This window comes from Pseudomonas brassicacearum (assembly GCF_003732225.1).
Taxonomy (GTDB): Bacteria; Pseudomonadota; Gammaproteobacteria; order Pseudomonadales; family Pseudomonadaceae; genus Aquipseudomonas; species Aquipseudomonas brassicacearum_E.
This window is the reverse complement of sequence record NZ_MOBJ01000008.1, coordinates 1-230,686: the sequence shown is the minus strand read 5'-3', so window position 1 is coordinate 230,686 and position 230,686 is coordinate 1. Positions and strand designations below refer to the sequence as shown.

General features: G+C 58.1%; 197 protein-coding genes and 7 pseudogenes (1 of these 204 cut by a window edge). 95 read left to right on the top strand and 109 right to left on the bottom strand.

Annotated elements, in window-relative coordinates:
* The 3 genes from BK659_RS13130 to BK659_RS13120 form a co-directional block, all read right to left on the bottom strand.
* A protein-coding gene (locus tag BK659_RS13130) for an efflux transporter outer membrane subunit (protein ID WP_123425565.1) crosses the window boundary here: on the bottom strand, positions 1 to 1,174 show its 5' portion. The gene continues 332 nt to the left of window position 1, outside the view; only the first 1,174 of its 1,506 coding nucleotides appear in the window; the start codon lies at positions 1,172 to 1,174; its stop codon lies off the left edge, out of view.
* Positions 1,175 to 1,291: 117 nt separating this feature from the next.
* Positions 1,292 to 1,507 carry a hypothetical protein gene (locus BK659_RS13125; RefSeq protein ID WP_123425485.1) on the bottom strand — a complete coding sequence of 72 codons (216 nt, stop codon included), beginning with the start codon at positions 1,505 to 1,507 and terminating at the stop codon, positions 1,292 to 1,294.
* Between the two features lie 255 nt (positions 1,508 to 1,762).
* On the bottom strand, positions 1,763 to 4,660 hold the full coding sequence (locus BK659_RS13120; protein ID WP_123425484.1) for an AAA family ATPase: 2,898 nt from the start codon (positions 4,658 to 4,660) through the stop codon (positions 1,763 to 1,765).
* Between the two features lie 340 nt (positions 4,661 to 5,000).
* On the opposite strand from BK659_RS13120, the gene mhpA reads away from it, so the two are divergent.
* Complete coding sequence (gene mhpA / locus BK659_RS13115; RefSeq protein WP_123425483.1) at positions 5,001 to 6,659, top strand: bifunctional 3-(3-hydroxy-phenyl)propionate/3-hydroxycinnamic acid hydroxylase MhpA; 1,659 nt, start codon at positions 5,001 to 5,003, stop codon at positions 6,657 to 6,659.
* A gap of 2 nt (positions 6,660 to 6,661) precedes the next feature.
* Positions 6,662 to 7,306, top strand: coding sequence for a TetR/AcrR family transcriptional regulator (locus tag BK659_RS13110; protein WP_123425482.1), 645 nt, complete (start codon positions 6,662 to 6,664; stop codon positions 7,304 to 7,306).
* Between the two features lie 22 nt (positions 7,307 to 7,328).
* On the opposite strand, the gene BK659_RS13105 is transcribed toward BK659_RS13110, so the two are convergent.
* Positions 7,329 to 8,564, bottom strand: a complete 1,236-nt coding sequence (locus BK659_RS13105) for an NADH:flavin oxidoreductase/NADH oxidase family protein (protein ID WP_123425481.1) — start codon at positions 8,562 to 8,564, stop codon at positions 7,329 to 7,331.
* 364 nt (positions 8,565 to 8,928) lie between these two features.
* On the opposite strand from BK659_RS13105, the gene BK659_RS13100 reads away from it, so the two are divergent.
* The 5 genes from BK659_RS13100 (at position 8,929) to BK659_RS13080 (ending at position 15,145) form a co-directional block, all read left to right on the top strand.
* Complete coding sequence (locus BK659_RS13100) at positions 8,929 to 9,543, top strand: TetR/AcrR family transcriptional regulator (protein ID WP_123425480.1); 615 nt, start codon at positions 8,929 to 8,931, stop codon at positions 9,541 to 9,543.
* Between the two features lie 88 nt (positions 9,544 to 9,631).
* Positions 9,632 to 10,723, top strand: a complete 1,092-nt coding sequence (locus tag BK659_RS13095) for a VOC family protein (protein WP_123425479.1) — start codon at positions 9,632 to 9,634, stop codon at positions 10,721 to 10,723.
* Between the two features lie 83 nt (positions 10,724 to 10,806).
* Complete coding sequence (locus BK659_RS13090; protein ID WP_123425478.1) at positions 10,807 to 11,763, top strand: fumarylacetoacetate hydrolase family protein; 957 nt, start codon at positions 10,807 to 10,809, stop codon at positions 11,761 to 11,763.
* Positions 11,763 to 13,664, top strand: coding sequence for an acyl-CoA synthetase (locus BK659_RS13085; protein WP_123425477.1), 1,902 nt, complete (start codon positions 11,763 to 11,765; stop codon positions 13,662 to 13,664). Before BK659_RS13090 ends, BK659_RS13085 begins: the two co-directional genes overlap by 1 nt.
* 161 nt (positions 13,665 to 13,825) lie before the next feature.
* On the top strand, positions 13,826 to 15,145 hold the full coding sequence (locus BK659_RS13080; RefSeq protein WP_123425476.1) for an outer membrane protein transport protein: 1,320 nt from the start codon (positions 13,826 to 13,828) through the stop codon (positions 15,143 to 15,145).
* Positions 15,146 to 15,295: 150 nt separating this feature from the next.
* Here the strand turns inward: BK659_RS13080 and BK659_RS13075 are convergent, their stop codons facing one another.
* The 3 genes from BK659_RS13075 to pcsA form a co-directional block, all read right to left on the bottom strand.
* Positions 15,296 to 15,916: an isochorismatase family protein gene (locus BK659_RS13075; RefSeq protein ID WP_123425475.1), complete on the bottom strand. Its 621-nt coding sequence runs from the start codon at positions 15,914 to 15,916 to the stop codon at positions 15,296 to 15,298.
* A 77-nt stretch (positions 15,917 to 15,993) separates the two neighbouring features.
* Complete coding sequence (locus BK659_RS13070) at positions 15,994 to 16,392, bottom strand: DUF488 domain-containing protein (RefSeq protein ID WP_123425474.1); 399 nt, start codon at positions 16,390 to 16,392, stop codon at positions 15,994 to 15,996.
* 11 nt (positions 16,393 to 16,403) lie between these two features.
* Positions 16,404 to 17,105 (bottom strand): phosphatidylcholine synthase, encoded by a 702-nt coding sequence (gene pcsA / locus BK659_RS13065; protein WP_401116623.1) that lies wholly within the window; start codon positions 17,103 to 17,105, stop codon positions 16,404 to 16,406.
* Positions 17,106 to 17,424: 319 nt separating this feature from the next.
* Here pcsA and BK659_RS13060 point away from each other — a divergent pair, with 319 nt between their 5' ends.
* Entirely contained in the window at positions 17,425 to 18,123 is a 699-nt protein-coding gene (locus tag BK659_RS13060) for an AzlC family ABC transporter permease (protein WP_123425472.1), read from the top strand.
* The gene (locus tag BK659_RS13055) at positions 18,123 to 18,434 is read left to right on the top strand and encodes an AzlD domain-containing protein (protein WP_185015364.1); all 312 of its coding nucleotides are present in this window, start codon (positions 18,123 to 18,125) and stop codon (positions 18,432 to 18,434) included. Before BK659_RS13060 ends, BK659_RS13055 begins: the two co-directional genes overlap by 1 nt.
* A gap of 9 nt (positions 18,435 to 18,443) precedes the next feature.
* On the opposite strand, the gene BK659_RS13050 is transcribed toward BK659_RS13055, so the two are convergent.
* From BK659_RS13050 to BK659_RS13025, 6 genes are all read right to left on the bottom strand, one after another.
* A complete protein-coding gene (locus BK659_RS13050) occupies positions 18,444 to 19,352 on the bottom strand; it encodes a MurR/RpiR family transcriptional regulator (protein ID WP_123425470.1) in 909 nt (302 codons plus the stop codon).
* Positions 19,353 to 19,617: 265 nt separating this feature from the next.
* Complete coding sequence (locus tag BK659_RS13045; protein WP_123425469.1) at positions 19,618 to 20,382, bottom strand: ABC transporter ATP-binding protein; 765 nt, start codon at positions 20,380 to 20,382, stop codon at positions 19,618 to 19,620.
* Positions 20,383 to 20,400: 18 nt separating this feature from the next.
* Complete coding sequence (locus BK659_RS13040) at positions 20,401 to 21,513, bottom strand: succinylglutamate desuccinylase/aspartoacylase family protein (protein ID WP_123425468.1); 1,113 nt, start codon at positions 21,511 to 21,513, stop codon at positions 20,401 to 20,403.
* Between the two features lie 9 nt (positions 21,514 to 21,522).
* Positions 21,523 to 22,218: an ABC transporter permease gene (locus tag BK659_RS13035; protein ID WP_054597892.1), complete on the bottom strand. Its 696-nt coding sequence runs from the start codon at positions 22,216 to 22,218 to the stop codon at positions 21,523 to 21,525.
* A 17-nt stretch (positions 22,219 to 22,235) separates the two neighbouring features.
* Entirely contained in the window at positions 22,236 to 22,925 is a 690-nt protein-coding gene (locus BK659_RS13030; RefSeq protein ID WP_123425467.1) for an ABC transporter permease, read from the bottom strand.
* A gap of 185 nt (positions 22,926 to 23,110) precedes the next feature.
* Complete coding sequence (locus tag BK659_RS13025) at positions 23,111 to 23,887, bottom strand: ABC transporter substrate-binding protein (RefSeq protein WP_123425466.1); 777 nt, start codon at positions 23,885 to 23,887, stop codon at positions 23,111 to 23,113.
* 315 nt (positions 23,888 to 24,202) lie between these two features.
* Here BK659_RS13025 and BK659_RS13020 point away from each other — a divergent pair, with 315 nt between their 5' ends.
* Positions 24,203 to 24,988, top strand: a complete 786-nt coding sequence (locus BK659_RS13020) for a sulfite exporter TauE/SafE family protein (RefSeq protein WP_123425465.1) — start codon at positions 24,203 to 24,205, stop codon at positions 24,986 to 24,988.
* A gap of 60 nt (positions 24,989 to 25,048) precedes the next feature.
* Here BK659_RS13020 and BK659_RS13015 read toward each other — a convergent pair whose 3' ends face one another.
* Positions 25,049 to 26,095 (bottom strand): class I SAM-dependent methyltransferase, encoded by a 1,047-nt coding sequence (locus BK659_RS13015; RefSeq protein WP_123425464.1) that lies wholly within the window; start codon positions 26,093 to 26,095, stop codon positions 25,049 to 25,051.
* A gap of 543 nt (positions 26,096 to 26,638) precedes the next feature.
* On the opposite strand from BK659_RS13015, the gene BK659_RS13010 reads away from it, so the two are divergent.
* Positions 26,639 to 27,181, top strand: a complete 543-nt coding sequence (locus BK659_RS13010) for a DUF4174 domain-containing protein (RefSeq protein ID WP_123425463.1) — start codon at positions 26,639 to 26,641, stop codon at positions 27,179 to 27,181.
* Positions 27,182 to 27,305: 124 nt separating this feature from the next.
* Here the strand turns inward: BK659_RS13010 and BK659_RS13005 are convergent, their stop codons facing one another.
* Genes BK659_RS13005 through BK659_RS12995 form a run of 3 tightly spaced genes read right to left on the bottom strand, consistent with a single transcriptional unit; the run spans position 27,306 to position 29,900 of the window.
* Complete coding sequence (locus BK659_RS13005; protein WP_123425462.1) at positions 27,306 to 28,487, bottom strand: acetyl-CoA C-acetyltransferase; 1,182 nt, start codon at positions 28,485 to 28,487, stop codon at positions 27,306 to 27,308.
* A gap of 23 nt (positions 28,488 to 28,510) precedes the next feature.
* Complete coding sequence (locus tag BK659_RS13000; protein ID WP_123425461.1) at positions 28,511 to 29,170, bottom strand: CoA transferase subunit B; 660 nt, start codon at positions 29,168 to 29,170, stop codon at positions 28,511 to 28,513.
* A 31-nt stretch (positions 29,171 to 29,201) separates the two neighbouring features.
* Complete coding sequence (locus BK659_RS12995; RefSeq protein WP_019689787.1) at positions 29,202 to 29,900, bottom strand: CoA transferase subunit A; 699 nt, start codon at positions 29,898 to 29,900, stop codon at positions 29,202 to 29,204.
* 146 nt (positions 29,901 to 30,046) lie between these two features.
* On the opposite strand from BK659_RS12995, the gene BK659_RS12990 reads away from it, so the two are divergent.
* Together BK659_RS12990 and BK659_RS12985 are read left to right on the top strand one after the other, a co-directional pair.
* A complete protein-coding gene (locus tag BK659_RS12990; protein ID WP_123425460.1) occupies positions 30,047 to 30,928 on the top strand; it encodes a LysR family transcriptional regulator in 882 nt (293 codons plus the stop codon).
* A 1,170-nt stretch (positions 30,929 to 32,098) separates the two neighbouring features.
* Positions 32,099 to 32,431 carry a hypothetical protein gene (locus BK659_RS12985; RefSeq protein WP_123425459.1) on the top strand — a complete coding sequence of 111 codons (333 nt, stop codon included), beginning with the start codon at positions 32,099 to 32,101 and terminating at the stop codon, positions 32,429 to 32,431.
* A gap of 211 nt (positions 32,432 to 32,642) precedes the next feature.
* On the opposite strand, the gene astA is transcribed toward BK659_RS12985, so the two are convergent.
* From astA to BK659_RS12950, 7 genes are all read right to left on the bottom strand, one after another.
* On the bottom strand, positions 32,643 to 33,677 hold the full coding sequence (gene astA, locus BK659_RS12980; protein ID WP_123425458.1) for an arginine N-succinyltransferase: 1,035 nt from the start codon (positions 33,675 to 33,677) through the stop codon (positions 32,643 to 32,645).
* 31 nt (positions 33,678 to 33,708) lie between these two features.
* Positions 33,709 to 34,725 (bottom strand): arginine N-succinyltransferase, encoded by a 1,017-nt coding sequence (locus BK659_RS12975; protein ID WP_123425457.1) that lies wholly within the window; start codon positions 34,723 to 34,725, stop codon positions 33,709 to 33,711.
* A gap of 132 nt (positions 34,726 to 34,857) precedes the next feature.
* On the bottom strand, positions 34,858 to 36,207 hold the full coding sequence (locus tag BK659_RS12970; RefSeq protein WP_123425456.1) for an APC family permease: 1,350 nt from the start codon (positions 36,205 to 36,207) through the stop codon (positions 34,858 to 34,860).
* A gap of 144 nt (positions 36,208 to 36,351) precedes the next feature.
* Positions 36,352 to 37,104 carry an N-formylglutamate amidohydrolase gene (locus BK659_RS12965; RefSeq protein WP_123425455.1) on the bottom strand — a complete coding sequence of 251 codons (753 nt, stop codon included), beginning with the start codon at positions 37,102 to 37,104 and terminating at the stop codon, positions 36,352 to 36,354.
* Positions 37,088 to 38,440 carry a type I glutamate--ammonia ligase gene (locus BK659_RS12960; RefSeq protein WP_123425454.1) on the bottom strand — a complete coding sequence of 451 codons (1,353 nt, stop codon included), beginning with the start codon at positions 38,438 to 38,440 and terminating at the stop codon, positions 37,088 to 37,090. Before BK659_RS12960 ends, BK659_RS12965 begins: the two co-directional genes overlap by 17 nt.
* Positions 38,437 to 39,081, bottom strand: a complete 645-nt coding sequence (locus BK659_RS12955; RefSeq protein WP_123425453.1) for a cysteine hydrolase family protein — start codon at positions 39,079 to 39,081, stop codon at positions 38,437 to 38,439. Before BK659_RS12955 ends, BK659_RS12960 begins: the two co-directional genes overlap by 4 nt.
* A 2-nt stretch (positions 39,082 to 39,083) precedes the next feature.
* The gene (locus BK659_RS12950) at positions 39,084 to 39,938 is read right to left on the bottom strand and encodes a MurR/RpiR family transcriptional regulator (protein ID WP_123425452.1); all 855 of its coding nucleotides are present in this window, start codon (positions 39,936 to 39,938) and stop codon (positions 39,084 to 39,086) included.
* A gap of 424 nt (positions 39,939 to 40,362) precedes the next feature.
* On the opposite strand from BK659_RS12950, the gene BK659_RS12945 reads away from it, so the two are divergent.
* Both BK659_RS12945 and cobF read left to right on the top strand, forming a co-directional pair.
* A complete protein-coding gene (locus BK659_RS12945; protein WP_123425451.1) occupies positions 40,363 to 40,950 on the top strand; it encodes a histidine phosphatase family protein in 588 nt (195 codons plus the stop codon).
* Positions 40,947 to 41,705 (top strand): precorrin-6A synthase (deacetylating), encoded by a 759-nt coding sequence (gene cobF, locus BK659_RS12940; RefSeq protein WP_123425450.1) that lies wholly within the window; start codon positions 40,947 to 40,949, stop codon positions 41,703 to 41,705. Before BK659_RS12945 ends, cobF begins: the two co-directional genes overlap by 4 nt.
* A gap of 25 nt (positions 41,706 to 41,730) precedes the next feature.
* On the opposite strand, the gene BK659_RS12935 is transcribed toward cobF, so the two are convergent.
* On the bottom strand, positions 41,731 to 43,071 hold the full coding sequence (locus BK659_RS12935; RefSeq protein ID WP_123425564.1) for a substrate-binding domain-containing protein: 1,341 nt from the start codon (positions 43,069 to 43,071) through the stop codon (positions 41,731 to 41,733).
* A gap of 411 nt (positions 43,072 to 43,482) precedes the next feature.
* Here BK659_RS12935 and BK659_RS27750 point away from each other — a divergent pair, with 411 nt between their 5' ends.
* Positions 43,483 to 43,641, top strand: coding sequence for a hypothetical protein (locus BK659_RS27750; protein ID WP_185015357.1), 159 nt, complete (start codon positions 43,483 to 43,485; stop codon positions 43,639 to 43,641).
* A 63-nt stretch (positions 43,642 to 43,704) separates the two neighbouring features.
* Here the strand turns inward: BK659_RS27750 and BK659_RS12930 are convergent, their stop codons facing one another.
* Complete coding sequence (locus BK659_RS12930; protein WP_123425563.1) at positions 43,705 to 44,499, bottom strand: carbohydrate deacetylase; 795 nt, start codon at positions 44,497 to 44,499, stop codon at positions 43,705 to 43,707.
* Positions 44,471 to 44,841: pseudogene (locus tag BK659_RS12925) on the bottom strand (GNAT family N-acetyltransferase); the annotation flags it as partial. The pseudogene BK659_RS12925 and the gene BK659_RS12930, both read right to left, overlap by 29 nt.
* On the opposite strand from BK659_RS12925, the pseudogene BK659_RS12920 reads away from it, so the two are divergent.
* The 5 genes and pseudogenes from BK659_RS12920 to BK659_RS12900 form a co-directional block, all read left to right on the top strand.
* Positions 44,809 to 45,045: pseudogene (locus tag BK659_RS12920) on the top strand (MFS transporter); the annotation flags it as partial. The pseudogenes BK659_RS12925 and BK659_RS12920 sit on opposite strands and share 33 nt — an antisense overlap.
* Before the next feature lie 128 nt (positions 45,046 to 45,173).
* Positions 45,174 to 45,731 carry a polysaccharide biosynthesis/export family protein gene (locus BK659_RS12915; protein ID WP_123425449.1) on the top strand — a complete coding sequence of 186 codons (558 nt, stop codon included), beginning with the start codon at positions 45,174 to 45,176 and terminating at the stop codon, positions 45,729 to 45,731.
* 26 nt (positions 45,732 to 45,757) lie between these two features.
* Positions 45,758 to 46,873: a hypothetical protein gene (locus tag BK659_RS12910; RefSeq protein ID WP_123425448.1), complete on the top strand. Its 1,116-nt coding sequence runs from the start codon at positions 45,758 to 45,760 to the stop codon at positions 46,871 to 46,873.
* Positions 46,874 to 46,893: 20 nt separating this feature from the next.
* Positions 46,894 to 48,456, top strand: coding sequence for a GumC family protein (locus BK659_RS12905; RefSeq protein ID WP_123425447.1), 1,563 nt, complete (start codon positions 46,894 to 46,896; stop codon positions 48,454 to 48,456).
* 86 nt (positions 48,457 to 48,542) lie between these two features.
* Positions 48,543 to 49,274, top strand: a complete 732-nt coding sequence (locus BK659_RS12900; RefSeq protein WP_259740257.1) for a CpsD/CapB family tyrosine-protein kinase — start codon at positions 48,543 to 48,545, stop codon at positions 49,272 to 49,274.
* Between the two features lie 44 nt (positions 49,275 to 49,318).
* On the opposite strand, the gene galE is transcribed toward BK659_RS12900, so the two are convergent.
* The 3 genes from galE to BK659_RS12885 form a co-directional block, all read right to left on the bottom strand.
* Complete coding sequence (gene galE / locus BK659_RS12895) at positions 49,319 to 50,296, bottom strand: UDP-glucose 4-epimerase GalE (RefSeq protein ID WP_123425445.1); 978 nt, start codon at positions 50,294 to 50,296, stop codon at positions 49,319 to 49,321.
* Between the two features lie 87 nt (positions 50,297 to 50,383).
* Entirely contained in the window at positions 50,384 to 53,062 is a 2,679-nt protein-coding gene (locus tag BK659_RS12890; RefSeq protein ID WP_123425444.1) for a glycoside hydrolase 5 family protein, read from the bottom strand.
* A gap of 5 nt (positions 53,063 to 53,067) precedes the next feature.
* Complete coding sequence (locus BK659_RS12885) at positions 53,068 to 54,594, bottom strand: O-antigen ligase family protein (RefSeq protein WP_123425443.1); 1,527 nt, start codon at positions 54,592 to 54,594, stop codon at positions 53,068 to 53,070.
* A 96-nt stretch (positions 54,595 to 54,690) separates the two neighbouring features.
* On the opposite strand from BK659_RS12885, the gene BK659_RS12880 reads away from it, so the two are divergent.
* The 10 genes and pseudogenes from BK659_RS12880 to BK659_RS12835 form a co-directional block, all read left to right on the top strand.
* Positions 54,691 to 56,067 (top strand): oligosaccharide flippase family protein, encoded by a 1,377-nt coding sequence (locus BK659_RS12880; protein WP_123425442.1) that lies wholly within the window; start codon positions 54,691 to 54,693, stop codon positions 56,065 to 56,067.
* Between the two features lie 127 nt (positions 56,068 to 56,194).
* Positions 56,195 to 57,289, top strand: a complete 1,095-nt coding sequence (locus tag BK659_RS12875; RefSeq protein ID WP_123425441.1) for a glycosyltransferase family 4 protein — start codon at positions 56,195 to 56,197, stop codon at positions 57,287 to 57,289.
* Between the two features lie 93 nt (positions 57,290 to 57,382).
* Complete coding sequence (locus BK659_RS12870) at positions 57,383 to 58,339, top strand: glycosyltransferase family 2 protein (protein ID WP_123425440.1); 957 nt, start codon at positions 57,383 to 57,385, stop codon at positions 58,337 to 58,339.
* 8 nt (positions 58,340 to 58,347) lie between these two features.
* The gene (locus BK659_RS12865) at positions 58,348 to 58,872 is read left to right on the top strand and encodes a serine O-acetyltransferase (protein ID WP_123425439.1); all 525 of its coding nucleotides are present in this window, start codon (positions 58,348 to 58,350) and stop codon (positions 58,870 to 58,872) included.
* A gap of 49 nt (positions 58,873 to 58,921) precedes the next feature.
* A complete protein-coding gene (locus BK659_RS12860; RefSeq protein WP_123425438.1) occupies positions 58,922 to 59,899 on the top strand; it encodes a glycosyltransferase family 2 protein in 978 nt (325 codons plus the stop codon).
* A gap of 7 nt (positions 59,900 to 59,906) precedes the next feature.
* Positions 59,907 to 60,842: a DUF535 family protein gene (locus tag BK659_RS12855; RefSeq protein WP_123425437.1), complete on the top strand. Its 936-nt coding sequence runs from the start codon at positions 59,907 to 59,909 to the stop codon at positions 60,840 to 60,842.
* A gap of 258 nt (positions 60,843 to 61,100) precedes the next feature.
* Complete coding sequence (locus tag BK659_RS12850) at positions 61,101 to 62,303, top strand: glycosyltransferase family 4 protein (RefSeq protein ID WP_123425436.1); 1,203 nt, start codon at positions 61,101 to 61,103, stop codon at positions 62,301 to 62,303.
* The gene (locus tag BK659_RS12845; protein WP_123425435.1) at positions 62,300 to 63,487 is read left to right on the top strand and encodes a glycosyltransferase family 2 protein; all 1,188 of its coding nucleotides are present in this window, start codon (positions 62,300 to 62,302) and stop codon (positions 63,485 to 63,487) included. Before BK659_RS12850 ends, BK659_RS12845 begins: the two co-directional genes overlap by 4 nt.
* Complete coding sequence (locus BK659_RS12840) at positions 63,487 to 64,239, top strand: WecB/TagA/CpsF family glycosyltransferase (protein ID WP_123425434.1); 753 nt, start codon at positions 63,487 to 63,489, stop codon at positions 64,237 to 64,239. The genes BK659_RS12845 and BK659_RS12840 overlap by 1 nt, the downstream gene beginning before the upstream one ends.
* Positions 64,238 to 64,369, top strand: a pseudogene (locus BK659_RS12835) (transposase); the annotation flags it as partial. The gene BK659_RS12840 and the pseudogene BK659_RS12835, both read left to right, overlap by 2 nt.
* A 2-nt stretch (positions 64,370 to 64,371) precedes the next feature.
* On the opposite strand, the gene BK659_RS27645 reads toward BK659_RS12835, so the two are convergent.
* The 5 genes from BK659_RS27645 to BK659_RS12815 all read right to left on the bottom strand — a co-directional run bounded on the left by BK659_RS27645 (position 64,372) and on the right by BK659_RS12815 (position 69,524).
* Positions 64,372 to 64,926: a hypothetical protein gene (locus BK659_RS27645; protein ID WP_148050433.1), complete on the bottom strand. Its 555-nt coding sequence runs from the start codon at positions 64,924 to 64,926 to the stop codon at positions 64,372 to 64,374.
* 464 nt (positions 64,927 to 65,390) lie between these two features.
* Entirely contained in the window at positions 65,391 to 66,497 is a 1,107-nt protein-coding gene (locus tag BK659_RS12830; RefSeq protein WP_123425562.1) for a glycosyltransferase 61 family protein, read from the bottom strand.
* An 84-nt stretch (positions 66,498 to 66,581) separates the two neighbouring features.
* Complete coding sequence (locus BK659_RS12825; RefSeq protein WP_123425433.1) at positions 66,582 to 67,724, bottom strand: hypothetical protein; 1,143 nt, start codon at positions 67,722 to 67,724, stop codon at positions 66,582 to 66,584.
* Between the two features lie 56 nt (positions 67,725 to 67,780).
* On the bottom strand, positions 67,781 to 69,202 hold the full coding sequence (locus tag BK659_RS12820; protein WP_123425561.1) for an undecaprenyl-phosphate glucose phosphotransferase: 1,422 nt from the start codon (positions 69,200 to 69,202) through the stop codon (positions 67,781 to 67,783).
* A gap of 34 nt (positions 69,203 to 69,236) precedes the next feature.
* On the bottom strand, positions 69,237 to 69,524 hold the full coding sequence (locus BK659_RS12815) for a hypothetical protein (RefSeq protein ID WP_123425432.1): 288 nt from the start codon (positions 69,522 to 69,524) through the stop codon (positions 69,237 to 69,239).
* Between the two features lie 861 nt (positions 69,525 to 70,385).
* Here BK659_RS12815 and BK659_RS12805 point away from each other — a divergent pair.
* The 4 genes from BK659_RS12805 (at position 70,386) to BK659_RS12790 (ending at position 75,324) form a co-directional block, all read left to right on the top strand.
* On the top strand, positions 70,386 to 71,054 hold the full coding sequence (locus BK659_RS12805) for an ABC transporter ATP-binding protein (protein ID WP_123425560.1): 669 nt from the start codon (positions 70,386 to 70,388) through the stop codon (positions 71,052 to 71,054).
* Position 71,055: 1 nt separating this feature from the next.
* Entirely contained in the window at positions 71,056 to 73,533 is a 2,478-nt protein-coding gene (locus BK659_RS12800) for an ABC transporter permease (protein ID WP_123425430.1), read from the top strand.
* Complete coding sequence (locus tag BK659_RS12795) at positions 73,523 to 74,611, top strand: lipocalin-like domain-containing protein (RefSeq protein ID WP_123425429.1); 1,089 nt, start codon at positions 73,523 to 73,525, stop codon at positions 74,609 to 74,611. Before BK659_RS12800 ends, BK659_RS12795 begins: the two co-directional genes overlap by 11 nt.
* Before the next feature lie 128 nt (positions 74,612 to 74,739).
* Positions 74,740 to 75,324, top strand: coding sequence for a hypothetical protein (locus tag BK659_RS12790; RefSeq protein WP_123425428.1), 585 nt, complete (start codon positions 74,740 to 74,742; stop codon positions 75,322 to 75,324).
* Positions 75,325 to 75,805: 481 nt separating this feature from the next.
* Here BK659_RS12790 and BK659_RS12785 read toward each other — a convergent pair whose 3' ends face one another.
* Together BK659_RS12785 and BK659_RS12780 are read right to left on the bottom strand one after the other, a co-directional pair.
* Positions 75,806 to 76,564, bottom strand: a complete 759-nt coding sequence (locus BK659_RS12785; protein WP_123425427.1) for an anti-sigma factor family protein — start codon at positions 76,562 to 76,564, stop codon at positions 75,806 to 75,808.
* On the bottom strand, positions 76,557 to 77,069 hold the full coding sequence (locus BK659_RS12780) for a sigma-70 family RNA polymerase sigma factor (RefSeq protein WP_123425426.1): 513 nt from the start codon (positions 77,067 to 77,069) through the stop codon (positions 76,557 to 76,559). The genes BK659_RS12785 and BK659_RS12780 overlap by 8 nt, the downstream gene beginning before the upstream one ends.
* A gap of 149 nt (positions 77,070 to 77,218) precedes the next feature.
* Here BK659_RS12780 and BK659_RS12775 point away from each other — a divergent pair, with 149 nt between their 5' ends.
* Positions 77,219 to 78,190, top strand: coding sequence for a metallophosphoesterase family protein (locus tag BK659_RS12775; protein ID WP_123425425.1), 972 nt, complete (start codon positions 77,219 to 77,221; stop codon positions 78,188 to 78,190).
* 13 nt (positions 78,191 to 78,203) lie between these two features.
* A complete protein-coding gene (locus tag BK659_RS12770) occupies positions 78,204 to 78,524 on the top strand; it encodes a cupredoxin domain-containing protein (RefSeq protein ID WP_123425424.1) in 321 nt (106 codons plus the stop codon).
* A gap of 510 nt (positions 78,525 to 79,034) precedes the next feature.
* Here BK659_RS12770 and BK659_RS12765 read toward each other — a convergent pair.
* The 10 genes from BK659_RS12765 to BK659_RS12720 all read right to left on the bottom strand — a co-directional run bounded on the left by BK659_RS12765 (position 79,035) and on the right by BK659_RS12720 (position 90,956).
* Positions 79,035 to 79,310 (bottom strand): hypothetical protein, encoded by a 276-nt coding sequence (locus tag BK659_RS12765; protein WP_123425423.1) that lies wholly within the window; start codon positions 79,308 to 79,310, stop codon positions 79,035 to 79,037.
* A gap of 24 nt (positions 79,311 to 79,334) precedes the next feature.
* Positions 79,335 to 79,622 carry a DUF6124 family protein gene (locus BK659_RS12760; RefSeq protein ID WP_123425422.1) on the bottom strand — a complete coding sequence of 96 codons (288 nt, stop codon included), beginning with the start codon at positions 79,620 to 79,622 and terminating at the stop codon, positions 79,335 to 79,337.
* Positions 79,623 to 79,946: 324 nt separating this feature from the next.
* Positions 79,947 to 80,645: an outer membrane protein gene (locus BK659_RS12755; RefSeq protein WP_123425421.1), complete on the bottom strand. Its 699-nt coding sequence runs from the start codon at positions 80,643 to 80,645 to the stop codon at positions 79,947 to 79,949.
* Between the two features lie 84 nt (positions 80,646 to 80,729).
* A complete protein-coding gene (locus BK659_RS12750) occupies positions 80,730 to 81,206 on the bottom strand; it encodes an SRPBCC family protein (protein WP_123425420.1) in 477 nt (158 codons plus the stop codon).
* Between the two features lie 59 nt (positions 81,207 to 81,265).
* Entirely contained in the window at positions 81,266 to 84,682 is a 3,417-nt protein-coding gene (locus tag BK659_RS12745) for a polyketide synthase family protein (protein WP_123425419.1), read from the bottom strand.
* Positions 84,683 to 84,764: 82 nt separating this feature from the next.
* Positions 84,765 to 85,856, bottom strand: a complete 1,092-nt coding sequence (locus tag BK659_RS12740; protein WP_123425418.1) for an acyl carrier protein — start codon at positions 85,854 to 85,856, stop codon at positions 84,765 to 84,767.
* A 117-nt stretch (positions 85,857 to 85,973) separates the two neighbouring features.
* Complete coding sequence (locus BK659_RS12735) at positions 85,974 to 87,737, bottom strand: FAD-dependent monooxygenase (RefSeq protein WP_123425417.1); 1,764 nt, start codon at positions 87,735 to 87,737, stop codon at positions 85,974 to 85,976.
* Positions 87,738 to 87,740: 3 nt separating this feature from the next.
* Positions 87,741 to 88,352, bottom strand: coding sequence for an HAD-IB family hydrolase (locus tag BK659_RS12730; protein WP_123425416.1), 612 nt, complete (start codon positions 88,350 to 88,352; stop codon positions 87,741 to 87,743).
* Positions 88,342 to 89,862 (bottom strand): class I adenylate-forming enzyme family protein, encoded by a 1,521-nt coding sequence (locus BK659_RS12725; protein WP_123425415.1) that lies wholly within the window; start codon positions 89,860 to 89,862, stop codon positions 88,342 to 88,344. The genes BK659_RS12730 and BK659_RS12725 overlap by 11 nt, the downstream gene beginning before the upstream one ends.
* Positions 89,863 to 89,942: 80 nt before the next feature.
* A complete protein-coding gene (locus BK659_RS12720; protein ID WP_123425414.1) occupies positions 89,943 to 90,956 on the bottom strand; it encodes an SDR family oxidoreductase in 1,014 nt (337 codons plus the stop codon).
* Between the two features lie 622 nt (positions 90,957 to 91,578).
* On the opposite strand from BK659_RS12720, the gene BK659_RS12715 reads away from it, so the two are divergent.
* A complete protein-coding gene (locus tag BK659_RS12715; RefSeq protein ID WP_123425413.1) occupies positions 91,579 to 92,175 on the top strand; it encodes a TetR/AcrR family transcriptional regulator in 597 nt (198 codons plus the stop codon).
* Positions 92,176 to 92,551: 376 nt separating this feature from the next.
* On the top strand, positions 92,552 to 95,362 hold the full coding sequence (locus BK659_RS12710) for an RHS repeat domain-containing protein (RefSeq protein WP_123425412.1): 2,811 nt from the start codon (positions 92,552 to 92,554) through the stop codon (positions 95,360 to 95,362).
* An 85-nt stretch (positions 95,363 to 95,447) separates the two neighbouring features.
* On the opposite strand, the gene hglS is transcribed toward BK659_RS12710, so the two are convergent.
* The 4 genes from hglS to glcD all read right to left on the bottom strand — a co-directional run bounded on the left by hglS (position 95,448) and on the right by glcD (position 100,734).
* Positions 95,448 to 96,845, bottom strand: coding sequence for a 2-oxoadipate dioxygenase/decarboxylase HglS (hglS, locus tag BK659_RS12705; protein WP_185015355.1), 1,398 nt, complete (start codon positions 96,843 to 96,845; stop codon positions 95,448 to 95,450).
* Positions 96,846 to 96,955: 110 nt separating this feature from the next.
* Positions 96,956 to 98,173, bottom strand: coding sequence for a glycolate oxidase subunit GlcF (gene glcF, locus BK659_RS12700; RefSeq protein WP_123425410.1), 1,218 nt, complete (start codon positions 98,171 to 98,173; stop codon positions 96,956 to 96,958).
* Positions 98,174 to 98,176: 3 nt separating this feature from the next.
* Entirely contained in the window at positions 98,177 to 99,235 is a 1,059-nt protein-coding gene (glcE, locus tag BK659_RS12695; RefSeq protein WP_123425409.1) for a glycolate oxidase subunit GlcE, read from the bottom strand.
* Positions 99,235 to 100,734 carry a glycolate oxidase subunit GlcD gene (glcD, locus tag BK659_RS12690; protein ID WP_123425408.1) on the bottom strand — a complete coding sequence of 500 codons (1,500 nt, stop codon included), beginning with the start codon at positions 100,732 to 100,734 and terminating at the stop codon, positions 99,235 to 99,237. The genes glcE and glcD overlap by 1 nt, the downstream gene beginning before the upstream one ends.
* 481 nt (positions 100,735 to 101,215) lie before the next feature.
* On the opposite strand from glcD, the gene BK659_RS12685 reads away from it, so the two are divergent.
* Both BK659_RS12685 and BK659_RS12680 read left to right on the top strand, forming a co-directional pair.
* Positions 101,216 to 102,289 (top strand): diguanylate cyclase, encoded by a 1,074-nt coding sequence (locus tag BK659_RS12685; protein ID WP_123425407.1) that lies wholly within the window; start codon positions 101,216 to 101,218, stop codon positions 102,287 to 102,289.
* A 514-nt stretch (positions 102,290 to 102,803) separates the two neighbouring features.
* Positions 102,804 to 103,106, top strand: coding sequence for a hypothetical protein (locus BK659_RS12680; RefSeq protein WP_123425406.1), 303 nt, complete (start codon positions 102,804 to 102,806; stop codon positions 103,104 to 103,106).
* Between the two features lie 202 nt (positions 103,107 to 103,308).
* Here the strand turns inward: BK659_RS12680 and BK659_RS12675 are convergent, their stop codons facing one another.
* The gene (locus BK659_RS12675; RefSeq protein ID WP_123425405.1) at positions 103,309 to 103,920 is read right to left on the bottom strand and encodes a glutathione S-transferase; all 612 of its coding nucleotides are present in this window, start codon (positions 103,918 to 103,920) and stop codon (positions 103,309 to 103,311) included.
* Positions 103,921 to 104,197: 277 nt separating this feature from the next.
* Here BK659_RS12675 and BK659_RS12670 point away from each other — a divergent pair, with 277 nt between their 5' ends.
* Positions 104,198 to 105,100, top strand: coding sequence for a patatin-like phospholipase family protein (locus tag BK659_RS12670; protein WP_123425404.1), 903 nt, complete (start codon positions 104,198 to 104,200; stop codon positions 105,098 to 105,100).
* Here the strand turns inward: BK659_RS12670 and BK659_RS12665 are convergent.
* Positions 105,073 to 105,993: a MurR/RpiR family transcriptional regulator gene (locus BK659_RS12665; protein WP_123425403.1), complete on the bottom strand. Its 921-nt coding sequence runs from the start codon at positions 105,991 to 105,993 to the stop codon at positions 105,073 to 105,075. The two genes, BK659_RS12670 and BK659_RS12665, sit on opposite strands and share 28 nt — an antisense overlap.
* 312 nt (positions 105,994 to 106,305) lie before the next feature.
* Between BK659_RS12665 and BK659_RS12660 the strand changes: the two genes are divergently transcribed.
* The 16 genes from BK659_RS12660 (at position 106,306) to BK659_RS12580 (ending at position 126,247) form a co-directional block, all read left to right on the top strand.
* Positions 106,306 to 108,243 (top strand): bifunctional 5-dehydro-2-deoxygluconokinase/5-dehydro-2-deoxyphosphogluconate aldolase, encoded by a 1,938-nt coding sequence (locus BK659_RS12660; protein WP_123425402.1) that lies wholly within the window; start codon positions 106,306 to 106,308, stop codon positions 108,241 to 108,243.
* 152 nt (positions 108,244 to 108,395) lie between these two features.
* Positions 108,396 to 109,289 carry a myo-inosose-2 dehydratase gene (gene iolE, locus BK659_RS12655; protein WP_123425401.1) on the top strand — a complete coding sequence of 298 codons (894 nt, stop codon included), beginning with the start codon at positions 108,396 to 108,398 and terminating at the stop codon, positions 109,287 to 109,289.
* On the top strand, positions 109,286 to 110,095 hold the full coding sequence (gene iolB, locus BK659_RS12650; RefSeq protein WP_123425400.1) for a 5-deoxy-glucuronate isomerase: 810 nt from the start codon (positions 109,286 to 109,288) through the stop codon (positions 110,093 to 110,095). Before iolE ends, iolB begins: the two co-directional genes overlap by 4 nt.
* A 30-nt stretch (positions 110,096 to 110,125) precedes the next feature.
* Complete coding sequence (locus BK659_RS12645; RefSeq protein ID WP_123425399.1) at positions 110,126 to 111,628, top strand: CoA-acylating methylmalonate-semialdehyde dehydrogenase; 1,503 nt, start codon at positions 110,126 to 110,128, stop codon at positions 111,626 to 111,628.
* Positions 111,629 to 111,655: 27 nt separating this feature from the next.
* Positions 111,656 to 112,477, top strand: a complete 822-nt coding sequence (locus BK659_RS12640) for a TIM barrel protein (protein WP_123425398.1) — start codon at positions 111,656 to 111,658, stop codon at positions 112,475 to 112,477.
* A 137-nt stretch (positions 112,478 to 112,614) separates the two neighbouring features.
* Positions 112,615 to 114,546: a 3D-(3,5/4)-trihydroxycyclohexane-1,2-dione acylhydrolase (decyclizing) gene (iolD, locus tag BK659_RS12635; RefSeq protein ID WP_123425397.1), complete on the top strand. Its 1,932-nt coding sequence runs from the start codon at positions 112,615 to 112,617 to the stop codon at positions 114,544 to 114,546.
* Positions 114,547 to 114,580: 34 nt separating this feature from the next.
* Positions 114,581 to 115,591: a bifunctional inositol 2-dehydrogenase/D-chiro-inositol 1-dehydrogenase gene (iolG, locus tag BK659_RS12630; RefSeq protein WP_123425396.1), complete on the top strand. Its 1,011-nt coding sequence runs from the start codon at positions 114,581 to 114,583 to the stop codon at positions 115,589 to 115,591.
* A 124-nt stretch (positions 115,592 to 115,715) separates the two neighbouring features.
* Positions 115,716 to 116,576 carry a sugar phosphate isomerase/epimerase family protein gene (locus BK659_RS12625; RefSeq protein WP_123425395.1) on the top strand — a complete coding sequence of 287 codons (861 nt, stop codon included), beginning with the start codon at positions 115,716 to 115,718 and terminating at the stop codon, positions 116,574 to 116,576.
* A gap of 144 nt (positions 116,577 to 116,720) precedes the next feature.
* Positions 116,721 to 117,773 (top strand): Gfo/Idh/MocA family protein, encoded by a 1,053-nt coding sequence (locus tag BK659_RS12620; protein WP_123425394.1) that lies wholly within the window; start codon positions 116,721 to 116,723, stop codon positions 117,771 to 117,773.
* Positions 117,774 to 118,127: 354 nt separating this feature from the next.
* Positions 118,128 to 119,054, top strand: coding sequence for a sugar ABC transporter substrate-binding protein (locus tag BK659_RS12615; protein WP_123425393.1), 927 nt, complete (start codon positions 118,128 to 118,130; stop codon positions 119,052 to 119,054).
* A gap of 70 nt (positions 119,055 to 119,124) precedes the next feature.
* Entirely contained in the window at positions 119,125 to 120,690 is a 1,566-nt protein-coding gene (locus BK659_RS12610) for a sugar ABC transporter ATP-binding protein (RefSeq protein WP_123425559.1), read from the top strand.
* Positions 120,691 to 120,759: 69 nt separating this feature from the next.
* Positions 120,760 to 121,782, top strand: a complete 1,023-nt coding sequence (locus BK659_RS12605; RefSeq protein ID WP_123425392.1) for an ABC transporter permease — start codon at positions 120,760 to 120,762, stop codon at positions 121,780 to 121,782.
* A 200-nt stretch (positions 121,783 to 121,982) separates the two neighbouring features.
* Positions 121,983 to 123,332, top strand: coding sequence for a carbohydrate porin (locus tag BK659_RS12595; protein ID WP_123425391.1), 1,350 nt, complete (start codon positions 121,983 to 121,985; stop codon positions 123,330 to 123,332).
* A 325-nt stretch (positions 123,333 to 123,657) separates the two neighbouring features.
* Entirely contained in the window at positions 123,658 to 124,062 is a 405-nt protein-coding gene (locus BK659_RS12590; protein ID WP_019691009.1) for a TraR/DksA family transcriptional regulator, read from the top strand.
* A 235-nt stretch (positions 124,063 to 124,297) separates the two neighbouring features.
* Positions 124,298 to 125,908, top strand: a complete 1,611-nt coding sequence (locus tag BK659_RS12585) for a methyl-accepting chemotaxis protein (protein ID WP_123425390.1) — start codon at positions 124,298 to 124,300, stop codon at positions 125,906 to 125,908.
* A 135-nt stretch (positions 125,909 to 126,043) separates the two neighbouring features.
* Positions 126,044 to 126,247 (top strand): hypothetical protein, encoded by a 204-nt coding sequence (locus tag BK659_RS12580; RefSeq protein ID WP_054596745.1) that lies wholly within the window; start codon positions 126,044 to 126,046, stop codon positions 126,245 to 126,247.
* A 42-nt stretch (positions 126,248 to 126,289) separates the two neighbouring features.
* Here BK659_RS12580 and BK659_RS12575 read toward each other — a convergent pair whose 3' ends face one another.
* The 3 genes from BK659_RS12575 to BK659_RS27745 form a co-directional block, all read right to left on the bottom strand.
* Positions 126,290 to 126,520, bottom strand: a complete 231-nt coding sequence (locus BK659_RS12575; protein WP_123425389.1) for a hypothetical protein — start codon at positions 126,518 to 126,520, stop codon at positions 126,290 to 126,292.
* A 159-nt stretch (positions 126,521 to 126,679) separates the two neighbouring features.
* Positions 126,680 to 126,928, bottom strand: coding sequence for a hypothetical protein (locus BK659_RS12570; protein WP_123425388.1), 249 nt, complete (start codon positions 126,926 to 126,928; stop codon positions 126,680 to 126,682).
* 300 nt (positions 126,929 to 127,228) lie between these two features.
* The gene (locus BK659_RS27745; RefSeq protein WP_185015352.1) at positions 127,229 to 127,366 is read right to left on the bottom strand and encodes a hypothetical protein; all 138 of its coding nucleotides are present in this window, start codon (positions 127,364 to 127,366) and stop codon (positions 127,229 to 127,231) included.
* Between BK659_RS27745 and BK659_RS12565 the strand changes: the two genes are divergently transcribed.
* From BK659_RS12565 to BK659_RS12550, 4 genes are all read left to right on the top strand, one after another.
* Complete coding sequence (locus BK659_RS12565) at positions 127,340 to 127,810, top strand: hypothetical protein (protein ID WP_404942531.1); 471 nt, start codon at positions 127,340 to 127,342, stop codon at positions 127,808 to 127,810. The genes BK659_RS27745 and BK659_RS12565 overlap by 27 nt on opposite strands.
* On the top strand, positions 127,811 to 128,014 hold the full coding sequence (locus BK659_RS12560) for a hypothetical protein (RefSeq protein WP_123425386.1): 204 nt from the start codon (positions 127,811 to 127,813) through the stop codon (positions 128,012 to 128,014).
* A 119-nt stretch (positions 128,015 to 128,133) separates the two neighbouring features.
* Positions 128,134 to 129,147 (top strand): ABC transporter substrate-binding protein, encoded by a 1,014-nt coding sequence (locus BK659_RS12555; RefSeq protein WP_123425385.1) that lies wholly within the window; start codon positions 128,134 to 128,136, stop codon positions 129,145 to 129,147.
* A gap of 136 nt (positions 129,148 to 129,283) precedes the next feature.
* Entirely contained in the window at positions 129,284 to 129,721 is a 438-nt protein-coding gene (locus BK659_RS12550; protein ID WP_123425384.1) for a DUF3995 domain-containing protein, read from the top strand.
* Between the two features lie 47 nt (positions 129,722 to 129,768).
* Here the strand turns inward: BK659_RS12550 and BK659_RS12545 are convergent, their stop codons facing one another.
* The 7 genes from BK659_RS12545 to BK659_RS12515 all read right to left on the bottom strand — a co-directional run bounded on the left by BK659_RS12545 (position 129,769) and on the right by BK659_RS12515 (position 137,135).
* Positions 129,769 to 130,137 carry a Na+/H+ antiporter subunit G gene (locus BK659_RS12545; RefSeq protein WP_123425383.1) on the bottom strand — a complete coding sequence of 123 codons (369 nt, stop codon included), beginning with the start codon at positions 130,135 to 130,137 and terminating at the stop codon, positions 129,769 to 129,771.
* Positions 130,134 to 130,412: a K+/H+ antiporter subunit F gene (locus tag BK659_RS12540; RefSeq protein ID WP_123425382.1), complete on the bottom strand. Its 279-nt coding sequence runs from the start codon at positions 130,410 to 130,412 to the stop codon at positions 130,134 to 130,136. The genes BK659_RS12545 and BK659_RS12540 overlap by 4 nt, the downstream gene beginning before the upstream one ends.
* On the bottom strand, positions 130,409 to 130,897 hold the full coding sequence (locus BK659_RS12535; RefSeq protein WP_123425381.1) for a Na+/H+ antiporter subunit E: 489 nt from the start codon (positions 130,895 to 130,897) through the stop codon (positions 130,409 to 130,411). Before BK659_RS12535 ends, BK659_RS12540 begins: the two co-directional genes overlap by 4 nt.
* Positions 130,894 to 132,579 (bottom strand): monovalent cation/H+ antiporter subunit D, encoded by a 1,686-nt coding sequence (locus BK659_RS12530; protein WP_123425380.1) that lies wholly within the window; start codon positions 132,577 to 132,579, stop codon positions 130,894 to 130,896. The genes BK659_RS12535 and BK659_RS12530 overlap by 4 nt, the downstream gene beginning before the upstream one ends.
* Entirely contained in the window at positions 132,576 to 132,920 is a 345-nt protein-coding gene (locus tag BK659_RS12525) for a Na+/H+ antiporter subunit C (RefSeq protein ID WP_003202835.1), read from the bottom strand. Before BK659_RS12525 ends, BK659_RS12530 begins: the two co-directional genes overlap by 4 nt.
* A complete protein-coding gene (locus BK659_RS12520) occupies positions 132,920 to 135,838 on the bottom strand; it encodes a monovalent cation/H+ antiporter subunit A (protein ID WP_123425379.1) in 2,919 nt (972 codons plus the stop codon). Before BK659_RS12520 ends, BK659_RS12525 begins: the two co-directional genes overlap by 1 nt.
* A gap of 271 nt (positions 135,839 to 136,109) precedes the next feature.
* Positions 136,110 to 137,135 (bottom strand): DMT family transporter, encoded by a 1,026-nt coding sequence (locus tag BK659_RS12515; protein ID WP_123425378.1) that lies wholly within the window; start codon positions 137,133 to 137,135, stop codon positions 136,110 to 136,112.
* On the opposite strand from BK659_RS12515, the gene BK659_RS12510 reads away from it, so the two are divergent.
* The gene (locus BK659_RS12510) at positions 137,130 to 137,693 is read left to right on the top strand and encodes a helix-turn-helix domain-containing protein (protein WP_123425377.1); all 564 of its coding nucleotides are present in this window, start codon (positions 137,130 to 137,132) and stop codon (positions 137,691 to 137,693) included. The two genes, BK659_RS12515 and BK659_RS12510, sit on opposite strands and share 6 nt — an antisense overlap.
* A gap of 617 nt (positions 137,694 to 138,310) precedes the next feature.
* Positions 138,311 to 139,738, top strand: coding sequence for an FAD/NAD(P)-binding protein (locus BK659_RS12500; protein ID WP_123425375.1), 1,428 nt, complete (start codon positions 138,311 to 138,313; stop codon positions 139,736 to 139,738).
* Positions 139,739 to 139,756: 18 nt separating this feature from the next.
* Here the strand turns inward: BK659_RS12500 and BK659_RS12495 are convergent, their stop codons facing one another.
* From BK659_RS12495 to BK659_RS12465, 7 genes and pseudogenes are all read right to left on the bottom strand, one after another.
* Positions 139,757 to 140,872 carry a Gfo/Idh/MocA family protein gene (locus BK659_RS12495; RefSeq protein WP_123425374.1) on the bottom strand — a complete coding sequence of 372 codons (1,116 nt, stop codon included), beginning with the start codon at positions 140,870 to 140,872 and terminating at the stop codon, positions 139,757 to 139,759.
* 188 nt (positions 140,873 to 141,060) lie between these two features.
* Positions 141,061 to 141,966, bottom strand: coding sequence for a hypothetical protein (locus tag BK659_RS12490; protein WP_123425373.1), 906 nt, complete (start codon positions 141,964 to 141,966; stop codon positions 141,061 to 141,063).
* A 412-nt stretch (positions 141,967 to 142,378) separates the two neighbouring features.
* Positions 142,379 to 143,359 (bottom strand): annotated as a pseudogene (locus BK659_RS12485) (IS5 family transposase).
* Positions 143,360 to 143,432: 73 nt separating this feature from the next.
* Positions 143,433 to 144,002: pseudogene (locus BK659_RS12480) on the bottom strand (IS66 family transposase); the annotation flags it as partial.
* Between the two features lie 60 nt (positions 144,003 to 144,062).
* Positions 144,063 to 144,308: a phosphopantetheine-binding protein gene (locus BK659_RS12475; RefSeq protein ID WP_123425372.1), complete on the bottom strand. Its 246-nt coding sequence runs from the start codon at positions 144,306 to 144,308 to the stop codon at positions 144,063 to 144,065.
* Between the two features lie 65 nt (positions 144,309 to 144,373).
* A complete protein-coding gene (locus BK659_RS12470) occupies positions 144,374 to 145,393 on the bottom strand; it encodes a MupA/Atu3671 family FMN-dependent luciferase-like monooxygenase (protein ID WP_123425371.1) in 1,020 nt (339 codons plus the stop codon).
* A 76-nt stretch (positions 145,394 to 145,469) separates the two neighbouring features.
* On the bottom strand, positions 145,470 to 151,100 hold the full coding sequence (locus tag BK659_RS12465; protein ID WP_123425370.1) for a non-ribosomal peptide synthetase: 5,631 nt from the start codon (positions 151,098 to 151,100) through the stop codon (positions 145,470 to 145,472).
* 569 nt (positions 151,101 to 151,669) lie between these two features.
* On the opposite strand from BK659_RS12465, the gene BK659_RS12460 reads away from it, so the two are divergent.
* The 10 genes and pseudogenes from BK659_RS12460 to BK659_RS12415 all read left to right on the top strand — a co-directional run bounded on the left by BK659_RS12460 (position 151,670) and on the right by BK659_RS12415 (position 168,178).
* Positions 151,670 to 152,926, top strand: a complete 1,257-nt coding sequence (locus BK659_RS12460) for an MFS transporter (RefSeq protein WP_259740253.1) — start codon at positions 151,670 to 151,672, stop codon at positions 152,924 to 152,926.
* 82 nt (positions 152,927 to 153,008) lie between these two features.
* Positions 153,009 to 153,230 carry an MbtH family protein gene (locus tag BK659_RS12455; protein ID WP_123425368.1) on the top strand — a complete coding sequence of 74 codons (222 nt, stop codon included), beginning with the start codon at positions 153,009 to 153,011 and terminating at the stop codon, positions 153,228 to 153,230.
* Positions 153,230 to 159,742, top strand: coding sequence for a non-ribosomal peptide synthetase (locus BK659_RS12450; protein WP_123425367.1), 6,513 nt, complete (start codon positions 153,230 to 153,232; stop codon positions 159,740 to 159,742). Before BK659_RS12455 ends, BK659_RS12450 begins: the two co-directional genes overlap by 1 nt.
* Before the next feature lie 46 nt (positions 159,743 to 159,788).
* Entirely contained in the window at positions 159,789 to 162,083 is a 2,295-nt protein-coding gene (locus tag BK659_RS12445; protein ID WP_123425366.1) for a lantibiotic dehydratase, read from the top strand.
* A 25-nt stretch (positions 162,084 to 162,108) separates the two neighbouring features.
* The gene (locus BK659_RS12440; protein WP_259740252.1) at positions 162,109 to 163,464 is read left to right on the top strand and encodes an aminotransferase family protein; all 1,356 of its coding nucleotides are present in this window, start codon (positions 162,109 to 162,111) and stop codon (positions 163,462 to 163,464) included.
* 47 nt (positions 163,465 to 163,511) lie between these two features.
* Entirely contained in the window at positions 163,512 to 164,564 is a 1,053-nt protein-coding gene (hppD, locus tag BK659_RS12435) for a 4-hydroxyphenylpyruvate dioxygenase (protein ID WP_123425364.1), read from the top strand.
* A complete protein-coding gene (locus BK659_RS12430; protein ID WP_123425363.1) occupies positions 164,561 to 165,643 on the top strand; it encodes an alpha-hydroxy acid oxidase in 1,083 nt (360 codons plus the stop codon). The genes hppD and BK659_RS12430 overlap by 4 nt, the downstream gene beginning before the upstream one ends.
* Before the next feature lie 42 nt (positions 165,644 to 165,685).
* Positions 165,686 to 167,020 (top strand): aminotransferase-like domain-containing protein, encoded by a 1,335-nt coding sequence (locus tag BK659_RS12425; RefSeq protein ID WP_259740251.1) that lies wholly within the window; start codon positions 165,686 to 165,688, stop codon positions 167,018 to 167,020.
* Between the two features lie 169 nt (positions 167,021 to 167,189).
* Positions 167,190 to 167,354 (top strand): annotated as a pseudogene (locus BK659_RS12420) (IS66 family transposase); the annotation flags it as partial.
* 179 nt (positions 167,355 to 167,533) lie between these two features.
* Entirely contained in the window at positions 167,534 to 168,178 is a 645-nt protein-coding gene (locus BK659_RS12415) for a Qnr family pentapeptide repeat protein (RefSeq protein WP_123425362.1), read from the top strand.
* Between the two features lie 320 nt (positions 168,179 to 168,498).
* On the opposite strand, the gene BK659_RS12410 is transcribed toward BK659_RS12415, so the two are convergent.
* Both BK659_RS12410 and BK659_RS12405 read right to left on the bottom strand, forming a co-directional pair.
* Entirely contained in the window at positions 168,499 to 169,266 is a 768-nt protein-coding gene (locus BK659_RS12410) for an SDR family oxidoreductase (RefSeq protein WP_071555042.1), read from the bottom strand.
* A 38-nt stretch (positions 169,267 to 169,304) separates the two neighbouring features.
* On the bottom strand, positions 169,305 to 170,372 hold the full coding sequence (locus BK659_RS12405; protein WP_123425361.1) for a phosphotransferase family protein: 1,068 nt from the start codon (positions 170,370 to 170,372) through the stop codon (positions 169,305 to 169,307).
* Positions 170,373 to 170,561: 189 nt separating this feature from the next.
* Here BK659_RS12405 and BK659_RS12400 point away from each other — a divergent pair, with 189 nt between their 5' ends.
* The gene (locus BK659_RS12400) at positions 170,562 to 170,954 is read left to right on the top strand and encodes a DUF4280 domain-containing protein (protein WP_123425360.1); all 393 of its coding nucleotides are present in this window, start codon (positions 170,562 to 170,564) and stop codon (positions 170,952 to 170,954) included.
* A 335-nt stretch (positions 170,955 to 171,289) separates the two neighbouring features.
* Here BK659_RS12400 and BK659_RS12395 read toward each other — a convergent pair whose 3' ends face one another.
* The 11 genes from BK659_RS12395 to tssB form a co-directional block, all read right to left on the bottom strand.
* Positions 171,290 to 171,832 (bottom strand): toxin-antitoxin system YwqK family antitoxin, encoded by a 543-nt coding sequence (locus tag BK659_RS12395; protein ID WP_123425359.1) that lies wholly within the window; start codon positions 171,830 to 171,832, stop codon positions 171,290 to 171,292.
* 13 nt (positions 171,833 to 171,845) lie between these two features.
* The gene (locus tag BK659_RS12390) at positions 171,846 to 173,855 is read right to left on the bottom strand and encodes a type VI secretion system Vgr family protein (RefSeq protein WP_123425358.1); all 2,010 of its coding nucleotides are present in this window, start codon (positions 173,853 to 173,855) and stop codon (positions 171,846 to 171,848) included.
* A 68-nt stretch (positions 173,856 to 173,923) separates the two neighbouring features.
* Positions 173,924 to 174,541, bottom strand: a complete 618-nt coding sequence (locus tag BK659_RS12385) for a hypothetical protein (RefSeq protein WP_123425357.1) — start codon at positions 174,539 to 174,541, stop codon at positions 173,924 to 173,926.
* Positions 174,542 to 174,665: 124 nt separating this feature from the next.
* On the bottom strand, positions 174,666 to 175,028 hold the full coding sequence (locus tag BK659_RS12380; protein WP_123425356.1) for a hypothetical protein: 363 nt from the start codon (positions 175,026 to 175,028) through the stop codon (positions 174,666 to 174,668).
* Between the two features lie 67 nt (positions 175,029 to 175,095).
* Positions 175,096 to 177,645, bottom strand: coding sequence for a type VI secretion system ATPase TssH (gene tssH, locus BK659_RS12375; RefSeq protein WP_123425355.1), 2,550 nt, complete (start codon positions 177,643 to 177,645; stop codon positions 175,096 to 175,098).
* A gap of 2 nt (positions 177,646 to 177,647) precedes the next feature.
* Positions 177,648 to 178,673 carry a type VI secretion system baseplate subunit TssG gene (gene tssG, locus BK659_RS12370; RefSeq protein ID WP_123425354.1) on the bottom strand — a complete coding sequence of 342 codons (1,026 nt, stop codon included), beginning with the start codon at positions 178,671 to 178,673 and terminating at the stop codon, positions 177,648 to 177,650.
* Positions 178,637 to 180,427 carry a type VI secretion system baseplate subunit TssF gene (tssF, locus tag BK659_RS12365; RefSeq protein ID WP_123425353.1) on the bottom strand — a complete coding sequence of 597 codons (1,791 nt, stop codon included), beginning with the start codon at positions 180,425 to 180,427 and terminating at the stop codon, positions 178,637 to 178,639. The genes tssG and tssF overlap by 37 nt, the downstream gene beginning before the upstream one ends.
* Complete coding sequence (tssE, locus tag BK659_RS12360; RefSeq protein WP_123425352.1) at positions 180,411 to 180,854, bottom strand: type VI secretion system baseplate subunit TssE; 444 nt, start codon at positions 180,852 to 180,854, stop codon at positions 180,411 to 180,413. Before tssE ends, tssF begins: the two co-directional genes overlap by 17 nt.
* A 15-nt stretch (positions 180,855 to 180,869) precedes the next feature.
* Positions 180,870 to 181,370: an Hcp family type VI secretion system effector gene (locus tag BK659_RS12355; RefSeq protein WP_123425351.1), complete on the bottom strand. Its 501-nt coding sequence runs from the start codon at positions 181,368 to 181,370 to the stop codon at positions 180,870 to 180,872.
* Positions 181,371 to 181,444: 74 nt separating this feature from the next.
* On the bottom strand, positions 181,445 to 182,932 hold the full coding sequence (gene tssC, locus BK659_RS12350; RefSeq protein ID WP_123425350.1) for a type VI secretion system contractile sheath large subunit: 1,488 nt from the start codon (positions 182,930 to 182,932) through the stop codon (positions 181,445 to 181,447).
* A 28-nt stretch (positions 182,933 to 182,960) separates the two neighbouring features.
* Positions 182,961 to 183,542, bottom strand: a complete 582-nt coding sequence (gene tssB, locus BK659_RS12345) for a type VI secretion system contractile sheath small subunit (RefSeq protein WP_123425349.1) — start codon at positions 183,540 to 183,542, stop codon at positions 182,961 to 182,963.
* A 226-nt stretch (positions 183,543 to 183,768) separates the two neighbouring features.
* Here tssB and BK659_RS12340 point away from each other — a divergent pair, with 226 nt between their 5' ends.
* From BK659_RS12340 to tssA, 5 genes are all read left to right on the top strand, one after another.
* Positions 183,769 to 184,218 carry a type VI secretion protein gene (locus BK659_RS12340; protein ID WP_123425348.1) on the top strand — a complete coding sequence of 150 codons (450 nt, stop codon included), beginning with the start codon at positions 183,769 to 183,771 and terminating at the stop codon, positions 184,216 to 184,218.
* Positions 184,219 to 184,281: 63 nt separating this feature from the next.
* Positions 184,282 to 185,613, top strand: a complete 1,332-nt coding sequence (tssK, locus tag BK659_RS12335) for a type VI secretion system baseplate subunit TssK (RefSeq protein ID WP_123425347.1) — start codon at positions 184,282 to 184,284, stop codon at positions 185,611 to 185,613.
* An 18-nt stretch (positions 185,614 to 185,631) separates the two neighbouring features.
* Positions 185,632 to 186,399 carry a DotU family type IV/VI secretion system protein gene (locus tag BK659_RS12330; protein ID WP_123425346.1) on the top strand — a complete coding sequence of 256 codons (768 nt, stop codon included), beginning with the start codon at positions 185,632 to 185,634 and terminating at the stop codon, positions 186,397 to 186,399.
* On the top strand, positions 186,396 to 190,214 hold the full coding sequence (locus BK659_RS12325; RefSeq protein ID WP_123425345.1) for a type VI secretion system protein: 3,819 nt from the start codon (positions 186,396 to 186,398) through the stop codon (positions 190,212 to 190,214). Before BK659_RS12330 ends, BK659_RS12325 begins: the two co-directional genes overlap by 4 nt.
* A complete protein-coding gene (tssA, locus tag BK659_RS12320) occupies positions 190,211 to 191,311 on the top strand; it encodes a type VI secretion system protein TssA (protein ID WP_123425344.1) in 1,101 nt (366 codons plus the stop codon). Before BK659_RS12325 ends, tssA begins: the two co-directional genes overlap by 4 nt.
* A 16-nt stretch (positions 191,312 to 191,327) precedes the next feature.
* Here tssA and BK659_RS12315 read toward each other — a convergent pair whose 3' ends face one another.
* The gene (locus tag BK659_RS12315; RefSeq protein WP_123425343.1) at positions 191,328 to 192,278 is read right to left on the bottom strand and encodes a 2-hydroxyacid dehydrogenase; all 951 of its coding nucleotides are present in this window, start codon (positions 192,276 to 192,278) and stop codon (positions 191,328 to 191,330) included.
* A gap of 305 nt (positions 192,279 to 192,583) precedes the next feature.
* Positions 192,584 to 192,967, bottom strand: coding sequence for a tautomerase family protein (locus tag BK659_RS12310; RefSeq protein ID WP_123425342.1), 384 nt, complete (start codon positions 192,965 to 192,967; stop codon positions 192,584 to 192,586).
* 289 nt (positions 192,968 to 193,256) lie between these two features.
* On the opposite strand from BK659_RS12310, the gene BK659_RS12305 reads away from it, so the two are divergent.
* Both BK659_RS12305 and BK659_RS12300 read left to right on the top strand, forming a co-directional pair.
* Positions 193,257 to 194,537, top strand: coding sequence for a serine/threonine transporter (locus tag BK659_RS12305; RefSeq protein WP_123425341.1), 1,281 nt, complete (start codon positions 193,257 to 193,259; stop codon positions 194,535 to 194,537).
* 118 nt (positions 194,538 to 194,655) lie between these two features.
* Complete coding sequence (locus tag BK659_RS12300; protein WP_123425558.1) at positions 194,656 to 196,323, top strand: SulP family inorganic anion transporter; 1,668 nt, start codon at positions 194,656 to 194,658, stop codon at positions 196,321 to 196,323.
* A 51-nt stretch (positions 196,324 to 196,374) separates the two neighbouring features.
* Here BK659_RS12300 and acnB read toward each other — a convergent pair whose 3' ends face one another.
* Entirely contained in the window at positions 196,375 to 198,975 is a 2,601-nt protein-coding gene (acnB, locus tag BK659_RS12295) for a bifunctional aconitate hydratase 2/2-methylisocitrate dehydratase (RefSeq protein ID WP_123425340.1), read from the bottom strand.
* A 408-nt stretch (positions 198,976 to 199,383) separates the two neighbouring features.
* Between acnB and BK659_RS12290 the strand changes: the two genes are divergently transcribed.
* Positions 199,384 to 199,860, top strand: coding sequence for a DUF1289 domain-containing protein (locus tag BK659_RS12290; RefSeq protein WP_123425339.1), 477 nt, complete (start codon positions 199,384 to 199,386; stop codon positions 199,858 to 199,860).
* A 97-nt stretch (positions 199,861 to 199,957) separates the two neighbouring features.
* Here BK659_RS12290 and BK659_RS12285 read toward each other — a convergent pair whose 3' ends face one another.
* Positions 199,958 to 200,824, bottom strand: coding sequence for a universal stress protein (locus BK659_RS12285; RefSeq protein ID WP_123425338.1), 867 nt, complete (start codon positions 200,822 to 200,824; stop codon positions 199,958 to 199,960).
* Between the two features lie 228 nt (positions 200,825 to 201,052).
* Between BK659_RS12285 and BK659_RS12280 the strand changes: the two genes are divergently transcribed.
* Positions 201,053 to 201,664 carry a MiaE family protein gene (locus BK659_RS12280; protein WP_123425337.1) on the top strand — a complete coding sequence of 204 codons (612 nt, stop codon included), beginning with the start codon at positions 201,053 to 201,055 and terminating at the stop codon, positions 201,662 to 201,664.
* 42 nt (positions 201,665 to 201,706) lie between these two features.
* Here the strand turns inward: BK659_RS12280 and BK659_RS12275 are convergent, their stop codons facing one another.
* Both BK659_RS12275 and BK659_RS12270 read right to left on the bottom strand, forming a co-directional pair.
* Positions 201,707 to 202,195, bottom strand: a complete 489-nt coding sequence (locus tag BK659_RS12275) for a GFA family protein (protein ID WP_123425336.1) — start codon at positions 202,193 to 202,195, stop codon at positions 201,707 to 201,709.
* 150 nt (positions 202,196 to 202,345) lie between these two features.
* Positions 202,346 to 202,840, bottom strand: coding sequence for a Spy/CpxP family protein refolding chaperone (locus tag BK659_RS12270; protein WP_123425335.1), 495 nt, complete (start codon positions 202,838 to 202,840; stop codon positions 202,346 to 202,348).
* Between the two features lie 747 nt (positions 202,841 to 203,587).
* Here BK659_RS12270 and BK659_RS12265 point away from each other — a divergent pair.
* Positions 203,588 to 203,941 (top strand): BON domain-containing protein, encoded by a 354-nt coding sequence (locus tag BK659_RS12265; protein ID WP_123425334.1) that lies wholly within the window; start codon positions 203,588 to 203,590, stop codon positions 203,939 to 203,941.
* Positions 203,942 to 204,203: 262 nt separating this feature from the next.
* On the top strand, positions 204,204 to 204,593 hold the full coding sequence (locus BK659_RS12260; protein WP_123425333.1) for a c-type cytochrome: 390 nt from the start codon (positions 204,204 to 204,206) through the stop codon (positions 204,591 to 204,593).
* 120 nt (positions 204,594 to 204,713) lie between these two features.
* Here the strand turns inward: BK659_RS12260 and scpB are convergent, their stop codons facing one another.
* From scpB to BK659_RS12245, 3 genes are read right to left on the bottom strand one after another with little or no spacing between them, the layout of a single operon-like run.
* Entirely contained in the window at positions 204,714 to 205,514 is an 801-nt protein-coding gene (scpB, locus tag BK659_RS12255; RefSeq protein WP_123425332.1) for a methylmalonyl-CoA decarboxylase, read from the bottom strand.
* The gene (locus BK659_RS12250; protein ID WP_123425331.1) at positions 205,511 to 206,767 is read right to left on the bottom strand and encodes a CaiB/BaiF CoA transferase family protein; all 1,257 of its coding nucleotides are present in this window, start codon (positions 206,765 to 206,767) and stop codon (positions 205,511 to 205,513) included. Before BK659_RS12250 ends, scpB begins: the two co-directional genes overlap by 4 nt.
* Positions 206,768 to 206,801: 34 nt before the next feature.
* The gene (locus BK659_RS12245) at positions 206,802 to 208,097 is read right to left on the bottom strand and encodes an MFS transporter (RefSeq protein WP_259740250.1); all 1,296 of its coding nucleotides are present in this window, start codon (positions 208,095 to 208,097) and stop codon (positions 206,802 to 206,804) included.
* A 211-nt stretch (positions 208,098 to 208,308) separates the two neighbouring features.
* Here BK659_RS12245 and BK659_RS12240 point away from each other — a divergent pair, with 211 nt between their 5' ends.
* Positions 208,309 to 209,226, top strand: a complete 918-nt coding sequence (locus tag BK659_RS12240; protein ID WP_123425329.1) for a LysR substrate-binding domain-containing protein — start codon at positions 208,309 to 208,311, stop codon at positions 209,224 to 209,226.
* 71 nt (positions 209,227 to 209,297) lie between these two features.
* On the opposite strand, the gene BK659_RS12235 is transcribed toward BK659_RS12240, so the two are convergent.
* The 4 genes from BK659_RS12235 to wrbA form a co-directional block, all read right to left on the bottom strand.
* Positions 209,298 to 210,245: a hypothetical protein gene (locus BK659_RS12235; RefSeq protein WP_123425328.1), complete on the bottom strand. Its 948-nt coding sequence runs from the start codon at positions 210,243 to 210,245 to the stop codon at positions 209,298 to 209,300.
* 67 nt (positions 210,246 to 210,312) lie between these two features.
* Entirely contained in the window at positions 210,313 to 211,491 is a 1,179-nt protein-coding gene (locus tag BK659_RS12230; RefSeq protein WP_123425327.1) for a trans-sulfuration enzyme family protein, read from the bottom strand.
* Positions 211,488 to 212,864 (bottom strand): pyridoxal-phosphate dependent enzyme, encoded by a 1,377-nt coding sequence (locus BK659_RS12225; RefSeq protein WP_123425326.1) that lies wholly within the window; start codon positions 212,862 to 212,864, stop codon positions 211,488 to 211,490. Before BK659_RS12225 ends, BK659_RS12230 begins: the two co-directional genes overlap by 4 nt.
* A 201-nt stretch (positions 212,865 to 213,065) precedes the next feature.
* A complete protein-coding gene (gene wrbA / locus BK659_RS12220; protein WP_123425325.1) occupies positions 213,066 to 213,668 on the bottom strand; it encodes an NAD(P)H:quinone oxidoreductase in 603 nt (200 codons plus the stop codon).
* 220 nt (positions 213,669 to 213,888) lie between these two features.
* Here wrbA and BK659_RS28315 point away from each other — a divergent pair.
* Both BK659_RS28315 and BK659_RS12210 read left to right on the top strand, forming a co-directional pair.
* A pseudogene (locus BK659_RS28315) lies at positions 213,889 to 213,978 on the top strand (AraC family transcriptional regulator); the annotation flags it as partial.
* Between the two features lie 147 nt (positions 213,979 to 214,125).
* The gene (locus BK659_RS12210) at positions 214,126 to 216,084 is read left to right on the top strand and encodes a methyl-accepting chemotaxis protein (protein ID WP_123425323.1); all 1,959 of its coding nucleotides are present in this window, start codon (positions 214,126 to 214,128) and stop codon (positions 216,082 to 216,084) included.
* On the opposite strand, the gene BK659_RS12205 is transcribed toward BK659_RS12210, so the two are convergent.
* Positions 216,079 to 216,972: a LysR family transcriptional regulator gene (locus BK659_RS12205; RefSeq protein WP_123425322.1), complete on the bottom strand. Its 894-nt coding sequence runs from the start codon at positions 216,970 to 216,972 to the stop codon at positions 216,079 to 216,081. The genes BK659_RS12210 and BK659_RS12205 overlap by 6 nt on opposite strands.
* A 176-nt stretch (positions 216,973 to 217,148) precedes the next feature.
* Between BK659_RS12205 and BK659_RS12200 the strand changes: the two genes are divergently transcribed.
* Both BK659_RS12200 and BK659_RS12195 read left to right on the top strand, forming a co-directional pair.
* A complete protein-coding gene (locus tag BK659_RS12200) occupies positions 217,149 to 217,793 on the top strand; it encodes a hydrolase (RefSeq protein WP_123425321.1) in 645 nt (214 codons plus the stop codon).
* Positions 217,794 to 217,871: 78 nt separating this feature from the next.
* A complete protein-coding gene (locus BK659_RS12195) occupies positions 217,872 to 218,447 on the top strand; it encodes an antibiotic biosynthesis monooxygenase (RefSeq protein ID WP_123425320.1) in 576 nt (191 codons plus the stop codon).
* A 94-nt stretch (positions 218,448 to 218,541) separates the two neighbouring features.
* Here the strand turns inward: BK659_RS12195 and yghX are convergent, their stop codons facing one another.
* The gene (yghX, locus tag BK659_RS12190; protein ID WP_123425319.1) at positions 218,542 to 219,429 is read right to left on the bottom strand and encodes a YghX family hydrolase; all 888 of its coding nucleotides are present in this window, start codon (positions 219,427 to 219,429) and stop codon (positions 218,542 to 218,544) included.
* 272 nt (positions 219,430 to 219,701) lie between these two features.
* Between yghX and BK659_RS12185 the strand changes: the two genes are divergently transcribed.
* Both BK659_RS12185 and BK659_RS12180 read left to right on the top strand, forming a co-directional pair.
* Entirely contained in the window at positions 219,702 to 220,829 is a 1,128-nt protein-coding gene (locus BK659_RS12185; RefSeq protein WP_123425318.1) for a saccharopine dehydrogenase family protein, read from the top strand.
* 2 nt (positions 220,830 to 220,831) lie between these two features.
* Positions 220,832 to 221,323, top strand: a complete 492-nt coding sequence (locus tag BK659_RS12180) for a DUF2269 family protein (RefSeq protein ID WP_123425317.1) — start codon at positions 220,832 to 220,834, stop codon at positions 221,321 to 221,323.
* Between the two features lie 76 nt (positions 221,324 to 221,399).
* Here the strand turns inward: BK659_RS12180 and BK659_RS12175 are convergent, their stop codons facing one another.
* From BK659_RS12175 to BK659_RS12125, 11 genes are all read right to left on the bottom strand, one after another.
* Positions 221,400 to 222,440 (bottom strand): YncE family protein, encoded by a 1,041-nt coding sequence (locus BK659_RS12175; protein WP_123425316.1) that lies wholly within the window; start codon positions 222,438 to 222,440, stop codon positions 221,400 to 221,402.
* Positions 222,441 to 222,568: 128 nt separating this feature from the next.
* Positions 222,569 to 223,021, bottom strand: coding sequence for a chromate resistance protein ChrB domain-containing protein (locus tag BK659_RS12170; protein WP_123425315.1), 453 nt, complete (start codon positions 223,019 to 223,021; stop codon positions 222,569 to 222,571).
* 82 nt (positions 223,022 to 223,103) lie between these two features.
* Positions 223,104 to 224,462: a chromate efflux transporter gene (gene chrA / locus BK659_RS12165; protein ID WP_123425314.1), complete on the bottom strand. Its 1,359-nt coding sequence runs from the start codon at positions 224,460 to 224,462 to the stop codon at positions 223,104 to 223,106.
* Positions 224,455 to 225,399 carry a chromate resistance protein ChrB domain-containing protein gene (locus BK659_RS12160; protein WP_123425557.1) on the bottom strand — a complete coding sequence of 315 codons (945 nt, stop codon included), beginning with the start codon at positions 225,397 to 225,399 and terminating at the stop codon, positions 224,455 to 224,457. Before BK659_RS12160 ends, chrA begins: the two co-directional genes overlap by 8 nt.
* Before the next feature lie 183 nt (positions 225,400 to 225,582).
* On the bottom strand, positions 225,583 to 226,068 hold the full coding sequence (locus tag BK659_RS12155) for an adenosine-specific kinase (RefSeq protein ID WP_123425313.1): 486 nt from the start codon (positions 226,066 to 226,068) through the stop codon (positions 225,583 to 225,585).
* 36 nt (positions 226,069 to 226,104) lie between these two features.
* The gene (locus BK659_RS12150; protein WP_123425556.1) at positions 226,105 to 226,398 is read right to left on the bottom strand and encodes an Ada metal-binding domain-containing protein; all 294 of its coding nucleotides are present in this window, start codon (positions 226,396 to 226,398) and stop codon (positions 226,105 to 226,107) included.
* Complete coding sequence (locus tag BK659_RS12145; protein ID WP_123425312.1) at positions 226,395 to 227,006, bottom strand: DNA-3-methyladenine glycosylase family protein; 612 nt, start codon at positions 227,004 to 227,006, stop codon at positions 226,395 to 226,397. Before BK659_RS12145 ends, BK659_RS12150 begins: the two co-directional genes overlap by 4 nt.
* A gap of 83 nt (positions 227,007 to 227,089) precedes the next feature.
* Positions 227,090 to 228,130 (bottom strand): DMT family transporter, encoded by a 1,041-nt coding sequence (locus tag BK659_RS12140; RefSeq protein ID WP_123425311.1) that lies wholly within the window; start codon positions 228,128 to 228,130, stop codon positions 227,090 to 227,092.
* A 168-nt stretch (positions 228,131 to 228,298) separates the two neighbouring features.
* Positions 228,299 to 228,589 (bottom strand): hypothetical protein, encoded by a 291-nt coding sequence (locus BK659_RS12135; RefSeq protein ID WP_123425310.1) that lies wholly within the window; start codon positions 228,587 to 228,589, stop codon positions 228,299 to 228,301.
* A 242-nt stretch (positions 228,590 to 228,831) separates the two neighbouring features.
* Entirely contained in the window at positions 228,832 to 228,999 is a 168-nt protein-coding gene (locus BK659_RS12130) for a DUF2986 domain-containing protein (protein ID WP_123425309.1), read from the bottom strand.
* Positions 229,000 to 229,182: 183 nt separating this feature from the next.
* The gene (locus BK659_RS12125) at positions 229,183 to 229,803 is read right to left on the bottom strand and encodes a LysE family translocator (RefSeq protein WP_123425308.1); all 621 of its coding nucleotides are present in this window, start codon (positions 229,801 to 229,803) and stop codon (positions 229,183 to 229,185) included.
* A gap of 283 nt (positions 229,804 to 230,086) precedes the next feature.
* Between BK659_RS12125 and BK659_RS12120 the strand changes: the two genes are divergently transcribed.
* Positions 230,087 to 230,401 carry a DUF3303 domain-containing protein gene (locus BK659_RS12120; RefSeq protein ID WP_123425307.1) on the top strand — a complete coding sequence of 105 codons (315 nt, stop codon included), beginning with the start codon at positions 230,087 to 230,089 and terminating at the stop codon, positions 230,399 to 230,401.
* A complete protein-coding gene (locus BK659_RS12115; RefSeq protein ID WP_123425306.1) occupies positions 230,398 to 230,577 on the top strand; it encodes a hypothetical protein in 180 nt (59 codons plus the stop codon). Before BK659_RS12120 ends, BK659_RS12115 begins: the two co-directional genes overlap by 4 nt.
* Positions 230,578 to 230,686: the final 109 nt, after the last annotated feature.

Below are 230,686 nucleotides of genomic sequence, written 5' to 3'. Positions count from 1 at the left end.
TGCCGTCTTCGGCGCGCAGCAGCGCCTCTTGTTGAGCACTTTTGGCAGCCTCGTTGATCGCTTGTGTGCGCCCGGCGTTGAAGATCGGCATCGCCAGCAGGCCCGCCACGTTGGTGAAGCGTGCAACGCCGAGATCGGCGCCGTTCAGGTTCAGGCCCTGACGGCCGAAGGACGCGCCGAGGAAAAGTTGCGGGAACCACTCGGCGGCGGCCTGCTGGCGGCGCGCATTGGCTGCGTCGAGCTGCGCCATCAGCGCCAGCACGTCAGGTCGGCGTTGCAGCAGCGCGGCGGGCTGCCCCGGCTTGGCCTCGGGCACCGCCGCCACATCGCCACCCGTGGGTTGGATGTTCGCGGTATTGAAGGACTGGTCGGCGATCAGCACCGCGATACGATGGCGCGACACGGCCGCCAGCGTTTCCAGCGGCGGAATCTGCGCCCGCGCCGACAAGGCGTCGGTCTGCGCACGCTCGACGTCGAAGGCGGATGCCAGCCCCACCTGCTGGCGCGCGGTGACCAGACGCAGCGTCTCGTCCTGCATCGCCGAGATGGCGCGCAGCGTCGCGACCTGGCGCTGCGCGCCGACCAGTGAGAAGTAGTTGCTGACAACGTCGCTCATCACTAGCAGGCGTACGCCGCGCATGCTGTCCTCTGCGGCCAGCGCATCGGCGTTGGCCGCCGCTGCGCCGGCGCGCAGGCGGCCGCTCAGGTCGAGCTCCCACGAGACGTCCAGGCCCACACTGGTGGTCTTGGTATCCGGATAACCCTGTTTCGTGGCCGAGTTGTAGCCACTGCTGCGATCGCTGCCGGAGGCGGATGCGCCGACGCTCGGGAGCAGCCAGGAATGGCTGACCGTTTCTCCGGCATGCGCAGCGCGCAGACGCTCGGCGGCAATCTTCACGTCGCGGTTCTCGCGCGCTGCTCGGCGCACCAGATCCGTCAGCACTGGGTCGTGGTAGACCTCCCACCACGCCGCCTCGGGTTCCATCTCGGAGGCCGTGCTCGCGGCGAAGTTGCTCGGCAGGTCGACCGACGGCTTGACGACCGGCGTGGAGCAACCGGCCAGGGCGAGGGCGATCGAAGTGGCAAGGGCGGCCGCAACGGCGAGCCCGGTCTGTTGCAAGGTCGTCCGGCCGGTGTGGAGGGGCAGTGGAAAGGAAACTGGAAGTCGCGGCATCGCATTGGACTCGTGTGGATTCGAGATGGCATCAGCGTAGGGCCCGGTGTGCGCGAAGTCGTCAGCGAAGCGTCGCCGTTCGGTCGCCATATCGAGCGCTCATTCAGGTTGGAGGCGTCACTCGCCGTCGGCATCTGCCATGTGCTCGCCGGCCGCCGACACAAGGTCTGAGGCAATCGACTCCAGCAGCTCTTCGGCGGACGAGAACTCGCGCTGACGTCCGGTGACCAGGTTTTCGAGGCGGCCCACCAGGGCCCCCGGCGCGGCATCGCCACGCAGTTTCACTACGTACGAGCGGCGGCTCGGGTATTTGGATTCAGGGTTCAGGATCATCGCAGACCAGGGGCTCAAGAAAGTTCGACGACAGCGTAGGCCGTCCCCTGGGTCGAGTCGTAAGCGAAAGGTCAGACTTCGGTCGGGACTGCACCGCTCCCACAGAAATTAATGCCGGTAAGTTAAGGGCTTGAACACCGCAACCCTGTGGGAGCGAGCTTGCTCGCGATAGCGGCGGGTCAGCCAATATTGATGCTGAATGTACCGCCGTCATCGCGAGCAAGCTCGCTCCCACAGGGTTGCGCCCTTAACTCTTCAAGCTGGCTTGGCAGCCTGAAGCAGCGAGCGCGCGCGTTTCACCAGCTCGGTTCCATCCGTTTCGGGCAACTGCTCAACCAGCGTCGCCAATGTCTGGTAGTCCTCCGTCGTGGCGTCGTGGTGCTCGCACAGTTCGACCAGTGCGAGCAGTTCCAGCCACGGAGCTTCCTGGGCACGAGCCTCCTCAATCGCACGTCGCACCGCAGTGTTGCCGGCGTCGAGCCGGCCCTGCATCCGCGCAATCGCTGCCTCCAGCAGCAATAGTTGCGGCAGGTATACGCGCTCGCCCAGTTCTTCCCCGACCCGTAGTGCTTGCTCCAGCTCGACTCGCGCGGCGTCGCAATCACCCGCCAGCAGCAACGCCTCGGCGGCGTAGCCGAGCACTTCGCTGGCACCGGAGCGCATGCCGAGCCCGGTGTGTTCTTCGTAGGCCTCGCGGATGCGCCGGTAGCCGTCGCGCGGCGCACCGCTACGCGCGTCGGCCCAGCCTCGCCACCAGCGGCAAGCCGTCCGCCCCAGTGCCAGAGAATACTCATCGACCAGCTTCTGCATGTCGTCAGCCAGTGCTGCCACACGCACAGGGTTGCCCATCCGCACCTCGATCAACACTTCCTGCCAGGTGGCGACCAACCAGGTCATAGGTTGGCGAAGCACCTGCGCGCGGGTCCGCGCCCGCTGCATGTGGGCTCGACCTTGCTCAACCAGACCAGAACGCACGAGCTCTATGGCCAGCATTCCGTGCAGCATGACCTGCGGATCGGCCGCAAAAATCTCGTTCGCCCCGATGTCCAGCGGCTCGGCAATCGCGAGGGCGCGCTCTAGCCAACGGCGGGTCGTCTGTGTGCGACCCTGAAGGTGATGCACCTCGCCCTGCACGATGCACGCCGCCAGCATGAGCGCTGGATCGTTCGTCTCGGACGAAAGAGTTTCGGCACGTTCCGCCACCTCCAGCGCCAGCGCATAGTCACCGCGCAGACCGAGCAGATAGCCGAATCCGTGCAGCAGGCGACCGCGCATTGGATGCTCGGGTACATCCGCTAGCAATGTGTACGCGCGTTCGAACGCGTTCCTGGCTTCGTTGCCGACACCGAACGTGTGGAAAGCCGACACCCCCAGCAGCGTGGCCAAGGTAATTTCGAGCGCATCGCGCTCGGTCCCTTCTGGTGCCTGCGTCAGCAGAACCAATGCGCGCTCAGTCAGGCCGATACACAAGGCCGGACTGAAGTGCAGCAGCGCGGCTTCTGCGGCCTCGGCGTAGTAACGCAGCGCGATCATCGGCTGCCGAGCGCGGTCGAAGTGCATTGCCAGCTCCGAGGCAGCAACCGGCACGCCGGCCGTGCGCTCGTGTTCGAGGGCAGCGCCAACCTGGCGATGGAGGTGGGTGCGCAATGAGCGCGGTGTGCGGTCGTACAGCACCTGGCGGAAGAGGGCATGCCGGAACGAGTAGGGGGGCTCTACCGACTCTTCAACGTCGGTGGCCCGCGACCGTGTGAGCCATACCTGCTCGCGCACCAGTTCCTCGCAGGTGTCGGTCACAGAAGCGAGGTCGCGCTCGAGGGCCAGCGAAACTGTCTCGACCCGGAATTCGACTCCGCACACCGCTGCCGCCGAGAGCAGTGCACACTGCTCCTGTCCGAGCTTGGTGATGTAGTGATCGATGATGGCCGCGAGGTTCTCGGGGACCGCCAATCCCGTCAGCCGAGCCTCGATGGTGGCGTCGTCGTCCGTTGGGTCCATCACGTCACTGATGATTGACGATACGAACAACGGCACACCGTCAGTGCGCTCGTGCAGGGCACGCACGAAAGTTTCATCTCGCGCCAACGAGGCCGAATGCAGTGCGACATAGTCAGCGACCTCGGTTTCCGAGAATGGATCGAGCACCACTTCCTCGCACAGACGTTGCAGGCGCAGTTCGTGGCGCAACGAGCTGAGCGGATGATCGAGCGCTACCACCTCGGCGAGGCGGAAGCTCGACAGCCACATAAGCCGCGTACGGCCACGTCGCCGCGCCACATAGTCGATGAGCTGGACCGTCGCCCGATCGCTCCAGTGCAGATCTTCGGTCACCAGCAACAGCGGGCGCTGCTCCGTGTAGCGGTCCAGCAGTTCGCCCATTTCCCGCAGCATGCGATCCGGACCGATGCCAGCAAGTTCGCGCCGCAATGCATCTCGCTCCTCCGTAGTGCTCAGCCACGGCAGTTGCAACAGCCAGGTCGGCGCCACGGCGCGCATCAGCGCCGGGAGGGTAGGGTCGCTGCGGCACAGATCGGCCAACGCCTCCAGCACCGGCAAGTACGGCTCGCCGCTGCCGTAGTGTTCCACGCAATGGCCGCGTGCGCAGGCGATGCCGCCAAGGCTGGCGAGGAAATGTTCGATTAATGTGGTCTTGCCAATCCCCGGCTCTCCGGCGAGCCAGACCACTGCACGGTGGCCGCCGTCAGCTCGCCCCCACGCCCGTTGCAGCCTTGAGACTTCATCGGTGCGACCGATGAATGGCGGCGACGGATGCGCAGCCGCCGCAGGTAACGTCGTGGATGCAGACGGCATCGAAGGTGCAGGGGACGGCGCGGCGATGAACCGATAACCGCGCCGCGACACAGTCTCGATGAAGCGGGGCTGCCTGGGGTCGTCGCCCAACACCTTGCGCAGATCGCTGATGGCCGTCTTCAGCACCGAATCGCTGACAAACCGATGCCCCCACACTGCATCAAGCAAGGCATCCTTGGTCACCAGCGATCCCGGCTGGCGTGCAAGTACGCACAGCAGAGTGAAGGGAGTCGGCGCTAACGCCACGGCTTGTCCGTTACGTAACAAGCAGGCGTTGGCCTCGTCGAGCTCGAACTCGACGAAGCGGAGCTGGACCGGGTTCGGATGGGACTGCGGACGCGCCACGATCGATTCCTGAAGATTAAAACAAAGTTGTGCGCTGTGAAGCATGGCTCCAATGACAACGCTGATCGGCCCGGAAGCCAAGCCTCGCCGGTCGGAAACTGACGCAAGCGTGACTTCACTCCTCAGGCATCTGGATTCATCTCTTCGGAGCGGACTCGATTCGCCCCACTCCTGACCCCCTGAGCACAGCCCACGTGGTCTCATTTTGGTGTGGTAATGATCTCAAAAAAATAATGACAAAAATATCAATATTGAAATATGTCTCAATTTTTCATATCTTCACATGGCCTGACGATGAGACCTGCGCGTCCCACGACTTCAATCACAACAAGGGCTCGATATGAACAACAACAAGAAAGTATCCGAACTGCCTCCCAACGCCGTCGATGTGCTGGTCATCGGTAACGGTCCGGTAGGTGCGACAATCGCGGCGCTGCTCGGCCGCTATGGGGTCAAGACACTGGTACTGGACAAGCTCCATGAGATCGTACTGATGCCCCGCGCCATTGCCCTGGACAACGAGGCGCTGCGTATCCTGCAACTTGCCGGATTGTCGGAGGACGCTTTCGAGAAGATCGCTATCCCTGAAGTAAGGATGCACTCCCCGGTTCTCGGGCAATTCGGTCGCGCCAACACTGCCGGGTGTATCGACGGCCATCCCAAGCTTGTGACCTTCTATCAACCCGACCTCGAACGAGCGATGCGCAGCCAGGTTTCCCGGCTGAAGTCAGTGACCAGTCTGGGCGGCTTCGAGCTCGAGAGTCTGGTCGAGGAGTCGGACTGCGTCGTCGCCTCCGTACGGGATCAGGAGGGTCACTCGCATTCCGTTCGCGCCCAGTACGTGGTCGGTGCGGATGGCGCAAGCTCCAGGGTCAGAACACTGATTGGCCAGGAGTTCGAAGGGCAGACCTATGCGGAGGATTGGCTGATTGTCGATGTCAAGAACCGGCATAAGTCAGCGATTGATCACATCGAGTTTCTCTGTGATCCACGGCGCCCAACGCCGCACATGCCCGCACCCGGCGGCAGGGAGCGCTGGGAGTTCATGCTACAACCCGGCGAATCGCGCGAAGAGCTGGAAAGCCCGGAAAGCATAGCCCGGCTGATTGCGCCATGGATCAAACCGCAGGAGCTGGAAATCGAGCGCAAGGCTGTGTATCGATTCCACGCGCGCTGCTGCAACAGATTCAGCAAGGGACGCGTCTTCCTCGCTGGCGACGCAGCGCACATTACCCCGCCTTTTGTCGGGCAAGGTCTTGTAGCGGGACTTCGAGATGGCGCCAACCTGGCCTGGAAACTGGCCTGGGTCCTTCGCGGCCATGCCGCGCCTGCGGTGCTCGAGACCTATGACATAGAGCGCCGTCCCCATGCTCAGGCGATGATCAATCTGGCGAAACTCATGGGCCGCCTGGTGATGCCCAAGAACAAGATCGCAGCTTTCTTCATCCACGGCCTGATGCGCATGCTGACGTTGACTCCTGCTACCCGTAGGTATTTCGAACAGTTGGACATCAAGCCGAAGAACATCTTCAAACACGGTCTGTTCGTGAAGCACTGTCGGGGCGACAAGCTGGTACGTGGCAGCCTGTTTCCCCAGGCCTGGGTTCGCAACATGCAAAAGCAGATCCAACTGAGCGACGATGCTCTTGGGGACAACCTGACCCTGGTTGGTTTCGGCGTAGACCCATTGTCACTGCTGACCACTGCTCAAGTCGTTTCATGGGAAAAAATGGGCGGCCACTTCCTGGAAATCAAAACACGCGGCCAACGCTCCGGCGGCCGTTGTGACTTCATCGAAGACATGAACCATGACATCCTGCCGCTGGCGGCTAAAGGCACGCTCGTCGCGATTCGCCCCGACCGTATCATCATGCACCACGCCCCTGGCGCAGAAGTGGCCAGTTTCCTCAGAGACTGCCGAGGTCTTTTGGCCAGCGATGATGTCACTGCCGATAGCGTTTCCATTACCATCAACGAACCACCTCGACTAAGAGCCTGAAGATGCCGTCCCCCATTTCTCCTTCAGTAGCCACTGCGCAAGAGCCTCTCACTCGAGGCCACAAGAAGCGTGAACGCACCCGTCGCGGCCTGGTGGACGCGGCATTGCGTCTTGTCGCGCGTAAGGAGGTGGGGGAGATCGCACTGCTCGAGGTCGCCGCGGAGGCCGAGGTGTCCAACGGCACCATCTACAACTACTTTCGAACGCGCGATGAAGTACTCGAGGCGGTTGGCATCGCCATGGCGACCGAGTTCTCCGATGCCATTTCCGCCCTGAGCTCGGACGTGCACTGCGGCGCACAGCGGCTTTCGATTGGCGTGCGCATGTTCGTATGCCGGGCCGCGTATGACCATCAATGGGCCAACGCACTGCTGCGCATTATCCATTCCGATCAGACCATGCGCTCGCGCTTGGCTGCCCATGTGCTTGGCGACCTGCGTGAAGGTCTGCGCACGGGCATTTGCGCTTACGAGGACGAAGGGATCGCCCTGGACATGGTCGTATCGTGCACAACCGGAGCCATGCGCTCGGTTGTCGAGGGGCGTGCGGTGGCGGAGCACGATCAGCGGGTCGCCGAGATGATTCTCAAGGCTCTGGGCGTAACACCTGCCAGAGCCAAGCGAATCGCCAGTAAGCCGCTACCCTAGTCCTGATGTTAGCTTCGGCCCGTTAGCCCCGGCCAATCCATTGCCGATAGTTCTTTGCCTGGCGACGAGATTTCAGCTGATTGCCGATCAATGCCATGAGTGGCGACGTCGTGGGTTTTGTCCGCTTCCCTTGGCTCAACAAGCCGAGCTGCTTCTTGACGACCGACGCCAATGCAAGCGATGCCAGTGCCTTGTTCTTCCAGCCGACGACGATGGGCTCCACTTCAGTGTTCTGACCTGCCATCCACTGGCTTGGCAGGGCCGGTTCGATTGCCAGTGCAGTGGCAAGCCCCACCATCGACACCGAGCCGCTCACCACTCGCTCCGCGACCTCCTTTCTACGCACGCCGCCGGTGACCATCAGCGGCATGCGCGCAATTTCTCCTATCTTCTCCGCGCACTCGAGAAAATAGGCTTCTCGAGCCAAGCGGCTGCCATCGCGGGTCTGTCCCTGCATCGCCGGGCTTTCGTAGCTGCCACCTGACAACTCGACCAGGTCGACCGCTTTGGCGTTGAGCATTTTCACCACGCGAGCCGCATCCTCAGCATCGAAACCGCCTCGCTGAAAGTCCGCGGAATTGAGCTTCACAGCGACGCAAAAGGTCGGTGCCACTCGCTGACGTATGGCGTCGATGGTTTGCAGGAGAATGTGCGCGCGATTTTCCAGGCTGCCACCCCAGCGGTCGCTACGCCTGTTGGTCAAGGGCGACAGGAATTGGCTGAACAGGTAGCCATGCGCTGCATGAATCTCCACGCCGGTGAATCCGGCACGCTCGGCCAGCACTGCAGCATGGGCATAGCGCTCAATCAGCTCTTCGATCTCCTGCTCATTCAAGGCCCTGGGTGGCACAAAAGCCTTGGATAGTCCGGGAATGTCGACGGCAACCGCGGAGGGCCCCCGTGCTGATTGCCCCATTGAAGCCAATAGCTGCCGTCCGGGATGATTGATTTGCATCCAGGCCTGGGCTCCGCGACTGCGGCAAGCATCGGCCCATAGACTGAATTTGCCCAGGTTCCGATCGTCCTCAAGCACCACGCCAGCCGGTCCGGTCAAGGCGTGGCGATCAACCATGACGTTGCCAGTGATGATCAGGCCGGCCCCACCGTCCGCCCAACGCCGATAGAGCCTGGCCAGCGCTTCCCCTGGAGCGTGATCCTCATTGGCAAGGTTCTCCTCCATGGCAGCCTTGGCGATTCGGTTTGGAATCACCGTGCCGTTAGGCAATCGAAGCGGTTCGAAGAGCTTTGAGCCGGTCATGTTCTGTCCTTCAGTTGATGAAAAATCGGCCAGCCGTCGGGAAGGACCAATACCTGAGGAGCAACGTAGGCACGGTGCTCCTCAGGTTTGTTGAGGTCCTGGTTTACATCAATGGGCCGGTTTGATGGCTCTACCGAGAAGATGAGCCAGAAGTACGACGGAGCTGAACACGCGTGTTCAATTAAGTCAATATGTAGAAATCTAAAGACCCTTCATGGACCTCGCCACATCGCTCATAACATTCAGATTCATGAGGCATAGAGCGGTTTTTTTTGTGATGCGCGCCCTTGATTCAAAAATCCTTGTTGACGTCAGCTGAACACGAGTGTTCAATTCAGCCATAAGGTAATTCTGGAGAGAGAGCGTGAAATCCCTAAATCCGATACAGCGCCGCATTCATCAAGCCGCCTTTCGCCTGTTCGCTGAAAAAGGCACCTCTCAGGTGAACATCCTCGACCTTGCGCAAGAGGCAGGAGTGGCGCGCGGAACGATCTATAGCAATATCGACAGCATGGGAAACCTGTTCGAGGAGGTCGCGGGCTATCTCGCGCGGGAGATGCATGAGCGCGTCAACAAGAGCTTCAACTCCCTCTCCGATCCGGCTCAGCGTCTTGCCAATGGCATTCGATTCTTCATTCGTCGAGCTCACGAGGACCCTCAGTGGGGAGCATTCATACATAAATTCGCCATGAGCAACTCTTCGTTGCGCGAAATGTTTAGCAGCCAAGCGACTACTGATCTTCTGAGCGGGATATCCAGCGGGCGGTACACGTTTGCGCAGGATCAATTGCTCTCAGTACTGACGCTGATATCGAGCAGCGTCCTCGGCTCGATTTTCCTGGTGCTGGAAGGGCATAGAACGTGGCGCGAATCGGGTTCTGACACGGCCGAGCTAGTGCTGCGGGCATTGGGTGTGTCTCACGAGGAGGCTAGAGCGCTGGCAACCAAAGAGTTGCCGGCACTTCCCCCTCTCGACTGAGCGCGGTAACTGACTCAACAAAAAACACCTCTGGCATTTTCAGGGGGTCGGGGATCGCTTTGCCCTGAAAAACCGGAAAACAAGAACAATGAACAACAAAAACCAAATGCCCCAGTTGACGACACAACATCCTGCCCGGCATCCGCAGCCGACGGTGAAGGCCCAGGATCTGACTCACCTGATCTTTCAAAGGCCGGACTTGAACGAGGCGGCACGTTTCCTGACTGACTTCGGCTTGACGGTCAGTCATCAGAACGCCGATACGCTCTATCTGCGCGCCACTGGACCGGCTGCCTATTGTTACCGTGTCCATCGTGCAGAACATGCACGCTTTGTCGGGTTCGGACTGGCAGTCCGGTCTCTCGAGGATCTGCAAAAGCTGGCTCGAATCCCGGGCGCGTCACCGGTCGAGAAATCGGCACATCCCGGCGGCGGGCATTACGTCAGACTGACTGATCCTTGCGGGTTCATTGTGGAAGCTGTATGCGACCAGGCTCCAGGTAAAACGCTGGTACACAGAGCCCCACTTCCCTGGAATCTGGCGCAAGAGCAGCCGCGCATCAACTCCACGCAGCGCTCGCCGATTGCTCCGCCTGAAGTACTCAAACTTGGCCACATCGTGATTGAAGTGGCTGACTACCAGGCGACCTGTGCCTGGTATACGCAGCATTTCGGGTTTATTCCCAGCGATGTGCAGGTACTCCCCGACGGCACACCTATCGTCGCTTTCATGCGCCTTGACCTCGGTGAGATACCCACGGCTCACCATACGCTCGCGATAGCGCAAGGGTTCATGGCTACCTATAGCCATAGCGCCTATGAGGTCGTCGATGCAGACGCGGTGGGCATGGGGCAGCGCGTCCTGCGGGAGCGGGGTTGGGAGCACTCATGGGGAATCGGCCGGCACATCCTGGGCAGTCAGATCTTCGACTACTGGCAAGACCCTTGGGGCGATAAGCACGAGCATTACTGCGACGGGGATATCTTCACGGCCGTACACCCTACGGGCATTCATCCCGTGAGCCCCGAGGCAATGGCGCAGTGGGGGCAGCGCATGCCCAAGAGCTTTACAAAACCCAAGATGAACTTGACCAATCTGCGTGCGCTGATCCGCAACCTGCGACGCAGCCCGGACCTGACCATTCGCAAGTTGATAACGCTTATGCGGATGTTCGGGTAATTCCGCCAGCCCTTCCTAAGAACAACAACCACAGTTCTCGCGCCGCCGCGCGCGGGACAAACACTGCTCCAGGAGTACCTTCAATGTCTGCTGTACACGTAGTCCGCTTTGAGTTTCAGAACGGTATTCACTGGGGCGTGCTACGCCAAGGCCGTATCACTGTTGTCCCCGGTGTTTTTGAAACCACCGGTGACTTCATTCGCCAGAACAGTATCGACGACCTCGCTCGAATGAACGGTACGGAGTTGGAGGAGGGCGAAGTGAAACTGTTGTCGCCGGTGACCCGTAACCAGCAGTTCGTCTGCCAGGGCGCCAACTACCGTCAGCACATGATCGAGTCGGGCATGGACCCGGATGCAAAGAAATTCAACATGATCTTCACCAAGGCGACGAGTTGCCTGGTGGCGGCTGACAGTGACCTGATCAAGCCGCGCAGCGTGCGCTTCCTTGACTACGAGATCGAACTGGGGCTGGTGATGAAACGCGCGATCACCGGCGCTGTTGCTGTCACCGACGCCAATCTGCATGAGTTCATCGCAGGCATAGTCATCGTCAACGACTACTCGGCTCGTGACATTCAGATTCCCCAGATGCAGTTCTACAAGGGCAAGAGCTTCCGCACTTTTGGCCCGGTCGGCCCCTACCTCTGCCTTCTGGATGCCAAGGACATGCATTACCTGAAAGCACTGCAGTTGCGCCTGACGGTCAACGATCAGGTGCGACAGAACGACAGCACGGCGAACCTGGTTTACGGCCCCGCTGAAACCCTGACCGAGCTCTCCTCCGTGCAAGATCTCGCCGTTGGAGACCTGATCGCCACCGGCACTCCTGCCGGCTGTGCGCTAACGGTACCTTCGCCTGCCAAACAGCGTATTGCGGCCCTGATGCCAGAAGCCACCAAGTGGAAGCTTTTCCTCAAGGCGCAGGAAGGCCGGACGCAGTATCTCAAGCCGGGTGATGTGGTCGAGGCGCGCATTCGCAGCGCCGATGGCGTGATCGACCTTGGCGTGCAACGCAACCGAGTCGTGGGGGAAGCCTGATGACGGTACAGACCCTGAGCGACATCGAAAATATCGAACGAGTCCCCTTGTCGGAGCGCGGCCTGGCTTCCAGCACTTATGAAGCGCTGCGACAGGCGGCCAAGTGCACCCCCCGGGCGCCGGCGCTAAGCTTCTTCGCCGATGCCGCCGATTTCAAGCACACCTATGAGTGGAACTACTCCCAGCTTTTCGCGGATATCACCCGCGCGGCGAATGCCTTCCATGACCTGGGCATAAAACCGGGCGAGGTACTTGCCTTCATCCTGCCCAACCTGCCGGAAACTCATTTCACGATATGGGGAGGGGAGGCGGCAGGCATCGTCATGGCGATCAATCCTCTGCTCGAAGCCAATCAGATGGCTGGCTTGCTGAATGCCGCGAAGGCATCTGTGGTGGTGACGCTCGCGCCGACTCCGGGCAGCGACCTGTGGCCCAAACTGGCTTCGCAGCTGGATCAGTTACCCGCGATCAGGAGTGTCGTTTGGGTCAGCATGGAACCCTATGTCACCGAACTTGTGCGTGGGGCCCTGAAAGCCGTGGCACTCAAGGAGCGAGAATTACACAGGGGGATCGCGATCCACGATTGGCTATCGCTGATGAATACTCAACCGCACACATACCTGAAGAGCGGTCGGCAAATCCGCCCGGATGAATGCTCCTCCTACATCTGTACCGGTGGCACCACCGGGCTTCCCAAGATCGCCGCGCGCACCCATGGTTCTGAAGTATTCAATGCATGGGCCGTGGCCGCTCACTTGCAGCCGCGCAATGGTGGCCAGGTTATCTTTTGTGGTCTGCCACTATTTCATGTCAATGGACAACTGGTGACTGGACTGGTGCCTTGGACTCAAGGCGACCATGTGATCCTTGGGACGCCTCATGGGTATCGTGGCGAGGGGGTGATCGGACGATTCTGGGAGATGGTCGAGCACTTCGGTATCAACTTCTTTTCCGGCGTACCCACTGTCTATGCGGCACTTTTGCAAAATGAATGGCAGGGCCGCGACCTATCCAGTCTTCGTTATGCAATGTGTGGCGCCGCACCAATGCCGGCTGAGCTTTTCCGTGAATTCGAGAGCCGGACCGGGGTGAAGATCCTCGAAGGCTATGGCCTCACGGAAGGTGCCTGTGTCTCCTCGGTCAATCCTCCCCATGGCGAGCGCCGTATGGGCTCCATCGGGATACGGATCGCCTATCAGAATATGCGCGCGGTCTTGCTCAATGACGCCGGAGAGTACCTGCGTGACGCCAACGTGGATGAGATCGGCCTGATCACGATCAGTGGCCCGAACCTCTTTGGTGGCTATCTGGAGGAGAGTCATAACCGGGGCCTTTGGATCGATATCGATGGTCAGCGCTGGCTGAATACCGGCGATTTGGGACGCCAGGATGCGCAGGGTTACTTCTGGCTGACCGGACGCAAGAAGGAGTTGATCATCCGCGGCGGCCACAACATCGATCCCAAGCAAATTGAAGAGGCTTTGCAGGCGCATCCCGCCGTGGCCTTAGCCGCTGCAATCGGCAGCCCTGACGTCTACTCGGGCGAGGTGCCGGTCGCCTACGTTCAACTGCGACCCGGGCAAGCCTGCAGCGCCGAAGAACTTGAGGCGTTCGCTCATCTCAACATCAGCGAGCGGGCAGCAGTTCCCAAGCGCATTGAAATTCTCGAAGCGCTGCCACTGACTGCCGTGGGCAAGATATTCAAGCCCGCCTTGCAGCAGCGGGAGATTGCCAGAGTGGTCCATAAGGAAGTGGAACGCCTGGGGCTTTCGGGTATTGCAGTGGAGGTCGTGCAGGATAATCGCCGTGGGCATGTCGCCTGTATCAGGGCCGGAACTGGTCGAGAAGTCCTGGCTCCTCTCCTGGGACACTATAGCTTTCAAGTCGAGTGGCTTAAATGAGCCCGAATTCGCTTCCGTAAGTCCAGCACACATGCCCTGGTACTAATCCGCCAGGGTTTTTTACACAACTTCTACCCACTCCAACCGGCACTGACAAGTGCACAGGAAGGCGAAGCCTTGCCTGCGTGCAATCAACAAAAACAATAAATAAGAGGTGGAATATGCAACTGAATAGCCGTGCGGTCCCGTGTCTCTCTGCTCAGCGAACGTGTGCTGCGTGGATCAAGTTCACCAGTGCCATGGCACTGCTCAGCGCCTCTACAATTGCAGGCGCCAATGGTATTGCGCTTAACGAACAAAGTGCCAGCAGTGCGGGAACTGCATATGCGGGAAGGTCGTCATCCGCGTTGGACGCCAGCACCATCTACGGAAACCCTGCAGGCTTGACCAAGTTACAGCGCAGTGAGATTTCCGGCGGGGCCGCGATCATCTCGGGGAGCGACGACATCAGTGATGCGCAGAGCAGTGTCGCAGGAACGAATAAGGGGGACTCGGTACCTTTGGCGGTCGTGCCCTTCGCCTATATGTCGACGCCGCTTGATGATCGTCTTTCGATTGGTCTGGGCCTCTATGCTCCGAGTGGTCTGATCAATGACTACGAGAGCAGTTTTCAGGGCCGCTATCATGGTTCCTATAGCTCGACCAAGGAGGTAACCCTGCAGCCCACCATTGCCTATCGGATCAATGATTATGTGTCCATTGGTGGCGGACCGACCATAAACCATTTCGATGCAAACCTTCAGAATTACTTGGCCACCGGCGCCCTGAACAATGGCCAGGACACACGGGTCACCATCAAAGGCGATGACACGGCAATTGGCTACAACGTCGGCCTCTTGGTTGACGTGAGTGATGCAACGAGTTGGGGGATTAACTATCACTCGAAGGTGAACTATCACCTCAAAGGGAATACTGAGGTTTCCGGCTCCCCAAGCGTTATCCCGCTGGACGGAAAATATCCCGCCAAGATAGATCTTACTATGCCCGAATCGGTGGATACGTCCATCACCCATCATTTCAATAGTCGCTGGACGGGATACCTGGGGACCACCTGGAAACGTTGGAGCCGGCTCGAAAAGTTCGAGGCAATCAACAGCGATGTTTCCGCCCTTGGCCAGAGTGCGGGTCTGGAGCGTGTGGGCGAACCATTGAACTGGCACGACACGTGGTCCACCGCAGTGGGCACATCCTATCAATTGACCCCGCAATGGCTGATGCGCGCAGGCTACGCCTATGATCCGTCGCCCGTAGGAAATGCCGATCGCAGCGTGCGCGTTCCGGTGGGTAACCGCCAAGTCGTGACCTTGGGCGGCGCTTATTTGCCGACTCCCGATCTGACGATAGACTTTGCTTATGGTTATCTCTGGGATTCCAAAGTCTCGGTAAAGCAGTCGAACAACTCCGGCCTTCAACCTGAATACAGCGCCAATTACGAAAACAGTGCGAATGTATTTTCAGTGCAGGCAACCTATCGGTACTAATCGAAACGCCCCCCTTTTTAAGGGGGGCGTTTCGATTTGCAGGTCCCGTTACCGTCAATGAATCGTTTCATGGTCACCCCCTGCGAAAGATACTCAAGGGTAAGAGACGGTTGTTGGCCCAGCTTTGCCGCGTGCTGAATCGGTAGGCGCTCAACTGTGCGAGAAGTACTGCTTCAGGCCATACACCAAGCCGGCGAAGGGCATGTCGAGCGCAGCGTAGACGGCCTCGGCTTCGGGGGCGGCGTTGTCGGCCAGAATCTCGACGGCGACGCTCGAATAACCGACGGGGATCACGCCGGCCTGCTGCATGCGCGCTACGCCCATGTCGACTTGCGTCTGGGTGAAGCCGCCGGAAGCATCGATCACGGCATAGCTGTTGAAGCCGTCGGCAATGGCCGAGATCGCCGGGAAGGCGAGGCAAACGTCGGTCGAGATACCCGTCACGATCAGGTTCTTGCGACCGATCGCCTTGACCGCATCGACGACGCGAGGCTCGTCCCAGGCATTGACGCTGGTGCGCTCGATGCGCTTCATGCCCGGTAGCGCTTCGGCGAGTTCGGGGATCAGCGGCCCCCACATCTTCTCGGTCGTCGTGGTGACGATGATCGGCAACTTCAGCGCCAGCGCTGCCTTGGCCAGGCCGACGACGTTGTGCTTGAGGGCCAGTGTGTCGATGTCGCGCACGCCGGTGTAAAGGCCGACCTGATGGTCGACCAGCAGCAGGATGGCATTTTCGCGGGTCAGGCGTTCGTGGAGATTGGGCGAGTTCATGGCAAGGCTCTCCTGGGCGGGTTGGGATGCCTAAACATTATAATCCGGGAACAATCGGGCAAAATGAGAACCATCGTCTATACGACCGGCGCGACAACCTGTGCCCCACGAGCATTCAACAGCTCCCGCAACACCGAACGATGGCAGTGGCGTTCTTCCTTGCAGTAGCAGCCGATGGCCAGCGATGTTTGATGGGACAGGGCGGCCAACAGATCCAGCAGTTGGCTGGGCGCCGGGTGGTTCATTTCGGCCTTGAATCTGCGTCGAAAGGCTTCCCAGTCTTTTTCGTCTTCCGCAGCTTTGGCTTCGGCCACCAACTCTGGGCTGGGGGAGAGCACGGGGAGCCAGGTGTCGTAGAAGTCGCGGCTGGCGAATTCGGCTTTCGGAACGCCGCGAGGTGGGCGGCGGACCGTGCCCAGGCGCAGGCCTTCATGGGGTGTTCGGGGTGAGCCGAGTTGCACGATATGGATAGGCATTCATGCCTCCATTAGTGATGGGTGCGCTCGAGCCAGTCCGCGGCGGTGCGGCAGATGCAGATCCCCAGAAAGTAAGCCGACATCGCGAGCCACAGTCCCATGACCAAAGGATTGACGGTCGGGTGGTTGAGGACCAGCGACAGGCTGCACAGCAACCAGATGGACGTTACGGCAATGTTGATCGGCATGAACCGCCGCACCCGAAACGGGTGAAGGAACTTCATCCGGGTCACCGTCAACAGTGCCAGGCCGATGATGGTGAGCAGCGTCAGCCAGGGTGTCGGCGCAATGATGTAGAGGCACAGGGTGACGACGTTCCACGCGGCAGGGAAGCCCTGGAAGTAGTTGTCCTTGCTCTTCATGTTGACGTTGCAGAAGCAATAGAGCGACGAGACCAGGATCACCGAGGTGGTCAGCAGCGGGGTGTAGGCCGGTAAGTCGATGTAACGGTAAATGAACAGGGCCGGGATGAACACGTAGGTCAGGTAGTCGATGACCAGATCCAGCACCGACCCGTCGAGATGCGGCAGTACCGTTTGGACATTGACCTTGCGTGCCAGCGAGCCGTCCACGCCATCGACGATCAGCGCCACGCCCAGCCACAGCAGGCAGGCTCTGGGCTGGTTATCGAACAAGGCGAGGGTCGCCAGGAAGGCGGTCACCACGCCGGTTGCGGTAAAACCGTGGGCGCCCCAGGCTTTGAGCGTGGCCATGCGTCGGGTCGTTATCAAGGGGCGTTCTCCAGCAAATGAAACGGGCCAGTTGTTACCACCGACGGGGTCACCGGAAAACTTGGCCAGACTGCACCTATCGACCGGGTATCCGGCGATAAGGTTCACCTGCACTCAAACGACCCGAAGTCGGCACTCATTAAAAATAGACCATCTCTCGTCACTGCCTTGTCTATCGAGCAGTACTTTTTACCTGTCCGCGCTCAATCACCCGCCTGGAACTGCAATTGCGCAAGATTGTTCAAGACAGAAGGCTGATCGGCTGACACAGTCAGAGACCTTTCCTTCGTTGTAGAGAGCTATGTCTGACAATCTATTGCCGCGCAGTGCTTTCCTGCGCGGTGCCGCCGCCGTAATGCCCTTGTCCCTGGCGACTGCGCCGTGGGGGCTGTTGGCGGGTTCGATGGCCATTGAGGCCAACCTCACTCCACTGCAAGGCCAGGGCCTGTCGAGCATTGTCTTTGCTGGCGCTGCGCAACTGGTGGCGATCGGGATGCTCAAGGGCGGTGCGGGGATTTTCTCGATTCTGCTGACCACCTTGCTGCTGACGTCACAACACTTGCTGTATGGCATGAGCATGCGCCCGGTGGTTTCGCCGTTGCCGGGTCGCTGGCGGGTAGGGCTGGGCTTTTTGCTCACCGACGAGTTGTTCGCGCTGACCAGTCAATATGACAAACAGCAGTTCAATCGTTGGTACGCCCTCGGGGTGGGCCTGACCTTTTATGTGGCGTGGAATATCTTCACTTTGGCCGGGATTGTGCTGGGCAGCAGCATTCCGGGTCTTGAGCATCTGGGCCTGGACTTCTCCATCGCCGCCACGTTTATCGCGCTGATTACCCCCGTGGTGCGCAACGTTCCGACGGTCGTCTGTGTGGCGGTGTCGCTGTTTTGCTCGGTGTTGTTCAACTACTGGCACTGGGGCTCGGCGCTGGTGCTGGCCGGCTTGCTCGGGATGAGCGCCGGGTTTATCTGCAACAAGTTTTATGGAGAGCGCACATGATGGTCTGGGCGGTTATTTTCGGCATGGGCTTGCTGGTGTTCCTCAACCGCTACGTGTTCCTTGAACCACGCTTGCCGGTGCGCTTGAGCAGCAACGCGCGACAGTTTCTCGGGTTTGCGGTGCCGGGCATGCTCACGGCGATCTGCGGGCCGATCGTGTTCATGCCCGACCATCAATTGAACTTGCAGTACGATAATCCGTACCTGATCAGTTCACTGGTCGCCATCGGCCTGGTGCTCTACACCCGCAGTACCTTGATCAGCATGCTGCTGAGCATGGGGTTCTTTTTTCTGCTGCGCTGGTGGCTGTGACGCGCAGCCTCACTTTTTCGAGGTTTTGCTGCTGCCGGGAATGTGCAGGTAATTCATCACGCTTTCGGTGAGTTCGGTCGCCAGTTTCACGGCCTCTTTGTTACGCGCCATCACCCCGGCGACCAAGCCTTCGATCAAGGCCAGCACGGCGATGTTGGAGCTGGTCAGCACCGGGTGGTCGGCGGGTGCAAACAGCACATGCTGGGCAATGTGGGTCAGGGGCGAGGCGGGTGAGTCGGTGATCGCCAGCACGGTCGCGCCACGCTCAAAGGCAAAGCGCGACAGTTGCAGGGTGTCGAGGGAATAACGCGGCAGCGAGATCGCCAGCAGCACGTCCTGGTCGGTAATCGCAGCCAGTCGATAGGCCGCGTTTTCGTTGCCGCCTTCCATGCTGATTGCCGTAGCGTCAGCGCAGAACGGCATCAGTGTCGAGGCCGCGAGACCGGCCATATAGACGCTGTTGCCAAACCCGAGGATGTAAATCTTGCGCGCCTCGATCAGGCAGGTGACCACGGCTTCGAAGGTATCAGGGTGGTTGTTGGTGCCGGCGGTGCCGAGGTTGCTGGTAGCGCTCTGGATTTGTTCATGCAGACCGAATGCACCACCGGGGCGGTGCGCCAGTTCGTTGCGCAGTTTGTCCACCGGGGACACCATCTGCTGCAAGGTCGCCACCAGCTCGGCTTTCATACCGCTGTAACCCCCCAGGTCCAACGCCTTGGCCAGTCGGTTGACCGCCGCCGGAGAGGTGGAGGTTTCATGGGCCATCTCTTCGATGGTCAGGGTCGCCGCCTTCAGCGGATGACGCAGGATAAAGTCCGCCACCTTGCGCAGCGACGGCTGCAAGTCGGCAAGAATTTCTGCCAGTTTGCGCATCACCGGCGCAGCGTAGACCGTGGTGTTTTTCGAAGGAGTAGGCATAACCGGCTCAACATCCGCTGGAGATTGGAAGGGACCAAGCATGGTTCCCGACATGAATGCATGGATATCTACACATGTGATCCGATCACCCGTAGGAGCTGCCGCAGGCTGCGATCTTTTGATCTTCGGCGTCCTTTGTAAACGCCAAAAGATCGCAGCCTGCGGCAGCTCCTACGAGAGATTTAGAGAGGTGTCGATACCGATGGGCGCCAGTGTATCCGAAGCCGACCGTTGGCGTGCAGCACGCCAACGGTCGGCGAACGGCTTACTTCAGGCTGCCGGCCAGAAACTGCTGGAGGCGTTCGGACTGTGGGTTGACCAGCACTTCACGCGGGTTGCCACGCTCTTCGACCTGACCTTTGTGCAGGAACACCAGTTGGTTCGACACTTCACGGGCAAAGCCCATTTCGTGGGTCACCACCACCATGGTCCGGCCTTCGAGCGCCAGGTCCTGCATGACTTTAAGCACTTCGCCGACCAGTTCCGGGTCGAGGGCCGAGGTCGGTTCATCGAACAGCATCACTTCCGGCTCCATCGCCAGCGCGCGAGCAATCGCCACGCGCTGCTGCTCGCCACCCGACATGTGCGCCGGATAGGCGCCCATGCGGTGGGCCACGCCGACCTTGTTCAGGTAGTGCTCGGCTTTTTCCCGGGCGAGCTTCTTGTCCATGCCCAGCACATGCACCGGCGCTTCCATGACGTTTTCAAGGGCGCTCATGTGCGACCAGAGGTTGAAGTGCTGAAACACCATCGCCAACCGTGAGCGCATGCGTTGCAGCTGTTTCGGCTCGGCCGCCTTGAGCCCACCGGTTTTGTTGGCGACCAGTTTCAGCTGCTCGCCATTGAGCAGGATGTTGCCTGAGTTGGGTTGCTCCAGCAGGTTGATGCAGCGCAGGAAGGTACTTTTGCCTGAGCCACTGGAGCCGATGATGCTGATCACGTCGCCGGCTTTGGCTTCCAGGGACACGCCTTTGAGCACTTCGTGGGTGCCGTAGCGTTTGTGCAGATCCTGAATTTCAAGTGTGTTCATGATGTCGATTCTCTGGAGTCAGTCGCTGAGCAAGCGACCCTGGCGAATGGGGGTAGAGCCTGCGACCTTGGCCAGCCACAGCCCGGGTTGGGCAAAGCGCAGACGTTCGCGGGCATAAAGGATGCCGTCGGTGCTGGCCGTGACCACGCTGTGGCGATCGGTCAACGGATCCATCACTTCAAACAACGGGTCACCGACCGAGACCCGAGCCCCCAGCGGTTGCAGAAAACTCACCACGCCGGGGTGTGGCGCATAGGCGTATTGCGCGCCGGCGAAGGGCGTTGCATCGCAGCAGGTGGACGGCGCGTCTGGCCAGTCGCCACGGATCAAGCCTTGTTCGGCCAGATAGCCGAGGATTTGCTCGGCACTGGCCATGCACGGTTCACGATCGGTGTCGGCCATGCCGCGCAGTTCGATGGTAGTCGCCACGCAGGCCAGCGGAATGTTTGCCTGCGGGAACAGTTCGGCCAGGCGCAACCAGGGAATCGCGCAGGCTTCATCAAAGGCATTGCCACCGGCGTCCTCGGCCAGCAGAACGGCACCGGCGTCGAGGCGTGCGGCCAGTGAACGCAGGCGCGGCCAGTTTTGCGGCAGGGCATACAGCAACATGATCGACTCGAAATCGCAGTGCAGGTCCAGCACCACATCGGCATCGCAGGCGTGCTGCAACAGCAGGCGGCGCAGGCCGTCGAGTTCCGATTCGGCCAGCGGCATGTCGGCGATGACCTCGACCATCGCGCGACGGATCAGCGCCACGTTGGCCTCGGCATCCGCGCCCAACTGGCCTTCCAGGTGCACGGCCACGGCTTCGGCCAGTTCCGGAAAGTCCCGGTTGAAGTTCTTGCCGCTGTTGAACTCGAAGCGCCCCTGATGGGTGGCCTGGAACATTTGCCCGATACCGATCGGATTGGCCATCGGCACCAGTTCGATCACGCCGGTCAAGCGGCCTTGTGATTCCAGCTCGCGCAGACGGCGCTTGAGTTCGACGGCGACGCGCATGCCGGGCAGTTCGTCGGCGTGCAGGGACGCCTGAATGTAGGCCTTGCGTGAGCCACTGCCGAACCGAAACAGCGACAGCGTGCGTTCAGTGCCGCAGGCGCTCCAGGGCAGGACGTAATGAATGTGCTCCATGGGATTTCCTTAATGCTTGCGTGGGGCCAGGTACGCCAGCCAGTGACGTTCGGCGAGTTTGAACAGGCGCACGAGAATGAAGGTCAGGGCCAGGTAGATCAGGCCTGCGGTGATGAACGCTTCGAACGGCAGGTAGAACCGCGAACTGACGGTACGCGCCGCACCGGTGATGTCGACCAGGGTGACGATCGACGCCAGGCTGGTGGTCTGCAGCATCATCAGCACTTCATTGCTGTACTGCGGCAACGCCCGGCGCAGGGCCGACGGCAGCAGAATGCGGCGGTACAGGGTCAGGCGCGACATGCCCATGGCCTTGGCTGCTTCGATTTCGCCGTTGGGTGTGGACTTCAGACTGCCGGCCAGCAGTTCCGCACTGTAGGCACTGGTGTTGATCGCAAAGGCCAGGCAGGCGCAAAAGGTCGCGCTGGACAGATACGGCCAGAGCACGCTTTGGCGTACCGCTTCGAACTGCGCCAGGCCGTAATAGATCAAAAACAACTGCACCAGCATTGGCGTGCCGCGGATGGCGTAGGTGTAGAGCCAGGCCGGGAAGTTGATCAGCGGCGAGCGGGAGACGCGCATCAACGCCAGCGGAATGGCCAGCATCAGGCCAAAGGCCAGGGAAATCAGCAGTACTTTGAGGGTCAATAACGCGCCACTGAAATACAGCGGCAGGTTTTCCCAGATCAGGTTGTAGTCGAGCATGGTCGGTTCGCTCCCACTCACAGAACGGCGGCTTTGATGCCGACCGAGTAGTGTTTTTCCAGTGCGCGCAGCACCAGCAACGAGACACTGGTCAGCACCAGGTACAGCGCCGCCACCGCGAGGAAAAACGTAAAGGGTTCGTGGGTCGCGTCGGCGGCGTTCTTGGCCTTGAACATCATGTCCTGCAGGCCGATCACCGATATCAACGCAGTGGATTTGGTCAGCACCAGCCAGTTGTTGGTGAACCCGGGAATCGCGAAGCGAATCATCTGTGGCACCAGAATCCGCCAGAACACCTGGGCGCTGCTCATGCCGTAGGCCGCCCCGGCTTCACCCTGACCTTGCGGGATGGCCATGAAGGCACCGCGAAAGGTTTCCGAGAGGTAGGCGCCGAAGATGAAACCCATGGTGCAGACACCCGCCACAAACGGGTTGATGTCGATGTAGTGGGTATAACCGAGCCCGAGGGCAATGCGGTTCACCAGGTCCTGGCCGCCGTAGAAAATCAGCAGAATCAGTACCAGGTCGGGGATACCGCGAATCACCGTTGTGTAGCCTTCGCCCAGTGTCGACAACCATTTGAGCGGCGAGAGGCGAAACGCCGCGCCGATCAGACCCAGGGTAATGGCCAGTGCCATGGAGCTCAGAGCCAGATTGATCGACAGCCAGGCGCCATCGAGAATGCTCGATCCGTAGCCGTGAAGCATGATGAAGTTCCTCACCCGAAGCGCCGGCAGGCGCGCGGGACCATACGGGTTAATTGCTATCAATCAAGGTGCAAACCTGTGGGAGCGAGCTTGCTCGCGATGGCGGAATATCAGTCAACATTGATGTTGAATGTGCTGCCGTCATCGTCGGAACGCCGCCCGGAGCAAGCTCGCTCCCACAAGGCTTATTCGCCGTAGATATCGAACGCGAAGTACTTGGCCATTACCTGCTGGTACTTGCCATTGGCACGGATCGCATCAATCGCCGTGTTCAGGCGTGCCGCGTTCGCGGTATCGCCTTTGCGCAGCGCAATCCCGGCGCCTCGGCCGAAGTATTTCGGGTCATTGATGTCCGGTCCCACGAGGGCGAAGCCGTTCCCGGCGGGGGTCTTGATGAAGCTCTCATCGGTGTTGACGCTGTCGGCGAGGGTGGCGTCCAGTCGGCCCGATGCCAGGTCCAGCGAGGCTTCGCTTTGCGATGAGTAGCGCACGACCTCGACGCCGGCGGGTGCCAGTTGCTCGGTGGCGTAACGGTCGTAGGTCGAGGAGCGTTGCACGCCGAGTTTCTTGCCTTTGAGATCGACCTTAGGGTCGTTGAGGACCTGGCCGGCCTTCATCGCGAACTTACCAGGGGTGTGGTAGTACTTTTTGCTGAAGTCGACTGACTTCAAGCGGTCGTCGGTAATCGACATCGACGACAGCACCGCATCGATCTTGCGCACTTTCAACGAGGGGATCATCCCGTCGAATTCCTGGATGACCCACTGGCATTTGATCTTCATTTCTTCACACAAGGCGTTGCCGATGTCGTAGTCGAACCCGCTGATGTTGCCTTCCGGGGTCTTGAAGGAGAACGGCGGGTACGCGGCTTCGATACCGATACGCAGACTGTCTTCGTCAGCGTGGGCCAGGGTGCTGACGGCGCAAAACGCCAGAGCAGCCAGAAGTCCTGTCTTGTTCATATTGTTGACTCCGTGGATAGGGTGTTTCGGGGGTGAATGCCTTCCGGTCTGGCGGGGGTGTGCAGCGGGTTGCGTGTCCATGGTGCATATGATTGACATGTTTTATTTCATAAATCAATTGCGTGAAAATAAAAATATCAAAACGAGCTGTTGTGTCAGCCAGACGGTCATGGCGCAACAAGGAGAATTGAGCGGCGAAGGTTGATGGCGGGAGGTTATAAAGTCAGATCATATTGGTATAAGTGGTTATAAGAAAAATCGCTATGCTGACTGCCAGATTTTTAAGTCGTCGCGCTGGTTTTGTAAGGTATGGCAATGGACTTCGGTAATTTGGGTTTTGTAGTCGCAGGCTTGGTTGTCGGGTTCGTTGTCGGAATGACCGGTGTCGGTGGCGGCTCGTTGATGACGCCGATTCTTCTATGGTTCGGCATCAATCCGGCCACCGCCGTCGGGACCGATTTGCTGTATGCGGCGATCACCAAGTCCGGTGGTGTGCTGGTTCATCAAAAGCACCGGAACATCGACTGGAAAATTACTGGCTGGCTGACATTGGGCAGTGTGCCTGCCGTTGCCATGACCTTGTTGTTCCTGAAATACCTCAACACGGATCCGCAAACGACCAATGCCGTTATCAAGCAGGCGTTGGGCTTTGTATTGCTGCTGACGGCGCTGGCTATTTTCTTCAAGCGCCAGCTCTTGGCGTTTGCCCAAAAACATGCGGGCGACCATTACCACCTCAGTAACCGGAACCTGAACCTGCTGACCATCGTCACGGGCGCGATACTCGGCGCGATGGTCGCTTTGACCTCCATCGGTGCCGGTGCATTGGGGACTGTGGCGCTGTTCATCCTGTACCCGTTCCTGGCGACCAAACGCCTGGTCGGCACAGAAATCGCCCACGCCGTACCGCTGACCCTGGTCGCAGGATTGGGGCACGCGAGCATGGGTAATATGGATTGGCACTTGCTGGGCTTTCTGCTGATGGGGTCGTTGCCGGGGATCTATATCGGCAGTCACCTGACTGGAAAAATTTCCGATGGCGTATTGCGTCCTTGCCTGGCCGTCATGCTGGTGTTCATCGGTTACAAGTTGGCGTTTTGATCTTGATCCCCGGCACGGCGCTGCCCCTCGCAGTGCCGTGCTTACGGGATGCCCCTGCGATTACTTGCGCGCCTCCAGTATCAAGTTGAACGGTGTTTCCGCTGCCCGGCGGAAATGCTTGAATCCGGCCTTGGTGAACACATCCCGCAACCGTGTTTCGCCCGCTTGAGCCCCGAGCCCCAAACCCACTTCCTGCGACAACGAGTTAGGCGTGCAGATGAACGTCGAGGCGGCGTAGAACAGTCGTCCTACCGGGGTCGCGTTTTCGTCGAGATGGTCATTGGCGTAGGGTTCCACCAACAGTACCGTTCCGTCGGGCTTGAGGGTTTCATAGGCGTGTTTGGCTGCGCCTACCGGGTCGCCCATGTCGTGCAGGCAATCGAAGTAGCAGATCAAATCGTAGTCATTGCCCGGGTAGTTCTTGGCCGTGCCCTGAACGAAGCGTACGCGATCGTCCACGCCACTTTCTTCTGCACGCTGGGTGGCGGTGGTGATGGAGGGGGCGTGGTAGTCGAAGCCGACAAAATTCGAGGCCGGAAAGGCTTTGGCCATGACCACTGTTGAAGCTCCATGCCCGCAGCCGATATCCGCGACCTTGGCACCGGCTTGCAGTTTTTCCACCACGCCTTCAAGCGCGGGTAACCATTCGCCGACCAGGTGCGCGCGGTAACCGGGTCTGAAAAACCGCTCGGTGCCGCTGAACATGCAGCTATGGTGATCGCCCCAGGCGAGGGCGCCATCGCCGCGCATGGCCGCAATCAGTTTGTCTTTGTCATGGTAAAACGAGGCAATCACCGAGGCACCGCCTGCGACATAAACCGGTGAGTCCTCGACCGCCAGCGCCAGAGCTTGCTCTTCTGGCAGGCGGAACTTCCCGTTGGCGTGTTCCATGTAGCCTGAGGCTGCGTGGGCGCTCAACCATTCACGCAACAGTCGCGCATTGCAACCAGTCTTGCTGGCCAGTACTTCGGGGGTGACGGGTTGGTTGTCGGCCATGGCCCGGTACAAACCGAGTTCATCGCCCAGGATCACGTTCGCGAGCATCGCTGCGCCGCCCATGTCGGAAATCAGCTTGCCCATGAAGTCATTGAGTTTGGCTTCGTCCATAACTGCTCCTCCTGAAAAAAGACCACCGATGAAGGAGGGCGCATGCGCAGGCAGCAACCTTTCAGACGGCGGTCGGACGGATGATCAGGGCGACAGTGCAGGCGCGTTGTGAAGCCAAATCGTCTGCCACGCGAATGCCCGGGCATGAGGTATGTCCGGGCGAGTGGGACGCGAAAACGTCGTCCTGCATGATGTCACTGTGGGGGCGCGCCCCACAGGACAATTACGATAGGCCATTGGCTCCAGCGTCGAGAGCGAGGTTTATCGACAGACTCGCTGCTTACGGACCCGGATTTGGCAACGTCCCCCCTACGGGGGACAAATTAAGTGTAGTACGCGAACAAGCACTGTGCCGCGTGCCAAGGAGTGAGCGGCGCGAACCTGGACAAACGGAGTGGTCTAAGCCGGCGTCGCTGGATACGGTTGCGGATTAAGCCCGCTGACCTAAGCTTCGCAACATGGCGATAGAAAATTCAGGCAACTGATCTGGATCTTTCGCTTTGATGCGCAATCATAAAGCGTGGATATCAAAAGGAGATGCGCATGCTCATTCGGTCACTGACCCTCGCTACTCTGCTCGCTGTCGCCGGCCCTTTGTTCGCCGCCGACAACGACACCCCTCTGGCCCAGGAGCGCGGCAGGAACCGGCCGCTGATCGTCATCGCTCCCAGCAGCATCGACCCGACGCTGGTCAGCCTGAAAAAGTCCCTGGCGGAACCGGCCAACAGCCAAGCCTTCAAAGAACGCAATATGGTGCTGTACACCGTGGTCAACCTTATGGGCCAACGTGACGGCAAGGACCTCGATGCACAAACCACCATGGCGCTGATCCGTGAACTGAAACTGGGCGTCAGTGGTGAGACCAAGGTGATTCTGGTGGGCAAGGACGGTGAGAAAAAACTCGACCACCTCGGCCCGATAGAAGCCAAGGATCTGTTCGCCACGATTGACCAGCTTCCAGCCGCCGAGAAAGAAGCGGCGCCACCTGCGCCGCCGCCGGTAGAGGCTGCGCCGGTCAAGGGCGGTAAAGGGAAGGGCGGCAAGGCTGCAAAAGCTGCAGCACCACCGACACCCCTGGACGATTGATCATTGCGTACGGCCTTTGCGCAAGGCAAAAAAAACCCGACGCCACCGAAGTCGCGCCGGGTGTGTTGCCAGTCAGCGAGCGGATATCGTGGGTCCGCACGCTGACTGTTGAACCCCTACGGGCTTAGGCTCGTTCGATCGCCAGAGCAACGCCCTGACCGCCACCGATGCACAGGGTGGCGAGGCCTTTCTTGGCGTCACGCTTGATCATCTCGTGCAGCAGCGACACCAGCACCCGGCAACCTGATGCACCAATCGGGTGACCCAACGCAATCGCGCCACCGTTGACGTTGACCTTGCTGGTATCCCATTCCAGCTCTTTGCCGACCGCCAGTGACTGTGCGGCGAAGGCTTCGTTGGCTTCGATCAGGTCCAGCTGATCAAGGCTCCAGCCGGCCTTGTCGAGGCAGCGGCGGGTCGCGGACACCGGAGCGATGCCCATGATCGCCGGGTCGACGCCGGCATTGGCGTAGGCGGCAATTTTTGCCAGCACCGGCAAGCCCAATTGCTTGGCCTTGTCGGCGCTCATCAGCAACACCGCAGCGGCGCCGTCGTTGAGCGAAGAGGCATTGCCGGCGGTGACGCTACCGTCTTTCTTGAACGCCGGTTTTAGCTTGGCCAGGGACGCTGCGGTGGTCTCGGCGCGAGGTTGTTCGTCGACCGCGAAGGACAACGGATCGCCTTTGCGCTGCGGGATCAGGATCGGCGTGATCTCGTCAACAAAACGCCCGGCCTCGATAGCGGCTACGGCTTTTTGTTGCGAGGCGGCGGCGAAAGCGTCCTGCTCCTCACGGGTCAGGTGGTACTTGTCCACCAGGTTCTCGGCGGTGATGCCCATGTGGTAATCGTTGAACGCATCCCACAGGCCATCGCTGATCATGCTGTCGACCATTTTCGTGTGACCCATGCGCAGGCCGGTGCGAGCGGTCGGCAACACGTACGGCGCCAGGCTCATGTTTTCCATGCCGCCGGCGATGATCACCTCGGCATCGCCGCAACGAATCGCCTGCGCGCCCAGATGCAGCGCCTTGAGGCCCGAGCCGCAGACCTTGTTCAGGGTCAGCGCCGGTACGGCGTGGGGCAGGCCGGCGAGGATCGACGCCTGACGCGCCGGGTTCTGGCCTGAGCCTGCGGTCAGTACCTGACCGAGGATCACTTCATCCACCTGATCCGCCGCCAGACCGGTTTGCGCGAGCAATTGACGAATGACCGCGGCACCGAGTTCCGGCGCTGGAATGCTGGCGAGCGACCCCTGAAAACTGCCAATGGCGGTACGGGTGGCGGCAACAATCACGACTTCTTGCATCGAATTTCTCCTCAGGGTGCGGTTCAGGCGAACTGCATTTCCGGAACGTGGTCGGGAACGATCAGTTTACCAGCAGTCTTGCTGACGATTTCCTCGACGCTCACACCGGGTGCGCGCTCCTTGAGAATGAACGCACCGTTCTCGATTTCCAGGTAGGCCAGATCGGTCAACACGCGTTTGATGCAATTGGCGCCGGTCAGCGGCAGGCTGCAACGTGGCAGCAGCTTCGATTCACCATCCTTGGAGGCGTGGGTCATGGTCACGATGATGTTGTCTGCGCCGGCCACCAGGTCCATTGCACCGCCCATGCCCTTGACCAGTTTGCCGGGGATCATCCAGGAGGCAATGTTGCCGTGTACGTCGACTTCAAAGGCGCCGAGCACGGTGAGGTCGATGTGGCCGCCACGGATCATCGCGAAGGATTCGGCGGACGAAAAAATCGAGGCGCCAATGCGTGCGGTGACGGTCTGTTTGCCGGCGTTGATCATGTCGGCGTCGACTTCGTCGTCAGTCGGAAAGGCGCCCATGCCGAGCAGGCCGTTTTCCGATTGCAGCATGACTTCCATGCCTTCGGGGATGTAGTTGGCGACCAGGGTCGGAATGCCGATGCCGAGGTTCACGTAGTAGCCGTCTTGCATTTCGCGGGCGACGCGCTGAGCCATTTGTTCGCGGGTAAGAGCCATTGTTATTCTCCGTTGAGCTGGGGGCAGGGGATCACTTACGCACGGTGCGTTGTTCGATGCGTTTTTCGAACGTGCCGCAGATGACCCGGTCGACGTAGATGCCAGGGGTATGGATCTGCGAAGGGTCCAGCTCGCCGGGTTCGACGATTTCTTCGACTTCGACCACGGTGATCTTGCCGGCAGTGGCTGCCAGCGGGTTGAAGTTCTGCGCGGTGTGACGGTAGATCACGTTGCCGAAGTGGTCGGCTTTCCAGCCTTTGACGATGGCGAAGTCGCCGGTGATGGATTCTTCCATCAGATACGGACGGCCCTTGAACTCGCGGATTTCCTTGCCTTCGGCCACTGGAGTGCCGACGCCGGTGGCGGTGAAGAACGCCGGAATGCCAGCGCCGCCAGCACGCATTTTTTCCGCCAGGGTGCCTTGCGGGGTCAGCACGACTTCAATCTCGCCGCTCAGCAGTTGCTTCTCGAACAGGGCGTTTTCGCCGACATAGGAGGCCACCACTTTGCGGATCTGCCGGTCTTCCAGCAGCACGCCCAAACCAAAACCGTCGACGCCGCAGTTGTTGGAAACCACGGTCAGATCGCGGGTGCCTTTGCGCTTGATCTCGGCGATCAGGTTTTCCGGAATGCCACACAGACCGAAGCCGCCAGAGATCACGGTCATGCCGTCTTCGAGGCCTGCCAGAGCCTCCTCATAGGAACTCACGCGCTTGTCGAAACCTGCCATATGCACCTCTTTTATTCTTTGTGGGCGGCTGGCTAGCCGTATGGATGGAGTGTTGCTCTACCAGATTGATTTGATAAGTTGATTTTTAAGGTTGATTGATAGATAAAACTCAGTAATCGGTTGCGGTTGCATGTTGAGGAACGGTGATGACAGTCAAGCAGATCAGGGCGTTTTTGGCGGTGGCGCAGAGTTTGAGCTTTGCGGTGGCCTGTGAGCGGCTGCATCTGTCGCAGTCGGCGTTGAGTTTGACCATCAAGGCGCTGGAGGACGGACTGGGCGGGCGCTTGTTCAGCCGTACGACACGCAACGTCGCGCTGACCCCGGAAGGCGAGTCCTTGCTGCCGCTGGCCCGGCGGTTGATCGCTGACTGGGACAATACCGAGGATGAAATGCGTCAGCGTTTCACCCTGCAGCGCGGCCGGGTGACGCTGGCGGCGATGCCATCGTTTGCCGGCAACCTGCTGCCGCCGATCCTCAAGACCTTTCGTGCGCGTTACCCCAAGGTCAACGTCACGGTGAACGACGTGATCAACGAGCAGGTGCTGGAAATGGTCCGTGATCGCCAAGTTGAGTTGGGTGTGGCATTTGAGCCGATGCAGAGTTCGTCGCTTGCGTTCACTCCGTTGTATGTCGACCGCTTTGTCGCGGTAGTGCCGAGTGATTCACCGCTGGCCGAGCGTGCCGAGATTGACTGGAAGACCCTGTTGGAGCAGCCGTTTATCACGTTGCAGCGGCCGTCGACGGTGCGGGTGATGCTTGAGGAGCACTTGCTGGCGCGGCAGATGAAGCTGCCGGTGGAGTTTGAAAGTCATCAGTTGGCAACCGTCGGGCGGATGGTTGCCAGTGGGCTTGGGGTTAGTGCTGTGCCGGCGTTGTGTGTTGAGCAGATGCGTGAACTTGGGGCTTGTTGCATTACGTTGAGTGATCCGGTGATTGAGCGGGCCATCGGAGTGTTGACCAAGCCTGGTCATGAGTTGTCGGCGGCGGCGCAGGCGTTGTTCGACATCCTCAAAGGCGAAGTTCGTTGACCTGTGGGAACTGGCTTGCTCGCGAAGGCGGCCTGACAGCCGGCCAATCTTTCACAGACGCACCCAGTTCAACTGTGGGAGCGAGCTTGCTCGCGATGGCGACCTGACAGCCGACCCATCTCTTGCGGATGTACACCAATCAAAACTGTGGGAGCTGGCTTGCCTGCGAAGGCGGCCTGACGGCCGGCCAATCTCTTGCGGATGTACACCAATCAAAACTGTGGGAGCTGGCTTGCCTGCGAAGGCGGCCTGACAGCCGGCCAATCTTTCGCAGATGTACCTCAATCAAAACTGTGGGAGCGAGCCTGCTCGCGAAGGCGGCCTGACAGCCGACCAATCTCTTGCAGATGTACATATCCATTTCTGCGGTAACGGCCACTTACGGTTTCGCCCTGACGGCGACTCACTTTTTTTACAAGCGCCAAAAAAAAGTAAGCAAAAAAACGCTCGCCCCAAGCGTACGGCACCTCGCCTAGGCTCGGCGTTCCCTCGCTCCGGTGTCCATCAGGGGGCATCGCCTACGGTCTGCTGCGCGACGACCTCCTCTCGATGTGTCCGGCTGCGCCGTACGGCGCTGCGCGCCAACCCCCTGCTGAACACCTCCACTCGGCCTCCCGACGGGGCGGGTGGATCAAGATCAACGGCAACAGCACGGCGGCCTGACAGCCGGCCTGAGTGGTTGGGGCGCGTGCGGCTTTGTGGTGGTGAATTGTTGCTTTCATGACCTGACTTCAACGCGGTCTCGGGTTTTTACACAGGGTTGAAATACGCTGAAGGACTACATCCGTAGCAGCTGTCGAGCCTGCGAGGCTGCGTTCGGCCGCGCAGCGGTCGTAAAATCAGGCACCGCGTTCTTTCAAGCAAACCGCATACCCAGGATTTGCGAGGACTTCGTCCTCGAACGCAGCCTCGCAGGCTCGACAGCTGCTACGGGCGTGGTCCTGCGCCACATTTCAAAGTACTAGGCGGTGAAGTTTCTGGGCGAACTCGTCGGAGATTTCCCGCGTGCTGTGTCGGTGTGCATGAACTGGTGCGTGATGGGCTTCATCGATAGTCTTTGGGCTGTCACTGCAAATTCAGTGACAGGGTGTGGAAGCCCTTCAAACGTTAGGCGCATAAGCGCCACCATGATGTCTGGCGACTTCAATCCACACGTTAGGAATAAGAACAATGAACACCTATAACCCCGATCCACCCTATATCCCGCCCACTTCCCACCCCTCCAACCGCTACATGGCCCTCACCAGCAACTGCTCTGACATGCCGACCCTGTTCGTCGATACCCACGCGCCGCTCGATATCCTGCTCAGCGCAGCCGGTTATCGTATTCGTGCGGTGACTCAGGTGCTGGAGAACCTGGCCATGCGCGGGGAGATTGCCAGCGACTCGGTGATCCTCAACGATTTCGCGTTACTGTGTGCCATTCCGTTGCGCGACGGCTGTGATCTGCTGGACGTGCTCGGGCGGCGGTTGCCGGAACCCGTTTCGGATTCAGTTAAATAGCGTGTTCGGTGCAGTCGATCTTCTTCTCAATCCTGCGACAGGCTTTTCACGAATCGCTCACATCCTGGAGCGCAGATTGAGCTGACAAAAGGATTTGACCCCATCGACAGCGAGCCCGCCATGTGCGGGCTTTTTGCTCTTGATTGGTTTTGCGGTGAGATGGCTTGCGACAAGGCCCGTGTTGACACATCAAGAGCGGGTGTTTGGCAAATTACGCGGCAACCGCCTGTTGCTGTTGCTTGAGCAGCGGTACGGCGCGCACCGAATTGCCCGGTTGCAGTTGCAGGTGCTTGGCGGTCAAACGATCGACCAGCAGGCTGTTGCCGACCTGTCGGGCGCGGGCGGTGGTGATGCGGCAGTTTCTCAGGCGTCGGTTGTGTATCAGCCAGATCGGCGCGTTGTCGTCCGGTGTACCGACCTCCAGGTCCAGCGACTGGCTGTCGCGTACGGCACGGATCTTCGGGATCTGGGCTTCGATTACTGGACCGCCGTCGAAGATGTCGATGTAACCCTTGTGGGAAAAGCCTTCGGCGCAGAGGATTCTGCGTGCCGGTTCGGCGTTCTGGTGGGCCTTGCCGATCACCGCCTGAGCCTGCTCGGTGAGCAGGCAGGTGTACAACGGTTGGCGTGGCATCAGCTCAGCGACGAACGATTTGTTGCCGAGCCCGGACAAGTGATCGGCGTGGCTGAAATCCATTTTGAAAAAGTGCCGGCCGAGGCTGTCCCAGAACGGCGAGCACCCGTGCTCGTCGGCGCTGCCGCGCAGTTCGGCGATGAGTTTTTCGCCAAACAGCTGCGGGAACTCGGCGACAAACAGTAACCGCGCGACCGACAGCAATCGGCCGTTATGGCCCTGGCGTTGATCCGGGCTCAGGAACAACGAGCCAATTTCCGATTGGCCGGTCATCTCGTTGTTAAGAAACAAGGTCGGGATTTGCCGCTGGATCCCCAGGTCAGCGGATGTATTGACCGTCAACCCGACGCGATAGTTGTACCAGGGCTCACGCAGCCCGACGGCACCTGCCAGGGCGCTGACGCCGATCACTTGCTGATCGTCGTCTTCGAGCACGAACAGGTAGTCGGCGTCGGCCCGTTCTACCTGTTCGGCGAAGGTTCGCTGTGCCCAGCGCACGCGGTGGGTCAGGCGTTCTTCGTTGGCCGGTAGCGTGGTGAATCCCGGGCCGGCGCGGTCTGCCAACGCCAGCAACGCGGGCAGATCGCTCATTTGAACCGGGCGCACGATCATGATGGAGCTCCTTGAGTGCGGATGATCTGCTTCATAGCGCAATCAGCCGAACCGGGCTGCCGTTGTCCAGTTGCAAGGCGTCGAGCTGGGCGGCGTTGAGCATGACGGGCGCGTCCGCGCTCCAGTCCAGTTCGGCGACAATCGCCCGGTAGTTTTCCAATGCGTCATTGCTCAGCAGGTACAGCGTCTTGCCGCGGCTGTGTGCACTCAAGTGCGCAACGGCGGTGCGGGTCTGAGCGATAGAGCGAATGCTCGGGGTGCGTGCAAAAAGCGTTGGCCCACCGTCGAACAGATCGATGTAGCTATTGGTCTCGAAGCCTTCGCGCTCAAGGATATCGAAGGCTTCCTGACCATCCGGGTGAATCCGGCCAATACACTCCTGCGCGCTTTGCGGCAGCATCGGCACATAGATCGGGTAGTGCGGCATCAACTCGGCGAGAAAGCTCCGATTCTGCAAGCCGCAGAGGCGCTCGGCCTCGACGTAGGGCAGGTCGAAAAAATGTTTGCCCAGGGCATCCCAGAACGGTGACTCCCCCGCGTCGCTGCTGTAGCCGACGATTTCGGTAATCACCGCGTCGGAAAAGCGTTGAGGGTGGGCGGCGATGAACATCAGCCGGGCTCGTGAAAGCAATTCCGAGGTCGGCGTGCGCTCAAGCTCGGTGTTGATGTGGAAACCGCGCAGTAAGGTGTGGGCACTGAGGTCCTGGCATAACGACAGCGCTGGCACTCCGTGCTGGATGTTCAGCTCACGGGACTCACTGGTGAACGGGCGGTTGCGCAGGCTGTAGAAGGGCTCATTGAAACCAGCGGTCGCGAGGACTTCCGAACAGCCCAGCAGCTGTTGGCTGGCCAGATCCTCAAGCACGAAGAAATAATTCTCTGCGCCATTGCTTTGCGCCTCGCTGGCAAACGAAGCGCAGGAGCCGAGAATCTTCTGGCGCAGGCACTCGGTGTCGTCCGGCAACGAAGTGACGCCTACCAGGCTGTCGCGCGCAAGTTGCTGCAACTGAGGCAGGTCGGATAACTGAACTGGGCGTAAGGCCAGCATGGATGTACTCCTGTATCTAAGGGCCTGATGCCGGGCATCAGGCTTGACAATCACTGTCGGTTTCCACGCGTCACAATGGCGGTCGGCCAATCCCTGTCAGCAACCGCTCGACTTTCCAGACACTGGCCTCTTTCAACTGTTGGAGGGGTCTGGCAACACCGTGCTGGCGCCGATTCTGTTGAGGAAAAACAGGTAGACCAGACCGACCGCAATCCAGATGCCGCCGAGCTTCTGCGCATCGACGCCCATGTTGTACAGGATGGCGCTGACAATGATGAAGCCGATCACCGGGCAGATCAGATGGCGAACCACCTGGCCGGATTTCTGCCGCCGCCAATAATAGTTGATCACCGTCAGGTGCAGCAGCATGAAGCCGCTCAGCGCACCGAAGTTCACCAACGAAGTCAGGGTGTCCACCGAGTTGATGAACAGGTAGCAGATCAGCAGCGACAGCACTGCCACCAGGTAAATGCTGACGTACGGGGTGTTGTGTTTGGGGTGTACTTTGGCCAGCACTTTGGGCAGTTTGCCGTCGCGTGCCATGCCGAACAGCAGGCGCGACACGGCGGCTTGCGAGGTGATCGCCACCGCCACGCCCCAGGCCAGTGCCGTGGCCACACCGGTGACGGTCGCCAGCCAGCTACCGGCGGCGATTTCGGCGATTTCATAGAACGCGGTATCGGCGGACTTGAAGCCCATGCCGGCGGCCAGGTCCGTGGCGATCCAGGTCTGCACGACGAAAATCACCCCCATCACCACCAATGTGATCAACGCGGCTTTGCCGACGCTGCGGCCGGGATCACCCTTGATCTCTTCGGCCAGGGTCGAAATGGCGTCGAAGCCAAGGAACGACAACACGGCAATCGACACCGCCTGCATCAGCAGCGCGAAGTTGAAATTTTCCGGGTTGTACAACGGCGCCAGAGTCAGCTGACCGTTACCGGCACCGCCGTGCAAGGCGGTCCAGGCGTAGAACAGGAAGATCCCCAGCACCACCAGTTGTGCCAGTAGAAAGATGATGTTCATCCGTGCGGTAAAGGTGATTCCCCGCAGGTTGACGAAGGTTGCGCTGACCAGGAAGGCGAGGATGAAACCGACCTTGGGAATGTCCGGGTACAGGTGATTCAACGCCATCGCCGCATACACGTAGAGCAACGGCGGGATCAGCAAGTAGTCGAGCAGCATCAGCCAGCCGGCGATAAAGCCGACATGCGGGTTCAGCCCGCGTTGTGCGTAGGAGTAGACCGAGCCGGCAATTGGAAAGGCTCGCGCCATGCTGCCGTAACTCAATGCCGTGAACAGCATCGCCACCATGCCGATGATGTAGGCCAGCGGCACCATTCCAGGCGCCTCCTGATTCACGTAGCCATACACTCCGAACGGCGCGATGGGGATCATGAAAATCATCCCGTAAACCACCAGATCGGTCAGTGACAGGCTACGCTTCAACTCTTGCTTGTAGCCGAACTCTTCTATTTCCATGAAGCGGTTCTCCTTGTAAGCCAATACGGCAATGTGTTTGAACCTGGCAGGTCAAAACACGCTACAGCGTTTGTTATCGTTGTTTTATCACTACAACCCTCCGTGTTTTTTTGCAGCTTGAAACTGTTTGCCTGACGCGTCGCGTTACAGCAGCGGAGTCAGATAATCGTTCCAGGTCTGGACCGCCAGCCGGTTGCGCAACAGGTCGTTGCGCACCTCGATCAGTACCGAATCGATACCACGGGCGTCGCCGTGAAACGGCACCGTCATGTCGCTCGCCGGATTGATTGTGTAGGGCTGATTGCCGGCGACTCGCAGTGGATGCCTGGCCAACCCGTCGATCAGGCGCTTTGCATAAACCTCGGCCCGCGCATACAGCACGCCGGCTTCCAGCGCCCGGGGCTGGCCGTAGTAGATCGGTGTGAAACTGTGGATACCCACCACACGCACCGCACGGCCTTCGGCCAGACGTGTATCGATCAGTTCGCCAAGGCGCGTGTGAAATGGCTGGAACAGACACTGGCGACGGTATTCGCGAGTCGCTTCGTCGAGGTGCTGATTGCCGGGGATCTGGTAGATCTCGCTCTTGGCCGGGATGCTGTCCGGGGCTTGCAACGGACGGTTGAGGTCGATCAGCAGGCGCGAGTAATTGGCCGCCAGCAGAGTCACGCCGAGGGTTTTCGACAGACTTTCGGCCAGCGCCAGGGCGCCGATGTCCCAGGCAATATGCTCGCGCGCGGCCTCGCCGCTCAAACCCAAATTGTTCAAGGCTGTCGGGATGTAGCGGCTGGCATGTTCACAGACCAGAATCAGCGGGTGCTCGGACGCTTCCCGACTCAGGCTGTAAGCCGGCTCGGGGTAGAGCCCAAACTCGGCGGACTCAGTAGAGGCGCGCATAGTGCTCACACAGTTCGGCGGGCGACAGGTGTTGGGTCAAGGCCAGTTCCTCGGTTTTGACGGCGAAATAGGTGTCGAGCAAGGCGCGTGGCAAAGCTTCCAGCAGGGCTTCGCTGTCCCGCAGGTGACTGAGGGCCTGGTCGAGTGAGGCGGGCAGGGCGACGATGCCACGGCGCTGGCGTTGTTCTTCGTTCAGCGAATCCGGGACTTCATCGGTGATCGCGTTTAACGCCAGACGTTGCTCGATGCCCAGTCGGCCGGCAATCAGCATGCCAGCCATCGCCAGATGAGGTGAGGCCGTGGCGTCCATGGCGCGGAACTCGAGGTTGTATTGCGCGGCCTCGGATTTACCGCCCAGGCTCACGGTCGGGCAGATCCGCAACGAGGCTTCGCGGTTACGTTGCCCCAGGCATGCGTACGAGGCGCTCCAGTGATGAGGTTGCAGGCGCTCATAGGAAATCGGTGTCGGCGCCGTCAATGCGCAGAGTGCCGGCAGGTAGTGCAGCACCCCGGCAGCCCAGTGCTGACCGAGGGTCGACAGACCATTGGCGGTCCCGGCGTCATACAGCACCGGATGGCCGGACAGATCATGCAGGCTCAGGTGCAGGTGTACGCCGTTGCACACCGCGTGCTCGGAAGTCTTGGGCGCAAAGCTCAGGTTCAGGCCCATTTGCCGGGCGATCTCGCGCGTGATCTCGCGCACGTTGACCGCCCGGTCGGCCGCTGCGACACCCTGGGTCGGCCGACAGGTAATTTCGTATTGGTGTTTGCCATATTCGGGCAGGAACATTTCCGGCTCGACCCCGCCGGCGCGCAAGGCGCTGAGCAGCCAGCCGCCGAACGCCGCGCCTTGACGCTGGGCCTCCAGCGAAAACGCCAGATGCTCGGCCTGTGGGCTGTCGGTGGTGAGGTTGAATTCGTGCTCGAAGGCCGAGGTGATGTGCAACCCCAGTTCATCGTGGTAACGCTGCACTTCATTGCGCAACAGCGTCCGCGGGCAGGCCGCCCAAGGACGGCCGTCGGTTTCGCAAATGTCGCCATGGATAAAATCCAGGGCCGGCGCACCGGCATCGGGGCCGTTGCTGACCGTCACGCGACTGGCCAGATCCGGGATCAGCCGCAAGTCGCCGTAGGCACCCCACGGGTTGCTTGAGGCGATGATGTCTTGTGGGGTCAGCGCGCTGTTGGCCGGGACCCAGCCGCAACCGGCGGTTTGGTAATGTTCCAGTTCATCGGTGGGAAACGAGCGGCCACGCGTCACGCCGATCAGGTCAGTGGTGACGATGGTGGTTATTGCCACGGGTGTCAGGGGCTCACTGCTATTGATGCGACTCATGCCTGCAACGCCTGCAAACGGTCGAGCACGGTGTGGGTGTCGGTGATCCAGCAATAGCCCTTGATCGCGTTCAGGCACGCCAGATGGCGTTGTGCGGTGTAGGTCGCGCAGGCGTCTTCCACCAGCGTTACCAGATAACCGCGGTCGGCCGCATCGCGCACGGCCATGTCGACGCACTGATCGGTGACGATGCCGGCGATGATCAGATGACGGGTTTGCAGGTTGCGCAGCACGTAGTCGATGTTGGTCGAGTTGAAGACTCCGGAGGAGGTCTTGGGCAAGACGATTTCGTTCTCGACCGGTGTCAGCTCTTCAATGATCGCAGCTTGCCGGCAGCCTTTTGGCAGGTGCATGTCTGACAGCTTGTGGTCCAGCGAGCAGTCGCGACCGTCGGCGGTGAGGCTTTCGATGATCGTGTGCAGGACGTTCTGCCCGGCCGCACGCGTTGCGGCCAACAGTTTGCGCTGGTTGGGAATCACCTGTTGGCGGGTACGGTTGAGAAAGTACTCGGCGTCAGGCCCCTGCAGATGCGGGTCGAACTGCGGCTCAAGCCAGGCGCGTTGCATGTCCACCAGCAACAGCGCGGTGTGGTCGCTGGCAAACGGCAGGTCGCGGGGCGAGCGATGGGGGAGCATAAACATCCTTATTTTTCCTCCAGCAGGTGAGTGGTGAAATCGCTGCGTAGTGCATCGATACCTTCCAGTCGCTCGGCAAGATCGGGGCAACGCAGCGACAGGCAGGCAATCAATGCCTCGACCTGGGCCAGTGCCGGCACCAGGGTGTCGAAGGCTGACGCCGACTCCACGGGCGCGGTGATCACCAGATCCGCCATCTCGCGCAGCGGTGAGGCGTAGATGTCGGTGAACAACACGACGCGCGCATGCCGGTTCCTGGCCGCGCTGGCGACGCGCAGTGCCTGGGATTGATAGCGTCGATAGTCGAACACCAGCACTACGTCCTGGCGTTGCACATCGAACAGCCGATCGGGCAGTTGCGCGTTGTCTTCCAGGGCGAAGCAGCCCGCACGTAACAGACGCAAGTGATTGAGCAGGTACTGGGCGAGGAAGCTGCTGAAGCGTCCGCCGAAGCAATGCACCTGATGCCGTACATCCAGCAGCAACGAAGCCAGAATCCGCACATCTTCGGGCTGGGTCAGGGCCTGGGTTTCCAGCAGGGCGCGGTGACTGTCCGCCAGATAATGGGTCCAGGCATCGTCTTGCTTGAGGTGCGAACGCGGTTGCAACAGCGCACTGGGCGAGCGCTGCCGGTGATCCATGTCGCTGAGGAGCGCGTCCTGAAATTCGGCATAACCACCGAAGCCGAGTTTTTTCACCAGACGCACGATAGTCGGATCGCTGACCCCGGCATGTTCCGCCAGGCGCGACATCGGGCCAAGCCCGTTACGCGGGTATTGGTCCAGCAAAGCCCGTATGACTTTGCGTTCCGACGGCGTGAGGTCCAGGCCGGGATCAGTGATCCGGTCTCTGAGTGAGGGCATCCGAGCTCCTGCTGGAGGGTTATGTTGCTTTTGTTTCATAATCCGTTAAATGAGTATTTATGTAATTTATGCTACATGTCTAGTGAATTTTTTCTGCTCTCGCCAAGGCACCAAAGTGGGGCGAAAGTCTTGTCTGACGGGGCCTGCGCGGGTTTCGACTGATGTTGTACGTCAGTACTTCATTTCATGTAGGAGATTGGCTTTCGGCGCGTGCAGGATCGCCAAGATCGCAGCCTGCGGCAGCTCCTACGGATTTACGTACGGATTCGACTGTTCGGCGTAGGAGCTGCCGCAGGCTGCGATCTTTTTGGGGCCACTAACGTTTAGCTGACAGGTATTACGCAGACGTCTGTTGTTGCGGCAAAATTTGTCTGTTGCATGATCGGTTGTACACTTTCGTACCCGCAAACCTGAGTGATCCCACGTGCCGGTAACCCGCTTGACCTTGATTTGCCATGCTCGAACCGTCGCACAAAAACTGGCGCGTTTTCCTATGGATGAGCCGCTGGAAATGGATTGGCAAGCGGTGAAGGGCAGTCGTTCGGGGTGCTTCAAGCGCGCGCCACAGTTGCTGGGTGGGCCGGAAACCCGGATCAGGCAGACCGCCGAACTTTTTGGTAGCGACCTGCAGATCGTGCCGGCGCTCGGCGACTATGATGTCGGGCGTTGGCGCGGGCAGCGCATCGACGATCTACAAAAGACCGAACCAGAGGCGTTGCACACCTGGCTCGGCGACCCGGCCTCGGCCCCGCATGGTGGCGAGTCGGTGACACAACTCTGCCTGCGAGTGGGCGACTGGCTGGACGCACTGTGCACAACGCCTGGGCATTTCGTGGCAATTACCCATCCTTTTGTGATCCGCGCAGCACTGATGAAGGTGATGCAGTGTGGCCCCGAGGCGTTCAACCTGATTGACGTCGAACCGCTGTCAGCCACTGAACTGCGTTTCAATGGCCGTTGGCGCCTGCGTTTGTTGGACACGACTGCGCACAGCGAGGTGAAGCATCCATGAAGCAGCTACTGATCATCGGCATTGGCGCCGGTAATCCCGAATACATCACGATGCAGGCGGTCAACGCGTTGAACCGGGTCGATGTGTTCTTTCTGATGGACAAGGGTCAGAGCAAGGACAAGCTGATCGACCTGCGGCGGGAAATCTGCGAGCGCTATATCACCGATCCTGCCTACCGCTTCGTCGAGGCTCACAGCCCCGAGCGGGAGCGCGGCGATGTGGACTACAACGCCAGCGTCGTTACACTTAATCGCGACAAGCAACAGACCTTCGAACGGCTAATCAACGAGGAGATGGCGGACGGCGAATGTGCAGCGTTTCTGGTGTGGGGCGATCCGGCGTTGTACGACAGCACTCTGCGGATTTTGCAGGCGATCCTCGATTCGGGTCGCTGCACCTTCGACTTCGAAGTGATCCCTGGCATCAGCAGCGTCCAGGCGTTGGCGGCGCGGCACAAGGTGCCGTTGAACCGCATTGGGCGTTCCATTGAAATCACCACCGGCCGCCGACTGGCTGCGGGCCAGGTCAGCGATGCCGACAGTCTGGTGGTGATGCTCGACGCAGAAGATTCCTACCACCAGGTTGCCGATCAGGAGCAGCAGATCTACTGGGGCGCCTACCTTGGCACGCCCGATGAAATCCTCATTTGCGGCAAACTCAAAGACGTCGCTGACCAGATCGAACGGGTGAGAAAAGCTGCGCGGTTGGCCAACGGCTGGATCATGGACACGTATTTGTTGCGCAAGCCTGAGTAGCCTGCGTGAGTGGCTTGTAAAGGCCTCAATAAACCCAGACTTCCACCCGGCGATTCTTGATCCGTCCTTCATCGCCACTGTTGGCCGCTACCGGCATCTCGGCGCCGAAGCCACGAATCTCGCGAAACACCACACCGCTTTTCACCAGCTCGCGGCGTACCGCCATGGCGCGAAGTTTCGATAGCAGGGCGGCCCGCTGCGAATCGGTCTTGGCATCGCCGAAGCCGACCAGTGTCACCTGTTTGTTCAGCTTGTCGTGTTGCCTTAAATAGTCGAGCACGCGTGACAGGTCCTGCCGGGCCTTGTTGTCCAGGCTGGCGCTGCCTTCTTCGAAGCGAAAATTCACCGTGAGTCGTTGTGCGTGAGCGGTGATTGTCTGGTAACCGTCAGGCATGTGCGGATTCGGTGCGACGTTCATGGCTTGCACTGTCTGTGCGATAAAACCATTGGCGGCGACAATCTCCTGGCCCTTGCTGCTCTGGGCGAATTTCACCAACGCGTCGCTCCAGGGATTCTGGTCGTTGGGTGGCACATAGAAATACAACCGACGCGACAGTGGATAGTCCTCGGTGGCGATCAGGCTGGCGAGCGGCAGCATCGGCTGCGAGTCGCCGTCGACAATCGCCAATGCCCTGGCCTGGCGCACGTAAGGCAAGCCGATGAAGCCGATACCTTGCGGGTCCTGGCTGACCGCATCGGACAGTTGTTCGCTGGACTCGAAGCGTTTTGCCGACTCGGCCAGCGCTTTCCCGCGATGACTCAGAACCAGTTCCTTGAAGGTGTCATAGGTGCCTGAGTGGTCGTCCCGGGCATAGAGGTGTATAGGCCCGCCGAGGCCGCCGAGTTCTTCCCAGGTTTTCACTTCACCACTGAAAACACGCGCCAGCTGTTCGGTGTTCAATTGAGTCAGCGGGTTTTGCGGGTGCAGGATGATTGCCAGGCCGTCGATAGCGATGACTTGCTCGGCGTTTGGACTTTTCAGGTCGCCGAGGGCTTCGAGGTCGACCAACTCGCTGTCCTTGATCGGGCGCGAGGATGCTGCCAGATCGGCGCTGGCGTTTTTCAGCGCGGCGAAACCGGTGCTGGAACCGTGGGCGGCGATGTCCACGACCACCCGCTGACCTTGGGCCGTCTGGCCGACAATGTGCTGTTCATTGTATTTATCCGAGGCTTCGCTATGGACCTTCAGCAACCCTTGTTCCAGCAGCAACCCTTTGGCCAGCGCCGGGCCAAGGTCCGCACCAATGGTGTTGGAGCCTTGAATGCGCAGGGCAGGGCCGCGCTCGGGGGTTGGCAGCGCAGTGGCGGTGGCAGATAAAGGAAGCAAACCGCAGAGCAGCAGCGGTAACAGAGCGCGCAGCATCAGGCCGGCACCTTCTAAGGCCAAAGGAAGTGTCGGGAGAATAAGACAGTAAGGTTGCGCAAATATGACACTTGGCCAAATGTGACGGCGTGTCTCTGGAACAGGCCCCAGGATCTACGCATTTTTCCGTTCTAACTCCCGTAGCAGCTGCCGAGCCCGCGAGGCTGCGTTCGGCTGCGAAGCAGTCGCTGAATCAGACAGTGCGCTCTTCCAGGCAAACCGCGGGTTCAGGATTTGCGAGGACTTCGTCCTCGAACGCAGCCTCGCGGGCTCGGCAGCTGCTACAGGAGTAGTCTTTCAGCGTATTTCAACGTTGCATGATTCTCAGGCGGCTGTTGCCACCCGTGGACCATAGCGAAGCAGCGGCTTTGTTCTATCCTGAAAGTTGAAGACAAACCTCAGGAGGAGGGCTCTATGGCAAACGAAAAGAAGTATGAGCAATACGAAGATCGCGAAGATGAAAAGCCAGACGAGGCGACCCCGGAAGAGAATCCGCCGGATCCCACCTGGAAACATCCGGACGACGGCAAAAGCCTTTCGGATCTCGATCAGGAATGGCCTCTGAAACCCTGAAACATCAGCCCCTCGCACAATGCCCGTGACCCGTCGCGGGCATTGTGTTGTCTGCGTTGCGCTTTAATCCAGGGCTGTCGTGGCGTCTACCGGCTGTGGGCGTGCGAGCACGTTATACGACACGCGCGGGACGCCTGGCAGACGGTTATCGAGCAACTTGCTCAAGGACTCGCCCTGATACAGATAGGCATCGCCAAAGTCGCGACCGAGCATCGTCGGATGGGCGACGATTTCCAGCAGCCCGTCTGCCGGTGGCGCGGCGTTGCGCACATCCACCGGGGTACAAACGTAGTCCGCTGTAGCACCGGCAAGGCTGCGTAAACGCCGGTTGAGCAGGTGTTTGAACACGCACGTGGGAAGGCTGAGGTTGTGCCCCAAATTGCGTGCCAGACGCACCGGAACGCCTTGGCGGGCGGCAAAGCGCGCGACGATCTCACCGATCGGCCAGATAGTGTGAACATGCTGATGGGAGTCGAGGTGGCTGGGCCGCAGGCCGTTGTCCAGGCAGTGTTGCCATTGCGCTTCGAGCTCTTGCAGCACCGCATCGCGTTGCTGACGGGCGAGCCACAAGCGGTGGCGTGGCAGGTTCAGGTCGAACTCGCCAGTCGTGTCGCAAAAGTTTGGTAACTCGAGAATCGCCCGGCTGAGGGGCCGGCCGTACGTGAGGTTGACGTGCAGTCCCACGCGGCCCTTGAGCAGTGGCTGTTGCGCCAGCTCACAGGCCGCTGCGAAGGCCGGCATGTTGGCCATGACGGTAGCGGAGCTGATCACCCCGGCCTGGAAGGCCCGCAGGATGACTGCGTTTTCGTTCAGGCTGAGACCGAAATCGTCAGCGTTGACTATGACTTGGCGAGGCATTTTCGTCCTCCATGAGATGTGCAGTGGGCGCGATTTATTATCGACGCCGGTCACGACGGGGGGGCGGGTCAAACGTGCGACAGCTGCCGCAGGTTTGGCTTGCCACTGTTGCAGCCTCGGTTTGATGTGCTGCCAGCCCTCGTCCAGACCCCAGCGAATCCACTCATCAAGCAGCACTCGGCCGCTGCCCAGACCGGCATATTGCGGCAGGAACGCCAGGTTGTAGTCGTAGAGCCGACCCTGTTCCAGCAAGCCTAGACGATAGCTGATGCAACGCCCGTCAAGTTCCAGCACGACCACGCGTACCCGCCCTTGGGCGGCGAGGTCGGCCGAAAGACTGTGACCTGGTTCTCGATTCTCGGCGTGGCGCCGTTCACGCTGTTGCTGCCTCATGTGGACCTGTTCTGGACCAGTGTGCTGAGCGTGGTGATCGGCTTCATCCTGGCTTCGGCGTTCTCGGCTATCGTGGTCTACGCTCAAGAACAAGTACCGGGCAACGTCCGGATGATTGCCGGGGTGTTCTTCGGTCTGATGTTTGGTTTCGGCGTAAATTGGCCGCCAGGAAGCTCGAGGCGATTGCTGTTTGATCGTTTCTTTGGCGTTAAAGGAGGGGAGTGTTTTCGCCCCGTTTTTATGTGAATCTCTGTGCATGCTACTTGGTCGGAGGGATCCTTATGTTGCGTTTGTTATTACCTGTGCTCTGCGCGCTGGTGGTCTGGCCCAGCATTACCAGTGCCGACGAAAGAGCCGCGGCTTATCTGCTAAGTCCGGGTGACGTCATTTCGGTTTCCGTTTGGGGCGAAGAGAAGCTGAAACAGGAGGTGCACGTACTTCCTGATGGCAGCATTACCTTCCCGCTGGCCGGACAAATCGATGTTGCGGGGCTTGATGCCACTGCAGTTGCAAAGAAAGTCGCTGCCAGGCTTAAGGAGTTCATACCCGATCCGAACGTGAGCGTTGTCATCACGAGCACCGCAGGCAATCTCGTCTATGTGCAGGGTAAGGTGCTGAAGCCCGGCACCGTACAGATGTCAGGTCCAACTACAGTGCTGCAAGTATTGAGCATGTCGGGCGGGCTCGACAAATTCGCCGACAAGGAGGGCATCAAGGTCGTGCGCCGCAATGGGGCTAAACAAGAGATCCTGCCCGTCCATTACAGCGATTTGATGTCCGGGAGTGACATGTCCACCAATATTCAACTCCAGTCCAGCGATACGCTGGTCGTGCCTTAGCCTTGCGCGATGCACTAAGGATTATCTTGCCTGTGCTGCGAACGACGGGAGTTGCGACGGCCATCCTGATCTTGCCGTGCTCCGGTGTGGCCTATGCTGCCACTTGGCATTCAGCAATCGTTGTGCCTTCGACTGTCGAGTACGACAGCAACCCGGTGCTTGTTACGGAAAACAAGAAGGGTGTGACTCGTACGATCATCGCCCCCGATTACACGCTTGTCGGTACTTCAGACCGGGATCAGTGGCGGTTCGGTCTTGGTATGAATCTGGTGCGTTCGTCTGATACGTCCATCGTTTCGGACCGCGAAGACCCCAACGTGCAGTTAGGGTGGCAGCGCGAGACCGAAACGGGTGGTTTTGGACTCACGGCGAAGTATGTCGAGAGCTCAACGCTCTCCACTGCGGTTCAAGAAACCGGTGTGATTACCACCGATGGTACGCAAAAGCTAACCTCGTTCGGCGGCAACTGGAGTACCGCTCTCAGTGAGCGAACTACCTTGGTTAACGAAACCGACTACACACATGTCACTTACGACATTAATACACTGACCAACTATAACGAGCTTTCGAACCGCCTAGGCTTGAACTACGCATGGAGCGAGCGTGTGGAGCTATTCACACGTTTTGGCGTGAAGCGTTATGAGCCGCAGCAGGGATCTGCGGCGTCTTCCTCAAACAGTTACACCCCCACTGCCGGCTTGAACTTTGAGATCTCCGAGCGGCTCAAGGGGTCGCTTTACGCAGGTGTCAATCAAGTCTCTGGCTCGAACAGCCGCCCCCGTGGCCAAGGCGGTTTTTCGTTGCACTATACCGGTGAGCGTGTTGATACAAGTATCGGCGCCAGTCGTAGTACCGTCGCCAGCGGCGACGGAGGTTTTGTCGAGGTTGATAACCTGAACGGTACATGGAGTTATGCCCTCGACGACACCAGCCGTACCGGTTTTGATGCCTCATGGCAAAAAACCAAAGGGCTAACGCCTAATACCCTGCGCAATGTCGGTGTCTGGTTTAGCCGGGAACTCTCGCCTTTTTGGGTGGCGCGCCTATCCTTCATGTACAAAGAACGCCAGCAAGATGGCTTGCCGGATGCCACCGCAAATGTCGTCGGGTTGACCTTGACCTATAGTCACCCCAACTTCTGAAATTCAGCTGGGTGATGAATATGACCTCTGAATACGAAATGTCGGTCAACGACTACATTGCTGTCATCAAGCACCATGCCTTGCTGTTGATCCTGAGTTTCACGGTAATACTCGGCCTGAGCGTAGTGGTCGCGATCTCTATCCCGCCCATCTACGAGTCATCTGGCACTATTCTGGTCGAGTCTCAGCAGATTTCGCCAGACCTGGTGGCGGCGAACAACAATACCTTTGCCGATGAGCGCATCGAAGTCATTCGCCAGCGCGTGATGACCCGTGAGCATCTGGAAGCGATCATCGACAAGTACAATCTTTTTAATTCGCAAAGCAGGCAGTTGAGCGTTTCCGAGAAAATCGATGAAATGCGCAATGCGATTACAGTCTCCTTGGTCAGTGCTGTCGTTAAGGGGCGCGGAGAAGTGACGATTGCTTTCCGTCTTTCCTTTGAGCACCGGCAGCCAGAGATTGCCAACAAAGTGGCCAACGAGCTGGTGACGCTGTTTCTGGATGAAAACATCAAGCAGCGCACCGAGCGCGCCAGTGAAACAACAGAGTTTCTGACGCAGGAGGCGGACAAGCTCAGGGTCGAACTGGAAGCCCTGGAAAATCGCTTGGCAGACTTCAAGCAAGCGCACAGCAACGCGCTTCCCGAGCATCAGGAGTTGCGCATGAATATGTTGTCACGCGCCGAAACCGAGCTCAAAGAGGTCGACCGTGACTACAAAACTGCCCGTGAGGAATTGCGCTTCAATGAGTTGGAGCTTTCCGCAGCAGCGACCAAGCATGGATTGCCCGGCGCGGCGGGTGATAAACAGCAAGATCTGGGTAGCCTCAAGGCGGAGTACACCCGGTTACTGTCGCTGTATACCGAAGCCCACCCCGATGTGCGTGCCGTCAAACGCAAAATTGCTGCACTTGAGGCTACCAAAGGTGTTGGTGTTGGTGCTGGTGGTGCAGCGGCTCCAGTCAATCTGGACCTTGCCAAGGCTCAGGCCCGGATCGCTGCCGCAGAAACACGTATCAAGTCGCTGGCCGATCAAAAGCAGGAAATACTCAAAAAAATAGCCGACTACGAGGCGCAAATTCTTGAGACGCCGCAAGTCGAGCGCGGCTTGGTCACACTGATGCGTGACTATGAAAACGCCAAAAAAAAATACGAGGAAATACGCACCAAGGAAATGAGTGCGAAAATTTCCGAAAGCCTGGAGCAGGAAAACAAAGCCGAGCGTTTTGTTCTTCTGGAGTCGCCATTGATGCCTGAAAAGCCGATACGGCCGAACCGTAAAAAAGTGGTTGCCATGGGCTTTGTTCTCGCTCCGGTGGGCGCTGGCGCATTGGTGATGCTCCTTGAGATGCTGAACCAGCGCGTGCGCGGAGCTGAAGCCTTGGCCAGTGTGCTGGGTAGACGCATATTGGTTGCGATTCCCTACATATACACCAGAGCGGAATTGGCACGCCGTAAGCAGTGGCGAACGCGATTGATCCTCGGTGGAGTCGTGATGATCGTGCTCTTTTTGGTGCTCCTGCACTTTTTCTACATGCCTCTGGACCTTCTGATGTTTAAAGCTCTGGGCCGGTTTGCATAAGGAATATAGCCATGGAAATAATCAAGCCCGATACCGAGAATTCCGAGCAACAGCCTTCGTCAAGTCTCGTGACAATACCAAAAGCCATGACAGTGACCGGGCAGTCTGCAAGTCTGAATGCGCTGAGTTATGTGCAAACCAAAGTGGTACCGCTGCGGCCAGATCATCTCGAGCGCAATCGCATTGTGGCGTACAACAAGAATTCGAATATGGGGGGGGCTTTCGATCTGCTGCGTACGCAAGTTCTGAAAGTCATGGAAGAAAATGGCTGGCGCACGCTTGCTATCACCTCGCCAACTCCGGAGGCAGGCAAGACTGTATTGGCTATCAACCTGGCAATGAGCATCGCCCATCACACCACCAAGACAGCGCTACTGGTGGATTTCGACTTGCGTCGTCCGATGGTGGGTGCCTGCCTGGGTCTGCCGATGGAGAAATCGCTCAATGAATTGCTGGACGATGAAGCGGAACTGCAAGAGGTTCTGGTCAACCCGACCTTGCCGCGCTTTGTAGTCCTGCCGACGCGAGAGCCGATCCCTCTCTCCACCGAGGTGCTGTCATCGCCCACAGTGAGCCATTTGATTGCTGATCTGCGCGAGCGCTACGACTCGCGTATCGTGATTTTCGACTTGCCGCCGTTGTTGAGTTCGGACGATGCTATTACCGTCTTGCCTAAATTCGACTGCGTCCTGCTGGTGGTCGCCAACGGCATGAACAGCAAGAAAGAGATCGAGGAAAGCCTTTATCATCTGGGGACAGCCAATCTGATTGGCACGGTACTAAACAAAGCCGAGCGCCCAAGCCGCTCTTACTACTAGAGCGTCACCCTCAGGCGTTCGGCGTTATGCGCCAGCGCCGACTTTCAGTGCCAAGGGTACTTCTGCTCCCAGCTCCAGGCGTGCGCCACTATCTGTTCAAGTGAGGCAAATTGCGGTTGCCAGCCAAGTAATATGTTGGCCATGCGGGGATCGGCCACAAGGCGTGGCGGATCGCCGACGCGGCGTGGCGCTTCGCTCACGGAGATATCCTGGCCGGTCACGGCGCGTGCAGTGTCTATGACTTGTTGTACTGAGAAACCTTGACCGTTTCCGAGGTTGAAAGCCGTGCTTGCACCACCTGCCAGTAAATAATTCACGGCAAGTGCATGAGCTGCAACGAGGTCGACAACGTGGATGTAGTCGCGAATGCAAGTGCCGTCAGGTGTGTCGTAGTCACGGCCATAGACGGTGATGGTTGTGCGCCGACCGGAGGCAGCTTGCAGTATCAGTGGCAGCAGGTGGGTTTCCGGTTCTCGGCGTTCACCTAACTGTCCTTCAGGGTCTGCTCCGGCGGCGTTGAAGTAGCGCAGGCAGACCGATTTGAGCCCGTATGCACGGTCGAAATCTTCAAGCATCTGCTCCACCATCCACTTGCTGCGACCATAAGGGTTGATCGCGGCCTTGGGATGCTCTTCGTCGATAGGTACATACACCGGATCGCCATAGACGGCTGCGCTCGAGGAAAAAATGAAGTTTTTAACCCCGGCACGAACCAAGGCTTGTAGCAGCGTAAGGGTTCCAGCCAGGTTGTTTTGGTAATACTTGGCAGGTTCAGTGACGGATTCGCCCACCTGTGTAAATGAGGCGAAGTGGAACACGGCATCAAAGTGCTGTCCCGCAAACAAGACATCCAGGGCTTGTGCGTCGGCGATGTCCAGTTCGACCAATCTCCCTCCCATCAACGCGCCGCGATGGCCTGTTGAAAAGTTGTCTGCCACCACCAGTTCGTGACCTGCACGCAGTAGTTGCTTGACCATATGCGAGCCGATATAGCCTGCGCCACCAACAACCAAAAATTTCATCCTGATCTCCTGGAAACTGCTGCTGGGCAAGCGCAGATTGGAACGCCAGTTCGATCCGCCTGATCATTACGTTAAAAGACAGGTTAGCTAATGAGTCACCAGCTCGCTGGATGATGTTGTATTGACAGGGCCTGGCTGTGCGTTGCCTGAGGTTGTAGCTGGCGTGACGCCTTTTTTCAAAAACAACCAGTTCGACGCTTGCAAGCCGTCGAACTTGATCGTATAGCGTCCATCAAGATAGGTGGCGGGTAGCTTCTTCATTTGTCCAGGGATGCCGTGGGTGAACAGTGTCAAGCCTTGCGGCGCCTGGATTGCCAGGGTGCCTTCGAGGGGCTCGACATAAAAAGGTGTTTTGCTGTCGTCTTTGGGGATGGCACGGGTACCCAGCGAAATCAGTAAATTCTGCGATCGGCCGACAGGCGCGTCGTCCAGGCTTTGCACCACCACACTGGCATTAGCGGTCTTCACTTGAACCTGGATGTTGCCAAGGCTGATCGACTCGCCGCCGATCCAGCCGGTTGCTGCTTGGGTGCGTGGCGTATTGATGGTGTAGATGCCTAGTTTCCAGTTGCGCTTTAACTCGCCAGTGTCTGTCGTGGACTCGCTGGCGTTGGCGTCCAGCAGCGACTGGTTGGGATCATGAAACACCTGTGCATTGCTCGGGATAGCACTCTGTTGCAACCAGGGCAATTGCGGCGTCTGTGGCATGGCGATTTCCAGCTTGCCTTTCTCCATGGCTGTGCGCAGTAGAGCCGCGTTGGCGGGTGTGATGCGTTGGTTGAACAGGGTGCTTGGTGTCGGCGCGAAGACATAGGTCGTTGTTGCTTCGCGAACGTCTGCACGGCGATAAAGCAAGGCGGCGGCGGGCAGGGTGGCCAGCATTGCAGGGTCGTTATAGGCGTGCCAGTTGTCGGCAGTTATCCATTCGCCGGTTAGCGGCTCCTGGCTGTAGGCATATTGCATCAGCGCATCCCAGCCTTGGTGGCTGGCGGTGCCGGCTATATAGAGTGGCAGCGAGTGGCGGTCAGGTGCCGGGAAAGGTTCAGTGTTCCACTCGGTGACGGTCAGGGGTTTGCCTATCACTTGGCCGGCGGCAATCCAGTTCAGTAAACCGTCGCTGGTGAGCGGGTTTTTCTCTAGCTGTCCAGGGCCACCGTAGCTATGGACGTCGATCAGGTCGCCGGCGGTAAGGGCCGGTAGGGAGCTTAGGCTGTCGCCGCCCCAGCTACTGGTCGTGGCGATGGGTACCTTCACTCCTGATTCACGTAGGTGCTGAATCATGTCTACGTTGAAACGTCGCTCCAAATCGTTGAGGAACAGCTTGCCGGGGCCTGGCTCCCAGGAGCGCCAGGTCTGGCTTGCAGATAGATTGTGCTGGTTCGCAAAGGCCTTGGCCTCGGCCATGTAGATCTGGTTGTGCTTTGGCACTCGTTTGTCTGGTAACAGGGCGTTGCCAAAGTGCTGGGTGACATCGTTTTCGTTGGTAATCAGTACGGCGGCGATCGCCGGATCGTCTTTGTAGGCGAGTCCGGTGTAGGTGTTTACATGGGTCAAATAGGCTTGGGCAAAGCGCTTCATTGCCTGCTGAATGGTGATGTTTACATAGGCATAGCCCTTGAGATCGGCGTTGTTCTGGCCATTCTTTGGCATTTCATCGAAGCCATAGATGTTGTCGTTTGCAGTCAAGGCTCGCTCGACGTGCATATCGAGCCATACATAAATGCCCTCGTCTTTGAGGCACTTGATCCACCAGTCGATTTTTTTCAGTGAGTCGGGGCTTAGTTGCTGAGTGTCCTGCGTGAGGTTGCTGTCGCGAAAGATGTTTGGGCTGACCCATGGGGAATCATGGTGGTGCAGTCGTACGAGATTGAAACCGAGTGCCGACAGACGTTTGGCCTGCAGCTTGATTGCATCGTCTGGCGTACGAAACAGCGCATAGGCCGTCAGGTTAGTGCCCCAGAAGCGCGCTGGGGTGTTGTCTGCGAATAACAGTTGCTCGCCGGATACTTTGACGAAGCCGCGCTTGCCTGCAGGTTTTTCGTGAGCGTTAAGAAAGGACAGATCGACCGGCGAGGTTTTCCAGTCGAGCGTGTCACTCGGCCAGCTCCTTGTGTCCGCCAGCCCGAAGCGCTCGGTTGTGGTCGGACCGAGTACCACATCGCCAGATAGGCTCAAGGTGGCTTTGAAATTCTGGCGGCCGGGTTTGATCGTGTTCTTGTAAAAAAAAGCACGCACCTGAGATTTATCACCCGGTTCAAAGTACACACTTGCCAGTGCAGGCTCAAAACGCATCTCGATGCGTCGGCTTTGTGTATTCCCCCAGGACCAGCCGCGGTTGTCGGGTAGCAAAGCCGGCTCACCCATTTCTCCATCGTAAAGGGCAGGATCGAACTTGAAGACGATGCCCCCGCCCATCACGTCCGGCATCATGCTGTGTGCATCCAGGGCAATGTTCCAGGTCAACTTCTGCTCGTCTTCCTTCTGAATTTGCGCAGTCACGTCGAAATCCAGGTTTTTGTTCTTGCCAGCAAGGGAGTAGCTATAAGGGGTGTTCACCTTGAACGCGGTCGGTAAATCCGTCCATTCCCAGTTGCTCCCCCAGAAGGCGAATGAAGACGAAACTACAGGGTTGCCACCGCGCGCCAGCATTGGCAGACCGCTGCGCTCATCCACGCTGGAGACCCAGTCCGACGCCCAGCTGCTAAACGGCCAAACAGCAAGGAGAACCACTAGCAGCATATGGGCGCGGTGAGCAAAAGAGGTCATGAGCGTTACCAGGGTTGAAGGTTGGCGCTCGCAATGCTTGCAGTCTCAGTGCGCTTGAGCCTGCGCACCATCTGAGCATAGGCCACACCCAGTCCGGCCACCGACCAATACACCACGGGGATCACCGTGATACTGCTAACGGTAAAGATGGTCACCAGTATCCCGGCCAGTACCGCCAACAGTGCACGTCCGAGTCGGCGCGCCTCATCGTCTTTGTTGGGGACCGAACGCATAGCTCTGCGGATGCTGAGCAGCACAGTGGCGAAAAAAACCACGAATAGCGTCAATCCGATCAGGCCGATGTCCAGCGCCAGGGCGATATAGGTATTCACAATATCGATGATGCCCTCGCCCTGAATCATGGACTGCATCTCAGGAGTGTTGCGGTAATCGAAAGAGCCCAGCCAAGGGTTGCGCTGGATGACGATCACTGAGTTATCAATCAAGCGCTGCCGGTACGTGATGTTCTCTACGTCTACCGTACCGATGAACGGTAGTAGATCCAGGAGTTTTTGCCCGCCAGGCACGATGGCCAGCAGGGGAAGGGCGAGCACTCCGGCGATTGCCAGAAGCATCAGGCGTTTGACAGCTTTACGGCCGGTGGCGATGAACACGGTGATCATGACGGCTGCACCGATCCAGGGGCCACGCGACAGCGGTGCAAACAGACCGCCAGCCAGCAAGAGCGCGCCGAGGCATTGCTGCAATCGGCTGCGTACGCTCTCGCGCAAGAACAGGTAAAAGCCGATGGCCACGCTAATGACGTAACCCAGTGCGATTGCCTGGCCGGTGGTGGCGCTGGCGCGTAATGAATCACCACGATCCAGGTAGCTGGACATTCCCCAGTGCATGTCCAGGGCGACAATCAGCGCGTTGTACAGCAGCCAATGGCGGGCAAACTCGACGAGACCAATAAGCGCCAGCACCATGGCGGCGAGTACAAATCCCAACAGAGCATCCTTGAAGTCGCTGAGTTCCTTCAGTGCCCTGCTGGCAACGTAGTAAGGCAAAAAAACGTCTGTGAACAGGTAGAGCGCCTGGCGCAAGGTGTCGGTCAGCGTGGTGTCACGCAGGTAAAGCAGGCTCGTCAGCAAGAGGTAGGCCGCTAGCAGTTTGTCAGGCCAGGTGCGTCCGAAGCTCAGTGTGCTTGCTTGCCTGCGTAGCATGAAAAAAGCCGGCAACAACAGACACAATGCGAGCAGACGAATATGGTTAAGTGCAAAAAAATAGTTGATCAGGCCGAAGCCGGGAATCTGTGCCGGGGCCGGCGGGATGAGAAACAGCAGAAGGAAAAACAGTGCCAGAGGATTGCGTTCGCGTTGTCGTGCGACGGTCAAAATGATAGCGGCAATGCCCGCGTACACCCAGAAACTGTGCGAGACAAAGGCCAGTAGCGTCAATGCGAACCACAGATTGCGGCGACGAGTGAAGTCGTGGTGTGGGATCAGGTCTACTGCTGGTCGACGCGCCAGGGCAAAAACGATGCCAGCTAAAACTAGAATGACGATTAACGCGCGAAAGTGCTCAGGCATGGATTCTTGAACTCATGGATTGGTGAGCAACGGCTAGTGAGATGACCAATTGTAGCTATAGTAACGTGCGTACCATTTGAGTTCGGGGTTGATGTCATGCCTCCAATTGATTTATCGCCATCGTTGAGCCTTCGCAGGCGAGCGATATCTGCTGGGGCATGGAATCTGGGTGCGCTTGTTGCCTCTCAAGCAATTCGCTTGGGCGGCAACCTGGTAATGGCCCGTCTGCTGATGCCGGAAATTTTCGGCGTAATGATCATCGCCACCACCGTTTCGGTGGTTCTGCACTTGCTTTCCGATGTCGGTTTGCGTCAGAACATTATCCAGAGCCCGCGTGGCGACGATCCAGTGTTTCTCAATACCGCCTGGACAGTGCAGATCCTGCGTGGCGTTGTCCTTTTTGCTTCGACACTTCTAATCGCAGGCTTCACCTGGTTTGCGCAAGTCATCAATCTGTGGTCGGCCAATTCCACCTATGCCGCACCGGAGTTGCCGCTGGTGTTGGCCTTTACCGGTTTTACCGCGATCATCTTTGGGTTCCAGTCGACGAAACTCGATTTGGCCGTTCGCGATTTCCAGCAAAAGAAAGTGGTGCTCCTCGACTTTGCGTCCCAGCTTGCGGGCCTGCTGGTGATGCTGGGCATCGGTTACTTCACCAGGTCTGTCTGGTCGCTGGTGATTGCAGGTCTGGTCTCGGCCATGGTCGGCACTGTTATTGGTCATCTATGGTTTCAGGGCCCGCCTAACCGTCTACAGTGGGACCGCTCTGCGCTTGAAGAGTTAGTCGTCTTCGGCCGTTGGATACTGTTGTCTTCGGCAGTGGGAGTATTGGCCATGTATGGTGATCGCATCTGGTTCGGCGGCAGCATGTCGGCCACTGAACTGGGCGTCTACTCCATTGCGGTGCTGATTTTGGGCACTCTTCAAACCGCAGTGCTTAGGTTGGTCGGGGCCGTGGCCCTGCCGGCCTTCAGTGAAGCCTCAAGAAGTAATGACACCGTGCGGCTCCGCGTTTTGTATTACCGCTTCAGATTGATTTTCGATCTTGCTTTGCTGTTTGTCTGTGGACTGTTCTTGACCGTCAGTCCGCTCATCGTGGGTGGGTTATACGATGAGCGTTATGCCGCTGCCGGCACCATGATGGCCGTTCTTTCCCTTTCTTTTTTCACATTGCGCTACACGGTGGCGCATCAAGTTTGGCTTGCCTTGGGACTCACAAAGTACCAAGCCATGGATAACATTATTCGCATTGTCTCGTTATGGGTGCTACTGCCGCTGCTGCTGGCGATTGGCGGGGTAAAATATGCGATTTGGGGCGTTGCCCTGCATACGTTCCCTACGCTTATCCTGATTGTTTATGTCAATTGTCAGGTGGGGCTGTTCGATCTCAAGCGTGAACTGGTGGTGCTGCCAATGCTGGCGGTGGGGGCTTTGTGTGGAGAGTTAGTGTTGGGCGTTGCTAAATGGCTTTGATTCGATCCATGTCTCTTGCTGTTTCCAATGCTGTGACAGACCGTCACGATGTGTTGATTGATGGAAATTGCTTGGCTGGAAGTGCATTGAGTTTGAATAGGCTTTCAGCGGTTTTGGAGGGAATCTAATGAAAGTGACTTTTGTGTTGCCGGTGGTGAACATGTCGGGTGGAATTCGCGTCGTTGCAATTTACGCTAAGGCATTGTTTGAAATGGGGCATGATGTAACGCTCGTTTCCCCGCCTGCACCTCCTGTTCCGCTGGATAAGAAGATGAAGCGTTTCATCACGGGTGAGGGGTGGCCGATAAGCGAAAGAAGTCCATCTCATTTAGACGGTCTTGGTCTTGATCACCGGGTGATAGAAAAATACAGGCCTATTGTGGATTCGGATGTTCCAGATGCGGATGTTGTAATTGCAACATGGTGGGAAACGGCTGAGTGGGTGAGCTCTCTAGGTCAGGCCAAGGGTGTAAAAGTGTATTTTGTGCAGGGGCATGAAGTGTTTCCTTATTGCCCGGTGGATAGGGTGGTGGCGACATATAAGATGCCTTTGCATAAGATAACCATTTCGAAGTGGTTGGCTGATGTGATGAGCGTGGAGTATGGCGACTCTGATGTTAGCTTGGTTAGGAATAGTGTCGATCATCAGCAATTTTTTTCCGCGCCTAGGGGAAAACAGCGTTGCCCAACCATCGGGTTTTTGTATCATGAAGCGCCATTTAAGGGGGTTGATGTTGCGCTTCAGGTAGTTTCTTTGCTCGAGAAAAAATTTTCAAAACTTCGAGTTATAGCCTTTGGAAGTGCTCCTCCTAGTGGTCTTTTTAAACTTCCAGAGAGTCTTGAGTTTTATCGTTCTCCCGATCAACATCGTATTCGTGATTTATATGCACAATGTGATGTCTGGCTCGCAGCAAGCCGGAGTGAAGAAGGCTTTAATCTGACGGCGATGGAAGCGATGGCATGTAGAACGCCGGTAGTTTCAACGCGTACTGGCTGGCCGTTAGAGGCAATATCTTGTTTCAAAAACGGCGTACTGGCCGATATTGATGATACGGTTGCCTTGGCTCGTGGTGTTGAATGGCTATTGACTTTAGACGAGCAGGGGTGGCGTGCGGTTTCAGAAATGGCATGTCAAACGGTGGCCTCAAGTTCTTGGGAGAACTCTGCAAAATTATTTGAAGCGGCACTTAATAATGCGTGTGTGAGGGATTTTCCTGAATAGCGGTCGTTTAAGCGGAGCTTGAATGATGTCGATTTATAAATGGTTTTGTAATCCGACGATGAGAGTTCAGCACTTTTTGGGGGGGGCAATCTAATGAGTAGTGCCCCTCTTGATGTGTTAGTAGTTAACTACAATACAGCGACGCTGCTGCAGCCCATGTTTAATGCGTTGCGCGAGTCAAACAGTGCGGATCGAACGCGCTATTTAGTGGTGGACAATGCCTCTGCCGATAATTCACTGGAGTGCTTGGCAACTATTTGTCCAGAGGCATTTCTGCTGGCCAATGAAAATAATGTTGGCTTTGGTCGTGCCAACAATCAATTGGTTGAGCACCTGCAGGGCAAGTACGCGTTGCTCCTCAATACCGATGCCTTTGTTGCTGCTGATACCCTGAGCAAGACCCTCGATTACATGGAGGCTCACCCTGATTGCGGAGTCCTCGGCGTTCGGTTGGTTGGGCGAGAGGGTGATTTGCAGCCCTCCTGTCGCTATTTCCCGACGCCGTTGAATGTCTTCCTCTCGCGTACAGGGCTTGAACGCTTTTTCCCTGTGGTGAAGAGGGTCGACGACATGGACTGGGATCATGCCTCGGTCCGTGAGTGCGACTGGGTGCCCGGCTGCTATTACTTGATCCGCCGTGAAGTCATCGATCAGGTTGGCTTGTTCGACCCGCGCTACTTTCTTTACTACGAGGAGGTCGATCACTGCAAACGCGTTAAACAGGCCGGTTGGAAGGTGGTTTATTACCCGCATACCTCGGTGGTGCATATCGGCGGTGAAAGTGCCAAATCGGTTGTCAAACTCAATGTGGTCAGTCGACAGATACCCAGGTTACAAATCGAAAGCGAGCTTTTGTACTTTCGCAAGCACCACGGTCTACTGGGTTTGGCCTCACATATGTTGCTGGTGAGCCTGGGGGATCTGATTCTGGCGCTCAAGGCTCTATTGAAAGGCCGCGGCCGGGCCGCCATAGGGGCGTGTTGGCAGCATGCTCGTGATACTTGGGCGTTGCTGCGCGATACCCAATTTGCTAGCCGACCAACACGGTAGGTCAACTTATGTTCGAAAATATACGTGCGGACTTGCGTGCATACGCTGGTGATTGGGCTGCTCAGGGGTTCTGGGTGATGCTGGTTTATCGCTTTGGGCGCTGGCGCTACGGAGTGCGCCCAGCATTCTTGCGAAAGTTGTTCTCCTTTATATACAAAGTGCTCTTCAAATTGGTGCAGATCGTGACGGGTGTCGAGCTGCCGTGTGAGGTGGTGATCGGGCGCAACTTCGTCATCGATCATTTCGGCGGAATCGTGATCAGTGGTTATGCTCAGTTCGGCGATGATTGCCGCATCCGCAATGGCGTGGTCGTGGGGCTCAAGAATGTGGATGAGCCGATTGCCCCGGTGATGGGTAACAACGTTGATATCGGTGCCGGGGCCAAGGTGCTGGGCAATATCCGCATTGGTAACAACGTCGTGATTGGTGCCAATGCCGTGGTGCTGACAGATGTACCGGACGACTCGGTGGCAGTGGGCGTGCCTGCGACTATCAAGAAAAGGCAGCGCGCAGAAGCAAGGGAATGCTTATGAACCCTCCGGTGGACGATATCGAGCAGTTTTACATTGCTGGGTGAACTCAATGGCTACTGGTATCGGTGTCGTTGTTATCGGTCGCAATGAAGGCCTACGGCTTGAGCGTTGCCTGGCTTCGCTGGGCGGTGCGGCGCAGAAGGTTATTTATGTCGACTCTGGATCAACGGATGGTTCAGTCCAGATGGCACGGCGGCTTGGGGTCGAGGTGGTTGAGTTGGATATGTCGATTCCCTTTACGGCTGCGCGCGCGCGCAATGAAGGATTTGCCTGCGTGCAACGTTTATTGCCGGCGATGCGTTATGTGCAGTTTGTCGATGGTGATTGCGAGATTGTCGGTGGCTGGCTGCCCCGGGCGCAGGCCTTTCTTGATGCACAGCCTGAGGTTGCGGTGGTCTGTGGACGGCGCCGTGAACGTTTTCCCCAGCGATCGATTTACAACTTATTGTGTGATCTTGAATGGGATACCCCGATAGGTGAGGCCAAGGCGTGTGGTGGCGATGCGCTGATACGGGCTGACGCCTTCGCCGCAGTGTCTGGTTTTCGAGCGGATCTTATTGCCGGGGAAGAGCCTGAGTTGTGTGTGCGTCTGCGTGCGAATGGATGGAAGGTCTGGCGCCTGGCTGACGAAATGACCTTGCACGATGCGGCCATGACCCGCTTCGGCCAATGGTGGCGGCGTACCCTGCGTGGTGGCTATGCCTTTGCCGAGGGCGCATTTTTGCATGGGGCCGCACCGGAGCAACATTGGCAGCGTGAGTCGCGCCGGGCCTGGCTCTGGGGTTTGGGTGTCCCGCTGGCGACTATGATCGCGAGTTTGATGCTGGGATGGTTTGGGCTGCTTCTGCTGCTGGTCTATCCACTGCAGGTGGTGCGCTTGGCTCGCCGGGGCGATAGATCAGCGCGCGAAAACTGGCTGCAGGCCTTCTTTCTGGTGCTGAGCAAATTTCCCGAGATGCTCGGGCAAGTCAAGTTTTTGTTGCACAGATTTGGCGCCGGCAAGACGGCGTTGATCGAATACAAGTGAGACGGCTATGAATGATTGGCTGATACTAAAAAGGGTGTTTTCTTTACATGCAGGGTATTCCTTTAGGGCATTGAAAAATAAGCTTGTATTACTGATTTTAGTTGGAAAAAACTGGTCCGAGCTAAAGTTGTTTTTGTGGCGTATGTCGAATGCCCTGGGCAAGACTGGTTTTGAGAAATTGGGAGGTGATTGTGTCGGTGTTGTTCATTGGCCGTACATCAGTAGATGCTGGAGATCTCAGGATAGACTTGGTGTGTTGGCCTCGCATTACGAAGTCGTCACAAAAAGCTGTCCGCAGCTATTACTGCTGGGACGAAATGACAGCTTGATGTTGAGTGACTTGTCGGAGTGCTCTGTGGGTTGTTCCTTGGTTCTAGATCGTCCGGTATGGTTTATGCGTGAAGGGGAACTGGTGCTGAATTTGTTTCAGGGTGATTTGCGTATTGCATCAATAGCGTTCACCTTGTGTCGCACGGAAGTTGAGTTATGTATTTTTATCGGTGCCGTTCAAGGGATACACAAAGGCGTAGAGAGTGATAGGTCTCTGGAAATTTATAGAGCACTGACAAAAGATTTTGAAGGCCTTCGCCCAAGAAGTCTTCTGATCGAAGCCATTAAGTATATTGCAAGAAGTGTTGGTGTTGAAAAGATTTATGCGATAGGGGATGGATATCGTCATCATCGTCATCCGTATTTTGGGGATGAAAAAGCTCAAGACCTGGCGGCTAATTATGATGCCATATGGTTGGAGCATGGAGCGATTCCGTCCGAGCGCGAAGACTTTTTTGAAATCCCCATGGTGTTGTCCAAAAAAGCGCTTGATTGTATTCCTTCAAAAAAACGTGCCATGTACCGCAGGCGTTATGAGCTTCTAGATGATATTTTTACAAGGATAGACAGTGTGTTAATAGGCAGCTGTGCAACTAACGCAAGCGCTAATTAGGTCGATATTTGACTGTCGGGCCTGGCGGCATGAAACGGCAGTAGTCACTCTTGGTCAGTGGGCGGGTGGCACTGTTTCAACTATTGGTTTCGACGTGTATATAAGGTGCTGGAGCGAAAGTTCCAGGTGGGGTATTGCTCGGAGAAAATGCAAGGGTCGGAACAAATGCCGTGGTGCTTGTTGACGTTCTTGATAATTGTACTACTGTAAAAGTACCTGTAGTAATAATTCACTGCGACGACATCTAAGCTGGTTCCTATGCGTATCGCTTATTTGATCAATCAATACCCCAAGGTCAGCCATAGCTTCATTCGTCGCGAGATTTTGGCGTTAGAGCGCCAGGGCTTTGTGGTGCAGCGCATTGCTCTGCGTGGTTGGGATGCCGAGTTGGTGGATGCCGAGGACGTGTCCGAGCGCAGTAAAACTTTCTATGTGCTGCAGGGCGGAGTCAAAGAGCTGTTAGTGCCTGTGCTGCAGGTACTGCGCGCCCAACCGCGACGCTTTTTTTCGGCGTTGTGGCTGGCGCTACGTATGGGCCGGCATGCCGATCGGCCCTGGCCGTACCATTTGGTCTATTTGTCCGAGGCATGCCGCCTGCTGTTTTGGTTGCAGGCGTTCGGCGCCGAGCATGTGCATGCGCATTTCGGCACTAACTCAACCGAGGTGGTGATGCTGGCCAATGCACTCGGCGGGCCAGCGTACAGTTTTACGGTGCACGGCCCGGAAGAGTTCGACAAACCGCAGTTTATTCATTTGGGCGAGAAAGTCCGGCGCGCGGCTTTTGTCGCGGCTATCAGCTCTTATGGGCGCAGCCAGCTGTTTCGCTGGGTAGCTCATGTGCACTGGGCAAGGGTAAAGGTGGTGCATTGTGGTCTGGAGCGGGCGTTTCACGATGTACCTGCAGTTGCCGTGCCGTCCGTACCGCGGTTGGTCTGCGTGGGTCGCTTGTGTGAGCAGAAGGGCCAACTGTTGTTGCTTGAGGCCGCCCGTATCCTGGCAGCGCAAGCCGTGGTGTTCGAGATAGTACTGGCCGGCGATGGGGAAATACGTGCGGAAATCGAAGCCCTGATTGCACTGCATGGCTTGCAAGCGCAGGTGCGAATCACTGGCTGGATTAGCAGTGAGCAGGTGCGGGCGGAAATTCTTGCGGCGCGGGCCTTGGTGTTGCCGAGCTTCGCCGAGGGCTTGCCGGTGGTAATTATGGAGGCCATGGCCTTGCGCCGGCCAGTACTGACGACCTATGTGGCGGGCATTCCCGAGTTAGTGCGCCAGGGTGAGAACGGTTGGTTGTTTCCCGCTGGAGCTGTGGATGAGTTGGTGGCGGTGCTGGCGGACTGCCTAGCGCAACCCGTCGAGGTGTTGCAGCGGATGGGCGAGGCGGCTTATCAGAGAGTGCTGGAGCGACACGATATCGATACCGAAGCGGCCAAGTTGGCTAATTTGTTTAGGGCGCAAGCATGATCACCTTACTTGATTGGCTGTTCAGCGCACTGCTGGTGCTCATGGTCCTGCCGGTGTTGGTGCTGTTTTTGCAGGTGCTGCTGGCCTGCCTGCCTGTGCGGTTGCGCTTGTCGGCGCAAAGATCGCGGCTGCGGGTGGCGGTGTTGGTACCGGCACACAACGAATCCTCGATGATCGTCGCGACGTTAAATACCATTCGGCCGCAGTTGCTAGAGGGCGATCGCTTATTGGTGGTGGCGGACAACTGTTCTGACGACACGGCCGCGCTGGCCCGCACGGCGGGCGCCGAGGTGGTGGAACGCAACAATGATCAGCAGTGTGGCAAGGGTTATGCGCTGGACTTTGGGGTGCGTCATTTAGCGAGCGTTGCGCCGGACGTCATGATCGTTGTCGATGCCGATTGCCAGGTGGGTGAGGGCTCTATTGAGCGTTTGGCAATGTGTTGTATCGACTCAGGGCGGCCAACGCAGGCACTTTATTTAATGCGTGCTCCAGCAGGTTCCGGGCTAAAAGTACGGTTTGCCGAGTTTGCCTGCCGTGTGAAGAATCTGGTGCGGCCGCAAGGTTGGGCTTGGCTTGGTTTGCCCTGTCAGTTAATGGGTACGGGAATGGCTTTTGTCTGGCGAGATCTGGCTTTGATCGATTTAGCCAGTGGCCACATCGTCGAAGATTTGAAGATGGGCTTCGATTTCTGCCGCAACGGCAAGCCGCCTTTGTTTTGCCCAGATGCCCTGGTGACCAGTTATTTTCCACGAAGTGATGAAGGCTTAAGTACCCAGCGTACGCGCTGGGAGCATGGTCATCTCGGGGTAATCCTTGGTGATGCGCCAAAGTTGTTTGTAGAGTCGATCAGCCGGCGTAACTGGAACCTCCTGGCGATGACGCTGGATTTATTGGTCCCTCCGTTGGCCTTATTGACGTTAGTGTTGGGGGCTGTTTTTAGTCTGTCATGGTTGGTGTTTATGCTGTGTGGAGCTTTGGCTCCAGCATTAATCGCTTCTGCCGGGGTGGCACTATTGAATGTGACTATCTTGCTGGCATGGAGCCAATTTGGTCGCGAGATTATATCTTTTTCAGCCTTGTTGTATGCGCCGTTCTACGCGGTGAAAAAAATACCCTTGTATCTAGGCTTTTTGCTTAAACGCCAAGTTGAGTGGGTGCGTTCGAAGCGAGATGACAATTAATGCGCGCTTTTGCTTGGCAGCACAACTGGCAAACGATTATCCAGAAACTCAGGGTGGTCAGTGATCTCGATGATGAGCAAGGATTGATTGATGCTTTATCCAAGCCTGAGGCGGCAACAGTACTTGGATTCGTCAATGCCTTTGCCATGAACATGGTGGCGGGCAACACCGATTACTATAACGCGTTGTCCGCTGCTGACGTGTTACTACGGGATGGCTCCGGCATGGCTATCCTGTTTCGCCGACTCGGCTTAGTGTCGGGGCTAAATATGAATGGCACGGATTTTATCCCCAAATTACTGGTCGCGTTCAAGGGCCGGCGCGTGGCTTTTTGGGGCACTTCAGAGCCCTTTCTAGCGAATGCGGTGCAGCGCAGCGAAGCGGTATTTGCGGTCAATGTAGTTTCTGCTCACCATGGTTTTGCTGAGGTGGATGCCTACATCAATCTTGCCCAGCAACTGCAGCCAGAATTGGTTGTGCTGGGCATGGGCATGCCCAGGCAAGAAGTCGTTGCTGCCAGGCTGGCTGCCAGCGGCGTGCCATGCCTGATAGTGTGCGGCGGGGCGATCCTGGATTTTCTCGGTGGCAAGGTTGTTCGGGCTCCGCAATGGGTGCGTCGTCTCGGTTGTGAGTGGGTATTCAGGCTGATGATTGAGCCAAAGCGGTTATTCGGTCGCTATGTGCTTGGTAATCCAATGTTCTTGTTGCGCACGCTGATCTGCAGAGAGGCGCCTACATTAAGGAAGCCCTGAACTACATTGCCCGAAGGGTGAAGGCGGTTCGTCCGGCTTCTGCGTTGATGGCGATGCTGCGCGTGCATCTGTTGCAGAACTGGTTCGGTTACAGCGATCCGACCATGGGCAGGCATTGTACGAAAGCACTACCTACACCTTCCGTCGATTGGCAAACACGATAAATCCAAACAACGCGGAAGAAAATAACCATGCTGCCGCAGGAAGTGGTACCGCACTCCGTTGATTGATATAAGAATTAGCTGTCCCAGCCAGACCTATACCCTGGACATGCCGACCAACCCTGAACTGGCCATTGGCAAGCGCCGCAATCAAACTGTTAAATGAAGAAGCATTGGCGCACGGCCCAAGGAAGCTGACCCACTTGCCGAGAGCGTTGACCCCATTGTTGAGCGCGCCCTTGGGAGCAATGCTCTGCGTGTGAGAATCACCGGAGAAGTCGGTGTGAAAGCCAATGGCGTTGCCATCTGAAAGAGGTGAAGGCACGTCAATGCTGTTTCTAAAAATAAACAGCACGCCACCCGCGTGCTCTTCGATCAGCATACCTGGTTGAGGCCCTAAATTCTCGCCAGCGTTGCTCATGCAACTAGATTTATAGACCAAACTGGCCGCCTGAGCACTAGAAACAGCCGCACCATTCAGGAGCATTAATAACAAAACGGATTTAATAAAAAGTGTCAGGTGCATAACATCGCCTCCCTGAGCAGAGGAGTATTCTTTTGTCGGACGAAGGAATCTTTATCAAGTTAAATTGAGCATAGTAGGCACATAGCTATCGCGTCAATAGTGCGTCATCACGATAAATATAAATAGAAAGCCAGTGTGATTTCGTCAAAATAACGTCACGGCAAACACGTCAGTCATCAATCAAGCGGATTCTATCCGCATGAAATAGCTTCAGGCTTGAGCATCGCCCGCAACAGGGCGGTCTCAAAGACCAAATGCAACACACGCCCCGCACCGCCTTTGGCCTTTCCGCTCACCGTGATACGGGGCGGCCGCGGGCGGATGCATGGAGCGCTTACGGAAAACTGACCCTCCCTGTCGATTGAAATTTGACCCAAGGCGCGTTGCTGATACCCAAATTGGCGTTTGATCACTCGGAGTGGGGGCTCGACCTTGGCACGAGGAGCGTGGTTCAGATCAAGTCTTCATGAAGGGAATAGGTCTAGAGTGCGCTCAACCTCATCGGGGTCGATTGTAAAGCCATCGCCCTCTGGCGTTCCCACCACAAAGCCAAAATTCTGGTGATCGCGATCCGTTAGATACTTGTAATAACAGATGAAACGATTCGGGGGCTGCAGAGCCAGCAGTGAGCCACCAGGCTGAAGTACATTGACACCATGTACGAGATGACTCCCCTCGACCCCCACCACGGTTTGTGCTCCAGCGCAGGTCGCCACGATGGTCGGAACATCGGTTTTCGAAGGGTCGAGAATGCGAAAACCTCTGCGGTTATGCAGACGTTCAGCGAGTTCCATTTCATTGTGTAACCGTCGCAATTCACCGTTGCCGCCTCGCAGAATGAAAACTCCGGGGTGAGAGCTGTACCTTACGTGTGACAGTAATTTTTCACCCATCGCGCGAAAGCGTAAATGCCTATTTCGATTTTGACTTAGGTCATCGAATATCACGAGCTCACGAAAAAAAGCATTGCGCAAACGGACCGGTGTTATGCCAAGCCAGTCCTCATATTCGGGAGCCTGGGGAAATAGAGGAAACCTGGTGGATGGCGCGGTCGTCACCGGAACTCCTTCGTCGCATGCTAATGGGTAAGTTGCACAGTCTTCCATCAGCCAGGAGCCAAACCATTGGTTTCCACCTGCAGTACAGTAAATCGCCCCGCGCTCCATCTCGGTTTCCACGGAGATTTTTGGAAGCCAACCAGATCTAGGAGATAAGCAGGATTTTGCGTTGCCCTTGTAGAGTGTTCCATCTATCAGCCAGACATCTTTAAGCAGGTGGCCCCGTGTTGGACCATGATCAACGCTGCCTATTCCTTCCATTGTACGACGGGGGTGTTCGTAAGGAAAAAAGCGTTCTTCCTCCCATCCTGTCACACGTTCGAGTTGATTGGGCAGGAAAAAAGCCGGTGGAGAGATTGATGTTTCGCCAGGCGCAATATTCCAGGATTTCACCGCTGCACTTTGCGGGGTTTCCGCCGGCTTTCGCATGACCCGCGCTCTTACAATATGCCGGTATGCAGCAAGGCTCCATGTTGTCCGGTGGCTGCTCGTTAACACGCGTAATTCCGACATATCATGTTCACTCTCATCCGCCTCTACAAAAAACAGTAAATGGCGCAAGCGCCTAAACTGCATTTTTTAACATCAGAAAGCTGCTCAGGTAGATATGATCCTCTCCATAATGGGCGGGGACTTCAAATGAGCATAACGGCTACGTAACCTGTCGAGAAGAGGTTCGCTTGGGCTCTTGGCGCAGTAGAGATAAATTTTGTATAGCCCGCCAAACCCCATGTTAATATAGCGAGTCGCCACTTCCTCATCGTTTTGCCCGTCCGGCAAGCCAAGATGAAGTGTCAGTTTTTTTCCCTCGACAGCAAATAACGGTGTATGCCAAAGGAGTTGGGCTGCACCCACCTTGGGCAGTCGGACAAACATATAAGCGTGGTTACCCAGCGTATCAACATCACCGCCACGTCTTCTTTTCCATTCGAGAAGTCCGTCGTCTGGACGGGCCAGGCAAGTACCGATGTCATAATAGTCAAAGCCATTGTTTATGGCCCACTCAAGCTCCATAAATGTAGTGATCGAGTTGACTTCATTCAGCCTTTTGGTATCTGAAAAAACCGCCTCAGGATAGCCAGCACGTATCATGCTCCAGTAGCGCTTTCCGGCCCGAGTAATTACGCACGCAAGTTGGCATGCAACAATTTCGTCTTCCAACAGTATTAGATCGAGCCGGCCGAAAGTCTTTGCTATCCTTAACACTTCATGTGAGGCAATTTGCGAGGCGGCGGTGCCATGCCTTGCGATGGCATAGGGTTGAAGCATTTCCCTGTCGGCTCTTTCAATTTCGTCATCCGTCAGCGCCTGCTTCATTCGGTAGCGCGACTGGTTCTTGCGTATGTTTCGACGTAACTTACTATCGTATTCCGCCGTGATATCGTCAATGGAGCGACCCAGCGGCACGATAGCACTCAGAAAGTGAGGCACATACAACGCGCCCAAGGTTGGCATTTCACTGACCAGAACCGTACGGTTCGATTTATCCGATTCCGATTTGCTGTCGGCCACAGGAGACTCCACCCCCATGAGAATCTTGGCCATCTCCCGCTGTGTTCTCCTTCCCACATAGAGGATGTCGTAAGGACTGTCTTTGCGCAGCTTGAATCTGACAATCTCCCAGCGCCAGAAACAGGCTCGCCCAAGTATGTCTCGCAGCCAGGCTGCAGTTTTTCTTAGCTCAAATCGTATTGAGGGAGATATGAGTTTTCGGATCGGCACCGCTAAATACGCTTTCATTTCCGGCACTCTTTTTAACTTGCCTTGTGTGGTTTATGGGTCGCTTGCAAGACTGGCTAATAGGCTCGCTTGCCGGTGAAGGCAAACAGAGTTCGCAGAAGAATGACGAAATCGAGCCAGAGCGACCAGTTGTTGATGTACTCAATGTCAGACTCAACACGCTGAATCATCTGCTCTATATCTCTCGTTTCACCGCGAAAACCACGCACCTGAGCCAGGCCTGTGATGCCTGGCTTGATATTGTGACGCGCAAAGTAGTCTGCGATCCCATGCGAGTACTGTGCATCATGCTGAATAGCATGCGGGCGAGGCCCCACCAGAGACATTTCCCCCATCAAAACGTTGAACAACTGTGGTAGCTCATCCAGACTAGTTCGCCGAATAAAGGCTCCAACCCTGGTCTTGCGCGGATCATTCTTTTCTGCCTGCTTGACGATGCCGTCTTCCAGTTGATGGACGACCATGCTTCTGAACTTCCAGATACGGAAAACTCCACTCCACCCCATGCGCTCCTGTCGAAAGAACACCGGTCCAGGGCTATCGACCTTGATGGCAATCGCTATAGCCACCAGCAATGGAGCCGCAAGAAGCAAGATGAGAAAAGCCAAGACTTTGTCCTCGAAATTCTTTAGAAACAGGCGCATCCCCATCAGCGGAGTTTCAGACAAAGTCAGCACGGGAATACCGGCAATTTCACGAACGCTGTGATTGATCAAGCGCAGTGAAAAAATGTCAGGCACCCAATTAATAGCAATGTGCTTATCAAGCAGCTTTAAGTAAACATCCTTAATGACCTCCGAGCCATCCAGAGGTGTAACGAAATATACGGTACGAATAGAATGTCGCACGATTAACTCATCTAGGTCGGAGATATTACCCAGTATCGGCAAACGTTGCGTGCTTTCTGAGCCCTGCTTGCCCCGATCATCGCCCGCCTCAATCAACACACAACCGACCACCCGTTCACCCAGCCAGGGATTATTGCTTATTTTCTGGTGAAGGAAGCTAGCCAGCTCCCCCGAGCCAATAATAAGAGCGGCTTCCAATTGATTCGGGTGGGTCAAGTGTTTCTTCTGCACTTCGAGTATCGCCAGGTGCAAAAGCAACTGAGCGAAATATCCAACAATAAATAACTGCGCAACCAATAGGCGCGAGTACTGTTCACTTTGTTTGGTCAGAAAAGCCATGACCACGAGAAAGCCAAAAGCCGCAAGCCACGCCTTTAAAAGCTTAAATGCTTTGACGGTAAATCCAACATTGCTTCGGTAAATAGCATAATGGTCGTACACGACGGCCAGCGCCCCAAGCAGCAACAGGAGCATGATGACATAAGCCTGCGTTATAACGCCGATATGATAATCGATCAGATACCATGCGACACCGATCACAGCAACAAAATCGAGACCGGCCTGAATAGCGTTACTGGTACTGCTTCGTCGCTGGAGTATGGAGCGGCTACTGCTGGGTTCGAATATCATCATTAGACCTCATTAAACTGAGAATCCAAAACGCTTATCTATCAAACAATAAAAAGGCAATGAAAATATAATTATTAATTAACGTATCAGCGTTGAATGATCCATCAGCGGTGCACCGCAGCTTCGATGATTCGCACCACATTGACAGCTCTCCTAGTGCCAGAGCCTTGAGCAAGTCGCCCTGAACCATCAGCGCCAGACCCTTCTCGTAATACTTGCTGGCCTTCTCAGCCGGCGAGGAGCAGGCCGCCAAGCCAGCAGAACAGACCGCAAGGAGCGCGCCCCAGGCGTCTTTGCCAACTTTGCTCAAATACATCTTCATCGAATTCACCCCCTTGGAGGTCAATGCGGAATATGAGCCGCCAGCCGTGACACAGCCAATCTCATAAAATCTTGTAAGCGCTTATCTGCAGCAGTAGGCGCTTCGCAGGCTCTCCACAACCGTCTTGCCACGACGGTAATCCGCGATCACATAATCTCCAGCCCTGGACTCACTTCGGCCTGGACGTCCAATCGACTCTCACTAGCACGCCACTCATCCAGGAGATCCTCCCCTGATCGATCAGTCGTTATCCGCTCCCGTTTCAGCAGCTGAAAGAAGCTTTCTGCTATGTCGGGGTATAGTCCAGCGTGGACAAACCATGTCAGCAAACTGACATGTTCCTCATGTTGAAAAATGGTCAGGAGTTAGGCGATCCGCCATCAAGTGCCGTCAGACAACGGCTCTGCCTGTGGTTGAGGCGTTTCAGACGCTGTAAAGAAAGCGATAAACGGTCGTAAAGTTTGAGTTACAAGGATTGACAGATGTAGGTGTGTCATTTTTGAGTCATCTGTTTTTTGACGCTTTTGCACGTTAGATGGCATTTCCTGCGCTTTAAGTGCGTGCTGCTAGTGCCAAAAGATGGCCAGTCACTAACTCGCCATACCGATCAGGAGCGAGAGAGGACTCATGACGAGATACCTGAAGGAACTGCTGCTGTTGTTCGGAATTGGCCTCAAGCCGCGTCGGCGTCTGGCATTGCCAGGCTATGCGTTGATAACGGCGCCGCAGGCTGCGATCTTTTTCGGGGCGCCGGAAGATCAAAAGATCGCAGCCTTCGGCAGCTCCTACGCGAGGGGGAGGCATGGGAGTTCCATCCTGTCCGCTATCCTTGATCTGACCTTCTGTCGAGCGAGCGTTCCCATGCTTCAGGTGCACGGCGTGTTCAAGAGCTACGCCACCCCGCAAGGTCCGTTGGCGGTGTTGCAAGGTGTCGACTTGCAGCTGACGCAAGGCAGCAGCCTGGCGCTGATGGGTGAGTCCGGCAGTGGCAAGAGTACCTTGCTGCACTTGATTGCCGGGCTCGACAAGGTTGATCGCGGCAGCATCCGCATGGGCGATCAGCGTCTCGAGCAGATGAGCGAAGGGCAGCTGGCGAATTGGCGACGCACTGAAATCGGCCTGGTGTTCCAGCAGTACAACCTGATCGGTAGCCTGCGGGTCGAGGACAATCTGGCATTTCAGGCACGCCTGGCCGGGCGCCATGACTTGCGTTGGCAGGCGCAACTGGTGGCGCGGCTGGGGCTGGGGGATTTGCTGCAGCGTTATCCGGAGCAGTTGTCTGGCGGCCAGCAACAACGGGTTGCCCTGGGGCGAGCGTTGGCGTCACACCCGCGTTTGCTGTTGGCCGATGAGCCGACCGGCAGTCTCGATGAACACACCAGTGACGAGGTGCTCGACTTGCTGCTGGAACTGCTCGATGACAGCCCCACCAGTCTGTTGATGGTCACGCACAGTCAACGGGTCGCTGCACGATTGGCGGAAAAAGTGATATTGCACGGCGGACGTTTGGTCGACGCAGGCCAACGCTGAGATGGGCGTTCTGCGTGAAACCTTGCGAGCGCTGATCAGCCATTGGCGTCAGCACCCGGTGCAGTTTTTCAGTGTGCTGACCGGGCTCTGGCTGGCCACCAGCCTGTTGACCGGGGTGCAGGCGCTGAACAGTCAGGCGCGAGAAAGTTACGCCCGAGCCAGCCAGCTGATTGGCGGCGAACCCCAGGCCAGTCTGAGTGCACCGAATGGCGCGACCTTTTCACAGGTGCTGTTCGTCAACCTGCGTCGGGCCGGTTGGCCGGTATCGCCGCTGTTGCAGGGGCGAATCCAGCTCAAGGGCCATGAAGACCAGCGTTTGCAACTGATGGGCATCGAGCCGTTGTCGTTGCCAACCGGTTCGGCGTTGGCCGGGCAACGCCTGGACATGGCGCAGAGGGTTGATTTTGTCGTCCCGCCGGGCCGTACCTGGATTGCCCCGGCAACGTTACAGGCGCTTGGTTTGCGCGAGGGCGATCAACCGCAAAACCTCAACGGGCAGACCTTGCCGCCGTTGCACAGTCAGGTCGATATGGCCCCCGGTGTATTGCTGCTGGACATCGGCTTTGCCCAGCAGGTGTTGGGCTTGCCGGAACAGTTGTCGCGCCTGTTGTTGCCCAGGGACTTCGCCGCCACCGAGCTTCAGTTACCCGCCGAGTTAGTCGGTCAGTTGCAGTTCAAGCGCAGCGGCGAGGAGAACAATCTGGCGCGGCTTACCGAAAGCTTTCATCTGAACCTTGATGCGCTGGGGTTTCTGTCGTTCGTGGTCGGTCTGTTCATCGTCCACGCCGCCATCGGCCTGGCGCTGGAGCAACGCCGCGGGCTATTCAGGACCCTGCGCGCTTGTGGGGTCAGCGCGCGGAGGCTGATCCTCTGTCTGAGCCTGGAATTGGGTGGGTTGGCACTGCTCGGCGGGATGGTCGGGGTGGCCAGCGGTTACCTGTTGGCCAGTCTGCTGTTGCCGGACGTTGCCGCCAGCCTGCGCGGGTTGTACGGCGCGGAAGTGGCGGGGCAGTTGAGCCTCAGCCCGCTGTGGTGGTTCAGCGGACTCGGTTTGAGTCTGCTCGGCGCACTGCTGGCCGGCGCCAACAGTTTGCTGCGGGCAGCGCGACTGCCGCTGCTGGCATTGGCCAACCCGCAAGCCTGGCATCAGGCTCACGCACGCTGGTTGCGGCGTCAGGGCTGGGTCGCGGCTGTTGCCGCTGTGATCGGCCTGATCGCGTTAACGTGGGGAGACAGTCTGGCCAGCGGTTTTGTGCTGATGGCTGCGCTGTTGCTCGGTGCGGCGCTGAGTTTACCGGTGCTGCTCAATGCTGCGCTGAACCTGGTATTGCGGCGCAGTCGTTCGGTGCTGGGGCAATGGTTTCTCGCCGATTGCCGTCAGCAGTTACCCGCACTGAGTCTGGCCTTGATGGCGCTGCTCCTGGCGCTGGCGGCCAACATTGGTGCCGGCAGCATGACCGCAGGTTTTCGCCAGACGTTCAGTGACTGGTTGGAGCAACGACTGACCGCCGAGCTTTACATCAACCCGCAGAATCCGGCGCAAGCGACCGCGCTGCAACAGTGGCTGCCCGAACAAAAGCTCAGTGCGGTGCTGCCAAGCTGGCAGGTCGCAGTGTCGTTGCAGGGCTGGCCGGCGGACCTTTACGGGGTGATCGATCATGCGACTTATCGCGAGCATTGGCCGTTGCTTGAAGCGCTGGGCGAGCATCCCTGGGATCAGTTGGCGGCGCACGACACGCTGATGCTCAGCGAACAACTGGCCCGTCGACTCAAACTGCGTCTCGGTGACCGCCTGAATATCCCCACGCCTCAAGGCACGTGGTCACCGCAGTTGATCGGGATCTACGCCGACTACGGCAACCCCAAGGGGCATCTGTTGGTCAATGCCGAACACTTGCTGCGTTATTGGCCGCAACTGACGCCGAGCCGTTTCAACCTGCGGATCGAACCGGCACAAATTCCACTGTTGCTGACGGCGCTACAGGCGCGCTTTGCCCTGGACGACAGTCGCATCGTCGATCAGGCCCGGCTCAAGGGGTGGTCGGCGCAGGTGTTCGAACGGACCTTCGCGGCCACCGCGGCGCTCAACAGCCTGACCCTCGGCGTGGCCGGCGTGGCGCTGTTCATCAGTCTGCTGACGCAAAGCCAGAGTCGTCTCGGGCAACTGGCACCTTTGTGGGCGTTGGGTGTGACGCGCCGGCAATTGATGTTGCTCAACCTCGGACAGACCTGGTTGCTGGCGCTGCTGACGCTGGTGGTGGCGTTGCCTCTGGGGCTGGCGCTGGCCTGGTGCCTGGACACGGTGATCAACGTTCAGGCGTTTGGCTGGCGTCTGCCGTTGCGGGTGTTCCCGCTGCAACTCGCGCAACTGATGGGGCTGGCGATGCTGGCGACGTTGCTGGCATCGGCGTGGCCGCTGTTCAAGCTCTATCGCACGCAACCGGCGGATCTGCTGAGGAGCTTTGCCCATGAGGATTAACCGGGCGGTCGGCGTGTTGTTGCTGGCCGTGCTGTTGCTGGCATTGACCGGTTGTGACGACGCGTCGAAAACCAGCGAGAGCTTCGCCGGACTGGGCAGCGACGCGGCGGCATTCAAGCAGGTAACACCGGGCCGGGTATTCAGTTTCCCGGCGGATCACGGTGCGCATGACGGTTACCGCGTCGAATGGTGGTACATCACCGCCAACCTCAAGGACCCGCAGGGCCGGGAATTCGGCGTGCAGTGGACACTGTTTCGCAATGCCCTGAAGGCCGGACCCGAGCAGCCCGGCTGGGCCAGCCAGATCATCTGGCTTGGCCACGCGGCGGTCACCTCGGCGACCGTTCACCATGCCGCAGAACGTTATGCCCGCGGTGGTATCGGTCAGGCCGGGGTTCAGAATGTACCGTTTGCGGCGTGGATCGATGACTGGCGCCTGAGCACTCAAACCGACACCGCGAACCCGCTGGCAGAAATGCACGTGCAGGCCAGTGGCAAAGGCTTCAACTATCGACTGCGACTCACCTCAAATCGGCCGTTGGTGCTGCAAGGCGAGCAAGGCTTCAGTCAAAAATCCGAACAGGGCCAGGCGTCGTACTACTACAGCCAGCCGTTCTTCCAGGCCAGCGGTAGCCTGGAAATCGATGGCGCGACGTATCAGGTCAGCGGCCCGGCCTGGCTTGACCGTGAGTGGAGCAGCCAACCATTGAGGGCCAACCAGACCGGTTGGGACTGGTTTTCCCTGCACCTGGACAGTGGCGTGCAGTTGATGCTGTTTCGGGTGCGGCAGAAGGACGGGGCGGCTTACCTGACCGGCACCTGGATCAACCCGGATGGCAGCGCTGTGCAGCTGTCGCGGGACGAGATCAGCCTCACGCCGTTGGCATCTTCCGAGGTGGCCGGGCGGAGTTTGCCGACGCACTGGTCGATCAAGGTGCCGGGCAAAGGCCTGGACATCACCAGCAGCGCATTGAACCCCAAGGCCTGGATGGATTTGCGCATTCCCTATTGGGAGGGGCCGGTGCAGTTGAGCGGCAGCCATGTCGGCAACGGGTATCTGGAAATGACCGGGTATTGAGTCGTGCGCCGCATTGTTTCGGGTGAAGTCGTGATCTGCGTCTATGCTCCTTCGGCACAGATGGCCTTAGGCATGAGCCGAGGGTCGCTGTTTGCATTTTTTACTTCAAACACAGGGAACGTACCGTTATGAAACTTCACTCACTGACCAAAGCCATTACCCTCGCGACCTTGCTTTCTGCCGGTAGCCTCAGTGCCTATGCGGCCGATATCCCGTTGTCGAATACGGTGGAAGCCGATCAACTGGTTACTAAAGTCATTTCGGTCGACGCCGCCAAGCATCAAGTGGTGCTCGAAGGTGCCGAAGGCAAACAGGTTCATGTCCAGCTCAGCGATAACGCCAAGGATCTGGGCCATCTGAAGACCGGTGACAAGGTTCAGGTCGACGTCACCCACTCGGTGGCCGTTGTACTCGACACCGATGTCGAGAAGGGCCTGCCGAGTGCTAGCGAAAGCAGCGGGGACGCGCGTGCTACCAAGGACAATCCAAACCCGGGCGGCGAAGCGTTCCGTCACGTTCAGGTACAGCTGAAAATCACTGCCATCGATCTGAAGAAACACGAGCTGACCTTTGAAAACCCGGCTGGCGTGAAAAAAGTCGTCACCGTGGAAAAACCGGAAGTTCGGGCCCACCTGAAGAACCTCAAGGTTGGCCAGAGTGTGGTGGTGACGTACACCGACGTGCTGAAAATCACCACCCAGCACGAAGGCTAGAGCGACACCTGGTGTCTATTAAGTATCTACGTCCCGTAGCAGCTGCCGAGCTTGCGAGGCTGCGTTCGGCCGCGAAGCGGTCGTGAAATCAGGCAACGTGTTCTTTCAGGCAAACCGCGTACGCCGGATTTGCGAGGACTTCGTCCTCGAACGCAGCCTCGCAGGCTCGGCAGCTGCTACAGGGGGAACGAAAAGATGTGTAGGTACTTATGTTACTCGGGGACGCAATTTGACCGAACTGGTTCGTTTTTTTTCATTTCAAAACATTGCGCTGAAACAGTATGTCCAGATTAATTCAGAATTTTTGAACGGACAGATCGTTTTCGTTGCATTAAAATCCCCCCGTTCGCCCAGTGTCGGGGCTCTTTACCGGTGCATGGATTGCCAGGCCAATACACTGGGCGAACACCTTTCACCAAGCGCGATAAACAACATTTCACCGCGCGTCTCGGGGCCGATGGCCTTCAAGTTACGCCCCCCATTAAAAAACACGCTGTTCAAGCAACTGGCTGAAGACTTCCAGTTCGGTTTTTTCCAGATCGGATATCACGATAAAACGCATGTGATGGTCTTGCCAGGCGACCACGTTGTAGCCGCGGATGGACTGACTAAGCCTTGGGGTATCGGTTGCTGTCGTTGGCAGAATGAACACGTTGATGATGTGTTTCGCCCGCCCGTAAGACAGCGCCGCGGTTGTCTGGTGTTGCAGGTAATCCAGTCGCCCGCCGAGTAAAGGGAAGCCCTGTGCCGAGAAGTCGAACACCGGCGGCGAAAAGTCCAGCTTGCCGGTAAACCATGGCTTGACCGTGTGCCGGTCGGAGGAAACGACATCGTTCAAGTGTTGGGCCATCAGCGAACGCACATGGTTGGACACCGCTTCGTCCAGCCAGGGTTGCTCAGGCGAAGGCGTGGCCACATACAACACCAGTGCCATGGCCAGCGCGACCGCGGAAAACGCCGGTGCCAGCCACTTTTGTGCGACGTCTCTCAGAGCTTGCCAGGGAGAAGTCGGTGACGGGGGATTGGCGAAGACCTGTTGAATCAGTGCGTCGGGCGCCGCGTAATAAGGTGCATAGGTCTTGACGCTGGCGATCAACCGTTGCGCTTCGTCATGCACGCGTTGGCAGTCGGCGCATTGCGACAGGTGCTCGGCAACGTTCGTTGCGCTCGCAGCGTCCAGTTCATGGTCCAGGTAGCCATGAATCAATTCGTGGCAGACCGTGCAGTTGATCTCATTCATGGCCTTGCAACTTCAGTAGTTCCAGCTTGAGCATGGCGCGGGCGCGGGCCAGTCGGGACATGACGGTTCCCAGAGGAATGTCGACCACCTTCGCGATGTCCTTGTAGGGCATGTCTTCCAACTCCTTGAGGACGATCATTTCACGGAAGACCGGGGGCAGGGCGCGCAGTGCCTGTTGAATCCGTGTGGCGTCCTCCGCCTGCATGGCGAGCAGTTCCGGTGTCTGGCTGTGGCTCAAGGCAAGATTGTCTTGCGAGATCTCATCGTCGATGGCGACCCAACGATGACCGGTCGAGCCCTTGAGCCAGTTGTAACTCTCGTTGCGTACGATCGTCAGGAACCAGGCCCTGGCGTTGCCGTCCGCGAAACGATGCAGAAACCTGAATGCCTTGAGCGCACTTTCCTGCACCACATCATGCGCCGCGCTGTCACTGCCGGTGAGCCAGCGTGCGAGGTTATAAGCCGCATCCATATGTGGCGCAAACAGCTCCTCAAATCGCTTCATAGTGGCTCCAGCCTTTGCCCCCTATAACCCGGATGCGTTGCATTTTATTCCCGAAACAAAAAATATTTTTTTGCCTGGAATAAATCCCCGACCCGCTCGGTTGTACATCGTGTCAGTTCATCAATGTAGACCGCTACGAGGGCGTTCCCATGAACATTCGTTCGACAACACATGAAAAGCGTACAGACGGCCCCTTGGACCCCGACCGCCGAAACTTGCTCAAATGCTCGGCATGGGCTGGTGCCGGCGTTATCTGGGCGTTGAGTGGCGGTATACCGCGAGCGTTTGCCCTGAGTGACGATGGCACCGTATCGGACCCGAAAGCGCTGGACAGCACTTTTCACTTCGTACAAATCAGCGACTCGCACATCGGTTTCAACAAGGAAGCCAATCCCGAACCGCTGAAGACCTTGCAGGTCGCCATCGACAAAGTTATCGCGCTGCCGAAAAGGCCTTCGTTGATCCTCCACACAGGGGATATCACCCACCTCTCCAAACCGGAGGAATTCGATACTGCCGCGTCTATGCTCAAAGGCCTGCCTTCAACCGTGCACTACATTCCGGGCGAGCACGACACCCTCGATGAAGGTGGCGGCAAGCTCTACCTCGAACGCTATGGCAAAGGCACCAAAGGCAACGGCTGGTACAGCTTCGATGACCATGGCGTGCATTTCATCGCGCTGGTCAACGTCTTCAACTTCCAGGCGGGCCACGAGGCAACCCTCGGTGCCGAGCAACTGGCCTGGCTGCAGGATGATTTAAAGGCAGTGAGCACCAGCACACCGGTTGTGGTGTTCACCCACATTCCGTTGTGGACGATCTATCAGCCGTGGGGCTGGGGCACCGAAGACGGTGATCAAGCCATCGCGATGCTGCGCAAATACGGTTCGGTGACGGTGCTCAATGGCCACATCCATCAGGTCATCCAGAAGGTCGAGGGCAACATCACCTTCCACACCGCACGCGGCACGGCTTACCCGCAACCCGCACCCGGTGCCGGGCCAGCACCGGGACCGATGACCGTGGCGGCCGATCAACTGCGCAACTACCTGGGGATTACCGAGGTCAAGGCGACGCAGGGCAATCATCCGTTGGCACTGATCGATTCAACACTTGTTTAGGGGAGGCGCTGACATGAAGCATTTACTGCGGGTACTGGCCTTGGGTTGCCTGATGGTTTCGATACCGGCGTGGGCGGAAGGGACCAGAATCGACATCAAGGAATTCATGTTTGGTCCCAAGGAAGTGACGATAGCGGTGGGCACCACCGTGACCTGGGTCAACGACGATCAAACGGTCCATACGCTGATGGAAACCCACAAGGTGTTCCATTCGGCAGCGCTCGACACCAACGACCAGTTTTCCTATCAGTTCAATACGCCGGGGACCTATGAATACTACTGCACGCTGCACCCGCAGATGATCGGGAAGATCATTGTCAGTGCGGCGAAGTGAGGGGAGGGTCGTTGCAACGCAGAAAAAATGGGTGACCCCAGGGTTTGATAACGGTCAATCAAGTGAACGCAAAGTTTGAAACAGCAGAGATCTAATGTGGGAGCGAGCTTGCTCGCGATAGCGGTGTGGCAGTAAACATGTGTGCTGACTGTAAAACCGCTATCGCGAGCAAGCTCGCTCCCACAGTGGACTTGCTTCGTTTTACAGAATGCATTTCCTTGGCTGACCGTGACTAAACCCGAGGTCGCCCATTTTCATCAGGAAGTACCGGAGCTGCCATCGCCGAAGCTTTTCAGCGGAATGCCAGTCAATTAAGCGAACGCAAGGTTCGAAACAGCAAAGATCAAATGTGGGAGCGAGCTTGCTCGCGATAGCGGTATGACAGTAACCATTGATGCCGAATGTAAAACCGTCATCGCGAGCAAGCTCGCTCCCACAGTGGACTTGCTTCGTTTTATAGAATGCATTTCCTTGGCTGACCGTGATTGAACCCAGGGTCGCCCATTTTCATTACGGCGCCGACACCTGCGCCTGCAATCGTCGGCCGATGACATCCAGCAAATCACAACCGTCGCGCAGCGGAATCGCCAATACCCGTGCGAAGTCCTGAAAAACGACGCTGTCGTTGTGGGGCGCCTCACGCAGGGCGAGGTTCTCCAACAACTGCGTCACCGCGCTGATGCGGTAGGCGGCCGTGTCATGGAGTACATCGAGCGGTGCTTCGGTGTCGATGAGCAGCGAGTGAAAATTGTTGTCGATCCCGGTGATGGGCATGTAGCGAGCCATGGCTGTACCTCCATTGGTGAGCACTCAGTGACGAACGCCAGATGTCGAATCAGGCGTATCGAGGTGCTCCAGCGCCCGGTTCACCATCAACTCGGCCAGCACGGTCAACTGTTGAATGGCCAGCGCCACGTTGCGGCGCGAGCCTTCGAGTTCAAAGGCCAGGTCGGTGGCCATGGCGTTGAGCGAGGCGAGGGTTTCGGAGGTGTGGATCAGCAGGGTTTCGGTGTCGACGTTTGGGGCGATGGTGAAGATGTGGCTGATGGGATCGGAAGCGACTGGGGTTTCGAGAGGGTTGAGGGTGATTTTTTTCATTGGCTTGTTCCTCGAACAAAATTAAGGAAAAGCGCCTGCATAAATTTTGCGGCGCTTATGCGCCTAGATCTTTTGAAGGGCTTCCACACCCTTGCCACTGATTTTGCAGCGACAAACGAAGGCTATCCGCGAGGCCCGCTCGGCACAAGTTCACCAAAACCGCTACAGCGTGCAGGAAATGTCCGAAGCCCGTGTTTCTGTTGACGATCCGGCTATTCATATAAACCAAAGAGCCGAGAAGGCGCTCATTCGCACCGCCGAAGTTTTTCAACAGCTAGTCGTCACGACGCCTTGCCAGTGCAAGGCGTCGATCCGTTTAACCGCTTAGAACCAGTAATGCAGGCCGAGCATTAATGACTGGGCGTTGTAGTTAGTGCGCACATCGCCTTGGGGTAGGCCTTGAATGTCACCGAAGTGTGCATCGCGAGTCTTGAGGTAGCGATAATCCAGGGACATGGACCATTGTTCGGTGAGTTCGTAACCTACTCCGGCGCCGAGTTGGTAGGCCGATACGGTGTCGCGATGCTCGTTGCCGAACTGGACGCCGCCGGCTTCCAGGCCACTGACTGTCAAGGTGGTGTAGCCCAGGCCGCCGCCAATGTAAGGGGTGAACCGACTGAACGGCGCAGGGAGGTTCAAGACGTCATACCAGAGGTTGGCCATCAGGCTGGTGGCTTCCTCTTCGCCTTTGCCGTCGATGCTCCCGCCGCCTTCGTAGACCCGGTGATTGAACTGGGTCAGGGTGTTTTTGCGGTAGCTCAGTTCCAGTTCAGGTCTGAGCCCGACGGGAAATCGCCAGCCGAATGCCAGTCCGGTGGCGTAGCCGGAGTGCAACGGCTGGTTGAACTCCATCTCGACAAAATCGAGGTTGTTCTGGTTGAGGTCCTGCGGAGCAACCCAGTTCAGGCCGCCCATGACACTGAGGTAGGGGCCGAGCGTGTCGGCGGAACTGGACGCTGGGGCGATCAAGCCCATGCCAATGACGCCCATCACGAGATACTGAGTGTTTTTTAGTAGGTTCATGCTCGGTCCGAAGTGTGCCGTTATCGATAAGTAAGCGAAGCGTGTTCAGGAGCGAGCGTTCAACACTCCCGCTCCCGGGATGGTTCATGCGCGGTGCAAATGCGGCCCAGGTTTATCGAGCGCCGGGTTAGTCATGGCTTTCGTCCGTTGTTCAGCCAGCGCGCACAGGTTGTCCAGTGCGGTGGTCATTGCCGCGGTGAGCATTTTGCGTAACAGCCTGCGGTACAAAAAACTCAAGGGGCCGGAGATCTTCGCGCTGTGGACGACCTGGGTTTCATGCGCAGAAAGCCTGTGCATCCGGTGATCGAATTCAAGGCCGATCCAAAGCAGTCTTGCCGTGTTCCGATAGCTTTCATGAACCTTCACCGCTTCCAGTTTCAGTGGCATGCTCAGGCCATTCTTGAGGACGCATTTGCCTCGCGTTCCAGGCTGAAACGGGCCATTGAGTTCACAATGGCTGACGTCAGTATCCCATAACGGGGCTTCTGAAAAAGTGCTCCAGATCTTCCATATTTCAGACGGCGGCGATTTGACTCGGACTTGCACATTGACATCGTTCACGGCGACACCTTGGTTGTGGGGGGCACTGTCATGCTGGAGAGTGAGATCAATTCAATACCTCAGGCCGCGGGCGCCGATTGACTCAGCACTTGAGCGGTAATACTGGCTTGACCGATTTTTTCGCCCCGGTTGAACAGGTCGATATAGATGCGGTTGGTTTTGAATGGCTGATCCTGCGCGTCAAAACCGGCTTGCGGTGCCAATGACAGCGGACTGTTCCTGGGGATTGGCCGATCCAGAGTGAAACTCAAGGCCAGCAAGTTCATCGGGGTATTGAGCGGGATCCGCAGGTAGCTGTGGGCAATTTGCATGTAGCACTGGCGGGCAACTTCGAGGAAATAGACCATCGAATAGTGCTCGGGGTCGCCCTCCTGGAAGAAGTGCTCATCCGGCAGCTTGAGCGTGTCCACGCTCAAGCCCTGAGCGATACCGCTCATGTCACTGACGATGACGTTTTCTTCCCGGGCCTTGTGTAGCAAGGCCTTGTCGCGGCAGCGAACGGCCGTGAACTCGCTGGCGGGCGATGTCTCGAACGCCGAGCTGTAAGCCATCCCAAGAGTACAGGTGCACATCAGCTTCCCGGCCTGCATGACCTTGGCATTGAATACCTGGGGTTCTTTGCCTTGTTCCAGATGCAGGTCAATCACACCCTCTTTTTGTACGTATTGCTGGAATTTGATATTCAGGGTTTTGACATAGGCGACTCGCCCAGTCAGTGGGGGCATGGCGAGCTCGATCAGTTGCAACACGCCCTCGAGCAATAAAATGCCGGGGATGTGATCAAGCGGGTGATCGAAGAAATAAGGGTGCGCTTCATTCACCACGAGCTGGGCGTGCAGTGACTGCGGGCTGCGCCGGACGTTGGCGATCACGATATTTTCCGGGCAACGTTGCCAGTGCTCGGGACGCTGGACTTCAGCTCCACGGTGCAGGGCAAAAAGGCCCTCCATGGCGCGAACCCTGACTCGCAGCCCTGTGAGCAGGGTGTTGGTCAGCATGTCGCTGAGTTCGAGTACGTCGACGCCGTCGTTTTGCGGCTCCCGGACAAGGCTGACAGGACGGGGAGGCGGGCTGACCTGCTGCAATTGCTGGGGTGCCGAGTGAGCGAAACGCAAATTGAAGGGATGCTTGATGGCGGTGACGGATTCAGCCGCCGCCGGGCTCCACTCCTGAAGCTTTTCAGTGAATAGCCACATCACGGCCTTGCCGGCCTCGCGAACCTCGATCACGGTGTGAGCCGATGCACTCAACATCACCGCCAACAGGGTTTCGATGCCACTGGCTTCAGCCAGGAAGCCGGTCATCTCTTGCAGTGATCCGCTGGCACGAGTCGCATTGGGCTGCAGCTCGCAGATTTCAATGTTCTGGAATTGGCTCGGCTCTTTGCCCAGTTGCTGGCAAGCCTGTTCCAGCGAATTCGCGGCATGGGCCAGGACCGCCGCGCGGATCACCAGCAACGGTTTGTCGCTGGCGTTCGGTTGATAAGGACGCAGAGCAAGCACCCCCAGTCCTTCACCTTGGGTCGTCGCCGCGTTGCGGGCACGTTCGATCTCGATTTCACCACTGATAAAGCGTCCCGCACCGAGCAGGAGAGTCGTCACGCCTTCCTTGAACCATTGCTGCGATGCCAACAGGGTTTGCCAGAACAAACCCGGGGTGCCGACCAGTGTCTGATGGAAACCCTTGAAGTCAAAAATCTGCGCTGGGTAGCCGGACAACATGTTCGGCAACATGGTTGCCACGTCCGCCACTTCCACACCCGGTGGCATGCCTTGAGCCCGGGAGTAGAAACTGTGAGCGCTGCTATAGGCATTGCTGAAGCGCTCGCCACCCATGTTGCAACACATGACCATCGCGGTGCCGGGTGAACCGGCCACACCTGGCAGGCGGCGCAGTAAATGACCGACGCGATCGGTGATCAGCAGCTTGAACGGATCGACATGGGCCAGCGGTTTGGGGCCCATGCCGAAGCCGTCGATATCAATGAGGTGATCCTGCGCCAGGAATTTTCCCAGTAAAGGCTGAGCTGAAGTGGCGGTGTAATCAACGAAGCGCCCATAAGGGAAACTGACTGATGGCGCTGCGGGCTGATCGAGTTGTTGCTTGAGTGACTGCAATGAGAAGTGGCTGCCGATCGCCGCTTCTGCCTCGACAATGGCCAGGTCCAGCATCAGCACGCCGGGAGCGGTCCGGGGGACGACAGGGTGGTTGTCGGGAATGTATTCATCCACCACCAGGTGCGCATTGGCGCCGCCAAAACCAAAGCTGGAGATGCCAACCCGGATCGCCGACTGACGATCAGCGAGGGGCTGAATCTGCTGTGTGGCCAGCTGCAGGCAGGTCTCATCGACTTTTGCGCTGGGCCGGTAGTCGGGCTGAGGTGGAATACCTTTGTGACGCAATATCATCAACGCCTTGGCGAGCGAAGCGCCGCCGGCGGCAGCCAGTGGGTGACCAATGACGGACTTGATCGAACCGATGGTTATTTTTTTGCCGTCTGCGCGATGGGGGGCGAAGAAGCTGTTCAACGAATCCAGCTCTGTCGCATCACCCAGCGGTGTACCGGTACCGTGGGTCTCGATGTAGTCCACGTCGTTGGGGTCAAGACCGCTATAGGCACGCTGGTAAGCCGTGTACTGGGCCTGTTTGCCAGGCGCAAACACCGAGCCTTCGGCGCCATCGGCCGAAAGTCCCAATGCCCGCAAAACGCCCAGCGGGCGGCGCTGCGCAATCAGGGCTTGCGATACGGGCTCGACCAGAAAAGCCACCGCGCATTCGCCCGGCACAATGCCGTCAGCGTCCTGGCCGAACGCCTGCATTTGGGCTCTGGACGAAAAGGCGGTCAACTGCGAGAACCCCAGAAACAGTGCCGGCGGCAGTACGGTGTTCAATGCCATGACAATCGCGTTATCCGCCTGTCCGCTGTTGACCAGGGCCTGCGCCATATCGATTGCATAGGGGAACGAACTGCAAGCGGTGTCGACCGACAACGCCGGTCCACCCAAGGCAAAAGCCGCCGCCAGTTCAGCCACTTGTTCACCCGGCGTATAGCCCTGTGGTGCATCGGCTTTTCCAGACATTCCCGTGACGAAATAACTCTCATCACTCCAGGACGTCGCGACCACCAACGCCGTGCGTTCCCTGATCAATGCCGAGCCTTGTCCGGCAAGCTGAGCGAGGAGCGTCTGGAGCACTTTCTTGCCGATGGCGACCTGCCGTCCTTCATGCCGTGAAGGGATCGCAGCGTCATCGGTCAGGCAATAAGCACTGTCCAGGTAAGTGCGATCCTTTTCACCGGCCTTTGCTGAATAGATCGACGCCTTATCCAGTTCCCAGCGTGTCAGCATCGAATGGATAGGAGCTATCTGTCCTTCCGAGAGCAAGTGCCAAAGCGCATCCGTTGATGGCGCCCCAGGAAACTCGCCCGCCATTGCACTGAAGCAAAAATCGCCCTCTGTCGTTACCGCGCCACTCATACCCTGTCTCCTGATTGCCAAACTGCTGGGTGATCTGTCCGATCACCCGGATTCCATGCCATTTTTTTAGCGGCTCAGTGCCTCAGCGCAGTCTTGCCAAAAGCGACAAGGCGTCCTGCGGCGTACGACGCGACATCAGCGCTTCACCGGCAAACTCGCTGGCAGAACATTGTTGCGCCATGGATTGGCAGAGTGTTTCTCGGGCAAAACCGTTGAGCCCCAACTGGGCGAAGGGCGTCTCGATGTCGATCGACTTTGGCGCGTCCGGGATCAGCGGCGACAGGGAGTTGAAAAGCAGATTGCCGACCGGCTCCTGGGAGCCCGTTGAGGCAGGTGATTGCGCCTCGCAGGGTGCAACTGATGTCGACTCGGGGGCGGCCAGGGCGGCTTTGATCAGTGCGATGGTGTCTTGTGGAAATTTGGCGTTGACCAGCTCAGTACTGTTGGCTTTGAGTTGCGGCCACAAGGCGACGACCGATTCCAGGAAGTCCAGCTGCACCAGGGAGTCCAGGCCCAGGCTTTCATAGCTTTGTTGCTGGTCGATCTGGTCAACCGTAAAACCGGTGATATTCGCCAGTTGTTCCAGTACCCAGGCCTCGACATCCACGGCAGGTGCCTGTGGATTGGCTTCAAGTCGTGCCAGCAAGGCGGTAGGGCTCGGGGCATCAAAGAGCAGCGAGGTGAGCTCTTTCTTTTCCGGGAAGTGCTGGGCCAGGGATTCGAAAATATCGACCAGCCCCAGAGAGTCGATGCCCAGGCTCTCGAAACTTTGATCGAAGTCGATTTGTTCCTTTTTGAATCCTGTGACCGAGCTTATTTCGGCGCGCAACCATTGACCGTAGGTGAGCGCAGGTGTTTGTTCGGCAACGGGGGCCGATGCCAGCATTGCCGAGTTCGAGTTCGAGAGTACGGGCTCCAGCACCGGAAGAGTTTTATTGACGGGGGCTTCAACCCCATGGGCATACACGCCTTCAAGAACTTGTTGATGAGCATTGAAGTAATGCGCCGTGACGGTTTCGGCCTGCTCCAGCAAACGCATCAATATTGATTCTTTTGCTATATTGGATTCGCACAGTGAATCAATGATTTTCTCTGAAAGAGAAAAATAGCTGTGGGCTATTTTTCCATTGGACACGATGAATTCCTGCACAACATCGTTGAGTTGGAAGCGCATGAGGTTCTCCTAACCAAAGTCGGTCTATGTTTCTATAAGTAAGAAATCAAAAGTCATGGCCCAGGGGAGGGCCTTGTGTAAATCAATTAACCAAACTGGCAGTAGCCATAGAGAGACTTAAAGTTGGAGTTCCACTGCGTCGATCTCGGAAGATGTTGTTTTTTTAGCGCCCTTGAGCAGCCCGGATCTGACGTTCAGATAAGTAATGAGCGTGATTGCATCGGCACCCTGGAAAGCGATGTAGCCATCAGGACGAATCAGCATCAATGTGCCCGCTTTGGCATGGTAACGCTTGTGCAGTCGCCAATCGGGGTCCAGCAACGTCGAGTGCCAGGAAGGCAGGTCGGTGCTGTTCAGGGCATCAATAACGCAATAAGCCTTGATGCCGGGGTAATCCTTCTCCACCGACTCGGCCAGCGAGTAATAGCCCGGTAACAACGGAGAAAACTGATCGGCTGCGCTAAAAATCAACAGCGTGAACGTTCCGTGGAACACGTCGATCAAGCGTTTTGGCGGCATACCTTGCAGTTGCCACAATTCAACATCGGGAGCCAGTTGACCTGCGCGAGGCACAGACGTCTGGAATTCGGCTTTCCGGCCTTTTTTGTCCCAATTCATGCGCTGCTTTTTCGTCAGCGATTCTTGAATGTAATCACTTTTGCCGTAGTGGTACTGATGACCGGAAATCATCGAGGGCAGCTTGCGCTGAACCTTGCGCCTGTTGCTCAGCAGCGGCAGAACATTGTCGCGTAGCCAAACGAGGGCGCGATGCTTGAGGGTAATCAGTCCGGTCAGTCGGTGTGCCGTGTTCTCGACTTCCAGAGCAACCGGGTAGCGTTCTTCGTTGTAGCTTTCGAGCAATGATGGATCCGCCAGGCCCTGATCGACATAGGCCATTTTCCACGCCAGGTTATAGGCCTCGGAAACCCCCAGGTTCATCCATTGCCCGCCGATCGGGCTGCCGATATGCGCCGAATCGCCCACCAGAAACACAGAGCCTTGCTGCAGCGACTGCACGCGACGATGTTGAAAAGAGGCGATGGTGGTCGATGAAATATTCGACAGCGTCATCTTTTGCCCACGGCCTTCACACAACCGCTGAAAGTTCTCCAGGCTCAAGGAAGGGCGCTCACCTTCTGGCGGCAGGTTATAGGGCATCTCGATGAACAGCCGATAACGGGATTGGGCGCTGATCGGCGCGACCGCCACATAACCGTCCTGTGCACCCAGGAAGAAAGCCCCTTCGTCCTTGCTTCCAGACCACTCGATATCGGCATCGGCCAGCATGAAAAATCGGTCGTAGGACGATCCTTCGAAGGTCATCTCAAGACGTTTTCTAATGTTGCTGCGAGCACCGTCGCACGCGACCACCCAGCGACTGGTCAGGGATTCGTCGCTGCCGTCCGCATGATGCAGTGTCATGCGCACTGATCCCGGCTGGTTTTCTATGTCGACCAGTTCGGTATTCCACTCGACATCCGCCCCTAACTTGTTAAGTCGCTCAAGCAGGATCTTCTCCGTCTGCGGCTGTGGCAGGCTGAGGAGCAGGGGATAGGTGGCATCCAGGTAGGAGAAGTTATAGTTCAGCACCCGTTTGGCGTTCGACTGCACCGAAAACTGGTTGATAGTAAACCCGTCGCCGATGGCCTGATCGGCAACACCCAGATCCCGAAAAATTTCCAGGGTTCTGGAATGGATGGCCATCGCTTTGGTAGCGGTCGAGGGGCCGGCATTCTTTTCAATAATGCGAAAAGACACGCCCCATTTTTTCAGCATGATTGCCATGGACAAGCCAATAGGGCCGGCGCCGACGATCATGACGGTCGGGGCGTGACCGGGTTGCCTGAAGTGCTTGGGGGCCAAAGTGCTCAGAGTGTTCATCGGTTAGTACCAGTTTCTATAGAAGGGAGAGTTGGCAATGCCGAGCAGGGCATCGTCACCTGATGAGTCGCCGTAGGCATAAATGTAAAAGTCATCAAGGTTGCTCAAACAGCCTTTCAGCCGCGTGACTTTTTCTCTCTCAACACAGTTGGCACCTGATATCCCGCCGGTCAGTTTGTTTTTCGCAGTCGCCAGGCGAGTGCCGCACACATAGTCAAAGCCCGCTGCCTGGCCCCAGGGAATCAGGTAGTTTTCTGGCGAGTTGCTGACCAGAGCAGTGACATGCCCCATGGACTGATGCCATTGCAGCCGGCGCAGGGCTTCGGGCCTGAGCCAGAGCGGTAGTAGCTCGCTAATGAAATACCTGGCGTGCTCGCGCTCTTGCTCAACCGACAGACCGCCCAGGTAACAGGCAATAAACGCCAGGCGGGCTTGCATCAACGGCGTGATGCCAAGGATCACGCTGAGCATTTTGGGCAGCAGGGGAATGATCCTGAGCCAGAACGATCGGGTTCCCACGATGTAACGCATGTAGCGCCAGAACGTATGTCTGTCGGTCAGTGTGCCGTCAAAGTCGAAAACGGCGAGTACCGGTTGTGTGCCATTAGCTTGCATGGATCTCTTCCTTGAGAGAGACGATCTCGATGGTTCTGGGCAGCTTGAAGCCCGAGAGGTAGTGCGAGAGCAGGGTGGAGATAGCGCTCTGGGTCAGGTCACCGCTCCCTTCAACGCACAGGTGCAATACGTTGACCTCTTTGTTGTCGGGGACGATGTAGGCTTTCGCGCGCACCACGTCGGGATGCTTCAGGGCGATGGATTCGATTTCCGTCAGGTCAACCATTTGCGCTTTGATCTTCGAGATGCGCAGGCGTTGGCAATAGAAAAACACATGTCCATCGTCGTCCCGCCAGACCAGATCACCCGTGTGTAGCCAGCCATCACGGAAGAACCGGGCATTGGCGTCCTCGGCATCGTTATAGCCGTCAATCACCATCGAGCCGCGTATCAACAGTTCGCCGATACGCCCAGATGCGACGTCCCGCCCTTCGGCATCGACGACCCGCAGTTCTACACCGCTAATCGGTTGTCCCATGGCGCCGCGATGGACCTTGCCAATAGAACTCTGGACAATCACCGGCATGCTCTCGGTCAATCCATAGCCTTGCAGCACCGGGTTGCAGCCCAGCAGCCGGCCCAGTTTCTCGGCTTCGTCCGCCGGCAAATGGCTGCCACCCGAATAAATCATCAGTTGCGGGTGCATCGGCAACAGCGCGCCTTTGCGTTTGGCCAGTCGCGTATTGAAGTAGCGAATGACGTCGGGCACCAGGCAGGCAAAGGTGACCTTATGCTGGGACAAGACTTCTGCCAGATCCCTATTGAGCAGGGTGTTGGTCATTAACAGAGTGGCGCCCACGCTCAATGGAAAGACCATCATCACGGACAGTCCGAAGATGGCATACAGCGGCAGCGTCACCAGATGAACGGACCCGACGCCTTGAAGATGAAACTGCTCATGCAGCCCATCGCTCGATTGCGTCAGGTCAAGGTAGCGGTGAGAAACGGCCAGCGGTTTACCGATACCCCGATAAGTGAACTGTACCGAGACGATTGGATTGCCTTCGGGCAGTAACAACGGCTCGGTCTGTCGGGGAAGCCGAGAATCGGCCGTTGCGTTGTCGGGCAGGGGAGATGACAGCTCGCCCCCGGCGTTCAACACCAAGGAGTGACGAACGCCGTAGGTAGGCTGAAATGTCTCGCTATGCTGCTCCCATAGCGTTTCGGTCGTCACAACCAGCGTCGGTCTGGCGATGCTGATGACGCTGGTCATTTCGAATGGCGTCAGTTTGTAGTTGAGGATGACCGGAATCGCACCGCGCCCGATGATCGCCAGATAGTAAGCGATGAACTCCACCCCGTTGGGTAGAACCAGCGCCACTTTGTCGCCCGGCAATACATCCAATGCGGTGAGGGCACCGTTGCACTCTTCGGCTTTTATTCGCAACTCGCGGTAAGTAACAGTGTCTTCTTCCGCGTCCAGATTCCTGATAGCAATATGGTTGGGGAACGACTCTGAAAAACCGACAAAGCGATGCAGAAAACCTTCTTTAGATGAAAGGCTTTTCATTGACCAACCTCTCTCAATCCTTGAATTTATGGTTAAACAAAAAAGTACTACAGAGGCAGGCTATATATGAAATGTTTCAATTACGCATCTATGTAGTTATTTTTACGATACCAGTCCAGAGTATCAGTCAGTGTTTCAGCGACGGGGCGGAACTTGCAGTCCAGCTCCTGCAGGCTTTTGTTGTGGCTGAAATGGGTGCGGCCTTGCTCTTGTTCCATAAGTTTGACGGTGGACGTACTGATGAGCACTGGCTTTTTTGTAATCCGGTAATACCCTTCATACACCAGGGCAATTATTCGCAGCATGAACAGTGGCACTTTACGTTCTGGCGCTTTTACGCCGCTGACACTGGAGAGCGCCTGGAAAATACTTTTCATGTCCATGTGATTGCCGGCTGCCAGGTAGCGTTCTCCGGATCTGCCGCGTGTGATTGCCGCGAGTTGATGCTCCGCCACATCCCTGGCGTCTACAACGGAAAAGCTTCCAGGCAATACGCCGGGCAATTTCTGTCCGACAAAGTCGAGCAGGAACTGTCCTGATGAGGTGGGGCCGATATCCCCGGGGCCAAACATCCAGCCTGGCAATACCATGGCGATGAACATATCGGGGTGCTGCAACAGAAATTCCTGAACTTTTTGCTCAGACAATATTTTACTCAAGTAATAATCGTCAGCCTCCAATTCACTGCGAGACATTGTTTCATCGATCACTTGATCTCTGTTGCCTTTCAAGACGGCAATGGAGGAAGTATGAACTGCACGACGAATGCCGGCGGCATAAGCGGCTTGTAATAGTCGCTCGGTTCCGGTCACGTTGGTGTCATACAGTTTCTGCCAGTGCTTTCCGCCTTTGTAACTATCGCGGAAATAGGCGGCCGTATGAAACAAGGCATCACAGCCTTGCAGCGCATGGCTGAAGGCGTCGACATTGAGCATGTCGCCTTCGACAAATTCGACAGGCAGATTGCCGAACTGCTTCTTGGCTTTTTCTACGGAACGGACCAGCGCTTTTACTTTGATATTTCGCTTTAAAAGCGCATGAACCACATTATTACCGAGCAGGCCTGTAGCGCCTGTAACAAAGGCATATTCCATTAAAATCCAGCTCCTGAGAGGTAACCTGCTACTGCATTGAGGGTGATGTCGCCGGGCTCAATGCTCTGATCAGGCGTTGGTCACACCAACGGCGGCAAGTAAAAACCATTCGGTATCTGAAAATCAAGCGGTATTTCATGATCGCCGCAAGGTCGACGTCCCTGAACCTGACCTAAAACACGGGAATCCAGCGATTTAGAGCGGTGCCGACAGCAGATTTTCACCCGGATCGAGCGGATCAAGGTCATCGCAAGAAATATTCACCACCCGTCGCCTGTCTTCTGGAGGGAGTCAAAAGACAACCTCGCTGACTCAATCGGGCAGGGAGGCACCCATAAAACGGGTTACCAAGGCGCCTGAACGTACTGGAGCCAAGGCCTCTTTATGAGTTGTGAACGCTCGCAATTCCGGCGAAAAATCGTCAGTGCAGCACATCCAGGATCCACCACCCGCTGGTCCAATAGATGGCATTTACATGGCACTCCTTGAAAGTTTAAATGTAAAGTGATTAAGAAGGCCTAGTATAAGATATGATAGTTAAAACAGGTTTTGCACAGTGAGTGGCAAATCTGTTGCATCCAGTTACAAATAGATTTTTTGTTTGGCCAAAGGAGCCGAGGGCGTGATTAAAAAGAGATTAGGTCGAGAAGAAAGTCAGCAAGTAACAAGGGACAAGTTATTCGATACCGCCACTGACCTTATGGTGAGAAAAGGCTTTCACGCTGCCAGTGTCAACGTTATTTCCGAGGAGGCCGGGTTTTCGAAGGGGGCTTTTTTTTCAAACTTTGCAAGTAAGTCAGACTTGCTTCTGCAATTGACTCAGAGATTCAAGAGGGTTGAAATCGATCGGTTGAGTCTTACCCTGACGTCGGGGTATTCATCGGAAGAGCTCACCCATGGATTGAATGCTTATATCGATACGCTTAAAGATAATGCCAGCTGTGCGATTCTTGATGCTGAACTGCAACTGATCGCCTTGCGCGACGAGGAGTTCTCAACGCATTACTACGATCTGCATCAGGAAAATAGCGAGGCTTTAGGCAAGCTGATTACTATTATCTTCAATCACGCCGGCAAGAAGCCTCCTTTGGCGTATGCGACGCTGGCAAAGACCTTCACCGCTCTGTCGGAAGGTTTGATACTGCAAGGGCATAAAGATCCGGCCTCTGAAATAAAGCTGGTGTTGAACTCGCTTATCCAGACAGCAGAGCCTTTATAGAACTCTGCCATCCTTGTGATACATACGGAATTCGCATGTCCGAGGCTCAGACCTCGGGCAGGATGCGAATGGGCCTCCTCTGGTTTCCACCTTGTTGAGCACACCGGTCAGTGTATTTCGCGTCTGCTTAAATTTAGGGGCGCTTGTGCACCTGGATTTTTTGAAGGGCTTCCACACCCTTGCCACTGATATTGCAGCGACAGACGAAGGCTATTCACCTGGTCCATTCCGCACAAGTTCACCAAAACCACTACAACGTGCAGGAAATGTCCGAAGCCCGTGTTTCTGCTGTATCTCGGCAAAGAGCTAAACTCGTTTCAAGCGATCCTCAGCATGTTCGTCTAACCTCCGATGATTGTGCATCGAGAGTCTGCAGATGGAACCCGAATACGCTTTGCACCGCAATACACCCACGCTGGCGGTGGTCGACGCTCGGGGGTTGGCCGTAGCGTCCGTTGCCTATTACCGCAAGACCAGCAGCGATGCGCGGCCTGAGACACGGGTGACGCGTCAGACTTTCGATGTCGCAGGTCGATCGGTGGCGAACCGGGACCCGCGTTTGGGCACGGGCAGCACGCCGATTGCCTCGATGATTCGCGTGCCTGGCTTGTCGGGACAGCCCTTGTTGACCGTCAGCGTCGATGCCGGCTGGCGGTTGGTATTGCAGGATGAAACCGGGCAGGTCCGGCAGAACTGGGACGGGACGGGGAATACAACGCGCTTTGACTATGACTCGATGGGCCGGCCACTGAGTATCGAGCAAGCCCCGCCCAAGACTGCCATGCAGTGCGTGGAGCGTTTTTATTACGGATCGGCTGAATCTGGGGTCAGCGTTCGAAATCAATGCGGTCGGTTGATTCGTCATGTTGACACCGCTGGTGCGCGTGAGGTGCCCGACTACAGCCTGCAAGGGGAACCGCTCACGGAGTCGCGGCGTTTTCTGGCAGAGCTGGATCACCCGGGGTGGCCTGCTGCCGAGAGCCAGCAGGATGCCTTGCTGGAGCAGGGCGCGGACAAAATCTACAGCACCTGTTGGCAGTACGACGCGCTGGGTGGCGTGCTTGCACAGCTTGATGCCGCCGGACATACCCGGCGCTATGCCTACAGTGTTCAAGGGCAATTGCAGAGCACCTGGCTGACGGTTGCCAGCAAGCCGGAGCACTTGTTGGCCAGCGACATGGCCTATAACGCTTTCGGCCAGATCGAGCGCGAGAAGGCCGGCAATGGCGTCATCAGCAGCAGCGTCTACGATCCCGCCGATGGCCGATTGCGGCAGTTGCTCGCGAGTAACGGTGAACGGAGCCTGCAGGACCTGCAGTACGACTATGACCCGGTGGGTAACATCGTCTGCATGACCGATGAATCCCAACCCGTCAGCTGGTTTGCCAATCAACGTGTTGAGCCGATCAATCGCTATGGCTACGACTCGCTCTATCAATTGATCAGCGCCACTGGGTGTGAGGTAGCGTCAGCCGTTAATGGCCCTGCGCTGCCCGAGCTGATCTCACCGCCGGATCCCGCTCGACTACAGCACTACAGCCAGAGCTGGAGTTATGACGCAGGCGGCAATCTGCTCGAACAGCGTCACAGCGGTAAACCCATGCACCGCATGCTCATTGAAGCCGGCAGCAATCGAGGGCTGACCCAGGTCGAAGGCCAAGAGCCCGACTTTGGTGCGAGTTTTGATGACAACGGCAATCTCAAGGTCCTGGCGCCGGGACAAGCGATGCGCTGGACGGCTCGCAATCAACTCAGCGAAGTCCTGTTGGTGACCCGCGCAAACGGCCAACACGACAGCGAGCGTTATCTCTACGACGGTGCTGGTATGCGGGTGCGCAAAGTTCGTCATGCGCGGGCGGCGAGCGTTACCCGAAAAGCCGAGGTGCGGTATTTGCCGGGATTGGAGATTCGTAGCGAAGGGGCGGACAGCCCCGACGAAGTGTTGCATGTGCTTAATGTCCAGGCGGGACGCAGCGGTGTCCGGTTGCTGCATTGGGTGCACGGTCAGCCGGATGAAGTCGAAGAAGATCAGTTGCGCTACAGCCTCGACGACCATTTGGGCAACAGCACACTGGAACTGGATGGTCGTGGCAACCTGATCAGTTATGAGGGGTACTACGCTTATGGTGGTACGGCCTGGTGGATGGGGCGCTCGCAAGTTGAAGCCAAATACAAGTGTGTGCGTTACTCGGGTAAGGAACGGGATGCGACAGGGTTGTATTACTACGGCTTCCGGTATTACGCACCGTGGTTGCAGCGTTGGATTAATCCAGATCCGGCCGGAATTGTTGATGGGTTGAATGTATTTTGTATGGTAGGGAATAATCCGGTGGGTCGTCGGGATGTGATGGGGTTATATAGTGGGGAGGGTGATGTCTACGAGCAGGAGACTGAACAAGATTTCAAGATTATTTCTCGTGGTCGTGCGCAATTTGAAACAAGTCATCTTGAGGCATTCGACCAGGCATTGCTTCTTACTCATAAGGTGCTTGTGGAATCAATTGTTGTTCTTAGTAGTAAAGATGCTCAAGACGAAGCGCTTAGGGATGTGAGTGAAATATATGGACGGATTGCGGTGTCTGCTGAGGATATGGTTAGTGAGTTTAGAAAGATGCGAAGTTTGGTGTCCGATTACTTTAAGAATGGCGCGCTGAGTGATCAAATAGTCTTTGTAAAAGCTAAAGATAAAGATCGAAAGGCTATAGCTTTTGTTCAGCGTCACGATGACAGACGGCGACTTTTTTTGACGCCTTATTTTTTTGCCACTCAAAAAGGGATTATTCCACTGGTTAGGACCATTCTTCATGAGAGCTCGCATATGGTGTCTCATACGGTGGATTTTTATAATCATTTTGAGAAAAGAAATGAACCGGCTTTTTTGTCTGATAAATACAGTGTTCAGGAACTCGATAAAAGTCTTTTGAGAATGGGGCGTTCTCGTACCAAAGATATTTTTGATGTGTCCATGGATATTACAAATGGCGAGATTTCTGACGATCGCTTGCAGTCTGTGTTCGGAAATTCTGATCGGCAGGTGATAGGGTTTGGAGTTCTTAAAGGTGGAGGAGTTAGGGATAAGATGATTTTAAATAATGCGGACACTAAAGCTGTAGTAGCCCTGTATGTAGGTCGACGCGCTTTGCATAATTATGTAACTTCAAAGCAGTCAACCAGCTCTGCTCATTAACTGCTACCGCGCAATTCTCGTGCTATTTGATTGACAGCCAGCCCTTTCCTTGGGCTCGCGTGCCGAGCCCCGTGGGGCAAGCCACTCAGGGCAGCAGCGGCAGATTAAGCGCGGCGCAGCATTCCTCAATCGAACGCTGTTGCGTTTGCGCGTACAACGCCAGTTCATCGATAGTCGACCGCCCCAGGGCTTGTTCAAACGCTTGCCGATTCGAGTGCTCGCCGTAGTGGGTTTGCGCGGCGTCGCCGAGGTTCGACTGGAAGATCCCCGCCGCGCTGACCGGTAGAAAGTCTTCGTACACCAGCGGCACGGCACGGATGTACTCGGCGTCGAGCAGGCCTTGCAACGACACAGACCCGAGTTCGTCGCTATCGGCCGCCAGGCCTTTCTCGGTGACGAAGTAGCGGAAGTAGGCCAGACCTAGTTCGCGCATTTCGCTGTAGCTGTCCGGGAATGCCTTGAAATGCTGTTCCATCAGGCTGTTGTAGCGCGCCGCGTTGGCTTCGTTGGGGAAGTCCTTGAGTTCATCGCGGGCGGCGTTGAGCAGGCGGTCATAGAGTGCGCGACCTTCAGGCGTCAGCGCGGCGCCGCGTTGTTCGATTTCACCGAAGCGGGCGCTGTGGCTGCCGAGAGCCTGCTGCTGATCGGTGAAGGCGATGGGTTCATCCAGCGCTTTGAAACTGGTCTGGCGCAGCAGAATCGGGCACTGGCGGCGCGGTGGACCTTCGATCACCGCTTTGGGGGTGATGCCATGTTCGGGCATTTTTGCCTGCACGATGTCGATGTCCAGCGTGCGCGGCGTCAGGTGATTGATGTGCGGGCCTTTGAAGGCGACCACGTCGGCGATCAACCGATGCTGGGCGCTGAGTTGCTGGTATTGCGCGGCGGTGACGGTGGCGTGGTGGTGCCAGCGGAAGGTTTCCAGTGCCTGTTCGACGAAATCTTCGGCTTGTTGCTCGTTGAGTCCACCGTGTTGTTCGGACTGCTCGATCAGCGCCAGCGCCTGCGCGGTGAAAATCGAACGCTTGGCCAGCACCGATTCGGCAAAGGCGCGCAGCTCGGTATTTTCGATCAGTTCCAGGCGCAGCAGCGAGGTGAAGACCCGGAACGGGCTGACCTGCAATGACGTTTCATGCACGGCGCGGAACGCCGTGGAATGCACCGGCACCCCGGCTGGCGTCAGGTCGTAATAGCCGACCGGTTGCATGCCCATCACCGCGAACAAGCGGCAGAGGGTCGCCAGCTCTTGCGCGGTGCCGACGCGGATCGCACCGTGGCGTTCCAGGTCCAGGCGCTCGATTTCGCCGGTACTGCGTAACTGCCGGGCAATCGCCGGATCGCTGTCGAGCACCTGGGCGTTGGTCTGTGCCACCAGTTCCATCAAGGCGCCGTACAACGGCACTTCTTCGCGGTACATGTCTGACATCGCCCGCGAGAAACGTTGGCGGATCAGGTCTGGGCTGACGACGTTCTGGTTGCTCATAAACACGAATCCCGGCGCAGTGACAGTGGAGTAGGCCGATTCTGTTCGGCACGGGCGGCGCTGACAAACGAAGTTTCTTCTGAACTTCATTCTGCAAATGACTGCTGCGTTCAGCGCAACATCTGATCCACCAGTTCGATCCAGTGCCTGACCTGCGTCCGTCCAGCGCTGGCGATGTGGCTCTGACAACCGATGTTGGCAGTGACGATCAGCTCCGGCCGGCCGCTTTCCAGAGCGTTGAGCTTGTTATCGCGCAGTTGCCGGGCGAGCGCCGGTTGGGTCAATGAGTAAGTCCCGGCCGAGCCGCAACACAGATGGCTGTCGGGCACGCTGGTGAGATTGAATCCCAGTCGGGTCAGTAGTTCTTCGACTGCACCGCCGAGTTTTAGCGCGTGCTGCAAGGTGCACGGGCAGTGGAAGGCGATCCGTCGCTCGGTGGCCGCACACACTCGCTCCAATGGTTCGTTGCGCAGGATCTCCACCAGGTCTTTGCTCATTTCGCTGACCCGTTTGGCTTTGGCCGCGTAGGCCGGATCGGTCTTGAGCAAATGCCCGTAATCCTTGATGAATGCACCGCAGCCGCTGGCGGTTTGCACGATGGCCTCGGCGCCGTTTTCCAGCGCGGGCCACCAGGCGTCGATGTTCTGGCGGGCGCGATTGAGCCCGTGTTCCTGAGCATCGAGGTGATAGTCCAGCGCCCCGCAGCATCCGACCTGGCTAACGGTGCTGACGTTGATCCCCAGTCGATCCAGCACCCGCGCTGCAGCGGCGTTGGTGTTCGGTGACAAACCCGGCTGCACACAGCCTTCGAGCATCAGCACTGTTCGCGAATGCACCGAGGTTGGCCATTCTCCCGCTGGCGGCACGTCGTGCGGCAGTTTGGCTTCGAGGTCGCGTGGCATCAGCGGTCGGAAGGTTGCACCGATTTGCAATAGCGCTTTGAACAGCCCGGGATTCGGTGCCATCGCCAGCAAGCCCTGGCGCAACACGCGCTGACTCACCGAGCGCGGCACCGCCTGATCGACGACGGCGCGGCCGATGTCCAGCAGGTTGTGATAATCGACCCCGGACGGGCAGGTGGTTTCGCAGGCGCGGCACGACAGGCAGCGATCCAGGTGCAATTGGGTCTGGGCGGTGGCGGGGTGGCCTTCGAGGACTTGCTTGATCAGGTAGATGCGCCCACGCGGGCCGTCGAGCTCATCGCCGAGCAACTGATAGGTCGGGCAGGTGGCGTTGCAGAACCCGCAATGCACGCAGGTGCGCAGAATGCTTTCGGCCTCTGCCGCGCGGGGCAGGCGTTTGGCCTGTTCGCTGAGGGTGGTCTGCATGCTTCAGAACTCCGCGTACATCCGGCCAGGGTTGAACAACCCCTGAGGGTCGAGTTGAGCCTTGAGCTGCTGGTGGTAACGCAGCAACGCCGGCACCAACGGCTGGAACGGGCTGTCGCTGACACCGTGGCTGTAGCACGTCGCATGGCCGCCCAGATCAGCGGCCAGCGACTGAATGTTCGGCGCCTCGGATTTCAACCAGCGTTGCGCGCCGGCCCAATCAATCAGTTGTTCGCCGGGCAGCGTCAGCGGGCCGAGGTTGTTGGGCAATGACAGACGCCACAGTGGCAAGCCTTCATCGAAAAATGCCAGTTGTTGTTCATTCAACGCCTCCCAGTATTGAGCGTCCAGCACCTCGCCACCGAGGCGCTGATGGGCGGCGCTGACCGAACCTTCGCCACCCTCCAGCCGCAGGTGCAATTGCTGCCCGTCATGGCTCGCCGCGCTGATGGGCAGCGGTTGCTGGCCCCACTCGGCGAGTTTGCTCAAGGCGTGGGTGTTATCGAGTTCCAGGCTGATGCTCAGGCATTGGCGCGGTTTGGGCAGGACCTTGAGCGAGACTTCGGTGATCACGCCGAGGCAACCGAAGCTGCCGGTCAACAACCGCGACAGGTCATAACCGGCGACGTTTTTCATCACCTCACCGCCAAAACGCAGCGGCTTGCCGTTGCCGGTGATCAGCCGTGTACCGAGGACGAAATCACGCACCGAGCCGGCCCAGGGTCGACGCGGACCTGATAACCCCGAAGCGATCATGCCGCCGACGGTGGCGTTTTCACCGAAGGAGGGCGGTTCACAGGGGAGCATTTGCCCGGCCGCATCCAGCGCTGCCAGTAATTCCCTCAGCGGTGTACCGCAGCGGGCAGTGATGACCAGTTCGGTCGGGTCATAACTGACGATGCCGCGATGGATGCGGGTATCGAGCACTTCGCCAGCGACTTCTCGACCGAGGAAGGCTTTGCTGCTGGCGCCTTGAATGCGCAACGGCGTCGCATTCTCCCGGGCCTGGTTGATCTGCTCCAGTAACTCCGCGTTGGCGTCCCGGTCCTGTTCGGCACGCATCAGAAACGCTCCAGATCGGGGAAGGGCAGTTGCCCGTTATGGACATGCATGGCGCCGAACTCGGCGCAGCGGTGCAGGGTGGGAATGTTCTTGCCGGGATTGAGCAGGCCGTTGGCGTCGAAGGCGACTTTTACCGCGTGGAAAACCGTCAGCTCGTCGCTATTGAACTGCGCGCACATCTGATTGATTTTCTCGCGGCCGACACCATGCTCGCCGGTGATGCTGCCGCCAACCTTGACGCAGAGTTCGAGGATTTTGCCGCCGAGGGCTTCGGTGCGTTCCAGCTCGCCGGGTTGGTTGGCGTCGAACAGGATCAGCGGGTGCATGTTGCCGTCGCCGGCGTGAAACACGTTGGCCACCCGCAAGCCGTATTCACTGGCAAGCTCGGCAATGCCTTTAAGCACAGCCGGTAACTCGCGTCGCGGGATGGTGCCGTCCATGCAGTAATAATCCGGCGACAAGCGCCCGATCGCCGGGAACGCAGCTTTGCGTCCGGCCCAGAACCTCACCCGTTCCGCCTCGTCACGGGCTTGGCGCACTTCACTGGCGCCGGCCTGTTCCAGCACGGCGCGAACCCGCAGGCAATCATCGCGTACATCGGCTTCGACGCCATCGAGCTCACACAGCAGAATCGCCTCGGCGTCCACCGGGTAACCGGCGTGAATGAAGTCTTCGGCGGCGCGCAAGGCCAGGTTGTCCATCATCTCCAGACCCGCAGGGATGATCCCGGCGGCAATGATATCCGCCACGGCGCCTCCGGCTTTTTCCACGGAGTCGAAACTCGCCAGCAGCACCTTGGCCGCCTGTGGTTTGGGCAGCAGTTTGACCGTGACTTCGGTGATGATGCCCAGCAATCCCTCGGAGCCGTTGAACAGCGCCAACAGGTCAAAACCCGCTGAGTCCAGCGCGTCCGAGCCCAAGGTCAGGTGTTCGCCTTCAATCGTCAGCACTTCCAGTTTCAGCACATTGTGGACGGTCAGGCCGTATTTCAGGCAGTGCACGCCACCGGCGTTTTCCGCGACATTACCGCCAATCGAGCAGGCGATCTGCGAGGACGGGTCCGGCGCGTAATACAGGCCAAACGGCGCAGCGGCCTGGGAAATCGCCAGGTTGCGCACCCCCGGCTGAACCCGTGCCGTGCGGGCGGCGGGGTCGATCTGCAAAATCTGGTTGAAGCGCGCCATCACCAACAACACGCCTTTTTCCAACGGCAATGCACCGCCGGACAGCCCGGTGCCCGCGCCACGCGCCACCACCGGCACCTGACGGGCGTGGCAGAGTTTGAGCACGGCCTGAACCTGCTCAAGAGTGCGCGGCAGCAGTACCAGCATCGGCGTGGTTCGATAGGCCGAGAGCCCGTCGCACTCGTAGGGTTTGAGTTCTTCTTCGCGGTAGAGAATGTCCAGTTCCGGCACCTGCTCGCGCAAGTCATTGAGCAAGGCATCCCTGTCGACCGGGGGCAGGGCACCGTCGATGCGTTCGTCGTAGAGGATGTTCATAGCGCTCAGTGACCCCGGAGATCTGTGGCGAGGGGGCAAGCCCTAATGCCGGTAAGTTAAGGGATTTCGGGCTCGGCACATTCCCCGTAGCAGCTGGCGAAGCCTGCGTTCGGCTGCGAAGCAGTCGTAAAATCAGACACCACGTTTTTTCAGGTTAACCATGGAGGCAGGGTTTACGGCCGCTGCGCAGCCGAACGCAGGCTTCGCCAGCTGCTACGGATCGTGTAGCGGCTTAACTTACCGGCATTAGGGCAAGCCCCCTCGCCACAACGTGTTGCGTAATGGCTGGCATCTGACAGCAAACGTCGACGCAGGCCTCTTGTCATTTATAGTCAAATTTTCGACAGTGGGCCTGCCGACAGGGCTATTTCGGGCCGCCGGGCGGTGATGGCTATTTGATCTCGCCCTGATAGACTCCCAACACCCCTGTCTGAGTTACTCGAAGTTTCAGGTCAGTTGTGAAGAGGAGCTTTGTCCCCCTATGCACCAAAATGGAGGAAAGGGACTTTCACTGGCAAGGAGGCTCTACACGTCGCGAACCCTGGGGATGGTCCTGGGTCTGCTCTGCGTGGGCGCGGCGATCATTCCACTCAAGCCACCGCATTGGCTGTTGGCGCTGATGCTGTTCAACGGCCTTGTCTGGCCGCACCTGGCCTATCAGTGGGCGCGCCGCTCGCCGTCGCCTTATCGTGGTGAACACCGCAATATTTTGATCGACGCGTTCATGGGCGGGTTCTGGGTTGCTGCCATGCAGTTCAACCCCTTACCCAGCACTGCCACGTTGTCGATGATGGCGATGAACAACGTCGCCCTCGGTGGCTTGCGTTTTCTGCTTGTCGGTACCGTGGCTCAACTGCTGGGTATGGGGGTTGGGTTACTGCTGTTCTTCCCCATGTTCATCCCGCAGACCAGTCCGGTTCAGCTGTATGCCTGCTTACCGTTGCTGACGCTGTACCCCTTGATGCTGGGCTGGATCTGCTTTCGCCAGGCCCACACGCTGGGCAGACACAAACGCGAACTGCTGGCCCTGAGCCGCACCGACAGCCTGACCGGGCTGTTGAATCACGGCACCTGGAAAGATGCGCTGGACGTCGAGTTCCAGCGTTGTCAGCGCCAGCAACGGGGCGGTGCGATTGCCTTGATCGACATCGACCACTTCAAGATCATCAACGACAGTTACGGCCATGTGGCCGGCGATATCGTGTTGCGTCAGCTGAGCAAAATCCTCAAACAAAACCTGCGTGCGAGTGACGTGGCCGGGAGGTATGGCGGGGATGAGTTCTGCGTGATCCTGCCTGACGTACCTCTGGCCCACGCTGCCCAGGCGATGGACGCTTTGCGTGATCGATTTTCGGGGCTGGGTTACGAGCAAAATCCGGCGTTGAAAGTCAGCCTGAGCATTGGTTTGGCCGCCTTCGACCCGATGCACAGCGAAGCCCTGCAGTGGCTCAACGATGCCGATGAGGCGCTGTATGCCGCCAAGACCACCGGGCGTAACCGGGTGATTTGTCATGCCGATGGGCTGGTGCAGCGGGTGGCGATGGGGGCGGTTTGACTATGCATAAACAAGCGCGGCCCGTCGTAGCAGCTGTCGAGCCTGCGAGGCTGCGTTCGAGGACGAAGTCCTCGCAAATCCTGCATACGCGGTTTACCTGAAAGAGCGCGTTGCCGGATTTTACGACCGCTACGCGGCCGAACGCAGCCTCGCAGGCTCGGCAGCTGCTACGGGGGGATCGGCGGGGCGCACGGTCCTCAAAATCACCCCACAACTTTCCAAGACCTTTCCGACAACGTACCCTGTTGCCGCGTCTCAGCGTCGGGCCCTATAGTTCGAACTCGCGGAAAGAATCCGCGAACGACCTTGGCCGGTCGGACGATGACCACGCTTCAGCGTCAAAAACACCGTTGCAGACGCTTTTTTTGTGTCTGGCAACATTGTGTTATGGCAGCTGTGTGCGGGACACCTTCGGGTGTGCCGGTGTGGTCGTTACCGGTCGGCCAACCCTCGCACAGCCGCCACCTCTCTCGTTTGGCCGCGAATGGTGGACGCTCAACAAAGAGTAAAAACCATGAACGACCAAGTCATGCCTCGCTACCTCCCCGTCGACACCTACGACTCCGCAAACCCCGTGCTCTTCATCAACACCCACAAAGAACTCAGTGACCTGGCTGCGTGCGCCGCGCACCGTTTCACGGTGGTTCGCGACCTGATGGACACCTTGACCAGCCTGTCCCTCAAGGGCATTTCCGATTGCGACCTGACCCGCGTCACCCGTGGTGTGCATTTGCTTACCCGTGAAGGGTGTGCGGTGCTGGAGGTGATTCAGCTGCGGGTGGGACAGTTGGAGGAAGGGTACAAAGCCAAGCCTTAGCGGCTACCGCCAGTCAGTTAAAGTGCGAAACCTGTGGGAGCGAGCTTGCTCGCGAAGAGGCCATCACATGCAACATCAATGTTGACTGGTACACCGTCATCGCGAGCAAGCTCGCTCCCACACGAGACTTGCTTCGTTTTACAGAACGTATTTCCTTCACTGAATGCCATTAGCCCTAGTGGCCCGGTTCTGTAGGAGCTCTTCAGGTTATTGGTGTGCTGATGAACGCCGGCAGCTGTTCGGCGTAGGCGGTGAACGCGCGGATCTTCGGAAACTGCGCATCACTGACCTGATCCGGCACCACCAGATTGCTGAAGCTCCAGGCCACAGCGAGGGTGATGCCGTCCTGCCCGATGGAGCCATCCATCTTCAGTGGCTGCTTGTCCAGTTCCTGCTCCAGCGCCGAATACGCTGCCAGCAACTGCCCGCCAACGCGTTCCAGCCACGGTTCATGCTGTTTCTCGGCCGGCCGCAAAGTGCGCTCGTAATAGATCTGCACCGATTTCTCGCAGGCCGCCAGGGCCAGGCCGATCAACCGCAACGAACGCAGGCGCTGGTCCAGTGGCGCGGGCATCAGGCTTCTGTCCGGTCCGCTCAAGGCTTCCAGGTAGTCGATGATCAAGGTCGAATCCATCAGTACTTCGCCGTTGTCCAGCACCAGCGTCGGAGCCTTGACCACCGGGTTGATCTGCTGGAACTGCGCAAAATGCCGGAACACCGACACCGAGGCGTGTTCGAACGGGATGTCCAGCGACTTCAGGCTAATGGCGACGCGTCTTACATAAGGTGAATCGAGCATTCCGATCAGCTTCATGTACAGCTCCTCTGATAATGGGCAGTGAATAAACGCAGGCAGTGCGCCGAGCAGTCGAATCCGCACGCAAATCCGTAGGAGCTGCCGCAGGCTGCGATCTTTTGGGGCGCCAACGCTTAACTGACAGGCATTAGGCAGTGCGCCGCCAATTTAGCGGCAAACCCATGACCTTCGCCACTGCCACAAACACTTGATGCGCAGGTGGCGAACCGAGTGCAATCGGGCCCAGCCGCTATGCTGGAGAGTCTAAGTACCCGAGTGGTTCTGGAGGTCTGCCATGCCCGCGGAAAAAACTGCACTCGTCCTCGCCGGTGGTGGCAGCCTTGGCGCGGTTCAGGTCGGCATGTTGCAGGCGCTGGTCGAAGCGGGCGTTGTATTCGACCTGGTGATCGGTGCTTCGGTCGGCGCGATCAACGGTGCGTACTTTGCTGCGCGACCGACTGCGCAAGGGGTGGCCGAGCTGGCGGACTTCTGGCGTGGCTTGCGCAAGTCCGATGTGTTTCCGTTTTCGCTGTTCGACAGCCTGTCGGCGATTTTTCGACACAGAGGCTTTCTGTTGCAGTCTGCGGCGCTGGAGCATCTGGTGCGGAAGGCGTTACCCTTCAAGCAGATCGAAGACACCGAACTGCCGCTGTACATCGTCACCACCAATTTGCTCACCGGCGCCGAAGAACTGCTGTCCAGCGGCAGTGCCGAACAGGCGTTGCTGGCCAGTGCGGCGATTCCATTGGTGTTTCCGTGTGTGCAAATCGGCGACAAGCTGTTGATCGACGGCGGCGTTGCCAGCAATACACCGATTGCCAGTGCGGTGTACCTGGGAGCGACGCGGGTTGTGGTGGTGCCGACCGGATTCGGTTGTGACTGCCCCAGTCCGCCATCAGGGCTGGTGGCGTTGGCGTTGCACACCTTGAACCTGATGAGCATGCGTCAACTGGTGCGCGACATTGAGCTGTACTCACCGCGAGCAGCGATCCATGTGGTCGCGCCGCTGTGTCCGCTGGGGATTTCGGTGTTCGATTTCACTCAGACCGATCAACTGCTGCAACGCGCTTATCAATCGACCCTGACCTGGATCGAAGAGGGCGGTTTGGTTCGCGCCGGGGTGCCGAGCTCGTTGCAGGCCCACACCCATACCCATCATGACGGTGAGGGTCAGTCCTCGAACCCGACCTGCTCGTGAATTTCATCCATCTTCAGCTCCAGGCGATAGGCCACGGCGATGAACAGTGCCTGGCACAGGCACAAGGTCGCGCTCAAGGAGCGGAACGCAAACGAGGAACCTTCATTGACCAGCAACACCGTGTTCGCCCGTTTGGCCAGCGGTGACAGGTTGCTGTCGGTGATGATCAGGGTTTTTGCCTGATGGTGCTGGGCAATGCGCAGGCAGTGCTGGGTTTCCTTGCCGTAGGGCGTGAAGCTGATGGCGATCACCAGGTCATTGGCCCGCACGCTGCGCATTTGCTCGCGGTAGCTGCCGCCCAGTCCCGAGACCAGGTGAATGCGCTTGTTGGTGTGTTGCAGGTTGTACACCAGGTAATCGGCCACGGCGAACGAGCGGCGTACCCCGACCACGTAGATGTTGTCGGCATTCACCACCAGGTCCACGGCTTTCTCGAAGGACTGGTCATCCAGCTCCAGGCCCAGACGTTCGATGCCCGACAGCGTGGCGTCGATGCACTCGCGCGCCAGATCGCCGCCGCTGGCCTTCTGCGACTTGTTGGCGATCATGCTGCGAATACGCTGCTGGTAGTTCTGCACCGGCGTGGTCTTGTGGGTGTACGCCTCGCGGAACAATGCCTGCATTTCGCTGAAACCGCTGAAACCAAAGCGTTGCGAGAAACGCACGATGGCCGAGGGGTGCACTTCGCATTCGCGGGCGATATCGCTGATGCGGTCGACCATGATCCGGTCGCTCTGCTGGCTCATGTAGCTGGCGATGCGTTTGAGCTGGCGCGGCAGGCTTTCGTATTCGTCGGTGATCAGCTGCAGCAAGCGCTCGGCATTGATCGGGGAGCTGGCGAGGTCGCTTTGCGGCGTGGTCTCGGCGGTAGCCGGCTGATCGGTGCGGGACATAAATGATCCTTCTGGCTTGTTCTTATAGGGCCGCTCGGTGAAGCGTTGCCCATGACAATAGGTTGGCTGTGCGCAGTCTACAGGGTAGGCGTGAATAAAATCTTGAGCCGTGGGTCAGCCAGACATTTGCTGAAACGATGCACTGTGTCTGGAGCGCTTCTGTAGAAGTTTATTGGAAAAAATATTCCACGTAAAAATTTAATGGAATAAATATTGATTTGTGGGTTCCACCCGTTTTAGTCTGCATCCACCAAGAGTGTTCGGCGCGACCACAGCCCCGAACGCAGGCTGATAAAAATAACAGGAGCCAGCATGGGCCAGACTCGTTTTGCCAGTGGGCGTCAATTGGATCTGATTTGCCTGGGGCGCCTTGGCGTCGACCTCTATGCACAGCAAGTCGGTGCGCGGCTGGAGGATGTCTCAAGCTTCGCCAAGTACCTCGGCGGCTCATCCGCCAACATTGCGTTTGGCACGGCCCGGCTGGGACTGAAGTCGGCGATGTTGAGTCGGGTCGGCGATGACCACATGGGCCGTTTCCTGCTCGAGTCACTGGCCCGCGAAGGTTGCGACATCAGTGGCATCAAGGTCGATCCGGAGCGCCTCACCGCCATGGTTTTGCTGGGCCTCAAGGACCGCGAAACCTTTCCGTTGGTGTTCTACCGCGAAAACTGCGCCGACATGGCCCTGCGCGCCGAAGACATCAGCGAAGCCTTTATTGCCTCCAGCAAAGCCTTGCTGATCACCGGCACCCATTTCTCTACCGACGGCGTCTACAAGGCGAGCCTCCAGGCCCTGGAGTACGCCGAAAAGCACAACGTCAAACGCATTCTCGACATCGATTACCGCCCGGTTCTCTGGGGCCTGGCGGGCAAGGCGGATGGCGAAACCCGTTTCGTCGCCGACCAGCAGGTCAGCCAGCACGTACAGAAAATCCTCCCGCGGTTTGACCTGATCGTCGGCACCGAAGAGGAGTTTATGATTGCCGGTGGCAGCGAGGACTTGTTGAGCGCACTGCGTAACGTCCGTCGTCTGACGGCAGCGACGTTGGTGGTCAAGCTCGGGCCGCAAGGCTGCACGGTGATTCACGGGGGGATTCCGGTTCGTCTCGAAGACGGCGCGATCTATCCCGGCGTGCGGGTCGAAGTGCTCAACGTGCTGGGCGCCGGCGATGCGTTCATGTCGGGCTTCCTCAGCGGTTGGCTGGAGGATGCCAGCGATGAACGTTGCTGCCAGTTGGCCAACGCCTGCGGTGGTTTGGTGGTTTCACGCCACGCCTGCGCCCCGGCGATGCCGACCCGCGCCGAACTGGATTACCTGTTCAACAGCCCGGTGCCGATCACCCGGCCGGATCAGGATGCAGTGCTGCAACGCTTGCATCAGGTCAGCGTGCCGCGCAAAGCCTGGAAGCAACTGTTCATTTTTGCCTTCGATCATCGCGGACAACTGGTGGAACTGGCGCAAAAGGGCGGTCGCGACCTGAGCAGTATTTGCGAACTCAAACAACTCTTTATCAAAGCCGTGGAGCGGGTCGAAGCGGATTTGCGCGAACAGGGCATCGAGGCGGATGTCGGTCTGCTGGCTGACCAGCGCTTCGGCCAGGACTCGCTGAATGCCGCCACCGGTCGCGGCTGGTGGGTGGCGCGGCCGGTGGAAGTGCAAGGTTCACGGCCATTGGCCTTCGAGCATGGTCGCTCGATTGGCAGCAACCTGATCGCCTGGCCGCAGGAACAAATCATCAAGTGCCTGGTGCAATTTCACCCGGACGACGAACCGCTGTTGCGTCTGGAACAGGAGGCGCAGATCAAGGGTTTGTATCAGGCGGCGCAGGTCAGCGGCCATGAGTTGCTGCTGGAAATCATCCCGCCCAAGGATCATCCGTCAGCGCATCCGGACGTGCTCTATCGCGCGATCAAGCGCCTGTACAACCTGGGGATTTTCCCGGCCTGGTGGAAGATCGAGGCGCAAAGCAGCGATGAGTGGAAACAGCTCGACGAACTGATCCAGGAGCGCGACCCCTATTGCCGAGGCGTGGTGCTGCTGGGCCTGAACGCACCGGCCGCAACGCTGGCCGAAGGCTTTGCGCAAGCGAGCCAGAGCAAGACCTGCCGAGGGTTTGCAGTAGGCCGGACGATTTTCCAGGAACCGAGCCGAGCGTGGCTGGCCGGTGAGATCGATGACGAAGCGCTGATCCAGAGAGTGCAGGGCACGTTTGTCGAACTCATCAATGCCTGGCGCAAGGCCCGCAACTGACACTGATTTTTGATTGAAATGCGAGACCTGTGGGAGCGAGCTTGCTCGCGATGCTTTTGGCGCCCTTGAAGGCCCCATCGCGAGCAAGCTCGCTCCCACAGGGGGCATCGCCACATTCAATGGTTAATGTAAAAACAATAAAAGGTGCAGCCATGCCCGCTATCCGAATTGGCATCAACCCGATTTCCTGGAGCAACGACGACCTGCCGGCCCTCGGTGGGGAAACGCCGCTGAGCACTGCGCTGAGCGAAGGCAAGGAAATTGGCTACGAAGGTTTTGAACTCAACGGCAAGTTCCCCAAGGACGCCAAAGGTGTGGCCGACGTGCTGCGGCCTTATGACCTGGCGCTGGTCTCTGGCTGGTATTCCAGCCGCCTGGCGCGGCGTTCGGTGGCTGAAGAAATCGACGCCATCGGCAGTCATGTCGAGTTGCTGGCGAAAAACGGCGCCAAGGTGCTGGTGTATGGCGAAGTCGCCGATTCGATCCAGGGCCAACCTGTTCCTTTGGTCGAGCGCCCGCGTTTTCACACCGAGCAGGCCTGGCAGGAATACGCCGACAAACTCACCGAGCTGGCACGTTTCACCCTGTCCCAGGGCGTGCGTCTGGCGTATCACCACCACATGGGCGCCTACGTCGAATCGCCGGCGGACATCGATAAATTGATGGCGCTGACCGGCAGCGAAGTCGGTCTGCTGTTCGATTCGGGCCATTGCTACATGGGTGGTGGCGAACCGCTCGAGGTGCTGCGCAAACACATCGGGCGCATCTGCCACGTGCATTTCAAGGACGTGCGTAAACCGGTGGTGCAACTGGCGCGCAACAATCTCTGGAGCTTCCCGGACTGCATCATCAACGGCACGTTCACTGTGCCGGGCGACGGTGATATCGACTTTGCCGCGCTGCTCGATGTGTTGCTGGCCGCCAATTATCACGGCTGGCTGGTGGTCGAAGCCGAGCAGGATCCGGCCGTCGCGCCTAGCTACGTTTATGCCAAGAAGGGTTATGAGACCTTGCGCGCCTTGCTCGATCAGAGGACCGGACAATGAGCCTGCTGGTCAAGAGCAACGCAAAGGGCCGGACCATGGTCGAGTTGGCTGCCGGCGCGCTGGAATACGTCGGTTTCTCGGCCTACCGCCTGAGCCTCGGCGAAACCTTGCCGGTCAGTGCAGGTGACAAAGAGTTGTGTCTGGTGCTGCTCAGCGGCCGGGTCGACGTCAGCGGTGAGGCACCGGGGCAGGGTGCGTTCAACTGGGACAACATCGGCGAACGCCATTCGGTGTTCGAAGACAAATCACCGTTCGCCGCTTACCTGCCGCCCGGCAGTCAGGCGCAGGTAGTTGCCCTCAGCGATGTACAGATTGCCGTGTGCGCCGCTCCCGGCTCGACATCGGCAGGTTTAGGCCCACGGCTGATCACACCTGAAAGCATGAAGCGTAGCATCCGTGGCAAGGGCGCCAACACCCGTTACGTCTGCGACATCCTGCCGGACACCGAGCCTGCGCATTCGCTGCTGGTGGTGGAAGTGCGCACGCCGTCCGGGCATTCGTCGAGCTATCCGCCGCATAAACACGACACCGACGACCTGCCGCACCAGAGCTTTCTCGAAGAGACCTATTACCACCAGATCAACCCGCCGCAAGGCTTCGTTTTTCAGCGGGTCTACACCGATGACCGTTCCATCGATCAGGCCATGGCCGTGGAAAACAGCGATCTGGTAGTGGTGCCCAAGGGGTATCACCCGGTCAGCGTGCCTTATGGCTACGAGTCGTATTACCTGAACGTGATGGCCGGCCCGAAACGCGTCTGGCAATTCCATAACGATCCGCAGCACAGCTGGCTGCTGGACCTCTGAACTCTGAAGACTGACTGGAGAACAAAAACAATGAGCGACGTCCCGGTTATCGGCCACTACCTCAACGGCCAGGTGCAGGACACTGGCAGTGAGCGCTTCAGCAATGTCTTCAATCCGGCCACTGGCACCATTCAGGCGCGGGTCGGCTTGGCCAGCCAGCAGACCGTCGATGAAGCGGTGGCTTCGGCTCTGCGGGCATTCCCGGCCTGGTCCGAGCAATCGTCGCTGCGCCGCTCGCGGGTGATGTTCAAGTTCAAGGAACTGCTCGACCGTCATCACGATGAGCTGGCGCAAATCATCAGCCGTGAACACGGCAAAGTCTTTTCCGACGCCAAGGGCGAAGTCACTCGCGGCATCGAGATCGTCGAATACGCCTGCGGTGCGCCGAACCTGCTGAAAACCGAATTCAGCGACAACATCGGTGGCGGCATCGACAACTGGAACCTGCGTCAGCCGCTGGGCGTTTGCGCCGGGGTCACGCCATTCAACTTTCCGGTGATGGTGCCGCTGTGGATGATTCCGCTGGCGCTGGTCACCGGTAACTGCTTCATCCTCAAGCCTTCGGAACGTGATCCGTCGGCCAGTTTGCTGATGGCGCGTTTGCTCAGCGAGGCCGGGTTGCCGGACGGTGTGTTCAATGTGGTGCAGGGCGACAAGGGCGCGGTCGATGCCTTGTTGCAGCACCCGGACATCGAAGCGATTTCGTTTGTCGGTTCGACGCCGATTGCCGAGTACATCCACCAGCAAGCCACGGCCCGTGGCAAGCGCGTGCAAGCGCTGGGCGGGGCGAAAAACCACATGATCGTGATGCCCGACGCCGATCTGGATCAGGCCGCCGATGCCTTGATTGGCGCCGCGTACGGCTCGGCCGGTGAGCGCTGCATGGCGATTTCGATTGCCGTGGCTGTAGGCGACGTTGGCGACAAACTGATTGCCAAACTGCTGCCGCGCATCGATCAGCTGAAGGTCGGCAACGGTATGCAGGGCGACAGCGACATGGGCCCGCTGGTGACCGCCGAGCACAAGGCCAAGGTCGAAGGGTTCATCGATCAAGGCGTGGCCCAGGGCGCGCAACTGATCGTCGATGGCCGGAACTTCAAAGTGCCGGGCGCGGAAAACGGTTTCTTTGTCGGCGCGACGCTGTTCGACAAGGTCACGACCGAGATGAGCATCTACCAGCAGGAAATCTTCGGTCCGGTGCTGGGCATTGTCCGGGTGGCGGATTTCGCCAGCGCCGTGGCGCTGATCAACGCCCACGAATTCGGCAATGGTGTGTCCTGCTTCACCAGCGACGGCGGGATTGCCCGGGCGTTTGCCCGCACCATCAAAGTCGGCATGGTCGGCATCAACGTACCGATTCCGGTGCCCATGGCCTGGCACTCCTTTGGTGGCTGGAAACGCTCGTTGTTCGGCGATCACCATGCCTACGGCGAAGAAGGCATTCGCTTCTACAGCCGATACAAAAGCGTCATGCAGCGCTGGCCGGACAGCATCGCCAAAGGCCCCGAATTCAGCATGCCCACTGCCAAATAATCAACTTGAGTGCGGAGAACAAGAATAATGAGCCAGCCCCTGCGTTTCGCCCTGAACCGTATGGTCGCCCCACGTTTGTCACTGCCCGAATTCATTGAACTGGCGGTCACGCTGAAAGCCGATGCCATCGAGATCCGCAACGACCTCAAGGGTATTGAAATCGAAGACGGCACGCTGCCCGAGCGCGTACGTCAGTTGTGCCGGGCCAACGGGATCAGTGTGCTGTCGATCAACGCGCTGTACCCGTTCGATGTGTGGAACGACGAGCGCCGTGCGCAAACCCTGAAACTCGCCGCCTATGCCCGTGATTGCGGCGCGCAAGGGTTGGTGATGTGCCCGCTGAATGATCGCGCCGACCCGCGCAACGAAGCTGAACGCAGCGTCGGCCTGCGCACCGCGTTGAGCGAACTGGCGCCGATCCTGCGCGAGTACGGGATTCTCGGTTTTATCGAACCACTGGGCTTCGAAGAGTGTTCACTGCGGCGTAAACGCACGGCAGTGGACGCGATCAAGGCGATTGGCGGGCTGGATGTGTTCCGTCTGGTGCACGACACCTTCCACCATCATCTGGCCAGTGAGTATGAGTTTTTCCCTGAGCTGACCGGGCTGGTGCACATCTCCGGTGTCGAGGACGCGCAAGCACCACTGGCGACCATCCGCGACGGCCATCGGGTGCTGGTGGGCGAGGGCGACATCCTTGGCAACGCGGCGCAGATCGATACGTTGCTCAGCACCGGCTATACCGGTTACCTGTCGTTCGAACCGTTTGCCGACAGCGTGCATGGGCTGACGGATATTCAATCAGCGATCGGCGCGAGCATGGATCACCTGCAGAAATCCCTGGCCTGACACCGCTATCGGGCTGATGGAGATCAACTGTGGGAGCGAGCTTGCTCGCGATGGCGATGTACCAGGCTCCACCGTGTTGCGCCCATCGCGAGCAAGCTCGCTCCCACAAGGTTTCTTCGTATATTGAAGGATCGCACATGACCACAACACGACTGACCATGGCCCAGGCCCTGGTGAAATTCCTCGATAACCAATACGTCGAGGTCGATGGGGTTCAAAGCAAATTCGTCGCCGGGATCTTCACCATTTTCGGCCACGGCAATGTGCTCGGCCTCGGCCAGGCGCTGGAGCAGGACAGCGGCGACCTGATCGTCCATCAAGGCCGCAACGAACAGGGCATGGCCCACGCGGCCGTCGGTTTTGCCAAACAGAATCTGCGGCGCAAGATCTACGCCTGCACTTCATCAGTCGGTCCCGGCGCAGCGAACATGCTGACCGCTGCGGCGACGGCCACCGCCAACCGCATTCCCTTGCTGCTGTTGCCCGGCGATGTCTACGCCAGTCGGCAACCGGACCCGGTGCTGCAACAGATCGAGCAGTTCCACGACCTGAGCATCAGCACCAACGATGCCTTCAAAGCGGTCAGCAAATACTGGGACCGCATCAACCGTCCCGAACAACTGATGAGCGCTGCGATCCACGCCATGCGCGTGCTTACCGATCCAGCAGAAACCGGCGCGGTGACGCTGGCCTTGCCGCAAGACGTGCAGGCCGAAGCCTACGATTACCCTGATTATTTCCTGCAAAAGCGCGTGCACCGCATCGACCGTCGTCCGGCCACCGAAGCCATGCTCGGCGACGCCGTGGCATTGCTCAAAGGCAAGCGCAAGCCGTTGATCATCTGCGGGGGCGGGGTCAAGTATTCGGGAGCGAATGCGGCGTTGCAGGCGTTTGCCGAGCGTTTCGACATTCCGTTCGCCGAGACCCAGGCCGGCAAGAGTGCGGTGGTTTCCAGTCATCCGCTGAACGTCGGCGGGATCGGCGAAACCGGTTGCCTGGCGGCGAATCTGCTGGCCAAGGAAGCCGATCTGATCATCGGGATCGGCACCCGCTACTCGGACTTCACCACGTCGTCGAAATGGCTGTTCCAGCATCCCGAGGTGAAGTTTCTCAACCTGAACATCAGCCCTTGCGATGCACTGAAACTCGATGGCGTGCAGTTGCTGGCCGATGCCAGGTCCGGTTTGCAGGCATTGTCCGAAGCGCTGGCCGATTACCGCTCCAGCTGGGGCGATCAACCGCGTCAGGCCAAGGCGCAACTGGATGAAGAGGTCGATCGGGTCTATCAGATCGAATACCAGACCGAGGACTTCATCCCGGAAATCAACGACCACATGGACCCGGCGGTGCTGCGCGAATTTATCGAGCTGACCGGTTCCTGCCTGACCCAAAGCCGTGTACTCGGCGTGTTGAACGAAACCCTTGCCGATGATGCGGTGATCGTCGCGGCTGCCGGCAGTTTGCCTGGCGACTTGCAACGCAGCTGGCGCAGCAAGGGCGTGAACACCTATCACGTCGAGTACGGTTATTCCTGCATGGGTTACGAGGTCAATGCCGCACTCGGGGTGAAACTCGCCGAACCGGCGCGTGAGGTCTATGCGCTGGTGGGCGACGGCTCGTACATGATGCTGCACTCAGAGCTGGCGACCTCGATCCAGGAGCGGCGCAAGATCAACGTGATCCTGCTCGACAACATGACCTTCGGCTGCATCAACAATTTGCAGATGGAACACGGCATGGACAGCTTCGGCACCGAGTTCCGCTTCCGCAACCCTGAAACCGGCAAGCTCGATGGCGGTTTTGTTCCGGTGGACTTTGCCATGAGCGCGGCGGCTTACGGCTGCAAGACCTACAAGGTGAATACCGTCGAGCAACTGCAAGCGGCGCTGGCCGATGCGCGGTTGCAGACGGTGTCGACGCTGATCGACATCAAGGTTCTGCCCAAGACCATGATCCACAAATACCTGTCCTGGTGGCGGGTGGGCGTGGCGCAAGTTTCCACCAGCGCTCGCACTGACGCAGTGGCCAAAACCCTTAATGAACGACTGGCCAAGGCCCGTCAGTACTGATTGCTCTGCCATCTCAACAGGAAGGAGTCTTCGCATGTCTTTAAAGCTAGGCGTCATCGGTACCGGCGCTATCGGTCAGGATCACATCCGTCGTTGCAGCCAGACCCTGCTCAACAGCCAGGTGGTGGCGGTCACCGACATTAATTTGCAGCAGGCCGCCAAAGTGGTTGCCGACCTGAAACTCACCGCCGAGGTGTACCCGGACGGTCACGCGCTGATCAAGGCGCCGGAAGTCGAAGCGATTCTGGTCACCTCCTGGGGACCGAGCCACGAAGAGTTTGTGCTGGCGGCGATTGCGGCGGGTAAACCGGTGTTCTGCGAGAAGCCGCTGGCGGTGACTGCCGAAGGTTGCCGCAAGATCGTCGAGGCCGAAGTGGCCCACGGCAAACGTCTGGTGCAGGTCGGTTTCATGCGCCCATACGACGAGGGTTATCGAGCACTCAAAGCAGTGATCGATAGCGGCCAGATCGGCGAGCCGCTGATGCTGCATTGCGCGCATCGCAACCCGACCGTGGGCGAGAACTACAAGACCGATATGGCGATCACCGACACGCTGATCCATGAACTGGATGTGCTGCGTTGGTTGCTCGACGACGATTATGTGTCGGTACAAGTGGTGTTTCCGCGCAAGACCAGCAAGGCCCACACCCATCTGAAAGACCCGCAAATCGTCCTGCTGGAAACCGCCAAGGGCACGCGGATCGACGTCGAAGTCTTTGTTAACTGCCAGTACGGCTATGACATCCAGTGCGAAGTGGTTGGCGAAACCGGCATTGCCAAGCTGCCGGAGCCGTCACAGGTGCAGATGCGCAGCGGGGCCAAGCTGTCCAACGCGATTCTGATGGACTGGAAGGACCGCTTCATCGCGGCCTACGACGTCGAGTTGCAGGCCTTCATCGATGGCGTGCGCGCCGGACAGGTTGGCGGACCGTCGGCGTGGGATGGTTTTGCGGCGGCGGTAGCGGCGGATGCCTGCATCGAAGCACAGCAGAGCGGCCAGATCGTAAAAGTCGGTCTGCCAGACCGCCCACACTTCTACGGCTAACCCACATCCCAATGTGGGAGCGAGCTTGCTCGCGATAGCGGAAGGTCAGCCAACATTGATGTTGAATGTGCCGCCGTCATCGCGAGCAAGCTCGCTCCCACAGGTGATCGCGGAGAACAAAAAAATGCGCATCGCACTAGACCCCTACATGTACCGCACTCTGTCCCTGGGCAAGATGGTCGACAAGGTCGCCGAGCTGGGTTACGAGCACATCGAGCTTTCGCCTCGGGAAGATTTTCTGCCGTTCTACAAGGCCCCGCGCGTCGACAAGGCGCGGATCAAGGAGTTTCGCAAGGCCCTGAGCGACACCGGGGTGAAGCTCTCGTCCTTACTCCCGATGTACCACTGGGCCGCCGCCGATGAGGGTTTGCGGGTGGCGGCGGTGCGGAACTGGAAGCGCGCGATCCAGATTGCCGTCGAGATGGACTGCGAACTGGTCAACACTGAATTCACCGGTCAGTCGGACAACCCGCTGGTTTGTGAAAATCAGTTCATGCGTTCCATGGATGAGTTGATTCCCGAGTTCGAACGCGAAGGCATCAAGCTCGATATCCAGGCGCATCCCTATGACTTCTGCGAGCGCAATAACGAGTCGGTCGACATCATTCGTGGCCTCGATCGCGACTGGATCAACTACCTCTATGCGGCGCCGCACACCTTTTTCTACGACGATGGCAAAGGCGACATCGCCTCGATGCTCAAGTACGCAGGCTCCAAGCTGAGCCACCTGATCATCGCCGACACCTACAACCACAAGGCCTCATCGGGGTTGCGCTACATCGTCAACCCGCCGGGTGTTACGGCCACCGTGCACCAGCATCTGGACATCGGTCAGGGCGAGGTCGACTGGGAAGTGTTCTTCAGCACCCTGCGCGAGATCAAGTTCGACGGCATCGCCACGGTCTCGGTATTCGCCTGGGAAGATCGCCCGGACGAGTCCAACCGGATGATGCTGGAGCGCGTTACTCGCGAGTTGTGCCGCTGAGCACTGAACACAAATCCTGTGGGAGCGAGCTTGCTCGCGATGGGATCAACGCGCTGCCTCTGATAAACCGCATCGCCTGCATCGCGAGCAAGCTCGCTCCCACAAGGGCCTTGCCAACCGGCGACTATTTATAAGGAAAGCTTCATGCGAATCGGACTTGTCGGTTACGGCCATGGCGGTCGGTTTTTCCATGCGCCGCTGATCAGCAGTTTGCCAGCGGCGACGTTCGTCGGCGTGGTCACGCGTTCCTCCGAGCGCCGTCAGTTATTGGCGACTGAACACCCAGGTGTCCCGGCCTTCGACAGCATTGGTCAATTGGTGGAAGCCGGGGTCGATGTGCTGGTGATTTCCACCACGCTGGAGGGGCGAGCGGCGCTGGTGCTTGAAGCCATTGAACACGGAGTGGCGGTGGTCTGCGACAAACCCTTCGCCGCCGATGCGCAGCAGGCCGAAGCGCTGGTGATAGCCGCTGAGCAGCGCAAGGTCCCGCTCAGCGTTTATCAGAACCGGCGCTGGGATTCGGATTTTCTTACGGTACGCAAACTCATCGACTCCGGTGCGTTGGGCCAGGTCACGCGCTTTGAATCCAGCGTAGAACGCTGTTCGCCGCTGTCGGTGGGCAAGGGCAGCGGTGGCGGATTCCTGCGCGATCTGGGCAGTCATCTGGTGGATCAGGCGCTGCAACTGTTCGGACCCGTGACGCGGGTCTACGCCGAACTGGATTACCTCACTGAAGCTCAGCGTTACGACAACGGCTTTTTCCTCTCGCTGACCCATGCCAACGGCGTGATCTCGCACTTGAGCGGCAGTTGCCTGCAGAACAATCTTAAGCCGCGATTTCGGGTCAACGGCACAGAAGGGACTTACAGCGTCGACGGTCTGGACGGGCAAGAGGCCTTGGCGCTGGCCGGGCTGACGCCAAAATCCGAAGGTGATCGCTGGGGTGTTGAAGAGCATCGCCGCTGGGGCTGGTTCGAGCACGGTGCAGAGCGCGAGCGGATTCCGTCTGAGCGTGGTTGCTGGCATCAGTTCTATTTACAGCTGCAAACCGCGTTGCAAGGCGCTGGCCCACTGCCGGTCGAGGCCCGTGACGCACTGGCGACTACCCGCGTTCTAGACACCGCACGGCTGAGTTTCGAACGCCATCAGGTGATTGAAATGAACCCTGTGTGCGGCCATGGAATAAAATCAGAATAAAATTCTAAAATGAGTTGATATGGAAATTAAATTCCAATAAAGTCTTTTCCAGGTTACCGACTATCAACGTCCCGATCGACCTCAAGCCAGCCTTGAGTGCGGGGAGGGCGAACAAAAAACAAGAAACACCGATAGGTACCGCCGATGAAAACCTTCAGCTCTGCTCTGCACGTTTTACGTAACGCGTTCCTGCCTCGTGTTCAAACCCTTTCTCTTTCCGGTTTCCTTTGCATTGAACGCAAAGGCGCCCTGGTGTGCTGCATTCCCGGTGCACCCATCGTTCGCTTGCCCACTCACTGAATATGTCCTGCGCCTTATCCATAAAACCAACAAAAATGTGGAGAAAGACTTTTCATGAAGACCAAGATCCGTTTCGCCTCACTTGCCCTGTCCCTGATGCTTGCCAGCGGTGCTGCGTTCGCTGACCTGAAGATTGGCGTAAGCATGTCGCAATTCGATGACACCTGGCTGACTTACCTGCGTGAATCCATGGACAAGCAAGCCAAGTCCATGCCCGATGGCGTCAAACTGCAATTCGAAGATGCTCGCAGCGACGTGGTCAAGCAGCTGAGCCAGGTCGAAAGTTTCATCAGCCAGAAGGTCGATGCCATCGTGGTCAATCCGGTGGACACCGCCGCGACCAAAAAAATCACCGAGGCGGCGGTCAAGGCCGGGATTCCGCTGGTCTACGTCAACCGTCGTCCGGATGACCTGAACCTGCCCAAAGGCGTGATTACCGTGGCCTCCAATGACCTGGAAGCCGGCCAGATGCAGATGCAGTACCTCGCCGAAAAAATGCAAGGCAAGGGTGACATCGTGATCCTGCTGGGCGACCTCGCCAACAACTCCACCACCAACCGTACCAAAGGCGTCAAAGAGGTGCTGGCCAAGTACCCGGGCATCAAGATCGACCAAGAGCAGACCGGGACCTGGTTACGCGATAAAGGCATGACCCTGGTCAACGACTGGCTGACCCAGGGCCGCAAATTCGACGCCATCGTGGCCAATAACGATGAGATGGCCATCGGTGCTGCCATGGCTCTGAAACAGGCCGGGGTGGAAAAGGGTAGTGTGTTGATCGCCGGTGTCGACGGTACTCCCGACGGCCTGCGCGCCGTGAAGAAAGGTGATCTGGCGGTCTCGGTATTCCAGGACGCTAAAGGCCAGGCTGTCGGCTCCATCGACGCGGCCGTGAAGATGGCCAGGAACGAACCGGTCGAGCAGGCGGTGTGGGTACCGTATCGCCTGATCACCCCGGAAAACGTTGACCAGTTCAAATAGTCAGTCCGTTCAATAACAACAATAAGCATGCAAGGTGGCACTGCCAACCTTGCTGATGGAGTACCTGATCATGTTCGCTTCAGCGACTGCTTCGAGCACCCCGTTGGTGGGTATCCAGCCAAACGTCGTACCTGTCGATGAGCCGTACCTGCTGGAGATCATCAACGTCAGCAAGGGTTTCCCCGGTGTGGTGGCCTTGTCCGATGTCCAGCTGCGGGTGCGTCCGGGTTCGGTGCTGGCCTTGATGGGCGAGAACGGAGCCGGCAAATCCACCCTGATGAAAATCATTGCCGGCATCTATCAGCCGGACGCCGGTGAGCTGCGTCTGCGCGGTAAACCAGTGACCTTCGATACGCCGCTGGCAGCCTTGCAGGCCGGGATCGCGATGATCCACCAGGAACTCAACCTGATGCCGCACATGAGCATCGCCGAGAACATCTGGATCGGTCGCGAGCAGCTCAACGGCTTCCACATGATCGATCACCGGGAAATGCACCGCTGCACGGCGCAATTGCTGGAACGGCTGCGGATCAACCTCGACCCGGAAGAACAGGTCGGCAACCTGAGCATCGCCGAGCGGCAGATGGTCGAGATCGCCAAAGCGGTGTCCTACGACTCGGACATCCTGATCATGGACGAACCGACGTCGGCGATCACCGACAAGGAAGTCGCCCACCTGTTCTCGATCATTGCCGACCTCAAGGCCCAGGGTAAGGGCATCATCTACATCACCCACAAAATGAATGAAGTGTTCAGCATCGCCGACGAAGTCGCGGTGTTCCGTGACGGTGCCTACATCGGCCTGCAACGGGCCGACAGCATGGACGGCGACAGCCTGATCTCGATGATGGTCGGACGTGAACTCAGCCAGTTATTCCCGGTGCGCGAAAAGCCGATTGGCGATCTGCTGATGTCGGTGCGGGACCTGCGTCTGGACGGGGTCTTCCAGGGTGTTTCCTTCGACCTGCATGCCGGCGAGATCCTTGGCATCGCCGGGCTGATGGGCTCGGGCCGGACCAATGTCGCCGAAGCGATTTTCGGCATCACCCCGAGCGACGGCGGTGAAATCCGTCTCGACGGCCAACCGGTACGCATCAGCGATCCGCACATGGCCATCGAGAGGGGCTTTGCGTTGCTCACCGAGGATCGCAAGCTCAGTGGCCTGTTCCCGTGCCTGTCGGTGCTGGAAAACATGGAAATGGCGGTGCTGCCGCATTACGTCGGCAACGGCTTCATCCAGCAGAAAGCCTTGCGCGTCCTGTGCGAAGACATGTGCAAGAAGTTGCGGGTGAAAACCCCGTCGCTTGAGCAGTGCATCGACACCTTGTCCGGCGGCAACCAGCAAAAAGCCTTGCTCGCCCGTTGGCTGATGACCAATCCGCGAATCCTGATTCTCGACGAGCCGACCCGCGGCATTGATGTCGGCGCCAAAGCCGAGATTTACCGACTGATCTCCTATCTCGCCAGTGAAGGTATGGCGGTGATCATGATTTCTTCGGAGCTGCCGGAAGTGCTCGGCATGAGCGACCGGGTGATGGTCATGCACGAGGGCGACCTGATGGGCACGCTCGACCGCAGCGAGGCGACTCAGGAGCGGGTCATGCAACTGGCCTCTGGAATGACCGCGGTTCACTAGATGTTCAACGAATTGAGGCTGGTGGCGGTTTCCTCCGTACCCGGCAACGCGATAGAAGGGTGAGTGGTTATGAACGCGATACTGGAAAACAAGCCTGCAACGGCGCCGGTCAAGAGTCGCCGGCGCTTACCGACCGAGCTGAGCATCTTTCTGGTGCTGATCGGCATCGGTCTGGTCTTTGAAGTGTTCGGCTGGATTGTGCGTGACCAGAGCTTTTTGATGAACTCCCAGCGGCTGGTCTTGATGATCCTGCAAGTGTCGATCATCGGCCTGCTGGCGATTGGCGTGACCCAGGTGATCATCACCACCGGCATCGATCTGTCGTCGGGTTCGGTGCTGGCCTTATCGGCGATGATCGCCGCCAGCCTGGCGCAGACCTCGGATTTCGCTCGGGCGGTGTTTCCGTCGCTGACCGACTTGCCGGTGTGGATACCGGTGATTACCGGGCTCGGGGTCGGGCTGCTGGCGGGGGCAATCAACGGCAGCATCATTGCCATCACCGGGATTCCACCGTTCATTGCCACCCTGGGCATGATGGTCTCGGCCCGTGGCCTGGCGCGTTACTACACCGAAGGCCAGCCAGTGAGCATGCTCTCGGATTCCTACACGGCCATCGGCCATGGCGCGATGCCGGTGATCATTTTTCTGGTGGTGGCGGTGATTTTCCACATCGCACTGCGCTACACCAAGTACGGTAAATACACCTACGCCATCGGCGGCAACATGCAGGCGGCGCGCACCTCCGGGATCAACGTAAAACGCCATCTGGTGATCGTCTACAGCATCGCCGGGTTGCTGGCGGGACTGGCAGGCGTGGTGGCGTCGGCCCGTGCTGCAACCGGACAGGCCGGGATGGGCATGTCGTATGAGCTGGACGCGATTGCCGCAGCGGTGATCGGCGGTACCAGCCTGGCGGGCGGCGTGGGGCGCATTACCGGCACGGTGATCGGCGCGCTGATCCTCGGGGTGATGGCCAGCGGCTTCACCTTCGTCGGTGTCGACGCCTACATCCAGGACATCATCAAAGGCCTGATCATCGTGGTCGCGGTGGTCATCGACCAATACCGCAACAAGCGCAAACTCAAGCGCTGAACTGCCCCCCCATGGGAGCAATGCTTGTGTGGGAGCGAGCTTGCTCGCGATAGCATCACCGCGGTGTTCCAGGAAAACCGCAGCGCTTGCATCGCGAGCAAGATCGCTCCCACAGGTCCGGCGTCCAAAAGTTGTACTTCGCAATACCCACATCTCGCACTGAAAAAACCTTAACAACAATAATGAAGGTGAGCTTTGCCATGGGCGTAAGAAAATCAACGTTGTACCTTTCCCCGTGCCTGCTGCTGGCGGCCATGGGCGGCGCGGGGCAGAGTCTGGCAGCGGATGCCTTCTCGGCCGATTCGAAATGGCTGACCGGTGATTGGGGCGGTCTGCGCACCGACTGGCTGGAAAAGGGTTACGACATTCAGCTTGAGCACGGCGGCGAGTTCGCCAGCAACCTCAAGGGCGGCTACAACGACGACAAGACCGCACGCTGGACCGAGCAGTTCGTCTTCGGTCTCAAGGTCGATCTGCAAAAGGCCATGGGCATCGAGCACGCGACCTTCAAAATGGCGATCACCGAGCGCGACGGTCGCAGCCTGACCAACGACCGGATTACCGACCCGCGAGTGGGGGGCTACACCTCTTCCCAGGAAGTCTACGGCCGTGGTCAGACCTGGCGTCTGACCCAGTTGTGGTTGAGCAAAGGGTTTCTCGACGACGGTGCGCTGGACATCAAGGTCGGTCGTTTTGGCCCTGGTGAAGACTTCAACAGCTTCCCGTGCGACTTCCAGAGTTTGACCTTCTGTGGCTCCCAGGTCGGTAACTGGGCCGGCGGTATCTGGTACAACTGGCCAGTGAGTCAGTTGGCCGGGCGGGTCAAATACAGCCTCAATCCTGAAGTGTTCGTGCAGGTCGGTGCCTACAACCAGAACCCCTCGAACCTGGAAGTCGGCAACGGCTTCAAGCTTGATGGCAGTGGCACCAAGGGCACGATATTCCCGGTGGAACTGGTCTGGTCGCCGAAAGTCCAGGGACTGCCGGGCGAATACCGGGTTGGTTATTACTACAGCACCGCGAATGCCGACGATGTGCTCAAGGACGTCAACGGCCAGCCGCAACCGCTGACTGGCAACGCGTTCAAGTCCCACAGCAGCAAATCCGGTTACTGGCTAGTGGCCCAGCAGCAGATTACCAGCCATAACGGCGATGCCAGCCGGGGCTTGTCGCTGTTCGCCAACCTGACGCTACATGACAAGGACACCAACCAGGTCGACAACTTCATTCAGGCGGGAATGGTGTACACCGGACCGTTCGATTCACGGCCCAAAGATGCCATCGGCTTTGGTGTTGCGCGGGTTCACACCAACAGCGACTATCGCGAGCGTGCGCAATTGCAGAATCAGGTCAACGGTGCGACCGACTACAACGACCCGGCGAGTATCCCGCTACAGCACAGCGAATACAGTTCCGAGGTGTATTACGGCTTTCATGTCACCAACTGGCTGACGGTACGACCGAACCTGCAATACGTGCGTTACCCCGGAGGCGTGCGTGAAGTCGATTCGGCGGTGATCGGCGGGATAAAGGTCGAAACCGTGTTCTAAAGGCACTTTTTGCGGTGAATTACGCCACGCAGGCACGCGTGGCGTAGCCGTTTGTCTTCTATATACAGCCGCTCGATTGAATTTCTTGCTATAAACGCACTCCGATAACCGCCTCAAAGCTTGCCATAGAGCAATTTAAGGGCTTTGTCGGGCAAATTCCCTGTCTTTTCAGTTGCTGAGGCTGCAAGTCGGCCTTAGACTGCCGCCCCTCGTAAATTGAGTGCCGGGTGGCGCTTGGAATGTATGGCGCCTTTCCGAGGCCTTGCAGGTCGACCGGAAAGCTCCCTGATTCGCCTTAATGCACGTATTTTTTATAGAGAAATCAATGACAAAGGAAAAGTTGCTGGCCATGCCGGCGGATGACTACATGAATGCCGAGCAACAGGCTTTTTTCACCGAGCTGTTGCAAGCCATGAAAGTGGAAACCCACGAGCGCATCGAACAGAACCGCATCGCCATTGAAAGCCTGGATACCCCGGCTGATCCGGCTGACGCGGCTTCGGTCGAAGAAGAACGCACCTGGCTGGTCAACGCTATTGATCGTGATCAGCGCATGCTGCCTCAGCTGGAAAGAGCGCTGGAACGTATCGGCGACGATACTTTTGGCTGGTGCGACGACAGCGGCGAGCCGATCGGCCTGAAACGCCTGCTGATCAGCCCGACCACCAAGTACTGCATCGAAGCTCAAGAACGTCACGAGCAAATCGACAAGCACCAGCGTCAGGCCTGATTCTGTGTGACGGCCAGTTAATGATTGGCTGTCGTTAAAAGATCGCAGCCTGCGGCACCCCTACGCGGTAGCGCATATACCTGTAGGAGCTGCCGCAGGCTGCGATCTTTGCATTCGCGTGCCCGCGATTCTATTGATCTGCTGCAAGTACCACGACTAATGGACCATAGATAATGGCCTTCTAGTGGCGTCTAATGCAGACACAACAAATAGAAGATGCAGTGGGGTAACGAACATGGCAAGCGACGGATCTCTGGCTGGCGCAGCAGCGCAATCGCTGGTTTCACCCAAGGCCGACGGGCGCTGGTTGACGCCTGCACTGCAAAGCGTCGCCCTGATGCTGTTGCTGTGCGCCTTGGCACTCGGCGGCTGGTCGCTTTACCTCTGTTTGCCGGTGGCGGTGCTGATTATCTGGCTGCCCCGTCTGCGTTCGCGGGCAACCGTCGACGTTCCCGTCGCCGACGCGTCCAGTGCGATCGCCGAACTGACCCGCGATCTGTCCTATTCCACCAGTCATAATGCGTTGTCTGCCGCAGGCGTGGCCTATTCGGTCAAGCAATTGGCCGGCAAGCTGCAATCGCAACTCGATGCCGCCGCACAGATCGTCAGCAGCGCCGAAGTGATGATCGAGACTGAGAAGGCGACTTCACAACTTAGCCAGCAAGCCTTGAGCGCGGCCAGCGAAGCCCACCAAAGCAGTGTCCTGGGGAGCACCGTGCTGGCCGAATCCATCACGCGGATGCATCAGCTCAGTGTGTGTGCCAACGACAGTCGTGAGCTGATCGAGGCCCTGAGCGTGCGCAGTGAAGACATTCAACGAGTCACGCTGGTGATTCAGACGATCGCCAGTCAGACCAATCTGCTGGCGCTGAATGCGGCGATTGAGGCGGCGCGGGCAGGGGAGCATGGCCGTGGGTTTGCGGTAGTCGCCGATGAAGTTCGCGGGCTGGCTGGGCGTACCGCGGCGGCCACGGGAGAGGTCGGGTTGATGGTCGCCGACATCCAGCAGCGCACGGCGCAGGTGGTCGAGCAGATCCGCCAGCTGTCCAGCGACCTGAACAACGGTGTCGAACAAGTCGAACAGACCGGACAGCAATTGCAAAACATCGCGCGACTGGCCGCCGGGGTTGAAGCCCAGGTCGGTGAAATCGCCAGTGGCTCAAGCAACAATCACCAACAATTGGACAGCCTGTTTCATGCCGTCGAGCAAATGCGCGGCGATCTGGCGGTCAGTGATCAGCAAACCCGGCACCTGGCGCAAGCGGCGGTGCAAATGGAGGGGCAGGCCGAGACCATCAGCGAACGCCTGGCCGAAGTCGGACTGGACGACTACCACCAACGGATCTTTGACCTGGCACGCGAAGGTGCGAGTCAGATCGCTGAGCGTTTCGCGCAGGACGTCGACCAGGGGCGCGTTAGTCTGGAGGACCTGTTCGACCGCAACTATCAGGCAATTCCCAACACGGTGCCCACCAAGTTCCAGACCCGTTTTGATCGCTACGCCGATCAGGTGCTGCCGGGGATACAGGAACCCTTGCTCAAGCGTCATGAAGGTCTGGTGTTTGCGATCGCCTGCACCCAGCAAGGCTACGTACCGACGCACAATGCGATCTTCAGTCAGCCGCTGACCGGCGACGTAGATGTCGACACGCTGCAGAACCGCACCAAACGCAAATTCAGTGACCGTACCGGTATCCGCTGTGGCAGCCATCAACAGCCCGTATTACTTCAGACCTATACTCGTGATACGGGCGAATTGATGCATGACTTGTCGGTTCCAATCATGCTCAAAGGGCGGCATTGGGGTGGATTGCGGTTAGGTTACAAACCTGAAAGCCCACGTTAAGGCTGGTCCAGGGGACACGTGATTGTTACCGGTTATGCAAGGAAATTGTGCAGGCAGGTGGCTATTTCCAGGGTGCGGGACTCATTAACATTTCTACATTGTTAGGAAGCTAATGAAAAATTCCAAGGTGCTCTCATGCAAAGTAAAGTCGATGTGGCGGTGATGATTGGCAGTGGCGTGCCTGCCGGATTGCGGGCAGCGGGGCAAAGCGTGTGCTGGGTCGTCTTGCTCAATGGCGAGCAACGTGGCACTGCATTCTCAAGCCGTAATGAGGCCGAGGAATGTAAGGCTGCCTGGTTGGCGCAACTGAACGCCGAAAAGCCCGACAGCCTGCATTAAATCGTTTTCGCTAATGAGTCTGCTCAAGTCGCAACCTGTCGATCAGGTTTTCAGCGCGCCTCCATCAACGGCAAGCTTCAGCGCTTTGGCAGATTCCATGGCAGCGAGTGCGGCAACGTCCGAGGTCTTGAACCAACGGTCTTTCTCGACCTGGTGGTAAGTCACGGTGGTCAGCGGTGGCTTGGCGCGCATCACAATGACCGCCTGGAATTCGCCGTCGACTTCTCTGGCCTCGCCCCAAATAAAAAACTCGCCGATATCAAATTCGGTCACGTGCGCCTTCCCTTGGAAATTATTCTGTTGTTTTCAACGCAGCCCGCCGAAGGGGCTGTGTTTGAATGGTCGGGCAGTATGGCAGTTGTTGCTTGTCGGTGGCGCAGTTAAGTCATCGGTGTGACGAAACGACTGCGCCGGTAAACTCAGTGTGGGGTGTCAGAGGCTCGCTTCCAGGTTCCTGGCGAGGGTGCAGGCTTCGTTGTGGTCTCCACGGAATCCTCTTACAAGGCCTGTTGCAGTTTCCTTGATATGGAAAAAGCGATTGCCCGCCAGAACCACCTGATAACGCAGATGAGGACATTGCTCCAGATCCATGCCATGTTGACTGGAAGTCGTGCAGTGCAAGGCGTGCGGGCTATGGGCGCGGGTGTTTGTGTGCTGGGCAGGGCTGGTCAGTGTGCTCATATGAATTCCTTTTCTATGGTTTACCGACGGTTGCACGTCGCTTTAGGTAGTCTAGGAGCGCCTGGCTGCTCTAGAATCATCTCCATTGGTTGGAGGTTCATGCTCATCTAAAGCAATTTTTTTCTGGCGATCTGTCAGAAAAGTGCTTTTTTTAAAGAGTTTTTTCCCTAAAGTTGGTAGTCCAGCATTCTCTGGCCGTTAGAAGGGCGATTTCCTTCAACATCTGACGACCGCCAGAGAAGACGGCGAGAGTAGCGTTCCAGTAGTCTTCTCCTGCCCTTCGATGAAGGAGCTTTCTGCTTACTTCACAGCTTCAGCTTGGGTCATTGTTGCGATATTTTCGGTATGACCGTTTTTTTGCTGCCTGTTTTTTCTGCGGGTAGCGTCATTTTCAGATGTGGGGATGTTTCCTTGGCAGTAAGTAATCTCGATATGCATGCTTTGTTCGTGCTGGGTGATCTGCGCGCAAAGCTGGTCAAGCAATTTCAATCACGTTTCGTTTACCTCACCGAGCAGACCGCTGAAGGCATTTACATTGCCGAGATCGATACCGAGTCGGCGCTGGTGGTGGACGACAAGCCTCGCCTGGAGCTCAAAGTCGGCGATCATTTCCGCGCCGCGGTATTGCCGAGTCGTGAAGGTGGCAAATTCGAAATCAAGTTTCGCGAGATCAAATTGACGGTCTACGGCCTCGGTGACTACGCATTCGTGACCACGGCAGAAGGCCAGGCGATTTTGTTCAAGGAAGGCCATAGCGTGGTGACGGTATTTGCCGCTCACGAACAGCTGCAGGAAGGCTTGACCAAAACCTTGAAAGCGGTGACCGGTAAAGCTGCCAAGTGGCGCAAAGGCGAGCTCACGACGTTCAAGGCCAGTGAGTAAATGAGCCTTTCCCGGGCCGTTTTCCATGAGCAGAACCAGGGCAGCGCTCGCGAACACGCCCAGCGACTGTTCGCTCGGAAGGCTGTTCTGCAGGGCGCCTGGCTGAGCTGGGTGGCATCAGAGATCTACACCTTGCGTCCGGCGGAGTACGCCAGCATGGTGCGAAGGGAGTTGCAGCGCTTGCAGGACGCTTCTGAAAATTGATCGTTGGCCCTCGAACGCAGAAACCTCTACTACAGTCAGTTGACTGAGTATTCGCAGGTGCGCGGCCTTTGTACGCAAAGCCGTTCTGCCATTGCTGTGAACAGCCCGAGGTGCAAAGCATGAAAGGTTTTCGATTGTTGCTGGCTGGCGCGCTAGCCACTGTGGGTCTGCTGGCGTCACCCGTGGTCGTTACGGCCGCCCCGGCGCCGATTCACTTTGCTGACCTGAACTGGGAAAGCGGCAGCCTGATCACCGACATTTTGCGGATCATTGTCGAGAAGGGCTACGGCCTGCCGACCGACACCTTGCCGGGCACTACCATCACCCTGGAAGCCGCTTTGGCCAACAATGACATTCAGGTCATTGGCGAAGAGTGGGCCGGTCGCAGTCCGGTCTGGGTCAAGGCCGAGGCTGAAGGCAAGGTGGCGAGTATCGGCGATACGGTCAAAGGCGCAACCGAAGGCTGGTGGGTGCCGGAGTACGTGATCAAGGGCGATCCGGCCAAAGGCATCAAGCCCCTGGCGCCGGATTTGCGCAGTGTGTCGGACCTGCCGCGTTACAAGGATGTCTTCAGCGATCCGGAAAGCCCCGGCAAAGGCCGCTTTCTCAATAGCCCGATCGGCTGGACCTCGGAAGTGGTCAACAAGCAGAAGCTCACGGCCTACGGCCTGACGGACAGTTACGTGAATTTTCGCAGCGGTTCCGGTGCAGCGCTGGACGCGGAAATCACTTCGTCGATTCGTCGTGGCAAGCCGGTACTGTTTTATTACTGGTCGCCAACCCCGTTGCTCGGACGCTTCAAGCTGATTCAGCTGGAAGAACCACCGTTTGATGCCGAGGCCTGGAAAACCTTGACCGATGCCGATAATCCCAATCCGAAACCAACACGCTCGTTGCCCTCGAAATTGTCAATTGGGGTGTCCGCGCTTTTCCAGAAACAGTATCCGCAGGTGACTGAGTTTTTCAGCAAGGTCGACCTGCCTATCGGACCTTTGAACAAGGCCCTGGCCAAAATGAGCGAGAAGCACACACCGCCGCGTCAAGCCGCCGAAGCTTTCATGAAGGCGCATCCGGAGGTCTGGCGTGCGTGGCTGCCGAAGGATGTCGCAGACAAGGTGTCTGCCAGCCTGTAGCGCACCCAGGCGATCAATGAGCGGTCGGTTCGGGCGAGTTTCATGGGCGTGACTTCAACATTGCCATGGAACAACGCGCTGACAAAAACTCTGGTCTAGGCTATTTCATCTGCCATCGATTCCAGGAACCCCGCTCATGACGTTTGTGCTTGCTCAATGGATTGTCGCCGTGTTTGTGCTGATCAGCCTGATTCATCTGTATTGGGCGCTCGGAGGTCGATGGGCCTTCGACGCGGCGCTGCCACAGGTACAAGACGGCGTGGGCGAAGAACTGCGCCCGGTCTTCAAGCCTTCAGCACTGGCAACCCTGGCGGTGGCTGTCGGGTTGTTGCTGATAGCCTTGATGGTGAGCCTGCGGGTCGGTCTGTTTGTGCCGGCAGTCGGGCACTGGTCGCTGCAATGGCTGATCAGTGCGATTGCCTTGCTGATGTTTGCCCGCGCAATTGGCGATTCGAACCTTGTCGGCTTTTTCAAGGAAAAGGCCGAGTCGAAGTTTGCGCGCCTCGACACCTGGGCCTATTCACCGCTGTGTGTGGTGTTGGGGGCGGGGTTGTTAGCTGTGGCGTGGGGCTGAGTTCTTTTGCTCCTGTAGGAGCTGCCGCAGGCTGCGATCTTATCGGCTCAACGCTCGCTTTCCGTCCGCCGACTGCTGACCTCGGCCGGCACATCATCCCCGGCCATGCGCTTGCGGAACAACGCCGCCCGCGCCAGCAACAGGGTAGTCACCGGCATGGTGATCGACAGCAGTATCGGGATCAGCCAGGCGTGCAACACCGGGCTGGATTTGAGTGCCGAGAAATAGACGATCGACGCTAGTGCCACGCACCAGGCACCCAGCGTGGAGGCCAGGGCCGGCGGGTGCATGCGCCGGAAGTAGTCCTTCAAACGCAGCAAGCCGATGGCGCCGATCAACGCGAACAGGCTGCTGGCTACCAGCAGGATCGCCACCGGAATTTCGACCCACAGAGACAATTCACCAAACTCATTCATTCGATCACCTCGCCACGCAGCAGGAATTTCGCCAGGGCAAACGAGCCGACGAAGCCGAACAGCGCGATCAGCAACGCCGCTTCGAAGTAGGTATCACTGGCATAGCGGATCCCCAGTACCAGCATCATCAGCATGGCGAGGATGTACAGGTAATCCAGCGCCAGAACCCGGTCCTGTGCCGACGGGCCTTTGAACAGGCGGATCAACGTCAGCAGCATCGCCAGCGAGAACATGAACAGGCTGAACAGAACCGCATTCGAGAGCAGGGCGCTCATTCGAAAATCTCCATCAAGGGGCGCTCATAAGTCGTCTTGAAGTGCTGGATGAAGTGCGCTTCGTCATCCAGATCGAACACATGCAACAGCAGAATGCTGCGATCCAGTGCCAGTTCCGACCAGACCGTACCGGGAATCACCGTGGTGATCATCGACAATACCGCGAGGCCGTTGGCGTCATGCAGGTCCAGCGGCACCTTGATGAACTGCGAGCGCGGTGGTCGTCGACCGGCGTTCAACACGCCCCACGCGACCGCGAAGTTGGACGCCAGCACGTCGCGCCCGACCTGGAAGAACAGGCGCAGGATCACCCCGGGACGACGAATACGGATCGGCAGCGGTCGCAGCTTGCGCATCATCAACGGTGCGCAGAAACCCAGTATCGCGCCCAGCAGCAGGTTGCCTGGACTGATGGACAGGTTCAGCACCAGCCACAGAACCCAAAGCGCCAGCGATAACCAGGGTGCCGGGAACAGACGTTTCATGGTTGCACCTCCTGCATCGCGGCTTTGGCTTCGGGGCTCGGTACGGCGCGGGTACCGAGTACCGCCATCACGTATTGCTGCGGGTTGTTCAAGGTGTCGGCGGCCGCTTGGGTGTAGCGCATCAGCGGTTCGGCCTTGAAGGTCAGCAATATGCTCAAGCCCAACAGGGCAAAGATCGGCACGCATTCCAGGCGTCGCAGCACCGGCGACGGGCGCTCTGCCGGCGTCCAGAAGCGCTGGATGCCCAGGCGCGAGAAGGCGATCAACGAGGCCAGCCCGGACAGAATCAACAGCGCCAGCAGGCTCCACGCGGCGTTCGATATCGGCTGCTCACCCGAGGCACCGAGGCCCAACGGGTTGAGCAGGGCGCTGAGCAAGCCGAGTTTGCCGATAAACCCGGAAAGCGGTGGCATGCCAATGATCAGCAGCGCGCAGGCAATGAAGCTCAAGCCAAGGAACGCCATGGTCCAGGGAATCACCTGCCCGACCACGGCTTTCTGCTCGTCGTCGAGGTTGATGCCCTTGGTCGGCGGCGAGGATTCCAGCGGTCGTGGCAGCGCTTCGATTTCATCGTCCAGCGGCATCTCGATGGCTGTGCGCGAACGTTCGATCAGTTCCGCCAGCAGGAACAGCGCGCTCAGCGCCAGGGTCGAGCTGACGAGATAGAACAGCGCCGCACCGATCAGGCTCGGCTGGGCGAAACCGATGGCCGACAGCAGGATACCCGCCGACACCAGAATGCTCAGGCTGGCCATGCGTTCCAGGCGCTGCGTGGCCAGGATCGCCACCGCGGCGCAGACAATCGTCGCCATGCCGCCGTAGGTCAGCCAGTCGCCACCAAAGTACGCCGAAGCGCCGGCCTGGCCGGAGAACAGCAGGGTCCACAGGCGCAGCAAAGTGTAGACGCCGACCTTGGTCATGATCGCGAACAACGCCGCCACCGGCGCGCTGGCCGAGGAGTAGGCAGGCACCAGCCAGAAGTTCAGCGGCCACATTCCGGCCTTGGCCAGGAACGCCACGGCCAGAATCGCCGCGCCGGCATGCAGCAAGCCGCGATCGGCTTCCGGCACCAGCGGGATTTTCAGCGCCAGGTCGGCCATGTTCAGGGTGCCGGTGACGCCGTAGATCAGCGCCGCGCCAATCAGGAACAGCGACGAGGCCAGCAGGTTGATCGAAATGTAATGCAGACCCGAGGACACTCGGGCGCGGCCCGAACCGTGCAGCATCAAACCGTAAGACGCCGCCAGCAGCACTTCGAAAAACACGAAGAGGTTGAACAGATCGGCGGTCAGGAAGGCTCCGTAGAGGCCCATCAGCTGAATCTGGAACAGCGCGTGGAAGCTTGCGCCAGCACGATCCCAGCGGGCCATGGCGAACACCAGAGCGCTGACGCCAATGATCCCGGTCAGCACCAGCATCAACGCCGACAGGCGATCGACCACCAGCACGATGCCGAACGGTGCTTGCCAGTTACCTGGCAGGTACACGCCGATCGAGCCGGGCACGCCTTGCTCTTGAGTCCATTGCAGCAACAGCACGGAAATGCCCAGGCCCAGCAGGCTGGAGAACAGGTTGATCCGCGCTTTGAGCGGACGGTGTTTTTCGCCGAGCATCAGCATCAGGGCCGCCGTCAGCAACGGCAGCAGAATCGGTGCAGCGATCAGATGGGGCATCCAGCTCATTCTTTAGGCTCCCGGCCATCGACATGGTCGGTGCCGGTCAGGCCCCGGGACGCCAGCAGCACCACCAGAAACAATGCGGTCATGGCGAAGCTGATGACGATGGCGGTGAGTACCAGCGCCTGGGGCAGCGGGTCGGTGTAGTGCAGCAGGTCTTGCGGCACGCCGTCCTTGATGATCGGCTCTTTGCCGATGAACAGGCTGCCCATGCTGAAGATGAACAGGTTGACCCCGTAAGACAGCAGGCACAGGCCCATCACCACCTGAAAGGTCCGTGGGCGCAGCACCAGCCAGACCCCGGAGGCCGCCAGTACGCCAATGGCGATTGCGATGACTTCTTCCATCAGGCGGCTCCTGGCTTGGCAATGGGTTTAGGCTGGCTGCCCGGCTTGTGGCCACGCACCGATTGGTGCGCCAGGGCAGTCAGGATCAGCAGTGTCGAACCCACCACCACGGCGTACACGCCGATGTCGAAGAACAGCGCACTGGCGATATGAATGTCGCCCAGCAGCGGCAGCTCGACGTGCCAGGTGTGGGTGGTCAGGAACGGATAACCGGCGACCATCGCACCGAGGCCGGTGAGCGTGGCGAACAGCAGCCCGGTGCCCATCCAGCGCACCGGCCGCAGGCTCATCTGCGCCTCGACCCACTGAGTGCCGGCGACCATGTATTGCAGGATGAACGCCACCGACATCACCAGCCCCGCGACAAAACCGCCGCCGGGTTGATTGTGGCCACGCATGAACAGGTAGAACGACACCACCACTGCAATCGGTAGCAACAGCCGCACCAGCACCGCCGGCACCATCATGAAGCCCAGCGCGGTATCGCTGGCGTGACGCGGGTTGACCAGATCGGTGACCACGTCCGGTGCCAACAGGCGCTGTTGCGCTGGCAGTTGCATGCTTTCCTTCGGTGGACGGAAGCGTCGCAGCAGGGCGAACACCGCCAGCGCCACGGCCACCAGCACGGTGATTTCACCGAGGGTGTCGAAATTTCGGAAGTCCACCAGCATCACGTTCACCACGTTGCTGCCGCCACCTTCAGGCAGCGCGCGACTGAGGTAGAACGAGGAAATATTGTTCGGCGTCTGGCGGGTCAGCATGGCGTAGGCGAGCAGCGCCATACCGATACCGACCGCGCTCGACAGCAGCAAGTCGCGCAGACGGCGAACCCGTGCTTTCGGCACACTGCCGGGCAGTGGCGAGACGTCTTCGATCCGCCGTGGCAGCCAGCGCAGCCCCAGCAGAATCAGCACGGTGGTCACCACTTCGACTACCAACTGGGTCAAGGCCAGGTCCGGTGCCGAGAACCAGACAAAGGTGATGCAGGTCATCATTCCGCAGACACTGACCATGGTCAGGGCCGCGAGTCGGTGATACTTGGCTTGCCAGGCGGCGCCCAGCGCACAGGCAATCGCCAGTAGCCAGAGAATGACAAAGACGATCGACCCCGAGATCTTCGGCCGGTCGCCCCAGCTCAGGCCGCTGTGGAGCATCGGAATCAATCCGGCCAACACCGCGACCAGCACCAGCAGGAACAGCTGGGTTTGCAGACGCTGAGTGCTGATCCGCCGCTGAAGGCGTCGGGCCAGGCGCATCATCACCACCAGGCTGCGTTCGAACAGGCGCTTGCCGTTGAGGCGGCCGATGATCGGCGGGTATTTGAAGCGCCCGCGTTTGAGCTGGTTGCGCAGCAGCAGGTACACAACGATGCCGGCGGACATGGCGATCAGGCTCATGATCATCGGCGCGTTCCAGCCGTGCCAGATCGCCAGGCTGTATTCGGGCAAGGTTCCGCCAACCACTGGCAGGGCAGCCGCAGCGAGCAATGGGCCGACCACCTGAGCCGGAAACATCCCCACCAGCAGGCAGGTGAACACCAGCAGCTCCACCGGCGCACGCATCCAGCGCGGCGGTTCGTGCGGGGTGTGCGGCAGGTCGGTGGCGGTTGGGCCGAAGAACACATCAACGGTAAAGCGCAGCGAATAGGCGACGCTGAACGTACCGGCGATCGTCGCGACGATTGGCAGGGTCATCTCGACCCAGGCTGTGGCATTAATGAACACGGTTTCGGCGAAGAACATCTCTTTCGAGAGGAAACCGTTGAGCAGCGGCACTCCGGCCATCGAGGCACTGGCGACCATCGCCAGCGTCGCGGTGAACGGAATCAGCCTGATCAGACCGCTGAGCTTGCGAATGTCACGGGTGCCGCTTTCGTGGTCGATGATCCCGGCGGCCATGAACAGCGAGGCTTTGAAAGTGGCGTGGTTGAGAATGTGGAACACCGCCGCGACTGCGGCCAGCGGGCTGTTCAGGCCCAGCAGCAGGGTGATCAGCCCCAGGTGGCTGATAGTCGAGTAGGCCAGCAGGCCCTTGAGATCGTTCTGGAACATCGCGCAATAAGCGCCGAGCAACAACGTACAGGCGCCGGCCCCGCTGACGATGTAGAACCATTCTTCGCTGCCGGACAGCGACGGCCACAGCCGTGCCAAAAGGAAAACCCCGGCCTTGACCATGGTCGCCGAGTGCAGGTACGCCGAGACCGGTGTCGGGGCGGCCATGGCGTGGGGAAGCCAGAAGTGGAAGGGGAATTGGGCGCTTTTACTCAAGGCGCCAATCAGGATCAGCGGCAGCAGGATGGGGTACAACGCATGGGCGCGAATCAGATCGCCAGCGGCCAGGACCTTGTCCAGGTCATAGCTGCCCACGACATGGCCGAGCAGCATCACCCCCGCCAGCAGGCATAAACCTCCGGCGCCGGTCACCATCAGCGCCATGTAGGCGCCACGGCGAGCATCGGCGCGGTGGTGCCAATAGCCGATCAACAGGAACGAGAAGAGGCTGGTCAGTTCCCAGAAAAACACCATCTGAATCAGGTTGCCGGAGATCACCAGCCCGAGCATGGCGCCCATGAATGCCAGGAAAAACGCAAAGAAGCGCGGCACCGGGTCGTCCGGCGACATGTAATACCGCGCGTACAGCGACACCAGCGTGCCGATGCCCAGCACCAGCATCGAGAACAGCCAGGCGAAACCGTCCATGCGCAGGACGAAATTCAAGCCCAGGCTCGGTAGCCAGAAGAATTCTTCGCGAATCACTCCACCCTGGGCGATCTGCGGGTACAGCAACGCTACCTGGACGGTGCCGATGAGGGCGACCAGGCCTGCGAGTATTGATTCGGCGTTACGCGCGTTGTGCGGCAGCAAGGCCGCCAGACAGCTGCCAATAAAAGGCAGAAGCAGTAGAACTATCAGGGACATAGGCTTCTAATCTGCGGAAGTTTGTGAAGGATCATACGTGCCGAGCCCCGGATCACCAACTGCCAAGCTGTGGCAGGATCCTACAAGGTAGGCTGAAAAAGCCTGATTCACATTGTTTCGAAGGGCTTGATCGACCGGTCGGACGCCATCGCGAGCAAGCTCGCTCCCACAGGGTCCGGATGTGTACACACAATCGCGACACAACGCATGTCCAATGTGGGAGCGAGCTTGCTCGCGATAGCTATTTTTCAAGCACCGCAGATTTCACGCCTTAACCTTGAATTTCCTGTTCCAACTCTTCTTCAGTCGCAGCAGCCTTACCCTTGGTCTTGAGCTCACTAACGATCACCGCCGCGACAATCAACCCCGCGCCGAACAGCGCCAGCCCCGGCAGCCGTTCACCTGCAAGGCGCCCGGCGATACCGGCCCAGACCGGTTCGCCGGCGTAGATCAGCGTCGCGCGGGTCGGTGAAACGCTTTTCTGCGCCCAGTTCATTGCTACCTGAATCGCCGCGCTGGCGGCGCCCAGGCCCACGGCACTGGCCAGCAGCAACCACGAGAAACCGGGAAGCGCTTCCTGAGTCGGCACAATCATCAAAAATGCCAGCACCGAGGTGGTCGCCAGTTGCACCACCGTGACCCGACGCACGTCGACTCGGCCAGCATAGGTGCTGATCAGGATGATTTCGGCGGCGATGGCGACGGCGCTGATCAGTGTGGCGATTTCCCCCGAGCTGAAATTCAACGACGCCCCGGCGGGGCCGGAGAGCAGCATCAACCCGGTGAACGCCAGCATGATCCCAATGCTCGGCATCAACCCCGGCCGACGTCCCAGTACCAACCATTGCAGCAAAGGCACGAACGGCACGTAAAGTGCGGTGATGAATGCCGACTGGCTGCTGAGGATGGTCTGCAAGCCAACGGTTTGCAGGCCGTAACCGAGCATGATCGCCACGCCAATGAACGCGCCGGCCTTGAGTTCAAACAGGGTCAACTCACGCAGGCTGCGCCAGGAGAACAGCGCGACAATGCTCGCCGCTGCAGCGAAGCGCAGGCCGACGAAAAACATCGGCCCGCTGACCGTCATCGCATGCTGCACCAGCAGGAACGTCCCGCCCCAGACCATGGTGATCAGCACCAGCACGCATTCAGCCTTGCTGAACCGTGAGAAAAGGGCAGAGGGTTTGGAAGTATTCACCGACGTCATGGCCTTGCGCACTACCTGAGGGGGACGCACAATGCGCCCGAAGATGGGCAGTATACTGCGCAAACCTACTAAGTGAGCAATATAGTGCACAAAGATTCCGGCCAACGGGCCTCCGTCCTGCAACACGTCAGCCAGAACGTCCGGCGCCTGCGGCATGCCGCAGAGCTGAGCCAGACCGCATTGGCGGAAAAATCCGGGGTCAGCCGGCGAATGCTCGTGGCCATCGAAGCCGGCGAGAAAAATGTCAGCCTGACCACCCTCGACCGGGTGGCCGAAGCGTTGGACGTGGCGTTCAGCGACCTGATCCAGGCCCCCGAAGTGCGCGACCCGAGCCGCATCAACGAACTGGCGTGGGCCGGATTGATTCCCGGCAGCAAAGCCGTGCTGTTGGCCAAGGCTAATGCCAGCCGCGAAGTCGAACTCTGGGAATGGCGGCTGGAGCCGGGCGAGCAATACCTTTCGGAGCCGGATGCCGATGGCTGGAGTGAACAGCTGTATGTGTTTGAAGGCAGCCTGACGCTGGTGCTGGGGGATGAGGAGCGGATCCTTGCGATGGGTGAGTTCTTAAGCTTCGCCAGTAACCGGCCTCACGCCTATCGCAATGATGGTGTCGTGGCGACCAGGTTCGTGCGCAATGTGGTGATCTGACCAGCAACATTTTGTTGCTCCGTCTCGGTCAAAATAGCTGTTAAATCTGCCGACCTGTAAGTTCTGACAGTAGACGAAGTTCTGATACTGAAGGCTAATGACTTGTGAGTGAACGGCTGCGCGCTGTTGTACTCGAAATCATCCGGATTTATCAGCTGAAAGGGCTCAAAAGTCTCATGCTCCCAATACAAAAACTTCCCGCCCCGAGCCTGCCGTCAGCGTATCGCGACTGCATCTTTCTAGAGGATATTCTTGGGGGCGCCGAGGTCTACGTGGCCTTGAGCCGGGGTATGTGCATGGGGGCCAGACTTACTCTTCAGTTTTGTGACGGCGTCACTTCATGGAGTGACGCCAAGGAGATCGTGGGCTCGGGCTGCCTAAGCTTTACAATTCCCTCTGCCCTATGGGTAAAGAGTTTGAATAGAGAGGTTCGCTTGCAGTATTTGATTGATGGTCAGCCCGACCTTTGCGAGATTCTCTATGTCGGGGTGTGCTCCAGACTGTGATGATTGCCACCCTCGGCCCATTTAGCCCTTGCCCGCGATTGACTGCGCAGCAGCCACGCTATTAGCCATCGGGTGATACATTTCAGACAAACACGGACCAGCGAGCAGTCAATGAGTGAAACCCCAGGCGGACAGGCAACAAACACCCTCCGCAACGCCGACATCCTGATCGTCGGTGGTGGCCTGAGCGGCGCGTTGCTGGCCGCGCAGTTGCTGCGCTTGCCTGGCAAGCGTCAGGTGCTGGTGATCGAACCCCGCGCCGAGTTGGGCCGGGGCGAAGCCTACAGCGCGGTTGAGCTGGGCCATACGCTGAACGGTAATGCCGCACGGATGAGTGTCGATCCGGACAACGCCGATGACCTGACCCAATGGCTGAGCGCGTTTATCGCGAGCGGCGGTTGGCCCGAGTCGGACCAGCAGTCAGTGCCGGTCGCCGAATTGTTCCCGCCTCGGGGCATTTTTGGTCTGTATGTGCAGCAACGTTTGGCTGAAGCCAAGGCAGTCGGCGCACTGCATGGCTCAAGCGTCGAGCATGTGCGCGGGGAGGTGGTCGATCTGCAAACCGAAGAACATGCCACGTTGTTGACGTTGAGTGATGGCACACAGTTGCGCGGCGGGTTTGCGGTACTGGCCACCGGTTTGTTCCCGGCGGCGCGAACCCCACAAACCGAATCCAGTGGCTTGAACGCCGCCGCCGTGGACCCTTGGGATGTGGCAGCGATGACGCAGCTTGATCCGCAATCAACGGTGCTGATCATCGGTTCGGGCCTGACCATGGTCGATGCCGTAGTGTCGCTGGAGCAGGCCGGGCATCGTGGGCCGATCGAAGTGTTTTCCCGTCACGGCTTGTTGCCCCATGTGCGGCGTCAGCCACCGGCGTGGGAGGATTTTCTCGCAGAAGATCCTGACATACGCAGCCCTCGTCAGTTGATGCACGAACTGCGACGTCATTGCCGTGCAGCGATGGCGGACGGTATCGACTGGCAGGCGCCACTGGATACCGTGCGCGCCCATATCGGGCGACTGTGGAGCCAGGCAACGGACGTGCAGCGCCGGCAGTTCGTGCGGCATGTGCGGCCATGGTGGGAAAGCCACCATCACCGTTCGCCGCCCTTGAGTGCCGAATTGGTGGGGCGTTTGCACCAGGAAGGGCGGTTGCGGATTCAGGCTGCTTCGTTCAAGGGGCTGGCACCCGCGATGGAGGGTCGGGTGAGTATTCGCATTCGTCGTCGCGGGGAGTCCGAAGTGACGGTGGTCAGTGGCGACGCGCTGATCAACTCCAGTGGCATCGAATACGACTGGCGCCGGGTCGACCGAGCGTTACCGCAGCAGCTGTTGGCCCGCGGATTGATTCGTCCGGGGCCATTGGCGTTGGGGATCGCGGCGGATGTGGATGGCGCAGTGCTGGATGCCGAGGGGCAGGTATCGACCCGCTTGTTCGCCATGGGCCCACCACTGCGCGGGATGTGGTGGGAGAGCACGGCGGTGACAGACGTGGCGAGTCAGGCCAAGGTGTTGGCGCAGCGATTGGTGCGCTGAGCAGGCGCGGTGCCGCGATCAGACTTCCCTGACATTGACCCAGCGCTGTTCCCGCGCCGCCAATCGAATCGCCGCTGCCAAGCGTTCCACTTCAAAGGCTTGCTCGAAGTCAGTGCCGTTCTGGCCTTGCCCGGCCAAGGCCATGATCAGCTCATGCACCTCCAGCGTCTTCAACTCGTTGTAGCCCAATTGATGCCCCGGTGCAGGACTGAACGCCGCGTAGCCGGGCAGGTTCGGCCCGGCCAGCAAACGCTGGAAACCGCCCTCGCCGACGCGGCACAGGCGTAACTCATTCAAGCGTTCCTGATCGAACGCCAGGGTGCCTTGGGTACCACTGATCTCGAAGCTCAGATGATTCTTGTAGCCATGCTTGAGCCAGCTGCTGCTGAAGGTCCCGCGAGCGCCGCTGGCGAAACGCAGCAAGGCGTGGGCCTGATCGTCGACGGCAATGCTGCGTTGTTCCGGGCTGCCTGCCGTGGCTGGGCGCTGGCGATGCACTGTCTGGGTATCGGCGCACACGGCCTCGACATCGCCCAGCAGATAGCGCGCCATGGCCAGCAAATGACTGCCCAGATCCGCCAGCGCGCCGCCGGCATGCCCGGCTTCACAACGCCATGACCAGGGTGACGCCGGGTTGGCCATGAAGTCTTCACTGAACTCGCCCTGAAAACTGATGATCTCGCCAAGCTCGCCGTTTCGAATCAGGTCGCGGGCCAATCCAATGATCGGGTTGTGCTGGTAGTTGTAGCCCACACGGGTGACCACACCGGCGGCTTTGGCCGCCAGGTGCATGGCGCTGGCTTGTTCAAGACTGACCGCCAGCGGTTTTTCGCAGTACACCGGTTTGCCTGCCGCCAGAGCTGCCATGGCCATGGGGTAGTGAAGATGATTGGGGGTGGTGATGGCGATCAGGTTGACCTTGGGATTGTCGATCAACTGCTGCCAGTCACTGTGGACCTGCTCGAAACCCCAGGCAGTGGCACACGCTTGTGCGCGAACAGGATCGGCGTCGGCAAGGGCGGCGAGGCGAAGCGTGAAGGGCAGCTCGAATGCCGCACTGACGTTACGAAAGGCCAAGGCATGGGCGCGCCCCATGAAGCCTGTGCCGATGAGTCCGATTCCGAGTTCGCGCATAACAGGGTCCTTTGGATTATTGTTTTCAGGATGCCTATTTATGGAATATAAATTCGATTATTGCAAGATATGGAATTCATGTTCGCTCGCGTAGGAGCTGCCAAAGGCTGCGATCTGTTGATCTACCAGCTATTTATGTGGATCGTTCCCACGCTCTGCGTGGGAACGATCATACGAGCCGTATCGCTTTAGCGGTGACTTGACTGACCTGACCTGTCGTTCAGCGCGAGCTGGTCAGAAGGAAGGTAGGTAAATGTCGCGTCCTCCGAGGGGGACCGAGGCAACGTGACGTTCAGGATTGGAACAAATCTTCCTGTTTCTGCATGGAATGCCTTTTGATCTTTTTGTGCGGCCTCAAGGCCACCTTCAATGTAAAAGAACGACATCACCGGAAAAGCTTTTCCAAGGCCATCTGCCCATGTGGCTATGCGTAACTCGTTATTGCTCTTTCCCAGGGAGCCAAAACTTTCATCTTGTATGTATTGCATCGCCCGCAGAGTTTCAATGAACTCTTTTGCCGCGGGACCGGTTGGGCCGGTGAGTACATCGAAAGAACACTGGCGATGATGTGACTTGTCGTTTTTGAGATAAAATGCATACCACTGTTCGGCGGTGGTGATTCCTTGTCGTTGGCAACTGCTTTCAAACTCAGGGGTCAGGTTGGAGTCGTCGCACCCTAATACTTGCCGTTCATCACTGCCGCCATCAATCGGGAAGGCACAAATAACTTGTGTGCGATTCATTCCGGCAGGCATTTGATGATCCGGGTAGCGGATGAAGCCGTTCCGACCTACCCCCGCCATTTCGTTGAACTTCGAGTCGGCCCTGAGGTAAGAAAACGATACCCCTCCGGACGCTTTGGATTTTGGGCTGGGCTCCCACGAACGATAGGCATCCGAATAACGCGTGGACCTGATGATGACGCCTGAACAGGCGAAAGCCGGTTGTGCGTAGCTACCGCAGGAGTCACGGGTATCCGCATAGTTCGCGGTGACCTGTGCGCTGATCTGGGTGCCGAACGTGTCGTTGTCTGCGTAAAGATGAGCTGTAAAACCGGCCGTTATCAGGCAGGCCATGGTTAAAGAAAGTTTCATTCGTGATTTCATGGGTAAGTTCCAATATATAAAGTAAAGGCGCGTTTTTGCCCTTGTTGATCGTGACAGGGGTTATTGGCGCGCGAACGTAGTGCAGCGAACTTATTTAAAGTTAAGAGTTCTGGTGTGTTTGGCTGCGGACTGGAGGCTAACGTGTTTGAGGGGGCGGGTCGTGAAAAAATGCACTTCTAAATGTTTAAGTTGAGCTGCGGGGTGCTGCGGGCAATAGTGCTATTTTTATTGTTTTCAGCTGCGGATTAGACTGTTAATGAAGGTCTGAAGTATCCACCGATTTTGATGCTCTTGCTGTTGAAGTTCAAAAAATCCAAGGCGGCCGAAAAGCAGACCCATCCTGTCTTTAATTCACGGTTCTTTCCTCTGGTCGCGCTGTTTCAGGACGATTGGCCCAACACTACAGGCGCACTTTTCCTGCACTCAACAACCGCTTTCGCACCATCCACAGATTCGACAAGGTAAACAATGTCATCTGCTGCGCAATGTTTTTCGCCAGACCACGAAAGCGTACTTTCGTATAACCAAACTGACGCTTGATCACTCGAAAAGGGGTTCAACCTTCGCTCGGACGTGTGCTTTCGCGTATTCGATCTTGCGTCGCATGCGACCGATCAAACTCTTTTTTCCATGCTTTTTATATCTACTGGGCCGTGCGGCAATCGACCGGATCATCTGGCGATCCTGATGCTCAGCTCGCTTGTCCACTCCGGTGTAACCCGCATCGCCGCAGACGTAAGTTTCCTCGCCGTGTAGCAACTGATCGACCTGTGTCACGTCCGCCACATTGGCCGCCGTGCCCACCAGACTATGGACTAAACCTGACTCGGCATCGACGTCGATGTGCGCTTTCATTCCAAAAAAGTATTGGTTTCCTTTCTTGGTTTGATGCATTTCAGGGTCGCGTTTGCCGTCCTTGTTCTTGGTCGAATTCGGCGCATGAATGATCGTTGCGTCGACCACTGTGCCTTGGCGCAGCATCAAACCACGATCACCCAGATAGCCGTTGATGACTTGCAAGATCCCGCCCGACAACTCATGTTTCTCCAGCAAGGGCCGGAAGTTGAGGATCGTGGTTTCATCGGGAATACGATCCAGGTGCAGCCCGGAAAACTGGCGCAGAATCGTGGTTTCGTAGAGTGCTTCTTCCATCGCCGGATCGCTGTAACCGAACCAGTTCTGCATTAGATGAGCCCGCAATATGGCCATCAACGGGTACGCCGGACGACCGCCGTCGCCCTTCGGATAATGCGGTTAGATCAAGGCAATCAAACCCTTCCAGGGCACGACCGACCTGATCCATCTCGATCAGGAAGCACTCACGGCGGGTCTGCTTACGTTTGCCGGCATACTCGGCATCGGCGAAGGACATCTGTTTCATCGGAGCTCAGCCGTTGGGTCCGTGTGAGGCGGTTATTTCACCAGATTCGGGAAGTCTTTTTCAGAGTTTCCTTAAGGCGGGCCGACTGGATCAAGCTCATGATCGCAGCCGTTCGTTTTCCACTGCGGAGCGAGCCTGCGAACAGCCAGTTCGAGCGCCCAAATGCCCACAGCCGGATCTGATTTTCGATCCAGTTATTGTCGATGGATACCGCATCGTCAGCACTATCTAGCGTTTCAGGCTGTAGTCCAGCGCTTTGTCGATAGTTGAACCTTCGGGCATAAGCTGTCTTTGGGCGATCATTCAGGTGTGCAGTGCATCGATGATTGGGTCAGCTTTTCCTGCCGTGTTCGTTGCCGGACATCCGACTCCAGCTCTCGGACTTCGCGTTCAACTTCATATAAAGCCGCGATTCAATGCGCGTCTTTTCGGCAACCCGGCGCTTGTTGGTCACATGCAGGTCGAAGAACTTACGGCGAGCATGAGCGCGACTCGGGCTGAAGTCGTAAACGACAGCTGCTAGGTCGGCGAACTGGCTGGTGGCATAAGCCCAGACGTAGGCGCGGTGGGTATCTTTCTCGCCTGGCGTCAGCATCTGTACCGGCGTTTCGTCGGCATGGTCGACGCCGTGCGTAAGCACGGCTTACCGCCTCACCCGAGCAGGGAGACACAGCCTGTGCTCGGAGCGAGGGGGAAGTATGAGTCAGGCTGTCAGGTACTGCTCCGATACTGCAACCGCGCAAGTGGATGCGGTTGTAAAAACGAAAATCACCATTGGGTCGACCTCTTGGTCAATGGCTTGGGAGATTTGGAATCCAGCTTCCACCGCCAGTAATGAGTCGCCGCCGGAGTTGAAGAAATCGTCGTCTGCGGTCAGTGATGGTACTTGGGTAACTGAGCGAAAGATTTCGAGGATTTTGTCTTCTAGGATCTGGATCTCGATGGTCATAACCACTTCCTTTGGTTGGTATCACGAAGTTTTCGTTACAAATGGGCAATGCGGGAAACGGGTTGCTATAGCTCGGACATGTACTTGCGCAAGACGCTCAGTTGGTCAAGACCATCCATGACCCTCTCGTGCTTGAGGCCGAAGTCGATAAGGCAGGCAATCTCGTCAACACCCGCCGTATGGCAACGATCAATCACTTGTCTTGCGTAGTTCAAATCCCCGATCAGGCCTGCTTCGCATAGGTATCGCTGAGCGCTGCCCTTTATTTGGGCGCGCACCGTTTCATGGGGTTTAGGGGCCACCCGTTGGCTGGTGCCTGCCCGATACGGCGTCAAGGAGCCGATCAGATAGTCTTCCAGCGGAGTTCGGGCGTCCTGCAGCGCCTGTTCACGGCTGGGTGCCAAGTAGGTATGAAGCATCAGCGTGACGTGTCCACGCCAGGAACTGCCGGTTTGCGCCAGTGCCGTGCGATAAGCTCTGATTTTTTGCGTCAGCTCGGGGATGTCCTGTTTGACCAAGTGGGTCAATACGCTTGCCTGGGCGCGACCGGCTTCTTCAAAGGTATCCAGTGTGCCCGAAGACGAGATCCACAGTTGAAGAGGGGCGACAGGAGGAGGAAAGGTCGAGACCTTCGAAGCACCCTCCCCGAAGGGCTGGCCCGACCACAGGTTTCTGAGTGTCTGCACGGTTTCAAATGTTGAATCGCGCCTGTGTTCATAGGCCCCGGGAGCCAGCACAAAGTCGCGAGGGTTCCAGCCGGAAGCCAGTGAAATACCCACTCTGCCGTTCGACAGATTGTCGACGACGGACCATTCCTCGACCAGGCGTAAGGGGTGGTGCAAAGGCACGACGACACTCCCGGCCCGGATATGTACCCGCTCAGTCACCACGGCTACCGCGGCACCGAGTACCGCGGGGTTTGGGTAAAGCCCGCCTACGGGGTGAAAGTGCCGTTCAGGGATCCACACTGCGGCGAATCCGTTGGCGTCGGCGTAGCGAGCCCCATCCAGTAACAATTGATAGGTATTGTTGGTGGATTTTATACCGGTTGCCGCATCCGCAAAATAAAACAGGCTGAGTTGCATGTTCAGGTCATCCTTAACGTGTCATGAGCAGCGAAATTTCAACGGGGTCGCCAAGCGCTCGAATGTTCGGTAAACGTCAACGAGCACCGCCGGCGGGAGGGAAAAATCCCTGTTCCACTCCATGGGCCACGAAGTCTGCAATCCACGATTTCGTTGGCTTGAAGTACTGGAAGCCCAATTTGTCGAGCCAGGCGTCAGTCACTGCATGCTTGAGCGCAACCGGGCGGCCAGGTCCTCGGTAGGTCATGGGCAGAATTCGGCCGACATCTTCAACCAGTGCCTTGTCGCGCCCCAATATCGGGAGCGTGTTTTCGAATTCCTGTGCCGATATCAAATCGATGCTGTACCCCAGTTCATTGAGGATCTGGATGAACTCTCCATAGGGCAGTGCGTTGGGCGTCTGGATATGGAATGTGCGTCCTGCCGCCAGAGGTTGGCCGCCAAGCAGCAAGACCGCCTGGGCCATTGTGTCGGCCGGTATGAGTTGAATACGGCGCTCCGTCCAGTTGGCGGCAACGCCGAGGCCCATGACGGCGCGTACGTAGCGGCTGAAAAAGTGGGCATCGATATTGCGCTGGAATTTTCCGCTCGCGGAGTTGGGAGAAACTGTGCCGACTCTGAAGACGGTCGCGTAGTCGCCTGATTTATTGAAGTCGGCGATCAAATGCTCCGCGAAAATCTTGCTGGCCGAATAGGCTTCGGTCGGTGTTTGTCCAACTTCAAGTTGATATTCGTTTATGGATCTCGCGACGCCGTCCAGGCTGCGCCCCGCCACGCCGATAGTCGAAATGTGGCACAGGCTGGGTCTAGAGAGATGTGAGCACAGCTCGATCACGCGCTCTGTGCCATCGGTGTTGACGGCAAAGAAGTCACGCTCCGAGCCTACATGACGGACATCTGCTGCCGCGTGAATGACTCTGTCGCACGACGCTATCAGTGCCGAGCGTACCTCGTCGCCAAGGCCCAGATTCGTTTCTCGCAAGTCCCCCTTGATGCAGCGTACCCGTCGGGAAAATAGCGGCGGAGTGATCACAGACTGCGGGAAGTGCCAGGCGTATTGGCTGGCGAGCCGCTCTTGGGCGGCTTGGTCATCCTGGGAACGCACCAGGCAGATAATTTCCAGGTGCGGATAGCTGCAAAGAAGCTCGTGCAGAATATGTACGCCCAGCATGCCGGTGGCTCCGGTCAACAGCACTTGCCTGCAATGACTCCAGGTGTCGAGGGCGGGATCAATGCGCGTGAAGTCGACTTCGGGCTCGGCTGCTGCTGGTTCCGCGTGGGTGATGGCCTGTGGTTGCTCACTGCTTGGTTGGGCAGTGTCGATCCACCGGGCTAGCAGCTCCACGGTTCTGTGTTCGAATACCACCTGAGGCATCAAACTGATGCCGGCCTGTCGCAAGTGAACGGTAATGGAAATAGCGAGTAATGAGGTCCCGCCGACCTCGAAGAAATCATCTGCCACCGACTCCACTTTATAGGCCAGTACGTCCTGCCAGATTCGTGCGATCAACAACTCTGAAGGGCTTTTCGGAGGCCGGCTGTCGGTGGTGGTGCTGAAGACCGTCGGTATTCTCTTTCTGTCTATTTTTCCGTTGGCCGTGATAGGCAAGGCATCCAGGACGGTTATCACCGAAGGCAGCATGTAGCTGGGCAGGCGTTTGGAGAGAGCCTCCTTGATGAGGTTGGCCAAGTGAACCTTCTTCAGCCGTGCCCCCGGATTGTTACCGTCGGCTGACGGCTCTGACAGGAAGCTGCGCCCGGCAAGGGTGGAGAACAGATTGGCCGGATGCGGCGAACCGGCTGTCGACAACACCATGTCGTAGTGCCCGTCCGGATGATCGGAGCAGTTGAACGAGACGGTATATCCACATTCTGCGGCGAGCTCACGAAGTTCTTCAGGGATGACACCGTTAGACGGTGTTGATTGAGCATCCATTGCGTACAGTTCATCGCGGCGGCGCAGATCGTTAATCAACAGGCCGTGAGGTACGCAGGTGAATGAGAAAGCAGCGTTTGTCCCCGAACGCAAATGATCGGCCAGCTTCTCAAAAGTCCAGTTTCCATTACCCCAGTCCTGCCAGTTCAACGCTGGCAAGTCATCGTCGCAGAGCCCCGGGCGTCGACTGAGCGTGACGTCATATCGATACTTGTTCATTTCCGTCGCGTACCGTCCGCGACGGGGTTCGATGCACGGCGTCAGTTCAGTATTTTTTGCGTAGTTGTGGAAGAAGCAAGGGTTGACGTTCAGTTCTGGCTCGTCCTGGACGGCCTTTGCAATTCTGGGCAGCAACTCATTGTTCGTCAGTTGCGGCGCTCGCGCAGACTGCACTGAAGCATGAAACGTCTCCAGCAAGCAGTAATTCCTGACATCCCCGATGTAGATCACCCCGTCGGGAGAGAGGCGGCTGCGCAGGGCGTCCAGTACTTCGGTCAAATAGGTCATGTCGGGAAAGTACTGACTGACCGAGTTGATGATGATGACATCGAAAAGGGTATCGAACTCAGGCAGGTTCCTGGCTTCCGCAACTGACAACTCGATGTTTGTCAGTTTGGACAGCCGAAGTTTCTGGCGCAGCTTGAGAATGGCGGAGGTGGAAAAGTCTGTGCCTACATAGCGCGCGCAGTGCGGCGCAAGCTCTTGAGCGAGCAACCCCGTGCCTACCCCGATTTCAAGAATATTGGGTGGGGTTGAGCGGCGGTCTGGGAGACGATGAAGGATGTTCTCAACGGTACCGTTCAGCCATTCGTCCATCAATGATGCCGCAATGGGCTGCTGGTCGTAGCTGGAGTTCCAGCCGGTAAAGTCCCTCGTTCCGGGTGCAGAAATTTCGTGGGTCTGGTCGAATAGGGTTCGCCAATGCGCGACAACGTCGGAGTCGAACTGATTCATCAGGTCCTGTTCGATCTCAGATGCATACTGCGCTGTCACGCAGGCCACGAGCCTGCAATTGCTCCCGGGCTCGCCGACCGCCAGCACCACGGCATTGTGGACACTAGGCAGGCTGGTCAATACTGCCTCAATTTCACCCAGCTCAATGCGAAAACCGCGGACTTTCACTTGGCTGTCCAGGCGCCCTCGGAACTCGAAGGTTCGCTGCGCCCTGTTCCACCGTCCCCGATCACCACTGCGGTAATACTTGCGCCCGCTCAACTCGATAAAGCTGGCTCTGGTTTCTACCTCACGATGGATATAGCCAGTGGCTACGCCTCGACCACCAATCCAGATTTCACCGGTGACATCATCGGGCAGCACATTGCCGTGTTCATCCGCAATGATGACTTCAACTCCGTCCAGCGGTCGTCCTATCGGATAACCGTTTACCGGGCGTTGTTTGTCGTAAAGATACAGAGTGGAAAAAATGGTCGCTTCGGTGGGGCCATAGGCGACAAAGACCCTGGCGTTGGGGAAGGCTTGCGACAAGGTGGCCAGCAGGTCTGCAGGTACGATGTCCCCACCTGTAATCACGACTCGAAGCGACTCATGGCCGCGCGATGAGGATTGGGACATAGACGTCAACAGGTTTTCCATCAGTCCGGGAACGGCCTGAAAGATCGTGGCGGTCTTCAGCAACTCGTCAATCTTCTGCGGCGAAAAGATTTCCTCCTGGGTCACAATACGGCTTTGTCCACCGGCCAGCATCGCGATAAACAGCTCGAAGTAGAAAACATCAAAGGTGCTTGCAGCGAGTACCAGCCCGACATCCGAAGGCGAGCATTCATGCAGCAACTGACAGGCCCGCATCGTGTTGACGATATTGCCGTGGGAAACCATGACGCCCTTGGGCCTGCCGGTGGTACCGGAGGTATAAAGGATGTAGCAAGGCGATTCAGGTACGACTGCCGCGTCAATCGAGCTCATTTGTTCTGACGTAGGGTGGTCGTAGGCTTTACCGATGACGATACTAGGAATCGTATCGCAGCGTTTGTCTGCGGATGAAAAAATGATCGCCCGAGCATTGGAGTCCGAGGTAATAAAAGCACGTCGGTCGTCGGGGTCTGCCGGATTGATCGGGACAAATGCCGCACCCGCTCGCAGGACGGCGAGTGTGGCAACGGCAATATCGACCGAGCGATTGACACATATTGCGACAGTGTCGCCCTGGCGAACGCCACTTTGCAGCAACTGCAGGGCCAGCGCGGCTGAGTGGCGGTTGAGTGTGTCAAAGGTCAACACCCCATGCTTGTCCGATACAGCACAGGCGGTCGGTGAGATCTTCGCCGCCTCAAGAAACAAGCCATGCAGCCCGCTGTTTGGCCAGGCCAGGTCGTCTGGAGTGCCGTTCGAGGAGGACGGCTTATGGAAGAGTGGGAGCTGGGAAATATCCTGTTGCGGTGTCTGGACGATGCAATTGAGCAAGCACTCGTAGTGACTGGCCATTTCCCGTATCACCTGCTCGTCGAACAGGTCCAGCGCATAGTTGATACGCAGGCGCGCGTCCATGGGGCGACGCCACAACGTCCATTCCAGGTCTACCCGGGCGACGTCCAGATCGACCTTCAAGAGCTCGGTTCGCGTACCTTGCAACTCGATTTTTCCGGCCTCGACGTTCTGCAGGGTAAAAAGCACCTGGAACAACGGGTTATGACTGAGTGAACGCTCCGGGTTCAGGTCCTCCACCACCTGTTCGAATGGGGTTCGTTGATGCTCCAGCGCGAGCAACGTCGTGTCTCTGAACGCTTTGAGGGCTGTGGTGAAGTTGGCCTGTGGAAGAATGCGGGTCCGCAGGACTACGGTATTCACGAACAACCCCAGGACATTCTCCAACTCTTCGACCGGTCGGTTGGCGACAGGGGTGCCAAAGACAATGTCGGTCTGGCCTGAATAGCGATACAACAGCACCTTGAGCGCGGCACCCAGTACCATGTATAGCGAGCAATCATGCTGCTTGGCCAGGGCTTCCAGTGATTGCACTAGCCCTTGTGGAAGCGTCAGATCGATATGTTTGCCCCGGAAGTTAGCGATGGCCGGGCGAGGTTTTGCCATTGGCAATTCAATTTGCGCGAGGTCGTGGAGCTGGTTTTTCCAGAATTGCCGGCTGCGGATGCCCGCCTCGCTGGTAATCCAGGCTTTTTCGGCCGCGACGAATGTACTGAAATCGATATTGCCAGTGACGGGTAACGCTTGTGACGCAAGTGCGGCGGCATAGAAGCGCTGCAGGTCTGCGTGCAAGATACCCAGCGACCAGCCATCCGCGATGATGTGGTGAATCACCAGGGCCATCAGGCAAGTGTCATCGTCGTTGCGGATGACAACGGCCCTTAGCAGGGGTGCAAGGCCCAGGTCAAACGGCTTCCAGATAAAGTCATCCAGGCATTCTTGTGGCGATGCAGGATCGTCGACGACGGACACGTCAGCGCCCACGGTGGTGTGTACCGTCGACTCAGGTTGGCCATTGGCGTTGGATTGGAAGGAGGTACGCAGGCTGGGGTGTTTGTTGATCAAGGCTTGAAATGCTTGGCGTAACGCAACTACATCAACATTGCCATGCAATTTGGCGATGCTGAAAATATTGTAGGCCGCACTGTTTGGGTCCATCAGGTGCAGGAACCACATGCGTTTTTGGCCGTAAGACAAAGTTGATGGATCAATGGCGGGCTGAGTGTGCGATTCAGATGTTTCCTGTGCCCGTTTTATATGCTGGGCAAGAATGCGTTCAGCCGCTGACCTTTGGTCTTTACGTGCGCTAGCCTTAGAACCAAAATCCATTCGATATATCATCCATAGTCGGGTAGCTCCATACAACTAACCATAAAGTTCCAATTGCGTTAGGGTCAAGTGCAAAATTAAATTTCATCCGCCGAAGAAGTAGTGGCATATAGCTATAATTCGCTGGACGCCCCATATTACTTAGCGTCGCGGCTGAAGTGGCTGATGGAAAAATAATACGGGTTGTCCCCTGATCACGGGGGCAGGGGTCTGCAATGGTGCTGTAACGTAAATGGTTGCTTTGGCAGTGGCATTGGTCTTCGATTTGTAATTTATATGTTTAAAAACAATGAGTAAGCGTGTTGCTGGGAGTCTGGGGCAGGTTTTCTAGCAGGTTTTTTGATAATCGTGCAGTCTGTGTGGGCAATATTGCTGTTTCTTCCCCAATGCGAAAAAATTCTTTACGCCTCCGTTTTTCCTGTGTTACCAATATAAAACTGCTGACGAAGGTAATGGATTTAGCTTGCAAGTTAACAAAGCTTACGCTTTGGCGACTTAAAGTTCGCGAGCGGAATAAGGGAATATGGCGCTGCCCGTTGCTGGGTGGAAAAATGTCGGGAGTTTATTGTTTGACTATTAAAGAAAAGTCACTCTGGCGGGACAGAAATTTCATGTGCCTTTGGATGGGGCAGTCCGTCAGCGAGATGGGCTCGGCTATCACCAATATAATTCTTCCGCTGCTTGCTATTACCACGCTAAGTGCAACTCCAGGTGAGATTGGCTTACTCCGTGCCATGGCCTCTATTGCTGTGCTACTTGCGTCAATACCTTCCGGTGTTTACATCGACAGGTTCAACAAGCGAAGTTTGATGATCGTATGCGATTTCGTACGGGCGGCCATATTAGTCACGGTACCGTTGCTTGCGTTTTACGATCAGCTTTCGATGTTCTGGTTGTATGCCGTTTCCTTCCTGTGTTCCGTGTTCTCGGTCGCCTTCGGAATTGCCTACCACTCCTACTACCCGATTTTTGTGCTGCGCAAGGATTTGCCCGAAGCGAACAGCAAGATCGAAACCACAGAGTCCGCCGCGCGGGTGGGCGGCCCGGGGATCGGTACGTTCATGGCAGGCTGGATTGGAGCCCCGCTCACTCTGTTATTTGATGTCTTTTCCTATATTGCCAGCGCTGTTCTTCTGAGCTTTACCAAGGCGGACGAGTCTAGCAAAGTGAAGGTAGTCAGAAGGCCTCCCTTGCTGCAGGAAATAGGGGCGGGATTCAAACTTTTGTATGCTAACTCGGTATTGGCGCGCACCGCGGTGACCACCATTGGGTCGATGTTCTGTCTGGCCATGATGAATGCGGTTTTTTTATATTACTTAATTACCGATTTGAAACTGTCACCGCAAATGGTAGGTGTTGTGTTTTTTATCGGTGAAGGTGGAGGGCTGTTGGCAGCTATCCTCGCTAGTGCATTGATGCGTTCGGTCGGCAGCGCAAAAATAATGTGGTGGGTGGTCTTTCTCAGTCCGGCAGGTTTTCTCCTTAGTGGGGCGCAGAGTCATCCGCTGCTGCTACCGACACTTTATCTATGTTTGACGTCTATTCGCTTTGTATTGTTTGACATTGCGCAGTACTCATATCGGCAGTCTTCTTGCCCTCTGGAAAGTCTAGGCAAGGTGACAGCCAGTATTAGAACCTGTATCGGTATTGCTGCGGCAAGCGGGGCAATTATCGGAGGGTGGCTAGGCAGTGTTATAAGTCCCAGTGCGAGTATATTTATTGCTACGGCATTGATGTGTGTTTCATCCCTTCCTGTAGTTTTTTCGGCGTTACGACATACCAGGGATATTGAAGACCTTCCAGCATTGACCCATGTAGATCGGTGATGTCCGACGGGTCTGCAACAAAGTTTCCCGGACGTCGTTATGGTTGACAGGATTTCCTTGGTAAAGAGGGAGTTGATTAAGCATGGATAGCAAAAACGTGTATGGCGTTGTAATAAATGAGCAAGAGCAGTATTCCCTCTGGAGTAACGACCGGCCGATACCGGGTGGATGGGTATCCATTGGCGTGACAGGCTCTCAGGCTTTTTGTTTGGACTGGATTCAAGCTAACTGGCTGGATCAGCGGCCCAAATTCTTACGCGAAAATGTTGTACCGAGAAAGGCCCTCTCGGCCGAGGAGCTGTAATGAACAGCCCCTTTGAAATAACTAATCATACACTCGACTTATTATCACGTTATCTTGAGTGCGGTGTTTCCATCCAGCTTGCCAACGACAGATTTGAGCCGCAGTACCTTGAATCGTCGACCTCGGAATACCTGGAAGCACTAACACCAGATATTCAGAAGAGCTTGCTGAGCCTGCTCCAGGAGGAAATCGGCAGGCCTTTGCAGGACGGTACAATATTGCCTTTGTCCTGGATTCAACGCAGGCATTACTTCGTCACCCGGCACGAAGGAGCGGAAGTTTCATCAACAGTGCCTCATGCGCTGCGCTTCAACGGCAAGTTGGATCGAGATGCATTGCGCGATTCGCTGCTCCACATTCAGCGAGTTCACCCGATGCTTCGGGCGTCCGTGCATGAAATGTACGGGGTGCTTTTTCAGTGGGTCGCGCCGGCTGCGCAATTAGCCGTTGAATTCAAGGACCTTTCGCACGCTCCGGTCAGTTCCCGAGAGGCGCAATTGGCAGAGTTTTCACTTGACGTCATGCGCCGCCCCTTCCAACTGAATCGTGCGCCGCTGATGCGCTCGGTGCTGTTCAGGCTCAGTGAAGAAGAGCATGTTCTGCTGCTGCCGTTGCATCATCTGGTCGCTGACGGCTTATCTCTGCGTGTGATCAACGACAGTCTGTTATCTGCTTATGAGGTTTATCGAACTTCTGGTCATGTTGACCTGCCGGCGCCGAGTTCAACCTACGCGGACTTTATCCGGTTTCATCATTCCGAGCGGTCCAGGACAGAGAACAAAAGGCATCTGGATTACTGGATCAAACACATGGCCGGCCAGCCCGTCATGCTCAGCTTGCCCACCGACAAGGCGCGGCCTGCGACGCCTTCCTACAAAGGCCGTTACGTCGAACGGGTGCTTGATGAAGAGCTGACCAACGCACTCAGTGACTTTGCGAAGAAGCAACACGTGACGCCCTTTATGCTCTACAGCGCGGCGTTTCATGTCTTGCTGGCCCGGTATTCGGGCCAGAGCGAAGTGACCCTGGGCTACCCTTTCGGCAATCGCATTCGGCGAGAGGACACGGATACCGTCGGACTGTTTGTCAACACGCTGTTGCAACGTGTCGACGTCAGTGATGATCCCGTGACGAGTGTGTTCCTGACTCGTGTAAAGCGCGAGATCCTGCTGGGGACGGGGCACCATCGATTGCAATTCGACAAGCTGCTGGATGCACTGGATATAGAGCGCAGCGCCAGTTACCACCCGCTGTTCCAGGCGTTCATCGGTTATTACGGCCAACAGGCAAACGGGGTAAAACCCACCAGCGTTGCAGTGAGGCCCTACATTGTCGACACGGGGGCGGCACGTTTCGACTTGGAGTTGTTCCTGCGCCCACAAGGCAGCGAAACGGCCATGATGCTGTGGGCGCAAGATGATCTTTTTCGACCGGAAACATCCAGCAGGATGCTGGCCCACCTGGAAAACATCCTCAAGGGGATGCTGGCGGCCCCCGAAGAGAAAATTTCCTCGTTGTCGCTGCTCTCCGAGCAGGAGTCTGGCGATCTGCTGATGCTGGCTAGGGGGGGAGACCAGCTGCCGCAGGGCATCACGATCCTTGAACAGATAGCCATCACGTGCCGTTCTTTTCCAGACCAGGCTGCCGTTCGATTTGAGGGGCAATCAATCTCTTACCGGGAGCTGGACGCGGCTTCGTGGCGTGTGGCGTGGTGTCTGGCGGACCTTGGGGTAAAGGAGGGCGATGTTGTCGCTGTCCAGTTGCAACGCTCAAGGGAGTTGCCGATCTGTCTGCTCGGGATTCTCAAGTCGGGTGCCGCTTATATGCCGCTTGATATCCAGGCCCCGCAGAGTCGAATGATGGAGATGCTCGATGATTGTCCCCCACGTATCCTGATTGTTGAAGATGAGGCTATGGCACCTTCGGGGGGGCTACCTTGGGCCACACTTTCTTCCTTGTTCACCCGGGAGCCGGCTTGCCCGGGCCATACGGCTTTTGGGGAGGAACCAGCCAGTAAGGATCTGGCCTACGTGATCTTCACCTCGGGCTCCACGGGGCGGCCCAAAGGGGTGATGAATACTCATGAAGCGTTATTGAACCGTCTGACGTGGATGCAAAAGGCTTTCCCTCTGGAAACAAGCGATGTCGTCGTACAAAAGACCCCGCTGACCTTCGACGTCTCTGTGTGGGAAGTTTTCTGGCCGCTCATGTACGGCGCAACGTTATTGATGGCTAAACCCGAAGGACACAAGGATCCCGAGTACCTAGGGGAGCTGTTTTCAAGGGAACGAGTCAGCGTCGCTCATTTTGTGCCTTCCATGCTGAGCGCGTTCGTGGCTGCCGAAGTTTTGCCGTCCTGCACTCATCTCAGACATGTGATTTGCAGCGGCGAGGCATTACCGTTGCGCTTGGCCAACGCCGTCAAGCAAATCAGTGCAACAGCATTGCACAACCTCTATGGGCCTACCGAAGCGGCCATCGATGTCACGTGGCACACGGTGACCGACAACAGCTCGGATTTCAGCGTACCGATCGGTCGTGCCATTGATGGGCTTGAAGTATTTATCCTGGATAAAAACCTCAATCTGGTACCGCCCGGCGTCGTTGGAGAAATCCATATCGGCGGCATCGGCCTGGCGCGTGGGTACATCAACCAGCCGGCACTTACTGCACAAAAATTCATCCCCTCACCCTTCAGCGAAAACGGCGCGCGGTTGTACCGCACGGGTGATCTGGCCAAGCATCGCTGGGATGGTCAGATCGAGTATCTGGGTAGGAACGACAACCAGGTCAAACTGCGGGGCTTTCGCATCGAGTTGGGTGATATCGAAACTGTGCTGATGCGCATCCCTGCAATTCGCGAAGCGGTAGTGACACTTAATCAGGATGCCCAGGGCCACTCGACGCTGGCGGCATTCCTGGCGAGCGATGACGCCAGCCCGGAACTGATACGACTCGCTCGCGAGTCGCTTTCATCCTCCTTACCGGAGTACATGATTCCCTCTCTATGGTCGGTCGTAGAGGTGTTCACGAGATTGCAGTCAGGCAAAGTCGACCGGTCCAGTTTGCCGATGCCTGTCACGTATGCCGACGCGGTTGTCGGTGCGGGGCCGCGTGAGCAGGCGCCGTTGAGTAGTGTGGAGGAAACATTGGCAGCCGCCTGGGCTAGCGTGCTTGGCAGGGTGGTGACGCACGGTGGTGAGGACTTTTTTCATTTGGGCGGAGATTCAATACGGAGTATCGAACTGGTGGTAGCGGCCAGGCGAGCAGGCTTGCAACTGAGTGTGGAGAAGATTTTCCAGAACTCCACGCTGAGCAGAATGGCCCTGGCTTCGACGCCCCTGAGTGGCCCCGTGTTGATGACCATTGCGCCATTCGGACTGATTTCTGCGTCCGTCCGGGAAGGGCTTTCTCAGGACATTGAAGACGCCTTTCCCTTGTCCCGGTTGATGACCGGACTTTACTACGAATCTGTTGCAAGCCCGGATTACCACATCTATACAACTGCGGTGGAGATGGAGGGGGCGTTCTTCGAGCCAGTATTCAAGCGTGCTGTGGCACTATTAATGAAGCGCCACCCCTTTTTGAGAAGCTCCATTGACGTGTCTTCTTACCAACAGCCTCTGCAGTTGATTCATCGAGACGTAGAGGTGCCGTTGTCGGTTGTCGATCTGAGTGGCATCGACCCGGCTGCCCAGGCTGTTTTGTTCAAAACATGGTTCGATGAGCAGCGGGCAGTCAAGTTCCAATGGGACAAGGCGCCGTTGTTTTCCATGACCGTGCATCGCTATTGCGCCTCCAGGTTCACCCTGACACTCGCGGAGCCCTATCTTGACGGGTGGAGTGTTACGCTGGTCATCAGTGAGTTGCTCGAGCTGTATCAGCAACTCCTGGAGCAAACTGTTCCCGTCGTTGAGCAAGTGTGCGCACAGGGCGAGTTCTTACTCGGGGAGGCCGATGCGCTGGATAACCCGGACCACAAGGCGTTCTGGGCCCGGCAGCTTGTGTCGCCTCATCAGGGTCAATTGCCGCTCGCCAAAGGCAGCGATTACCGTACGCTCAATGTGGCGGTCTCTACTGCGACGTCCAATAACCTCAAGCGTATTGCGCAAACACTGGGAGTGTCGATCAAGGCTGTCCTGCTCAGCGCCCATTTGCAAGTCATTGCCTTCATCAGCGGCCGTACTGAAGTCATTACCGGCCTGATGTCCAACAGTCGCCCGGAAACGACAGCGGGAACCTCGGCAGTAGGCATGTTCTTGAATACGTTGCCCTTGAACATCAATGTCGCGGGCCTGACGGGCAGCCAGCTGATTCAAACCGTGCACGCTTTCGAGGCGCAAGCTCTGCCATTCAGGAACTACCCGTTTGCGCAGATGTTAAGTGATGCCGGGATCGATAACGTTATCGACTCCACGTTCAACTACACCCATTTCAGACCTTATGAGCAGTTCGCGAACAATCAGGGGCTGAAGCTGAAGTCCATCAGGGCAACCGACCAGACTTATCACTTGTTGACCGCTCAATTCAGGCTCGATGTATTAACTCAGGGAGTCGGCCTGTTCATTGAGTTCTCCAACACAGCTCTGTCCGCAGCGGCGATGATACGAATCGCTTCGTACTATGAAGCGGCCTTGTCGCAACTGGCTGCCGCCCCGGATTCAAGCGTCTGCCCCTTGGACAGGCTGGCCGGGAACCACGCTCACTCGCTCCTGGTGTCACCGGGAGTGGAGCTTGAAGTATCTCGCCTGATAACTGCCTTTGATCAGCAATGTCAGGCTTCACCCCTGTCATTGGCGTTACTCTGCGATGGCCGGTCGATCAGCTATTCCTGCTTGTCTCAATGGGTCCATGGGTTCGCCGAAACGCTGCGTGAACAGCAGGTGGTACCAGGTTCCATCGTCGGCATCTGCGTCGAGCGTTCTGCTGAGTACGTCGTCGCGGTGCTGGCATCGTTGCGCCTCGGTGCAACCTACATGCCGCTGGATCACGCCAGCCCGACCGAACGGTTGGGGCAGATCTTGCATCAATCACAAGCCCGGCTGGTGATCGTTTCTGAGTCGACCCGAGGAAAGACGCCCAGTGAGATTCGTTCCTTGGCGGTTGATGCAATGCCAGTCGCTGAGCGGCGGTCCACCGGTAACTGGCCACTGGAGGCTCGGCATCCGGCGGTCTTGATGTACACCTCCGGCAGTACGGGAACCCCCAAGGGCGTCCTGTTGCACGACGAGGCCATTCTGACGCGCTTGCAGTGGTCGCGAAGCCAGGAGCCAAGCAAACCCTCGGACGTTTTTGTTCTGCGAACGCCAGTCGGTTTTGTCGACGGCATCGCCGAGATGTTCGATGGACTGCTCAGAGGCGTGCCTACGGTGGTCTTGCCGGAAAACATCAAAGACCCGGTGGAGCTGATGAACTTCATCCAAGCGCACCGAATCACCAAGTTGACCTGCGTGCCCGCCCTGGCAACCGAGATGCTCGAACTGGGCGCCGAATCGACCGACAAGCTGACAACGCTCGATTGCCTGCACTTGAGCGGTGAGTTGCTCAAAGGGGAGTTGGTGGAAAAAATCCAGCAACACCTGCCGGGCGTAAATGTCATCAATTTGTATGGCTCGACAGAGGTTTGCGCGGACGCCACGGTGTTCAAGGTTCAAGGGGGGGCGGCACTGCTTACCCCGGTCGGCCTGCCGATTCCTGGCGCGCACGTGATGGTGGAGCATGAGGGGGGCGGTTACGCACCGATCGGTACGCCAGGCGAGCTGTTGGTGGGCGGTAAAATTCTTGCCCTGGGCTACTTCAGCGACGCGGGGCAGACGGCGCAGCGATTTACACCCTCTTTGCTCAATGATGGCGGCCGGGTCTATCGCACGGGCGATATCGCCGTGTTGAGTGACAGCGGCGATTTGAATGTGTTGGGCCGTGCCGACCGGCAGATAAAGATTCGAGGAATACGCATCGAACCTGCGGAAATCGAGGCCGCCTTGAAAACCCACGTGCAGGTTGCCGACGCATTGGTCGTGCAACGTGTGCTGGAGGGGCGAAAAGTGCTGGTGGCTTATGTTCGTCCGGCCACGCAGGCTAATGCGGCGACGCCTGATTCGCTGATCGAGCATTTGTCGTCGAGTGTCCTGATGGCGGCTATCCCGGATGTTTTTATCACCGTTGAAAGCTGGCCGTTGTTGCAGTCCGGGAAAGTCGATATCAACGCCCTGCCGGTGTGTGGGCCGCAGCGGGCTGAGGGCCGCCAGCCCGATGGGCTTATCGAGCTGGAGCTGGCGACACTTTGGGAGCAAAGGCTGAAGACTTCGCTGGTCAGTGTCGAGGATGACTTCTTCCAACTCGGCGGCAATTCGCTGTCCGCAATTATCTTGGCCGGCATGATCGGGCGTCGATTCGGCGTGTCCGTGAACGTATCAGATATTTTTGACCACAGAACCCTGGCGAAACAGGCACATCTGCTTGAAGTGAAACTCCTCGAGACCGCGGCAGCAGAGCTGGCGGACGAACAGTGATCACCGGCGGGCGGCTGACATCGTTTAGATAAGGATATGAACTGACATGGAAAATTCCAAAAGTTGGCGTTGGTGGGACGAGGTTCTGGTACGCGGCGCAGGCTTTTCCGCAGGCGGCGTATTGCGCCTGGCGAGTTCAAGCCTGGCGGCGGAGGCTGATCGGATGGGGGCGGCGCCTTTTTCCGAAGCTGACTTGACCGACTACCGCACGTCATTTGCGAAGGTGTCTGTCGAACTCTCCCAGAAGCTGCAAGGCATTGCTCGGCAGGACGACTTTCTCCGAGCCGTCTCCTGGCAGAACCATCGCCTGTTGGACGGTGCCGTGCGCCCGTTTTGCGAGTGGGATCCAGTCACTCAGGTAAGGCATTCCAAGCATCGCCAGCGTGAAGAACTGATCGCCAACTATTGGCAGCGTTACTGTGTAAAGAATGACACCATCGGTTTTTTCGGCCCGTCAGGATGGGGCACGTTCAGCGAGGAGCCTACAACCCGCTACGCGCCGGGTGAAACGTTGATTGAACACCGTGAAGTGTTCTTTGAATCCTGGGCCATTGATTGCCTGGCGGAATCATTCGAAGCGGCTCCAGCGATTCGTGAGTGGTTGAAGCCTCGCCGGCTTACATTTGTAAAGATCGAGGGCGACATCAACTTCAACGGTCCCGGCCTGAAGGTCAAACTACCGGCTCTGGAAACAGCCGTGCTGTCTATGTGTGACGGCAAGACTTCCGTTCACGATATTGTCCGCGAGCTGTCAGGCAATTATTCAGTCACGTTGTTGGATATTCTTGGCATTCTCGATGTGCTTAAGGCCAAGCGTTGGATCGTGCTGAAGATCGAATTGCCTGCCGGGGCCCACCCGGAAATATGCCTGCGCAAGTTCTTGCTGGGCATTGGGGATACGCAGTTGCAATCCTCGTTGTTGGCGAAGTTGGATGCCATGGAGGTCGCGCGCGACAAGATCGAGTCGAGCAGTGGCGCCACCGAGCTGACCCAGGCGCTGTCTGAACTAGATTCGCTTTTTTCCGGGTTTACCGAGACCAACTCCACCCGGAACGAAGGCCGTACCTACGGCGGCAGGACGCTGGTCTACCACGACAGTCGCCGCAACATGGCTTTTTCGGTAGGCGAGGATATTAAGCAAGGCCTGGCTCCGCTGTACCTGCTGGCCAAGAGCGCTCGCTGGATTTGCTGGACGCTGGGGACTGAGGTTCGTCAACTGCTGAAGCAAACCTATCAACGGTGCGTCGAAAAACATGGGCCGCAATTTGACCTGACAACCATGTGGCTGGAGTCTCTGGGCCCCTTGTCAAAGGTCATTGATGCGGCGCTCGACAACATCGATCAAGTCTTCCGGGCCAAGTGGGCGAACATTATCGCTGTCGAGGATAGCGAGCGACGGGTCGAGTTCACCTATGCGCAATTGGAAGAGCGGGTCAACCAGGAGTTTGAAGCTCCCGGCGCCGGCTGGGAGGGCGCGCGTTATTTTTGCCCAGATGTGATGCTTTCCGCCGTCGATATCAATGACCTGAAGTCGGGTGATTTCAAACTGGTGTTGGGGGAAGTCCACCTGACAATCAATACCATGAGAAGCTCATGTTTCGTTACGCAACATCCCGATAAATCAGCATTGCTCAAAGAGGTGGATAGGGACTTTCCCAAGCCACAGTTACTCAACGTCCTGCCCAAGGAAAGTCCACCTCGTCTGTCGGTGCGCACGCACCCGGTGCTGTCGCGAGACTGCGACTACATGATCGAACTCAACTATCACACCGTAGATGCGAGCCGCGATCGTCTGGTGAAAAGTCGGGATACCACCATCCTCGAAGAGAACGGGCTGGTCAAAATCAGGATCCCCAATGGCGAAACGTTTGATCTGGTGGACGTTTACGCTGAGCTGCTGATGGGCCGCGTGATTGACAAGTTTCAGTTGTTCTCGGACCGCGCGCACATGCCAAGAGTCAGTATCGATAAATTAGTGATTGCGCGAGAAAGCTGGCGTTTCCAGGCACAAGACCTGGAGTTCGCGAATGAAAAAGATGAGGCGCTGAGATTCATGAAGGCGCGCAGTTGGTGGAAATCTCAAAACATTCCACGCTTTGCCTTCGTCAAGTCGAAAACCACTGAAAAGCCATTTTATGTGGATTTTGAAAGCCCGATTTTTATCAACATCCTTTCCAAGTTGATACGGCGCAATCAAACCTCTGAGGCAATCAAGAACAAAGAGGTGACATTCGTTGAGATGTTGCCGGACCACCAGGATCTCTGGCTGACCGATCATGCCGGTAATAAATACACGTCGGAACTCAGGTTTACCTGGGTCGATAACTACCCGATCAAATGACCGGTGACTTACGCCAGGTCCGGGTTTGGAAAATGACTTTTACACGGAGGTGATGGGTATGCGAATTTATGAAGGCGCAGGACAGGCTGACACTCACGAGTCATTGTTGCGAGAGGATGCTGCCTATGTCTGGCATCCTTGGGCACCTAACCGCATAAGCACCAGTACGGTCATTGCCGTCGACGGTGCCGGCAGCTACATCACGGATGCCAAGGGAGATCGATACCTGGATGCCAAGGCTTCCGGCATGAATGCCACGCTGGGGTACGGCAATCAAAAGATCGTCAATGCCATAACGGCTCAGCTGGAAAAGCTGATGACCTATGACATGGTCGAAGGGGGCAATGCGCCCGCCGTCAAGTTGGCCTGTGCGATTGCCCAAGTGACCGCACCGGGCCTCACCAGGACGTTCTTTTGCAACAGTGGTTCGGAGGGTATCGAAACCGCGCTTAAGGTATCCCGTCGCTACCACAAGTTGCTCAACGACCCGCAGCGAACACTGATTGTGTCGCTGAAAAACTGTTATCACGGGACCACGCTGGCGGCCTCTACTTGCGCCACATCTTCTGCCGGTGACGAACAAGGACTGCTTCCCGCAGGTTTTGTTTTAGCGCCCGGGCCCGACTGGGAGGTCGTGCGCCGCGAAGGCCCAGATGCATCCCAGTCGGGGGTCGAGGCACTCGAAGGTTTTTTCGCTGAACATGGGAAAAATATTTCGGCCTTCATTGTTGAACCTGTCCAAGGTATTGGCGGCTATATAGTGCCAGACAACTATCTGAGGGCTGCCCGACAGCTCTGCACTCGGTACGGTGCGCATCTCATACTGGATGAGGTTCTGACCGGGTTTGGGCGTACCGGCAAGATGTTCGCCTATGAATATGCGCATATTACCCCCGATATCCTGATTACCAGCAAGGGGTTGACGGCGGGTTACATGTCGCTGGCGGCAGTGACCACCCATGACACGATTTTCGATGTGTTTGAACGTGAAAAGGAAATGTCAGGTTTCAGCCACGGGCACACTCACTCGGGGCACGCTTCGGCCTGCGCGGCAGGCTTGGCGGTACTGGATATTCTGCAAAACGATGGGGTATTGACCCGCGTCCATCAGTTATCGACGGTTTTGCGCGAAGCAGTGAGTGCGTGCGCCGAGACTGCAACGGTCAGGGATGTAAGATGCCGCGGATTGCTCATGGCTGTCGAGTTCGACAGTGTCCAGCGAGCGGTCGCCATCAAGAAAAACCTGCAAGACAACAAGATACTGATCCGGCGCAGTGGTCGAAACATCATTTTTGCGCCGCCGCTCAATATCGACCTGGTTGATATCGAGTACCTGGCTGCGCAGTTTCTCAACGCCGTCAGCGCAGTATCCACGCAATAAACGCAATGGGTTGAGTGTTGTAATCAGGAATCGGGAGGTGTCGCAACATGGATGAAGCTTTGTTTTTCGATGACGTCAGCGTCGATCATATACGCCTATATGTGAATGATCTTGAGTTGGCCTCACTTACTCTGGGCGAAAAATATGGTCTTGCGTCATGTCATTTCAATCTTCCGGTTTGTTCTCTGGAGACAGAGCGTTCGCGATGCTTTTCCAAGGACGATATCTGCATTGTCCTAACTCAACCCTTGGTGCAGTCGCATCCGGGCAGCGAGTTTTTGCGACGGCATGGCGAGGGGGTTGCGGACATTGCCTTTCAGGTATCGGATGCCATGCAGGCCTTCTCGCTGGCCGTGTTACGCGGTGCGTTGCCGCACCAGGCTCCGCAGCAGAAAGACGGAGTAGTGATAGCTTCCATTTTTGGGGCGGGGGACCTCGTTCACACGTTTGTTCAGCGAGTGACGCCCAGGCATCGGCGTTCGCCGGACAATGACACACCAGGGAGAACAGTCACCGGTCTGCATGCCTTCGACCACTTTGCCGTGTGCCTGCAGGCCGGTGATCTGGCGGCAACCTGCGCCTTCTATATGTTGGCGCTGGATTTTTCCGTTCTCTATGAGGAGAAAATCGTGGTTGGCAAACAATCCATGAACTCCAAGGTGGTGCAGAACAGGTCCGGTCGGGTGACATTGACCTTGATAGAGCCCGATCTGAGCTATGAGGCAGGGCAAATAGACAGTTTCATTCAGAAGAACAATGGGGCGGGCGTTCAACATATTGCCTTGCGTACAACGAATATAGTCAAGTCAGTCCAGGCATTGGCTGAAAAGGGAGTCGACTTCTTGAAGTCCCCCAGCGCCTATTATCAACAGTTGCCGGAGCGTCTTGAGAGCCTTAAATATGATGTCGACAAACTGATGGAGTTGAGCTTGTTGGCTGATCAGGACCATGCCGGCCAGCTGTATCAGATATTTGCAAAACCCTCCGACCCCGACTGCCATTTCTTCTTTGAAATTATCGAGCGTGTCGGGGCCAAGAGCTTTGGCAGCAGCAATATCAAAGCGCTGTATGACTCTGTAGAAATGAGTAAGGCATCATGATCTCGACTCCAGTTAACCTCGCCGATTATTCGGAGTTGGCGCGCCTCGCCGTGTGCGACTCGATCTGGGATTTTCTTTGCGGGGGCAGTGGCGAGGAGATCACGTTAAGGGCCAACCGTACGGCACTGGATCGCGTTTCACTGCTGCCACGTGTTCTGACGGGCCTGACCGAGCACAGCACTGCCTGCACCTGGTTCACACACGCCAGCGCTATGCCAGTTGCCATTGCGCCCATGGCCTACCATAAATTGTTCAATCCGCAAGGCGAACTTGCCACCGCACGAGCGGCGAAGGTCAGCGGTGTGCCGTTGATCGTCAGTACCTTGAGCAGTGTTTCGATCGAGGAAATTGCCGCAGTGGGTACTGATCTCTGGTTCCAGTTGTATTGGCTCAAGGATCAAGCTCAGGTCAGGTCATTGGTTCAAAGAGCCGAAAATGCCGGTTGCAAAAGCATCATGGTAACGGCCGACGTGCCGCTGATGGCGCGGCGTAACCGAGACCTGCGTAATGGATTTGTATTGCCCGCTGATGTGCATGCAGCCAATCTGACGCCGAGTGCGCATCTTCATGCTGTTTCTCATACCGGCAGCGCTGCCACTTCCGCCGTGGAGCGGCACACCCGGGAAGCCTTTCTGGCAGGTTTGAGTTGGCGTCACATCGAGCAACTGCGCGCTATGACGACCTTGCCCATCACCGTCAAGGGGGTTATGGACCCTCGGGATGCGCGCCTGGCTTTCGAAAGCGGTGCAGACTGCGTTGTAGTTTCTAACCACGGCGGTCGACAGTTTGATGCCGCACCCGGCGCGCTGGAGAGTCTGGCGAATATTGTCGAGGCGACCCCGAGGGAATGCTCCGTGCTGTTTGACAGTGGAATCCGAACGGGTAGCGATGTACTGAAGGCGTTGGCCCTGGGGGCAGATGGCGTGCTGGTGGGTAGGCCGATCCTATGGGGCCTGGCCGCGCAAGGGCAGTCTGGCGTGGAGCAGGTTCTCGCGTTGCTCAAGGCTGAACTGCTGGACGCAATGGTCCTGGCAGGGTGTCATTCGCCCTTTGACGCCAAGGCGTTGGCTGTAAGGTAAGTAGACTGTTTGCGCTCTATTTCAATGGATGGAACCTACGTAATGAATCTAAATCTGGACGATCTGCACACCAGCCTCACCGACCCGGCGCTCAACTCCATGAACTTTCTCAATGAAGTGGCCGAGCGATATCCCCAAGCCATTTCCCTTGCCGCAGGCCGCCCTCACGAGGATTTCTTTGAGCTGGAGACAGTTCAACGAGCCATTCGCGTCTTTACCCGTTATTTGACTGATGACTGTCAAATGAGCGAGGAAAAAGTACGGCGAACAATTTTTCAGTACGGGCCTACCGCCGGAATCATCCAGGGACTGGTCAGCGAGCACTTGGCCATTGATGAAAAGATGCAGGTCGACTCGCACGCGATTGTGATCACGTCGGGATGCCAGGAAGCAATCCTGCTTACGTTACGCGCACTCTGTCGTGATTCCGGTGACGTGCTTCTCGCCATCAATCCCACCTATGTGGGGCTGACAGGAGCTGCACGCCTGCTCGATATTGATGTAGTGGCTGTTGCCACCGACGCTACCGGCGTTGACTTCGCTGACTTCAAGGTAGTGGTAGCCCGCTTGCGTGCCCAAGGGCGCAAGCCCAAGGCCTGTTACGTGATGCCCGACTTTGCAAACCCCTCCGGGGCGAGCATGAGTCTGGAAACGCGCCAGGCGTTACTGGCATTAGCGTTTGATGAAGAGCTATTGCTCATCGAAGATAACCCCTATGGCTATTTCCATGGGGATGAAACTAGGCTGCCGACGTTGAAGGCGCTGGATAAAACGCGCCAGGTCGTCTACCTGGGGTCTTTTTCGAAAACCATATTTCCTGGGGCAAGAGTCGGCTTTTTGGTAGCCGACCAGCTCTTGGAGCCAGCGGGCACAGCAGGTTTCTTGGCTGATCAAGTCGCCAAGATCAAAAGTATGGTGACAGTCAACACGTCCCCCATTGTGCAAGCCATCATCGGTGGGCAGTTGATTGAGCATCGACTCAGCTTGTCCACCGCGACACGTGACCTGCGCGGCATTTACGAGCGTAACAGGGTGGTAGTGCTTGCTGCCCTGGAAGAAAAACTGGGGACGCATGATTTGCCCGTCAGTTGGAATATCCCGACGGGCGGATTTTTTCTCGTGCTGACGGTACCTTTCGCTGCTGACGAAGCCGCCCTTGCACAGTGTGCGCAAGAGTTCGGCGTGATATGGACGCCCATGACCCATTTCTATCTGGGAGAGGGCGGGGTGAACCAGCTACGCTTATCCATCAGTGCCTTGAGCCCCGAGCAGATAGAGGAAGGTGTCGAGCGTCTGTCGCGTTTCATTCGGATGAGGTTCGATCGTGAACTCAATGCAACACGCACATCTAAGCGGATCAGGGGGGATCAACAGTGAATGGCTGAAGCTTTCCAGGCTAGCCAATGAAGATCTGGCCAATACCTTCAGCAAGCTCTTTGATCTGAAAAATGACCTACCAAAGTCCAAGGGGCCGAAGTGGCGCGCCCCGCTCGTGCCCCTTCTGTAAGCGGATGGCGAACTGGCTCGCGATAAATTACGGTGATGCAACCAGGTGTCGAACCAGATCAGACCGAGGGCACTTGAGCGTTCGAACTGGTTGTTTGCCGGGTCGCTACGCAGCAGCAAGCGGGTGGTGGCGATCATGAGCCTGATCCAGTAGACGCGCATGAATGGGCATGATCCGTATGCGTATCTCAAGAATGTGCTGACGTGACTGCCGACGCAGCGGGCGAACGATGTCAGTCATTTACTGCTGCATCACTGGCGTATAAGTGTACCCATGGGTGAGCGTTGCCTTGGACATGTTATTAATTGTTCCAATTATTTTCATCGCTCATTTTTGATCCTATGCTGGATTAATTTTTTAAATGATAAGGATTGAGCACCATTATGAATAGTTTTGTCTGTCGGAACAGGAGGGTGGAGAAGAATGAATACACCGGAATCAAGGTTGTAGGTGCTGAATTCTATAATTGTGATTTCTCACAAGCTGACTTGAGTGAAACGCAATTTGTTGATTGTAAGTTTTATGATCATGATGCTGAGCTGGGTTGCAATTTCAGGAGCGCAACTTTAGCGAGGTCCGTGTTTGCAAAGTGCGATCTTACAATGTGCAGCTTTAATTTTGCAAAGGCATTGGGTATAGAACTATCCGGATGCAAGCTGCAAGGTGCCGATTTTTCCAATACAAGTTTTATGAACATGATTACACACAAAAGCTGGTTCTGCCACGCAACGATTACGGACTGCAACCTCTCGTACGCAATTTTTTCGAGGGTGATACTGGAGAAATGCGAGCTTTGGGGCAATAGATGGGTCGGAACAAACATCAAAGGTGCAAGCTTTAATGGCTCAGATCTGTCAGGTGGAGAGTTTAACTCATTTGACTGGGAGCATGCGGATTTTAGAGGGTGCGATCTGAGCAACTCAGATCTTGGGGTTCTTGATGTTAGAAGAGTAAATCTTGATGGGGTAAAGTTGGAAGTTGAGCAGATTTGCAATTTGGCCAGAGTACTTGGAGTTGAGGTGGTGTGATGCTTTGAATGGCTTATAATCATGAGTTGATAGAGGAACGATTGTTCGACCGGCTTTGATTTTTTAACCTCAGGCAGCGAGGGCATCAAAATCGGTGGGTACTTCAGACCTTCCATAGAGACGTTAGAAACCCTCAACTGCAGATTGCTTCCGACCGGCCAATAGAAATCAATATTTATGATTTCTATTGGCTCCGGCTCAGTGGATGTCCTTTTTTACCAGCCTTATACAAGTCTTTCTGTGAAGACCTTGGCAAGGTCTGAAAGTCAACTTTGGCGATGCTATCGCGAGCAAGCCCGGCTCTTTCAGGGTGCGGAGAATCAGGACAAGAACCCACCATCCACATTCAACGAAACCCCGGTCGTATAACTCGACGCATCACTGGCCAAATACAGCACCGCACCGGCCATTTCACTCGGGTCAGCCACACGCTTGAGTGGAATCTGCTGCAACGCGGTCTTCAGAATCGCGTCGTTTTTCACCAGCGCCGAGGCAAACTTGGTGTCGGTCAGGCCCGGCAGCAGGGCGTTGCAGCGGATGCCGAACTGCGCACACTCCTTGGCGAAAACCTTGGTCATGTTGATCACTGCCGCCTTGGTTACCGAGTAGATGCCCTGGAAGATGCCCGGCGAAATGCCGTTGATCGACGCGACGTTGATGATGCTGCCGCCACCGTTTTCGCGCATCAGCTTGCCGGCTTCCACCGACATGAAGAAGTAGCCGCGAATGTTCACGTCGACGGTTTTCTGGAAGGCGCTGAGGTCGGTGTCCAGCACGTTGCAGAACTGCGGGTTGGTCGCGGCGTTGTTGACCAGGATGTCCAGGCGTCCGAACTGTTCGCGGATGCCGGCGAACACTTGAGTGATCTGTTCCATCTCGCCGATGTGGCAGGCGACGGCGGTGGCTTTGCCGCCGTCAGCGATGATCGCGTCGGCAACGTGCTGGCAGCCGTCGAGTTTGCGGCTCGAAACGATCACGTGGGCGCCTTGTTGGGCCAGCAGCTTGGCGATGGCTTCACCGATGCCACGGCTGGCACCGGAGACGAAAGCGATTTTACCGTCGAGGTCGAACAACTGAGTCTTGGACATGGTTTTTCCTTGTGATGGGCGTGGCGCCAGGGGCGCGATCAGAGGCTGGATTTCTGGATGACTTGCAGGCTCATCTGCTCCAGCAGCTTGTTCATGTGAATGAACTGCGCGAAGCGTTTGTCCTGGGTCTGGCCATGGAAGAAACGGTAGTAGATCTGCTGCACGATACCGGCCAGGCGGAACAGCCCGTAGGTGTAGTAGAAATCGAAGTTTTCGATCTTGATCCCCGAGCGTTCGGCGTAATAATCGACGAACTCGCGCCGGGTCAGCATGCCGGGGGCGTGGCTCGGTTGGCGGCGCATCAGTTGCACCGGTGCCGGGTCGCCGGCTTCGATCCAATAGGCGAGGGTGTTGCCCAGGTCCATCAGCGGATCGCCGAGGGTGGTCAGTTCCCAGTCCAGTACGCCGATGATCTGCATCGGGTTGTTCGGGTCGAGGATCACGTTGTCGAAGCGATAGTCGTTGTGAACGATACTCGACGTCGGATGGTCGGCCGGCATCTTGTCGTTGAGCCAGTCTTTGACGGCTTGCCAGCTCGGCGCATCGGGGGTCAGGGCTTTTTCGTAGCGGTCGCTCCAGCCACGAATCTGCCGCACGACATAACCCTGCGGCTTGCCCAGGTCGGCCAGGCCACAGGCCTGGTAATCGACGCGGTGCAGTTCGACGAGTTTGTCGATGAAGCTCTTGCACAGGGCTTCGGTTTTAGCCGCATCGAGGCCCAGTTCCGGCGGCAGATCAGAGCGCAGGATGATTCCCTTGACCCGCTCCATCACATAGAACTCGGCGCCGATCACCGATTCGTCGGTGCAGTGTACATAGGCTTTCGGGCAGTACGGAAAACCGTCCTTGAGCTGATTGAGAATGCGAAACTCACGGCCCATGTCGTGGGCGGACTTGGCCTTGTGGCCAAACGGTGGCCGACGCAGCACGAACTCCTGCTCGGGGTATTCCAGCAGGTACGTCAGGTTTGAAGCGCCACCGGGGAACTGGCTGATCTGTGGCAACCCGCTCAGGCCCGGAATGTGCGCCTTGAGGTACGGATCGATCAGGCTGGCATCGAGCTCTTCGCCAGAGCGGATACGGGTGGACTGGTCAGTAAGCGCCATGCTTATCCCTTCTGCTTATTTTGGAGGCCAGACATCATTGGCTAATTTAATGGCGCACCGGGGGCGCCACAAGCGTGACAAGGTCTTATAGGTTAGCGTGTTGCTGGATAATCAGCGTTCCTGATGTGCGAGAACAGGCTCGGCGGACTATGGTTCAGAGGAGCATCGCTTCCAGGAAGGAGATTCGAAATGGGCTGTCCGCAAGTTTGCGCCACCGCGACCCTGCAATGCAGTTTCGGTGCGGCACCTGGGGTGCTCAACGTGCTGCCGGTGAACCGCACGCTGACCGGGGGCATGCCGGCGGCGAACATCATGGATCACATTCCGCTGCTGAACATCATGCCGTTCGGCATGTGCATGAGCCCGGCCAACCCGATGGTCGCGGCGGCCACCGCTGCTGCTCTTGGGGTGTTGACGCCGATGCCGTGCATTCCGGCCACCGCCGCCCCGTGGATGCCCGGAGCGCCGACCCTGTTGCTGGGGGGAATGCCTGCCCTCGATGCCAATTGCAGCTTGATGTGCAACTGGGGCGGGATGATCAAGATCGCGATGCCGGGGCAGATGCAGATGCTTATTCCCTGATACACACACGATTAAAAGTGGGAGCGAGCCTGCTCGCGAAGGCGGTGTTTCAGTCACCATTGATACTGGATGTGCCGGCCTCTTCGCGAGCAAGCTCGCTCCCACACTGGATCGCCGGTGTACGCAATTACTGTGTGCAATGAAAATCCCCTGTGGGAGCGAGCCTGCTCGCGAAGGCGGTGTTTCAGTCACCATTGATACTGGATGTGCCGGCCTCTTCGCGAGCAAGCTCGCTCCCACACTGGATCGCCGGTGTACGCAATTACTATGTTCAATGAAGAACCCTGTGGGAGCGAGCTTGCTCGCGATGAGTCCATCAGATTCAATACACGGCGTTAGGCTTGTGTCGGATCGGCCCAGCGCCGATACCACCAGCGCATTCGCGAGATCGGTTTGCCCTCGGTGTCCAGCGGTCGTCCATCGCTGGCAAAGGCTTGCTCCGGCTCCAGCAACTGACCATTGAGATAACGGGCGTTGACGGCTGGCTTGCCGTTGGGATGAAAACGCTGGTAAACCCCTTCACGCACACCGTCGCGGTAAAACTCCATTTCAGCCACTTTTCCATCGGGAAAATAGTTGCAGGCTTCACCATGCAGCAGGCCTCGGCGATACGTGGCCCTGCGTTGCAGCCAGCCTTGCGGCGCATAAAACGTCGCGACGCCCTGTAACTTGTCGTGCACAAAAGGCATCTGTGCCGACAGCTTGCCGTTGGGGTGATACAGCAGGCTCATCCCTTGCAGTTCGCCCTGGCTGTAATTCAAGGCTGCCTGGGGCTTACCGGCTTCCTTGATGTGCAGCGGACCTTCCAGTTGGCCGTCGAGCATTCGTCCGTCGAGCCGGCTGTCACCGCGTTCCAGTTCCAGTTTGTCCGATGACATCCTCAGTCGCTCCTCAATTGACCTTCACCAGTCCGCCCTTGATGGTCAGCATGCCGCCGCCGTCCACGGTCTGCTCGGCACCGCCCTTGTTCATCAGGCTGACCCCGGCGTCGTTGGTCAGGGTAGTACCGGCCTTGTTGGTCAGTTCCGTACCCGCCTGATTGCTCAGGGAAGTGCCAGCCTTCTGACTGATCGAGGTGCTGGCCTGAGCCGCCAGATCGGCACCGCTCTTGATCGCGAAACTGCCGCCGCTTTGCAGGGTGAGGGTGCCGGTCACCTTGATGGTCAGGTTGCCATCCACTGTCAGGCTGTAATCGCCGGTGACCTTGTGTTCATAGTTGCCGCCAGTGCTGTGCTTCTGATCGGCACCGACCTTGACCGTGCGGCTGTCTTTTACGTCGAGGCTGTCGCTGCCGGTCTGGATCGTCACGCTGCGTTTGCCTTTTTCCAGGGTCACGGTCTCGTCGCCTTCCTTGACCGTGCGGGTGCGGGCATTTTTCACCGTCAGGGTTTCGTCGTGGCCGACGGTGGCAGTGGTGTCGTTGAGTACATTAATCTTGAAGTCCTTCTGCGCCTGCAGAAAAACCTCCTCGGCGTCCTTCTTGTCCTCGAAGCGCAACTCGTTGAAACCGCCACCACCTTTGGATGAATTGGTCTTGATCCCGGACTGAGTCTGGTTTGCCGGCAGAGCATAGGGCAGGGCGTTGTCGCCGTTATAGACGCAACCGGTGACCAGTGGCCGGTCCGGGTCGCCGTCGATAAAGGTCACGATCACCTCCTGACCGATGCGCGGCACGAACTGCATACCGAAACCTTTGCCGCTCCAGGGCAGCACCACGCGCACCCAGCAGGAGCTGGCTTCATCATTCTTGCCGTCGCGGTCCCAGGGGAACTGCAACTTGATCCGGCCATATTGGTCGGTCCAGATCTCCTCGCCGGATTTGCCCACCACCAATGCGGTCTGGGTGTGCATCCGCGGTTTGGGCGTGATCCGTCCCGGGCGATAAGGTGTGGCTTTGGGGATGGCTTCGAAGCGGTTGCGGTAGCTGTCATGACTGGCCTCATGAGTGACCGCCGTCACTACCCAATCGATATTCAGCGTCGCGTCATCATGGTCGGCCAGCGTGAACCAGTGCCCCGGCACCAACCAACGGCAATCGCTCTCGCCGACAAAGCGCTTTTCCTGACTGCGCAAGCCGTCTACCCGTTGCTTGGTCAGCGCATCGCCCCGGGCCTTGGCGTTGTAACCGCCCGGATGCTCATAGATGGAACGCGGCCCGGCCACGGCTTCGGCCTGGTCGTAGAGGGATGCGGTGGGTGTGGTGAACTCATAATCCGTCGCCCGATACACTCCGGCCACCGCCTGCACACAGACTTGGCCTGCGCGAATGCCATGCAACTCGCGCTCGCCCATCCGTTGCCCGAGGTAGCTCACCTTGGGTCCATTGGGAATCGGCACGAAGGCATCGTTACTGTCCCCGAGCACCAGTGTGTGCTTGCCATCCTCGTGGGTGAAGAACCAGAAAATCCCTTCGTCCTCCAGTAACCGCGAAACGAAGGCAAAATCGGTTTCGCCGTACTGCACACAGTACTCGCGCGGGGCGTAACTGCCGGTGAGCTTCAACTGAAAGTCGGTGAAGCCGTGGGCTTTGAAGATAGTGGTGACGATGTCCGAAGTGGCGAGGTTCTGGAACACCCGGTTATTGCTGGCCAGGGTCAGCCACCAGAGCCAGGGCCTTAAGGTGAGCTGATAACGTTCGGCGGTGGCGTCGGCGGGGAGTTGGCGGATTTCCGCGACCAGTGCGTCGAGCGGGCGAGTCAGGGTGTCGTTGTGCAGGGTAGTGGTGACGTGGGTGGCGACGGCAGTGGTCAGCGTGAGGGAGGTGCCGTCGTTGAGACCGTTCAGGGTTTGCGAACCCAGTGCATTGAGCACTTCTTCACCGGACAGCGACTCAGGGTAAAGCGCCGACAGCGAGGAGGCGGTAAGGGAGAGGCTGGTATTGCTGTCAGTGGCGCGGGGCATTGAGCACGCTCAGACAGTGATCAATGATTCGAAATCACTGTAAAAATAAATCTGTCCCTTTTCTGTAATCAAAGAATGCTCCACGACGTAGGGACTCCTGGAGTCCAGGTATAGATCCGACCAGGTTGAGAGTTGGAAACTGCCCACCCTCGGCAGACGTACAATCGGTTAGCACTGCATTGCTGTATCAGAAAATCCCAGGTTCGAGGGTCGGGTATTACGGCGGCGACACCATATTGCAAGGCGAACCAGATATCGATAACAAACGCATCATCGCCCCATGCCGCAAGGTTGTTGATATCGACGTTCCGATCGCGCGCTGCAACGACAAACGCATGCGATCCTGTACCGAGTAATTCAACATTGGTGGTTGAGACGGTATCGCGAATCGCTCTGAGGCAAAATCCTACAGCTGTTGCGGCGGACTCATCGCATCTGCCAACGTCAGTGTCACCCCAGGCGGTCATGTTTAATCGCATTCGAATGGACTCTTCCGAATAGAAGTTCTGATTGACTTCATTCGTTATTCTGTTCCGAATGTGTGTGACCTCAGGGTCTCGTTGTGGGACGAGTAATGCGCCCATCGCGCCAGGATTAGGGTTTGTTATTCTGAGTTGGCCTATCGGCGCCGCACAAGAGGCCGCCACATTTGCCATCATATTGGTGATCAATTGTTGCCTGGCCATGTTTCCTATCCTTGCGAAATTTTGTGAAGAAGAGGAAAGGGAGGAAAGGGGACAGATTTATTTTCGTGTCACCTGGGTATTACACGGTGATTGATCAATAAATCCGTCCCCTTTCCCATTTCAATCAACCCATACGACCCAGAACACCAATCAGATTCAGACTCGCTTGAGCCGCCTGAAACAACCGAAAGCCCGGTGTGCCCAAATGTGCTCTTACATCGTTGAATGCATCATTGAACGGTGCCGTCTGTGCAGGGCCCTGGAGCACAACCTGAATGCCATTGGGGTACGTCAGACCGGTGACGTTGTCCCAGCCAAAGGGGTTTGCACCACCGTTCTGGGTGATCCAGGCCTGGAGGTTGTTGAAGTAGGCAGTGAAGGCCGGCACCATGGGGCCCTGATTTTGCAGGGTAGAGTTCGCCCATAGCTGCAGGTCAGTGCGGTTGTTATTGATCTGCGCGGCCAGTTGTACGGTTGTAAATGCCATATAAACGCTCCTTGTTCACAACAATGGTTTGCATTGCCCAAAGAACGGGGCGGGCTACGTCTACTGTTTACTCCAGCACCCACTCCGCCAGTTTCCCAGTCACCTGGGTCATCAATACATTCTCGACATCCCTCGCTCCGGCGGCGCTGCACTTGGCCAACACCGCCTGCACAATCCCGGCATCGAATTCAAACTGCTTGCCGGTCGCGGCCTTGTAGCGAGCACGCAGCTTCTCCAGTTTCGCCAACACAATCCCTTCCAGCGTCGCCTCATCCAGCGGTCGGTACGCCACCACGGTCATGCGCGCCAGAAACGCCGGGCGGAAGGCTTTCAGCAGGACGTTGTGCAGGGCTTCGTTGAACGCATCGCTGTCCAGGTGCGCGGTCGGTGTGTCGAGCAGCAGCTCGGCACCGACGTTGCTAGTGGCGAGCATCACGGTATTTTTGAAATCCACTACCAGCCCCGTGCCGTCTTCCATCAGGCCCTTGTCGAAGACGTTATAAAAAGCCTCCAGCACATCCGGATGGGCTTTTTCGATTTCGTCCAGCAGCACCACGGAATAGGGTTTGCGGCGCACGGCTTCGGTGAGTACGCCGCCGCTGCCGTAGCCGACATAGCCGGGTGGGGCGCCTTTGAGTTGGCTGACGGTGTGGGCTTCCTGGTATTCCGAGAGGTTGATGCTGATCAGGTTGCGTTCGCCGCCATACAGCGCATCGGCCAGGGCGTAGGCGGTTTCGGTTTTGCCGACGCCGGTGGGGCCGACCAGCAGGAATACACCGACCGGTTTTTGCGGGTCGGTGAGACCGGCGCGATACGCCTGCAAGCGTTGGGCGATAGTGTTCAGCGCGGTGCGTTGGCCCATCACCCGCTGGCTCATGCGTTGACCGAGGGTGCGCACGGCGTGGGCTTCGTCGGCGAGCATTTTACCTACCGGGATGCCGGTCCAGCCGGCAATCACCGCCGCGACGGTTTTCGCGTCGACCTGCTCCGGCACCAGCGGGTCGTCCTGGCGAATGGCGTCGAGGCCGGCTTCCAGGCGCAGCAGTTCGGCGGCCAGGTGGTCGATGCGTCCGTCGGTGACATCGTCCGGCTTGTCACTGTCGGCGCGTTCGCTCAGGGCCAGCAGTTCGCGCCGGGTTTCCAGTAGCTCGCGCACGGCGACGCGTTCTTCGCTCCAGCGGATCTCCAGTTCGCGAATGGCCTGCACGTTGCTGATGGACTCGGTCTCCAGCACGGTAATGCGTTCACGGTGATCGAGGCCGGTGGCTTGTTCGCGGCGCAGGCGTTCGACCTCGTCCTTGAGGCTTTGCTGGCGATGACGCAGGCTTTCCAGCGGCGGCGGTACGTCGTGTTGCCCGAGGGCGACACGCGCGCAGGCGGTGTCGAGGACGCTGATGGCTTTGTCTGGCAGTTGCCGGCCGGAGATGTAGCGATGGGACAGTTTCACCGCCTCATGAATTGCCGCATCCAGCACCTGCACGCCGTGGTGCTGTTCGAGTTTGGCGGCGACCCCACGAAGCATTTCCACGGCAGTGATTTCATCCGGTTCTTCGACCTGGACCAGTTGAAAGCGTCGGGCGAGGGCCGGGTCTTTCTCGAAGTATTTTTTGTACTCAAGCCAGGTGGTCGCGGCCAAGGTCCGCAGTTCACCACGGGCCAGTGCCGGTTTGAGCAGGTTGGCGGCATCGCTTCCGCCCTCGACACCCCCGGCGCCGATCAGGGTGTGGGCTTCGTCGATGAACAGAATGATCGGTTTTTCCGCGCTGCGGACGGCGTCGATCACCCCTTTGAGCCGTTGCTCGAATTCACCTTTGACCCCGGCGCCGGCCTGCAACAGGCCGAGGTCGAGAACCCGCAGGCTGACTTCTTGCAGCGACGGTGGCACGTCCCCGGCGGCGATGCGCAAGGCCAGGCCTTCGACCACCGCGGTTTTGCCAACGCCCGGCGCGCCGACCAGAATCGGGTTGTTCTGGCGACGGCGCAGCAGGATGTCGATGCACTGGCGAATTTCACCGTCACGCCCGACGATCGGATCGATGCGCCCGGCATGCGCGTCGGCGGTCAGGTCCTGGGTGAACTGGTCGAGCACCGAATCCTGTTTCTGCTGAGGTTTACCTGCGGCTGCAGTTACCGGGCGGGCGCCGCCGACGTGTTCGCGGGAGCTTTCGGTCCATTCCAGCAGGTTGCTGCGCAGGGCGTCCCGAGGAATGCGCAGCAGCGACGAAGCACTGTTGAGCAACAGGCTGCGGCGTTCATCACGGTCGAGCAGCGCCAAAAGCAGCAGACCGGAACGGATGCTCTCAAGGCCGAGCACACTGGCCTGCACCACGGCGTCCTCCAGCAGGCCGATGGTCTGCGCCGAGAGTGCCGGGGTGCGGGTGCTGCCGGTCTTGAACAGCTCCAGGGCCTTGTTGATTTCCGCCGTCAGGGCGTCGCGTTCCAGGCCGAAGCGCGGTAGCAGATAAGCGAAATCGCCGCCTTCGATCTCCAGCAGTTCGAGCAACAGGTGCTCGATTTCAACGTAATGATGACCGCGTTGCAGGCAACGCTGGGCAGCCCGTTCCAGGGCGCGGCGGTTGTCCGGGTTGAGGCGTCCGATCAGGCTGGCCAGTTCCATGTTCAGGTGATCTCCAGCTGACGAAGGCGAGTCTCGATACGTTGCAGGGCGAGGCTGGACTGGCGTTGCAGGCCGCCGTTCCAGCTCAACAGCGGCGGTGTCTGGCGGCCGAGTTTTATCGGGCTGGCGCCACGGACCAGCAGCACCAGCGTGCAATCCAGGTCCGGACCGAAATACAGCGCGCTGAGGCTGGCCAAGTCCGCGTGTGCTTCACCGTCCGGCAAGAAGGCGGCGGCTTGGGCAGGCGTCAGCGGGCCAAGGGTCATGCGGATTCCGGCATGTTCGTCCCAGACCCGCGTGCCGGCCACGGCGCTACGCCCCAGTTGCAGGTTGCGACCTCCGGGCTGCAAGCGGCTGCGACTGGCGGGGGGAATCTCGCGCCAGGCACCGTCGTAGGCGCTGAGCTCGACTGGCAATTCGAACTGTTCGCGCACGATCGCGGCAAAGCCTGCCAGTGAACGGCGCCCGTCGGCGAACAGCGCGCTGCACGCCAGCACGGCGGCATCGGGAATCGCCAGACGTTCGTGCAGGGATTTTGACAGCAGGCCGGTCAACGCACGTAACTGAGCGTGCACTGGTGTCGCGCTCGGCACTGAAAAGCCCACGGCAATCCGGTGTTTGCGCAGCACTTTGTAGAGCAGGCTGAGCAGGCGGTGCTGGAATAGGTCGAGGAACTCGGCCGGCGCATAATCCTTGGCGCGGGCCCGTTGTTGCAGCCATTCCTGATAGGCGTAGGGCAGTGGTCCGTCTGGTCCGCCGAGGCCGAAAACCGGAGTGGTGAGGGTCGGCTTGTGACCCGTTTCGTCGGTCAGGCTTTCAACCTGGCTGGCGGCGAACAACGGCGTCAGCGGGCCGCGCAGACGCAACGCTTCAGCCTGCGGTGCAGTGCCGCTGCCCAGCGATTCGGCTTGCGGATGCTCGCGCTCGAGTAGCAACAAGGCCTGCAGCAACTCGAACGCCTGAGGATCGTGGCGCAGTCGTTGGCTCAGGCTCAGAGGGAGAGCGGCATGCCGGCTTGGGGTTGCCATGCCTTGATCTCCTTGTCTGATTCAACCAGTACTGTGCGCACGAAGCGATTGGCCGTGGCATAGAGTGAGAAAAACTGCGCCAGCACCGCTGAAAACAGCACCGCGCTATTGCCGACAAAATGCTGAGGATCGAGCTGCAAGCGAACTTCCAGACCGTTGCGCCACCCGCGCCAGGCATCTTCACCGACATGCGCAATGACGCGCTCGCAGCTCAGGCTCAGCAGGCCTTCGATTTGCCTCCGGGCGCTGGCCCCGTCACGCAGGTTATGCAGCGCGAGGATTTCCTTGAGTGCGTCCAGCGCCTGAGGACCTTCGACCAGCGACAAATGATTGAGGGTCAGTTGCGAAACCAGCCGCCAGCGTGACTCACCGTCCAGGCGCGGCAGGCTTTGCCGGCTCGGCGGGTTGCGCAGACGGGCCGCGGCGATCGGCCCCGGCCGCTCGAAGCCCAGCGGTGTTCCGGCCGACAGGCTCTGGGCCAGGTGTCGATTGGTGCAGAGCAACTCGGCGGTCAGGCTGAGTCCGGCAACCTCTGCAAACGGATCAAGCTGGGTGTCCACCAGACTCAGCATCAGGTCAGTGCCCAAGCGGTTCGGGGTCATGCCGCTGATTCGCCGGGCGTGCCAGTAACAGCGATGGTTGCCACCGTGCTGGCTGCCGTAATACGCCGGCACGCGCTGCACACCCTGAGAGGTACTGGCGCGCATGGCTCTAATGCTGTGGATTTCGACGCTGTTTTCCCGATGGCTGTCGGCAACCAGGCGGTATTCGCTGCGAGTGCCGTCCGGGCGTAGCGGCTCGGAAGTCCTTGGAAACAGGTTGATCACCGGCGCGCAGCCCAGCGCGATATCGCTGGCCTGCAAGTGCAGGCGGCTGCCGGGTGCCTGGTCGAAAACGATGTACAGATACAGCGTCTGGCTGTCGCTGATTGCACCCGCCAGCGGCACGTCGAAAAAATTGAATTTGTCCGGAAAGGCAAAGTATTCGGCGAGTAAACGCATCCCCGGATGCACGCCGTCTTCATCGGGCAGCAGCACTTCATCGTTGCCGAAACCGACGATCTTCGGCAGCCCGGCCACCCGCTTGGGCGCACTGCCTGGTGGTCCGGCGAGGAGTTGAATCGCATGGGCGCCAAGCAAGTCGTACAGGTTGGCGTTGATCACCGGCGACGCGGCCAGGTGCAGGCGCAACTGCTCGATGCCGAGCTCTGCCCACTGGTGTTTACCGAGGCAGCTCAGGCTCAAGCGCAGGGCCGAGCGCGCCTGAGCGACGCCGGTCAGGGCCTGGGCTTCGTCGCTTCCCAGCAGCAATGCTTCATCGATTTCCAGCGGCCAGAGGTGAACGGCAGCACAGGTGCGAAAGTGGATGCTTTCACCCTGGCGGGTGGTGACGAACAACGGTGTGTCGCGCGGTAACGGATAACCGCCGGCCAGGTTGCCCTTGCTCGGATCCGGCTCGAATTGCACGATGGCGCAGGACGGCAGCGGCCGCATCGTCAACGGATACAGTTGTTCCAGTAGCGCATCGCTGAACTCGGCGTAATCGTCGTCGAGTCGCCGTTGCAGGCGCGCAGCCAATAAGGCGAAACCCTCCAGCAAGCGTTCGACATGCGGGTCCGGACATTCGCCGGGAGACAGCTCCAGGCGTCTGGCAACCTTGGGATAGCGTTCGGCGAAAATGCCTCCGGCATGCCGCAGCCAGGTCAGTTCCCGTTGGTAGTAATCGAGCAGTTCTGTGTCAATCGAGTCGCTCATGGCGCACCTCAAGGCCATCGCCGGCTTTCTCGATGACGAATGCGACAGGCCAATGCTGCCTGCCGCTGCGTAGCTCTCCTTGCAACCTGATGCTCAGTTGTTGCGGGTGTTCGGGCACGGGTGTGACGTCGACCTCGCCCAGTTGCAGGCGTGGTTCGAAGTGGTCGATGGCTTCGCGAATCTGCCGCGACAGTTGACGGCGGTCATCGCTGCGCTGTTGCTGCAGTGCAGTCCAGTCAGCGATGCCGTAATCAAGCACACTGGGTGGCGTGGTCAGCGGGCGCTGGCCACGGCGGGTGTTGAACAAACGCAGCAACTCGATACGGACCGACTCCAACAGTGCCTGGCGATCGAACGCCTGCACGGTATCCGCCTCGCTGGCGGCAAGGCGTTCGAACAGCGGCGGCAGAATGCCGGTGCCGGTCATTGTCGTGGTACTCCGTCAGGCCTTGATCAGCTTGTTCGCGGCCATGTCCCAGGTCGAAGCGGCCGTGCCTTCCTTGGTGCCATCGTCTTTCTGGGCGGTCAGTTCCCACTTGATCTTGGTGAAGTTCAGCGAGAGGGTTTCCACCGGTTTACCGCCCGTACCACCGCTGACGCTGACGTTGGACAGCACCACGTTGGTCAGGGTGTAGATGATGAAGGGCATCAGTTGGCCGCTGCCTTCGGCGGCGTTGCGCCCGATGGTGATCTTGGCTTCCGGGATCGGTTTGCCGGCGCAGCAGTACTCGTTGAGAGACGGGGTCGAGCTGTCGACGAACTTGGTCAGCGTGAACTCGCCGATGTGCGGCTTGCCGGAGGTGCGCTCCGAGTTGCTGACGTCGTTGGTCACCTGCATCGCCACGTTGTGGCTGTAGGACATGACTTCGATCTTGTCCTTGTAACCTTCGAGCAGGCTGTCGCCTTTGATGTCGCCGCCGAGGTCGAGAATAATTGCATCCATCGCATGAAACTCCTGAAGAAAAACGCGCTAGATAAACAAAGGGAATCCCGCCGGCCAGGCCGGCGGGAGGCAGGTCAGGCTGCTACCGGTGGTGGCAGGGTGGCGACCAGGCGGATCGAGGCCGTCAGCTCTTCGAGCTGGAAGTGCGGCCGCAGAAACACCGTGGCTCGATAGACGCCCGGTTTGCCGGCGACTTCCGAGACGTCCACTCGGGCCTCACGCAGCGGGTACTGCGCCTTGATTTCCTGTGGGGCGTTGTCGTTGATCAGCACGTAGTCGGCGATCCAGTTGTTGAGGTAGGTCTGCACGTTGTCGCGGGTCATGAAGCTGCCGACCTTGTCGCGCATGATGACCTTCAGGTAGTGCGCGAAGCGGGACGCCGCGAGCACATAGGGCAACATGGCCGAGATCCGCGCGTTGGCGTTCGCCTCGTTGGTGTTGTAGGCCTTGGACTTGTTGGTGGTCTGGCCACCGAAGAACACCGCCACGTCGCTGTTTTTCTTGTGGCACAAGGCAATGAAGCCGAGGTCGTTGAGCTCTTTCTCGCGACGGTCGGTGATCGCCACTTCGGTCGGACATTTGAGCGACAGATCGCCGGAGGTGGTGCGGAACGTGTGGGCCGGCAGTCCTTCGACTGCGCCACCGCCTTCGGCACCGCGAATCGCCGCGCACCAACCGTATTTGGCGAAGGCTTCGGTGATACGTTGCGACAAGGCCCAGGCTGCATTGCCCCAGAGGTATTTGCTGTGGTCGCTGCCGTTGACGTCTTCGATGTAGGTCATGCCTTCCACCGGCAAGGTTTCCGGACCGTAAGGCAGGCGCAGCAGGAAATGCGGTAGTACCAGCGATACATAGCGCGAGTCTTCGCTTTCACGGAAGGAGCGCCACTTGATCAGCTCCTGGCTCTCGAAGACTTTCGACAGGTCACGCGGCACCGCGAGCTCGGTGAAACTGTGCATGTCGAACAGTCGCGGGCTGGCAGCGGCAATGAACGGGGCATGGGCTGCGGCGGCGACGTTCGAAAGTTTCTCCAGCAGGCCGATGTCCTGCGGATGTCGGCCGAAGGTGTAGTCACCGACCAGCAGGCTGAACGGATGACCACCAAAGGTTCCGTATTCCTCTTCGTAGATTTTTTTGAACAGCGCGCTCTGGTCGAACTCGACGGCTTTTTCCAGATCGTTCTGCAGTTCTTTCTGGGTCACATTGAGCAAGCGCAGTTTCAGCCGGGAACTGGTTTCGGTGTTCTGCACCAGCAGGTGCAGGCCACGCCAGGAGGCTTCGAGTTTCTGTAGGTCGGGGTGATGCAGGACTTCATTGAGCTGGGCGCTGATCAGCTCGTCGATCTTGCTGATGCGGTCATTGATCATCGCCACGGTGTCCTTGTCGACGGCCATGCCTTTGTCAAGAACCTGGGTGGCGAACTCCGCGAGCATGTCGCGGGCGTAATCCTTCTGGCTGTCGTCGTGGGCCATTCGCCCTTCGGCGATGATTCGGTCGAGCAGAGACAAGGTCTCGTTCACACTTTCGCTGGCTTGGGCCTGAGCGCTGGATGAGGCGGGCATGGCAATTTCTCCCTAAATGAATAAACGATCAGGCTTGTGCGTCCGGCGCTGCGTCGGCATCGCTAGCCGGTGCGGCTGCTTGCGGCGTTGCTTCGGCATCACTGGCCGGTGCGGCAGCTTCAGGCCGAGCCGACTTGATCTCTTGCAGGCCTTCGGTGTTGGCGATGACATCGCGCAGCAGTTTGTCCAGGTCATCGTTGCCATCGAGTTTGGTCAGCAGGTCACGCAGACGCTGGCGCGCTTCGAACAGGCGCCGCAACGGCGTCACTTGCTGGACCACTTTGACCGGGTCGAAATGATCGATATGACCGAACTTGAGCTCGATGTTGAGCTTGCTGTCGTCGCCGCCGAGAGTGTTGTTGACTTGCAAGGTGACGCGGGGGGCGATCGAGGCGAGCACTTCGTTGAAGTTGTCGCGATCGATTTCGGTGAAACGCCGTTCATTCAATTTTGGGAGTGGTTCCAGAGGTTTGCCGGAGAGGTCGGCAAGAATGCCGACCACCAGAGGCAATTCTTTCTTCTCGATGGCGTTGCCTATTTCAACGTCATAGGTGATTTGCACGCGGGGCGGACGGACCCTGTCGAGCTTGTGCTGAGTACTTTCTGCCATGGTGGCGGACTCCGATGCATTGGGTGGGAGCAATGCTTCGGGAGGCCCGCTCATCGCATTCCCTTGCTGAACCGTAGGTTAGAAAGGGAGGCAGTGGGACCTGTCATTCCCTTGACGAACCTTCCACATTCGTCGTGCTGACCGAACTACCCAAGACGCTAGAACAGGTCTATAAAAAAGCAAACAAAAACAATTTTTGACCGTCATCAGAAAAGGAAAATTCACTGTGCGCGCAGGTTTTTTTAGTCCTCTCCCGTTTCTGTTGCTCGCAGGCTGTTCGTTGTTCGGGCCGCGAGTCGATCTCGATAGCCTGACCCTGGACGTCGCCGCCCATGCCAATGATGACACCCCGATTGCCGTGGATTTCGTGGCGGTGAATGATCCAGACCTGCTCAAGCAGCTGTCGGCCATGACCGCTCGGCAATGGTTCAGCGAGCGCGAGCAGTTTCAGCGCGACTACCGGCAGATGATGACCGTCTGGGGGCTGGAGCTGGTTCCCGGGCAGTTCATCGATCAACAACCCTTTCCCCTGGGCGGCAAGCGCGCCGCTGGACTTTTGATCTTCGCGAGCTATAACACACCCGGAGCGCACCGACTTCGACTGGACGATCAGAGCAAGGCCTGGCTGAAGTTCGACAGTCGCGAGATGACGCTGGTCAGCGACGCTGCGCACTGATCCGCACTGAACAAATCGCCAGGCCGCTGGCAAGCGGCGACATTCGACGTCGAAGGGAATCGTATGAGTTTGCTACCTGACGCGGTTTGCTGGCACGAGGGCATGCAATTGCTGCCCCAGCATTTTCAGTTGCAAGGGCTGCGCGCCGAAGCGTTGGCCGCGTATTTCGCCAAGGCCTGCAACCCCTGGTTCTGGGGTGTCACCCATCTGGAGATCGACCCCTCGGCACTCAGTGCCGGGCACGTCAGGTTGCTCGCTTTGCAGGCGACGTTGCCGGATGGTTTGCCAGTGAATGTGCAGGCCGGCGCGGGGCCGATGTTGGAGCTCGATGTCAGCGAAGCGGTCGATGCAACGGACAATGCCACCGTGACGGTTTACCTGGCGGTCAGCCCGTTGTGGCGTGCCGGGCAATTACTGCCGCTCACGGGACGATTGCAATCGGTGGTCGGCGATGCGCTGCCAGACCTCACCAGCGGTCAATACCCCGAATCGATCACGGTATGGCGACCCAATCCGCGTTTGTGCACGCAGCTGAACAAGGCGGACTCGATCTGTGTGCCGCTGCTGCGTGTTCGCAAGGAAGGCGGCGGCTTTTTGCAACTGCCCTACACGGCGCCGACACCGTGTCTGTTGCCGGAGTCGGCGTTGGGGCGGCGGGTCGCCGGTCTGTGTGCCCGGACGCGGGAGAAATGCATGTTTCTGGCCGGTCGCTTGCGCCAGGCGCAGCAGGCCGGTAACCAGGATGACGCAGCAGAAATTCGTCGCCAGCTGACGGCGCTCTGGGCGCGTCTGCCGGAGGTCGAGGGCTTGTTGAACAGCCGGCTGGCGACACCGCAAGCGCTGTATGGCCTGTTGCTCGGGCTGGCCGGCGTCTGGTCGGCGCTCGATCCACTGGCGGGTGTGCCGGCCTTTGCGGCGCTGGACTTTCTCGAGTTGCAGCGTGGCTACGACAGCGTACTCGACTGGTTGGAAAATACCCTGGAACTGATTCGCGCTGGCTATCGCAGCCTGCCGTTCGAACGCCACGAACATCTCTTTTCGATCCAGTTGCCCGACGATCAACCGAGCCAGCGTCTGGTGATTGGCTTGCGTATGCCCAACGGCGCGAGTGAGCAGTCTGCGAGTGAATGGTTGAGCCGGGCGATCATCGCCTCTGCGCCGCACATTGCCTTGCTCGGTCGACAGCGCATGAGGGGGCTGACGCATGAGGCCATGAATCGCAACGAGCAGGTGGCCTACAGCGTGGGCGACGACACCCGGTTGTTTGTGGTCACCGCACAGGGGCAATGGTTCGACGGGCAACTGCCATTGCAGATTGTCGCGCCGGCATCGCAGCTGGCGAGCAGCCCTTGGCAAGTGGTGTTGTTTGTCGCTCAAGCCAATGAAAACGCTTGATCAGGGAAGGGGAGTCAAATGCCTGAAGGGAACGTCGGCAGCGGTGCGCGAGGCCTCCACGAAGCGCCGCTGAGCAGTGCTTTTCGTCAGGCCTGGCAAGAGTGGTCGCAGGCCTGGAACGAACAGTCCAAAGACAGTGACGATGAGGCGTTGGTCGAGTCCGTCGTCGAATTCTCGACACAGATTACCCAGCGCTTGTGGCGAACGGCATTCGCCAAAGTCGGTGATGCCGCCACCGAGCAGGTGACCGCCGTGGTGTATGCGTTTGTCGCGCTGATCGACGAAACCCTGTTGTTCGCTCCCTGGCCGGGTCAGCTCGCCTGGCAGGACAAACCGCTGGAGTCGCGGATGTACGCCAGCCGTCAGGCGGGCGAACGGCTACCGCTGGCGATCAAGGCATTGCTCGACGATCAGGTGCCGACTACCCGGGATCTGGCCAATGTCTATTTGCAGTGCCTGGTACTGGGTTTCGAAGGGCGTCTGCGCGGCGAGCAGAATCAGCTCCAGCATGAAAAATGGCGGCTGGCGTTGTTCGCCTTCGCCTGGCAACACGAGCCCGATTACGCCGATGTCAGCGCGCGGCTGGAGCAGCCTTCGGCGGTCGCTCCCGTGCAGTTGCCCATGCGTCTGTCGCTACCCGACGGTTTTCGCCTGGGCCTGGCGATTCTCGGCGTGGTGTTGTTGATGACAGGGTTGGGGCAGATGTTCTGGCGCGACATTCGTCAGGAGCTTGAACCGGTCATGCACCTTTCCGAAACGGCAGCGGCCCAGGAGCAAGACTCATGAGCGCCCTGGGCATTGTGTTGACCGTCGTCGTGGTGCTTTTGCTGCTGACGCTGCTACTGGTGGCGGTCTGGTGGTTACGGACCCAGAGTGGCGCCGCGATTCGCAGTTTCTATCTGTCGGTCCGGCACATGGAGCAGGAGCAAGGCACCCAGGACCGCTATCAGATTCCGTGGCTGCTGATGCTCGGCAACGAAACCCAGGGCACTCAACTGTGTGCCCAATGGCGCTTGCAGCCCACCGACAAACCAGCCTGGTTCGGGCGCTGGTGGTCGGACCCCGAGGGCGCGGTGCTGGTGGTGCCACAGGCGTTGTTCCTGCCGGATGAAGGCTTGAATCTGCAACGGGGCGGCTGGTGGCGTCTGTTGGGGTTGATTGTGCGCCTGCGCAGCAAGCGGCCGCTGGACGCGGTGATCTGGACCGTGCCTTTCAGTCAACTGGGCGATCCGGAGCGGGCGGCCAGCCTCGGTCTGGCGGCACGGCGGCGCTTCATCGATCTGTTACAGCGTTTCGGGCTGAGCCTGCCGGTGTACGTGGTCGTCACCGGGATGGAGGAGCTGCCGGGCTTTCAGGAATTGATTGGCGCGTTACCGGCCGAGGCGCGGGAACATGCATTGGGCTGGTCGTCGCCGTATTCGCCGGAGGCGGTCTGGCAATCGCAATGGAGTGATCAGGCACTGGATCAGGTGCGCCGGGCATTGTCCGAGTCGATCATCGAGATCGGTGCCTTGTCCGGGCATTTGAGCAGCGAGTTGTTTGCCGTGCCGGACCGCTTCGAAGCGTTGCGGCGCACGCTGCAAACCCTGCTTGAGCCGGTTTTTCAGGGCAATGCACAAGGCGAAGCGCCGCGTTTTCGCGGGGTTTACTTCACTGCCAATCAAGCACCAGAGAGCACTCGGGAGAGTTTCTCGGCCTACGACACGGTGTTGCAGCAGAGCGCGTTTGCCCGGCAGTTGTGGCAGCGACGGATTGTTGCCGAACGTGGCGTGGCTCAGGTCGTACCGCGTATTTTGCGGCTGCGCCAACGCTGGCAACGGGTGACTGGCGTGGTGGCGCTGGTGGTCGGGCTGGTCTGGGCGATCGGTATGGTTTGGGTCTGGCACGACTCGGTCAAGGATGCCCATGAGTTGTCGCGCTTGCTGCAAGGCGCGCAGAAAAACTATGTCGCGGTCACCGACGAAGCCCATCGGCTGGAACCGACGCGACGCAACGTCGAGGGTTTCTGGCGGGTACTGGAAAGGGCCCCGCGCTGGAGTTTCACCTCGGTGGTCTTTCCCACGTCCTGGTTTTCCTCGCTGGATGCACAGATGGAAGACGAACTGCGGCTCACTGCCCAGCGGCAGTTGCTGGTGCCGCTGCAAGAGTTGCTGGTGTCGGACCTGGGGCAACTCAAGGCGATCCGCAATACCGAACGCCGAGTGAGCGTGGAAAGCGAAGACCCGGCGCAATGGCAAAACTACGTCAAGGCCAAAGAACTGGTGGAGCGCGCGGTGCGTCTCGAGCAACAGAATCAGTGGTTCAATCAGGCGTTGAACAATCCTCGAACCCCACTCGATGACCTGGTGCTGCTCAGCAATAACGCGTTGTCGCTGAATCTCAACGTCGGCACGTTGCGTCGCTCGGCTTTCTATAACCGGGTCCTGCTCAATTCCGATACCAGCGGGTTGAAAGCGCTGGACCTGACCACGGAACGCTCGTCCATCGCGACGAATTTCGAAGGCCTCATGGAGCGCTGGCTGGACCAGTACTTTCTGGCTGACAACTTCGTGCGTCAGGCGGGTTACCTGAAGTTGCACCTGGAGCGGTTGGAGTCGGGCAGTGGAAATTCCCTCAGCGAACTCGAGGACTTGAGGGCGCTGATTGACGACCTGCAAGCGTTGATTGGCTTGACCAACTCGGCGTGGGGGCGTGGCAAAGGCCAGGACCTGGTGCCGGGCTACCGCGAGATGATGGATAAAGTCCGGCAAAGCGCCTTGCTCGGGCCGCAACTGGAGCAACAGCTGGACATGCAGGCGTCGAAGTTGCAGCAGAGCTTTCGCGATCAATGGATTGCCCAGGCCGGTTCGCGTGGCAATTTGCTGATTCAGCAAGGCAGCGGACAACTGGTGTTGCAAGAGCATGTCAGCCAGCTTAACAACGCCGTGCAGGCGTTGTTCAAGCGCGATTTCGTGGCCATCGCACTGCGTCAGGATGATTCCGACCTCAGCGCGTCACAGAGTCAGAGCGCCGACAATGATGGTCTCAACAGTGCGTTGAATTACTTCGCCAGTTACAAAAGCTACGCCAGCGAAGAGTTGCCACGTATCCCGCCGGCTTACCGAGGCGCGCTGCTCCAGGCGGCGGAAGGGGCAGCGGCCAAGGCCATGTGGCTCAGCCTGGAGGAGCAGGGTGGTCAGGCGCAGCAAGGCGTCGGGTTCAATGTGCAGGCCTCGCAGGCCGTGGCGTTGCAGAAAGCCTTTATCGAGTTGCGGCGCAGTGACCTGGCCACGCGCTTGCAGAACGCGCTCAACCGCCGGGCGTTGGCCGAGGTTGCCAGTGGTCTGAACGAAATAATCGCTCAGCCGCTGTTCAGCGAAAGGACCAGTATTGCTCGGTGGGATGGTTCGAAAAACCTCGGCTTGCAGCTGTACGGTGCCAGTGATGTGCAGGACCTGAAACTGAGCCTCAAGCAGCAGTTCAACACCATGTTGGGTATTACCGAACAACGTACCCCGGCGCTGGAGTGGCTGAAGGTCCAGCAGCAAAATCTGTCGGGCCTGGATTACGAACGAGTTGTACAGTTCAGTGCCTTGAATGATGAACTGCTCAAGTACAAGGAGCAGAACCCCGCCAGTTCTCCGGCACAGATCGAACAGTTGGTGAGCCGGGATTTTATCGACATGGATACCGGGTCCTGCGCGCAGATCCTGCAAACCGCCAACCTTTCCGGCGGCCGTGGGACGCTGGCCCTGAGGGCTCAGGAGCTGCAGCAAACCGCGATGCAACGCTGCCAGTCGCTGCAACAGCAACAGGCTTCGGCGGCGTGGAACGACCTGGCCAATTACTTCAATCAGTACCTGGCCGAGCGTTTTCCGTTCTCCAATGGCACACAGGTCACCGATGCCGACCCGGCGCGGGTCCAGCATTTGCTGGAGTTGATCGACAAGCGCCTGCCGGTGGCGCAAGCCGGTTTGTTGCTCAGCCAGACGCCGGAGCGTTTGGCCGCGGAGGATTTTCTCAACCGTTTGAAACAGGCCAGCACCTGGCTCGGGCCGCTGTTTGTGCGAGACAAAAGCGGCATTCTGGGGGTGGAGATGGACGTGCGCTGGCGCACTGATCGCGAGGAAGAACGCGGCGCCGATCAGGTCATTGCCTGGGGCCTGAATGCCGGTAATCAACAGATCGGTTATCCCGGCGAGGCGCAACAGAACCTGCGCTGGATGGTCGGCCAACCCGTCAGGTTGACCTTGCGCTGGGCCAGGAACGGCCCCCAGCGGCCGGTCAGCGACCCGTTGCAACCGAACCTGGTGATCCGGGATCTGGAGGCCGGCTGGGAATACGGTGGCCCTTGGTCGTTGCTGCGCCTGATGCGCTCGCACCAGTCGAATCAGCGCCAGCCAAGCATGGACTACACGGACTTTCCGCTGACCTTGCGCTTGCCGGTCACCGCGAGTAGCAGCATTGAGGGACCAACGCAGATGTTCATGCGCCTGTCATGGATGACTCAGGGATCGAAACTGCCGTTGTCGATTCAACCGTTGCCGACGCGTGCTCCGCGTTCGCCCTTTATGTCGACGGGTTCGACGGCAGCCATCGTAACGAACGAGGAGGGCTTGTGAGTCTACCGTCACCATCATTGTCATCGCCGCTGCCGGAGCTGATCACGCAGTTGATCGAACCGATCAGCGACGAAATGCCCTGTGGTCAGGACCTGCGCTATGAGCCTGAATTCGACCAGTTGCGCGAACTGCGTCGCGAGGACGATACCAGCTTGCCGACAGGTGTCTGGCAGTCGTCGATCAAGCGTGCCCAATGGCCGGAACAGGCAAGACTCGCCACCCGCTTGCTGCTGGAACGCAGCAAGGACTTGATGCTCAGTGCCTGGCTCGGCGAGGCCTGGTTGCATCTGGACGGTCTGGAAGGGTTGCCGGGCAGTCTGGCGCTGGTGGCGGGTTTATGTGAACGCTACCCCGAGCAACTTCACCCGCAGGCCGAGGAGGGCGACCAGTCGTGGCGGGTAATTCCTCTCGAATGGCTGGCGCGCCGCTACAGTGAAATCCTGCTCACCCGGGTGCCGCTGTTCGACACTCGCACCAGCGAATTTGCGAGCTATTGTCTGGATGACTGGCGGCGCTTGCAGGTGCAGCAAGTGATGGTCAATGACACCAAGGCGGCGAAAACGTCGGCTGAAACCGCTCGCAACGAGCAGAAAAAACTCACCGAACAGATTCGTGCGACGCCGCTGTCATTCTGGTTGCGCAGCCAGGGCAGCCTGTTATTGAGCTTGCAGCATCTGCAACGGCTCCAGGACTGGAGTGATGCCTACCTGGGCAATCAGGCGCCAGGCTACAAATCGTTGCAGGACATCATCGAGGCGCTGTTGACGCTCGTTCAGGAGTTCATCGCCATGCATCCACGTCAACCCGCCGAAGCTTCGGTCGAGCCACCGCAGGTCCCGGCGCCACAAGATTCTCTGGCGCCGGAGATTGCGCCAGCCCAGCAGGCAATGCGCGAGCCGGTGAATCGTGAAGAGGCTTATCGGCAACTGTTGCTGATTGCCGAATACCTGGCGCGAACCGAGCCCCACAGCCCGGTGCCTTACTTGATCAGGCGCGGTGTGGAGTGGGGCAATAAACCGTTGAGCGAACTGCTGGGCGAGTTGATATCGGCTGACGCGGAGTCGCGTCGACTCTGGACGTTATTGGGGGTTCTCTAGCCCCCGCCATGTTCTCTCAGAGCGGCTCGGGTAACTTGACCGGCGTCAACACCGGACGATCGGAGAAAAACGCCATCAGGTTCTGCCCGACCAATTCAACGGTTCCCCGGGTTGCTTCCGGTGACAGGCCGGCCACGTGAGGTGTGAGGATCACGTTGCTCAATGCCTTGAGCGCATCCGGCACCTGAGGCTCTGCATCGAATACATCGAGTGCGGCACCGGCGATCCGCCGTTGCTCAAGCGCGGAAATCAGATCGCTGGTGGCAACCACGCTGGCGCGGGCAATGTTGACGATAAAACCGTGGGGCCCCAATGCATCCAGCACCTGCTTGTTGACCAGATGCTGTGTGCCGATGCCGCCCGGTGTGCAAACGATCAGAAAGTCAGAGGCCCGAGCCAGCTCGGTGGGCGTCGAGCAAAAGTCGTAGGGCACATCACTGAGCAACTGGCGGCTGTGGTAGCTCACCGTCATGTCGAAGCCATTGGCGGCGCGTTTGGCGACGGCCATGCCGACGGCACCGAGGCCCAGAATGCCTATGCGTTTGCCGGCCAGTGACGGGCGCATGATCTTCGGCCATTCACCGCGTCGCACCGCCGCGTCGCACCGAGGGATGTCACGCACCAACGACAGCAACAAAGCCATCGTATGATCGGCCACCGACGAGGCGTTTACGCCGGCGCCATTGGTGACGGTAATGCCCCGGTCGCTGGCGGCTTGCAAATTGACCTGCTCGTAGCCGGCGCCGATTACGCAGATGATTTTCAGGTTCGGTAGCGCAGCGATTTCTTCGGCGCACAACCCCAGTGGCCCACGCGTCAGCACCGCATCGATTTGTCCGCCATAAGTGGCGATGGCTTGGGCGCGTTCGACGGGAGTAGGGGCGAGAATCAGGTGGAAGCCTTGATGCTCGAGGATCGGCAGGTAGTCGTTGATCGTTTCAACCAGTACCAGGACGGTTGTAGGCATGCTGGGCTCCTGAAGGCATCGGAATGTCGGGGCTCGAATGTCGGTTCAGATTGCTGACTACAGAGCGGTTTGGCAATCTCCAATAATAGAAGCAAGATCAAAGGATCGTCCGAACGCGGCCCGAGCCTTCGGCAGCTCCTACATTGACCACGTTCGCCGCAACGATTGTGATCCTGTAGGAGCTGCCGAAGGCTGCGATCTTTTCAACGCATCAGAACCTGGCGTCCGCTGTGTTCACTATTTTGGCGAATGCTGTGGGTTCAGGAAGCATGTCAATGAAGTCATAAGAAGCTTCTTGAGTGTGCTCAGCTCGCGTATTGAGCGACCCCGTTGCCGAACGACCAGTTCTCTTTCTTGACCTCCACCAGATTGATGAAGACATCTTCCAGACGAACCGCCAACTCCGTGTTGAGACTTTCGGCAATGGTCTTGTAGAGCAGTTTCTTCTGCTCCAGGGTACGGCCTTCATTCAGGCTGATCTGGATGATGACCAGATTGTCGCTGCGGTTGATGCCCAGGTAGACCGGATCAAAGATGAAGTGCAGCTCGTCATGTTCGGCAAGGATTTGAAAATTATCGTGCTCAGGGACGCCGATGGCGCTGCGCATGGCGGCATAGATGAGCTCGCCAACGCGTTTGGCGAAGGTCGGGTTCTGGTGTTTTTTGATGTCGACACGAACGAGTGGCATGGCATCACTCCGTCAGGTTGTAGCCAGGCAGATTGAGTGGCTTCGTTAAAACATTGATTCAAGCAGCTTTTTCGGATTTTTCGCGCCCAGGCGCTGGTTTTTGTGGGTTGTGGTGTTCAAAGCCATTGCCGAGCATCTGATCCGCATAACCACTCCTCAGCTAAGTCTTTGCTTCTGCTCATTAATCCCGGACAATCGCGCCCCTGTTTCGGCCAGGGCGCTGCCTGTCAGCTTTTTCTGACTCGTCCTGACCGAGTGGCAAGTGACCGGAATGCGGAGATCTGACCGGATGAATGATCAGGCCAATAGCGTTGATGAACGCTATGAAGCGGCGGCACCAGCGAGCCTCAGCAGCTGGAATCGCCATGACACCACCTGGATGCTGGGCCTGTTTGGCACGGCGATTGGTGCGGGTACCCTGTTTTTGCCAATCAACGCAGGTCTTGGCGGTTTCTGGCCGCTGTTGATTCTGGCGTTGCTGGCATTCCCAATGACCTTTTACGCACACCGTGGCCTGACCTGCTTCGTGTTATCGGGTCGTGCGGGGGCAGACATCACCGAGGTCGTCGAAGAGCATTTCGGGATCAAGGCCGGCGCCCTGATCACCTTGCTGTACTTCTTCGCGATCTTCCCGATCCTGCTGATCTATAGCGTCGCCCTGACCAACACCGTGGGCAGTTTCCTCGAGCATCAGTTGCACATCATGCCGCCGCCACGGGCGATTCTGTCGTTAGTGCTGATTCTTGGGCTGCTGGCCGTGGTGCGTTGCGGCGAGCAGATGATCGTCAAGGCCATGAGCCTGATGGTGTACCCGTTCATCGTGGCGCTGCTGTTTCTGGCGGTGTTCCTGATTCCGCACTGGAACGGCGGTATTCTCGCCACCGCCAGCACTTTGCCTGAGCCGTCGGCGCTGCTGCACACCTTGTGGCTGGCGATTCCGGTGATGGTGTTCTCGTTCAACCACTCGCCGATCATCTCGGCGTTTGCGGTGGACCAGAAGCGTCGTTATGGCGTGCATGCAGAAGAGCGCAGCTCGCAAATCCTGTCCCGCGCTCACGCCTTGATGGTGGTGATGGTGCTGTTCTTCGTCTTCAGTTGTGTGCTGACCCTGTCGCCAGAGCAACTGGCCGAGGCCAAGGCGCAGAACCTGTCGATCCTGTCGTACCTGGCCAACCACTTCAGCAACCCGACGATCGCGTTCGCCGCGCCGTTGATTGCGTTCGTGGCCATTTCCAAGTCGTTTCTGGGGCACTACATCGGCGCCAGCGAAGGCCTCAAGGGTTTGATCGTCAAGAGCGGTCGTCGCCCGACACCGAAGACCCTGGACCGTATGACCGCAGCGTTCATGCTGGTGGTCTGCTGGATCGTCGCCACGCTGAACCCGAGCATTTTGGGGATGATCGAGACCCTCGGTGGCCCGGTTATCGCGTCGATTCTGTTCCTGATGCCGATGTACGCGATCCGCAAGGTGCCTGCGATGGCGCGTTATCGCGGCCAGGCCTCCAACGTCTTCGTGACGCTGGTGGGCCTGGTGGCGATTTCGGCGTTGATTTATTCGCTGACCGCTTGATAGGCGAAGGTCAAAAGATTCCGGCCTGCTCGCGCAGTGCCGGATTGACAGCTACAGTGGCTGCTGTGCGTGATACGTGCAGCAGCTTTTTTTTCGCCCGTTGATCGGAGACATTGGATTGCCGAACGTCTCACCCCCAAATCCTGTCGAGCAACCCAATCGCTGGCAGGACCTGTTGGCCGGGTTATCGATTGCCGGATTGCTGCTGCCCGAGGCTGTCGCCTATTCGAGTATCGCTGCCCTGGCGCCGCAGGCGGGGGTGATCGCCCTGTTCGCCGGGTTACTCTGCTATGGACTGTTTGGCACCAGCCGGTTTGCCATTGTTTCCGCGACTTCTTCGTCAGCCGCCGTGCTGGCCGCCGCCACCGCGACGCTGGCCAATGGCGATCCGCAACTGCGCGCGAGCCTGGCCATCGGGCTGGTTCTGGTCACAGGCGCGTTCTTTTTGCTGGCCGGGTTGTTCAAGCTCGGCAGCGTGACGTCGTTTATCGCCAAGCCGGTATTGCGCGGCTTTGCCTTTGGCCTGGCGCTGACCATCATCCTTAAACAACTCGCCAGCGTGGTCGGGGTGCACCTGAGCGACGGCAACGTGATTCGCTTTTTGCCGCAGTTGCTGGAGCAACTGCCGCAGTGGAACTGGGCCGCCGCCGGTGTGGCCGTAGTGGCGTTGGCATTGTTGTGGTTGTTTGGGCGGTTCCGGCGCTTGCCGGGTGGGTTGCTGGTGGTGGTGATCGGCATCGTGGCGGGACAATGGCTGAACTTGCCGGCCTATGGGGTCAGGCTGATCGGGGTGATCGACCTCGGCCTGGAGGTTCCGAAGCTGCCGGTGTTGCCCTTTGCCGATTGGTTGCGCCTGGGGGAGCTGGGCTTTGCCATGGTGATGATCCTGTATGCAGAGTCCTACGGCTCGATCAGCTCCTTCGCACTCAAACATGGTGATCGGGTGTCCTCGAACCGGGATCTGCTGGCGCTCGGGGCGTCGAACCTGCTGTCCGGACTGTTTCACGGGATGCCGGCAGGGGCGGGGTATTCCGCGACTTCCGCGAATGAGGCAGCCGGCGCGACTTCACGCTTGGCCGGTGGCGTGGCGGCATTGGTGGTGTTGATCATCGTCCTGACGGTGCTGCCTTATATTGCCTTGACCCCTGAGCCGATACTGGCCGCGATCGTCACCCATGCGCTGGCTCGCGGCTTGAGCCTGCAACCGTTGGGGCGCTATTTCATCTGGCGACGCGATCGCCTGCTGGTGATCTGCGCCGTGGCGGCCGTGTTGGTGTTGGGGGTGCTGGACGGTTTGCTGGTGGCGGTGGCGATCAGTGTGCTGCTGATGCTCAAGCAGATGTCGGCGGCGGATATCCAGATTCTCGGGCACATCGGCACCGGACACGACTTTGTCGACGTACAACGTCATCCATTGGCCAAGGCAGTGCCGGGGATGTTGATTGTGCGACCGAGCGAGGCGTTGTTCTTTGCTAACGTGGAGCGAATTCTCGGGGGCGCATTACGCTTGATTCGACACTCTGAAACGCCGATTCACACGGTGATTCTCAGCCTGGAAGAGTCGCCAGACCTGGATGGCACCAGTATCGAGGCGTTGGAGGAGTTCTTTCTGCGAGTACGCATTGAAGGCAAACGGTTGCTGCTGGCACGGCTCAAGGACGAGGCTCAAACGGTATTGTCGGCGTTGCCTGAGGCTGAGCGTTCGCAAGTCGTTCTCTGTGGCTTGAGTGTGGATGGCGCGGTACAGCTGGCGCTCAATGATCCAGGGCAAAACCTTCCGGCATAAAAAAACGCCGCGCACCTTACGATGCACGGCGTTTTCTATGGCGTTGTAACGTTAGGCTTGAACGACCGGGATGTTGGCGTTCGCTGCAGCTTCACGGAACTCGGCGATCTGGTCGAAACTCAGGTAGCGATAGACATCGCTGGCCATGGTGTCGATTTCTTTCGCGTAGGCCATGTACTCCTCGACGGTCGGCAGGCGACCCAGGATCGAGGCCACCGACGCCAGCTCGGCCGAAGCCAGGTAGACGTTGGCACCATCGCCCAGACGGTTCGGGAAGTTACGGGTCGACGTCGAGACCACGGTGGAGTTCGGCTCAACGCGAGCCTGGTTACCCATGCACAGCGAGCAGCCCGGCATTTCCATGCGCGCGCCAGCCTTGCCGTAGATGCCGTAGTAGCCTTCTTCGGTCAGTTGGTGAGCGTCCATCTTGGTCGGCGGCGACAGCCAAAGACGGGTTGGCAGCTGACCCTTGACCTGATCCAGCAGTTTACCGGCAGCGCGGAAGTGACCGATGTTGGTCATGCACGAACCGATGAACACTTCGTCGATCTTCTCGCCAGCAACGCTGGACAGCAGACGGGCGTCGTCCGGATCGTTCGGCGCGCAGAGCACCGGCTCTTTGATGTCGGCCAGGTCGATCTCGATGGTTTCAGCGTATTCGGCGTCAGCATCGGCAACCATCAGCTCAGGGTTGGCGATCCAGGCTTCCATCGCTTGAGCACGACGTTCCAGAGTACGCGCATCGCCGTAGCCTTCGCCGATCATCCAGCGCAGCAGGGTGATGTTGGAGCTCAGGTACTCGGTGATCGACTCTTTCGACAGCTTGATGGTGCAACCGGCAGCCGAACGTTCGGCCGAGGCGTCGGACAGCTCGAAGGCTTGTTCGATGCTCAGGTTGTCCAGGCCTTCGATTTCCAGGATGCGGCCAGAGAAGGCGTTCTTCTTGCCTTTCTTCTCTACGGTCAGCAGGCCAGCCTGGATCGCGTAGTAAGGAATGGCGTGAACCAGGTCACGCAGGGTGACGCCCGGTTGCATTTTGCCTTTGAAGCGCACCAGGATCGATTCCGGCATGTCCAGTGGCATCACGCCAGTGGCTGCGGCGAACGCGACCAGACCGGAACCGGCCGGGAACGAGATGCCCATCGGGAAACGGGTGTGCGAGTCACCACCGGTACCGACGGTGTCCGGCAGCAGCATGCGGTTCAGCCAGCTGTGGATGATGCCGTCGCCCGGACGCAGGGAAACGCCGCCGCGGGTCATGATGAAGTCTGGCAGGGTGTGGTGAGTGGTGACGTCGATCGGCTTTGGATAGGCCGCGGTGTGGCAGAAAGACTGCATGACCAGATCGGTCGAGAAGCCCAGGCATGCCAGGTCTTTCAGTTCGTCACGGGTCATCGGGCCAGTGGTGTCCTGGGAACCGACGGTGGTCATTTTCGGTTCGCAGTAAGTACCTGGACGAACGCCAACTACGCCGCAAGCCTTACCGACCATTTTCTGCGCCAGGGTGAAACCCTTGGTGCTTTCAGCCGGAGCTTCCGGCTTCTTGAACAGGTCGGACGGTGGCAGACCCAGTTCGGCACGCGCCTTCTCGGTCAGGCCACGGCCGATGATCAGCGGGATACGACCGCCAGCACGGACTTCGTCGAGCAGGACCGGGGTCTTCATTTCGAAGGTGGTCAGGATTTCGTCGCTGTTGTGCTTGGTGACTTTACCGGCATGAGGGTACAGGTCGATCACGTCGCCCATGTTCATGTTGGTGACGTCGAATTCGATTGGCAGTGCGCCGGCATCTTCCATGGTGTTGTAGAAGATCGGAGCGATTTTGCTGCCGAAGCAGAAACCGCCAGCACGCTTGTTCGGCACGTAAGGAACGTCGTCGCCGAAGAACCACAGCACCGAGTTGGTCGCCGATTTACGCGAAGAACCGGTACCCACTACGTCGCCGACGTAGGCGATAGGGAAGCCTTCACCGCGCATGGTTTCGATCTGCTTCATCGGACCGGTGACGCCTTGCTCGTCCGGCACGATACCGTCGCGGGCCATTTTCAGCATGGCCAGGGCGTGCAGCGGGATGTCTGGACGCGACCAGGCATCAGGAGCAGGGGACAGGTCGTCGGTGTTGGTTTCGCCGGTGACCTTGAACACGCGCAGGCTGATCTTGTCGGCCAGAACCGGGCGGTTCTTGAACCACTCGCCGTCAGCCCAGGATTGCAGTACGCCTTGAGCGTGAACGTTGCCGTTCTTGGCTTTTTCCGCGACGTCGTGGAAAGCATCGAACATCAGCAGGGTGTGCTTGAGTTGCACGGCAGCGACTGGAGCCAGTTCGGCGGAGTCGAGCAGGTCAACCAGCGTCACGATGTTGTAGCCGCCTTGCATGGTGCCAAGCAGTTCAACAGCGCGCTTTTTGTCGATCAGAGGGGAAGTGGCTTCGCCTTTGGCCAACGCAGACAGGAAGCCGGCCTTTACATAGGCTGCTTCGTCCACGCCAGGCGGAACGCGATTGGTGATCAGGTCAACGAGGAAAGCTTCTTCGCCAGCCGGGGGATTCTTCAGCAGCTCGACCAGGCCTGCAGTTTGTTCGGCGTTAAGCGGCTGGGGAACGATACCCAGTGCTGCGCGCTCTTCGATATGTTTGCGGTAGGCTTCAAGCACAGTTATTACCCTCATCAGTGGTCCCAAATGGGTGTCCGGGACGCTCATCCCGAAATTGCCGTACTCATGCGCTGCGTGGCGTTGTGGGCCGCTTAGCCAGAATTACCGGCAATTCCTTACAGAAGCTGCTTTCAAAGTTTTACGCCTGCAGAACGGGGAGCTGATGAGGGTTGGCGTTGGGCTTTTCCCCGCTGGAAAAACCCTTCGCCAACACCGCTCTGAAGGAACGACTGTGCTCGTGACGCTTTGAAAACAGCTTCTAACGGACATTGGCGCCTTAAAAGGCTGGCTGATTCTACGGCAAAAAAAAATTAAAGGTAAGTTAGGCCCTGAACTTTGAGGGGTGATGAATGTTAGACAAAGGGCTAACATGCCAACCTGTTTTGCTTTCTCGCGTTCTGCCTACCTATGCCCAATCAAACCATCAAGACTCCCTGCGTCGGCCTCTGTTCCACTGTTTACGGTGATCTGGTGTGCCGCGGCTGCAAGCGTTTCCACCATGAAGTGATTCACTGGAACGGTTACAACGAGGAAGAAAAGCGCGCCGTCTGGCTGCGTCTTGAGCAGCTGTTGGTGCAAGTGATGGCCGGGAAACTCGAAATTTTCGATCCCGCGCGCCTGCGTGAGCAACTGGTGCAGCGAAAAATCCGCTTTGTGCCCCATCAGTCGGAATATTGCTGGGCGTATCAGTTGATCGCCAGGGGCGCGCGGGTGATCAACAATCTGGAAGCCTATGGGATGGTGTTGCTGCCGGAGTTTCGTGACTGGAATTTGCCGGAGTTGCGCGACGCCATCGATCGGGAATTTTTCCTGCTGTCGGAGGCGCATTACCAGCGCTACATCGCGCCGGGCTTCCTTAAGGATGCCTTGGCGCCCGGCGCTTAAAAGCATCGCGAGCAAGCTCGCTCCCACACTGGATTTGTGAACGACACAGATCAACTGTGGGAGCGAGCTTGCTCGCGATGGCGATCCATCAGGCGCCTTATTTGCCGCTGGTCACCAATTCCTCCAGGTGATCCATGATTTCCTGTGGCTTGAGCACCAGCACATCGCTTTCCAGCGAATCGAGCACCACTTCCGCTGTATTACCGATCAACGCGCCTGAGAACCCGGTACGCGCCACGGTGCCGATGACGGTTACCGATGCCTGCAATTTATGTGCAACGTGGGGAATCAGCACATCGGCCGGGCCTTCTTCGATATGCAGGTGGTCGTCGTCGATGTCGAACTCGGCCTGGAACGCCTTGCATTGCTCGCGGTAGCGGGCTTCGATGGTTTCCTTGAGCTGGAAAACCGGGTCGGCCGCCGAGAGCATCGGCGACGGATGGGCGCTGATGACATGCAGCTGGGCTTTGGCCAAGTGGGCGATGTCGAAGCCATGATCGACAATGCTGGCATGCAGCACGCGGTGTTCAGGATCGCTGTTGCCCACGTCGATGGCCGCCAGAATCGTCCCGCCGGCCCAGGATTTCGAGGTTTTCACCAGTAACACCGGACTAGGGCACTGACGCATCAGCTTCCAGTCTTCCGGGGTCAGCAGGGCTTTTTTCAACGGGTTGTCGTGAAAGTGTTGCTTGACCACCAGCCCGCAACCTTCAGCCTGCTGCACATCGATGATGGTTTCATGCAGGCTTTTGTTCCACGCTTGCTCGGTGGTGACGCTATGACCGTCTTCCAGCAGGCTGGCCTTGAGCACGCTCAACAGCGCCGAGTGATCGTGCTCTTTATCGCAGATCAACAAGTGCAGATGCGCCTGAGTCACCCCGGCGATCAGCTTGGCGCGTTTGAGGGCCAGGCTTTCGTTGGGCGAGGGCTCAATGACCACCAGGATGCTGCGGATGGCTTGCATGGTCGGAATCTCCGATGAATGAGAAAACACGTCGTTGCACAACTATAGTTGCTGGTCGCGAATCCGGGTCTTGATGCATATCAAGTGCGGCGACTGGTGGTCTGCCGGCAGGCAAGTATAATCGGCGCCCTTCGCTGTGAACCTATTGCCCGTGAGCCTCATGTTACTGAACCCTGAAATCCTTGCCGTCCTGCCCAATGGTCCTGTTGAACTGTCGGAAGTGAGCCAATGATCCTTCCTGAGATTCATCAGTTCCTTGGCTGCCGCACGCCTGACGGCTGGGTTCAGGCCGCATTGGCCGACCAGGAAACCCTGCTGATCGACCACAAGAACTGCGAGTTCAAGGCCGCCAGCACCGCGCTCAGCCTGATCGCCAAGTACCACTCGCACGTCGACCTGATCAATTTGATGTCGCGTCTGGCCCGGGAAGAACTGGTGCATCACGAACAAGTCATGCGCCTGATGAAAAAGCGCAAGATCGAACTGCGCCAGCTGTCCGCCGGTCGTTACGCTTCGGGTTTGCGCAAAGTGGTGCGCAGCCACGAGCCGGTAAAACTGGTGGACACGCTGGTGGTCGGGGCATTTATCGAGGCGCGCAGTTGCGAGCGTTTCGAAGCCCTGGTGCCGCACCTGGATGAAGAACTGGGCAAGTTCTACTTCGGCCTGCTGAAAAGCGAGGCGCGGCATTTCCAGGGGTACCTGAAGCTGGCTTACCAGTACGGCGACGCCAAGGACATCGCGCAGGTGATCGACAAGGTGCGTGCCGCCGAGCAAGAGCTGATCGAGTCCCCGGACGTCGAGTTCCGTTTCCACAGTGGTGTGCCTGCTGCAGGTCTGTGAAAGAAAACAGGCAAATTGTCAACGCGAAACTGTCAAAGACTGTTAACGGGCCAGCCCCAGCCGTTCGTGCCACTCGGCAATGGATTCTTCCGGGTAGACCTCGAACAGCTGATCCTTGGGATGTGCCTCGACTTCGACCCACGGGGCTTTTGAACCGAGCATCAGGTGCGTATGTTCCGGCGGCACCGGCAGCGGGGTGTCGATGGCCGAAGCGAAGGGGTGAATCAACTCGGGCCATTCAGGGCTGAACAGCCACAAGCCAGTGCCGCAGAGCGAGCAGAAGTGCCGTTCGGCGCTGCTGCTGTGGGCACGTCGGGCACCGTCATCCTTGAGGCGGGCGTGATAGATCGAGATGTGTTTACGACCACGGACTTTCAGGCTGTTCGCCTTGCCGCCGAGGTTGATCGCATAGCCGCCCGCGCCCTGGGTCTTGCGGCAGATCGAGCAGTAACAGCGTTGATAAGGGTAGGGGTGGGCACTGCTCAGACTGAACGACACCGCGCCGCAATGGCAGGAACCTTCGAGTTGCATGGGAGACCTCCAACAGGTCTGCGGATCTCCCGGAACAGCGTAGCTGTTCAGCCATATTTCAGTCCTAGGTGTCAGCCTCTGCGGGTCGCTGCGCTCCAAGGCGAACCGAGCCTGCAGCGGCCGGTTCGCCTGGTTGAGGATTCTGGCCTTTTAATGGGTTTTTTTTGCTGCCTCGAGCCGGTCCTCGCGTTTTTCCTGTTCATTGCGGAACAGCTTGTCGGCGTTTTTTTTCTGAACGTCGGAAAACGTGCCATACAGAGCGCTAAACGCGGTTGCAAGCTTCTGCATATTGTCCGCGTGCAATTGGGCTAATTTGGCATAGGACATCATCGCGTCATCGGCACTCAACGCTGGCAGCTTTTCCGCACGCTCCAGAAAGGCTGTATCGGCGTTGTGAGCGTTGTCGCGTATGGTTTGCGCATAGGCATCCCATTGAGTTGACTGCTTGTCGGTGATTTTCAGCTTGGCGTGCAGTTCTTTGATCCTCTTATCTACAACGTCCATGTGCTTTTTGGCATGAGTGGCAGCCGTCTGTGACGGTGCGCCAGGACTGCTCGCTGCCGTCGTCTGTGCCGAGACAGAAGTGGTGAGGAATGCCAGCATCAACGCTGCCGGCATAGCCGCTTTAAGTACGAAGTTGTTCATGTCTTTATATCCGGATTGAGTTGTCGAATTGACGACCGTTGCAGGGGATATATCAGTGCGAGCGGCGGTCGCTCGGGTTTCATGCGGCTAGGGAGCTTAATAGCCGGGTGGAGGATATCCATTGGAGTTGTACGTGTTGGGATAGTAGTACCTGACCCCCGGTGGTGGCGGCGGAGGTGCTTCCCGGTAAATCACGGCGGGCGGCGCCCGTACCGCACCCGCGGCCACGGCTCCCACTACTGCGCCAATGAGTATCGCGCCCAAGTCGCCGTTGTCACCACCGCGATAGTCACCGCCACGGCCGCCGCGATAGTCACGATGGCTATCACGATTATCATGGCCACCACGATAGTCGCGATGGTAAACCTGCCGGCCATAGCCCTCGCGTTGGTCGTGCTGCGCTTGTGCCGGTAGCGCTGCGGCTGTCGCCATAACAGCGACGAGCATTACTGCCAGTCGTCGATATAAAGGTATTTGCGAATGCTGAGTCATGAGTCGTGCCTCCTTGAATGAGGGAATCACTGAACCCCACCGTCCACTGGATGAGCAGGAGGATCGCACCGTCCTGATTTGGCAGTGATCTACCTCACGCCACGTTAACTCCGCTGCCCGCGCGGGTCTGTTCGGTAGCGCACTCTGCGCCCGGCACAGAGCGACTGACGCAGACGTGCTGGGGGACAGCGCTCTGACCTCACGCAACGGCCGCACTATAATTAACCTGTTGATGACACGAGAGAGGGTCCAGCTATGAAAACTCACTCCTTCCAGCATTACTCTCATGATCTGGGAGTCGCTGTTCACGACGCGTGGATTACAACCCGGGTGAAGTCGGCTCTGGCCTTTTCAGAACCGACTCTCGGTCTGCATGTCAATGTCAAAACCCATGCCGGTACAGTGGCGTTGAGCGGCCGCGTTAACACCCATAAAGAGTGTGAACGGGTGGTAGAACTCGCCCGTTCGGTGAATGGCGTCAACGAAATCGATGCCAAAGACCTGCTGACTCATGTGTTCACTCCAGGGCATCTCCCTGAAGCACCCAACGCTGAAGAGAACACCGAGTATCGGCCGCCATCGTCGGAAAAAAAGATGGATGACAAATGATGCTGACAACCGTGTGAGCGCCGCGCTCCTGGTTGGGAAACGGGAGCGGGGCGCGGAGCGTTTGATCGAAAGGCTCTGCGCTCATGCAAAAGTACAAGGCGCTCGTTTTCACTTACTCGGCTGTCTGCGGGTGCCGAGCAGATAGTTCTTCTTCCCCTCGGAATGAACCTGAATAGCCTCACTGAGGCTTCGGTGTAGAAGCTTGTCATGATGAAATAGCTGCCAGCTTTTGCTATAAGCAACGGCCGATTTGGAGCAGAACATGATGAAATCCGCAGTACTGACCTTTGCCTTAGTGCTTAACGCAGGGTTGTTGAGCACGCAAGCAGAAGCGGCCGGCGATGCTGAAGCAGGTCAGAAACTGTTTAACCGAATTTGCGGCGGGTGCCATCAAACAGGCGTTTCAGCACGGGGTTCTTTTGGGCCGCAGCTCAATGCCATTTTCGGACGCCGTGCCGGGAGCACGACGGACTACCAGTACTCTTCCTCGATGAAATCATCGGGCGTCGTCTGGACCCGCGAAACACTGGCCGCGTACATCGAAGATCCAAAAAAAGTGGTACCCGGAACCCGCATGATTTTCTGGGGTATCAGCGATCCGGAAAAGATCGAAAACCTGTTGGCTTACCTTCAGACATTTCAGCCGCAGTAATCTGTACCTCATCGTCAGTTCAGCAATGACTGAACAAAACGGGCGCCTTAAAAGGCGCCCGTTTTCATTCACTCCACTGTCCGTTTACAACTGTGGATTCAACCGTGAGACGTTGGTCTTCTACTTGCCGCAAAACACCGCTGGCCTACGCTCGGCAAATGCCGCCAGTCCCTCATCGAAGTCGCTGCTCTCACACGCCTGCCGACGCAGTTCTGCGATCTGTTCCATCGCCTGGACGGGCATCGGTTGCAGGTCTTCAAGGATGCGCAACTGCTCCTTGACCGCCGCAATGGCCAGCGGCGCTTTGCCGGCAATCGTGCGTGCCAGTTCAAGCGCAGTTACCTCCAGCGCGTCGCTGTCGACCAGTCTGTTCACCACACCGAAGCGTTCAGCACGCTCTGCATCGAGCTTCTGCGCACCGAAAAACATTTCCTTCAGTACGTGAATCGGCAGGTTGTTGAAGAAGCGCAGCAGCCCACTGGTTGTGTAGGGCAAACCGATGTTTGCCGGTGTCATCGAAAAGCTCGCGTTGCGATCGGCGACGACCAGGTCGCAACTCATCACCAGGTCGACCGCACCGCCCCACACTGAGCCGGAGACCATGGCAATCACCACGCCGGGGTAGGCGCGGATGCGGCGCAACACTTTTTCGAGTGGCTTGCCGTAGGCAATCGGATCGTGGTCGTGTTGCAGTTCGCGGATGTCGTGGCCGGCGCTCCAGACGGGCTGGCCGACTTCGCTGCCGAGTATCACCACCGGTATGCGTTGTGACGCCAGTGCGGCGAGGCTTTCGTCGAGGGCGGTCAGCAGTTGTGCGCTGAGGGCGTTGCGGTGGGTGGGGTTGCTGAAGACCAGCCGACCGATTCGTTCATCGACAATGTTGACGGTCACGGCGGCGGAAGAGGTTTGTGTCGGGGTCATTGGGCGGTTCCTGTTGATTGCTCGGTAGCCATTGCTGGCGAATCGTTGGTGTCCTGGTACACGGCCTTCGCGGCCAGCAGTGCGTCGATCGACGCAGCGTCGAAACCGGCCTCGCGCAGCACTTCAAGGGTGTGTTCACCGAGCAGCGGCGGTGGTCGCTGGCTGACGCCAGGCGCAGGTTCATCTGCGTCGGTGGCGCTGAACACGGGGGTCACTACCTGACGCAGTGCGCCGAGTGTCGGGTGCGTGAGTGTCCTGGTCAGTTGGCTATGCAGCACTTGCGGGTCGTCGAACACTTCGTCGAGTGTATTGATCGGGCCGGCGGGCAAACCGGCCTCGATGAACAGCTCGGTCCATGCGCGTTTGCTGCGGGTTTTCAAGCGGCTTTCCAGAATAGCTTTCAACTCGTCACGTCGCTCGACCCGGGCTTCATTGGTCGCGAAGCGCGGGTCGTCGGGCAGTGTCGGTAAATCGAGCAGCGTGCATAAACGTCCCCACATGGCCGAGGTGATCGGCGCCAGATTGAGCGGGCCATCCAGCGTCTGGAACACCCCGTAAGGCGCAATGACGGAATGGGCGTTGCCGGTGCGGCGGGGGACATCGCCGAGGCTGAGGTAGCGTTGACCGTGCACGCTTAGCAGCCCGACCAGGCTGGCCAGCAACGAGGTGCTGACGTGCTGGCCGTGCCCGGTGCGTTCGCGCTCCAGCAGGGCGGCCAATACCGCCGTCACCAGCCACATGCCCGAGGTCAGGTCGCCGATGGCCGTGCCGGTGCGGGTCGGATCGCCATCGACGAACCCCGTCAGGCTCATCAGCCCCGAGTAGCCCTGGGCGATCTGGTCGAACCCCGGCCAACTGCTCATCGGCCCGTCGCTGCCAAAGGCGTTGATGCTGCCCATGATCAGCCGCGGATTGCGTGCGCTGAGCACCTCATAGCTGAGCCCCATGCTATCGAGGGTGCCGGGTTTGAAGTTTTCGATCACCACGTCGGCATCATCGATCAGCCGCCGGATCGTGGCCAATCCCTGGGGATTGCGGAAGTCGATGCACATGCCGCGTTTATTGCGATTGCACGACAGATAGTAGGTGCTCACGCCCCGGTCGAACGGGCCCCAGGTCCGGCTCATGTCGCCGGTCGGGCCGGGCTCGATCTTGATCACATCGGCGCCGAGATCCGCCAGCACCATGGTGCAGAACGGCCCCGACAGCGCACGGCTCAGGTCGACGATCTTCACGCCTTGCAAAGCTTGCATACGGTTCTCCTGTGAATGTTTGAGCGCTGCTGTTTTATTGCGGCAACGGCTGATTACGGGTTTCGACGGCAAACGGCAGGATCAGAATGCCGGCCACGAAAGCTGCGGCGGTCCAGGCGATCGGTGCGCCCAGCGAGCCGTGCCAGTGGATCGCCGCGGCCAGCAGGAAGTTGACGCCTGCGCCGATGAAGCGGCCGACCGAGGCATTGAAGGCGAAGGCTGTGGCGCGGATCCGGGTTGGATATTGCTCGGGCAGCCAGAGTGAGAAAATCGCGAAGTTGCCGCCGAAGAAGCCAAGAAACACCAGCGACACCATGAACAGATGCAGGCCGTCGTCCATGTAGAACACCCAGCCGAACGCGAACACAATCGACGTGGCCATGCCGGCGAAGTAGATGCCCAGCGCAACCCGTCGCCCAAGCCGTTCGGCCAGCCAGGGCGCGACGAGGCAGCCGAGGATGGTGCTGAGCGACAGCACCGCCGCGCCAATGGACGCCAGATGAACCGCCCCGACGTGGTCGATACCGGCGCGGGTTGCCAGTGTCACGACGGCCGTCGCTTCGTAAACCGAGCCTGCCCACAAGCCGACGATGGCAACCCCGACCAGGGCAGAGCTGGTCAGCGTGCGGCGGCGAAAGGCCGGGGCGAAGATTTCCCACCACGAGGTGCGTACAGAAGTGGTTGGCGAGTGGGAACTTTCGATGTGGTGCGCCGCCTTGTGCGTCTGGGCAGGTTCTTTCACCTTCAATGCGGTGTAGATCGCCACCGCCGCCGGTGCGAGGCCGCACAGAAACATCACGCGCCAGCCGTAGGTTGCGCCGACGGTGTAGTTCAGCAACGCGGCAATGAAAAAGCCGAAGTAGTAGCCCGTTTGCAGGTAGCCCGCGCCCATCTTGCGCCGGTCTTCCGGCCAGCTCTCGGCCACGTAGGTGCCGGCCAGTGCCCACTCGCCACCGACACCGATCCCGGCAATCAGCCGAAACGCCGCTAACTGCCAAATGTTCTCCGAGAACGCCGCCGCCCCGGTAAACAGCGAGTAGACCAGAATGCTGGCTGCCAGCATCTTCACCCGGCCAAAACGGTCGGCGAGCGGCCCCCAGATAAACGACAGGCCCCAGCCGATCAGAAACAGCCCGAACAAGACGGAACCGTACATGGCGATGTTGGCGGGGGTTGGGGTAATGCCCGAGTTGGGCAGCAACTCGGTCAGGGCGGGAATCAAGACCAGTGCGAAAATCACCGAGTCCACGCCGTCCAGCACCCATCCCAGGTAGACGGTCCAGAAGCCGCGAATCTGCTCGCGGGTCAGGGGCGTTTTGATCGGCTTCACGCTCGTTGCTGATGCGGTTAATGCTCTAGACATTAAGATCTCCCATTGACCTTTATCAGGCCTATTGAGGCGCTGCGAGGCTGTGGCAGCCGTCAGCGCTTCGTTTATTGTGAAATCAGTCTAGGCAGCGCATGCCATAAGCAACAAATATGAAATTCCTTTGGTCCTATCGGAATATTGTATAGAGTCAAGTTCTTTGGAAACCCCCCTCATGGACCTGCGCCAGCTGCGGTATTTCATCAAAGTGGTTGAGTGCGGCAACATCACCCGCGCCAGTGAAGCGCTGCATATTGCGCAGCCCGCCATCAGCCAGCAGATGCGCAATCTGGAACTGGATATGGACATGCAACTGCTCGAGCGCAGCGTGCATGGCGTGGTCCCCACGGCGGCCGGGCAGACGCTTTACCGGCATGCCATCGAACTGCTGCGCCAGGCCGATGGCACCCAGGAGCTACTGCGTCAGGACGCCGAATTCCCGCAGGGCAAGGTCTCGGTCGGCATGCCGTCGAGTACGGCTCGCATGTTGGCGATTCCGCTCGCTCGCACGATTCGCAGTCGCTATCCGGGGATCAAGCTGGAGTTGATCGATGCGCCGAGTGCCAATCTCGGCCGCCTGATCACGGTGGGGCGGGTGGCGCTCGCGGTGAATGTCGATGTGGTCGAAACCCGTGGGATGATCTCGCAGCGACTGCTCACCGAAACGCTGTACCTGATTGCGTGGCCGGAATTTTCGTTACCCGATGGGCCGGTGACGATCGACGCCCTGGCGAAGATGCCGCTGGTGTTGCCCAGTGCACCGAACACGATTCGCAGCCGAGTCGAGTCGGCATTGCAGGAGGCCGGTCTGCACTGTGAGGTCGAGTTCGAAGCCAACTCCACGGACTTGTTGTTCTCAGCCGTTCTGGCAAAGCTGGGTGTCACGATCCTGCCTTGGGCGGCTGCCCATGTTGAACTGGATCAGCATAAGCTCAAGCTGGCCAGGATCGATCATCGGCTGTTCACGCGTGAGCTCTCTCTGTGCTGGCCTGACACCGCCGTGCAAAGCAACGCGGTGCAAAAGGTCAAGGCGACCATTTTCGAACTGTTCGAGGCGTTTGGACGGCACCCGGGGTGGGCGGACGGACAATGAGCACATTCAGAGCGCGGTGGAAATTCGCCAATTCATAGCCAGCAGGAAGTGACTACCGCATTGCAATGCAATCAAAGCATAGGGCTTTCGATGTAGAAACTTTTATCAAATATCTCAATATTCTGACTCGCTGCCACCGCTTGCCCCATCCGTTTGGCTCGTACAATTTTACGTGGCGCTTTCGGTTTGGTGGTTTCGGCGAACCAGCTCTTTGCTTTCGGTATGGCTGACCAATTTATCTGTTGAGCGTTTGCCGGGCTGTTGCTGTCCATGGCCAGCTTTAACAGGTGAGTATTGATGCTTCGCACGATGGCGATCACTTCATCCTCGATGGTTAATAGCAATTTGTATTCAATGTCCGTAAGCCCCAGGCGATAATATTCCTCGGTTTTCTTCAGGGTGTTCTTGTCAGCTTTTTTGTCGGCCATGTTTTTTAACATGGATATCGCCATGTCAATGTATAGGCGAATGTTGGTGAGTGATGCGCAGGGGGCGGCGCTGGTTGGGGAAAGTGTTTGTATGTGGACGACCCTGTGAACGATATCAATGACTTTGTCGGGTCCGAGATTGATGGCTTGTGGTAACCATCTGGTATTACGGCACGTATCGACGCATCGGCTCAAAAGATCACTGACCATAGGGTCGTACTCACCCAGTTGTTTACCCTTTTGAAGAAAGTTATCTTTCAGTCCCAGATTGTTGAAGTGGGCGGCGTCCATGCTTCCCCATCCCGTGACTTGCAAGTCAGCGGGTGTTTGGGAGTCCAGTTCCAGTTTTCCGCGTTTAGAGTCTCGTACACCGGTATCTACCTGATGTGTTGCGTGGTCGGTAATGACTGACGTGGGCTCGAAAGTTTCCCCATGGATCGTCGACAGGTAGTCGCACGTCACTTCGACGTAAAAGCAAAACAGGAAAAAGTGGCGGATTCGCTCCGCTGAATGCCGCCGTAGCGCGTCATCAAGCGTGCCACTTTCAAGCGGAGCATATTCCGCGCGATCACTGGCTTTCCTTTTACCCATGTCAATCTCCCGGCTGATGCAGTGATCGCAAGAAATGAATAGCGTGTCGCAGTCTTTCGCAGGTCGCTCACATCACCGCCAGCGCCTGGGCCAGGTCGGCGCGCAGGTCTTCGATATCCTCGACACCCACTGACAAACGCACCAGCGCATCGCCGATGCCGAGCTGCGCGCGGGTTTCGGCGGGGATGCTGGCGTGGGTCATGATCGCCGGGTGCTCGATCAGACTTTCCACTCCGCCCAGGCTCTCGGCCAAGGCAAAGATCTGCACACTCTCGAGGAAACGCTTGGTGCCGGCCAGGTCGCTGTTCAGGTCGAGGGAAATCATCCCGCCGAAACCGCGCATCTGCCGCCGCGCCAGTTCGTGCTGCGGGTGTGACGACAGGCCTGGATAATAGACGCGCGCCACCTGCGGCTGAAGCTCCAGCCATTGCGCCAGCTTCAGCGCGTTGCTGCAGTGGCGTTCCATGCGCAGCGCCAGGGTTTTCACTCCGCGCAGGGTGAGAAACGCGTCGAACGGCCCGGCGATAGCACCCACCGCGTTCTGCAGGAAGCCCAGGCGTTCGCGCAGATCGGGGTTCTGCCCGACCACCGCGATGCCGCCGATTACGTCGGAGTGACCGTTCAGGTACTTGGTCGTCGAGTGCAGTACGATATCGAAGCCCAGCTCCAGCGGGCGCTGTATCCACGGGCTGGCAAAGGTGTTGTCGGCCACACAGATGATGCCCCGCTCGCGACAGATGCGCGCGATGGTGGCGAGGTCAGTGAGGCGCAGCAAGGGATTGCTCGGCGTCTCGACCATGACCATTCGCGTGTCGTCCTGTAGGGCCGCTTCGAATGCCGCCAGGTCAGTCAGATCGACGAAGCTGAAGCGATGCCCGGCACTGCGTTGGCGCACTTTGTCGAACAGGCGGAAAGTACCGCCGTACAGGTCATTGCCGGAGACGATGTGCGCGCCGGCGTCGAGCAGTTCGAGCACGGTGGAGATCGCCGCCAGCCCGGAGGCGAAGGCGAATGCCTGGGTACCGCCCTCGAGGTCCGCCACACAACGCTCCAGCGCCCAGCGCGTCGGGTTGTGCGAGCGCCCGTAGTCGAGGCCCTTGTGTACACCGGGGCTCTGCTGCAAGTAGGTGGAGTTGGCGTAAATCGGCGGCATCAGTGCCCCGGTGGAAGGGTCCGGCACCTGTCCGGCATGGATCACACGGGTGGCGAAGGCGCGTGGCGCGGCAGTTTCATCGTGCTGACTCATGCGAGGGATCTCCGCAAGTGATTGAGCATGTCGACGCGGGTAATCAGGCCGTAAAAGCCCGAGGTGTCGGCAATGATCGCCACCAGCCCACGGTCGAGTTCCGCCTGCAGTTTAGCCAGACTGGCGCCGGGAGGCAGGGTTTCCAGTTTGTCGGTCATTGCGCTGGCCACGGTCGCACGGAAGTGCGAAGCGTCTTCATGCACGTCGAGTAGAATATCGGACTCGTCGATTACGCCGATCAGTCGCTGTCCGCCCACCAGCACCGGCAGCTGCGACACATCAGCCAGGCGCATGCGCTGGAAGGCGGTGAGCAGCGTATCGTCCGGGCCGACGCTGATCACCCGGCCATCCTCGAAGCGCCGCGCGATCAGGTCGCGCAGATCGCCGTAACGCTTGCGCGCAAGCAGGCCCTGATCAGTCATCCACTGGTCGTTGTAGATCTTCGACAGGTAACGGGTGCCGGTATCGCAGACGAAGCTGACCACCCGTTTCGGTTCGGTTTGTTCGCGACAGTAGCGCAGTGCCGCCGCCAGCAAGGTGCCGGTCGAAGAGCCGCCGAGAATGCCTTCGGCGCGCAGCAGTTGGCGGGCGTGATCGAAGCTTTCCTCGTCGCTGATCGAGTAGGCGTGGCGCACGCTGGAAAGGTCGGCAATCGATGGAATGAAGTCTTCGCCGATACCTTCCACCGCCCACGAACCGGGTGTGCCGAGGGTGCCGCTGCGGCTGTATTCGGCCATCACCGAGCCGACCGGGTCGGCCAGCACCATTTCCAGGTCCGGCTGCACGCGGCGGAAGAAGCGGGTCAGCCCGGTCAGCGTGCCGGCCGAACCGACGCCGACGACGATGGCATCCAGATCATGCTGAGTCTGCGCCCAGATCTCCGGTGCGGTGCTGCATTCGTGGGCCAGCGGGTTGGCCGGGTTGTTGAACTGATCGGCGAAGAAGGCCTCGGGAATTTCCTGCGCCAGCCGCGCGGCAACGTCCTGGTAATACTCGGGATGGCCCTTGCCGACGTCGGAGCGCGTGATGTGCACCTCGGCGCCCATCGCCTTGAGGTGCAGGACCTTCTCGGTGGACATCTTGTCCGGCACCACCAACACCACCCGGTAACCCTTGGCGCGGCCGACCAGGGCCAGGCCGAGGCCAGTGTTGCCAGCGGTAGCCTCGACGATGGTGCCGCCGGGTCGCAGACGGCCATCGCGCTCGGCGGCATCGATCATCGCCAGGCCGATGCGATCCTTGATCGAACCGCCGGGGTTCTGCGATTCGAGCTTGAGGAACAACGTGCACGGGCCGGTATCGAAGCGGCTGACGCGCACCAGTGGCGTATTGCCGATCAGTTCGAGCACGGCGGGGCGGGAGTCGTTCGGCATGTTGTCATCTCGCTGCGGGAATTAGCACTGGATGGACCGCAACCTGCGGCCAGTCAAGCGCGCGAGTCGCAGGCAATGTCTCGCATGAAACATAGGCCGGGATTGTGCTGCCCGCAACTTTACGCAGCCAACCGGTAGCGTCGCCGCCGAAACGACTCAGCGACTGCTGTCCTGCAACATATGCTCGTTTACGTGTTAGCGCTAACCCGCGATTTTTTTTGCAAGCTCAGCGACATGTTTGCCCTGGAAGCGCGCAATATCCAGTTCATTTTGTGACGGTTGCCGTTTCCCGTCGGCGCCTGCCAGCGTAGTCGCGCCATAGGGCGTACCGCCGGTGATCTCGCTCATGTTGGTCAGCCCTGAGCATGTGTAAGGCACACCCACGATGACCATCCCCTGATGCAAGAGTGTGCTGTGGAACGACGTAATAGTGGTTTCCTGGCCACCATGCTGCGTACCCGTCGACGCAAAAACACTGCCGATCTTCCCGACGAGGGCACCACTCATCCACAGTCCGCCGGTCTGGTCGAGAAACGTGCGCATCTGTCCGGCCATATTGCCAAAGCGCGTCGGTGTACCAAAGATGATGGCGTCGTAATTGGCAAGCTCGTCAGGTGCAGCCACCGGTGCCTTCTGGTCAAGCTTGACGCCGATGGCTGCTGCCTGTTCGGCCGGGATGGTTTCAGCGACACGCTTGATCGTCACGTCGGTGCCGGGTACGGATTGTGCGCCTTCGGCCACTGCGCTAGCCATCGTTTCAAGGTGACCGTACATTGAGTAATAGAGAACAAGTACCTTCGCCATGATTTTTGTCCTGGGTTAAGAGCCACTCGATGGATTAGGAAGATCTCGGACTACACCACCGTCAACGAACAGCAGTGGCAGGTGTAGGGCTTGGTCACGAACAAAAACGCAGCTCAGCCCCACCACACTGTAGAGACTTCGACGTCATGCGGATTTAACCCTAGCAGCTCTGTTTGCTGTCTGCTGCCAGACAGAGACGCTTTTATTGCTCCTCCCCGTCACCGCCATTTATCAAGCCTTCCACGCGCTCCATGAGGGTGACTTGCGCATCGTGCGCCAGAGCGCCATCGACACCTTGTTGGGGGCGCTGGTTCCGCCGCACCTATCAGCTCACGCCAGCGGACTACCGCAAGCGCTGCTCAAACCTTCCCATCGTGTTCGATAATTTGCACGGATCTTGCAGAATAATTTACAAACACCTTGATCTGTAACCCTTCTACCCGCGGAGTCGTTGAACATGCCGTTACGCTTGAAGTTAGCCCTAAGCTACCTGTTGATCGGTTTGATCCCGGTTCTGGGCATGGCATTTACGGTCTATCAACAAGCCAGTACGGCCCTGCGCGAGCAGACGCTGAACGCCCTCGAGGCGGTTGCCCATATCAAACAGCAGCAATTGCTGGATAACTGGCAGGAGCGGCGCAACCAGATCAGCACCCTGGCCAGTAACCTGAGCAACAACTACCAGGGACTGGACGACTCTGCGTTGATCAGTACCGCCCATTACGACCGCCCGATGTTTCAACACTTCATCAGCACCTTTGGTTACCGCGAGCTGAAACTGATCATGCCCAATGGCACCGTCATGCTCAGTCTGCAGAGCGACAGTGACGAAAAGCACAACCTCAGCGAAGACAGCCTGCGCGACACCTCGCTGGCGCGCCTGGTCAAGCAAAGCCGCGATAGCGGCAAACCATTGATCAGTGATCTGCAGTACAACCCGTTGAGCAAGGAGCCGACCCAGTATTTGGCCACCCCCGTGATGTCGAACGGTGAGCTGCAAATGACTCTGGTTCTGGAGTTACCCATTGCTCCGCTCAACAACGTGATGCAAACCCGCCAGGGCCTGGGTGAAAAAGGCGAAACCTACCTGGTCGGCAGCGATGCCGGCCTGCGTTCGGACTCGGCACGCTTCCCGGAACGCCAGGTCAACCGCAGCCTCTATGCGCAAGTTGGCCTCACTGGCAGTGCCGTCAGCAATGCCCTCGCGGGCCAACAAGGACGCATCGCCGAACCGGGGCTGGACGGCAATAGAGCACTGAAAGTATTTGTCCCCGTCGCCTTCGATGACAACCACTGGGCCTTGATTGCCGAAATGGATCAGGCCCAGGCGTTCGCCCCGGTGCGCCAGCTGATGTGGCAAGTCTTGCTGCTGGGCTTGCTGACCGTCGCCGCCGTTGTCATCGCCACTTGGTTGGTCAGTCGCAGTGTGATGCGTCCGCTGGGTGGCGAACCGAGCAATATGACGGTACTGGCCCGTCGCTTGGCCGCAGGCGAGCTGAACTTGCCGACCGAGCAACGACAACAGGCCGGCTTGATGCTGGCCCTGCATGAAATGGCCCAGGCCTGGCGCGATGTGATTGAGCGTCTGCGCCAATCCAGCCAGGATGTTGGTCAGGCCAGCAGCGAAATTCTAAGCGCTGCCGGGCAAACCAGCGAACGCCTCGACCTGCAGCAAGAGTCGCTGGAAATGGTTGTCAGCGCCGTCGAGCAAATGTCCTGCACCGTGCAGGAAATTGCCCGCAACGCCGCCGACAGTGCACACGGCAGCACCGCCGCACGGGGTGCTTTTGGCGAGATGCAAGGCACCTTGCAACAGATGATCGGCCAGCAGGGACGCTTGCTGAACGACATCGGCCGGGCCGGCAGCGTGGTCGACACCCTGACCAGCGACGCCCTGAAAATCGGCACCGTGCTCGCGGTGATCCGCGCAATTGCCGAACAAACCAATCTGCTGGCACTCAACGCCGCTATCGAAGCTGCGCGCGCCGGGGAACAAGGCCGTGGCTTTGCTGTGGTCGCCGACGAGGTGCGCAACCTTGCCCAACGCACCAGCAGCGCCACCGAAGAAATCGTTGCCATCACCAACACCTTGCAAAGCTCTTCCACCGAAGCTCTGCAGGCGATGCAGGCCTCGGCCGAACAAGCACAGACGCTGGAGCGTGAAACCCAGGTTGTGCTGACCTCGTTCAGCCAGTTGGACAACTCCCTGCAAGGCGTGCACGCCCTTGCCGTGCAGATCGCCGTCGCTGCGGACGAACAGGCGGAGACCACGCAGGAAGTGAATCAGCATATGCACCGCTTGCACGACATGACCCGCGATAACCGGCGGAATGCGGCGCATACCCGCAGCAGCGGCGAGCACCTGCAGCAAGTGGCCAACAACCAGCAAGCCCTGGTGCTGCGTTTCCGCCTATAGCCCAATGCGCGTAAGTTCCGCCACCAGAAAGTCAATAAACGCCCGAGTCTTCTGCGGGACCCGACGTGCCGACGAGTAGACCGCGTTGATGGTGATCGGCGGGGCCTGCCATTCGCACAGCACCGCCACCAGCCGGCCTGCTGCGAGAGCGTCTTCGACAATGAAATTCGGCAGCAGGGCAATGCCCATGCCGGCCTCGGCGGCTTGGGCCAGCAGGTCGCCATTGTTGGCATGCAGGGGGCCGGTGACGTGCACGCGCTGTGTCTCCTGACCGTTGCTTAGTTGCAGGCTGACGCCGCTCTGCAGATAGCCGTAATTCAAGCATTGGTGTGCGCTCAGGTCCTTTGGCGATTGCGGTATACCCGCGCGCTCAAGATAGGCAGGGGAGGCGACCATGATCCGCGGAGCGGGTGCCAACAAGCGGGCTACCAGGGAGGAGTCCGGCATGCTCGCGATGCGGATGGTTACATCGAAGCCGCCGCGTACCGGGTCGACCTGCTGGTCACTCAGGACCAGTTGCAGCTCAATGTTCGGATGCTGCTCATGAAACAACGGGATCAGCGGTCCCAGCCGACGCAGACCGAACGACATCGGCGCGTTGACCCGCAGTACGCCGCGTAGTTCGCCAATTCCGTTACGGGCACGTTGCTCGGCTTCGTCCACGGACGCGATCACTTCACGGGCCGCTTCGTAGTACTCCGCGCCAGCCTCGGTCAGGTGCAGGCTGCGTGTCGTGCGCTGCAGCAGTTGCACACCGATGGCCTCTTCCAGTGCCTGAATTTGTTTGCTGACTTTTGAGCGTGGCACATCCATCGCTCGGGCTGCGGCGGCGAAGCCGTTTGCTCCGACGGTGGCGACAAAAGCACGCATGCATTCGATCCGGTCCAAGACTGTCCCTATTTTGGAAATAATGATTATGCATTTTAGGTAATTGTTTCGGTTTTATCCAGAAACTACATTAGGTTCCAAGCCGGTAGCACACAGTCTCCCACCGGAGTACGCACCGAGCTTGGCAGTCCAAAGAACTCATCCATCCAGAACACCGACATCAAAAGGAACACGCCATGTCCATTCGTGAATTGCTCAACCCAACCAACTCCGCTCTGATCCTGATCGACCACCAGCCGCAAATGTCGTTCGGCGTGCAATCGATCGATCGTCAGACCTTGAAGAACAACACCGTTGCACTGGCCAAAGCTGCGAAGATTTTCAACGTGCCGACCATTTTGACGTCGGTCGAAACCGAAAGCTTCAGCGGCTACATCTGGCCGGAATTGCTCAGTGTGTTTCCGGACCAGAAGCCCATCGAGCGCACCTCGATGAACTCCTGGGAAGACAAAAAACTGGTGGAGGCGGTGAAGGCCACCGGTCGCAAGAAACTGATCATGGCTGCACTGTGGACTGAAGTGTGCTTGAACTTCCCGGCGCTGGAAGCACTGGCCGAAGGTTACGAGGTGTACATCGTCACCGACGCATCGGGCGGGACGAGCAAGGAAGCTCACGACATGTCGGTGCAGCGGATGATCCAGGCCGGCGCGGTGCCGGTGACCTGGCAACAAGTGTTGCTCGAGTACCAGCGTGACTGGGCACACAAAGAGACTTACGACGCAGTGATGGGCCTGGTGCTGGAACACAGTGGTGCCTACGGCATGGGCGTGGATTACGCCTACACCATGGTGCACAAGGCGCCGCAACGTCAGGTCAAGTGAGTCACGGAAAAATTCAGATGCTCAACGGCGCAGTTCGCTGCGCCGTCACTGCCAGGAGCTATGGTCGGAGAGTCAATCATGAACATCGAATTGTCGGAAGGCGTGGTCACGCTGCTGGTGCGCCATCGGGTCAAAAAGGGCGGGGATGAGGCGTACGAAAACTGGTTGCGTCGCACCATCGCCAAGGCGCGTACCTATCCGGGGCATCTGGGCATTGATGTGGTGCGCGGACAAAGCCAGGGGCTGGCTCAATTCACCAGTGTGCTGCGCTTCGCCACGACCGAACAATTGCAGGATTGGCTCGACTCCGAGGACCGCCGCACGCTGGTGGAAGAGGCGCAGCCATTGCTCGCCGATGGCGACCAGACCGAGGTCAATGCCGACCATGAGTTCTGGTTTACTCCGATCGATGCAACTGCGCCGCCGCCACCGCGCTGGAAACAGGCCTGCGTGACCTTTCTGGTCATCCTGCCCCTGAGCTTTTTGGTGCCAATGCTGTTCAAACCGCTGTTTGGCTGGATGCCCTGGCTGGGTGGCTACGTGCAAGGCAATGTGCTGATCACGGCCAGCATTGTGCTGCTGGTGGTCTATGTGTTCATGCCACGGGTGACCCGGCTGTTCGGGAAATGGCTACAGCCAGGATCGGGCTCATGAATGAGGCCATCGACCCAGCAGTAGAGATGTTCGTGCTGGGTGCCGCGCCTCACTGAGCGTCCGCATGTTCTCGTTTTGCGTGACGTTTTCAACACTAAGCCAGGTACCGCCGGAACCAATCCAGTGTCCTGCTCCATGCAAGCCTGGCGGCGGCTTCATCGTATCGAGGCGTGGAGTCGTTGTGGAAACCATGGTTAACGCCGGGGTAAATGTAGGCTTCGTAAGTCTTTCCGGCAGCTTTCAATGCCTTCTCATAGGCGGGCCATCCTTCATTAATGCGCGTATCCAGTTCGGCGTAGTGGAGCAGCAGAGGCGCCTGAATCCGGGTGACCTCTTCAGCCTTTGGCTGACGGCCATAAAACGACACTGCGGCACCCAGTTCTGGGTAGGCCACGGCCGCGGCATTGGCGACGCCACCGCCATAACAGAACCCGATGATGCCGACTTTTCCAGTGGTCGAGTCATGCTTCATCAGCCACTCGATGGCGGCGAAAAAGTCATTCATGAGTTTTTCAGGATCGACGGTCTGCTGTAGCTCCTGACCCTTCCCGTCGTTGCCGGGATAACCTCCGACCGACGTCAGGCCATCGGGAGCCAGGGCGATGAATCCCGCCTTGGCCAGCCGCCGGGCGACATCCTCGATGTAAGGGTTGAGACCACGGTTTTCATGCACGACCACCACCGCCGGCACCTTGCCGGCAGCTTTCGCCGGGCGCACCCGATAGCCACGGACTTGCCCGTGTCCCTTGGGTGAGGGATAGGTGATGTACTCGGCGATGATGTCCGGATCGGTAAATTCCACTTGCTCGGCGAGCGCATAATTTGGACTCAGGGCGGCGAGGAGTGCGCTGGCCGTCAAACCGCCTAACGTGAACAACGCCGCACGATCCAGAAACTCTCGCCGGTTGATCGTGCCATGGGCGTAGTAGTCATAGAGCTCCAGCAGTTCAGGGGCAAAATCTTTCGCCGTGAGACGGTTCATCCGTGCGCTCCTTTTGAATCATCCGGGTTGCCCTGCCGGTATTGAACTGCAAGGGCTGGAGTTGAATCATTAAAGCAGTCTTTGGCACCTTGGAAGATTGATCCTCCCGAGTGGCATAGGTGCCCGTGCGCGCAAAAAAGACCGCTACACGACGCGGCAACAACTACTGCGAATGCCGCTTGCCTGGCCATTCGATATCAGAGAAGCTCCGTCCCAGCCTCTATCTCGGGGGTGAGTTAGCCGCATGATCGAATGGTTTAGGGAAGAGTTGAATGACACTCAGGGTGATGGTGATCGGTGGCTACGGAAATTTCGGCAGCATCGTTTGCCGACATTTAGTTGTGATGCCAGGCGTATCTCTGGTGGTTTCAGGGCGCGATCCACACAAGTTGTTGCGCAAAGTCGATGAGTTGAAAGCTCAATCGGGCACAGCCTGTGAAAGCTGGTGCGGCGATGCCATGGGCACTGCGTTCAAAACCGCCTTGAGCGCGATGGGTATCCAGCTGGTTATCCATACCGGCGGTCCGTTTCAGGGGCAGTCCTATGCAGTGGCGCAGGGCTGCATCGACGCGGGCGTGAACTACTGCGATCTGTCTGACTGCCGTACCTTCGTTACCAGTATCGGAGCGCTCGACGCACAAGCCAAGCGTGCGGGAGTGGCTATCCTCAGCGGTTGCAGTTCGGTGCCGACGCTATCGGCAGCAATAATCGATGAACACCGGTATCGCTTTAACCGTATTGACTCGATCGAACACGGTATTTCATCTTCAGCCAAGATGCCGGGACTGTCGACCGTCGAAGGCGTACTCGCCTACGCAGGTAAACCGATCAAGCAACTCAAGAATGGACAGGTGCACGAAGTATTGGGCTGGCAGGACTTGACGCTTCGCAAGCTGCAACAGCTGGGCACCCGGGTTCTGGCCAATGTCGACGTGCCGGACATGGATATCTTCGCCCACCGTTATGGCGCCCAGACCCTGAGCTTCAAAGCAGGCTCGGGCCTGAAGCTCAGTGGTGTGGCTAACTACCTGCTCGCTCAGGCTCTGAGAGTGGGGCTGGTTCGAGACCATGCGCCATGGGCTGCCAGGTTGCATCGCTGGGGGCAGCGGTTCGAACGATTCGGCGATGGCAAAAGCGCAATGTACATCGACGTCCAGGGCATCGATGTTGACGCAAAGCCGCTGTCCATGACGGTGCAACTGACGGCTATCAATGACAAGGGCCCAGAAATCCCTAGCTGCGCAGCTGTCGCCCTGGCCGCAAAAATCGTCCAGGGGTACTTGCCCGAGCCCGGTGCGCGTGCCTGCGTGGGCGAGATCACCGTCGATGAATACATGGCCGCGATTAACGATCCGGCGAATCTGCATTTGTCCGTACACTTTTCTGACGAGCAGAGCTGACCATGCTCTATCTGTGCCTGAAGTACATCCACGTCATCGCCGCCATTTTCCTGTTCGGATTCGGCATGGGGTCTTACCTCTACTTGATCGCCGCCAGCCGCACGGGCAACCCTCAAGTGATCGCGCACGTGGCCAGAATGGTTGTGCGGTTCGACACCTGGATTACCACACCGGCAGGCTTCATTCAGATCGTGACGGGCTACCTGCTGGTGAGGCTTGCCGGACTTCCACTGACCACGGAATGGGTTCTGACGTCGCTGATCATCTTCCTGTGTGTGGGTTCGCTTTGGCTTCCGGTGCTGGTGCTTCAGAAGCGGTTGCACGTGATGGCCTTGAGTGCGGTTGAGGCGGGGGTGGGGCTCGATGATGAGTACAAATCCGTTTACAGGAAATGGTTCTGGATGGGGGTTTTGGGGTTTTGTGGAATGTTTGTGATCGTGATGATTATGGTGACGAAGATGACGCCCAGGTACTTGATTGAAGTGTTGGGGTAGGAGGCTGGGGTACGCTGTTGAATGTCCGCTTTCACTCAATGCGCGTTGCGCCAATCGGCCATGCTCGTCGCGCGCCTTAACGGGGCTCCATAATCCGTAGTGTCGGGTGCCCGTCGATATCCTTGAGTGGAAAATACGAGCGGTGTGTCGCGGAGTCGACGGCTACGACATGCGCGTGCGGGCCTACACGGCCACTGCCGATTTTCGTGACGACTGCGTCCTTGACGTGAAAAATTGCCACAACGCCGGCCTCTGCGGCCACATAAAGTGTGCTCAGCATGGGATCGAACGCAAGCACATCAGGCGTTCGCCCAGTATCGAACGCCTGGATGACCCGCATGGTGTGCATGTCCAGTACGAGGAGCTTGTCGTTACCTTGGCACGCGATAAAGGCAAGCCGCTCACGTGGTTCGATCAACAAACCGTGGTTGCCACGCGCCCCCGGCAGATCAATGCGCGCAATGATTTGGTCGGTCGCGGGGTCTATCTCGATAAGTTGCCGACGTGTCTGGATATTGATGAAAATGTGTCGTGATACCGGGTCATATTGTGTGTTGCCGACTTCACCTCCCAGCGCAATTGTCGTGACACGCGTGTTGGTGCGCACGTCGATTACCGTTTCGGTCTCGCCGTTTTCGTTCGATACGTAAAGCTTGTGAAGGTCGGGCACATAAGCCATGCCGTCGGGATAGACACCGCCGGGTATACGACTGACAACTGCCAGGGTCGCTTCGTCAATCGCCACGATTTCGTTGGTACCCGTCGCCGACGCATAGACACGCGACAACTCAGGAATAACAAGCACACCGTGTACCGACGAGACATTCGCAATGCGCCCGACGACGCGGGACCCACGCATGTCAAAGGCGATAACTTCGCCGTCGCCAAGATGTGCGATGAACAACAGCTTGCGGTCTGGATCGTAGCTCTCATAGTCGAGCCGAGTGGTGCCACCAGGCAAAGGAATGTCGGCGACGTGTTTAAGTGGCAGGTCGCTAGTCGGCGGTTCGTCTGCCGCCTGACAGTAACGAAGGTTTGCGAAGTCCATAACGGCCAGCGCAGTCAACAGGACGGCGAAAGCTGGCAGAGCGAAACACCGATTGCGCCGTATGTTCATGAAACCCTCTTTTGCTCGGGCAGGGTGGGTTCAATCACCCTGCCTTTGTTCCACTCATACAGGATTAGAACGTTCAGCGTTCCGCTGATCATGAGCCCAGCCCTGGGCTTCACTGTGAACAAGCCTTTTCACATCTGTGGAGGCCAGTTATGCGTTTCGGCCTGACACTCCTTGCACCAGGCATACAGCGCGTCATACATGATCAAACCGTGTGAAAGCATTTCATGGTCGTCGGCAAAGCGCTGCGACAGTCCCAGTGAAATCGCGTAGAGCCCAGCCGATTGTGGCGTCAGGTCGAGGCGGGAAGTATCTGCCCCGCGCACGATCTTGGCCAAATGCTGCAAGGCAGGATCACTGAGCTGATACTTCTTCAGGAACGCATCAAAGCTGCACAGCTCACCTACGTGGGAAAGCTCAACGCCCGGAATGTCGTAAGGCGTTGCATCTTTTTCAGCGGCAATCCGCAGAACCTCTCTGCTGGGCACGTACAGAAACTCGGCCTGGGGATCGATAAAACGAGTGATCAGCCAAGGGCAAGCGATGCGATCAATCTTGGGTCGTTCACGGGTAATCCACCTCATGGAGCACCTCCTGCCTAACGAGTAGGTTGAGTGATCTGGCAGGCCCTTTGCCCACCAGTAATTGTTGATACCCCCGTGTTTTCTAACGCAGCAAATGCACTGCCAAACCAATGAGCGCGCAGGCCATCAGCACTTGAATGACACCACGCTTGAAGCGAAACAAGGCGATCGCTGCGGCAATCGCGATCAGTGCCGAAGGCCAGTCCAGATGACCGCTGAATCCCGTTGGCCAGAGCACGTGGTAACCGAAGAACACTGCAAGGTTGAGGATCACCCCAACCACAGCGGCGGTAATCCCGGTAAGCGGCGCGGTGAACTTGAGTTCGTTATGAGTCGCCTCCACCAGCGGACCACCGGCGAGGATGAACAGAAACGAAGGCAGAAAGGTGAACCAGGTCACCAGCGTGGCGGCGAGGGCACCCGCCAGAAATACCTGATCAGCGCCGAACACCTGCGAAACGTAGGCCCCGACAAAGCCGACAAAAGCCACGACCATGATCAGCGGCCCCGGCGTGGTTTCCCCCAGCGCCAATCCGTCGATCATCTGTGTCGGGGTCAGCCAGCCATAGTGACCGACTGCGCCCTGATAGACATACGGGAGCACCGCATAGGCCCCGCCAAACGTCAGCAGTGCGGCCTTGGTAAAGAACCAGCCCATTTGGGTCAAGGTACCTTCCCAGCCAAAGAGTGTGGTCAAAACGCCCATTGGCAAAGCCCATAACGCAGCACCGACGAGTGTCAGCAGCGCCAGTTTCAACCCGCTGAATCTGGCATGGTCAGGGGAGGGCGTGTCGTCATCGATCAAGGCCGGGCCGTAGGACTTTTTGGTGGCGCTGTGGCCCCCGACTCTGAACTTCTCGGGTGCCAGGCGTCCGCCGACATAGCCGATCAACCCAGCACTGAGCACGATCAGCGGGAACGGCACATTGAACGCGAAGATCGCCGTGAACGACGCCGCCGCCATGGCCCACAGCCAATTATTCTTCAGCGCGCGCGAACCAATCCGATGTGCCGCCTGCACCACGATCGCTGTCACGGCGGGCTTGATCCCATAGAACAGACCGGCCACCACCGGCACTTCGCCGAAAGCGATGTACATCCAGGACAAGGCAATCAGGATAAACAGCGAGGGCAGCACAAACAGCCCTCCGGCGATGACGCCACCCCAGGTGCGATGCATCAGCCAGCCGATGTAGGTTGCCAGTTGCTGAGCCTCAGGCCCTGGCAGCAACATGCAGTAGTTGAGGGCGTGCAGAAAACGCCGTTCGGAAATCCAGCGCCGCCGCTCGACCAACTCCTGGTGCATGATCGAGATCTGTCCCGCTGGCCCGCCGAAACTGATGAAACCGAGCTTGAGCCAGAACCAGAATGCTTCACGCAAACTGATCGCCTCAGGTCTCGGCAGATCCTCTTCAACGAGTGACGGAGAAACCTTACTCATTGGGTTGTTCCTCTTTCACAAACGCTGCGAGCAAACCGTCGAATATGGCGCTCGCAGCCGCCAGCAAGTGGTCGTCATGAGTAATGGTTTCACGTAGCCCGGCCAGCACCCGTTCGATGCCGGCAGCCTCCACCGGCTGGATCCCCCCGACGTCGAGGTAGTGCACCAGGGCCGCAATGCGGCGCAGACCGGGCTCCTGGATTTCAAAGCTGGCTTGCAGGGTTTCGAAGGTCACACGGTTACCGACATGACTGAAGGCTGCCTCATCGAAGTCGAAGCCCAGAGCATCCGCCGGACAGTCCTGTGGACTGTTCAACCAGAGGATCTGGGCGTGTGGGTCGATGAAGCGTCGAATCAGCCAGGCGCAGGCGAGTCGGTCAACCCACGGCCGCCGACGTGTTGCCCATACGCGACCCTGAAAGTCAGCGAGATTCAGCGGCACTATTGGCTGGTCTCGGCTATGGGGTTCGTCCGCAGACAACGCTCTACTGACAGCGGTCTCAAGTTCCTGCAACGCCGAATCGATCTGCTGCTTCGGCTTGCCAGGAAAGTAATCAATAGTGGTCAACTGTTCGTAGGTTTTGCGCAGTTTTCGAATCTGCCTGGTGGTCGCCAGTGCATTCTCGGTGTTGAGCTGTGCACGGCAGGCATCGATCTCAGTGCCTAACTTGCTGTACTCATCACTGCGGTCGAACAACGCTATGAAGCGTTCGCCATTGGGGTCGACGACAGGCAGGACAAAGGCGGTGCCATTGATGGCCAGAATATCGCGCTCGACAGAGGCCAGCGCATCACGACAGGCGCTGGTATCCGGCAACAGATAGGCTCCATCGCGTAACACCGCAGCCCCAGAGGCTTTTAGGGCGCGCCAGGCTCGCATGCGCTCGGTGGCATTTGCGGTGGGAAGGCCAAGGATTAAAGCGAGCCAGTTTTTCATGTAGAGATACATTCAAAAAAAGTTTGTTTCTCTACAATATTCCTCTGCCGAGCGATTGAAAAGCCCTTGACGTGCAATACGCTGGATTGGGTTATGAATGGAAAATCTGCCGACAGTGGGTCGTGCTGTGTCAGCAGTTGGGACTATTCGAAGAAAGCCTGGTCGTCATACCTGCTCTTTGACTTACTGCTTGTAGCCGATCTGTCGCAACAGGTTCTTGCGCCACAGGATGTCTTCGTCGTCTTCAATGCCCTTGGCGCAGAAGCCATCCACTACGCCGAGGATCGCGCGCCCTTGTTCCGTCTCGGCGAGAATCACCTCGGTTGGATTGGCGGTCGCACAAAAAATACGGCACACCTCTGGAACCATTTTGACGGTGTTCAACACGTTCAGCGGATAGAAACCGTCGCCGAGGAAAATGATGAAGCTATGGCCGGCCGCGATGGCTTGGGCATTTTTCCGGGCCAGTTCGATCATCGCGGAATCGGTGCCAGACCAGCGTACCAGGCATTTGCCAGAGGCTTCGCAAAAGGCCACGCCAAACGCGATACCCGGCACGGTATTGACCAACGCTTCATGAATGTCCTCGACGGACTTGATGAAGTGCGTCTGACCAAAAATGAAGTTCGTTGCTTCCGGCTTATCGATTTTCAACGTAATGAGTTGCATCTCAAACGTCTCCTTTCACGGTAGTGCTTAGCATAGCTACTCATTTGCCATTGCTCCGTCCACTGACGGCGTCTGGTCGAAAACTACCCTCCATTGCGCATAAGCCTGCGGTAAACACACGGCACACGGTCGATAACCGACAGCCCGAGCGGTGGCTTCATCGGCAAAGAACACTCGATGCGCGACATAGCCGCCACGAGCAATGGCGCGTAGCGCAGCAGGGCAGTCCAGTCGGCCGAAGATTCGTGAGCGCCGATGACCGCCCAATTGCCCGGGCTCGGCGCTGTCTACGTGCTCGCCCTGAGCGTTGAGCAACACAAAGCGTTTCATGGGTTCGGCACCCGCCACAAATACCAGGCCGCCACGGTGCGGTGAGGGCTCCATGCCTCGCCGATATCGATCATTTGCTTACGGCTCGGCTGTTGCTCCAGACCTTTGAGGCGACGGTAGCCATCGCGCACGCCAAAGTCGTCGGCGGGCAGGATGTCCATGCGTTCCAGGGTGTAGATCAGCAGCATCTCGACGGTCCAGCGGCCGACGCCGCGCAACTGAGTCAGACGTTCGATCAGCACGTCGTCGCTCATCGACAGTGCGCTTGAGCGATCCGGCACCAGCCCCTCCAGCGCGCCTTGGGCGATGCCTTGAAGCGTGGCGATCTTGCTGCCGGAGAAACCACAACCGCGCAGCACCTCGAATTCGCAGGCCAGCAGCTGTTCGGGTGTCGGGAAGGGGGATTCAGGAAACAGCGCCAGCAAACGCCCAAGAATCGCATCGCCGGCACGGGCATGCAGTTGCTGATAAGCAATGGCCCGAACCAGCGCCTCATAGGGATCGCGGGCCGGTTTCGGCTGATGCAGGCACGGGCCGATGGCTGCGATGTGCCGCGCCCAGTCTGGGTCGATGGCGGACAGGAACTGGCTGGCGCGGTGATAGGGCATGGGTGTTCCGGCAGAAGTTTAGGCACAGCAGGCAGATTAAAGCTCTGCCTGCAGGATCGCACCCGGTCTCTTGCGCTCAAACTTTAATGTTTGTGCCGGTGATGAATATCCGGGAAGTGCGGATGGCTGTGGCGGATCTGCGCATGCTGGTGATAGTGGCTGTGAGGTTCGCTGCCGTCCCATTCAAAGTCGTGTTCATGCTGATGGTGCTCATCGTGAATATGTCGATGGTCATGGCTGAGTGGGTCGTGCTGATGTTCGTGGGCATGGTTTTCACGAAGGTGAATCCATACGCCGATCCCCATCAGCATGGCGGCGATCCAGAACGTAACTGACACTGGCTCGCCCAGCAGCACAATGGCAATCGCCGCGCCCAGAAACGGCGCGGTCGAAAAGTACGCGCCCGTGCGTGCAGTGCCCAGGCCGCGAAGGGCGAGAACGAACAGCACCAGGCTAATGCCGTAGCCCAGAAAGCCGACCAAGAGTGTCGGCGCGAGGGTGGCAATGTTTGGTAGTTTGGCTCCCAGCAAAAGCGCAAGCGTACAGTTGACCGCCCCTGCGACCAGTCCCTTGATGCCGGCAATAAATAGCGCGTCGGACGCCGAGATCTTGCGGGTCAGGTTGTTATCGATGGCCCAGCAGGCACAGGCCAGCGCCACCGCCAGCGGGCCGATCCAGCCCTGCGCCTGCGCCGGACCTTGTGGCCAGGCGAGGATCACTCCGCCAACGGTGATGGCCAACATCCCCGCAACGATTCGCCGATCGGCGTTCTCCTTGAACACCAGCCAGGCCAGCAGCGCCGTCAGCACCGATTCCAGATTGAGCATCAGCGAGGCCGTTGCACCTGAAGTCAGGGTCAAACCGAACATCAAGGCCACCGGACCGAGCACGCCGCCGAAAGCAATTGCCCCGATCAACCACGGCCATTCTCCGGCCGTCAGGCCGGTTGCCTGCCAGCCGCGGTCGCGGAAAAACCTGACGATGGTCAAACCGACACCACTGCCCAGGTACAGCAATCCGGCCAGCAAAACCGGTGAGACGTCCACGCCCAACAGCTTGGCCAGTGGTGTGCTGGCGCCAAACAGCGCGGCCGCGCTCAAGGCGTAGAAAATGCTCAGATTCATAGGGCTTCAGTTCCACCGGGGGGGGGCATTAACGCAACAGATTCACGGCTAAGACCGTGACTGTGCAAGCAATCAATACTTCAGGTTTGCGGACGATCACATCTCTACGACGCAAACATACAAAGCTTGCGACAGCCATAGCGTGGTGAGATCAATCGGAAGGGCGCGTTATTTGATCTGCACGATGACTGGACCTTCCGTCACGATCGGCGGGTTCGCGTGGATATTCGAGGCGTTTTTCTGAATCCAGTCGCGCGCGACTTTCAAGCTCGCATCGCTGCCGGCCTTGTCCGTGCAAACAGTCACCGCCGTACCGCCATCACCCGTATTGAGCAGTGTGTAGCTTACGAGGCCAGGCACTGTCCGCAGGGCAGCCTCGACGTCGGCCCTGCGCTCTTCTAAAAGCTTGAAAAGCTGCTTTGCTCCAGTACCCAGGTAGGTTCTTATAACTGCATACATGGTCGTCTCCTTTGGGAGTTACCGTCTTGATGCCCATCCAGATCCGCTGATGGCCGCTATCACTCAGGTTTCAGTTCACCCCCGATTTATTCAGCTTAGCCAAACGTCGGCGACAAGCGAAATGCAACGACCACCGGCCGCTTTTGGCCGTTCTCTGCCGGTCGTTACTACCGCGTGTCCTGTTCAAGTCGGATCGAAACGACTGGTGAGCGGCAATGCAAATGGATGGTCAGTCCATGCAATTACGCAGCACTTAAGGTGAGATCGCCGGACGGATTTTCGGATTCAGCCGCTAGCTTCAATCGGTCAGCTTTACTAATGTATTTAGACTTGCTTGGCGGTGCCAATTTGGCACTAGCCTTTTTGGCGTGAGCCTTTAATAACTGCTTTATTTTTTTACGACGATTCATAGTGTTCTACTCGGTTTGTATGTTCTGGAATGATACCAGCTTAAAATATTCGGCCAGATCCCTGTGGTGCGCACTTACTGCATAACGTTGGAGATAGGCGGTGAATTGCCCCTGGTTTCCTGGAAGCCTCCGCATGACCTCTTCTGCCCGAAAGCCGCCCATCTGGAGCATCAAGCAAGGCCATCAGGCACGGCGAGCCATCAGCAATACGGACGCGGCGGCGGACAACAACCCGGCGCAGCAACGGTTGAAAATCCGTTTGCCTCGCGGCTCGGCGAACCAGCGACGCATGTGCAAACCCATGTAGGCGTAGGCGCTGATGGCGATCCATTCCAGACACAAAAACAACGCACCGAGCACCGCGAACTGTGGCGTCACGGCCTGCGTCGGGTCGACGAACTGTGGGAGGAACGCGGTGAAAATCAAGATTGCTTTCGGGTTTCCTGCTGCGACGAAAAACTCCTGCCGAGCCAACGCCATGATGCCAATCGGCGCGCTGGCGACTGCGCTTTCAGCCTGCGGGTTGGCACGCCAGAGCTGAACCGCTAGGTAGAACAGATACGCCGCACCGAGAATCTTGATCCCGTAAAACAGCAGTTCTGACGTTTGCAGCACCACTGCCAGCCCGGCCGAGGCCAACGCGATCATCCCGGCAAACGCCAGCAAACGGCCGATTCCGGCTACACAGGACGTGCGGTAGCCGTATCGGGTCGAGTTGCTGACCGAGAGCAGATTGTTCGGGCCTGGCGCCATGTTCAGGGCGAAACAGGCGGGAAGGAACAGCGTAAGCGTGGCGAGATCCATGGCGGGCTCCGGGAGCAGGGACGATATTTTTATCACAGGTGTATGGCCGTGGTCCCGGTTGGCTTTGCATTGCATCGAGAACTATTCTCCAGTGGTGAAATCCGCACGCAAAGGAGGGCTGTCATAGCGCGTAACTGCGTTGTACCCCCTCACGCTCTTCCCAAACGCCGCATGTCAGATCGGTAGAGCGTGCTGCCGAATGCTATCCACCAAGCCCGTTCAGGGTGTGCAAGCTCAAGCAGTTGTCGTTGCGAGAGCATCAATGCAATAGAGGAGGACTGCAATGAAGTACATGATCAGCTGGTTCGAACGCCCACAAGGTTCGCCTGCGGAGTACGAGAGTGCGCAGAAACGGATCCTTGAAGTGTTCGGTCAATGGAAAGCACCGGACAATTTCAAGATCGAAGTGTTTGTCGTGCGCGTGGGGGAGTGGGGTGGACACATGTTGGTGGACTGCGACGATCCGCTGGCGGTTCACAAGGTTTGCTCGACGTTTCCTGCGTTTGAGTTCCAGGCGCGCCCGGTGATTGCCGTCGAGGACGCGGTCCGGGTCGAACTCGAAGCCATTACCTGGCGCGATGGACTGAAACGCCAGTGATAGTCGCAATTGCTTTCTACTTCGGTCAGACGGCGGGCCAACCCTTTGTCAAGGCCAAGGGCGGCGACGCAATGATCAACACCCAGGTCCAGGAAAACTGGTTCTGGGCTTGGGTCCTGACCGGTTACACCACCAAGATTTCCGGTGATGTGGTCAAGCTGAAAAACGTTCAGTAAACGCAGTGCTTCGCCTGCTGGCGAGCGCGTTCTGACGTTAAAAAGCCCGGTTATCCGGTAATGCTGTTCACTTAAGCATTTGAGTCCACGCCGGGCTTCCTAGAAAATC

Excerpts from the sequence above, each read along its gene's own strand:
- BK659_RS13125 (WP_123425485.1), bottom strand. The coding sequence starts at position 1,507 with ATGATCCTGAACCCTGAATCCAAATACCCGAGCCGCCGCTCGTACGTA.
- mhpA (WP_123425483.1), top strand. The coding sequence starts at position 5,001 with ATGAACAACAACAAGAAAGTATCCGAACTGCCTCCCAACGCCGTCGAT.
- BK659_RS13110 (WP_123425482.1), top strand. The coding sequence starts at position 6,662 with ATGCCGTCCCCCATTTCTCCTTCAGTAGCCACTGCGCAAGAGCCTCTC.
- BK659_RS13105 (WP_123425481.1), bottom strand. The coding sequence starts at position 8,564 with ATGACCGGCTCAAAGCTCTTCGAACCGCTTCGATTGCCTAACGGCACG.
- BK659_RS13095 (WP_123425479.1), top strand. The coding sequence starts at position 9,632 with ATGAACAACAAAAACCAAATGCCCCAGTTGACGACACAACATCCTGCC.
- BK659_RS13090 (WP_123425478.1), top strand. The coding sequence starts at position 10,807 with ATGTCTGCTGTACACGTAGTCCGCTTTGAGTTTCAGAACGGTATTCAC.
- BK659_RS13085 (WP_123425477.1), top strand. The coding sequence starts at position 11,763 with ATGACGGTACAGACCCTGAGCGACATCGAAAATATCGAACGAGTCCCC.
- BK659_RS13080 (WP_123425476.1), top strand. The coding sequence starts at position 13,826 with ATGCAACTGAATAGCCGTGCGGTCCCGTGTCTCTCTGCTCAGCGAACG.
- BK659_RS13075 (WP_123425475.1), bottom strand. The coding sequence starts at position 15,916 with ATGAACTCGCCCAATCTCCACGAACGCCTGACCCGCGAAAATGCCATC.
- BK659_RS13070 (WP_123425474.1), bottom strand. The coding sequence starts at position 16,392 with ATGCCTATCCATATCGTGCAACTCGGCTCACCCCGAACACCCCATGAA.
- pcsA (WP_401116623.1), bottom strand. The coding sequence starts at position 17,105 with ATGGCCACGCTCAAAGCCTGGGGCGCCCACGGTTTTACCGCAACCGGC.
- BK659_RS13060 (WP_123425472.1), top strand. The coding sequence starts at position 17,425 with ATGTCTGACAATCTATTGCCGCGCAGTGCTTTCCTGCGCGGTGCCGCC.
- BK659_RS13055 (WP_185015364.1), top strand. The coding sequence starts at position 18,123 with ATGGTCTGGGCGGTTATTTTCGGCATGGGCTTGCTGGTGTTCCTCAAC.
- BK659_RS13050 (WP_123425470.1), bottom strand. The coding sequence starts at position 19,352 with ATGCCTACTCCTTCGAAAAACACCACGGTCTACGCTGCGCCGGTGATG.
- BK659_RS13045 (WP_123425469.1), bottom strand. The coding sequence starts at position 20,382 with ATGAACACACTTGAAATTCAGGATCTGCACAAACGCTACGGCACCCAC.
- BK659_RS13040 (WP_123425468.1), bottom strand. The coding sequence starts at position 21,513 with ATGGAGCACATTCATTACGTCCTGCCCTGGAGCGCCTGCGGCACTGAA.
- BK659_RS13035 (WP_054597892.1), bottom strand. The coding sequence starts at position 22,218 with ATGCTCGACTACAACCTGATCTGGGAAAACCTGCCGCTGTATTTCAGT.
- BK659_RS13030 (WP_123425467.1), bottom strand. The coding sequence starts at position 22,925 with ATGCTTCACGGCTACGGATCGAGCATTCTCGATGGCGCCTGGCTGTCG.
- BK659_RS13025 (WP_123425466.1), bottom strand. The coding sequence starts at position 23,887 with ATGAACAAGACAGGACTTCTGGCTGCTCTGGCGTTTTGCGCCGTCAGC.
- BK659_RS13020 (WP_123425465.1), top strand. The coding sequence starts at position 24,203 with ATGGACTTCGGTAATTTGGGTTTTGTAGTCGCAGGCTTGGTTGTCGGG.
- BK659_RS13015 (WP_123425464.1), bottom strand. The coding sequence starts at position 26,095 with ATGGACGAAGCCAAACTCAATGACTTCATGGGCAAGCTGATTTCCGAC.
- BK659_RS13010 (WP_123425463.1), top strand. The coding sequence starts at position 26,639 with ATGCTCATTCGGTCACTGACCCTCGCTACTCTGCTCGCTGTCGCCGGC.
- BK659_RS13005 (WP_123425462.1), bottom strand. The coding sequence starts at position 28,487 with ATGCAAGAAGTCGTGATTGTTGCCGCCACCCGTACCGCCATTGGCAGT.
- BK659_RS13000 (WP_123425461.1), bottom strand. The coding sequence starts at position 29,170 with ATGGCTCTTACCCGCGAACAAATGGCTCAGCGCGTCGCCCGCGAAATG.
- BK659_RS12995 (WP_019689787.1), bottom strand. The coding sequence starts at position 29,900 with ATGGCAGGTTTCGACAAGCGCGTGAGTTCCTATGAGGAGGCTCTGGCA.
- BK659_RS12990 (WP_123425460.1), top strand. The coding sequence starts at position 30,047 with ATGACAGTCAAGCAGATCAGGGCGTTTTTGGCGGTGGCGCAGAGTTTG.
- BK659_RS12985 (WP_123425459.1), top strand. The coding sequence starts at position 32,099 with ATGAACACCTATAACCCCGATCCACCCTATATCCCGCCCACTTCCCAC.
- astA (WP_123425458.1), bottom strand. The coding sequence starts at position 33,677 with ATGATCGTGCGCCCGGTTCAAATGAGCGATCTGCCCGCGTTGCTGGCG.
- BK659_RS12975 (WP_123425457.1), bottom strand. The coding sequence starts at position 34,725 with ATGCTGGCCTTACGCCCAGTTCAGTTATCCGACCTGCCTCAGTTGCAG.
- BK659_RS12970 (WP_123425456.1), bottom strand. The coding sequence starts at position 36,207 with ATGGAAATAGAAGAGTTCGGCTACAAGCAAGAGTTGAAGCGTAGCCTG.
- BK659_RS12965 (WP_123425455.1), bottom strand. The coding sequence starts at position 37,104 with ATGCGCGCCTCTACTGAGTCCGCCGAGTTTGGGCTCTACCCCGAGCCG.
- BK659_RS12960 (WP_123425454.1), bottom strand. The coding sequence starts at position 38,440 with ATGAGTCGCATCAATAGCAGTGAGCCCCTGACACCCGTGGCAATAACC.
- BK659_RS12955 (WP_123425453.1), bottom strand. The coding sequence starts at position 39,081 with ATGTTTATGCTCCCCCATCGCTCGCCCCGCGACCTGCCGTTTGCCAGC.
- BK659_RS12950 (WP_123425452.1), bottom strand. The coding sequence starts at position 39,938 with ATGCCCTCACTCAGAGACCGGATCACTGATCCCGGCCTGGACCTCACG.
- cobF (WP_123425450.1), top strand. The coding sequence starts at position 40,947 with ATGAAGCAGCTACTGATCATCGGCATTGGCGCCGGTAATCCCGAATAC.
- BK659_RS27750 (WP_185015357.1), top strand. The coding sequence starts at position 43,483 with ATGGCAAACGAAAAGAAGTATGAGCAATACGAAGATCGCGAAGATGAA.
- BK659_RS12930 (WP_123425563.1), bottom strand. The coding sequence starts at position 44,499 with ATGCCTCGCCAAGTCATAGTCAACGCTGACGATTTCGGTCTCAGCCTG.
- BK659_RS12915 (WP_123425449.1), top strand. The coding sequence starts at position 45,174 with ATGTTGCGTTTGTTATTACCTGTGCTCTGCGCGCTGGTGGTCTGGCCC.
- BK659_RS12905 (WP_123425447.1), top strand. The coding sequence starts at position 46,894 with ATGACCTCTGAATACGAAATGTCGGTCAACGACTACATTGCTGTCATC.
- BK659_RS12900 (WP_259740257.1), top strand. The coding sequence starts at position 48,543 with ATGACAGTGACCGGGCAGTCTGCAAGTCTGAATGCGCTGAGTTATGTG.
- galE (WP_123425445.1), bottom strand. The coding sequence starts at position 50,296 with ATGAAATTTTTGGTTGTTGGTGGCGCAGGCTATATCGGCTCGCATATG.
- BK659_RS12890 (WP_123425444.1), bottom strand. The coding sequence starts at position 53,062 with ATGACCTCTTTTGCTCACCGCGCCCATATGCTGCTAGTGGTTCTCCTT.
- BK659_RS12885 (WP_123425443.1), bottom strand. The coding sequence starts at position 54,594 with ATGCCTGAGCACTTTCGCGCGTTAATCGTCATTCTAGTTTTAGCTGGC.
- BK659_RS12880 (WP_123425442.1), top strand. The coding sequence starts at position 54,691 with ATGCCTCCAATTGATTTATCGCCATCGTTGAGCCTTCGCAGGCGAGCG.
- BK659_RS12875 (WP_123425441.1), top strand. The coding sequence starts at position 56,195 with ATGAAAGTGACTTTTGTGTTGCCGGTGGTGAACATGTCGGGTGGAATT.
- BK659_RS12870 (WP_123425440.1), top strand. The coding sequence starts at position 57,383 with ATGAGTAGTGCCCCTCTTGATGTGTTAGTAGTTAACTACAATACAGCG.
- BK659_RS12865 (WP_123425439.1), top strand. The coding sequence starts at position 58,348 with ATGTTCGAAAATATACGTGCGGACTTGCGTGCATACGCTGGTGATTGG.
- BK659_RS12860 (WP_123425438.1), top strand. The coding sequence starts at position 58,922 with ATGGCTACTGGTATCGGTGTCGTTGTTATCGGTCGCAATGAAGGCCTA.
- BK659_RS12855 (WP_123425437.1), top strand. The coding sequence starts at position 59,907 with ATGAATGATTGGCTGATACTAAAAAGGGTGTTTTCTTTACATGCAGGG.
- BK659_RS12850 (WP_123425436.1), top strand. The coding sequence starts at position 61,101 with ATGCGTATCGCTTATTTGATCAATCAATACCCCAAGGTCAGCCATAGC.
- BK659_RS12845 (WP_123425435.1), top strand. The coding sequence starts at position 62,300 with ATGATCACCTTACTTGATTGGCTGTTCAGCGCACTGCTGGTGCTCATG.
- BK659_RS12840 (WP_123425434.1), top strand. The coding sequence starts at position 63,487 with ATGCGCGCTTTTGCTTGGCAGCACAACTGGCAAACGATTATCCAGAAA.
- BK659_RS27645 (WP_148050433.1), bottom strand. The coding sequence starts at position 64,926 with ATGCACCTGACACTTTTTATTAAATCCGTTTTGTTATTAATGCTCCTG.
- BK659_RS12830 (WP_123425562.1), bottom strand. The coding sequence starts at position 66,497 with ATGTCGGAATTACGCGTGTTAACGAGCAGCCACCGGACAACATGGAGC.
- BK659_RS12825 (WP_123425433.1), bottom strand. The coding sequence starts at position 67,724 with ATGAAAGCGTATTTAGCGGTGCCGATCCGAAAACTCATATCTCCCTCA.
- BK659_RS12820 (WP_123425561.1), bottom strand. The coding sequence starts at position 69,202 with ATGATATTCGAACCCAGCAGTAGCCGCTCCATACTCCAGCGACGAAGC.
- BK659_RS12815 (WP_123425432.1), bottom strand. The coding sequence starts at position 69,524 with ATGAAGATGTATTTGAGCAAAGTTGGCAAAGACGCCTGGGGCGCGCTC.
- BK659_RS12805 (WP_123425560.1), top strand. The coding sequence starts at position 70,386 with ATGCTTCAGGTGCACGGCGTGTTCAAGAGCTACGCCACCCCGCAAGGT.
- BK659_RS12800 (WP_123425430.1), top strand. The coding sequence starts at position 71,056 with ATGGGCGTTCTGCGTGAAACCTTGCGAGCGCTGATCAGCCATTGGCGT.
- BK659_RS12795 (WP_123425429.1), top strand. The coding sequence starts at position 73,523 with ATGAGGATTAACCGGGCGGTCGGCGTGTTGTTGCTGGCCGTGCTGTTG.
- BK659_RS12790 (WP_123425428.1), top strand. The coding sequence starts at position 74,740 with ATGAAACTTCACTCACTGACCAAAGCCATTACCCTCGCGACCTTGCTT.
- BK659_RS12785 (WP_123425427.1), bottom strand. The coding sequence starts at position 76,564 with ATGAATGAGATCAACTGCACGGTCTGCCACGAATTGATTCATGGCTAC.
- BK659_RS12780 (WP_123425426.1), bottom strand. The coding sequence starts at position 77,069 with ATGAAGCGATTTGAGGAGCTGTTTGCGCCACATATGGATGCGGCTTAT.
- BK659_RS12775 (WP_123425425.1), top strand. The coding sequence starts at position 77,219 with ATGAACATTCGTTCGACAACACATGAAAAGCGTACAGACGGCCCCTTG.
- BK659_RS12770 (WP_123425424.1), top strand. The coding sequence starts at position 78,204 with ATGAAGCATTTACTGCGGGTACTGGCCTTGGGTTGCCTGATGGTTTCG.
- BK659_RS12765 (WP_123425423.1), bottom strand. The coding sequence starts at position 79,310 with ATGGCTCGCTACATGCCCATCACCGGGATCGACAACAATTTTCACTCG.
- BK659_RS12760 (WP_123425422.1), bottom strand. The coding sequence starts at position 79,622 with ATGAAAAAAATCACCCTCAACCCTCTCGAAACCCCAGTCGCTTCCGAT.
- BK659_RS12755 (WP_123425421.1), bottom strand. The coding sequence starts at position 80,645 with ATGAACCTACTAAAAAACACTCAGTATCTCGTGATGGGCGTCATTGGC.
- BK659_RS12745 (WP_123425419.1), bottom strand. The coding sequence starts at position 84,682 with ATGAGTGGCGCGGTAACGACAGAGGGCGATTTTTGCTTCAGTGCAATG.
- BK659_RS12740 (WP_123425418.1), bottom strand. The coding sequence starts at position 85,856 with ATGCGCTTCCAACTCAACGATGTTGTGCAGGAATTCATCGTGTCCAAT.
- BK659_RS12735 (WP_123425417.1), bottom strand. The coding sequence starts at position 87,737 with ATGAACACTCTGAGCACTTTGGCCCCCAAGCACTTCAGGCAACCCGGT.
- BK659_RS12730 (WP_123425416.1), bottom strand. The coding sequence starts at position 88,352 with ATGCAAGCTAATGGCACACAACCGGTACTCGCCGTTTTCGACTTTGAC.
- BK659_RS12725 (WP_123425415.1), bottom strand. The coding sequence starts at position 89,862 with ATGAAAAGCCTTTCATCTAAAGAAGGTTTTCTGCATCGCTTTGTCGGT.
- BK659_RS12720 (WP_123425414.1), bottom strand. The coding sequence starts at position 90,956 with ATGGAATATGCCTTTGTTACAGGCGCTACAGGCCTGCTCGGTAATAAT.
- BK659_RS12710 (WP_123425412.1), top strand. The coding sequence starts at position 92,552 with ATGGAACCCGAATACGCTTTGCACCGCAATACACCCACGCTGGCGGTG.
- hglS (WP_185015355.1), bottom strand. The coding sequence starts at position 96,845 with ATGAGCAACCAGAACGTCGTCAGCCCAGACCTGATCCGCCAACGTTTC.
- glcF (WP_123425410.1), bottom strand. The coding sequence starts at position 98,173 with ATGCAGACCACCCTCAGCGAACAGGCCAAACGCCTGCCCCGCGCGGCA.
- glcE (WP_123425409.1), bottom strand. The coding sequence starts at position 99,235 with ATGCGTGCCGAACAGGACCGGGACGCCAACGCGGAGTTACTGGAGCAG.
- glcD (WP_123425408.1), bottom strand. The coding sequence starts at position 100,734 with ATGAACATCCTCTACGACGAACGCATCGACGGTGCCCTGCCCCCGGTC.
- BK659_RS12685 (WP_123425407.1), top strand. The coding sequence starts at position 101,216 with ATGCACCAAAATGGAGGAAAGGGACTTTCACTGGCAAGGAGGCTCTAC.
- BK659_RS12680 (WP_123425406.1), top strand. The coding sequence starts at position 102,804 with ATGAACGACCAAGTCATGCCTCGCTACCTCCCCGTCGACACCTACGAC.
- BK659_RS12675 (WP_123425405.1), bottom strand. The coding sequence starts at position 103,920 with ATGAAGCTGATCGGAATGCTCGATTCACCTTATGTAAGACGCGTCGCC.
- BK659_RS12670 (WP_123425404.1), top strand. The coding sequence starts at position 104,198 with ATGCCCGCGGAAAAAACTGCACTCGTCCTCGCCGGTGGTGGCAGCCTT.
- BK659_RS12665 (WP_123425403.1), bottom strand. The coding sequence starts at position 105,993 with ATGTCCCGCACCGATCAGCCGGCTACCGCCGAGACCACGCCGCAAAGC.
- BK659_RS12660 (WP_123425402.1), top strand. The coding sequence starts at position 106,306 with ATGGGCCAGACTCGTTTTGCCAGTGGGCGTCAATTGGATCTGATTTGC.
- iolE (WP_123425401.1), top strand. The coding sequence starts at position 108,396 with ATGCCCGCTATCCGAATTGGCATCAACCCGATTTCCTGGAGCAACGAC.
- iolB (WP_123425400.1), top strand. The coding sequence starts at position 109,286 with ATGAGCCTGCTGGTCAAGAGCAACGCAAAGGGCCGGACCATGGTCGAG.
- BK659_RS12645 (WP_123425399.1), top strand. The coding sequence starts at position 110,126 with ATGAGCGACGTCCCGGTTATCGGCCACTACCTCAACGGCCAGGTGCAG.
- BK659_RS12640 (WP_123425398.1), top strand. The coding sequence starts at position 111,656 with ATGAGCCAGCCCCTGCGTTTCGCCCTGAACCGTATGGTCGCCCCACGT.
- iolD (WP_123425397.1), top strand. The coding sequence starts at position 112,615 with ATGACCACAACACGACTGACCATGGCCCAGGCCCTGGTGAAATTCCTC.
- iolG (WP_123425396.1), top strand. The coding sequence starts at position 114,581 with ATGTCTTTAAAGCTAGGCGTCATCGGTACCGGCGCTATCGGTCAGGAT.
- BK659_RS12625 (WP_123425395.1), top strand. The coding sequence starts at position 115,716 with ATGCGCATCGCACTAGACCCCTACATGTACCGCACTCTGTCCCTGGGC.
- BK659_RS12620 (WP_123425394.1), top strand. The coding sequence starts at position 116,721 with ATGCGAATCGGACTTGTCGGTTACGGCCATGGCGGTCGGTTTTTCCAT.
- BK659_RS12615 (WP_123425393.1), top strand. The coding sequence starts at position 118,128 with ATGAAGACCAAGATCCGTTTCGCCTCACTTGCCCTGTCCCTGATGCTT.
- BK659_RS12610 (WP_123425559.1), top strand. The coding sequence starts at position 119,125 with ATGTTCGCTTCAGCGACTGCTTCGAGCACCCCGTTGGTGGGTATCCAG.
- BK659_RS12605 (WP_123425392.1), top strand. The coding sequence starts at position 120,760 with ATGAACGCGATACTGGAAAACAAGCCTGCAACGGCGCCGGTCAAGAGT.
- BK659_RS12595 (WP_123425391.1), top strand. The coding sequence starts at position 121,983 with ATGGGCGTAAGAAAATCAACGTTGTACCTTTCCCCGTGCCTGCTGCTG.
- BK659_RS12590 (WP_019691009.1), top strand. The coding sequence starts at position 123,658 with ATGACAAAGGAAAAGTTGCTGGCCATGCCGGCGGATGACTACATGAAT.
- BK659_RS12585 (WP_123425390.1), top strand. The coding sequence starts at position 124,298 with ATGGCAAGCGACGGATCTCTGGCTGGCGCAGCAGCGCAATCGCTGGTT.
- BK659_RS12580 (WP_054596745.1), top strand. The coding sequence starts at position 126,044 with ATGCAAAGTAAAGTCGATGTGGCGGTGATGATTGGCAGTGGCGTGCCT.
- BK659_RS12570 (WP_123425388.1), bottom strand. The coding sequence starts at position 126,928 with ATGAGCACACTGACCAGCCCTGCCCAGCACACAAACACCCGCGCCCAT.
- BK659_RS27745 (WP_185015352.1), bottom strand. The coding sequence starts at position 127,366 with ATGCATATCGAGATTACTTACTGCCAAGGAAACATCCCCACATCTGAA.
- BK659_RS12560 (WP_123425386.1), top strand. The coding sequence starts at position 127,811 with ATGAGCCTTTCCCGGGCCGTTTTCCATGAGCAGAACCAGGGCAGCGCT.
- BK659_RS12555 (WP_123425385.1), top strand. The coding sequence starts at position 128,134 with ATGAAAGGTTTTCGATTGTTGCTGGCTGGCGCGCTAGCCACTGTGGGT.
- BK659_RS12550 (WP_123425384.1), top strand. The coding sequence starts at position 129,284 with ATGACGTTTGTGCTTGCTCAATGGATTGTCGCCGTGTTTGTGCTGATC.
- BK659_RS12545 (WP_123425383.1), bottom strand. The coding sequence starts at position 130,137 with ATGAATGAGTTTGGTGAATTGTCTCTGTGGGTCGAAATTCCGGTGGCG.
- BK659_RS12540 (WP_123425382.1), bottom strand. The coding sequence starts at position 130,412 with ATGAGCGCCCTGCTCTCGAATGCGGTTCTGTTCAGCCTGTTCATGTTC.
- BK659_RS12535 (WP_123425381.1), bottom strand. The coding sequence starts at position 130,897 with ATGAAACGTCTGTTCCCGGCACCCTGGTTATCGCTGGCGCTTTGGGTT.
- BK659_RS12530 (WP_123425380.1), bottom strand. The coding sequence starts at position 132,579 with ATGAGCTGGATGCCCCATCTGATCGCTGCACCGATTCTGCTGCCGTTG.
- BK659_RS12525 (WP_003202835.1), bottom strand. The coding sequence starts at position 132,920 with ATGGAAGAAGTCATCGCAATCGCCATTGGCGTACTGGCGGCCTCCGGG.
- BK659_RS12520 (WP_123425379.1), bottom strand. The coding sequence starts at position 135,838 with ATGTCCCTGATAGTTCTACTGCTTCTGCCTTTTATTGGCAGCTGTCTG.
- BK659_RS12500 (WP_123425375.1), top strand. The coding sequence starts at position 138,311 with ATGAGTGAAACCCCAGGCGGACAGGCAACAAACACCCTCCGCAACGCC.
- BK659_RS12495 (WP_123425374.1), bottom strand. The coding sequence starts at position 140,872 with ATGCGCGAACTCGGAATCGGACTCATCGGCACAGGCTTCATGGGGCGC.
- BK659_RS12490 (WP_123425373.1), bottom strand. The coding sequence starts at position 141,966 with ATGAAACTTTCTTTAACCATGGCCTGCCTGATAACGGCCGGTTTTACA.
- BK659_RS12475 (WP_123425372.1), bottom strand. The coding sequence starts at position 144,308 with ATGACCATCGAGATCCAGATCCTAGAAGACAAAATCCTCGAAATCTTT.
- BK659_RS12470 (WP_123425371.1), bottom strand. The coding sequence starts at position 145,393 with ATGCAACTCAGCCTGTTTTATTTTGCGGATGCGGCAACCGGTATAAAA.
- BK659_RS12465 (WP_123425370.1), bottom strand. The coding sequence starts at position 151,100 with ATGGATTTTGGTTCTAAGGCTAGCGCACGTAAAGACCAAAGGTCAGCG.
- BK659_RS12455 (WP_123425368.1), top strand. The coding sequence starts at position 153,009 with ATGGATAGCAAAAACGTGTATGGCGTTGTAATAAATGAGCAAGAGCAG.
- BK659_RS12450 (WP_123425367.1), top strand. The coding sequence starts at position 153,230 with ATGAACAGCCCCTTTGAAATAACTAATCATACACTCGACTTATTATCA.
- BK659_RS12445 (WP_123425366.1), top strand. The coding sequence starts at position 159,789 with ATGGAAAATTCCAAAAGTTGGCGTTGGTGGGACGAGGTTCTGGTACGC.
- hppD (WP_123425364.1), top strand. The coding sequence starts at position 163,512 with ATGGATGAAGCTTTGTTTTTCGATGACGTCAGCGTCGATCATATACGC.
- BK659_RS12430 (WP_123425363.1), top strand. The coding sequence starts at position 164,561 with ATGATCTCGACTCCAGTTAACCTCGCCGATTATTCGGAGTTGGCGCGC.
- BK659_RS12425 (WP_259740251.1), top strand. The coding sequence starts at position 165,686 with ATGAATCTAAATCTGGACGATCTGCACACCAGCCTCACCGACCCGGCG.
- BK659_RS12415 (WP_123425362.1), top strand. The coding sequence starts at position 167,534 with ATGAATAGTTTTGTCTGTCGGAACAGGAGGGTGGAGAAGAATGAATAC.
- BK659_RS12410 (WP_071555042.1), bottom strand. The coding sequence starts at position 169,266 with ATGTCCAAGACTCAGTTGTTCGACCTCGACGGTAAAATCGCTTTCGTC.
- BK659_RS12405 (WP_123425361.1), bottom strand. The coding sequence starts at position 170,372 with ATGGCGCTTACTGACCAGTCCACCCGTATCCGCTCTGGCGAAGAGCTC.
- BK659_RS12400 (WP_123425360.1), top strand. The coding sequence starts at position 170,562 with ATGGGCTGTCCGCAAGTTTGCGCCACCGCGACCCTGCAATGCAGTTTC.
- BK659_RS12395 (WP_123425359.1), bottom strand. The coding sequence starts at position 171,832 with ATGTCATCGGACAAACTGGAACTGGAACGCGGTGACAGCCGGCTCGAC.
- BK659_RS12390 (WP_123425358.1), bottom strand. The coding sequence starts at position 173,855 with ATGCCCCGCGCCACTGACAGCAATACCAGCCTCTCCCTTACCGCCTCC.
- BK659_RS12385 (WP_123425357.1), bottom strand. The coding sequence starts at position 174,541 with ATGGCCAGGCAACAATTGATCACCAATATGATGGCAAATGTGGCGGCC.
- BK659_RS12380 (WP_123425356.1), bottom strand. The coding sequence starts at position 175,028 with ATGGCATTTACAACCGTACAACTGGCCGCGCAGATCAATAACAACCGC.
- tssH (WP_123425355.1), bottom strand. The coding sequence starts at position 177,645 with ATGGAACTGGCCAGCCTGATCGGACGCCTCAACCCGGACAACCGCCGC.
- tssG (WP_123425354.1), bottom strand. The coding sequence starts at position 178,673 with ATGGCAACCCCAAGCCGGCATGCCGCTCTCCCTCTGAGCCTGAGCCAA.
- tssF (WP_123425353.1), bottom strand. The coding sequence starts at position 180,427 with ATGAGCGACTCGATTGACACAGAACTGCTCGATTACTACCAACGGGAA.
- tssE (WP_123425352.1), bottom strand. The coding sequence starts at position 180,854 with ATGACCGGCACCGGCATTCTGCCGCCGCTGTTCGAACGCCTTGCCGCC.
- BK659_RS12355 (WP_123425351.1), bottom strand. The coding sequence starts at position 181,370 with ATGGATGCAATTATTCTCGACCTCGGCGGCGACATCAAAGGCGACAGC.
- tssC (WP_123425350.1), bottom strand. The coding sequence starts at position 182,932 with ATGCCCGCCTCATCCAGCGCTCAGGCCCAAGCCAGCGAAAGTGTGAAC.
- tssB (WP_123425349.1), bottom strand. The coding sequence starts at position 183,542 with ATGGCAGAAAGTACTCAGCACAAGCTCGACAGGGTCCGTCCGCCCCGC.
- tssK (WP_123425347.1), top strand. The coding sequence starts at position 184,282 with ATGAGTTTGCTACCTGACGCGGTTTGCTGGCACGAGGGCATGCAATTG.
- BK659_RS12330 (WP_123425346.1), top strand. The coding sequence starts at position 185,632 with ATGCCTGAAGGGAACGTCGGCAGCGGTGCGCGAGGCCTCCACGAAGCG.
- BK659_RS12325 (WP_123425345.1), top strand. The coding sequence starts at position 186,396 with ATGAGCGCCCTGGGCATTGTGTTGACCGTCGTCGTGGTGCTTTTGCTG.
- BK659_RS12315 (WP_123425343.1), bottom strand. The coding sequence starts at position 192,278 with ATGCCTACAACCGTCCTGGTACTGGTTGAAACGATCAACGACTACCTG.
- BK659_RS12310 (WP_123425342.1), bottom strand. The coding sequence starts at position 192,967 with ATGCCACTCGTTCGTGTCGACATCAAAAAACACCAGAACCCGACCTTC.
- BK659_RS12305 (WP_123425341.1), top strand. The coding sequence starts at position 193,257 with ATGAATGATCAGGCCAATAGCGTTGATGAACGCTATGAAGCGGCGGCA.
- BK659_RS12290 (WP_123425339.1), top strand. The coding sequence starts at position 199,384 with ATGCCCAATCAAACCATCAAGACTCCCTGCGTCGGCCTCTGTTCCACT.
- BK659_RS12285 (WP_123425338.1), bottom strand. The coding sequence starts at position 200,824 with ATGCAAGCCATCCGCAGCATCCTGGTGGTCATTGAGCCCTCGCCCAAC.
- BK659_RS12280 (WP_123425337.1), top strand. The coding sequence starts at position 201,053 with ATGATCCTTCCTGAGATTCATCAGTTCCTTGGCTGCCGCACGCCTGAC.
- BK659_RS12275 (WP_123425336.1), bottom strand. The coding sequence starts at position 202,195 with ATGCAACTCGAAGGTTCCTGCCATTGCGGCGCGGTGTCGTTCAGTCTG.
- BK659_RS12270 (WP_123425335.1), bottom strand. The coding sequence starts at position 202,840 with ATGAACAACTTCGTACTTAAAGCGGCTATGCCGGCAGCGTTGATGCTG.
- BK659_RS12265 (WP_123425334.1), top strand. The coding sequence starts at position 203,588 with ATGAAAACTCACTCCTTCCAGCATTACTCTCATGATCTGGGAGTCGCT.
- BK659_RS12260 (WP_123425333.1), top strand. The coding sequence starts at position 204,204 with ATGATGAAATCCGCAGTACTGACCTTTGCCTTAGTGCTTAACGCAGGG.
- scpB (WP_123425332.1), bottom strand. The coding sequence starts at position 205,514 with ATGACCCCGACACAAACCTCTTCCGCCGCCGTGACCGTCAACATTGTC.
- BK659_RS12250 (WP_123425331.1), bottom strand. The coding sequence starts at position 206,767 with ATGCAAGCTTTGCAAGGCGTGAAGATCGTCGACCTGAGCCGTGCGCTG.
- BK659_RS12240 (WP_123425329.1), top strand. The coding sequence starts at position 208,309 with ATGGACCTGCGCCAGCTGCGGTATTTCATCAAAGTGGTTGAGTGCGGC.
- BK659_RS12235 (WP_123425328.1), bottom strand. The coding sequence starts at position 210,245 with ATGGGTAAAAGGAAAGCCAGTGATCGCGCGGAATATGCTCCGCTTGAA.
- BK659_RS12230 (WP_123425327.1), bottom strand. The coding sequence starts at position 211,491 with ATGAGTCAGCACGATGAAACTGCCGCGCCACGCGCCTTCGCCACCCGT.
- BK659_RS12225 (WP_123425326.1), bottom strand. The coding sequence starts at position 212,864 with ATGCCGAACGACTCCCGCCCCGCCGTGCTCGAACTGATCGGCAATACG.
- wrbA (WP_123425325.1), bottom strand. The coding sequence starts at position 213,668 with ATGGCGAAGGTACTTGTTCTCTATTACTCAATGTACGGTCACCTTGAA.
- BK659_RS12210 (WP_123425323.1), top strand. The coding sequence starts at position 214,126 with ATGCCGTTACGCTTGAAGTTAGCCCTAAGCTACCTGTTGATCGGTTTG.
- BK659_RS12200 (WP_123425321.1), top strand. The coding sequence starts at position 217,149 with ATGTCCATTCGTGAATTGCTCAACCCAACCAACTCCGCTCTGATCCTG.
- BK659_RS12195 (WP_123425320.1), top strand. The coding sequence starts at position 217,872 with ATGAACATCGAATTGTCGGAAGGCGTGGTCACGCTGCTGGTGCGCCAT.
- yghX (WP_123425319.1), bottom strand. The coding sequence starts at position 219,429 with ATGAACCGTCTCACGGCGAAAGATTTTGCCCCTGAACTGCTGGAGCTC.
- BK659_RS12185 (WP_123425318.1), top strand. The coding sequence starts at position 219,702 with ATGACACTCAGGGTGATGGTGATCGGTGGCTACGGAAATTTCGGCAGC.
- BK659_RS12180 (WP_123425317.1), top strand. The coding sequence starts at position 220,832 with ATGCTCTATCTGTGCCTGAAGTACATCCACGTCATCGCCGCCATTTTC.
- BK659_RS12175 (WP_123425316.1), bottom strand. The coding sequence starts at position 222,440 with ATGAACATACGGCGCAATCGGTGTTTCGCTCTGCCAGCTTTCGCCGTC.
- BK659_RS12170 (WP_123425315.1), bottom strand. The coding sequence starts at position 223,021 with ATGAGGTGGATTACCCGTGAACGACCCAAGATTGATCGCATCGCTTGC.
- chrA (WP_123425314.1), bottom strand. The coding sequence starts at position 224,462 with ATGAGTAAGGTTTCTCCGTCACTCGTTGAAGAGGATCTGCCGAGACCT.
- BK659_RS12160 (WP_123425557.1), bottom strand. The coding sequence starts at position 225,399 with ATGAAAAACTGGCTCGCTTTAATCCTTGGCCTTCCCACCGCAAATGCC.
- BK659_RS12155 (WP_123425313.1), bottom strand. The coding sequence starts at position 226,068 with ATGCAACTCATTACGTTGAAAATCGATAAGCCGGAAGCAACGAACTTC.
- BK659_RS12150 (WP_123425556.1), bottom strand. The coding sequence starts at position 226,398 with ATGAAACGCTTTGTGTTGCTCAACGCTCAGGGCGAGCACGTAGACAGC.
- BK659_RS12145 (WP_123425312.1), bottom strand. The coding sequence starts at position 227,006 with ATGCCCTATCACCGCGCCAGCCAGTTCCTGTCCGCCATCGACCCAGAC.
- BK659_RS12140 (WP_123425311.1), bottom strand. The coding sequence starts at position 228,130 with ATGAATCTGAGCATTTTCTACGCCTTGAGCGCGGCCGCGCTGTTTGGC.
- BK659_RS12135 (WP_123425310.1), bottom strand. The coding sequence starts at position 228,589 with ATGTATGCAGTTATAAGAACCTACCTGGGTACTGGAGCAAAGCAGCTT.
- BK659_RS12130 (WP_123425309.1), bottom strand. The coding sequence starts at position 228,999 with ATGAATCGTCGTAAAAAAATAAAGCAGTTATTAAAGGCTCACGCCAAA.
- BK659_RS12125 (WP_123425308.1), bottom strand. The coding sequence starts at position 229,803 with ATGGATCTCGCCACGCTTACGCTGTTCCTTCCCGCCTGTTTCGCCCTG.
- BK659_RS12120 (WP_123425307.1), top strand. The coding sequence starts at position 230,087 with ATGAAGTACATGATCAGCTGGTTCGAACGCCCACAAGGTTCGCCTGCG.